The following is a 230,686-nucleotide window of genomic DNA, read 5'->3' on the forward strand; positions in this document are numbered from 1 at the left end:
CTGACCGGGGTAGCTTCCATCGCGCTGCATACCCGGCAGAAGCTCATGGATGTGCTGGATTCGGATTATATTCTATTTGCGAGAGCACGGGGTGAGCGTGGATTTCAGCTGTTTCGTCGACATGGGTTCAGACATGTTGTTTTGCCAGCGATCACGCTGCAGTTTGCTTCGTTCAGTGAACTGTTCGGCGGGGCTGTGCTGGCAGAACAGGTATTTTCATACCCTGGCCTTGGTCAGGCAACGGTTCAAGCGGGGTTGCGTGGAGATGTTCCACTGCTGCTTGGACTTGTGATGTGCAGTGCGATTTTTGTTTTTACGGGTAATATGATTGCCGACATTCTGTATCGCTTGATCGATCCACGAATGAAGGAGGAGCTGATATCATGAAGCAGACTGTAGAACGTTCCTCTGAGCAGACGGCAGATACAGCCCAAGTACAGAAAGTGAAAACTGCAAAACAAGAGATAAGGTACAACATTACTTCGGAATTTCTGCAAGTGGGGGCGGAACGAGAAACAAGCCAAACTAGAAGAGGAGGATATGCTCGTATCAAAGACCAACATTTCCGCAATCCTCGCCAAAGGGCGGTGATCTGGGGAAGCCTTGCAGTGATCTGGATTATCCTTGTGTGGTCGACGGGAAGGCTACTACCCGCTGGTTCTACGCTGACTTCATTAATGGATCGAAATCTGTCTCCAACCTGGGCGCATCCATTTGGCACAGATTGGCTCGGAAGAGATATGTTCATGCGTACGTTAAAAGGACTGGCAACCAGCATTCAAGTGGGACTACTTGCTGCATGTGGTGGCGGATTGATCGCACTACTGCTGGGTTTGGGGGCGGCTTCTAGCCGAGTTGCTGACCGGGTAATCTCATGGATCATCGACCTGTTCCTGAGTGTGCCTCATCTGGTATCGCTGGTTATGTTGGCCTTTGTATTTGGTGGGGGTTTGGCAGGAGTGGCGGCAGCCATCGCGCTGACGCACTGGCCGAATCTGGCCCGGATTGTACGAGCGGAGATGATTCAACTGAAATCCGTGGAGTACATTCAGATTTCACACAAGTTGGGTCAATCACGATTACGGATTGCGGTGCAGCATATGCTGCCACATTTAGTCCCGCAACTGTTTGTGGGCGTACTGTTAATTTTCCCCCATGCGATTCTGCATGAGGCAGCCATTACGTTTCTGGGGCTGGGGTTATCCCCGCAGCAACCGGCAATTGGCATTATTTTGTCAGAGTCGATGAGATATTTATCTGCTGGCATGTGGTGGCTCGCCTTTTTCCCGGGACTGGCATTGTTGCTGGTTGTTCGTGCGTTTGATGTATTGGGCAACAGTCTGAAGACGTTGACGGGTACAGGTAGTTCAAGGGAGGTGAGGTAGCTATGGCTCTTCTTGATATTCAGGGATTATCGGTGTCATTTCGACGCGCTCGTGGTTGGTTTGGACATGAACGGACTGATGTCATTCAGAATCTGGATCTTTCCATAAACGAGGGCGAGATTGTCGCTATTGTAGGCGCAAGTGGATCGGGTAAAAGTGTGCTTGCGCAGGCCATCATGGGTATTCTGCCTGCCAACGCCAAGTTGGAGGGCAGCATTAGCTACAATAACGAACCTTTGACCCCGGAGCGGCAGCTTCAACTGCGTGGAGACGAACTGATGTTGATTCCACAATCCGTCAGTTATTTGGACCCGCTGATGAAGGTGGGGAGGCAGGTTCAGTCGGTAAGCCGGGGTGCCGGACAGAAGCGCCGCTTCAAGACTCAATCCCACGTGAAAAAGTCGGAGCAGGAGCTGACGGAGCGTTATCAACTCCCACGGGGAACGGGCGAGAAATATCCGTTTGAGTTGTCCGGAGGTATGGCAAGGCGAGTGCTGATGGCTACAGCGACCTCAGGCCAGCCAAAGCTGATCATTGCGGATGAGCCGACACCAGGCATTCATCCCGAAGTGCTGGCCGAGACGATGAAGCAATTTCGCGAACTCGCAGATCAAGGCGTAGGCATCTTATGGATTACGCATGATGTTACGACTGCCCTGACGGCGGCCGATCGCATCGCTGTATTTTATGCGGGTGCCAATGTAGAGACAGCCCAGGTGGATGATTTTACGGGTAATGGAGAACGACTGCGCCATCCGTATACGAAAGCCCTTTGGAATGCGCTGCCGCAGAATGGATTTCAGCCACTCCCAGGCTCCCAGCCGTTGGCAGGTCAAGGGATCATTAGAGGATGTTCATTTGCTCCCCGCTGTAGCGCAGCAACCGCTGCATGTATCTCTGAACGTCCTCCGCTTCGTCAGATACGAGGCGGAGAAGTGAGGTGTCTCCATGTCACTTAAAGCACAGGATGTAAGTTATCGTTACGATCAGAAATCGTGGGTGTTTCAGCAGATGAACATGCAGGTGCAACAAGGCGAAGTCGTTGGCTTGTGGGGACCGAGTGGCTGTGGGAAAACAAGTCTTGGGCGCATCCTTGCAGGATATGCCGAACCCGTGGCAGGACAAGTGTTACTGGATGGTGAACCGCTCCCTCGTACAGGGGTATGTCCGGTTCAGTTGGTGTATCAGCACCCGGAGAAAGCTGTGAATCCACGCTGGCGGATGCGTCGTGTCCTTCAGGAGGCGGCTGTACAGGATGAGCAGTTGCTCGAAGCTTTGGGGATTCAGCAAGCTTGGCTGGACCGCAGACCGGGTGAATTATCCGGTGGGGAACTGCAACGATTCTGTGTGGCGCGAGCACTCGGTACATCGACACGTTATGTGATCGCAGATGAAATGACCACAATGCTGGATGCGATCACGCAGGCACAGATCTGGCATACCGTGATGGACGTGGCTCGCCAGCGTGATCTGGGATTACTGATCATAAGCCATGATCGGGATCTGCTGAACAGGCTGTGCGATAAAATTATTCCGATGCCGATTGCGATGTCACTGTAAGGTTAATTATGTTTCAATAAATATATGGATTGAATAGAAAAAAAGAGAATAGAAAAGAAAACGAAAAGGGGTGCCCCTAGTACTGTCATTGACCATGAATGTGAGTCATGGACTTGACTACGGGGCACCCCTTGTTCCATTTTACAGATATTCGTCTTATCGATCAGCATACGTTCTGTTCGCAACGTGCATAGAGTTAACTGTCAGCTTATTTGTCCGACAAGTTGCTGAGCAACACAGATAATCTGCGCATCGCCTCTTCCACCGTGGAACGCGGACAGGCTACATTAATACGCATGAACCCTGTACCCTCGGTTCCAAAGGAGCTCCCGTCATTGAAGGCAAGTCCTGCTTCGTGAAGCAGCATATTGCATAGTTGTGCATGTGGGATATTCAGCTCCCGAAAATCCATCCATAACAGATAGGTTGCTTCGGGCAGATGCATTTTGATCTCTGGCATATGTTCTGCAACATATTGCTGTACATACTCCATATTTCCGCGGATATATACCAGGCACTCCTCCAGCCATTCCTCTGCATCATTGTAAGCAGCTTCGGTCGCAACAGCCCCCAGTGTGCTGATACCGGCAAGTCCCATCGTTCTTACACCCTGTGCGAAAGATTCCCGTAACTTGGCATTTGGGATGATGATGTTGGACGTGCAGAGGCCGGGAATGTTGAACGTTTTGCTTGGAGCCGTACAGATGATACTTAGATCAGAGACGGCGTCCGAGATCAGGGTGAGCGGTGTATGAGCTCCGCGTTGGTGAACAAGATCGGCGTGAATTTCATCCGAAACGATCAGTACGTTGTATTGCAGACATAACGACGTAAGGCCTTCAAGCTCCTCCCGAGTCCATACACGTCCAACCGGATTATGTGGACTGCACAGAATCAGCATTTTGACCCGACCGGTCTGCAAGCTGGATTCCAGTTGTTTCAGATCCATCGTGTAATGACCCTTATTCTCAACCAAAGGATTGGTAATCAGTTCACGGCCTTGACCACGTACGACCTCGTAGAAGGGAGCATACACCGGAGTCTGGATGACCACTGCATCTCCCGGATCAGTGAATCGTTGTACAGCAATGCTGAGTGCAGGCACAATACCTGGCGTGAATACGATCCAGTCATCGTTAATTTTCCAGTTGTGGCGCCGCTGCATCCAATCTGCAACGGCTGCATGATACGCCTCGGTCCGCACTGTATAACCGAAAATTCCGTGCTCCATCCGTGTTTGCAGGGCCTGGATTACGGACGGTGGAGCAGCGAAATCCATATCAGCCACCCACATCGGAAGCGCATCTGCGACGCCGAAGATATCCTCAAGTGCATCCCACTTCTCCGATCCGGTAGAGACCCGGTTAATAGACTGATCAAATGTACTTTTATTGTTCATCGTATAAATCCCCCTTGAGTTCCGTTCCTTCGACCACAATTCGACATATCATTATCTAATACATTGGTTCATTTCGCAACTGTTGTGCGTGTATGATTAACTTCATAGGTATGGTCTGGAATTCAGGACTTTATTCATATAAGAACAACTTAACGAGTCAGAGAACAGCAACAATACGACAAAGACTATTTTTGTACGCCCTTGGTCCTGTTTTGTTCATTTATCGTTTACAACCTCTTGTCAGATGCTATTATATTGCTAACATTTGATGGGACAAATGGCTGTTATCCGAATAAGCTCGTACCCATACATGATGAGCATAACGACATGAGTCTTTTGCGTAAATCGAGCGATCGCCTTGGATCGTATTATGCCAAAGACTGACATTTGAACTCAGGAGGCGTTTTAGAGATGAAAAGCAAAAAGTGGTTGATTACTGCAAGTGTATTCGGCATGGTGTTGACCGGTTCGGCAGGCGTATATGCAGGTACACAACTGGAGACGATCAAAGCTTATCTGAACCATGGGCTCGCCATCGAAGTGAACGGGCAGAAATTCACACCGACAGGTGACCAGGGCAAGAAGCTTGCGCCAATTACATACCAGGGAAGTACCTATCTCCCCGTTCGTTCGATTGCGGATGCGTTGAAAACCGAAGTAAAGTATGATTCCCAGAACAATAAAGTAAGCATCGGCTCCTCAAGTTCCTCCGGTGGGTCGACATCCACAGGTAACAGCGGATCAACCTCCCCCTCAACAGGTACTAACACTCAGGCTTCAGGTGTGAAGTCCAAGTATCTGCCAGCAGATTTCCCTTTACCGAAGGATGCGAAGGCGACAAGTCTCGTTGAGAACATCATGGATGGCAACAAAAAAGTGGTGCTCACGTACACAACAAAAGAAACGTTGCTAACCGTTGGAACCTCCTACAAAGACTACTATCAGACCAAAAACTTGACTCAGAATACTCAGGATATACAGGAAGACGGCTTCAGCATCGTGGGTCGTGAAGATGGTAAATATGCCGTAACGATCACGGGTTCTGTGTCTGCAACCAACAAAGACCTGAATGAAGTTACCGTGGTATGGGGCGAAGAGTAAGCGACGAATATAACCACATGTCCTCATACTACCCTGCTTGAGTCGTTCAAAGTATAGTGATCCGTATTCTTCTATTATTCAAAAGGTAACGCCAAAAGCCGCCCGTTGAAATCGAAACAGATTTCTGCGGGCGGCTTTTATGTTTAATTCATATCTGGTTCTATGCATGGAACTGACAGTCCGTTACAGGTACTCGTTAAACCAACCGGCAATATGCTCCAGACGGCGTACCCTCAAGTGGGGATGACCTCCTCGAGACAATTCGTGGTTGGCCCCTGGGAAACGAACGAGACGAGTCGTTTGCTTGCGGCGTTTCAACGCAATGAATAATTGCTCGGCCTGTTCAATCGGACACCGCAGATCCTGTTCACCATGCAAAATGAGCAGCGGAGTACTTACGTTGCCGACATAAGCGAGCGGGGAATGTTTCCACAGTTTTTCCGTGTCATCCCACGCGTTGCCGCCAATCTGATCTTCCGTGAAGAAATAGCCAATGTCACTGACGCCGTAGAAAGATAACCAGTTGGAGATGGAACGTTGAGTAACAGCAGCCTTAAAGCGATCGGTGTGCCCAACAATCCAATTGGTCATGAAGCCACCATAACTGCCACCGGTTACGCCCAGTCTGGACTCATCGATAAACTCATACTGGGACAGGGCATAATCTACGCTTTCCATAAGATCGCGATAGTCGCCACCGCCGTAATCGCCACGACAGGCATCTACAAACTGCTGCCCGTATCCGAGCCCTCCGCGTGGATTGATGTATATAACAGCGTAGCCTTGTGCGGTGAGAATCTGAAATTCGTGCATAAAAGTAAAACCATACATCATGTGCGGGCCGCCATGAATCTCAAGAATGGTCGGGATTTTGACCCCGTCGACCATGCCACGAGGTTTCATGATCCACCCTTGCAGCCGCAGGCCATCCGAGGAATTGAACCAGAAGGTCTCTGGTGCACTAAGATGGATCTCATCCTCAAGCTGTGGATTGCTGCGGGTGAGCTGAATTGGTGCTACACCGGAATCTTCTGGCTGTTCATATATATAGAGGTCACCAGGACTTCGCGTATCGGCAACAGCGGCAACGATCTGTCCGTTTTCCAATTCGGCAAATTGATAAATCTCCCGTTCGTCAGGCAATATATACTCGGCACTGCTGCCGTCTCGTGCGAATTTGGCGATGCGTACACTACCGTGAATGGTTGCCAGACAGAAGATGGATGAACCATCCCGACTGAATACAGGTCCCGTGGTTGTCAGATGTGATCGCATGTCACCAACAATGCTGTGATTCAGCTGTACGTCCCAATCCGTGCTTAGACATACAGGTTCACCACCTGATATAGGAAGGGTATATAGCTTCGTAAGCGTGGCATTTCCATAAGAACGGTCACTGGCGAGCAGGGCCAGGGATTGTCCATCGGGTGCAAATGTCAGTCGGCTGAATGTATATCCTTCCGGGGTCAACTGCTGCACATCCGAACCGTCTGCCTTGGCAAGGTATACATGATTGGTCAGGGTGTAATCGTTGTGTTCCTCACCTGCTTCGGGCATCTGTGCAATCCATGCGATGGATGTTCCGTCCGGGGACCAAATGTAGTCTCCAACGTCATAGTGACCCGTAGTTACAGGAATGGCTTCCGCATCAATGGGTGCAAGAGCAAAGAGATGGGATCGTTTTCCGTCCCACAATCCGCCCGCATCCGATTTCATGCGAATTCGGTCCACAACATGTTCTTGCGGCAGTTTATGGTCATCGTCGTTAGAATCGGTACGTTTTGATTCGTCTTCTCCGCTTATATCCACGGATGATTTCACAAGTAGGGTATGGCCATCGGGTGACCAGAGCAAGGAGCTGACACCATGTTTCAGGTGACTGATCTGCTGTGCTTCTCCGCCATCTGTTGCGATAATCCACACCTGGGGTTTCCCATCAACCTCTCGTAAAAAGGCAAGCTGGGATCCATCCGGTGACCAGGCAGGGGAATGATCCTTCTCTCCAGAGGTAAAGGGCCTGTCCTTCTGACTCCCCAGATGCAGCAGTCTCAGGTGAGAACAATAACCGTCACGTGCTTCATTCGTTTTCCGGCTTACATATACCAGTTGTCCGCCTTGAGGAGACGGAGTTGGATCGTTAACCCATGTAATCTGATAAAGATCTTCCGATGTTATGCCGCGCTGACTCATCATTGTTTGTCCTCCCACCATGAATTAGAATTGGCTATTTTCCTAACCTTTCCATTTATATTAACGGAAAGCAAGGGACAGGACAATATGACCAAGGATGGGAGGGGAGACTTTTATAACAGCGATCGGAAGGTTGTTCTGTCATCGGAGTGGCAAGTGCAAACATTCTTTAGTTCAATTCATATAGGTGTGTTAAAAGGAATTGCTCGAAAGATGACGAATCCTAATGTTGAATAACCGCAGAAATGACGAAAAATGGTCTTAATTCAATGTTTAACATTGGTGAATTTGGTTTAATGTACAATGCAATTCCTGTTCTACATTTAAGTACTTGGTTTATAGCCATTCGTTTATATAGAACGCGTAAGATTCAGTCGTAATGAAGGAGGAACGTCACGTTGAGCACATCCAATGAACAGCATATAGAATATCCAAACCGGAAACGAATGGCGTGGCTTACGGCGGGGGCGGCACTTTTTGTGGCAGCCGGATTTTTTTTGATTTTTGATCGTTCTTCAGTTACGAATGATTCCATCCTCTCGGGGGTGATTGGAATACTATCCATTTTGTTTTTTGGGCTATGTTTTTGCTACAGTCTGGTAAAGATGATTAAGAAGGAACCTTCTTTTGTGATCAATGAGGATGGGTTTGTAGATGCATCTTCTTATACCGCAGGAGGGGCAGTGGTCTGGAAAGACGTTGAGAATATTTTTATGTATGAATTGATGGGACAGAAAATGATCGGGGTTAAATTGCGGGACGAGAAAGCCTTTCTGGATCGTCAGAATGGGATGAAACGCAAATTGATGACGGTCAACAGCAATATGGTCGATGCGACCATCAGCGTTGCCCAGAGTAGCCTTACCATGCCACTGGATCAGTTGTATATCCTGATGATGAGGCACTGGAGACATGTAAGTGATGGCATGATTTATGATTCGTATAGTCATCGTTAGAGAGGTCACAATGTCCATAAAGTCTTCAGAATGGAGGAATATAGATGATGCATGGTGATCAGACACGCACGATTCTGCTTCCAGATGGAACTGTCCTGCCCGCGATCGGACAAGGCACGTGGTACATGGGAGAGAAGCAATCCAGCCAGGAAGAAGAAGTACGGGCATTGCGTTCCGGTATTGAACTGGGAATGACCGTGATTGATACGGCAGAGATGTATGCAGAGGGTGGGGCAGAAGTTGTTACGGGAAAGGCTATCTCAGGCCTTCGTGATGAAGTCTTTCTCGTATCGAAAGTGTATCCCCATCATGCAGATCGCAAGCAGATGATCACGGCCTGTGAGCGCTCTCTCAAGCGATTGGGAACAGATCGTCTGGATCTGTATTTGCTCCACTGGCGTGGAGGCGTACCGCTCGAAGAGACGGTTAAGGCTTTGGAACAATTGAAACAGTCCGGTAAAATTCTGCGATGGGGTGTCTCGAATCTGGACACAAGGGATATGCAGGAATTATGGAGTTTGCCAGAGGGTTCTCAGTGCATGGTGAATCAGGTACTGTACAATGCAACTTCGCGTGGTACTGAACATGATTTGCTCCCCTGGATGCGGGAACGTAGCGTTCCTGTTATGGCATATTGTCCACTGGCTCAGGGGGGCAGACTTCGGAGTGAATTGTTGGAGCATCCGGTCATTCAGGAGATTGCGCAGGATCGAGGAGTTACGACTTCTCAGATCGCATTAGCCTGGGTGATCCGGGACGGGGATGTGCTGGCGATTCCCAAGGCGGTACAGCTGAATCATGTGGCAGACAATGCAGCAGCAGTGAATATCGTTTTGACACAAGAGGAGCAGACCCGATTGGATGAGGCTTTCCCTGCACCTAAAGGCAAGGTACCTTTAGACATCGTGTAGATGGTATCTTTGAACGATAAGTATGTGAGTAAGGTGAAAATACGAATATTGAGCGATGCAGGGCAGATCTATACGATCTGCTCTTTTTTGTATGTGCACAGAAATCGGAAGCATGTCCATCAACGAAGCGATTATATATTTTTACAAATGGGCTTTACAACACTATATTACTAGTGTACTATGTAACTAACACACCAGTACAGAGAGGAGCGAGTGCTTTGTGACTATGGAATTTGATAACAACTTACCAATATATCTGCAGATTATGCAGTACATCAAGAGACAGATTGTAACCGGGACACTTCAGGCAGGTGACAAAATCCCTTCGGTTCGTGAACTGGCGGCTGAATTACAGATCAATCCCAATACAGTACAACGGACATTTCAGGAACTGGAGCGAGAAGAAGTGGTCGAAACCAAACGGGGCTTGGGCAGATACGTGACAAGTGAGGAGCGGAAGATTATGACGATCAAAAAAGAGATGGCCAGTGAGTTGCTGGAACGCTTTCTAACCGGAATGCAGGAACTGGGGATTGAAGAGCAGGATATTTTATCCATCGTAGCCGATGCCGTTGCGGAAGGAAAGGGAGGAACAACGCATGAGTAACATCCTTGAACTGAACCAGATTAACAAGACTTATGGCAATAAGAGAGCGCTCAGTAATATTACATTGGATATTGCTCCTGGCCGAATTGTTGGCCTGCTGGGTAGTAATGGCAGTGGAAAAAGCACACTCATGAAACTGGTTGCAGGTTTGCTGCATCCTACCAGCGGAACGATTCAAGTGACAGGTAAGCCTGTTGGGCTGGATACGAAGTCATTGGTTTCATTTATGCCGGATCGCCCATTAACCGAGAAGTGGATGAGAGTGCGGGATGCGATTGCGTACTACCGCGATTTCTATGCTGATTTTGACGAGGAGAAGGCACGGGAGATGCTCGATTTCATGAACCTTGTCGAGAGTGATCGGGTTCGGCATCTATCCAAAGGGATGAATGAACGACTGCAACTAACACTGGCGCTATCCCGTAAGGCTCGTCTATATCTGCTGGATGAACCGATTGGCGGAGTAGATCCGGTTGCGCGTGGCAAGATTCTGGATGCGATCGTCAAATTCTATGATGAAGACAGCAGTCTGATCATCTCCACACATCTGGTGAATGATATCGAACGGATTTTTGATGAAGTGGTCTTCATTCGTGAAGGTCAACTGGTGATGCGGGAAGAAGTGGAAACGCTTCGTCTGAAATATGGGAAAAGTGTGGATGAGATGTTCAAGGAGGTCTATGCGGAATGATGACATTATTGAAGTATGACTTTAGAAGGAACTGGAATACACTGCTGGCGGGGCTCGTTATTTTGATTATTGCGCAAGTGGCGCTATCCCTTTTCATGTCTGAGGTCACAGGGGTTGTGCTTGGCATTATGGGTTATGTTGGAGTAGGTGTGGCTATTTATGTGAAAATGATCAAAACATACACGTCCAATATCCGCTCTTATAATCGCCGTCTTTTACCCGTAACAGGCCTATCGCATGTGTTGTCTCCTTTGATCTTTGGAGCTCTTTGCGGGCTGGGATTAGTCATTATATTTACGACCCATGCCTACATTTATATTTCAATGAAGCTCAGAATGAACATGGCTACCCATATTGATCTTTCGGGTCTGCATGTATCGGATTATGTTAGTTTGTTACTGTTTATCGCATGGGTTATCGTATTCATGACCGTGATCATCTTCCTTTCGATCTCGATTGCAGGCAGCTTCCGTTGGAGAACCGGACCATGGATCGGAATCGTTGCATTCTTGGTCCTCGTTAATCTGATTGGCTGGTTGGAGAATATGATTATGACAGGACGCTTCAGTCCAAATGAGATGTTCCGTTACACCGAAAATAGTACAGGGATTTCAATCACAGCCAATGGCGTATTATGGTCGGATGGCATGTGGGGAAGCACTATATTCGAAGTGATCGTAGCGATCATTCTGGTGTGGGCTACCATTTACCTGAACAACAAAAAAGTTGAAGTCTAAGGACCGCGCTATAAGCAGGTTAGAATAAAACGACACGGGCGACGAGAGTTGCTCGTTTTGTCATACCGAGATTTCACTTTTTGAATCGCATCCCAATGAATACACGTAATTCTATATAAATAGAACTAGACATTTACACAAAACGGAGAGGACAGAAAGGACCTGAAGAAGCGGAGCGTTCTCCTTTATCACCGGATTTCCCCTCATAGAAGGAATCAAAAAAATCTGGGGATAACAGCGATCGGAAGGTTGTTCTGGCATCGGAGTGTACAGTGTAAATATTCTTTAGCGTATTCATTGGTTGCTAAACCCGGTTAAAGAGAACGAAAGGGGCCATGTAAGGGAAAGGAGAACGTAATATGGAGCTATACTTCAGGGATAATTTTTTTAATGCGGGTTACACCGAAATTATGAATTCGAATCAGGAACAGGCCGGACATCTGGATTTGAAAAGTGTTTTTGGCTCTTCGCTCGATGTATCCGATCACTCGGGATTGGTCTGTAGCGGCAAATTCCGCATGTTAACCAATCGTTGGGATATCACTGCAGCCGATGGGAGACATCTGGGCGTATTGCGAGCGAGGTTTAGTTTCTTCAGCAAAAAGTATGAGTATGATGCAGGATCGCGCGGTATATACGATGTGTCTGCTCCCGCATTTTCGCAGGAATATGATATCAGTGGAAGTGGTGGACGCATCGTGGCAAGTTTCCGTCGCACCAGCGGCTGGTTTAGTTCAGGGGCATTTGTATTGGTTAACCAGTCTGAACAACTGGACACCTATGAATTAATTGCAGTCGTCATGGGTGTGCATGCGATCAACAAGAGACGAAATTCAGCTGCCAGCAGTGGCGGAACCTAGTTTAGGCTCATGAACAGTAAAAAGGTCTGGATGAGATCATCCAGACCTTTTTCATATGGGTTTATTTTTGGGCAAAAAATTAGGGTTAATCCCCTCTTACGAAATCAATGACCATCGGCTTTTGCAAGCGGTTTTTCCTCATGTTGGCGGTGCTGAGCTTCATTGGAGTGTTCGGCATGGTTATCAGGCTCTTTTTCCGCATAACGGGCCAATGCCTTCGCAGCAGTCTCGGACATTCGCTCTCGCAACATTGGATGGTCAGCGATTCGAACCCGTTTGCCGAGAAAACGCATTTTGGATAAAACATAATCCATCTCATTTCGCGGGATGGTCAGCTCAATCCGATATGTCTGCTTGGCTTCCGTGTACTCGACCTGTTTCTCGAAGCAGGAGAAAGCATAGAGGATTCGGGACAGCTCCTGATTGAACTCTGGCAACACTTCGATGGTGATCGTCGTTTTGCGCTTCTCCGTAATTGCAGCAATTCGGGCAGTGTAGCCAGAAGCGGTATCCGGGTCAACCGGTTGGGCTTCCACGGCAACGATGCTGTGCAGCTTGGTGGACATGAGCATGTCGATGCGAGGCGCGTACCAGAGCACGTACCATTCTTTTTTGACCATGGAATACTCCAGTTTATACGGGAAACCAAATTCATCATGGCTTGTGCGTCCATTGCGGACGCGGCCTGTCATTCGAAATCCCTGATGATGCAGAATGATTAGCCGTAACGGTCTAAGTAGTGGATGAGAGACACTGTTTTCCTCACTTTTGGCTTTTTCGGTCAGATAGTCCTGAAGATTCAGATCCTGCTCACCGTTCAGCATGTTGTGCATTTTATCCAATGTTACAGCGCTCAGGGCTTCTCTTGCGGCAGGGTGATTCAGCATCATGCGAAGCCAGGCCCGTTCCTGTGAGGTCCAGGTGAACAGTCCGGTTTCATTCAGTCGGGTCATCATCTGGTAATTGAACATCTTCTCGAACAGGTTCATAATATTCGGCAATCTCCTTCCATTCCTGGATCATCTCCTGGCGTAGCCTCTGCGGTTCAATAATTTCGCAGCTTGAGCCAAAACTCCGCAACCACGGTTTGATCTCGGTGGTACCGTTAACCTGGATTTCGTAGAGAAAGGAATGGTCCGTTTCGGGTATGATCTTGCCCCATTGACCTTGAAGACGAACCCGATCCAGAATGAAATTGCGCTGACCACGTCCCGGGTGGAAAAAGCGAGCTTGAACCGTCACGGTATTCCCTGTGTCTACGAGCCAACTGTAGCGACTGATGTCAGTCCACTGCTGCTTCAACTCGAGCATGTATTCCTCTTCGACTGAATCCTCTTCCTCCAGTTGGGTTATGCCTTCCATGCGGAATTTCACGAAGCCACGGCGGCCCTGAAATCCAATGACATACCAACGACCATACTGATGGTCATAGACCACTTCAAGGGGCACGATCCGGTTGGATCGACCACCTGCTTCTCGTTCAAAGCGTGGATTCGTATTCTGTGAACTGTAGCTGGATGGTTTTTTCGGTGAATAGTATAGGAACTGCACACGCTTGCGCTGACGAATCGCACTAAGCAGCGTGTAGAGATGAGCTTCGTCCAGGATACGAGAATAATAGTGATACTTGTAGATATAGGGTTCGGTGGCTTCTTCTTGCGGAAAACTTGCGGTAATGGCTTTCTTCAGACTGTCCCGCAATAAGTACCCCTGTACGGAAGGAACCTGGGTATTTGCCATTATATCCACAAAATCATACAACTCCAGCTGTTCCTCCACGGTTAATTCGGTAAGGACATCTTGCTCCAAAGCATAGCGATACGGTCTGCCACCCGGCTCTTTTCGAATAACGCCAACCTCTTCCAGATATTTCAGATCAGAGCGAATGGTTTTCTCGTCAGGTAACGCCAGATCTTCCGGCAGATCAGCACAGCAGGCGTCCAGCAGTTCCATTGCGGTCAGGGCTGTGTTCTGTAGGGTATGCAAAAGGACGGAAAGGCGCTGAACTTCAGTCTCTTTCATCGACTTGGCGCGGAAGAGGAAGAGCAGCATGGGCTCTGCGGATTCTCCGTACTGGAAGCGCACGAGGTCTGCCATTTCCCGGCTTGCTTCGGCACCTAAACGTTGATCAGTGACGGTCTGCATGATTTCTTTTAACCTGCGATTGGTTTTATCAAAGGTATGTACGGATATGCCAAGCCGCTCGGCGTACTGTTTGCGGGTATATGCACCACTGGTCAGGGTTAACATGCGTAAGAACTGAATTTCTTTGTCAAAACTCTCTTTAGCCATAAGTATTCACTCCTTGGTGGCCTGGAGTCAGGCGGATATAATGGACGACGATGTTGGCAGAACAATTCTGCGGTATAGGAACATTCTTGAACTTCCCATTGGCGATATCCCTTTATTGTAGCAGGAAGAGTGTCAGGTTTCATTTAAACTTATGAAGGTTGACTCCATCGCAGAAATTCAGTCGTCGTCATACTTTCGCCATGTTCGCGTGCAGATGTGTGAGGCATAATGAGGTTGTGAAGCGGGGCAGCAACAAGCACTGTGGATCAAGGTTCCGAGGCGCCAGGGAGGGTTACTTCGACTGTTAATCGACCAGGTCGTTGGTTCGAATCCAATCGCCGCCGTCCATGGCGGTGTAGCTCAGCGGTAGAGCGGGTATTATACCTTCCCACCTTTTTCCTCGGAACATTTTATTATGAAAGAACAGTAATTAGACTCGCACCAGGAGGTCATGAGGGATGAGCAGAGCGAAACAATTATTTAATCAACCTCAGCCAACGACACGTAATCATGGAGGCTACGGAGCCTATGAGCGATTGGTGGAGGAACAATATATACAGATGTTGATGACGAATACATTGAACAATACGTTCTATGCCGATACCCAGCAACTGATGGACGACGCGATGGTCAGTCATCAGGAGATGGCTGCGGTCGATGCAGGGTATATGGCGCGGGCACTGGTCTATGCTCGTAATGAAGGTTTGATGCGATTACAGCCTATATATGGGCTAGCACTATTGTCCAAAGTGGACGCGGATCAGTTTGCAAAGGTGTTCTCCCAAGTCGTACAGACACCGGCTGACTTGGCTGATTTTCTGACCATTCTGAGAGGAATGGGTCGAGGGCAGGGCGGTCGAGCAGTGAAGCGTCAGGTGAGTCTCTTTTTGAACGGGATCAGTGAATACTGGGCGATCAAATACAACGGACGCGGGCGAGGATACAGTCTGGGTGATATGATCGCTACAGCACACCCCAAACCGATAGATATGAAGCAGCAAGCCTTGTTTCGTTATTTGCGCGGGCATGAGGTGGATCTTACGGAACTGCCACAGTTGCAAGCGCTGGAAGAACTGAAAGCTACGCCCAACCCCGCAAGCCGGATGCATCTGATCGAGAAAGGTAAACTTCCGTACTCGGTGGTCACCTCGATCATGCAACCGACACGCACGGTGTGGGAGGCGTTAATGTCACAAATGCCGACCTTTGCGTTGCTGCGTCATCTGAACGCAATGGATCGGGCAGGGGTTTTTGAGAAATCGAAAAATATCGAATTTGTTACACGTCGTCTAACGGATGTGGAGGCCCTACGTAAGTCACGAATACTGCCTTTCCGATTCGCCAGTGCGTATGAAATGATTGCGAGGGAAGAGCTGCGGGATGCTTTGCAGCAAGCGGTGGAGCTATCCATTGGCAACCTGCCAACGCTGCCGGGAAGAACGGCTATTTTCCTGGATCGTTCCGGTTCCATGCAAGGGGATTATTTACGCATTGGTTCGGTGCTGGCGTTGGCACTTTATAAACAAACGAGAGGTAACGCACTGTTCTGGTTATTCGACCATTTGGTTGAGGATGCTCGGCCGCAGATGAATGAAAGCATTCTTTCTCAAGCTCACCAGATTCGCGCACAAGGTGGAACAGATACAGGTCGACCCGTGCGGGAACTTCGGGATATCGGAGAGAAAGTGGATCAGATCATTATGATCACCGATGAACAGCAGAATGAAGGCAGTCCGTTATATGCCGAGCTTGAGCGATATCGTCGGATGATGAATCCAGAGTTGAAGACATTTATTGTGGATATTGCACCTTATCAGCAGGCACTGGTACCACCGCGGGATGGCAGAACCTTTTACATCTACGGCTGGAGTGAGACGGTATTGACGTATATTGCTGAGACTGTGGCCGGATATGATACACTCGCGGACCGGGTGAGAGCGATAGATATTTAATGTGGGAATTTGGAGGAGACTGATCATGACCTATGTTCATGAAGAAATGAAAGATACGATCAGAGAACAGCTGAGGCAGATTGAACAGGAGGAGAAGGTACGAATCATCTATGCCTGTGAATCAGGCAGCCGGGCGTGGGGGTTTCCTTCACAGGATAGTGATTATGATGTGCGTTTTCTGTATGTGAGACCGCTGGAATGGTACTTGTCGATTGAGGATCGAAGGGATGTTATTGAACGCCCGATCAGTGATCAGCTCGATATCAATGGTTGGGATCTGCGCAAGGCGTTGAAGCTGTTTCGCAAATCAAATCCGCCCCTGTTGGAGTGGTTGCAATCCCCCATCCAGTATGATGAACAATCCAACGTGGCACAGCATATCCGTACACTTTCACCGTTGACCTTCTCGCCCAAGTCCTGCATGTATCATTATCTGAATATGGCGAAGGGCAATTTCCGGGATTATTTACAAGGTGAGCATGTGAAGATCAAAAAGTATTTCTATGTGCTGCGTCCCTTACTCGCTTGTGGGTGGATCGAACGTTATGATGCGATGCCACCGATGGCATTCGAAGAGCTGGTGCAAGAACTTATACCTGCGAATACACCGCTGTATATGGAGATTCATGAATTGCTACGCCGTAAAAAGGCGGGCGAGGAACTGGATCTGGAGCCGCAGTTGCCGGCAATACAGACTTTTTTGGCGGAGAAGATCGAGCATTTTGAACAACTGGCCGGACAGATGGAGAATGAGCAAATCATTCAATTGGAAGAATTGGATCGGATTTTTCGTTTGGCATTGCAAGAGGTGTGGGGTGAAGGGGAATAAGAGAGAGAAAGTGAAAGAATAAAAATAAGAAATCATACAGAAGCAGGTTGGGATCTAATCCTAACCTGCTTCTTCTATTGTAGTTATACATGCATTTATTTTGAGGCGATTCTCATCGCACGTCGTATCTTGAGCAGGGACGTATGAGGTGAGCCGGATCAGTTGGTATGTGCAACCGCACGAATCTCAACCAGTTGATGAGGGAAGGCCAGCCCCGATGTCCCAACCATTGTGACAGCTGGACGATGCGTACCAATGTACTCTTTGTACACGGCAACACATGGCTCAAGATGCTCTTGAGGATGAACCAAGAAAATCTCCAGTTCAGCAATGTTCGACTTGGTCACGTTGAATCCTGCGAGTACGCGATCCAGGTTATCCAGTGTCTGGCGAACCTGTGCTTCAATATCATCCACACCAATGAACGTCCCCTGCATATCATGCGAAAATTGCCCTGCAATGTAGATCATACCGTTAACGCTGTATCCCTGAGCCACGCTGAATGCTTCTTCCCACGGTACACCGTGGCTATAAATTTGAGTTGTAGTCATATGTTTTTCTCCTTTGTAATTCAAGATATGCCCTAGTATAAACGGAGAAAAACAACTTGGGCAGTACGCACTTTCATGACAGTGACTATCCAAAAGGATAGTATTAACACGGTGTTTTGTGAGCCTTACGACTCATTTTGGGAAATCTTTATATCAGGATATTTAATTTAGATATAACTAACTTAAGTCCTATATCCTTCCCCTAGAATCTGGGTAATAATTAGAGTAGGCAAGTGATTGATGGAATCTCATAACGTAACGATAGGGGGTAACCTGTATGGCATCCGTAATTCTGCTGGTGAAACAGACGGAGGACGAGGAGAAGGTTATTTATCGATTCGGACCGAATGAGCGTAAGATGGGGCTCATTGAGATGAATAAGATCAAGGAAAGTGTGAGAGAACTGGAACCTGTCCAAGTGGATGGGGTGAGTCCAAGCTTTTTCTTTAACCGAGCCGCGCAGCGACTGGTACGATGTTTATTCAGGGAAGGCGGCAAATTCCCAGAACGAACGACGTTTGAATCATAGTCCTATGGCAGGCTGCATGACAAGTAGGCTGAGCAGGCAGTGAGAGTTCATGGGTTAAATAATGGAAGAAGTCCAAGAGACCAAAGGTAGTGGCTCTTGGACTTTTTTTGCGTGAGCTGCACATTTAAGTATGGGAGACAGGGACCGCGAAACGATCGATCCATTCTCGCAATTGTTTACGAAAGGAAGAATTGGTATGCTGGTCAATCTCGATGTTAGAATTATTTTCACTGGTGGAATCTCTGCTAGTCATGCTCCAGATACCTTGTTCGGTATGAAGCAGCAGGAGAGCTTGATCGGGCAGAGGAATTACATCTTCGGCATAATTAATGATACTGAGGTTATCCACACTACATCCAGAGGTTTCAAAAGAGTTATGCCATACCTTCAATAACTCGCGTGTTTCTAGAGGTAGCTCCCAATCCTCCATGAATTTATCTAACAGCATATGGTTTTCCTCGTTCGTCAGGATAGCCCATTGTTCCTCTGTTATCGTGAACTGAGTAGGTTGATCAATGAAAGGTGTGTGTTGCCCTATGTAAAATTGGAACAATTCCTCTTCCCATTCCTCAGGTTCTGTCCAGGTGAACAAATGCACACGTTGATCCACTGCCAAATGATAGAGGTATGTATCGTTGTTATCCGTACTTTTGTGAATGGTTAATACCTTTTCTTGTTCAAGGCTGTCTGAGTATGCTCTAATCATGCTGTGGCTTTGGGTAAAATGCATAAGCATCTTCAGGAACTCCGGCTCGATCTCTATCTTGGTATCTTCCATATGCAAGATGAGCCCCTTGGATAAAAGACCGTGAGAGGCAGCTCTTAGAACGAGTTCCCAGTGTTGTTCAGATAACTCGCCATACATCGGTTTTAGGAGACCGGCTGCAATGTCCTCCGCGCCAAGTGTGGCCAGCGCAAATCCGAATTCTTCAATGGATAAGGTGACAAGTGGTTTATTCATGAACTTAACCGCCTACTTTCCATGTAGATTGATAGATATAGGTTGCTTTTTTAGAAGGTCATTTGTGCTCATTCCAGGTTTTCCGAAGTAATTTAAGAATATCGTTTTCCTGATGTTTCAGTAGACTATACGTATATACTTTATAGCTCTTTCCATCAACCATTTTGAATAAGTAATAGGATGGAGTAGGTTGAATCCATTTGTTTAGTCCCGGTGCTACGAAATCAATGGTGCGTATATCCTTCCAAGATATCTGTATTCCTGTATTTGTCTTAATACCAGACAGATCGAAGGAAAATAAGATGTTTGTTCCAAATACTCTCGTGATGTTCCAGATAAACAGACGTCCCACAAACCAAAAGCTTAAGAATGCCGCACTAGTAAAGTACAAGGTTTGAAGAACGCTATTGTCACCATAGATAACATCTCCAATCAAGACAAGGCCAGCAATGATAAAAAGAGCAGATATCAACGTATGACGAATTGCATATTTGCGTTGGTATGTAACGAGCTGCATGGATACCTCCTAAGTGTTACTTGAAGAGTTTACTAACCCATCGAATTCCTTTTTCAGCCGCTGATGCTATATGTTTTCCTGCGTAACTACCTATAGCTCCACCTACATAAGCTCCAACTGCTGTTCCTGCAGGCCCGGCAAACGATAATAGGGTCCCGCCAACAATAGCCCCCGCTCCTGCAGAGGCAGACTTGATCACGATATTCGATGTGGACACGGCGAGATCTGTTTTGGTTAATGTTCCTTCCTTATACTTGGAAACCGTTTTAACCCCTTCATCCCAAACATTAAGTCCTACGTTGATAGGGAACAGTTTTTTTGCTTATCATTGTAGGTATTTTGGAAATCTTCATACCGTATTGACCTTTATTCACACCAGCAATAACATTGCGGGTCCATTGACCGAAGCTGTTGGCTTTGTTGAAACCAAGCCCGATATCACCTACTTTTAATTTACCTGCAAGTCGATCGAAACCCTTCAATCCTTTCATGACCAGACCCGGGCTGCGGAATTGTTTATCCAGTTTCCGTGCCATGTTACTCAGAAAGGAATTCCCCTTTCCCTTCACCCAAGGAGCATTATGGATTTTGGCACGGCTGGAGTTCCGGGGATCTACTTTGAAATGAACCGTTTTGGAGAGTACCATGGATGTAGCCATAGCAGAATATAGTCCTGTTCCAATCAGGCCTACATTTCCATGAATCCCATTCATTTTATTCCAAGACTTACTTCCTTGATCATATATATCCGATAGCGTCGTTTTTACATCTTTCCCAGAAGTGGATTGGCTTGAACTGGTCTGTACACCATGCTCTTGAGATTGATCCGCTTGTGAGAAACGAGTTGCGATGGTATGTAGTTCCGTGCCGATCGCAGAGACTGAGCTAGAAAATCTCTCCATTTGCCGATGAGCCACCTGAAAGTTCTGAAAGAAACGCTCCTGTGTGATTCCTGACCACTGGTCCTGTAACGTACTTATATGTCTGCTTAAATTGTTAATCATGCTACGACTATGTTCCGAAGCTTGAGCAAATTGGTTGGAAATTGCATGAAGCTGCTCAGGCGTTACAATAATCCTGGTCACGACATTCACCTCGTGGAAGATAAAATTAAGAATTTCTACAGATTATGTATAGATCAAAAATGAAATGCTGTGAAATATTTACCCACTAATTTTAAAGGTCGAAACGTTTATTCGCAACGGATAATAAGCAATTGACGCGCAAAACAGTCCTTTGGTCGGGTTAAATATGTGCTCTTCGTAATACTTTGTTCCTGCAAATGGGACGAACAGTATAAACAAAGAAGCCCACAACCTTTTATAAGGGCGTGGACTTGTAAATTTTATTTTGGTCTTAACGGAGGGATATACGTATGAACAATCCTGTTCTAGAACGTTTTGGCATAAGAGATCAGTGCGGTAATCGTGATGATGTTCAAGAGCGTTGAGATCAGCACCGTCTGGGCTGCAAAATCAGGTTCGTTATCGTATTCTTCCGCCAGGATGGATGCGTTGACACCTGTAGGCATACCCGAAGCGATGATGAGAGCCTGTGCAGCAATGCCTTCCAACCCTAACATGAGCACAATCGAAATCCCGATCGCGGGGCCGATCAGGAGTCGCAAAAATGTGCTAATATACACATCAAGACGGTACAGCCGGATGGGGTATTTTACAATCTGCGCCCCTAGTGTCAGTAACGCTACGGCAACCATACTTTGCTGCGCATAGGTCAGTGGCATGGACAGAAACGTCGGCAAGGGAAGCTTCCACATGTGAAACAGAATCCCCAGCAAGAGCGCATAAGGAACGGGCATTTTAAGAAATCCAATAATCACCGCACGGTAATTACCCTTGAGCTTCGCGCCCTGAATGGACAACACGCCATAGGTGAATGTCAGTAATGCCTGTAAAGACATGACCAGCGCCTGAATGGAAGAGGCGAGTGGATCGCCGCGGAATACCAGTGCATTGATAGGCAGTCCATAGTTGCCTGCGTTATCCAGCATAATACTGTTGTTGAAGGCAGCCTTCATGCCTTTATTCATCCGGAGAGAACGGGAAACGACTGAACCTATAATATAGAGAATCAATACATAGATTGCGTAAAATAATGTCACAGTCCCGAGCAATTCGCCCGACATATCCGAGTGATACATGCTCATAAAGACGGCTGCGGGGGTAATACAATAGAAATTGATTTTGGCGAGGGTGTACAAGTCCAGCTTGAACACCTTTTGCATCCAGGATCCGACGGCGATCAGGAGAAAAACGGGTAGGACGACTTCAAGCATGATGTCTGCAATCATTAGTTCAGCTTCCTTTTTCATGAAAATTTCATCCGATTTCGAAAATGCTTTGCTTATTATATCATTTTATACACAACCAAATGTGGGAATAGGCTAAAAAAGATCAGGAGGTGTTGCATCATGATTCCAGATCATCTGGATGTTGGTTTATCGATATTGTTTATTGGCTTCAATCCGAGCATTACGTCTGGAGAGACGGGGCATCATTATGCTTACAAAGGAAACCGGTTCTGGCGCATTCTTGAACGGTCGGGATTAACGCCGCGTTTATATGATGCACAAGAGGATGGAGAGTTGCTGAAGCTGGGATACGGATTCACCAATATCGTGGCCCGTCCCACCAGAGGTGTGGAAGATATTACGAAGGAAGAGTACGCAGAAGGACGCCAGATTTTGCGGCAAAAGCTGGAGGACTACCGGCCGGACATCGCCTGTTTTGTAGGAAAAGGGGTATACACCCAGTACAGCAAACGTTCCAAAGTGCAATGGGGATTTCAGGATGACCCGGTCGTCAAGGAAATTCAGGAATTCGTCGCTCCATCGTCCAGTGGACTCGTGCGCATGTCGATGGATGAGATTGTGGCGATCTATTCAGAGCTTGCTGATTTTGTTGCGGACAAGAACAGGGAAAGTTAAGGGGTAAGAAAGACAGGAGAGGTAAGATAGCAGCAGTAATAGGCTACTACGAAACCTATAGAGAATGTGCAGCGACAATCACAGAATGTTGGTACGCAGAGTTCACCCTGTCGGCTTCGCCGATGAGGGCGAATTCTTTTTTTTGGATAAAGTGAGAGGTTTCGGGAACGGCTTCCGTCTATATAGTACAGAACCATGCATGGAAGCTGTAGAGAAGGGGGATTACATGACTCAACAGATACCGGAGGAGGAGCTTATTGAGCGCATTATTGCAGGGGATAAGCAGTTGTTCTCTGTGCTAGTAGATCGATATAAAAATAAAGTCTACGGCATTATGCGCGGAATGGGTGCGAGTCATCCGGATGCACAGGATCTCGGTCAGGATACGTTTATTCGTATCTATCAATATCTTCCGTCGAGGCGGGAGGGAAGCAGTTTCTCGTCGTGGGTGTACACCATTGCAGTGAATCGGATGCGGGATTTTATACGGGAAAAGAAACCCGTCATGTCTCCAGTCGATCAGGGGATCGAACCTGTCAGTAACGAGACACCGGAGAAACGTGTGCTGCATAAGGAGATGCAGCGTGAAATATATCGACATCTCGAACAGTTGCCTGATTCGTATCGGCTGGTGTTATTACTGAAGTACACAAACGAGTTGAGCTATGAAGAGATTGCGGATGTAACGGGTTTGAGTTCAACCAAAGTGCGTAACGCCCTTTATCGCGGGAAAAAAACGCTGAGGAAGCAGATGGAACGCAAAGGAGGTTTAGCTACGTATGAAGCCTATTTCAAAGGATGAAGATCGGTTGTGGGAAGAGCATCTGTATCGAGAGGAGCCGGATGCGGATTTTACGCTTAAGCTCATGCAAAAACTGGATGGCGTGTCCATGGAAAGTGGCGAAGACGGAAGTCCATTCGTAAAAAAATCCATAAAAGCGCATTGGAAGCGCCGGACGGGGATCGCCGCCGCGGCAGTTGTAATACTTGCCGGAGGGGCCTGGTTTGCTTTTGACCGAACAGCAGAGCCAGCACAACCCGCGGTAAATGCTGTGGATCAGCGGCTTCCAGACATACCTGTACCAGAAGAGATAAGATCTGGTTATCTGACGGACGATTACAAACGTCTGAAACCACTTGATCTTGTAATTAACCCGAATATTCTAATTCTAGATCAGGGGTATACACTCAAGATTAGCGATGTCCTAGTGGATCGTTCACAAATTATTATTATAACAGAACAAAGCAATCCTGAAGGAAGCACAATACCGATTGTTTATCCGGAAATGGGAAGGATTCATATTACAGATGAAAAAGGGAACAGTGTTGCTTCCATGGCGGTGGATACGAGACTTAGCAGTTGGAAGTATCAAAGGTTTGTATTCCAACTGAATGATGATATTCCAGATCAGGTATTTGTACAGGGAGAACTAGGTTATTTAAAAATTCCTGATCATTATAATCTTGATACTGGAAAAATTACAGCAAGTAATACAACGGTGGATTGGAGCTTCCAATTCAAGATCGATATGACCAAAGCCAAATTAATGGCTGTTGAGGCTCCCATGAACAACACCTACACCACTCCTGAGGGCTTGAAACTGAATATGACACAGCTTGTACGCACGCCAAACGGGACACGTCTTGACATGAACATCACTCTGGACGATCAACTTCGTGCCAGTGTCGGAGAGAATTGGGCCGATGATATGGACTTCATGTATCATATCGAAATTCCCGAGACGAATGAGTATCGAATTTTTAACGAGAACAAACCCAATGCCCGTCAAGCCAAATTTCGGTTACGAGATATGAGTAAACTGAGTGAGAATAATGATGGTCAGATGAGGCTTTCTGAGACATGGGACCCCGCTTATGTCACGGTGGATGCGAAGAAGATTCGCTTTGTCCTCGATGGCTACACCATCCCGGTGTGGGAGGAGAAGTCCGTGGAAGTGGATTTGGAAAAAATGCGTAAGGATGCTGAGTTCTACACCTACGTACTACAGTTTGAACAATTTGGAGATGAAATTTTGTTTTCCAGATACAATTATTGGCCAGTGCAGCAATCATTAAAGCTACCTGAAAGAAACTTTGAAGGGGTTTCTTCTCTTGTTTTGGAGGGAGTGGGGACATTCCAAAATGATATTAATGGGGATCAATGGGTGGCTATAGACCGTGAAGGAAAGGAGTATCCCGTTGAAGTAATGGGAACTACGAATCAGCCTAACAAAAACGAAGAATACATCGTAGATGATCTCAGGTTGATTATCCATGGTTTTAAAAAAGAAAATGGAACGAAATTCACTTTGAAACGAACCGCAGTTAACCGAGAGGTCCGTGATGTAAATTGGGAAGTGGATCTTCCGTCGTACAGTAGCCTGCCTTGGCTGAAATGATCACTAGTACATTTCTCAGACATGAACTAAATTAAAGCTTCGAATGGATGTATAAGGATGGATCGACATATTTAAGTGTGGATGTATAGACATATAAGGATATAAGCCAAATATATAAAAAAAGGCCCTGCATAATGGTATGCGGGGCCTCTTTCGTATGCACCGGGCTTTACGGGGAAAGCAAGTACCTAACGAATTCATCTTCAGAAAAGAGTGGTTACCCGTTCTAAATTACGCCGATTCCCTTGGAATTAACGTAGTCGATAACATCACCGTTTCTTTCGGAGTTCCCGGGCGTTCGATCCGGCGTTGTAAAGCTTCAACCGCACGTTGTCCAAGCTCCTCTTTGCACAGATTAACCGTTGTCAGGGGTGGGGAGGAAGTCACCGCAGAATGTACATTGTCGATACCGATGACAAGGCAATCTTTCGGTGTGGAAATGCCCATCTCCTGTAATTGGTGCATCCACTGCAAGGCAATATCATCATTAACACCAATCCAGGCATCGGGACGTTCGTCATCTGGCATGTTTTGAATGTTAGTGGCTAACTGGTTAACCCATTCCCCGTTCTCATACGGAATATTCCATTCTCTGAAGCTGGTCGTATGACTGGTATCCACATGGAAATGATTCAAGGCCAACTCAATCCCGATCTTCCGCTGCGCGAAGCTTGCAGCACGACCATCATCTGTGATGAGTCCGATCCGTCGGCAATTCATAGACATTAGATATCTCGCAACAGTAATGCCAGCTTCCAGATTATCATGGCTGATCGTATCACAATTCAGCAGCGGCTCCTGATGATCTACGAGAATAATAGGCCGACCCGTCTGAGAGAGGCGTTGCAGAACCGTATGAGGAAAAGCACCCATGACAATAATTCCTGCACAACGTTCCCAGTCCAAATGAGGAGCAATAGCTTTTTCGGGAGAGGTGTTCTCGTCCGTCACTCCGAGTGAGGGAGATACAATGGCATGATGCCAACCACGTTCATTACAAGCGGAGATCATGCCTGACAGAACACGTTGCCAGTAGTGGGGTTCACCGCGGTTAAGCTGATTCATGCATATGAGAACGAACGGGGGATCGGAAGGGTCCGCATGGTTTGCGGCAGTAGAACTGTTAGTAGCCCCCGGCGTACTTTGGCGATATCCCAAAGCCCGGGCGAGTTCCAGTACCCGTGCACGTGTCGCTTCACTGACACCCGTCTTGCCACTGAGTGCGCGGGAGACGGCATATTTGGATAATCCGAGCTGGTCAGCCAGCGTCTGAATGGATACTTTGCGTGACATATCATTACTCCTTCGTATGTAAGCGAACTGCATAAATCCATTGAGATGACCTCTAATAATTGACGATCCTCTTCGGACACAGTACACTTACAAATAATAATGTTATTATAATTTATCATAACAAAAATAACAATAGTGTAGCGTCGCAGAGTCAATCTAAATCATTTCATATACTTGAATTTGAAGGAGACGACATCCATGGAACAGTTCAGATTACCGAAAATCCCTATGCCGCATCTGGAGTTGCCACAAGCTGTGCAGGATATTCTGACTGAGGCGGACGAGCGTTTGCAACATCGGCCGAGATTATTGACTCAGTTTCGTAATTGTTTTCCCAATACGCTGGAAACGACGACGAAGCTGCATGATGATGGGACAACCTTTGTGATTACTGGAGATATTCCTGCCATGTGGTTAAGGGATTCGGTAGAGCAGGTCATGCATTATGTTCCACTTGCGAAGCATGACGAGAAGTTACAGCGAATCATCGGAGGCCTGATCAAAAAACATACATTTTATGCTGATAAGGATATCTATGCCAATGCGTTCAATGAAACGGCGAATGGATGGCATTGGGATGCCAATGATGAGACGCAGATGTCACCATGGGTGTGGGAACGGAAGTTTGAGCTGGATTCTCTATGTTTCTCCATGAAGCTGGCTTATACATATTGGAGGGAGACGGAACTGACGGATATATTCGATGAGCGATTCAAGAAAGTGATGGAAAATATTGTAGACCTGTGGGAGACAGAACAGCATCACGGAGAGCGTTCATCTTACCGGTTCATGCGTCGCAATTGTCCAGCCCATGATACGCTGCGTAATGAGGGGTTGGGTATGCCTGTGAATTATACGGGGATGATCTGGTCCGGATTCCGTCCGAGTGATGATGCCTGTGATTTCCATTATAATATTCCGGCGAACATGTTCGCGGCGGTAACCTTAAGCCAGATGGGGGAAATCGCGAAGTGGGTGTTCCGGGATGAACAACTGGTGAGCCGGATGGCTCGATTGGAGGAAGACATACGACATGGCATTTCTCTGTACGGTACTTATCGTCATCCAGAGTATGGACAGATCTATGCCTATGAGACGGACGGTTACGGCAACTTTTGTCTGATGGATGATGCGGGTACGCCGGGACTGATGTCCATCCCTTATATGGAGTATGCTTCGGTGGAGGATGCTGTGTATCAGAACACACGCCGATTTATTTTGAGTAGGGAGAATCCGTTCTACTATGAAGGGAAGGCAGCCAAAGGGATCGGTAGCCCGCACACCCCGCCGGGATACATCTGGCACATGGCGTTATCCATGCAGGGTCTGACCGCAGACAATGACGAGGAAATGCTGGCCATGATTGAATTGCTGGAGAACACGGATGCGGATACGGGATATATGCATGAAGGCTTCCACGCCGATGATCCCAACACGTTCACCAGACCATGGTTTGCCTGGTCCAACAGCCTGTTCTCGCAACTGGTGTATAAGGCAATGAAGAAAGGGATTTTATAAATGATATATTTTTAAAAAAAGAGTTCTTACTACTCGTAAAGTGGCCGTTCCGGTTACGAATCGTTCTTTTGATCGCTGTTATCCCCGGATTTCCTGATCGACTTTTGTAAAGTCGAAATCCGGTGATAAAGGCGACCGCGTTGCTTCTTCAGAATCGATTTCGTTCCCTGCACTACTTTTACTATTGAGCGCGACTTTTTTTTGAACGACATCATTTTTAGAATAGGAGAGTAGGTAAAAAAAAGAAAGCCCAAACTGCTGAACTTTGCAGATTGGGCTTTGTTTCTACTGATAAACACAGGCGCTTTGCTATGTGTTTTTTAGCAGATCGGCGATGAATACTTTCTGGCCTGTGCGTGCGCTTTCGAGGGATGCGAGGACCATAGCCATGCTGAACTGGTTATCGCTGCAATCCGTTTCAGGCAATCGGCCTGATTCGAGTGCAGCGAACATGTCTTCGAGGCAGCCATGATGACCTGTTTTGTCCATGACAGGCAGTTCCGCTTCGATCCGCTCACTTGGCTGGAAAAAGGATGGTTTGCCGTCAGCATCCAGGCTTTGCGTAGCAACCACCTCAGCATAGATGTCATCATGACCATCCCAGATCGCAGTTCCTTTTTCACCCGTTACGCGCCAGCTTGCTTCCCATGATGTGGGTACACCCTCCGCGCACCAGGAACCGCGATAGTTGAATACGGACCCGTCAGACATCTCAAATATACATAACGCCATCGCATTGCCCTGATACCAGGAACCTGGAGGATTGAACTCATGGCAGTATACCGATACCGGGTTGGCTCCGAGAATATATCGTGCCTGATCAAACGTATGTATTGCCATATCGAGCAGCAGTGGGCTATCCATTAGATCCCGGAATCCGCCGAAGTGTGGCCCGAGGAAGAAGTCTGCCCCTGCGTAACCTACCTGCCCTATAGCTCCGCCGGAAATGAGATGCTGATAGGCGCGGATACGTGGATCGAACCGACGATTCTGCATCACGGCTTGAATATGTCCTGTACTGCGAGAGGTTTGCACAATATCTGTGCAGTCGGAGAAGGACTCTGCGAGGGGTTTCTCGCCAAATACATGACATCCCTCCTTCAGCGCTGTCATGGCAATGCCGTAATGACTCGCGGGAATCGTGACATCGAATACGATATTCGCGCCAGTCGCTTGAATGGCCTCGCGGATATCGGTGAACGTAGGGCAGGTGAGGCCGTGTCTTGTAGCAAAAGCAATGGCTGTCTGTTCATACAGATCAACCAGCCCGACGATTTCTGTATCCGGCCTTTGCAAGGCATAGTCCGCCCACGTGTTTGCCATGGCACCGCAGCCAGCGATAATTACCCGATAAGGATGACTCATCAGCTCATCTCCTTCGTATGGATTGTGTTGTGTAGTACTTTATACCGGATTGGGCACAAAATCGCCGCCGCGACATTGTTTCAAATACCGCAAAGCATGTACCTGTCCTGTCATTTCAAGTTCGTCTTTGTAGACGGGATCATGCCAGCCTTCAATATCAATCGTGCCTTGGTAACCGTTCTGACGCAGAATGGTGATAATGTCTGCCCAGTTGTTATCCCCGAAGCCGGGTGTACGGTGCCAGACAAATTCACGTGGGCCGTGTACGCCGTATTCCTTGACAATATCCCAGGCAATCGTGGCATCTTTGCCATGTACGTGGAACACTTTGTGAGCCCATTTGCGCAGCTGTGGAATCGGATCGATCAGGCTGGACATTTGGTGGCAAGGCTCCCACTCCAGACCAACATTTTCATCTGGGACAGCATCGAACATCATCTCCCAGGCCGTCGGGTTATGGGCAATGTTCCAGTCGCCTGTCTGCCAGGTGCCACCCATATCACAGTTTTCAAAAGCAATGCGTACACCCCGGTCTGCTGCCCGGCGTGCCAGTTCGCCAAATACTTCCTTGAATCGGGGGATGGACTCGTTAATGGGTTGATCGGTTAATCGTCCGGTGAATCCGGAGACGATATCTGCACCGAAGAGCTGTGCATGATCAATGACCCGCTCCCAGCTTGCTAGTGTATCGGCGTTGTCCCCGGCTCCCGTGAGCGGGTTACCAAATACACTCACCGCAGAGATGACAATACCTTGTTCATCCACGATTTCACGGACACGTTTGGCTGTCTCTGCCAGGTCCAGATCACCAGTGGTTTGCCAGAAGGTCAGGTTAAATGATTCGAAGCCATGTTGCATGATCTGCGGGATAACACGGACGGCGTCCTGCCCGCCTACAAGGGTACCGATGCGTAATGATTTATTCATGGTTGTATTTCACTCCAATATTGGCTTATAGTACTTCGTGACACACTCATTATAGCCGTGCATTAATGGGATGGCTCTACACAATCTTGTGTAATATTAGTCGGATCTTGTGAAGAGGGGGAAGAAGTCGTGCTGGATCTGAAAGCGCTTCACGAAAACACCCGAATTGACCATAAATCACATCCATTTCAACTGTTCCAAAATCGATGCTCAGATATGAAAGCGGAAGAATGCATTCTGTATTTGCATTGGCATGAACATTTTGAACTGATTGTCATGCGCAAGGGAAGTGCGCTGTTTCATATTGATAGCAAACCATATGTGGTTAGCGCAGGTGAGGTCATCATCATTCCTGGAGGCACGTTGCATGTGGGGTATGCCTTGGACGAGGGGGATGTGCATTATGATTCTGTTGTAGTTAACCGTGCGCTGTTCCATGATTTCACCCACGATCCCGTGCATGAGCAATATGTCGCGCCGTATCTGGAGGGAAGGGTGAGATTTCCGGTCAAACCGGCAGAGGAAAACATCGCCTGCACAGGCTATTATTCTTTGCTAAATGAAGCCGTGGAAGAAATGGCATTACAGCCCCCGGCTTATCAGCTCGTGGTGAAGTCCAAGCTGCATGCCTTATTCACGCTGCTTGCGCGAACCTTTATGCCGCAGCAGCTGCCGGATCGATCGGTGGGATCGTATTTTCCCAATCGCGAACGTTTCAAACAGTTGATTGCACAGATTGAAGCGGACCCCACAGGTAAGATGTCTGTTACGGAAGCGGCAAGCCATGTTGGACTGAATGCGTATCATTTCTGCAAAATGTTCAAAAAGCTGACCGGACGCACCTTTGTGGAATACGTGAATGGGTGCAGGATGAGTGAGGCCGAACAACTCCTGCAAGGCAGCAGTCTGACCATTACGGAGATCGCCGCCAGAGTAGGCTGCGACAACGCCAATTATTTTACGAAGTTATACAAACAGTACAAGGGCATGACCCCTTCACAGGGGCGGGGGAGAACAGAAGGTTAAGCGCAATTAGTATGCAATCATAATGGCAGTCTCAGATAAAAAGGCATCATGGTGTTTGTATTCCTATACAACTCGCAGTCATGATTATAAGCAGAAGCAGAGCGTACGGCAGTAATTACTGTACTATCAATGTACTAATCACCATACTCCATACTTGGACTTACATCCATGAAGAATAACCCGGATCGAGGCCAACTCAAGGCGTTCTTCCGGGTTGTTTGGATTGCAGAATCAGAATAAAAAGACAGTCCTATAATGTGTACAACGTACTCATTTCATAAATCTGGAGAACAATCTATTCGCCTTTTTGGAGAGATCGTCCATTTTGACATTGGCATGATCGAGCTGATTGTACCCCCATTTGATCGTCTGCAGCATGCGCGGAGATATGGGCGTTCCTTTGATTCGCGGATAGATGTTGTGATAGGCCCAGACGAGATGCTCCCAGCGATTGTCATTGCCGTCCTGAATGTATTCGGATACGTCAATCACTTTCCCGCGCCCGTTCTGAAGAATTACATTTTTTAAATGAATATCACGGGGGTTCAGCCCGCGGCTGCGAACGGCTTCTCGCGCTGCGTCCACATCGAGCATCACCTGCTCGGGGACGGGAATTCCTTTTTCCAAACATTCCAGCAGTGTATCCCCAGGTTCAAAACTGATCACGAGAATATTCCGGCCGCTGCCGTAATAGGTAGGGAAGTACGGCAGCCCTTTGAGCTGTTCGTATACCTGTTTTTCATTTTCGAGTTTGTCCAGAGCATGATCCGAGTACACCTTGAAGGCATACTGCGGCAAGCCGTCATACGTAAATACAGCCGCGTCCGTACCTGTGCCAATGCAATTCAATCCTTCTGCATTGCCGATGATGTTCACGAGCTCATTCCGGTCGCTTCCGATGACTTGGATCTGTTGTAATGCTTCTTCCGCCTGGAACCAATCCGGTCGATTCATGGGTGGTGCCCCCTTTTAGGATATGCCTGTACAGCATTTGCGTATAAGTTAAAATCGTGAATGATTGGTAATGGTACACTGAGCCACTGAGCCATTCCGTGCACAGCCATATGAAGATAAGCATTTTTTAACGAACCGTATAAGTCTTATTTCGCGTACATCGGCAGATCTGAAAATGTAACGAATCGGAGACACTCTATTGGCTCGTTTACATCGTATAAATACGTGATTTAGCCGAAATAAGACGATATAGCGTGACTGGAGTTCGTTAGATGGTGTAAAGCCCTTTTATCCAAGCAATAAGGTGTAGCAGATTCGTTAGCATTCTTGATCACGATTGCGTTCGATCACAGCAGCTTCGATAATCTTCAAGTCACAGGCTCCCCGGGTTCCCTTAATTAGAGGGTTAATGAGAAGGAAATCTGCCGTGAGGTATGCTTCCACTTGGACCTTGGACCCGGCTTCTTTACTAACGCTGCTGAGGCGTAAAATAAGCTTCGGACGCTGTAGCTTTTTCACAAAAAGTTGTAGCTCTGCATTTCAGTTTTACTGCCCTCTATGAAGTATATTATGCGTTCTGCTCCGCAATTTCATCTTTTGGTGATGTTAATATATAAACGATACGGATCGAATCGGAAACGGTTGCGTCAGAAGAAAATAACGGAAGTGCGCTTGCGGCAATGTTGCCCTGGCTTTATACTGTGAGCATTAAGGGATCTCATGCAGATCCGGCATACAGAAAGGCAGAAATCCTTATGGCACAATACCCGCAATGGTCTTATTCGCAGTCGCGGGCGAGTATGTTCGATGAGTGCCTGCGCAAATATTATTATCATTATTACGGTGCCCATAACGGCTGGAAGACAGACTCTGCTGATGAGATGCAGGTTCGTCTGTACCGTCTGAAACAACTTAGTAATCTGTACCTAGTCTTCGGAGACCTTGCGCATCGGATGTGTGAGTCGGCGGTACGCAGCAGGGAAGAGGGCAAGGATAAGCCGCGTGAACACTTTCTGGAACAGACGATACGCAAGCTGCTGAATCAGGCATATGTGGAATCAATGGATGCGGATCAGTGGCGACTGAATCCCAAGAATCGCACGATGCTGTCCGAGATCTATTACGGGGATGATACGTTGAATGACCGAATCGCGACGATCAAGGAGCGAGCTTCGGCCTGTGTCAGTAACCTGTACCAGACGCTTACGTGGGAGGACTTGTCCCGGGCAAGCACGGACATTCTGGAGATCGAGAAATGGGATACCATGATGCTGCACGATACACGCGTGTATGTGAAGATGGACTTATTGTATCGGCGCAGTAACGGCAATATTGTCATTGTGGACTGGAAGACGGGCAAGGAGGATGACTTCTCTGATCAGCTCATGCTGTACGCATCCTATGTAAGAGAGCACTACCGGGTTCCTTTGGAGCAGATTGAGCTGCGAGTGGAGTACCTGTTAACGGGAAAACACCGGGAGTTTACAGCCACAGAAGAGGATATCCGCAAGGTGGAGGAGAACGTGGGTCGTTACATTGAGGAGATGCGATCCTGCGTGGAGGATGAGTATTACAACCGTCCAAAGGACGTCAGCTATTTCACAGCGATGCCTTCGCACCGGTCCTGCCGGGATTGCAACTTCCGCGAAGTATGCAATGAACGGGCAGTCTGAAGCGCCATAACCGGATGAACATAAGACAAGGCCTTATCCGAATTGATCTATTTTATATGTGGCAAAAAATCAAGAAGCGCGAGCCGGGTACAACATCTGCCCGACTCGCGCTTCTATTGCGTTCCACAGGCCTGGCGACATGGCGCCGGGGTGGAACGATCCTATCCAGATTATTGGACAGCGGCGGCATTCTCCAGCGCCTGGCCCACAGGAACATAGGCATGCCCGAGATCCCGGGCAACCGCCTCATACGTGATGTGTCCATTCAGCGCATTGACCGCGCTGCGAATGGACGAACTGCCGCGAATCGCGGCGGCTGCACCGTGGTTGGCCAGCTGCAGCGCATAAGGCATGGTGGCGTTGGTCAGCGCCACCGTAGACGTACGCGGCACAGCGCCCGGCATGTTCGCCACCGCGTAATGCACGACGCCATGTTTCACATAGGTCGGTTCATCGTGGGTGGTGATATGATCAATGGTCTCAACGATCCCGCCTTGATCAATCGCCACATCCACAATGACCGATCCCGGTGCCATCGTCTTCACCACCTGCTCGCTGACTAGCGTTGGCGCCTTGGCGCCCGGAATCAGCACCGCACAGATCAGCAGATCTGCCGCCGCAACAGCTGCCGCAATGTTGGACGGGCTGGATACCAGCGTGTGGATCTGATTGCCGAAGATATCATCCAGCTGGCGCAGTCGATTCAGATTCAGATCGAGGATGGTTACATCCGCTCCAAGGCCAATGGCAATCTTGGCTGCATTTGTACCCACCGTACCGCCGCCAATAATGACCACTTTCCCCCGACTGACACCAGGTACACCGGACAACAAAATGCCCTTGCCGCCTTCGGTCTTCTCCAATAGCTGTGCTCCGATCTGGGAGGCCATGCGGCCTGCAACTTCACTCATTGGAGTTAGCAAGGGAAGAGTACTATTAACCTCCAGTGTCTCATAGGCAATGGCTGTTACTCGACTTGCAATAAGCGCTTTTGCAAGCTCAGGTTCCGCTGCGAGGTGCAGGTAGGTGAACAGAATCAGCCCCGGACGAAAATATCCATATTCACTGGCAAGCGGTTCTTTCACTTTGATGATCATATCGGCCTCGGTCCACACGGACTTGGCATCAGGACGAATCTCGGCGCCCGCAGCTTGATATTCATGATCCGTGAATCCGCTGCCGATTCCCGCGCCTTGTTCAATCATCACCTGGTGACCAGCTCTGATGAAATCAGCAGCCCCGGCCGGAGTCATTGCTACACGATTCTCATTGTTTTTGATTTCTTTGGGAATTCCGATTCTCATCACCATGCACCTCGTCCATTTATTGGTTGTTAGCTTATACTACAAGTTTATGACTTGCATATTTGTTTTGCACCAGACTTGATGTCTAATTTTTAGAAATAGTACTCAACATATTGTCGAAAAAGACTATTCAGGACATTTGTCCATGGATTATAATGTAAGAAATAATAACACGAAGAGGGATCACCATTGCAAAATGATCGCGTGTTTACGATTAAAGATATCCTTGCACGTCCGGTATTCGGCCGAGCGCGACTAGCGGCAGGGAAGGATGGAGTGAACCGTCAGGTTGGCTGGGTTCATGTGCTCGAGATTACGAATGTATCTCCATTTGTAAGCCCCCATGATCTTATTTTATCCACTGGACTGTGGCTTCAATCGGAAGAAGGGCGTGAAGAGTATCTGCTCCAGCTCATTGGAAGTGAGGCAGCGGGGTTATGTGTGGAGTTTGGTACCAGCATACACGGAATCCCGGAAGAACTGATTGAACTGGCGGACAGACACGAGTTTCCGCTGATTGTATTCGAGCAACCAGTTCGTTTTGTCGAGATCACACAGGATATTCACTCTCTGCTCATTAATCATCAACACCAGTTGCTGAAAAGTCTAGAAGCTTATTCAAGACAGCTTCAGCAACGAACATTACAGAGTACGGATATGTCTGCTGTGCTGAATCTGCTGCATGAGTATGCTGCCAAACCGGTAGTGTACATTTCGTCCATGGAGCCGGGCAGTTTTGTGCCCGAACTTGTACCGGAGGTGGAACAGACCATCTACACCTGGTATGAGCAAGAGGTAGAACATCTGGATTTGAATGATTCAGATACCGAATTATGGTTCCATATGGATGAAGAGAAAGTTCTGCTGTGCCATCCGGTCGTCTGCTTCGGCCAGGTTTTTTCTGCTGTAGGCATGATTGTGCATCCGGCAGCTCCAGTGGAATATCTCAAGCTGCTGCTTGACTACACCGCGAAGGCAGCGGCAGCACTCACACTTCGTTCCCAGTTTCTTGAAGAGAAGATGGTCCGCAATCAAAATGAACTGATCCAGGATCTGATGAATGGCAACATCCAGCAGGAGGACCAGGCTCAGACTCGAATGGGGCTTCGATTGCTGGTGAAGGGACAGTACTGGTTCGCAGGTGGGGTCATCGAGATTGAACATCGATTGAAAGGCACAGGCCGGGAGCGAATGGAAGCGAATCATCAGGATGTTCTTGTCCTGCTTCGTTCCCTGCTCAAGAAGAACAATCTGCCTAGCCTGATTATGCTGAAGAACAACCAGGTATATCTGTGTTGTGCCAAGGAAGCGGTATCGGGTGCTGCACGTCATCAACTGCTGCGATTGCTTGAAGGGATTGCCCTGGACGTGAAACGGTTTGCCAGTCGTAACTTGAAGCAGGTTATCATTCATGTGGGAATTGGCAAGTTCCGCAGCCGTTTGACCAGTCTACCGGAGAGCCTTCAGGAAGCCTATCAGGTCATCGAAGTTTCGAGGTCGGTAGATCAGATGGAACATGTTCACTTTTACGATCGTATGGGTATATATCAAATGTTAAAGGCATTGCCCCAGTCGTTCCTTCAACCCTTTGTTCAGGATCACCTGGGTGTCTTGATTGAACATGACCAAACGCATCACCTGCGATTGGTAGAGACATTGGATGCTTACCTGCAGAACTTTGGTTCCAAACGGGATGCAGCCGCCCAGTTATTTATTCATCGGCAAACGTTGTACAACAGACTGGAGAAGCTGGAAGAACTGATGGGGCCAGATTACATGGATCAAGGGAGAAGAATCTGTCTGGAGATGGCGCTACTGGCACACGCGATGATCGAGAATGGACAGTGGCAATCCTCTTGATGCGGTGAAAGGGATGCAAGACAGACTGTGCATCGATTTTACATTACTTTGTGCACAGTCTAGCAGTTTTTACTAATCCGCCGGGTATGTTGTAATGAAACAGGCAGGCGTTGCAGGGTGGAAGTGGAGCGCCGGCCCCGATAAAGCTTCGTTTGACCAGAAGATGGTGCTAGTGATAATGAAGAGGGAGCAGCCAGGCGATACGGGGGTGATGACCGGTCGGGGCGTCCGTCTGTTTCTGCTTCAATGGCTGCCGCTGAAATGCCGCTTTGGTGCAGCCACTCCTGAAGTCGTATTGGATTGATTCCGAGTTGTCCGCTCAGATTACAGATATCGAGGTTTATTCTCACACAAATCCGCCTTTCCTGGAATATCGGGCTGGTAGTAGGGTTTGAAAGGGAAGCATGAATTCGAGATCAGTAAATGCTCATGTACATGGTAATCGTAACTTGATCGGCGGAATGATCCATTATATTGAGAAGTAGCGCGGAGGGGGTTATGTATACCCTGTTAAATGTTCTCCTATCCGCTTTTTTGATAATTCCCTATAAATTGGCTTTTAACAAGATTCTATCACTTCACATGAAGCTGTGCGTCTCAATATAGTCTCAATTTTGGTGAAAAAATAAATACATTAAAAGTACCAGTATCTAGTACGGAGGACATATATGGGAAACAGTAGTGAGGCTCAATATGACGAGTATGTTGAGGATGGCAAACGTTTTGTTGGTCGAATCAAGGAACTGACAACACTGGAACGGTGGTTCAATCATCCAGAAGCCCCATTGACCATATTTTCAATTACCGGCATGGGAGGTATCGGTAAATCTTCATTGCTTTCAGAGATGTTATCTGTCTCTCGGAATCGAGGTGCGACAGCAATCTGGATGGATGGCCGATCATGTGGTGGGACACCTTCCGTTTTTATGGATTATTTGTCCTCTACATTAGGATTGGAAACATTGGATAGTGAAGGATACCCACGGCCATTGAGTCTGCTGAAAGACACATCAATCGAGAAGCGAATGGTCCTTGCAGTGGATAATTATGAAGAGCTGGCTCTGTTAGAAAGTTGGTTTATGGAAGTATTTGTATCCAAACTTCCGTTAAGAGGCATACTTGTCATTCTTGCATCACGCCCGGAATTGGCATCCACTTGGCGGACACATCCCCGATTGCATCAGCGATTTATACAGATGCGGCTTCAACATTTTACAGTTGATGAGATTACGGAATATATCATGGTGGCAGGCTCTCTGAATCAGGGCATGGCAGGCACCATTACGAGAATGACCGATGGGCATCCACTGGGTCTGGCCTTAGCTGTAGAAGCTGCGGATCAGAGAAGGAATCTTCCGCAATCCGAATGGGCTGAACTGTCGCATATGATCAGTGCTCGATTATTATTGGAACTGACTACACCTCGTCTGCATCCCATGGTAGAGGTACTAACATTGCTTGAGACAGCCAATCAGGAATTGTTATCGTCCGTACTGGATATGATCGTGACACAAGAAGAGTACCACATGCTGAGACAGATGTCGTTTATCCGTTCCGGCCCGGATGGTCTTGCCCTGCATGATATGGCCAGGGTACATCTGCTCCGGGACTTTCGCCAACGTGAGCCTCATCGGCTGCAGACCATGCGCATCAAGATTGTGAAATTGCTAAAACCACTGCATGAACAGGCGGGACTGCATGAGCGTCGCCAGATCGCACGGAAGATGCTGTTACTGTGTCAGGAATCCATGCTTCAATACCGCAAGTACGCGGATGTGTCCCGTGATTCCTTGTTCTCACCTCTGGAAACGATGAGAAGCGAGGATCTGCCAGCTCTGCACAGCCTGTTACAACAATGGTGCGAGTACAGTGTGGAACCATGGCAGGCTGTACCCTATGGCCCCTTCTTGGATGAACTGGCACACCGTTATCCCGAAGGAATCGTATTAATGCGTGACAAGCTTGGGGAGACAATCGCCATGTTCATTACAGTCCTTGTGCATAAGGATAGTAGTGAGCTGCTGTTAAAATATTTTCCGAATGAGATGTATGAATGCTTCACACCACAGGAGCTGGAAAATGACCCGGATCAGAGTGATACGCACTTTGCCTTGCTGGCTGCCGCAAGAGATGATGTGCCTGGTTATACACGGGAAGAACTCGTTGGATACATGACACTGGACCGACTGGCTCTACTGGGTGATGGTGCGCGAGCGATGCTCGTCGCAACGAATCCTCATCTGAAACTGTTTTTGCAAAGTATTGGATTCCAGATGCGAAGAACAAGCACCCGGGTCTGCGACAGCTTTGAGCATCAGGCGGACGTACTTGAATTGGATTTGCGTAGTGGGCAATTCGGACAGTGGGTCATGTCTCTGCTTGATCCGGAAGCAACAGAGGATCGGATACAGCCGGAAACAACGGATGCAGATGACTCAGTCTGGACTGAACAGGATGTTCGCAAGATGTTGGGATACCTTCGATCTCCTGGAGAATTACATGAATACGCTGGCAGAGTTACAGGAGTAAGGGATGGTATCCAATTACAGCTGTATGTCATGGATTTGTTGGAAGGCAGAGTTCATGGTCTGTCCCCGCAGGATCAGATGCTGTTGTACGCGGCCTACTGGACGCATGCTGGCAATCCAACTGCCGCAGCCAAGACGTGTTCCATGAGTCGGGCGACCTTCTATCGCCATCTTAGAACAGCGCTGACTCGCTTGGCGCGGATTTTGTAGGTAGCTGCCGTTCCATCCAAACCGTAATTACGACAAGAAGAGGTGGGTCATAGACCAAGCCTCTTCATGCGATTATAGAGCGTTGCTCTGGAGATGCCGAGTTGTTTGGCGAGTGTTCGTTTGTTGCCACCTGCTTCTTTCAGATATTGAACCAGAAGTTGCGCCTCATAGGTGTCCAATTTTTGCTGGAAGGTAACAGGGGAGACTGGATCTGAATGCTCTGAATGCTCTAATTCGTCTGCAGCTTCAACAGTTCGAGGTTCTTGTTCGTCTCCCAACTTCTTCGGATGTTGCTGATATTCGCTATTGGCCTGTGGATGGATTCCCGAGGTCAGTTGAACTTCGGACTGCTCATGCACGATGAGAGAGGTGAGGGTGTCAGGCAGGTATTCTGGCTTCACCTCGCCATCTGTCGTCAGGATGGTCAAGCGTTCTATCACATTTCGTAATTCACGGACATTGCCTGGCCAATCATACTGGAACAGCAACTTAAACACTTCAGGTGGAACCAGCTCAATATGACGGTTGTAGAGCAGAGAGAATTCTTGAAGGAACGTCTGGGTTAATTCATATATATCCTCCTTGCGTACACGCAGTGGAGGGATGACGAGGTTAATGACATTCAGCCGATAGTAGAGATCTTCCCGGAATTGATTGCCTGCAATCATATTCAGCAGATTCTGATTGGTCGCAGCAATAATCCGGCAGTCCGCCTGTTTCATGCGTGTTCCGCCCACGGGGAAATAACTCTTCTCCTGCAACACCCGAAGCAGCTTCACTTGCAATTCCAATGGCATCTCACCGATCTCATCCAGAAAAAGCGTCCCCCCTTCGGCAAGCTCAATCTTGCCCTTTTTGCCTTTGGGGTCCGCGCCGGAGAACGCGCCTTTCTCGTAGCCAAAAAGTTCACTTTCAAACAATGAAGCAGGGATTGCTCCGCAGTTAATCGCGATGAATGGTGCAGTCTGCAATTCACGAAGATCATGAATGGCTTTGGCGAATAACTCCTTGCCTGTACCGCTCTCTCCGAGGATCAGTACGGTTGCTGAGGTGGTACTGATCTTGCGAATGGTCTCCAAGCACTGCTGAATGACCGGGCTGCTGCCCTTGATTCTGGCGAATGGATCTGATTCGGGCCGTAGCCGAGCAACGGCTTTCTCCAGATGCTGGACTTTGGAAGTCATATGTAAGAGTTCCTGATGTAATCGGATTTCAGTTGTTATATCCACTTCAGCAGCAACTGCGCCCACAATCTGTCCATCCAGTTGGACAGGACGGGCATTAATTAGAGCGAACAGGTCGGGCCGTGGCTGATGCTGTTTGCGATAGACCGTTTCGCCGGTATACAGCGTCTTGAGAGACTGTAGCCGATCTGGAGGGAAAAAGTCCGCTGCGGGTTGTCCGATGATGTCTTTTTTGCTGATCGAAAAAACATGCTCCGCGCCAGTTGTCCAGTAGGCTACCCTGGCCTCTTCATTAATTAATGTCAGAGCTGAGCCTGCTGTCTCCAGTGTGGTCTCAAAATAAGCTTCTATCAGGCGATGCGCATGCATCATGGCATGCAGGACATCGGATACGGCGATATATCCCACGTATTCGCCCTGATTATTCTTTATTAATAACAGGGGACTCTTAGCAAACAAAGGGATCACTTCCGCAAGTTCGATCGAAGCAGAGACGACAGGCACAGGAAGACGACCATATGATAATGTTCCATTGGGTTGGCTGTACAACCAGGCATATTCTGTATTGCGGCGTACAAAGACAGGTCTGTCCGTACCGATATGGAGTTCTGACGGTATAGACTGAGGTGTGGTTTCGTCATATAGTACTTCATCCAAAATACTCATATCTGTTCGTAACAAAGCATTCAGCTCAGGAAGTAAATGTCTCATCGGGATCACCTCGGTTGCAGCATATACTTATAAAAAATGTAAATGTGAAATTATGTATATTATAACGTTCTGATGAAGCTGTGTATATATTTTTTGACATCAGGTGTGCAGGTTGGGATATTGACTTGATAAATAAAAATTCATTTTTAATTGTATGCGATTACATTGGATCGAAACGAAGATAAGCGTTGATTTTAGCTAGAATCCAAAGCCTCTAAGTGAATTTTATGTTATAAAACATAACGTATATATCTTTGAGAAATAGAGCAGATAGAACGGACTAAATAGGAAAGTGGTGTGATTTAACTTTATGAAGAGGTACAGATGTGTCTATTATATTGGACATTTCAATTTGGGGATTCTTATTTTTTAGACATATGAATGAGTTGATATCGTGTAAATTTGAGAATTCAGTATTATAGCTCAAATAACCATGCTTTCCCCAAAAAACAGGAGAGCATGGTTATTTATTTATCGAAACATATTCTTAACGACCATCCAGAGATTAGCCGGTTTTTCGGCCAAACGGCGCGTATAGTACGGATACCACATGGTGCCATAAGGGACGTAACAGCGAATGCGATAGCCTTCTTTGGCGAGACGTTCCTGTTCGCTCATGCGCAGTCCATATAACATCTGAAATTCAAAGGCATCTGGCGAAATTCCACGGTCTTTAGCATATTGTTTTGTCCAGTGGATGATGTGATCATCATGCGAGGCCACCGCAGTGTATACACCCTGATCGAGGTGATTACGAATCATCGTTTTGAATTGATGAATGACTTCAGCGGTATTTTGATAGGCGACTGATCCGGGTTCTTTGTATGCACCTTTAACGAGCCGGAGCCGGATGCCTTCCCGAATCATATCACGCGTATCTTCTTCGGTTCGATGCAGGTAGGCTTGCAAGACTGTGCCCGTATTGTGCAGTCCTTCCGAGTGCAGTCTTCGAACAATATCCAGCGTTGCTTGAGTGAATGGACTATCCTCCATATCAATTCGGACAAATAGATCATGCAATTTGGCTTGTGCGGCAACGGCACGGATATTTCGATAGCCCTCTTCCGGGTCCAGAGCGAGGCCCATCTGGGTTGGTTTCAATGACACGTTGGAGTCTACACCTTCACGTGCGATGCCTTCTACCAGTCGTATATACTCATCCCTGTATAATGCCGCTTCGCTCAGGCGGGTGATACCTTCGCCCAGATGATCGAGGGTAGCCATTATGCCTTTATTATTGAGTATGCGGATCTCATCGAGAGCTTCTTCCAAGGTGTTTCCTGCAATAAACTTCCCTGCAAGCTTCTTGCCATATTTGATGGACAGGTTCTCTACCGCTTTGTTGCCTGCCACGGTCAATAAGGTCTTGCGATATATTTCCGTTCCTACACTCATTTTCGTTTCCTCCTTCAGCATTGTGCATCATTCGATTCAGGCTCGGTGGAATCATGCTTTTTTTATCCCTTAATAGAAGCAAGAAGCATGCCAGATTTGGCGAGGCTCTACTATTTTTCACGAAAATTTAATAAGAAAAATATTTCAGGTCCAACCGGAGTTGGCACGGATTTTGCTACATATATTTGGTGAAGAGTAACATGCAAAATAATTCAGGCGAGCAGCCAGTGAACCCCACATCCTGAAGGAGGAATCATTGATGAATATCCCTTTTGTTAACGAACCATTCACACCCTTTGCGGTCCAGGCGAACCAGGAAGCATTTGAAGACGCACTTCGTCAGGTAGAAGCTGAACTTGGGCAGGAATACCCGATTATTATTGGTGGGCAAAAAATAACAAGCAGCCGCAAGTTAACGTCCGTGAACCCCGCGGCCAAGAATCAAGTCGTCGGAACGATCCATCAGGCAGATCAGGAATTGGCCGAAAAGGCCATTCAGACAGCAGCGGAGACATTCCACACTTGGAAACATACCGATCCGAATGAACGGGCTCGATATCTATACAAAGCAGCTGCCATTATGCGCCGTCGCAAGCATGAATTCTCCGCATGGATGGTCTATGAAGCCGGCAAAACCTGGCCTGAAGCCGATGCGGATACAGCGGAAGCCATTGATTTTATGGAATTCTATGCACGGGATATGCAGCGACTAAGTGAACCCCAGCCCCTCGTGCGAATTGCAGGGGAAGATAATGAACTGAGTTATATACCGCTGGGCGTTGGTATTGTTATTCCACCTTGGAACTTCCCGCTGGCGATTATGGCAGGCATGACCTCTGCTGCACTGGTCTCTGGCAACACGGTGGTATTAAAGCCTGCCAGCACAACTCCGGTAATTGCCGCGAAATTTATGGAACTGCTCGCAGAAGTTGGCCTGCCGGATGGCGTCGTGAACTTTTTACCAGGACCAGGCAGTGAAGTGGGCGATTATCTCGTGGATCATGCGCTCACTCGGTTTATCAGTTTCACCGGTTCCAGAGATGTAGGACTGCGAATTAATGAACGTGCAGCACGTACAGCTCCAGGCCAGAAATGGATCAAACGGGTCATTGCAGAGATGGGTGGCAAGGATTCCATCGTTGTAGACAGTGACAGTGATCTGGAGCTTGCGGCAGAGTCCATTACCGCTTCGGCATTTGGTTTCTCCGGGCAGAAATGTTCGGCGTGTTCCCGTGCCATTATTCATAAGGATGTATATGATGAAGTATTGCAAAAAGTGATTGAACGGACACAGAAACTGACGATGGGCAGTCCACTTGAAGTTGGCAGTCAGGTTGGACCGGTTATCGATGACAAGGCATATGCGAAGATCACGGAGTATATTGAGATTGGCAAGGGAGAGGGGCGTCTTGTGCACGGTGGCGGTACAGGGAATGTTGAAGGTTATTTCATTGAACCAACCATCATTGCCGATGTGGACCCCCAAGCCCGGATTGCTCAGGATGAGATTTTTGGACCCGTGCTTGCATTCATCAAAGCCGAATCTTTCCAGGACGCATTGGATATCGCCAATAATACCGACTATGGACTGACCGGCGCGGTGATCTCGCGTAATCGTGAACATCTGGAACAGGCCAGACGCGAGTACTTCGCGGGTAATCTGTATTTCAACCGGAAATGTACCGGAGCACTGGTAGGCACGCATCCTTTTGGCGGATTTAACATGTCAGGCACAGATTCCAAGGCAGGTGGAAGAGACTATCTGCTGCTGTTTACACAGGCGAAGCTGGTATCGGAGAAATACTAGACAGGAACTCATAATCGGACGGAATTCCTCTTACAATCGCGTGAATAGTATGCTATTATCCCTGCAAATCCTTTTGTTCGTATAAAAAACAAGCGCTTATTACTCAGCTAGGCATAAGGAGGGAAACGGATGTTAGGTGTTCAGTTGGTGCAGGAACAACGTATTCGGCTGTCCATCACGCCGGAGATGAAACAATCCTTTCATTTGCTAACCATGTCCGGACAGGATCTGAATCGTTACTTGCTGGATGCGGCAGAGGAAAATCCAGTTCTTGAACTGGAAGAACAAGCTGGGCCCCTTGCCCGAATTCCACGGCGATTGAATCAGCGCAGGTATGATTCCTACGATCCGCTGCTTCAGGTCAGAGGTGCCGAGTCTACATTGGAACAATTGCTGATTGCGCAAATTCGAGTGATGACAATTCCAGCCGAATTGGAAAAAACGGCAGTATATTTGGCAGGATGCGTCAATGATGATGGTTATCTGACCGTTGAACTGGCAGAGGTTCAGGCAGCGCTTGAGCAACCAATGAGCAAGATTGCTGCAGGACTGGAGCTGCTCCAATCGCTGGACCCTGCTGGTGTAGGGGCGCGGAATTTGCAGGAATGTCTGTTGCTCCAGATTAGACGTGATTCATCGGCTTCGCTGTATGCGGAGCGGATGGTGGAAGCGGGATTGGAAGCTCTGGTTCCTTTTCACCCAGGTAGAACAGGGAGTCGATTAGGTATGACTTCACGGGAAGCTCAGGTTGCCTACGACTATATTACACGTCTCGACCCCAAGCCCTGCCGATCCATCGGATGTACGGAACGACCACATTACATTATTCCAGATGCCATTGTAGGGTTGCGTAACGGTGAGGCCCATTTTAGCCTACATGTGTCAGGTAACCCTCGTGTATCGATGAATGAAGCGTGCATCCGCTGGATCAGGGAAGCGGCGCCAGATGAAATCTGGGCTCACCGCGCCGCAGAAGCGAGGGCGATCATTCGGAGTGTACACCTGCGGCGCAGGACTTTAGTGCGTGTGCTGGCGGCCGTGATGGAAGAGCAAAAGGACTTTTTGGTCAAAGGCCCATCCGCGTTAAAACCGCTTAATCTGGCTATTATTGCAGAGAAGATTGGCATGCATGAATCAACGGTAAGTCGTGCCGTCAGTGGTAAGTACATTCACACGCCATATGGTGTATATGAACTCAGGGCTTTTTTTGCCTCGGGAATCCGTACAGCGTCAGGGAATAAAACATCAGCATCAGTAGTGAAACGAAGATTAAAAGAAATCATTCGTACGGAACAGACACAGCGGCCATACTCGGATAGTCACTTGACTACACTGCTTGCCGAAGAGGGAATTGTCATCTCCCGCAGAACGGTTGCCAAGTACAGGGAGGAACTTCAGATTCTGCCTTCCCTTGAGCGTAAACGATGGGCTTAACCAAATAGCTGGTGTCTTACCATGTCTGAACACAAGAACCCCCGCGAACCGGATGAACGGTCTGCGGGGGTTCTTGTTGCATGATTGGTGTATCAGTTCCTGCGTTAGATTTCCAGAGTTCCTACAAGCGTTCCATATTGCGCAGGAAATGTTCTCCGGCAATTCCTGGCGTGGTCATCTGCTCCGGATGAAGAATCTCTTCCAGTTCTTCCGGAGTCAGCAGTCCGCGTTCCAGAATGATCTCTTGCAAGGTAAGTCCAGTTTTGAGCGCTTCCTTCACAATGGAAGCCGCCACATTATAACCTAAGTGTGGGTTCAGCGCCGTAACCACACTGAAACTTTGTTTCATGATTAATTCGCAGCGCTCACGGTTAGCATCCATCTCTTCAACCGCATAACGTGTGAACACATCAATCCCGTTATTCATGATTTTCAGTGATTGCAGCAAGTTAAACGCAATGACCGGGCCCATGACATTCAGCTCGAATTGACCAGCTTCACACGCCATGCAGATGGTATGGTCATTCCCCATCACCTGGAAGGATACCTGGTTAATCACTTCTGCCATTACCGGATTGACTTTGCCCGGCATAATGGACGACCCTGGCTGACGCGGTGGCAGGAGTAGTTCATTGAATCCTGCACGCGGACCTGAGGCCATCATGCGAATGTCGTTACAGATCTTGGACAGACTGACTGCACATACCTTCAGTGCCGCCGAAAGTTCCAGATAGGCATCCGTGTTCTGTGTCGCATCCACGAGATCCTCAGCTGTTTGTAGGGGTAGTCCGGTAACATCAGATAGGTGTTCCGTAACCTTAACGATGTATTCAGGTTTCGCATTAAGCCCTGTACCTACGGCAGTTGCACCCATGTTAATCGTAAGCAATCGGCGATTGGCGAATTCCAGACGCTCGATATCCCTGCCGATGACACGGGCATAAGCTCCGAATTCTTGTCCAAGGCGAATAGGCACGGCATCCTGAAGATGGGTACGGCCTACTTTGACCACATCGTTGAACTCTTCTTCTTTTTTATGGAACGCTTCCTGCAGTCTCTTCATGGTAGCGAGTAACGTCTCGGACAGTTGATATGCCGCAATACGCAGTGCTGTAGGTACCACGTCATTGGTGGACTGGGACATGTTAACATGGTTGTTCGGATTGCAGTGGAAGTAGTCTCCCTTGCTTTTGGTTAACAGTTCTAGTCCGCGGTTGGCCAAAATTTCGTTCATATTCATATTCATGGAGGTGCCTGCACCGCCCTGAATGGAGTCTACAATAAAATGATCCAGATGATGGCCTTTCATCATTTCTTCAGCTGCCATGACAATCACTTCGCCGATTTTGCTTGGTAGCATTTTCAGTTCCATATTCGTAATTGCCGCTGCTTTTTTCACCGCAGCCAGAGCTGTGATCAGCTCCCGGTGTACCGGAACGCCGGTAATCGGGAAGTTCTCCACGGCCCGCACCGTCTGAATGCCGTAATAGGCATAAGCCGGAATTTCTTTTTCACCGATAAAATCTTTCTCCGTCCTTGTGGACATAGTAGACATTTCGTTCGCCTCCAGTGGCATCCAATAAATAGGTCAGCTCCGGCAATGCCGAAGCGCACTCAGTATATCATTTAAGCAAAATGGATGCCAATCTAAATCATTTAGCCTCTTGTGCCGATAATAAATAAAATTAAAGATGTTAAATGGAATATTATTCAATTTTATGAGAAAAGGAGGGCGGCTAAGCTTGTCTTATATATTATGCGCTTCATGATAGAGAAGTCATGCATGAACGGTAAATGTGGGGCGGATAGAACGTTTTCAGTGATGTATATCACATGAAATTTGGTACATGATTGGTAAAATAGGAAAAAAGGACTACGGGGTGTAAACATGAAATGGACTTTAGGCGCAAAGACAGTCGCAGGTTTGGTACTAATCTCAATTATTACGTACGGAACTAGCGGCTTTTTTATATTTTTTGTCAAAGACTGGGTTACGTTAGATATTCCGAATTGGGTATACATATCGATTATCCTGATCATGGGGGTATGTTGGAACGGAATTCTCGGGTGGTTTGCCTCTCGCTGGCTGACTCGTCCGATTGTTCATCTGTCTCGTGCGGCGCAACAGGTCTCATCTGGTGACCTGACAACGGAGATTCCGCAGCGGCGTACACAGGATGAACTTACTGTATTATATGATGCTTTTCGTGTAATGGTCTCTAATCTCAGAAGTATTGTGAACGATATTTCGGACAGTACACGAACTACATCACAGAATGCGCAGTCGCTTAGTGAAGCGATTACCCAAGCTGCGGAGCAGATCGAGATGATGTCAGAAGCGGTGGATCATATTGCGGTAGGTGTAGAAGAGCAGAAGGTTACTTCCCATCAATCCCTGATCACGGCGGATGAGATGCTGAACGATTTCCAGCGTATGCATAGCCAGTCCATGGACATGACAGAGATGTCCGGTCAGATGGAACGATCGGTGGATCATACGAAACAGACATTCTCATCGCTGATGAAGGGCATGGACGAGCTGGCTGAGTCGCACAATCGTTCCCGCGACATTATGCTACTATTGGAGAAGGAAGCCTCTGATATCGAGGTAATTACCCAGTCTGTCAAAAATATTGCTGAGGAAACAGGATTACTTGCCTTGAATGCTTCCATTGAGGCTGCACGAGCTGGCGAAGAAGGATCTGGTTTTGCAGTCGTGGCGCAGCAGATTCGTAAGCTGGCAGACGAGAGTAAGGAATCGGTCCATCGGATTAATGAGCTAATTAGTCGTGTGCAGCAGCGAATCAGGGAGACAGCACAACTGTCTCATGAGCAGCATGGTCTTGTGGTTAATGAATCGGAGCGGACCATCTCTGTGGATCAGACGTTGCATGAACTGACAGGCACGGTGGAAGTATTTATGAAGGGCGCGCATGATATCGGTTCCAAGATCGCAGAACAGACTGGCCGCGTGGAGCAAACGCATGGTCATGTGAAGAAGATCCAGGGGAAAGCCGGATCGTTCTCGGATGAGGCGAGACGAATCATGGATGCCGCACACGAAGAGACAGCCATCATGGAGGAGATTTCTTCCTCGGCTGAAGAACTGAGACAATTAACCGATCGGTTATTGGACAAAACCAAAGCATTCCGGATGCAGCCTTAAGCTGTGTTCGGGATTTTTTTTGCTTTTTGAGAACAGTTTTGGCATAATAATTTGCTTATTCTGGTTAAAGCCGAACGTTCTTTCGTGAAAACAGAAATTTGTAAAGATTATTTTATGAAAGATTAACAAATTCGCAACTTGCGGGCGATAAATGAAGATATAATAGGATTATCACAACAGATAAAGGAGCCCAGTATATTGAAAACTTGGACAGGTATCCTGCTGATGATTATTTTGGCGGTAGCTACGATTAGTACAACTTCGGCTGCCAGAACCATGAATGAATCGCAAAAACAGCTTAATATAGATGATCAATCCAGCCAGACCGCAGCGGTCGAGGCTTCCAATATAGATAAATTGCATGACACAGCGAAGACAACACAGGAATCAACCCCGGTGAAAGAGGAATACGTTTCGGTAGCTCCAGAGAATGAGAATGTCAGATTATACCCTATGAAAGTTGAGGGTTCGGGATATATATATAACGGAATGATTTTGGAAGTGGACGGCAAGACAAGAGAATTTAGTGATTGGCAAGGAGAAGGCGGGTCTTACAAACCCGAAGTGCACGAGCTGGATCTGAATGGAGACGGACAGAAAGAGATCGTTGTTCTGTACACGGAAGGGCATGGAACAGGTATTTATTTGGGACAAGCACGTATCATTAATCCGGTAACGCTCGAAGAGATGAAGATGCAATCTCTGGATGAGATTGCGAAACAGCATGTGAAGTCAAAAGTTACGGTTCGATCAGACCGTGTGGATGTGGATGTCGCCGTTGATGGCGTTCAAGCAGAACCTTTACGGATCGAGGAAGATACGAGTGGCGGCGTTTATAATAAAGAGTTGGGATTCGGTGGAGTAACCTATTACAGTGTGGAGGATGGCCGACTTGTCGTATCAGCAGCAGGATCTTATGGTGCGGCTTTATATGCGGGTGATCTGACATTCGCTTACGCCTATCAAGATGGTGAGTGGAAGGCGGTAGATTTGAAATACAGCATGGAAGTATATGAAGAAGAATATTATGAATCCTTTGATTGATAACATCGTGTTGATAACGTAGTGCAGCGGGAATTTGGAAGTTCTCGAATGTGAAATGTAGTGAGCGTCTGAACAGAATATCCCTTATCTGCGTTTGCAGACAGTGGGAAACAGGGCGAGGCTGAAAAAAATTGGGACATACTGCCTCTTTTTTGTGCTGCCTACAGATAGGAACTTTGTACTAAAAATGCAGTAAACAATTGACATTATCACTTTAGTGGTTTAAATGTATAAAGGACAAATCATTTTAACGTTCAGGAGGGATTTTGATGAAGAAGAAGGTTGTACTAGGTTTGATGGTAGGCACATTAACGCTTGGGATCGGGACGGGTGCGCTCGCAGCAACAGGGTTGGAGCAGATTAAAGCCTATCTAAACAGCAAGATTACGCTAAAAATGGATGGTGCCACGGTGACAGCCAAAGATGCCAATGGTAAAACGGTGTTGCCTATCACTTACAACGGAACAACTTATTTGCCTGTGCGTGCTGTGGGATCATTGCTTGGGACAGAGATCACGTATGACAGTGCAACTTCATCCGTCCTGATTGGCGGAACAAATGGATCTGCGCCCGTAACGAGCGGAAAAGTAACGCTGAGTGCACTTGGAACATCCGTACTGGGATCTACCGCTTGGCACACCAAAGATCCTAAGGATACCACATATAAAGGCAAGGATTACAAGGATGTTTATCTGCATAATGATCCTAAGAAACAGGGGGATGATATCCAGATTAATACGGATAAAAAGTATTCTTCTCTACACTTGGAACTTGCCGCGCTAACAGGAAATCAGGAGATTCATATCTATGATCAGGATCTCGCGACACTCAAAAAGTTCAATATCACTCCAGAAAGCGGTATGATGAGTCTGGATGTGGATGTTAAAGGTACAGACGCTGTCTATGTAGAGATTGTATCTGAAGATCCGGGTTCGGCTCTGTTTGTACCGCTCACAACATCGTATCTGACGAAGTAAAACACAATCTGCAAGTTTGCCACCTTACAGAAGGGGCAAGGCAAGCATACACATAAAAAAACGATGATTCACTAGGGCGTGTCTGAAAACTCCGAAGGACGCAGATTTTGGTGATTTTTCGTTCCAAGCAAGGAGATTTTCCGCAGGCGTGCCGGGGCACGTCAAGGGAAAGTGACGCAGCAGGGGGCGAAAAGGCGGTAAAAGATGCACTTCAGTGAGTTTTGAGACACGTCCTAGGCAATCCCTGAACCGTATCCGGTATTCAGAGTTGCCTGGTGAACATCGTTTTTATTTTCGATTCAAGCCGGATTGTACAGCTTAAGCGCGATTAACGAATGACGGTATCCAGTGGTTTCAGATTCGCTTCAATCTCAGCGCGGCGTCCTTCGAGGAATGGAGGCAGCGCCAATGATTCTCCCAGATGCTCCATTTCTTCGTCTGTATCAAATCCCGGACCATCGGTTGCAAGCTCGAACAGAATCCCGTTTGCTTCACGGAAATACAGGGAGCGGAAGTAGAAACGATCTACAAAACCGGAGTTAGGGAATTGGAAGTTATGAACCCGTTCCACCCATTGTTTCAGTTCTTCTTCATTGTCCACGCGGAATGCAACATGGTGTACGCTGCCACGTCCTGGACGTTCTTGGGCAAGGTCATTACGTTCCTCAACATGCACCTCGGAGCCGCTACCACCCTCACCGGATTCAAAAACGAGTACATCAGGCTGACCAGGAGTGAAGGCAGGATAACTTCCTTTCGCTCTGAAACCAAGCAGTTCGGTCAGAACCGGAGCGGTAAGGGAAGCATCTTTTACCGTAAGATGGATGGGACCAAGACCTATAATGCCATATTCAGCATGCACAGGGCTCTGATCCCATGGTTTACCTCCAGCAACACCTGCATTGTTTTCATCCGAGACCAGAATCAGACGTTGTCCTTCAAAGTCTGTGAACGAGAGCGTGGCACGACCACCGCGTTCCACAATCTCTCCATGCGGAACTTCGAATTCGTCAAAACGTTGCTGCCAGTACGTAAGTGCCGCATCATTTGGAACGCGCAGTGATGTTGCCGAGATGCTGTTCACACCTTCACGAGTCTGTCCAGCCATCGGAATCTCGAAGAAGGTAAGTTCTGTACCTGGATTGCCTTTCTCATCGCCATAGAAGAGATGGTAGACGGACACGTCATCCTGGTTGACTGTTTTTTTGATCAGGCGCAGACCCATGACATTGGTGTAGAAACGATAGTTCTGATCGGCATGTGCTGTTAGCGCGGATACGTGGTGAAGTCCTTTGATTTGCATAATTATTCCTCCTAGTTCAATTGAACAAATTTTGAGTTTATTTAAAATGATTTCCGTTTAAGAAAGTTACTAACTTTTCGTTTGGTTCGGTTCTGGATTTATCTTAACATAAAGATATTTAAATTACAATGCTTATTTAGAATTCCAACTGGACAGCTCTTTCATTCAATGGCAAAATGAAAAAGTTAACATTAAAGAGAGATAATGTAGCTAAGATGTTCGCAAAGGAGAGAAGAGATGCATGGCGTATCCACCATGGCTGGACCCTTATGATGCAGAGCCGTTTATCCTGTTCTCCACTTCACATATCGTAACCATTAGCTTAATTGCATTAATTATTATGCTATTGTTTTTGCTTCGACACCGTCTTCGATCTTGGTCAGAAGGGGCCCGCCGCAAACTGCGGATTGTTCTGGCCTGTATCATGTTTACCTGTGAAATCGTGCTGCAAATCTGGTATGTGTACGGCGACGTATGGAGCCTGCAGACATCACTGCCACTCGAATTATGCAGTCTGTCTCTGCTATTATCGGCATTGTTACTACTGACACGCAGTCGACTGTTACATTCTGCGCTGCTGTTTGCAGGCATTGCTGGAGCCCTTATGGCGATCCTGACTCCTAATCTGGGTTATGCTTATGCGCATTTTCGATTCATTCAATTTTTCGTCGCTCATGCCTGTATCATTCTGGCTTTACTATACATGACCTGGGTGGAGCAGCTGCGACCTAGCTGGAGATCTGTAGCAGGTTCCATGATATTTGTGAATGTGGCAGCACTCATTGTATACGTTGTAGATGTTTTGCTTGACGCAAATTACATGTTTTTGAGATACAAACCGAGTACACCCTCAGTGCTTGATATGTTAGGTCCGTATCCCATGTACATCCTTGGGGAAGAGATGCTTGCGCTAGTCTTGTTTTCGCTGATGTACGTCTTGTTCTTTGCCATTCCAGACCGAATGAAGGATCGTGTGAAAAAGAATAAAAGCTCCGCGATATAGTGATAATCCTTGTAGTTGCATCTGCACCGAATTATAAACTTCCTATAAATGAAATATCCCGCAGTAATCTGACCGGATCAGATCGCTTGCGGGATATTTGGGCGTTGTCCCTGAATTGGGCCAACGTATATGGATATGTTTATCCACGGAGCAGAGATTCCGCACCATCCACGTAGATTCGTGTACCTGTAACATGAGAGGCTTCATCAGAAGCAAGGAACAGAACGAGGTTAGCGACTTGCTTCGATGTTCCAGGTTCGCCCTTAAGCGGATGTTCATGACCCTCAGGGAATTCAACTGGAATCTGTACTTCTTTCAGATCATCGGACGGGTAGGTGTTATCATCAATGTTGGTATCGATGGCACCTGGGCAGACGGCATTAACACGGATCTTATAACGAGCTAGCTCCAATGCAGCCATCTTCGTAAATGCAGTTTGTCCTGCTTTGCTGGAAGCGTATGCAGAGAATCCGATTCCTGAGAAAACCCGGTTACCGTTGATGGAACTGGTGATTATGATGCTGCCACCATGTTCTTTCAGATGAGGGATGGCATATTTGACGGTTGCGAAGGTTCCGCGCATGTTGATCTCCATCGTCTGGTCCCAGTCCTCCATTTCCATCGTTTCAATCGGAGCCATCGTTCCGTTGATGCCGGCATTCGCAAATATGATATCCAGCTTGCCCGCTTCAGCCGCAGCCTGATTGATCGCCTTCTGCACTTGGTCCGGTTTGGAGATATCACATTCGATCACATACGCTTCTCCGCCAGCCTTTTCAATCGTCTGCTTGGTTTCCTCTGCAGTTTCCGGTGTACGATCCAGCATGTATACTTTGGCTCCATGCTCGGCGAATCGAATGGCGGTAGCTTGCCCAATACCCGACCCACCTCCAGTTACTATTGCAACTTTGCCTTCCAAACGTTGTTCAGTCATCTCTGATCCCTCCATGAGTTAGAATATCGTTGTACCTTCTACTTCTACATACCCGGCTCAAGACTGGTGAATCAATATGTGTCCATATCAAAAAAACAGGACCGCAAGGCGGCCCTGTCCTGTGAGCAGATCGGCTTTATGATCTGTCGGCTTGCAATATTATTTTGGCATGTGGGAGGTAGTAGACACCCTCAGATCATGCCCTGGCTTACTTATGTTTCTTCCAGTCCATCGCGCTGTTATTCAGCAGATATTCGAAGTCGTTATCCCGGCGCTTCTGTTCCGCTTGGCGAGCTTCTTCTGCTTGCTGGCGTTCCTTCTCTTTAAGTGCCGCCTGGGCAGCCTTCGCCTCATCTGCCTGAGCTTTCAGCTTCTCCAGCACATCACTGCTAAGCAGATCTTTCAGTGTTGTGGGTTTATCCTGTGCTACTGCCGCTTTGGGAGCAGGAGTGCGTTTCTTGGATTTTGCCATAGGAAAATCTCCTTTCCAAACATGAATCAGGTTCCATTTATCGTACAGTAGTCATAGTATATCAGGTTCCCGTAAAGCATTCCATGAATCTGCGGAACAAAAGCAGGAAAATGAGGGTTGCGTGGCGAATGAATTCGGGTATAAAATCATATACTATTACCGATACTGCGACTATTCCCTGGAGAAAGGAGTCGTTGTTCGTGGAAGTAAACCGTGGTTTACTGAAAGGGCTTGCATGGGGTGTTGCCTTTAGCTGCCCGTTATGGATTGCGATTATCGGCTGGTTACGTTTGATGGGATGGATGTATTGAGGATGATGCCGGAAGAGGTCATTTTATATAAAGTCAGATATGTAACCGCTATCATTAATATTATTAAATAAAGCTCTGCCTTGTGACATTCGCACAGGACAGAGCTTTTGTTTGTTCAGACTTCATTAACAAGTCATAACCATGGATTATCATCCGTTTGGCAAGGATGTTAATTAAGGCATTTTTACCGGTTCTGGATATTCCAGACCGTGGGTGTCCACCGTAACCTTTTTCATGACTTGATCCGTAACGGGTTTGTCAGCTTCACCTATTTCCTGAGCTGCAATTCCATCAACAACTTCCATGCCTTCAGTAACCTTGCCAAAGGTGGCATATGAATTATCCAGGTAATCCGCATCCGCTAACATGATGAAAAATTGGGAGCCTGCGGAATCCAGATTATCCGATTTACGTGCCATCGAAATGATTCCCCGAGTATGATTCAGGTGATTTTTGTGACCATTGGAAGTGAATTCCCCTTTGATTGTATAACCTGGGCCGCCCGAACCGTTGCCCTCTGGATCTCCACCCTGAATCATGAAGCCCGGAATGACCCGGTGAAAGATCAGGCCGTCATAGAACCCTTTATTCGCAAGGGAGATGAAGTTATACACTGTGTTGGGCGCAATCTCCGGATAGAGCTCAATAACGATCTTTTGACCATCCTGCATCTCAATGGTTGCCACAGGGTTTGGACCTTCAGGTGCGGCTGGCACCGGCGTTTGCTCGGCACTGGACGCAGGGCGCCCGCAACCACTAATGACGATAAGCAGCATCGCAAGAACGAGCGATACTGCGGTTGTTTTTTTCCACCGTAAAGACATGAAAACGTTCCTCCTTGCATCTCTGCATGATATATTTTCTCCAAATCGTATTTGGATATTTACCCAACTATCATACCGTTTTTGTGGACAGAATGGCAATGTAATACGTGTAGTTGTGGTGAACAAGGGATGGCCTTCATGGAATGATGGGTGTAAAATAAGGAAAATGCTTCCGCATCGGGGACGTACGGGTCTGTTCCGTCCGCTCCAATATACGGCAGTCCCGGCGTCAGTAACGGAAAGGACGTGCGGGTATATGAACTTCTCGTGGAAGCGAAATCTCATCATATTATGGATTGGTGTATTTTTTTGCAGCACGGCGTATTCGATCTCAATTCCATTTCTACCCCTGTTTCTAAGTGCTGACTTGGGGGTTCGTGATCACCTGGAGTTATGGTCGGGACTTGCCTTCGGCATTACGTTTCTCGCGAGTGCGCTCGTGTCTCCGTTCTGGGGTTCGCTGGCTGATAAATACGGGCGCAAACCTATGCTCATCCGGTCAGGATACAGCCTTGCCGTCTTGTATCTTATCAATTATTTCGTGCAGGACCCCTATTCGCTAATTGTTGTTCGATTGTTTCAGGGTCTGCTTGCAGGGTTTGTTCCAGCAGCAATTGCCCTGGTAGGCACCAATACACCTGAGGAGAAGACCGGTTATGCACTGGGTATTATGTCTACTGCTGGAGCCACTGGCGGTATTATTGGACCGTTAATTGGTGGCGTGGTGAGTCACTATTACGGCAACCGGAATGCATTTTTGTTTTCGGCAATTGTTGTATTGGTATCAGCTATTATTGCAACCTTTTGGGTAAAAGAAGAGAACTTCAACCGAAATAAAGCTCGTTCCCATGTCATGGATGACATTCGTGAAGCGAGAGCGAATCGTGTGTTTATGACGGTGCTTGGCATGATGGGCATATGTACATTCTCCGTTATGATTCTGGAGCCCCTTTTGACGGTCTATGTGATGGAAATGGGCGTTCAGCCTGATCGTGCCTCACTTAGCTCAGGTATTATTTTCTCGGCGGTGGGGGTAGCAACAGTTATTATGGCACCGCGTTGGGGCAAGATTGGTACAAGGATCGGATACGGTAAAGTGCTGATCATTGGACTGGTTGGCGGGGCTGTAGGCAATCTTCTACAGTTCTTTACAACAGGTTATATCGCATTTGGCATTTTGCGATTCGTGTATGGTCTATTCTTTGCAGCTGTATTTCCGGCCATTAACGCCATGATTGTGCAGGCTACCGCATCAAGTTTCAGGGGAAGGGCTTTTAGTCTGAACCAGTCCGCTGCCCAGATCGGGACGATGGCGGGACCAATTATTGGTGGCGTTCTCGGTGGCTGGTTGCCAATACGCTGGATATTTATCATTAATGGACTTGCGCTAATCATCACTGCGATTGTAGCGAAGTGGTCGGGATTGGATCACAAACTGCCTGGAACAGGCAAGATTTCCGCTAAGCGGTGATACTGAATTGCAAAGAGAAATTGAACTTACAGGTAACGAAACGAAAAAAGATGACGCTGTGGAATTACAGACGTCATCTTTTTTAAGTCTACTATGGATCTATATAAGTTGAACTAATTTTTACACGAGAACGTAGAGGGCAGAAATAATCTGAAGAAACGGAGTGCTCGCCTTTATCCCCGGATTATTACCTTTGAAAAGTGAATCAAAAATCTGGGGATAACAGCGATCAGAAGGTTATTCTGTCATCGGAGTGGCAAGTGTAAATACTTTATAGTTCAATTTTTATAGGGAGGCTTTATTGGTCATCCGAAGAGGGCTTGCGAGAAGCCTTCTCTTTAGGAATGGCATGCTCCACCGCATCACGTTGATCCTCATCCTCAAGTGCTTCGGGGAAGGAGTCCTCAGTGAACAGTCCGAAGTCCGGGTCAATATCCCTTTCGGTCACAAGATTATCCGGTTCATGCGTATGTTTGTCGCGATCTTCCTTCATCGTGTATGCACCTCCTCATTCAGGATGTCATAACTGCCGTTAACGTCGTGGTGGGACATCGTTCTCGGGTTTGGCATCTGCACCAGCACCATTGAGCAGATCAGTACCATGCAGTGCATCCGGATCGGGGGCAGCAGGATCAACTGGACTGTTTGGTTGCAGCAGGTCTGCATCCGGTACAGATTCCAGCGGTGTCTCCGCCAAACGTGAATCCAATTCCGGCTCGTCCACAGCCGTTGCGGCTACCGGTGCAAGTTCCGCATCTTCCGTTACAATCCGTCTGCCGGAAACTTCATCAAAGGTATCCATATCGCCTTCCGGGACTTCCGTCTCTGGCGGAATATCGCGGAACCTCTGATAACGGTCATAATAGCGGTCGCTCTCTTCGTTACTAATTGGTTTGTCAGACATGAATAACACTTCCTTTCATTGTTGGTTGCCCAAGCTTCTTACCCCGTAGTTACCCAAAGCGCTATTGTTGTAATCTTGCACATTTTATTATCCCCGGGGTTTGCTACGATATGAATGCCTTAGAATTTAGGGAATACATATTTAACCAGGAAGTATAAGAATCCGAAAAAGATTATCACATAAGCAGCATATTTAATAAATGTGGAAGCGACCATACTTGAATCCGATTTATGCTGAACATCCTTATGTTCCACCTCAACTGTACGATGCGGCTCATTCATTGCAATCATCTCCTTAGCGTGTTTGTTTGCTTTGAGAAACCATTACACCTGAAGCAAAGGATTGAATCTCGGTCACCGTTTTTACAGCTTTTCCTGTTTTGCCTATGTTATGATTAAGCTTGAATATGTAAGGGAGGGGTCTCAAGTGGACTGGTTCACACTGGGCAATATGATTACACGCATCCGTATCGGGCAAAAGGCGTCTACACCCGGTTTCTCCCGTACCGTCATCCGTCGTCCGGACGGTTTATTTTGGGTAGGCGGAATATGGTCCGGACAAGTTGTACAGTTGCGGGATTTCCTTTTTTCCGATATATGGACCATCTATGATGATGAGGAAACAGAGCAGTGGCTTGAATTCCGTAGTCAAGTTGAACAGAAAGAGCGGGAAATGATAGAGAACCAGTTCGAAGACTTGCGTGATTAATCATATATGCATAACAATAAAATGGAAATAAAACTATAAATCGACTTAAATGTGAAAATTCATTTTATCTAAGAAGGTGACGTGACAAATGGTGGCGAATGATAAATGAGAGAATCTAAGATAGGGAAAATTGGAACTTTGAGGTGCTGTGAATGAAAAATGTGCCCAAAGCTATCGTCATCTTATGGATGAGTGTATTGATTATTCTAGGTATGCCACATGGAATGGTCTTTGCAACTACAGGAGCGATTCAGCAACCTGCATCCATTACAGGATGGGAAGTAAAATGGGGGAACGTTGACGATCAAGGGTTCATAAGTGAGGTTAAGGGAACAGATGAGATATGGGAAAAGCAGGGCATCGATAAGTTAGAGTATAGCAATACGGATCGATCGAGTTCCTTATGGACTCGCCTGACCATCCCTGAATTGAGTGAAGAAAGCTCAGCCATTCGATTTGAGAACATTAAAGGCAATCATATTGTTATCTATCTGGAGGACCGCAAGGTCTACGAGAACTACCATTACAATTATGATAATAATGCGGTGTTACTACCCTTATCCAGCGAAAATTCGGGTGACACGCTCTATGTATGGTCGCAAAATGAGAAAGGTCGTCTGGGCATACAAGGTACTGTTCAAGTTGGACCTTATGCTGCGTTACAGGAGAGATATATTCATAACGGGCTTATTGATGTCATTTTGGGTGCGACCTTTGTTTTCACAGCGATTACGATGCTGAGTTGTACGTTCTTCCTTGGCAAATTCCATAAGGGATTGTGGATCTCACTATGCATGGTGATGGGTTCCATCGGCACAATGATCATCACGTATTCGCAATTTTTGTATACGTTCTATCAGGTATATGGTGACCTGTATTCGGTAGTCTTTGATCTGGCTATGCTGCTGGGAATGCCAGCGCTATGTTATTTTTTTGAGCAGATTATCGGGCCGGGACTGCATGGTATCTTCACCAAACTGCGAAAAATAACATTCATATATTCAGTTATCGCTGTGTTCTCTCTATTTATCTACGTTACTTCAGGTGGGCAATGGGAGTTTCTCTACAATCTGCTCGTACAGCGTGTGGTCGGTATGGTGCTGGTCATCCTGCTGACAATTCTGTTGGTTGGAACCATCGCCAAAGCACTGCAACGAAATCGGGAAGCCATCCTGCTTGCGACAGGATTCGGTACATTTGCCTTGATCAGTGTGGCTGAACTGTTGTGGTATTATCAGCGGAGTGGGACGTATCATCTGTTATGGTGGAAATGGTCCATGGTTGCATTTGTGATCTCGCTGATTGCCATTCTCGGAAGTCGGTTTGCCGAAAAACACACCAAAGTGCTGGAGTATTCCAAGGAACTGGAGTTATTCAACAATGAGTTGCAGCGATCCGAGAAGATGGAGATTATTAGCGAATTGGCAGCTTCCGTTGCCCATGAAGTACGTAATCCGCTTCAGGTGACAAGAGGGTTCCTGCAACTTATGACAGAACAGGAAGACAACAAAAATAAGGGATATGTGCGTATTGCACTGGAGGAACTTGACCGTGCTTCGGGCATTATCACGGACTTTCTTACCTTTGCCAAACCTGAATTCGACCATATTATCTCGCTTAATATCTCGGATGAGTTCAATCATATTGAAGGTATCCTTGTACCGATGGCTAATCTGGAAGGTGGCAAAATCACCACTGATATTCCGCCAGATTTATATATTCGGGGCAATTCCTCGAAGTTTAAGCAGGCTTTTATCAACATTATCAAGAACAGTATTGAAGCTCTGCAGGGACAAGGCCAGATTGATATCTGGGCTTACAAGCAGGATGGGGTTATTAAGGTGCATGTCAGGGATAATGGAGAGGGAATGGATGAGGAAGCACTCTCCCGGTTGGGCGAGCCTTATTTCTCCAATAAAATCAAAGGCACTGGTCTCGGCATGATGGTGACATTCCGAATTGTTGAAGCGATGCAAGGACAGATCAGCTTTACAAGTACCAAAGGGGTAGGAACAGAAGCGGTTGTATCTTTTGCTGAGTTCGTCGAATGACGAACTCACAGAAGCATACAGCGGCTTTTTTTTGTCCCTACCCCTAATCACTTACGTTACCAATTTAACTCACCCGATTTAACTTCTCCAAGGTCCGCAATTCACATCATAATTTACTTTGGAAGGATTGGGAGGTATGACAAGAACATAATCATTCTGCTGCTCCTCAACGGTACGTACCTGAATGTGCTCCGGGATTATGATTCCGAAAGCTTCACGAAGCGCTTGCTTCGGATTGGAGTGCAATTGTTGTCTGAAATACTCGTCAGTCCAAGCCTTTTCAATAATATCCTCATGCAACGTTTTCTCTGATACCATCATCGTCAACATTCCCTTCATATTTGAAATTAAACTGAATCAGCTTAGTCCTTATGCTTATAATTCCAACTGTTGATCGCTGATCCAGTGATGAAACCCACCTTGGAGGAGCCGTTTCTTCCGTTGTGTAATGTCCTGAACAGCTTGTACTAAAGTGCTGCATAAATAAGAATCAAACACCTCAAGATGCGATATCCCTAAGTTAGACGATGTTAATGTACGATTATAGTGAAATGCAATGTCTACATAAGAGTTCATGAGTTGAGTGTTGTATACATTGTCATGTATACGTTCGCTAAGAGGATGAGCGGGATAGTTGTGATTCAGTGCTGCGGATATGTGGGAGAGGTAGCTGTTGTAGTTTCCATGCACAGCATCTTGATGCGTATCTGTGAAGTCATCGGTCATCTGGAGTGTCATGAGTGTAATGTTGATGGCAGAACATACTGGGATGATCCGCTCGGATTGATTCAACAGAAGGAGTGCACCCGTAGCTCCGATGAGTAGAGGGGCAGCCTTTTGCGCAATCAACAAGGGATTCTGTTGAAAATAATCAATGAAATGCTCACCCGTAACACTCACGGCCCAATCCACTACATATTGTCTGAAATAGATCCAGAACGTGGAGGAAAGATCGAATAATGCCGAGTAAGATTGAAGTGCATCCATGTAATATAAATTGCCCAGGGATAACTTCAGAGCGGCATTCTCCGGTTGTTCATCCATCACGTCGTCCTGATTCAGAAAATATAACATGTGAATCAGACAGGCTGTACTTAATTGTTGTGCTTTCTCCTGAGGCAGTTGATCCGAGTACTGCATCCAAAGTGGGATGATATACCCGATATAACTGTGCCCCGAATCTCGTAACAGGGGATTAACCGAATGAAGTTGCTCCAATGCATGTCCTGACAAGGGTTCGGGATATTCCCGTACGAGTTGTTCCGCTGAAGCAAAAACGACCTCCAGATCGGAGCTAAACGGATCTAACCAATCTTTCCGCATCGTTACGTCTCGTCCTTCCTGCGATAAGGTGGTCCAGGACTGTTCGACTGAATCATGAAGTTACATTCAGTATAGCTGAAATAAAATGAAAAAAATAGGATTTTTTGTGATCAATTGTGAGAAAAATGATGACTTTTTGTATTTTATGGCATAAAAAAGTGGATTTTAGGCTCAAACTAGGAAGGTACAGAGATTTCGACATCGGAAAGGCGGCAGAAAAATGAATTTGAAATGGAAAACATGGATGGCAGCCGGATTGGCAGCCGTAGTTATAACAGCAGCAACAGGACATGTAGCATTCGCTGATTCAACGGCTCGGGCTGAGGAATATGGTGGTGCATCAAAAGCTTCTTCCTCCGGCAAACCAGCGAAGCCATGCATGCAGGCAGGACACGGTCTGTTCATGATTGGTGAAACGGCAGACTTGCTTGGGATTGGGCTTCGGGATCTGAAAGAACAGATGGAACTTGGCAAGACGTTGTCCCAGATTGCGAAAGAGCGTAAGGGACTTAGTGAGGAGCAGTTATTGCAGAAGTTGAAGCCTACACTTGCACAGCGTCTGGATCAAGCAGTAGAAGAGGGGTGTCTCACCAAGGATCAGGCTGCAGCCACGAAGGCGGACATGGATACCAAATTAAAAAAGGTCATCAATACCCCGCTGCGTGATTTGCGGCGTGAATTTGCCCACCATGGCAAACGTCCCATGGTGGATAAGGGCGAAATTGCCCGGTTTATTGGAGTCACCCCTGCTCAACTTCATGAGCAGCTTCAGGGAGGAAAATCCTTGGCTGAGATTGCTCAGGCAAAAGGTATTAGCGAAACACAGCTGGTTAACAAGCTGAAGGAACAATTAACGGGTGATCTGAAGAGATTTGTGAATCAGAAGGGCAACGTACATCCAGCCCCAGGTCCCCAGGAACCTGTTCCGGGACGATCAACGTCGAGCGAAGCAAAATAAAGAAGCGTGTCTCCATCAGGGGACGCGCTTCTTTATTTTAAAACGGCTCACTTGTTCCCGGACTGCGAGTTGCACCGGGTGAGGGGGTTCGCTCAGGTAAATTTCTTTTGTCCACAGCGCCAGCAGAATCTGGGTTTGAACGTCGTTTACGCATTAACCCTACGGTGAAACGTGAGCCAGGAAGTTTGGAGAGTGCCCAGCTGATTGCAAGAGTAATACCAACCGTAACAAGGAACGATAGCAATGTTACAGGCAGATGCCATCCACTGAGTTGGAGCGGTCTGGTTACGTAAGCGATCGCGTAGATCACCAGTGCATGAACCAGATATCCACCAAACGAATAACGGCCAATCCAGGCTAATAGGCGCTGAAACCATGTGTCTTTGCTCCGCATCAGTACAAGGAAACCATACATCATAAGCATCTGGGCCATAATGATCAGAAATGTGGTTGGTTTCAAATAGGTGGAGATATTCAGATTAACAACATCCCCGGACCCGCGGAGCACATCGTAACCAAGCCATATATACATCCCAATAAACAGACAGATGGTCCATGGCAGTAACTTGGTGGTCCAACTTCTCCAGCTATCGACTGACCAGGCGCATACGGCACCCAGTAAAAAGTAGAACCAGTACATCACCCATGAATAGGAGCGATACTGCAGCAACGTTGACCATGGCTCAGACATGGATTCTGTCCAGCCCCCCATATTGTAGTAGGACCATTTCATAAGCAGGGCGTAGAGTGCAGCTGCAAAGAGAATTAATGTCACAATAACTTGCATTGGCGTGAAACGTATGACGTTTTGGATACGCTTCTGAATGGCTTTTGCTCCTGTCCAAAACAGGGGGAACAGAATATAGAACTGAAACACCATAATGACAAACCAGAGATGATATCCGGTCTGTGGTAGAAACAGTTCACGAACCAGACTGCGCATATCCGGTATGCCACTGGCCCAGAACGCAGGGGTGAAAATTCGGACAGCAAGCCAATAGATGAGTGTCCATACCACAAACGGTATATAGATATCGCCAAATCGCTTTCGAATGAAGCGAGGGTATTCCGGTTTGGTGTTATGGTGATGGTAAAACAACATGACTCCCGACAGAAATACAAATGTTGGCGTACCAAAACGGGTCAGATGATAAATCATAGTCAGCATAATGGAATCGGGTTGTTCAATATCGGCGCGATAGATATACTCGGCGATATTATGCTGCATGACGATCGCCAGAAAGGCAATGCCACGCAGTTCGGTCCATTCCGCTATTCGCGGTTTTTTCACATGTAATCCTCCCTCCAGGAACCGGAGTTCATCATATAAGAGTACCTGTTAAACATTAAGGCTGCATTAAATGGGGAAAATAGGTACAAAAGAAGACGGCCGAAGCCGTCTTCTTTTGTGGGTATTAAACTGAAATATACGTTGTTTAATAATCGCTTCATTTTCAACTCTGTTATTCTCAGTTCTGTTCATCTGATGATGAAGACTCCGAGGGCGCAGCATCTTCTTCAAACAGTTTCTGAATATAGGACTGGAGTTTGCTTACATCGACACCCAGCACCTGAGCGGAGCCTACCAGTTCATTGGTGAGCAGCTTGTTCGGTGGAATCTGCTGCTGGTCTATTTCGTTCGCATGGATATCGAAGCCAAGGGACGCCAGTTTCAACATCTGGGTCGGACTAAGATCCGTCTCTATGTAAGGTGCGATCGCTTCCAGGATATCCGGGATTTTGAAGAGCGAAGTGGTACTCTGCATCTTTTTGGCCAGTTCGGTCATGAAGATTCGCTGCCGTTCGGTACGGGTGAAATCCGAGGTAGCATCATGGCGGAAACGAACATATTGAAGGGCTGTTTTGCCATCCATATGCTGCAATCCCTTTTTTAAATCGATGTCATACATATGTTTATCCGCTTTACTGGTGTAATACATATCTTTCTCAACATCAATCTCAATACCACCTACCGCATCAACGAGTGCCATGAAGCCTGTAAAGTCCGTGTACACATAATGCTGAATGGGAATACCGAGCAGATCACTGACGGTTTGTTTGGTCAGCTCTGCACCTCCGTAGGAAAAGGCTGCATTGAGCCTGCTCTTTCCATGACCGGGGATTGCGACATAGGTATCTCGCAGTACGGAGAATAGATGGGCTTTCTTCGTGACGGGATCAATAGAAGCGACCATGACCGAGTCCGAGCGTCCCGCATCGTCACCCCTTGAATCTCCGCCAAGCAGCAGAATGTTCACCCGTTCCTGGCCCTCCCATCTGGGAATCGTTGTCGTTTGGGTATCTGAGTCGCTGTCTGTGCCAGATGAGGAAGCGTTGGATGAAGTCCCGGAAGTGGTTGAGATGCTATTGGCAAAATGAACAATCGAATATCCGTAATATACAACGACCCCTGTGACAGCAAGCATCAGGGTCAGGGCTGTACCCCATAACCATTTTTTAAGCATAATCTTCACCTTTCTATGTTTGAACTGATATGTAACCCAAACTAGTTTAACAAAAAGAAAGTAAAATGTCCTCTTTGATTTCGTAACTTCGGTCAATGTGAGGATTGTTTGACAAATAGTTAGTGACTATTTAATATGTAAAAAATAATCTTGTTGTGTGTAATGGAGGTATTAAAAGCCAGTTATGAATCAATCCGTATTTCATTGGATTAATCAGTTTGCAGACCAAATTCCATTTCTGGACTGGTTTATGATTACATCATCGGAGTATGCGGTCTGGGTTATGATTGCACTACTCGTTATTGTATGGTTTCTTGGCGATCCATCCAAACAGCGTATCGTTTTCTATGCTTGCGTGGCATCCATTGCAGCGTTAGTTCTGGCGAAATGGGGCATATCACCTGCGGTCGGCCATCCAAGACCTTTTGTGGAGGGAAACGTACATCAACTGGTTGCCCATGTACCTGACCCATCTTTTCCAAGTAAGCATGCCTCCTTTGTATTTGCTCTCGCGGCTGCTTCATTCTTTATTGGGCGTCGCTTGGGGTTATGGATGCTATTGCTTGCTGTGTTGACAGGGGTGTCTCGTATATACGTTGGTGTGCATTATCCAGGAGATATTCTGGGAGGATTCCTTCTCGGTAGTCTGCTTAGTGTGGTTCTGATTACAACCCGCAATTATACCAAGTCGATACCTGACTTCTTTATTAACATACACCGGCGTGTTTTTGGTTAGCGATTGAAAGAAATGTCTAGTGAATAGATGGTAGTTATTATTATTGAAAGAAGTCTCGTATCTCTGGTTTTTCCAAAGATGGGAGGCTTCTTTTGCTTTATTTTCGAAGTTACATGAAATTTGTAGAAATTGAATTCTGACATCTACAATTCATGACTAGAGGTGACGATATATTATTCATATGCATTAGTTTATGCGCTAAGTTGAGGAGTGGGGAATGTGGAAGACACGCGGGGGAAGATGTTGGGGAAATTGAGGTTAACGATTCGAGGCAAGTTATTGACTGGTTTTCTGGCAGTCGTAATTCTGCTGGTTTTTGTAAGTGGCTACGCATTAGTCCAGATTCATAGTATGTCTGGCAAGGCGAATGAAGTGGATCAGACCTGGATGCCGAGTGTGAGCTTACTGGGGAAAATGAACGGCGATGTGTCGGATGTAGAACGACTCGCACTGGCCATCATTGTTGAACAGAACGAAGATGAGTCGGCTAAGATGAACGAAGCGCTACAGTTGCTGCTTACCAAGATTGAAGATGAGCGTAAACAGTTACAAACGTTAATTGCAAACAACGATGCAGCGCTTAAGCTCTATAATGATTTTAGTACGAATTATGATGCTTATGTAGCGAAAATGCCGGCATTTGTCGAATTTGGTTTGAACAACAATTATGATGAGTCTAGCCGTTTACACACGGAGGCTTATCCACTATGGTACACAGCAAATGACTCTATCACCAAGTTAATTAATTTGGGCAATGAAGGATCGGATGCTGCAACAAATGAGTCTGTTTTGCTTGCAGAAAATACATTTAATATAATTTTGGCTGTTACAATTTTTGCCTTCCTGGTTGCGATGTTCATTGCTTTCTTCATTGCAAGCATCATCTCACGTCCAATCAAAAAGATGAATGAAGCTGCCATGGCAATAGCAAGTGGTGATCTGACAGGCGAGAAAATTGTACTGAAGAATAAGGATGAATTAGGCACGTTGGCTAATTCCTTTAATACCATGTCGGGTAATCTGCGCGAGATGATTGAATCGGTATCAATGACTTCCGAGCAGGTAGCTGCTTCATCGGAAGAGCTTCTTGCAAGTGCGGAGCAGAATACCCAAGCTTCGGAACAGATCTCCCAAACGGTAGAGGAATTGGCTGTGGGTACGTCCGATCAGGTCGATATTGTGAAGCGTTCTTCACAGGCGATGAATGAGATGGCTCTCGGGTCGGAGCAGATTGCTGAGCTTGCCCAGAGTGTATCTGTATCTGCTGTGGATGCGGCGAATCAATCTTCCGAAGGGAACATGATCATTCAGCAAGCGGTTGAACAGATGGGTTCTGTTCGAAATTCCATTGCTTCACTTACAGAGTTGGTAACAGGGCTGGGGGAACGTTCAGCAGAGATTGGAACCATTACCGAGGTAATCAACAACATTGCCCGGCAGACCAATCTGCTTGCACTGAATGCAGCCATTGAAGCCGCACGAGCAGGAGAGCATGGACGTGGTTTTGCTGTAGTTGCAGGAGAAGTGCGTAAGCTTGCTGAGGAATCTTCCACATCAGCCCAACGGATTACGGATCTCGTTCAGTTGATTCAGAAAGATACCGATCATGCTGTTCAGGCAGTCAAAGTGAACAGCAGTGAGACGGAAGCAGGAATCGAGATGGTTACTGCGGCAGGGCAAGCGTTCGAGCAGATCTCGGATGCGGTTAACAAAGTAGCGGGTGAAATTCAAGAAGTATCCGCTGGTTCAGAAGAAATGTCAGCGAGTACGACTGAAGTCGTAGGCTATGTAAGTCAGATCTCCAACATCGCCGGAGAGGCAGCAGGCGGGGTTCATAATGTGTCTGCCGCAACTCAACAGCAGTTGGCTTCCATGGAAGAGATCGCTTCATCCGCAGGTTCATTATCCAAAATGGCTGAAGAACTGCAGGAGCAGATTAACAAGTTCAAAGTATAATCATTAAGATGTTTGGATACCTAAGGGTAGAAGAATATACAGACGGAATGGTCAGAATGCCATTTAATTTGTGGTATTGATTATAGCAAGGGCGAGAAGCTGTTTCTCTAACGCGTATATGGGTTAGAGAAACAGCTTTTTTGTCGTTTGACGCAGACTAGGTCACAACAATGTTATTTCAGAAGTCACCAACGCTTATATAGCTAGTAAAACAAACGGCTATAATGGTAATTAATGGTGTAACTTACACTCAAATACACCATGGAGAGGAGCGATATAAACTTGCAGTCCAGAGTAATGCATAAGGAATATTCATGAAGAGGAGATGAATAGTTGAACATGAAGGGGAGCTGGTGGAGACGAGTCGCCATGATCGCGTTATCGGCAGGATTATTGGCAGGGAGTTTCTCGATGAACACAGGACTTCGTAAGGCGGATGCGGCCGCCGGAGATCAGAACTATGCTGAAGCACTGCAAAAAGCCATTTACTTCTATGAAGCCCAGCGTTCGGGGCCATTACCAGCAAATAATCGGGTCGAATGGCGTGGTAATTCAGGCATGCAGGATGGGTCTGATGTAGGCGTCGATCTGACCGGAGGGTGGTATGATGCCGGGGATCATGTGAAATTCGGCTTTCCGATGGCTGCTTCCGCTACGATGCTCGCTTGGTCTGTCGTGGAATACGGCGACGGATATGAACAGGCAGGACAACTGGAGGAGATCAAGGATAATATCCGATGGGCGACCGACTATTTTATGAAAGCGCATACCAAACCAAATGAATTATGGGGACAAGTCGGAGCAGGTAATACGGATCATGCCTGGTGGGGACCGGCAGAGGTCATGCAGATGAACCGTCCTTCGTTCAAGATTGATGCTACCTGCCCAGGCAGTGATCTGGCGGCAGAAACAGCGGCAGCACTGGCAGCGTCGTCGATTGTATTTGCAGATGATGACCCGGCATACTCGGCCAGATTGCTCCAACATGCCAAAGAGCTGTACAACTTTGCAGATACGTATCGTGGGGAATACACCGATTGTATCACGGATGCCGCAGCGTTCTATAACTCGTGGACAGGATACGAAGACGAGCTGGCATGGGGTGGAGCATGGTTATATTTAGCCACTAATGATAGCGCTTACTTGTCCAAAGCCATTGCAGCTACGGACCGTTGGTCTTCTAGCGGAGGCTCAGCCAATTGGCCGTATACCTGGACACAAGGTTGGGACAGTAAACATTATGGTGCCCAGATCCTGCTTGCCCGGATTACGTCCAACTTGAACATGCCGGAGGCGACGAGATTTATTCAGTCGACAGAACGCAACCTGGATTACTGGACAGTTGGAGTTAATGGGACACGAGTCAAGTATACGCCAGGAGGTCTTGCGTGGCTGGATCAATGGGGCTCGCTCCGTTATGCAGCGAATGCAGCCTTTATTTCTTTCGTATACTCCGACTGGGTCAGTGATCCTGTGAAAAAATCAAGATATCAGGATTTCGCCGTCTCGCAGATGAATTATATTCTGGGTGATAACCCGCGTCAGAGCAGTTATGTGGTCGGATACGGGCAAAATGCACCCCAACATCCGCATCATCGAACCGCTCACAGTTCGTGGCTGAATAACGAGGATATCCCGGCTAACCATCGCCACATTCTGTATGGTGCCATGGTCGGCGGACCGGATGCATCAGATGGATATACCGATGATATCGGAGATTATGTGAGCAATGAGGTGGCAACTGATTACAATGCCGGTTTTACTGGTGCACTGGCAAAGATGAATCTATTGTTTGGTCAGAATCATCAACCTCTTGCGAATTTCCCTGCACCTGAGGTCAAGGGTGAGGAGTTCTTTGTGGAAGCTGCCATCAAATCATCCGGTTCCAATTATACGGAAATCCAGGCACAGCTTAATAATCGTTCCGCTTGGCCTGCCCGAATGGGAGATCAACTTTCTTTTAAATATTTCCTGGATTTGAGTGAAGTGTATGCTGCTGGACGTACTGTATCGGACGTTCATGTGACCACCTCCTATACGGAGGGAGCGACGGTATCCCAACCGGTTGTGGTGAATGCAGCCCAGCATATCTATGCGATTACGGCGAACTTTGGTAATACGAAGATCTATCCCGGTGGGGAAGGGAATTATCGCAAAGAAGTACAGTTCCGCATTACAGGCCCACAGGGCGCATGGAATGCAAACAATGACCATTCGTTCCAGTCGCTGACCACAGGCAATCCTGTGAAGAGCATCTACCTTCCAGTCTATGATGCCGGAGTGAAGGTGTACGGACAGGAGCCTGGTGTGGCACCAGTTACGGTTCCAAGCGCACCTGCTAGCGTGCAGGCTGTGGCGGGAAGCAGTCAGGTTAACCTGACCTGGACAGCTGGTTCCGGGGCTGAATCGTATACGGTGAAGCGTTCCGAGGTAAGTGGAGGGCCATATACCACTGTCGCGACGGGTGTGAATGGATTGACCTATACGAACACGGGGCTGACGAATGGAACCACTTATTATTATGTAGTGACTGCCGTGAATTCAGCAGGGGAATCATCGGGTTCTATGCAGGTGTCGGCTACGCCGCAAGCAGCTTCAACAGTGCCGGGAGCACTGACTTTAAGTGGGACGGCTGGCAATGCACAGTCGGTCCTGACCTGGACAGCAGCTTCGGGCGCTACCAGCTATAAGGTACAACGTTCGATGGCAGGAGGAACATACGCGGATGTGGCAACCGGATTGTCCATATTGACTTACACGGATACGACTGCGCTGAATGGCACCACGTACAATTACCGGATTGCAGCCATGAATGCGAACGGGCAGACGCTGTCCAATGTCCTGGCACTGACGCCTTCTGCACCTCCGGTGACGACGGATACACTCGAAGTGCAGTACCGCAGTGGAGGGTCCGGGAATTCAAGCAATGCGGTGACCCCGCAGTTCAATGTGAAAAATACCGGCACACAGGCAATCGATCTTAGTACAGTGAAGATCCGATATTATTTTACCAAGGATGGTACCGATGATATGACGTTCTGGTGTGATTATGCCCAGATGGGTACGGCCAATGTTGAAGGAACATTTGTCGCGGTGAATCCGGCGAAGGGTACAGCTGATACGTATCTGGAGATCAGCTTCAAGTCCGGAGCAGGCAGTTTGGCCGCTGGAGCAGAGACCGGCGTGATCCAGACACGCTTTTCCAAAAATAACTGGAGCAATTTCGATCAAAGTAATGACTATTCCTATGATGCCTCCAAGACGGCTTTTGCCGCATGGAACAAGGTAACCGCGTATCAGGGAACCAACAAAGTATGGGGCTTGGAGCCGTAACTGGCTGAATGTCATAAGTCGAAGAGCAGCATGGGCAGACCAACAGCACTTATAGAGGATGTTCAAAAAGTTCGCTTTTGATTACGAAGGATGCCTGGTGGCATCATCAGCATCGAATATGGAATTCAGCCGAAATAAGTGGGAGGCTTACGAAGAATGTTTCCTTGGGAAACATTGTGGTCGCTCACGTAGTTTTCCCTACGCTGCGCTACGCCATTTCTAGCTTCATCCCATCTTCTCGGTACTGAAAACCACTCTTTTTGAAACGCATTTATATTCCACTATTCCAGGGAGGTATATATCAATGTTGAAATCAGCTGCGAAAAAAAGTTTAACAGCCATGCTGGCGGGTACTGTCATGTTGACCGGATACACCGGACTGTGGGCAGGGCCGCAAACGGCACACGCCGCAGATCAGGCCATCGAGATTCAGTCCGACAGCATCAATGAAGCCCGGTTTTTGCAATTGTATGAACAGTTGAAAGATCCGGCAAACGGATATTTCTCGCCAGAGGGTCTACCTTATCATTCCATTGAGACCCTGCTGAGTGAGGCCCCGGATTATGGTCATATGACGACGTCCGAGGCATACAGTTACTGGCTATGGCTAGAGACCATGTATGGTCACTATACGGGAGACTGGTCCCAACTGGAAGCCGCATGGGACAGTATGGAAAAATTCATTATCCCGGTCAACGAAGGTGACGGCAAGGAAGAGCAGCCTACGATGAGCTCATACAACCCGAACAGCCCTGCTACGTATGCAGGGGAAAAACCATTCCCGGATCAATATCCATCGCAACTTAATGGGCAGTATGCAGCGGGTAAAGACCCGATTGATGCTGAACTGAAGGCGACCTATGGTGACAATCAGACTTATCTCATGCACTGGCTGGTGGATGTGGATAACTGGTATGGATACGGTAACCTGTTGAATCCATCCCATACGGCTACCTATGTGAACACATTCCAGCGTGGGGAGCAGGAATCTGTGTGGGAAGCGATTCCGCATCCATCCCAGGATGATAAATCCTTTGGTAAGGCAAACGAAGGCTTTATGAGCTTGTTCACCAAGGAAAATCAGACACCGTCAGCGCAATGGCGTTACACCAACGCAACGGATGCCGATGCACGTGCTGTTCAGGTTCTGTACTGGGCGAAAGAGATGGGATACAACAACCCGGAATACCTGGATAAAGCGAAGAAGATGGGCGACTACCTGCGCTATGGCATGTATGATAAATACTTCCAGAAAATTGGAAGTGCTAAGAACGGTACACCGACGCCGGGTACAGGCAAAGATTCCAACATGTATCTCATGGCTTGGTATACGTCATGGGGCGGTGGTTTGGGTCAAGGTGGGGATTGGGCTTGGCGCATTGGAGCGAGTCATACCCATCAGGCTTATCAAAACCCGGTTGCAGCCTATGCCTTGTCTGACCCGGCTGGCGGCCTGATTCCTGAATCAGCAACAGCGAAGGCAGATTGGAATGCCACGCTCAAACGTCAGCTGGAATTCTACACTTGGCTGCAATCCCATGAAGGAGCCATTGGCGGGGGGGCAACGAACAGTATCGGTGGTTCCTATGCGGCCTATCCGGCAGGAATCAGTACCTTCTATGACATGGCCTATCAAGAAGCACCCGTGTATCGTGACCCGGATTCCAACACATGGTTTGGATTCCAGGCATGGCCGCTGGAGCGTGTAGCCGAGATGTATTATATTCTTGCCGAGAGCGGTGATCTGTCCTCTGAGAACTTCCAGATGGCCAAGAAAGTGATCACGAAGTGGATTGACTGGTCCAAGGATTATGTATTTGTAGGTGAGCGTCCGGTGACGGATGCGCAAGGCTACTATCTGAATGCAGCAGGACAGCGCATTTTGGGTGGAACCAATGTTCAGGTAGCGACAACACCGGCTCCAGGAGAGTTCTGGATTCCGGGTGGTCAGGAATGGCAGGGTCAGCCGGACAAATGGAACGGCTTCAGTTCGTTTACGGAAAATCCGAACTTCCGTGTAACGACCAAAGACCCCGTGCAGGACACAGGAGTTCTGGGAAGTTACGTTAAAGCACTGACCTTCTTCGCGGCAGGGACACAGGCGGAGAACGGCACACTTAGTGTGAAAGGTCAAGAAGCCAAGGATCTGGCGGAAGCTCTGTTGGATACTGCTTGGGATTACAATGATGGTGTGGGTATCGTTACCGAAGAAGAGCGTAAAGACTACTTCCGCTTCTTTGCCAAAGAGATCTATATCCCGGCCAACTGGTCCGGAACCTTTGGTCAAGGCAATACGATTCCAGGTACAGCAGGTGTACCTTCCGATCCAGCGAAAGGCGGCAATGGCGTATACATTGGATACTCCGACCTGCGCCCGGCCATCAAGCAAGATCCGGCATGGGCTTACCTGGATAACCTGTACAAAACGTCGTATAACCCGACCACGAAGCAGTGGGAGAACGGAGCACCTACCTTTACGTATCACCGCTTCTGGTCACAGGTGGATATGGCCACAGCTTATGGAGAGTATGATCGACTCCTCGGAGATTCCGATAGTCCGGGAGTGGAAGTGCCCGGTGCTCCTGCTGGCGTAACAGCAACCGGAGGAAGCGAGCAGGTGGTTCTGAATTGGAACGCAGCCGCTGGTGCAGCCTCGTATACTGTGAAACGTGCAGAAGTGAACGGTGGTCCTTATACGTCTGTAGCAACAGGGGTCACAGGATCAACATTCACGGATACGGGCTTGACCAACGGCACAACGTATTATTATGTCATCACTGCGGTGAATGCCGCAGGTGAGTCTGCACCGTCGACACAGGCATCTGCAACACCACTCGCAGGTGTCGTTGTGCCAGGCGCATTCAACCTTACTGGAACGGCTGGGAATGCCCAGGCGGTACTGACATGGACAGCATCGACTGGAGCAACAAGTTATAAGGTACAGCGTTCGGTAGGCAACGGGGCGTATACTGATCTGGCAACGGGGTTGACTGCACTGACGTATACCGATGCTACAGCGGTGAATGGTACGGCATATAATTACCGAATCGTAGCCGTGAATACGAGTGGTCAGACGAATTCGAATGTCTTGGTATTGACCCCATTAGCCCCTCCGGTCACAACGGGAGCACTTGAAGTACAATATCGCAATGGTGGTTCAGGAACTTCAGGCAATGCGATCACTCCACAGTTCAATGTGAAGAATACAGGTACAACTGCTGTGGACTTGAGCAAAGTGAAGCTCCGGTATTATTTCACGAAGGATAGTGCGGCTGATCTGAGTTTCTGGTGTGATTATGCCCAGATTGGAAGCAGTAACGTGGAAGGACATTTTGTTTCGATCGATCCGGCCAAGGGCACGGCAGATACCTATCTGGAGATTGGATTCAAATCGGGTGCGGGCAGTTTGGCAGCGGGTGCCGAGACCGGAATTATCCAGGTGCGCTTCTCGAAAAACAACTGGACGAATTTTGATCTAACGAATGATTATTCCTTTGATTCCACCCAAACGGCCTTCAGTGCTTGGACGAAAGTGACAGCTTATCAGGACGGCGCGAAGGTATGGGGAATTGAACCTTAATCAATAAACAGCTACTTAACCAGTAGTAGGATCATTAAGGACACGAGAAATACAGATTAAGCTGGGGAGAAATCCCTGGCTTTTTCTTTTTTTATAATAAACCTTCAAATGGGTAACGGTAATTAGAAATTGAACCATAGTAATGTTTACCATATTTGCGATTTTAAACATTAAAATATAGTTCATATGACCCATGTACTGGATGAGGATTGACCTAACTCTTTTATCGGTGAAAAATGAAGCATATCAAATAGTTACAATAATTTAACCTTTGTAAAAGAAGGAATCAGCAGTGCTTTTTGCCAATAGAGGATGGACAGACCCTGTTACTTAGTGCTCAAGTGCGCCTGCATCAATACAGGACTTTTGGCTGATGAACGTTATGGATAGCCCGTTTACAATGGGGCAAGCCGGGGAGAAGCAACCCAGGTTAAAATTCTGTAACATCAGGGGGAACTCGACATCATGAATTGGAAGAAAACAATTATTACAGCAAGTGTCACAGCATCGATGCTGATGGGAAGTCTGACGACAGGAGCACTAACGGCACAGGTATCGGCAGCTGCTGTTGAGAATTCACAAGTAAAAGTAATTTGGGGCGTAAACCTACGCACAACACCTTCTTCTTCTGCGAAAGTTGTTCGCTTGATCGCTAAAGGGGAGACGGTAACAGTGCTTCAGCAATCCGGTTCGGATTGGTATAAGATTAAGGATTCTGCGAATCGGACAGGCTACATATCTTCTTCATCCAAATACACACAAGCTGTAAGTGGCGGTACAAGCGGGTCAGGTTCAAATAGTGCCACATCGGAAACCGGCAATGCGTCTGTGGAGAAAGTTATTGCGGCGGGAATGAAATATTGGGGTACACCGTATGAATTCGGAGCGAGTCGTAACAGCACAGCTACGTTTGACTGTTCCAGCTTTATACGTCAGGCTTTTATCGATGCACTTGGCATCAAGCTTCCAGCTGATTCTCGTAAACAGGGAGCATATGTGAAAGCTAAGGGTGCTGTTCAGACCAACTGGAAAAACCTGAAGCGCGGGGATCTGATGTATTTCATGTCGTATAAAGGCAGTTCTGCATCATCGTATTCGGGCGTGAATAAATCCAGCGCAACCATTACGCACACAGGGATCTACCTGGGCGACGGCAAGGTATTACATACGTATTCCAACGCCGGCGGTGGTGTAACGATTAGTGATATCTCTGGCAAACATTGGGAGTACCGCTTCCTGTTTGGTGGCAGTGCGCTGTAGGTTAGAACAAGACTTTCTTAGAACCTCTATGATATTCTGCGGATGTTTATAGGTATACAAAACACCTTCCATTTTGCCTTTGACGGGCGAGTGGGAGGTGTTTTTGTGTTATCTATTGAACGGAACAATTCAATCCTGATAGTACAGGCGGAACAGGATGTCCTGATTGTAGTTGCCAAATCCCTCACCATACAATGTGAGTCCGCCTACATGCTGGGCATCTTCCTCTACAGATAGACGAAGGGTCCACTGGTTGCGTTCAACAGGGATATCTGAAAGTGTAATTGCGGATAGGTGTTGTCCATCAATAAATGTGCCCTCATTGGTGATTCGCAGTACCTTGAGCATGCCATATTGATTGACACTGTCGCTCCACCATTCCGGGGTGAACATGCCGCGTCCGTTGCCTGAATCTCCAGGGCTTGTCCATTCACCCAATCGGATGCCATTGAGCATAAAAGTAATATCCGAGGGCCAATTGGGATTAACGGATGGGGCTTCTGATCCGATCTCCAGGGACAGTTCAATGGCGTTGATCTGCTGTCCGGATAAAATATAGTTTGGAATTTTGTATTCCACAAATCCACGGCCAAACCACAGAATATGGGCATGCATTCGCTCGGGGTCGAGGAAATAGCGAGGGTCATCGTACTGGCCAATCACCTGAGTGGACGTTGCCAGCCCGCATGTCGGATAGACGTCAAAGTGGGTGTAGTGTCCCACAGGTACAGAAACCTCGTGCAGCTTGCGGGCTGTGCCGCTTTCCTGCGGCATGGAGATGCCAATCCAGTCTACAGCAAGGCTGTTCATTTTATGCGTGCCACCGTCTTTGCGTATCATTTTGGACTGAATAATGCCCACATCTTGAAGTTTGCGGACATGCATGGTCACGATGGCACTACTCAGACCCAATGAAGCAGCGAGGTCTTTCACATTCATGGGTGTCTCGGCAACAAGGCGGATAATCTGTAAACGTACTTCACTGGCAAGTGCTTCATATAGGGGTAGCCATTCGGCATCGGTATTTGCTCGGATCACAGTTGTTCCTCCAATATGTCTTTATAGAATTAAGTTAAACATAAATTCAGTAAAAAGAATAACATTTTGCAAAATTCAGGTTGAAATTGAGGCTATAATCGATTTTAATATAAATATGAACGTTGATCCATAGAATATCAATTAATTTTTATATTAATCTTAGGGAGTTGAAATTCATTATGGAAAAAGCAAAAATGACGGTAGACAAAGATTTTACTATTGGAGTAGTTGATAAGCGTTTATACGGTTCATTCATTGAGCATCTTGGACGTGCCGTGTATGGTGGAATATATGAGCCTGGACATCCATCTGCGAACGAACAGGGTTTTCGCACGGATGTGCTGGAGATGGTCAAAGAGCTGCACGTACCGATTGTACGTTATCCAGGAGGTAATTTTGTATCCGGTTACAATTGGGAAGATTCGGTTGGACCTGTGTCAGAACGCAAACGCAGACTGGAACTGGCTTGGAGAACAATTGAGACCAATGAATTTGGCTTTAACGAATTCGTGGACTGGGCGAAACAGGCCAATTCCGAAGTCATGATGGCCGTTAATCTGGGAACACGTGGCGCCGATGCAGCCCGCAATATTGTAGAGTACAGCAACCATCCGGAAGGTTCGTATTATAGTGATCTTCGCATCAAGCATGGATACAAGCAGCCGCATGCGATCAAAACATGGTGTCTGGGCAACGAGATGGATGGTCCTTGGCAGATCGGTCACAAAACGGCAGAAGAGTATGGACGTGCTGCTGTTGAAGCGGCAAAAGTCATGAAGTGGACGGACCCGACCATTGAACTGGTAGCCTGCGGAAGTTCGAATCTGAATATGCCTTCATTCCCGGATTGGGAAGCAACCGTGCTGGATCATACGTATGATCATGTGGAGTATCTGTCCCTGCATCAGTACTATGGTAATCAGGAGCAGGATACGCCAACGTTCCTGGCACGCTCACTTGAAATGGATCGTTTTATCGATACCGTGAAGGCGACCTGTGATTATATTAAAGCGAAGAAACGCAGCAAAAAGACCATGTATCTGTCCTTTGACGAGTGGAATGTATGGTATCACTCCCATGAAAGTGACTCCAAAATGGATCCGTGGCAGATTGCTCCGCCACAGCTGGAGGATATCTACAACCATGAGGATGCACTGCTTGTTGGTTGTATGTTGATCAGTATGCTCAAACATGCGGATCGGGTCAAAATGGCATGTCTGGCACAACTCGTTAACGTTATTGCGCCGATCATGACAGAAACAGGCGGTGGTTCGTGGAGACAGACGATCTTCTATCCATTCATGCATACGTCCTTGTTTGGACGTGGAACGGCATTGGTGCCATTGATCCAATCTCCGAAATACGATACCAAACAAATCACAGATGTTCCTTATCTCGAGGGCATTGCAGTTCATAACGAAGAGCAGGGTGAAGTGACTGTATTCGCAGTCAACCGTCATCTGGAAGAAGCGCTTCCGCTCGAAGTGGATCTGCGCAGTTTCGGGAAATGCAGCTTGATCGAGCATATCGTGCTGGAAAGCGATGACCTCAAAGCATCGAATACGGCCGCACAACCGAACCGCGTTGCTCCTCATAATCGCGGGGGTGCAGAGGTATCCGAGACCCTGATTACAGCGAGCTTGGCGAAAGCGTCATGGAACGTGATCCGTTTGAAAGTGCAATAAGGGATCAGGTAAAAGGTGAGGCACGGGAACCTGATTGCACGTTGGATGTCCGAGAGGGATGCCTGCGGGTTAGCTTGGTTCATGTATCAAAAAAGCTGGGTGCAAGTTCAATGCATCCAGCTTTTTCGTCGTATTTTATAGGGGAACAGAAGGCATGGCGACACGGGCAATAATGTGGCTGACGCGTAGCAAGCAGGGTATCGATGTAACACGTGTGTTGAACATGTAGTAAACAGTACACAGTACGGAGTAAATAGTACGTATTACACACTACATACTACACACTACATACTACAAACCACATACTACACACTACGCAGTTACACACTGCATGTACACAGTCATCTACGTACGTGCTAACGAACCTGGGACACCTTATTATGTCGATTATCTTTATAGTTGAAAATTAACGAATCTGAGACACCTTATCATAGCAAAATGACGGGCAAATCTCGGGAAAAACTCATCCAGATAGCGAATAACGTGTATAGGCTTCGTTAGAATATTAGATTAGCCGAAAACAGACGAATAGCGTGTGCTGAGTTCGTTACAATCACCCGCCCGTTTGAAAGGTTATTTCTCTTCAGCGTAGCGTTCACTTCAACCTCCAATCTTAAAACTTAAAACTCAAAACTTTCGCCATCACGCGGAATGAGTACCTGACCATCCAACTGCTCGGATGTCAGATAAGTGGCAAGATCCGTACGAGACATCATACAATGATTAATCGCATCCATGTGCACGGCGATGACATGAGCAGACGGCGCATGGCGCTTCACGGCTACAACGTCAGGCCCGTCCATTGTAATGGGATCACCCTCCAGGAAGCGTGCGCCTCCGGCATTCACGATAATGACTTCAGGTGTGTATTGACGAATGGCTTCAGCAGGTTCTTCGCACCAGATGGTATCCCCAGCGATATAGGTGACGGGTTCTCCATCTGCTTCAAGTACGAAACCGGACACGTTGCCCATACGTTCTCCGATTTCACCTGTGCCATGATGCCCGGATGTGCGGGCGAATCGGACAGAGTGATGCTCATGTTTTTCTTCGACAGCTGTTACATTTGTGAATCCGGCACCCAGAAATACATGCTCATCCCCAGGCTGGCAGATTAGAGGAATGTCTTTACCAAGTTGTTTCGCCGCTGCTTCATCCCAGTGATCGGGATGGGTATGTGTCACAATCAACAGATCTGGATGCAGATAATCCGTTTCGGTTTCAGGCAGAGCTACTCTTGGATTACGTAACTCATTGGGTGTATTGGGGAATGCGGGCATGACTTCGGCGTCCATCAGCATGGGATCAACGAGAATGTTCAGCCCTCCGTATTCCAGCCACAGTGTTGCATTGCGAATCAATTGAATTTTCATGATATTTGCACTCCTTCGGGTTGTTGAATAGTATTACCCTATATGGTATACAACCCGTTTAACGGCGTACATAACATGATGAATGGAATTAGGCTAAGCTAATTTCACCGTGAAAGGATTGCTGAAGCAAGATGAATGAAATGATAGATGACACAGATATCCGTATTTTGCAGATCCTGATTCAGGATGCCAAACGTTCTCACAAAGAGATCGGTGAAGAGGTTCATCTCACGGGACAGGCCGTCGGTGCAAGAGTGCGCAAGCTGCAAGACCTGGGGGTAATCGAAGGGTACACGGTAAAATGGAACCCGGAACGCCTTGGCCTCGGCCTACAGGCCTTTGTCACGGTTTTCTTGAACTCCGGTAACAGACATGCTGCCTTTCGTATATTCATTGCTGATCGTAAGGACATCGTTGAAGTCCATCGCGTCAGCGGAGAGGGCTGTTATCTGATGCGGGTGCAGACCAGCACCACAGAGGAACTTGGACAACTGTTGGAAGCATTGCTGCCTTACGGCAATTACAGAGTCAGCCTGTCCATAGGTGTGGAGAAATCACAGTGATGTGTGGTGTGGGAGGCTTGTCTCATCCCTCACGATAGTCCATGATCTTGCTGCTGATCATGCAAAGTCTCCTGAAGCAAAGTCACCGCTTGGTTCAGCTCTTTTTTGCTGAGTAGATGATCGGTCTGAATATGAGACCGGGTGCCGTCCTTCAGGAACAGAACGATCATGGGAGAAGCAGACAGGAGCCACTTGCTGCGGGCAGGTGAGGCAAGTTCGACTTTGCGAATCCGGCTCCATGGAATCTTCCGCTTGCCCGTGTTCAACGCATCATCATCCCAGGATAACAACACGGCAGGGCTTCTGATTAATCGTGACACGAACATGAAGAATAGCGGTCCGACCAACCACATGCCCAGCACGGCAGCGATGGAATAGTATATCGTCTCCAGTCTTTCGGCTTGTCCGTCCACGATGATCCATAATAGGCTCACACACAAGAAAAGGAAAAGGAAGCATAGACTTGCTTTCCATAGAGCGGTGCTGCGTCGGTAATATATCTGCTGATGATCATGCTTGGGTATTCCAGGTTGCTGCATAGATGTTCCTCCTCATAACAATGCTGATCGATATGCCAAACGTGCCGCCTGCATGAGCAGAGCGGCATGTTCAACGTTATTGGCTATGACACAGGCTCAGATGAATTCATTAGCCCGATCTATAGTTTAACACGAACTTAATTCAGGTCCATTACCCTGATATCGCTGAATTTTTACCTGCATCTCGCGCGTGTGTGTACAGATCGGCATACACGCCTTGAGCTTCAATCAGCTCCTGATGCGAGCCTTCCTCCACAATCTCGCCATTCTCCATCACCAGAATTCGGTCCGCATGCATCACTGTGGACAGACGATGGGCAATGACAATGGTGGTGCGTCCTTGGGATACCGATTCCAGAGCCTGCTGCACGAGCTGTTCCGTGTGTGAATCCAGATTGGCCGTTGCCTCATCCAGGATGAGCACTCGGGGCTGGAACACAACGATCCGGGCAAACGATATCAACTGCCGCTCCCCGGCGGAAAGCCCGCTTCCGCGCTCGGACAGATGTGTATCATATCCTTGTGACAAACGTGAAATCATGGCATGTGCTCCGACAAAACGGCAGGCTTCAATTGCCTGCTCTCGCGTGATATCCTCACGAAACATTCTCACATTATCAATGATGGAACCAGAGAAGAGGAATGGTTCCTGTTGAATCAGACCCACGATCCGATGAAGTTTGGCCTGCGGCAACTGCCGAATATCGGTACCATCAATTTCGATACTGCCCTTGTCTACATCATAAAAGCGATTGAGCAGGGAGATCAGGGTGCTTTTTCCAGCGCCTGTTGTGCCCACGATCCCTACCATTTCACCTGGATAGAGGTGCAGGTTCATATGCTGGATCAGGGGCCGATCTGCCTGATAACCAAACGACACATCATTAAAATCAATCTGGCCCATCACGTTCCGAGGTTCCAGCGAAGAGGCCTGCTTAGGCTCAGGATCGGCAACTTCAGGCCGCGTATTCAGAATGTTCCAGATGCGATCCATGGATACGGTGGTGGACTGGAATGTATTCCACTGCATCGTAATCTGGTTGATTGGTTGGAAGAACTGCCGAATATAACTGATAAACGCATATAATACCCCGACTTGCAGGGACTCACCCAGAACCGCGCGACCTCCAAGCCAGACCATCATGACCAGTGCCGCATTGCCAAGGATATCAAAGGTCCGGTTGAATATGACATTGGAGCGGGCTTGAGCAATGTTGGCTTTCAGATGGAGCGCATTTTGTTCCGAGAAACGTTTCTTCTGTTCTTCTTCCTGGTGAAAAGCCTGAATCAGGAACATGCCGGACAGGTTCTCCGCTGTAAATGCGATTAAACGGGAAAGACGCGTACGGGCATTCTGATAAGCCTTCCGCAGTCGACTACGGAATAATACCGCAACCACTGCAATGACAGGCAGGACGATCAGGGAGTAACCCGCGAGCACAGGATCAAGTTGGAACATAAAGACGATAATGAGCACCAGCATCATACCATCTCGAATCAGACTGAGCAGGACTTGGGTGAAAAAGCTGCTGATGGTTTCCGTATCACTGGATACGTTCGTGACTAGACTGCCGATATGAAAACGGTCAAAGAAAGACATGGACATCTTGGAGATATGTTTGAACAGGTCCTTTCGAATCCGGGATACAATGTTCTGTCCCACATGCTGCAACAGATTATTCTGCACATAGGTAAAAATAAAACTAATAACAGCCAGCCCGAGAAAGATGGCTGCGAGCTGAACGAGAAAGCCCACACTGGTCTGGCCGATGGCCAGATGATCATCGATGGCAATCTTCACCAGATAGGGTTGCAGTAGATCTGCCGATATGCCCAGCAGTGAGCAGAAGAAGATGCCGGCAAATGCCCATTTATGCGGTTTGGCGTATGCCATCATCGCTTTGAACGAAGTTCGTTTACTCTGATCGTCTTCTGCATCTGGTCGAAGTTCAGCGTTAGACATGATGTAATCCCTCCTCCTGCAAACGGTAGGTGGCCGCATATAACCCCTTGGCAGCCATCAACTGCGCATGTGTTCCCTGCTCAGCGACGCGCCCTTCATCCAGAACGATGATATCGTCTGCGTGACGGACCGCGCTGATGCGATGTGAGATGATCAATGTGGTCTTGCCCTTGCCGATCTCGCGCAAACTGCGCAGAATACCGCTCTCTGTAACGGCATCAACCGCGCTCATGCTGTCATCCAGAATAAGTAACTGTGCTTGCTTGATCAGTCCTCTTGCAAGACTGGTTCGCTGACGTTGTCCACCAGACAGGGTAAGTCCACGTTCGCCAAGACGTGTATCGAAGCGATCAGGAAAACGGACAATATTGTCATAGATCATGGCTTGCCGTGCACTATGTTCCACTGTATCCAGCGATACTTCCCGGTCGCTGAATGCGATGTTATCCCGGATGGTGGTGCTAAACAGGAAGCCATCCTGAGGGACATAGGCGATGCGCGATCTCAGACTTTCCAGCGATAGCTGCCGAATATCGGTACCATTGATGCGAATCGTTCCTTCAGGTGGTTCGTATGTACGCAGCAACAGCTTAACGAGGGTGCTTTTACCTGAGCCGGTCTTGCCTACAATACCCACCGTTCGCCCGGCACGAATATGGAGTTGAATATTTTTGAGAGCAAGGGATGAACTGCCAGGATAGGAGAAGGTTAGATTCTCCATGGTGATATCTTGTACGGTATGGAGCGCTGTGGCTTCGGGAAGTTCACGCACATCCGCTACTTCGCTGAGCAGGTCATTCACCCGCTCCAAGGATGCGCCTGAGCGCTGAACGGTATTGATGACATTACCGATCTGTTGAAGCGGTCCCATGATAATGCGCAAATATAAGGTTAGGGCGACAAAACTCCCGAGTGTAATGGAATTCTGCATGGTCATCATACCTCCGACAAGCAGAGAAACAACCAGTGAGATGGCCCCCAGCAGCGGGAGCAAAGCTTGAAACAAGGAAGACAGACGAACAAGCCGAAGCTGTTTGCTCTTAATTGCATCGACGGTAGTTCCAAAACGTGCACGAGCACTGTCTTCGATGGCAAACGTCTTGGTTACGCGAATGCCGCCCAGCTGTTCTTCTGCAGATTCCGTCATGGTTGCAAGGGCTTCCTGTACTTCACGAGAGCGCTTGCGAATCCGCGGACCGAAAAATACGACCAAAAATGGAATCGCCAGCAAAGGTACAACGCTGATTAGAATGAGTGTCAACGGAATCCCGCTAAGCAGCATCATCACAATGCAGGACAACAGCAGGAAGGTGGCATTGGTCATGAGTGTCACGCCATTGGATATTGCTTCACGTACGGAAGTAACATCGTTCATGACATAACTGAGCAGTTTTCCGTTCCCTTGTTTGGAGAAATAATGTTCGCTAAGTTCGGAAAACTTACTGAATATACGCTCACGCGTCAAGAATTCGAAGCGTCGACCAAGCTTCATAATCATGAACTGTCCGGTACCGAACAGTAGATTATAGCCGATGGCAATAGCTAGAAGGGACAGGCTGTACCTTACGATTGTCTGCATCTGGAGTGTGTTCTGCATCAATTGATCCGTGAAACTGCCGAGTATGCGGGGCAGGGATGCTTGCCCGACATTGGAGGCAATAATCAGAAGAACAGCAAACAGATAGATAGGCCAGTTCGATACGACATAACCGTGAAGTAATCCTTTCTTGGACATAAGCATTGTTCTCCTTTTGTTATAGGTGAAGTCAGTTCAGCGGGTGGAGTCAAGAAAAGGGCCGACACCTGTTATTAGCGCGTCGTGCCCTCTTACTGTATGCGATCCGGTTCGCTGTTTATCCGTCATCCGATGGATTTCTCTATTCTTATTTTTGCGCTAATCCGATGGGATGTCAACGAAGTCAGTTAGCAGCAGGCAGGTGGATCGGATTAGTGACTGCGGAGAAAAGTTCTATGCAGTGTTCCCGTGTTGTATTCACCAGATGTCGAAATTACTGAAACATTTTTTAGAGGTACCCCGTCTGTAGGAATGAAGAGGTAAAAAATAGGCTTTACTAATCATATGGAGGTGCCAGGAAATGAAACATAAAAAAGGATTGGCTGCAACGCTTGCACTCTGCGTTTCTTTGACAGCAGGAGGTGCATCCGTATTTGCTTTCTCAGATGTGAAAGATGAGGGTCAGAAGTCGATTGTGGATTCATTGAAAACAAAAGGTGTGATTAACGGAGTAACAGCGGATCTGTTCCGTCCAGATCTTGCATTGTCCGAGCCACAGGGTGTTCAACTGATTGTGAATGCATTTGGTCTGAAAAATGCATACGCGGCGTCTGCCGCTCAGAATAAAATTAGTCCGGACACATGGTATGCGGATGCTGTACAGGCCGCTACCCAAAATGGATTGTCTATTCCGGTAGAAGTAAACCCGCAGGGCAAAATGACACGCGAGCAATTTGTTATTTTGCTTCATGAAGGTATTAACACAACCGGGAATTATCCAGTCATCATGAAGTATAATCTTGTTAAGGACGAAAATAAAATCGGTAAGGACGCCATATCTGCGGTCCAGAACTTGCTGAACATGAACATCATTGAACTGGATAAGGACGGTAATTTCCGTCCAGATCAGTCGCTTACCCGTATGGAGGCTGCAAGCATGATCTTCAATGCACTCGAATTCGTGGATAAACACGGCAATGGCGGCTCAGCAGAGCCGGCTCCAACCAATCCAGGTGAAGGCCAACAAGCGATCGTACCTGAAGTGACTACAACGAAGGTTGATGACAAAACAACCAAAGTTAAACTCAGTGCTGAAATGCCACACCCTGGTTATGGATTGAAGATTGATGATGTGAAACTGGAGAAGGATGGACGCGCGATCGTGCTCTATTCCATTATTCAACCTGACCCGGACATGATGTATCCGATGGTTATCACGAATGTGACTGCAGAAACGGATATCCCAACAGGATATACGGCAGAAGCTCAACCTTCAGGCAAGTAAATTCACTGCAAACCCTATAAACTATCCTGGATAAACGAATTGTATCCTGGAAACCACTCTCCATACGTATGGAGAGTGGTTTTTTTATTTGACTTCAAACGTAAAAAAAGTTCTTATATGTTCACTTATATTACATTTGAAGAAAAATAATATTACATTTAAATCAATTGAATGGATAACTGCTTGGGTTATAAGGCCAATTCATGTTATGAAATCGGTGATTTTTAAATAGTATTTTCCCAAATATCTATGGGTCTAAGCGTGCAAACCTTGTGCAAAATCTACACATATAACTTCGAAAAATCAATGTTTATAAGCGTTTTTGTATCCTGCACGCAAAGATAAAAACAACATATATACGAAAGAGACAGGAGAAATATAGAATAAAAGCAAGCAATGACGGGCTTGTAAAATGCGATAGATGTATGATAGGTAATATTACATAATTTCGCATCGGTAACATCTGTAAACCTCCACATTCAGCATGATGCTTGTAAACATGAACACGGTATCTGATCGTATATGTGGGTTTTGACTTTAATGCCTGTTTTCTAACCTCATTTAAGATCTGACATCTTTCCAGGTTCATGTGACGGAATCCTAAATGACACTTAAGGAGGGAAACCGGTCAAATTCTACATGTTTTACTTCCCCAAAATGACAATGACAAGCTGGCAACATAAGTGTAAACCCCTGTTGTAACAGTATATTCGGTGATTTTATATGGAAAGGTTGAAATGGCATATTTACTGATGGGGAAATGAACCATAAACTCGGTATGTAAGCGTTACCAAAAAAGGAGGAAACAACTGATGCAACCAGATGGGAAGTCCACCTTGTCGCAAAACCTATCGGTATACACCAATCCGAGCAGTAAGAAAAATAAATTAGGGAGAAGGATGATTCGAAACTGGGAGTTGTATCTGTTTATCGCGCCAGCCTTTCTATACTTTCTGATATTCCATTATGGTCCGATGTACGGCATACAAATTGCATTCAAAAATTTTATTCCAACGCTTGGTGTCACGGGAAGCCCATGGGTCGGATTCGATCATTTCATCCGTTTCTTCAATTCTTATTATTTCTGGGATTTGCTATGGAATACACTTAGCATCAGCTTATATGAGTTGGCTATAGGTTTTCCACTGCCGATCATTCTGGCGTTAGCGTTCAATGAAGTGAAGGATTCCTTCTTCAAGCGTACTGTGCAGACCGTCACGTATGCACCGCATTTTATTTCGGTCGTTGTGATGTCGGGCATGATCATTACCTTTTTGTCTCCCTCATCAGGCATGATTGTCAATTTGGTGGAAGCCCTTGGATTTCAGGCACCTCAATTCCTGACGGACCCTGCGTGGTTCAAAACAGTGTACGTACTGTCCGGAGTCTGGCAAAGCGCAGGCTGGGGCACGATCATTTACCTTGCTGCCCTATCTGGCGTAGACCCGCAACTGCATGAAGCGGCTGTGGTGGATGGTGCGAGCCGGTTTAAACGGATTTTACATATTAACATACCAGCCATCATTCCTACGATCACCATCTTGTTAATTCTAAATATGGGCAGTATTTTGGGCGTCGGATTCGAGAAAATCCTGCTGCTGCAAAATCCGCTGAACATGGGCTCGTCCGATGTCATCTCAACCTTCGTCTATCGGTCGGGTCTGGTGGATGCACAGTACAGTTTCTCCACGGCGGTGGGATTGTTCAACTCCGTAGTTAATGCGATTCTGCTCATTACCGTGAATCAGATCGCACGTCGTACCAGTGAAAACAGCCTGTGGTAAAAGGAGGGAATACACATGTCATCCGCAGTGAAAGAAAGCAGAAGCGATAAGGTGTTCTTAGTGTGCAATTACATCTATCTGACAGTGGCGCTCGTGATTGTGTTGTATCCGCTACTATACATTATCAGTGCCTCAATTAGTGATCCCAAATACGTAAGCTCCGGGGAGATGTGGTTACTTCCGAAAGGAATTACATTTGAGGGCTATGCCCGAGTGTTTGAGAACACCAACATCTGGATCGGATACAAAAATACAATCATCTACACTGTCGTAGGTACCATCGTCAACCTGATTGTCACGTTACCAGCAGCCTATGCGCTCAGCCGCTCGGATTTTGTGGGGCGCGGATTCTTCATGGCGATGTTTATGGTAACGATGTTCTTCGGCGGAGGGCTTGTCCCAAGTTACCTGCTAGTCAAGGATCTTGGTATGGTGAACAGCATGTGGGCACTTATTCTGCCTGGAGCTGCATCCATCTGGAATATTATCGTATGTCGTACGTTCTTCCAATCGACGATTCCCAAGGAGCTGCAGGAAGCGGCGCATATTGATGGGTGTACCAACACCCGGTTGTTCATCAAGATTGTGCTTCCGCTCTCCATGCCAATCATTGCAGTGATGGCACTCTTTTATGGAGTCGGACACTGGAACAGCTATTTCAGCGCCATGATCTATCTAAATGATTCTTCCAAGTATCCGTTGCAGCTCTTTCTGCGGCAGATTCTCGTGCTTCAGGAAATGGCAGCTCAAGGGGGAGGAGCCATTGATACCTCTTCAGCAACGGCGATGAATACCAAAGCGGAGATTGCTGCACTGGTTAAATATGCTGTCATTATTGTTGCGACCCTTCCTGTCATTGCAGTGTATCCATTCCTTCAGCGTTACTTTGTCCAGGGTGTTATGATCGGTTCCGTTAAGGGCTGATCTTAATCCATATACCACATTAAACAAGGGGAGTTGTTGTCATGAAAAAGCTTCGCAAGGCTTCATCCATTACACTCTGTCTCACCTTATTCGCAACATTGCTTGCAGCCTGTGGTTCAACCAATGAAGAAGGAAGTGCGACCTCCACAATTGAGGGGGTCAAAAAAGAAGGTTTCCCCATTGTAGACAAAACACTAACGCTGAAGGTCATGTCCCAGGATGCGGGTGTAGCCGACTGGAGCACAATGCCTGTGCTGCAAGAGATGGAGAAATTGTCGGGCATCAAGCTGGAATACCAGCTATCACCGATCGACAGCTTTGAAACGAAAAAAAATCTGGTATTTGCCAGCGGGGACTTGCCGGATATGTTCTATGCTGCGGACCTCAAGCCAGCCGAGCAGGTGACATATGGCAGCCAAGGCATCCTGATCCCGTTGGAGAAATACATTGACGAAGGTTACGCCCCGAATATCAAAAAGATTCTCGATGAGAACCCGGATGTCCGCAAATCATTTACAACACCTGATGGACATATGTATGCACTCCCATTCATTGATAAAGCCGCTGTGTGGTATAGAGGCCCAATGTGGTACAACGGGGAGTTCCTAAAGGCACTTAACGTAGAAGAGCCTAAGACCACGGAAGAATTGTATACGTATCTCAAGCGTGTCAAAGAAGAAGACCCGAATGGCAATGGCCAGCAAGATGAGATTCCGCTAACTTCTGTAAAACTGGATGATCTTCGCATGTTTTTCTTCGGCTTCTGGGGGATGTACAACGAAGGTATCTATTCCGATAAGGACGGAAAAGTTCACTACCCTTATCAAGAAGAAGGCTATAAAGGGTATCTGACATTCATGAATCGCTTGTGGAAAGAAGATTTGCTGGATCATGAGACCTTCTCTCAAACAGGCGATCAGAAAAAAGCAAAAGGTGTAAGCAACAAACTTGCACTGTTCAACGATTACCATCCATACTTCACGCTCGGTGGTGAACCTAGCACGGATCATCCGCTGATGACACCCGTGAAGAGTGAGGTAGCAGACTCTCCGGTATACGGCAAACACCCGGGTATGTCGGCTCGCGGTACCTTTGCTATTACGAGCAGTAACCCGTCACCTGAGGCGACGATGCGATGGATCGATTACTTGTACAGCTATGAAGGTGCGACTCTGTTCAATCAAGGTCCGGAAGGTGTGTTATGGCAATTCAAAGACAAGGAAAATCACGTAAAAGAGTGGCTTCCCGTTCCTGGGGGTGGGGATCGTGAGGAATACCGCGGTAAAATCACGCCGAACTTTGGTATCTTGACACCGGGCATTAATGATCCCGAAGTAGCGAAGGGTCTTCGCACCGAATTTGATGAGTGGATTGACCAGCAGAATCAAGAGAAGTTGGTACCTATTGGTAAAGCACCATTTCCTAACGTTTATCTGACAAATGAAGAGCAAAGCGAAGCCACCGCTCTATTGTCTGACCTGGATACGTACGTCAAGCAGATGGAAGCAAAGTTTGTGACGGGTCAGGAACCCCTTGAGAACTGGGATAAGTACATTGCACAGATGAAGAAAATGGGCAGTGACCGTATCATCGAACTGTATCAGGGAGCATACGACCGCTGGAATTCCGGGCAATAAAAAAAGTCTGTCGATCCAACATATTTCCCAGGGAGGAAGAAAGATAACCGCAAGCTTCAGTGATTTTCATATTTTTCGTATATCACAATGCTCGGGGGAGGTGTGAACAGATATGCAAAAATGGTTTGAAGAAGCCAAGCTGGGGATATTCATCCACTACGGCATCTATGCGGTAGACGGGGTTGCGGAGTCTTGGTCCTTCTATAACGGCAGGGTGTCCTACGATGAATATATGAAGCAACTGAATGGGTTTACGGCTTCGGCATTCAACGCAGAGAAGTGGGCGGACCTGATTGAGAAGTCTGGAGCCCGGTATGCGGTACTGACAACGAAGCATCATGATGGCGTTGCATTATGGGATACGCAATATAGTGACCTGAACGTCGTCAAACAGACACCGGCGAATAGGGACATCGTGAAGGAGTATGCGGAAGCGATCCGTGAGAAAGGGATTCATCTGGGGATGTATTACTCACTTATTGATTGGTCACACCCGGATTATCCTAGCGTGTATGAAGGTTGAAAAGTGCCGGACGATCTCGGCGATGCCAACCCGTATTCAAGTCCAGTGGACGGTGTTCAGGATCAGGAAAAGTGGCAGAAGTTCCTGCAATTCAATAACCATCAACTAGGGGAGATATTAACGAATTACGGAAAGGTGGATCTGCTATGGTTTGATGGGGATTGGGAACGGAGTGCACAGCAGTGGAATCTGCCGGAGTTCAAGCATTACCTGCACTCCTTCAACCCGGAAATCATCATCAACTCCCGCCTTCAAGGGTATGGGGATTACAAAACGCCTGAGCAGGGCATTCCGATTACAAGACCGGAGGGACCTTGGGAATTCTGCACCACGATCAACACATCCTGGGGATATGTACCAACTGATTATAAATATAAATCTCTGAATCAGATCATTCGGATGTTCTGTGATTGCATTTCGATGGGCGGTAATATGTTGCTGGATATTGGTCCGCGTGAAGATGGCACCATCGATCAGAGGCAGGAGGATATTCTGCTTGGGCTGGGAGCTTGGATCCGAACCCATGAGGAGGCTGTCTTCGGAACGGGTGAAGGCATTATGTCCCGCTATTATCTGGGGGGCAGCACGGTATCCGGGGACCGAAAGACGTTGTATCTGTTTGTGTATGATGATCCAAAAGAGAATGTGTGCATCAAAGGTCTCTGCAATCCGATCCAAAAGATTACCGTATTGCATTCAGGCAAAGAGCTTCATCATGAGATCCATGGGGGCGTGCCTTGGTTCAATATCCCGGGAACAACGTGGATTAAGATGACCCCGGAGGACACACATGAACAGGTGACCGTTCTTAAGCTTGAATTCGATGAGGAACTGGAAATGTACGGCGGCGCTGGAGCCGTTGTCACCCATAACTAACCATTACGGGGAGGGCGTGTGCCGATAGATGCATGCCCTCCCTTACGAATTGGAGAGAGTGACATGAACAGAAGTGGAGTGCCAGAGCCCAGGATTGAGTATGCTCCCAAACATTATATATGCAAGCGTGCGCAAGAACCGTTGGTGTTAGACGGCCGTGTGGATAAGGCATTTTGGGAGGCGGCCCCTTGGACGGATGATTTCGTTGATATCGAAGGTGATCTTCGTCCGAAGCCAGAGAAACAGACTCGGGTAAAGATGCTGTGGGATGACGACTATTTCTACTTTGCTGCCGAGCTGATGGAAGATCAGATATGGGCTACCTTGACTGAGCGTGATTCCGTTATTTTCTATGATAATGACTTCGAGATTTTTATCGATCCTGACGGGGATTCCCATCAATATTATGAGTTCGAGATCAATGCGCTCAATACGGTATGGGATCTGTTATTGGTGAAGCCTTATCGGGATGGTGGGCCACCGGTTAACGGTTGGGATATCAGCGGTCTCAAGACGGCCGTATATATCGATGGAGAACTGAACAATCCTGGGGCGGATAACCGGAAATGGAGTGTGGAAGTCGCGATTCCCTGGACCAGTCTAAAGGAATGTGCCGAAGGAAACCGTCCACCTGAACCAGGTGAGTTCTGGCGTGTCAACTTCTCACGTGTGGAGTGGCAGACCGAGGTACAGGGCGGTGAGTACCGTAAGGTGCTGAATCCGGAGACAGGCAGACCTTATCCGGAGGACAACTGGGTGTGGTCACCTATCGGCATTATTAACATGCACTACCCGGAGTTATGGGGGTATGTTGTATTCTCGGATGACGGAACGGATGAGTCGTTTGCGTTGCCGGAAGATGAACGAATCAAATGGGAGCTTCGCAAGCTCTATTACCGTGAACGCAATTATTATGAAACCCATGGCGAATTTACCCAAGATATGAAGTTGCTTATGGGTGAGGATTCGTGGAGTTGTGAGCCTGTAATTGAAACGACGCGCAGCCTGTTTCAGATTACTGCGCCTTCTTCGAACGGCACGGCCTTAATCTGTATTCGGGAAGACGGAAAGCTGTGGAAGGAGTGAGAACATAATGACCAGTCAAACCTTGATATTTTCCCTTGATGCACAGTCTTTGGCGAGGATCGAGGAGAAGTTCCAAGAGAAGGTGCAGTTTGCAGAGGCCCGCAAATCGGAGTTGTTTGATATTTTTCAGCAGGAGCTAACGGAAGAAGAGACATGGGCGTTGAAATATGTCTATGCCTATATGCCGGTAAACGACATGGCTGATTATAACGGGGACTTGTTCTTGAGTCATGTGCGCCGGGCTTTGGACACCCGCATATGTGTGCCTTGGGGAGATCGCGTTCCGGATCATCTGTTCCTTCATTTTGTGTTGCCTTATCGGATAAATACGGAGAATATTGAAGATTTTCGCGGTTTTATCTATGACGAATTAGCTGAGCGGACAGCGAAGTTATCCATGGCAGATGCGATTCTGGAGACCAATTACTGGTGTCATGAGAAAGCGACTTATATTGGCAGTGATTTGCGTACGATATCACCGCAGACAATGATCCGAAATGCTCGTGGTCGATGCGGCGAAGAATCCACGCTGGCGGTGGCCGCTCTTCGCAGCATCGGCATTCCTGCCCGTCAGGTCTATACACCTCGCTGGGCTCACTGTGACAGTAATCATGCTTGGGTAGAAGCTTGGGCAGATGGTCATTGGTATTACATTGGGGCATGCGAGCCGGAAGCCCGTCTGAATCAAGGATGGTTCAGTCCGCCAGCCCGCAGGGCCATGCTCATTAATACGAGAATATATGCCAACTATCCCGGACCGGAGGATATAACGCTCTCCGAAAAGGGATTTACGGAAATTAATCTGCTTGAGAATTATGCACCGACACGCACCATTCATGTGAAAGTGAACAATGAGCAGGGAGAACCCGTACCCGATGCCAGCGTCCGTTTTGAGCTGTATAATGCGGCGGAATTCTATCCGATTGCCGAAGTGAGGACGGACGCACAAGGGGAAGTGGCCTTAAAGACAGGCTATGGCGACCTGTTAATTCGTGCGGTCAGTGAGGGTAAGTGGAGGGAGATCCTATTCAAGGCTCAGGGGAACGACCATGTAGAGCTTGTGCTGGATTCGTCAGAGCAGCCGGCAGGGAGCGTGGACTTTGATATGGTTCCTCCTCCAGAAGGGGGTGGAGAGAACACGGTTGCGTTATCGGAAGAGCAGATTCAGATTCATAATCGTCGTCTGGAGGAAGGAGCACAGACCCGAAGCGAGTATGAGGATACTTTCTTGAGGCAAGAGGAGGCCGTCTCACTGGCTCATTCGGTTGGACTACCCCAGGTGCGGGTGTGGGATATTCTCCAGAAGGCACGAGGCAACAGTCGTGAAATTGCAGCTTTCATAGAGGAATGCTCCAATGTATACGGTGAGTGGCCGCTTCGTCTGCTGGAGTCGATGAATGAAAAAGATTTAATTGATACCTCTCGCCAGACGCTGCACGATCATCTGATTGGTGCGCTCTCGCAGCAAGGAACATGGGCGGAAGATACGTTTGTGAGATACATCCTCTGTCCGCGGATCTCCTATGAGATGCTGGTCCCTTATCGAAGTGTATTCCAGAATGCATTTTCGGCAGATGAGACAGCAGCGTTCAGGGAGAATCCCTCGACACTTGTCCGAATGCTGGAACAGCAATATGAATACTATGACGATCTTCCTAATCTAAAAGGCAAAGGGAATCCGATTGGAACGTTTAGTCTAATGAAGGGAGACGCTCAGTCGCTGGATATACTGTTTGTGGCGGTATGTCGCAGTTTGGGTATTCCGGCCCGATTACATCCGAGCGCTCAGAAACCACAGTATCTATGCGATAGAGGATGGGAGGACGTGGTGTTTAGTCTCACCTTACCTCCAACTCAGGGAAGTACAACCTGGGGAAAGCTCCAGCTTTGTAGAGATCCAAAATCTACGCAGGATACCCCTGCAGCATCTTATTTTGAGAACTTCTCGTTTGCCCGTCTGGAAGATGGTATATATAAGACACTGATATATCCTTATGGCAGTACGGATGTCTATAGCGAGCCATATGAGGTTGAACCGGGCGCTTATCGCTTAACGACAGGCATTCGTCTAAAAGATGGAACGGTAAACGTACGCTTCGTGTACTTTACCGTGAATGCCGGAGATACAACTGAGATTGTGTTAACTTATCGCGAGATTGAGGTTGATATTCCTGTACTGGGTAAACTTGCACCAGGAAGTATACTGACCTATCTGAATGGTTCAGAGGTGGAGTTGGAAGAACTTCTGGGATCGGAGGGCGCCATAGCTGCCTGGATTGAACCTGAGCGTGAACCAACGAAACATCTGATTCGTGAACTGTGCGAGCTGGCAGAGCCGCTGGATAAGTTGGGCATCCCCATCGTGCTCATAATTGGAGACACGGAATGGAACGCTTCCTTTGACCCTGTTGGTTATCCTAAGCTGCCAATATGCACAGTTTTTGTACGGGATTCCAATTATGCTTCCTTGTCCGGTTTCATTTCGAAACCTGCAGCTCACGAAGCAGGCTACCCACATCTGTTTGTGCTGGATAACCAGCTTCAGATTCGTTACTCGGCTTCCGGGTACAAGATCGGTACTGGGAAGGAAGCCTTGCAGATAGCTGCTGCGATAACACAATTATCGAATGGATTGGAGTGAAGCGGGTGACGAAATATATTGTTGCAGGTTATGCCGTGGATTCTGATCTTCCTGACATGACACATGAGGATCTGTTGAAGTTAACACATCTGAACGTAGCCTTCGGACATGTTAAGAATGATACGATCACTATCGAGCATTTAAAAAATGGCCATGTGATCGCGAACATGAAGCGAAATCATCCGAATCTTACGGTGCTGTTGTCTGTAGGTGGATGGAGTGCGGGCGGTTTTTCCGAAGCCGCCTCAACCCAGTCTGGAAGGGAGAGCATGGCTGCATCGGCGGTTAGGGTGCTGGAGGAATATCCTTTTGACGGGATCGATCTGGATTGGGAATATCCTTGTTACGGTGAAGCCGGTATTGCATCCAGCCCTGATGATAAACGGAATTTCACCTTGCTTCTCAAGACGATTCGGGAGGCGATGGATACCAAGGGCGCAGTGGATGGTCGTCATTATCTGCTCACCATTGCGGCAGGGGCTGATCAATACTACGTTGATGGTACAGAGATGGCCGAGGTGCAGCAGTATCTGGACTACGTGCAGTTGATGACCTATGATATGCGCGGCGGTTTTCAGGTTCTGACCGGACACCATACGAATCTGTACACGTCAACAGGAGATCTGTTTCGAATTAGTACGGATGCTTCCGTGGCCCAGTTTGTTCGCGCTGGTGTCCCGAAGGAGAAGATTGTGATCGGAGCTGCGTTCTATTCCCGGATCTGGAATGAGGTTCCTGATCGAAACCACGGGCTTCATCAAATGGCTGGCAGCACAGGCGGCTACGGCCCATCCTTTGCCGAACTGGAAGCGAAGTACATCAACAAGAATGGTTATACCCGTTATTGGGATGAGGAAGCTTGTGCACCGTTTCTGTTCAATGGGTCCAGTCTCATATCGTATGATGATGAAGAATCGATCCAATGCAAATGTGATTACGTAAAGGATCAAGGTCTGGCCGGCATCATGTTCTGGGAGTACGGCTGTGATCCGACCCACCGTTTGCTTGGTGCACTGCATCAAGGACTTCATTATTTTCCGGCTGGAAACTAGGATAAGTAAATCGGATCAGGCGGATCAGATTATGTATATGGACTAAAAACATACGAAGGGGCCGTTCCATAAGTCAAGAGCATGACTTATGGAACGGCCCCTTGTTTGCATTATTTTGGTCTAATGAATCACGCACTGCGTCACAGAGGTGATATCTCCATTTATCCAATACACTCCTCGTCATCATCATCTGGGGAATCGGCAGAGCCGTTGGGACGGTGCATTTTACGGTATTGCCCTGGGGTATAACCTGTTTCTTTCTTGAATTTGCGGATGAAGTTTGGTGTGTCCAGATAACCGACGCGGGTGATGATATCCTTTAACGGATCGGTTGTATGCAGCAGTAGCCGAATGACCTCATCCACCCGTTTTTGCCAGATATATTGGGTGAAATTCATGCCGATCTTTTCTTTGAAAGAACGACTGAAATAGGATGAAGAGATTGTAAATTTTGATGAGATCGTACCCAGACTGAGGTCATAATCCGAGTAATTGGCATCAATATAAGCAACGATTTCATCCATCAGTGAGCTTTCTTCCGTCTCACTCTTCGCCTCGACATGAGCGCAGATTTCAGCGGCAAGGCCTGTCAGCTTCTTCTCCAGATCCTCCAATGAGTCATAGGACGTGATCCTTGGAAGTTGATCAACCACATGATGGATTCCAAGCTCCGAGGCGGTTTTGAGCATGGTATTTAGGATATCAAAGCAGATGCAACGCAGTAGCGGTACAGATGGCATTTCAGTTTTCAAATTGTTCAACGCGGTCGAAACCATCTGAACCGCCACATCATAGCTGCCCTGTTTTAAGCTCTGGACCAGCTTTAATAACACATCCTTAGGGACCCAGAAGGAAGAATCCTGCACAGCGGAACCGGAAAGGTTGTTAAAGTATGTACTGCTTCCCTGTCCGTGCAGCACCGATGCTTCCAGAGCGGTCGATGCCTCGATGTAGGACTGATTCAGTTGTTTCGGATAAGTGTATCGATTGCCTATCCCGATTGCGGGCGCGACCCCGGTGTGTTCTGCTACCATCCATTGCAGTTTCTCAACAATAGGCTCCATACGGGCATTGAGACTACCTTCATGCCCAATTTCTGCATCGAATCCCACGATAAGGGCCAATTGGTCTGCCTGTGGCAACTCCACACCGTAAGCATATGCAGACAACTCCGGCAGCTCCACATCGTTCATCAGCTGCATGACCGTAGGCTGCTCGGGGTCATCCCCGATACGTAAAGCATGCATCTCCCAGCCCATGGTCATGACAAAATAATGGGATCGGTTGAAGTGTATGCCAAGCTTATCCGTAAATTCAGCAGGGAAATCTCCGGTATGACCGTGCTTCAGCAACATGAGCAAAATATGATTGCGCGCATAGGGCTCTTGAAGATCTACGCGCTGACTATAATCATGCAGTGTTTTCTTGATCCATTCCAGTTCGTTGGTGGTTGAAGAAGTATCAGGATCATTTTTCAACCGAATGAACTCCATTAAGTCTGAAATGGGATGGTATTGTCTTCGGGCCAACATGATGGCAAGGATCGTGCCCATCGTCACCACAAACGAGAATACAAGGATAATAAAGGTGCGAATATGGACAATTCGGCTGAAAAACTGGTTGCTTGGCATAGCGGTGACATAGGTCCAACCCGCATCCGATTTAACGGATACAACCGAATGGGGTTCTTGATTTAAGGAGATGCTGTGCGTACCGGGTTCAAGGGAAAACAGAGCGCTGACTTCCTGTTCGGATATGATTTCTCCTTTGTAATTGGCTGCCAGTACTTGCCCGTAATTATCGAAAATATAAGTCATCCCGTGATAATCACTCAGGATGGAATCAATTAAGCCTGTTAGATTGGACTCGTGAATCAGGTACATGACGGTTCCATGGGCGGGTGTATTGTTAGGTGCAATCGGTACAAGGTAGGCCAGCATGGAATTGGGGATTCGGGTTCCTTGGACGACCTGCTCGGCTGGTCGTATCGTGGGGAACGGGACGTTATTCAAATCCCGGATCATGTCCGTTTGGTTCCAGGTATTAAATTTGTAGCGGGCCGTGAATACATCCAGATTCTCCGAGCCTTGAGAAGAGTAGATGTTATCATCTCCGCGGAAGAACAGGAATAACTCATCAATAATGGAACTGGTGGCTTTGTATTTGACTAATGCGTTAATGGATTCCCGGCTATAGTACGGATGGTGGGTCCAATACCGCGTTAACTGCTCATCATAGGCGATGCGAAACGCGATGTCCTGTAATTCCTTCATGCGATCATCAATGACCGTTTTGGCTTGAGTGAGCTGATTAACATTGGTCTGTTCAATCTCTGAACGGAGTGTGTCCACAGCATTGTGATAAATAATGATGGTTAGGATAACAAGAGGGATAAGGAAGATGGAGATATAGGATAGTGTGTACTTAAGCAGAAGCTTGGACTTGAAGTGATTCCATTTCATATCTGCAACCTCCCGTTTTCTTTCGTGCTGCAGCGATAGCGCTCTCATATGGGCAGTGAAGGTATTGCCAAAATGGGAGCTGCTGGGGTGTTCCTTCTAAAAATACTAGGAGAACTTCTCTAATAAAGCAATGGTTCTTTTATATATTTCAGAGCAATCCTCGAAAAAAATATACAGATAGCAAAATCCCCTCAAAGTTTACTCATTTCCTTATGCTACCACATAAGGCTTTGGTAAGAGTATCTACTTTAAGGGGATAACTTTAGCTGATCATATATTATATTTTCTATTACTGAATATAGGAGTTAAAACGATTATTCATCCAGCGGTTCATAGTCAAACCAATCGAAACTTGCAGGTGTACACTCCTCTGATGGAGCATAGGCGTACATGGCTATCATCACACCTGTGAAACCACTCGCCACTTCGGTAGATAACAGATGTGTTTCTCCTAAACCCACTTCAATGGCATCGGATGAACCCTGCTGATAGAGAAACGTAAAGTGATTACGGTCAGACTTGATTTGTAATACAACTGGCCCTTTGTCACAATCAAGCACCTGTTCGGTTCGCATAGAGCCGACAGTTCGCCGCAATACGATTTTCTTCTGACCGTCAATCCGAGTTACAGCCAAATCATAATGGTATTTATGATTCATAAATACAGTTAATCCGGCTTCCTCGCCGTTCACACGCGGCTCATAATATAGCTCGGTCGACATATTACATAAGAAATGGCTCAATCGACGCCCAATAAAGGCTGGATTTCTACCCTCATCAAGTGAAACCGAATGACCACGCAAGATGAGCCGCCCTGGATTTTCTGTGAGTGTCCAACTACCCGAAGCTGGGTTACGCAAGAAGATCCAGTTCAAGCCTAATGATGCTTCGTCAAAATCATCCCGGATAGGCTCAGGCGACCAAAGGTGCTCAGTTAGCAAAGACCCCGTCATCTCCTGCTCGATATGTCCGTCAACACCGATCATCGGCCAACCGTTATCCGTCCAAGTGACGGGTGCCAGGAACGTTTCGCGTCCCAGATGGTGCCGCATGGGGTAACCCGCTGGACGAATGCCAAGAAATACAGCCCACCAGCTTCCATCCTGGATCTGGACAAGGTCTGCATGACCGGTTGCGTGGATGCTGGATTTCATGCTCCGATTGGAAAGAATCGGATTATGAGGACATGGATCATATGGTCCGTATGGCTCTGTGCTTCGAGCAATGGTCTCCATATGGCCATACTCGGTTCCGCCTTCAGCGATCATCAGATAGTAGAGGCCGTTTATTTTATACATGTGGGGAGCTTCGGGGGCTGCTCCTCCGGTTCCGGTCCAGATTAGTTGGCTATCTGACAGTCTCGTTCCGGTCTTAAGGTCTATTTCGCACTGATAGATGCCCTCGCCTTCATCACCGTTGCAAGCAGTTTGAAAATACACTCGTCCATCTTCATCGAAGAGAAAAGAGGGATCAATGCCCCCCTGATCAACAAAAATCGGAGCAGACCATGGTCCTTCGGGTTGGGTACTACGTACATAAAAATTTCCGCCGCCGCTGACATTGGTTGTTGTCATATAGAACCAGCCATCATGGTACCGCAGTGTTGGGGCAAAAATGCCGCCAGAGCTGCCTGCGTTTGCTAAAGGGAGCTGCTCCGTTGTTGTGAGGACATGGCCGATCTGTCGCCAGTTCACAAGGTCTTTGCTATGGAAGATGGGCACGCCAGGGAAATATTCAAAGGTGCTGGTTACCAGATAATAGTCTTCATCTACACGGCAGATACTTGGATCCGGATAAAACCCCGGAATTACCGGATTGGTATATTTCATCATGTTATGCTCCTATTCATGTCGAAAGTGTAATATGGACCTTAGCGTTTGAGCTGTATCCTTGCTACAAGGGGAATTATATCGTCTTCAATCATTTCCAACCTTGATTTTTCGGTCCTCGAATAGCATGATATAGACATTCAACCCAACATGGCTTGCGGAGGGGAATGCTTTTGAGTAATGCATATTTGAGATGGTTTACTTCGGATCAGCAGTTTCCATTTTTCATTCAGTATGGTGGACACGACCAAGACATGGAGCTTCATAATCATGTGGATTTTACGGAACTTGTCATTGTTCTGAGTGGTCATGCAACCCATGTGGTGAACACCGAGGAATTTTTTATCAAAAAGGGGAACGTATTTGTAATTAATGGCGACACCCATCACGCTTATAAAGACCCTTATGATTTTAGGATCTGTAATATTATGTTCAGTCCCGAGATGCTTGCTTCGGCCGGGCCCGATCTGAGAAAATCAAACGGCTTCCAGGCGCTATTTGTTTTGGAACCGTTTTATCGTAATATTCATTCATTTCCGAGTAAACTTTCGTTATCCATTTCCAGTCTGGAGTATGTGGAATCACTGATATCGTTCATGATTGAGGAGTATCAGAGTAAACAGCAAGGGTATCAGACCATGTTGATCTCACGTCTTACGGAGATGGTCGTTTATTTGTCGAGACAATATGATACGCAGGAGAAAGGGATCGAAGGTAATAATCTCATGCATCTGGCCAATGCCATTTCATTTATTGAAGATCATTATCTTGAGCCGCTGTCGTTGGAGGATATTGCGGGGAAGTCGAATATCTCTATAAGGCATCTGAATCGGATTTTCCGATCCTATTATCAGATGACCCCGATCTCTTATCTGCAGAAGTTGCGTCTGGAGAAGGCATGCCATTTGTTGAAAAACGGGAATATGTCCATTACGGAAATTTCGTATGAATGTGGATTTAACGACAGTAATTATTTCACCCGCCAGTTCAAGAAGACCTTTGGTAAGTCTCCCAAAACATACAGGCAGAATCATTAACACCCGAATGAATATGATGTGTGAGCGTGGAGAGGTGAACAGAGAGTCTGGGCCGAGATTCGCCAACGTTTAAATCCAAAAAAACAAGCAGGACCATCCTACGAGGAGGTCCTGCTTTCGTATTTTCAAGGCCTTTTAATAATCCAGAAGCCGTCCGTGATCATGCCACTGACCGTACATTTTATTTTCCTTCGTGTTGGTTATGAATTTATCCAATCTGCTCTGGAATAAGGCGGGCTGCTGTTTAACACTTTGAATCGTGTCAATCCTGACCTTCTGATACAGGGCAGGGAATGCCGCGAAATTCGAATAAACCTGCGGATTCTCTTTCAACCTTTGCTCGATCACACCATCCATAATGAAAGCATTTGGGTCAATAACAGGTAGTACCTGTCTACCCTCGTCATGCATGAGGCCTAACTTTTCAAGACGGCGGACACGTTCCTTATTCAATTCAGTCCAAGAGCTGCGTTTGCTTCGTGGAGATAATCTCTGTGCTAATTGAGTATCGGATATTTTCTTTTTGACTCCATCGATCCAGCCAAAGCACAACGCCTCCTCAACCACATCCAAATACAGCAGGGTATCCGGAGTGGGTTTCAAGCTAACCATGACCCAGCAAGATTTCTGGACTTTTCCATGCTCCTGCAACCAACTTCTCAATTCTTCCCTCGATGTCACGGGGATACAATGTACATTTTCCATCAGATCATTGTCTAGACTTGAGCCGGTTCTTGATACCAGAAGAGAGAATAATCGTTCATGATGGAGGCGTGGCCCAATTGACGCAGCATCGTAGATATATTGCCTCGGTGGTAGGTCCCGTGATTGACCAGATGGAATACCATTTCGGATAAGCTGGTTTCGCGGACGCCGGCAAATGGATTATCGAGCAGCACGGTTTGTTCCAGATTGGTTTGGCCTTGGAGCCATTCGCTATATTGTGCCGACAGATCGGCAAACATTTGCATGTACTCATCTATTGAACCATGAATTTCACCATTGAGAGGCATGCATGCCTGGAGTGCCTCGGGCATACCGGTGCCCGTTAACACCAGATACCACATCTTATCCACTGCATAGATATGGCTGAGAGCATGGGCGATGGTTGGAAATGAACTGTTCACTTCCTGACTTAGTACAGAAGAGGGGAGTTCTTTAATTCTGTTCAGGATGGTTTGATTAGCCCATGCGTTGTAGTTATACATTTGTTCCGGATGATTCATGAATGATCGTCTCCTTTAATTTGGCGAAGAATGTGGTTACTTACTAAAATGATTATAAAAAAAGAAGTATGACAACAGCGTGTCATACTTCTTCATAGAGTTTAAGTGCGTCTCGAAGCTGTTCTTTCAGAATACCTCGTAATTCAATCGGTTCAAGCACCTCAGCGCCACTTCCCAAACTAAGCAGAAACGACCATAACCACTTGGCTTGTAACGGTTGATGAACCGAGATGCGCATCGTCATACTGCCATCCTCGTGAAATTGCTTATCTGCCTGTTGAAAATGATCCATGGCTTCTGCTAGCGCTTCCGGGTTCACTCGAAATACCACATCACTTACTTGATCTTGCCAGGATGGATCGGACACAACCTCCGCCTGAGGAAGTTCAAGATGTGGTTGAAAGTGTTCCCATGTCAGGGCCACATTCATCATCCGGGACAGTCGGAACTCGCGATAATCCTGCCGTGTCTGGCAAAATCCATATACATACCAATTACGGTATTTGAACTGGAGTCTTACCGGCTCCAGATGGCGAGGGGTATGTTCATTTTTCGTATTGATGTAGTCAAAACGCACAACCTGATGCTTCGTAATCCCTGTACGCAGATGAGGAAGGGCATCAGGCTCCGTTCGGCGAGTCTCCAGATCCACAGATAGACTTGAGGTCTGATGCTCCGGTCCAATCGTTTGCAGACGTTCAATTGTGCCCTGTACACGTGCATCCTCAAAGACCGTGGAGAGACTGCTAAGAACCGTAATCAGAGAATCGACATCATATGAACCAAGCAAGCTTTTATCCATTTTATATCCGTCCATCATGCCGTAGCCGCCCTTGAGTCCCTGATGGGAAATGACGGGGAAGCCGGCTGCACAGATTACATCAATATCCCGATAGATCGTTCTCGGGGACACCTGAAACTCTTCTGCCAAGGTGGAAGCAGACAACACTTCGTGGTTCAGCAGTTTGTATATGATTGAGATTAATCGCTCCAATTTCAAGAAATATCCCCGCCCGTTATTCCATTTTGTCATTACAGGCCTATATTATATCACGACATGATGAACACAATGGATGAATACAAAGGGTTCGTAAAAGTCATATCATCCAGTGGGTTTATTCCAGTTCGGTTGAATAAGTTCTTAGCCGAGATGAAAAAAAGAGTGCTGGATAGCACCCTTTTCGAAGACAGATTGTTGTTGTTGTATGGAACAGTTATTTTAGAAGTTTGGTTGAGCTATTATTCCAACGTTTAGAGTAGAGTGGGTTCTACTCTTCCTGCACGTTATAGAGAACCCGAGCGAGCAGATTCTGTCCGTAGTTACCAAAGTTTTTACCAAAGATCGTTAAGCCCCGTTTGTTCAAAGGTCCGTCCGTAACCGCAATGCGGAAGTGAATATCGCTCTTGTAATCCAACCCAATCTGGTCCAGCGTTACGTCCGAGATGCGGCATCCGTCGATATAGCTGCCCTCTTGCGTAATCCGGATCAGCTTCAGCATGCCGTACTGATTCAAGTGGGGAGGCCACCATTCCGGGTTAAAGGTACCGCGTGTATTGCCGAAATCGCCTGGACTCGTCCAGCAGCCAATCTCAATACCATTGATGTAGAAATAGATATCCGAAGGGTAATTGTCGCAAAAACCAGGTGCCTCCGACCCCAGCTCCATGGATAGCTGAATTTCGCTAAACAACTGATTGGGCTTGAGGTAGTTGGGGATACGATACTCCAAGTAACCTTCAGCCAGCCAGATCATCTCCGCATCAATCCGCAGTGGATCAGCAAAGTAACGCGGATCATCGAACTCTCCAACAATGCTGTCCCGGGTAGCAAGGCCGCATGTAGGTGCAGCTTGATAATCGCTGTAGTGGCCTACCTGAATTTCAACCTCGTATCGATTATTTATTTCCTGTGAACGCAGATCAACCATCAATTTTTCCTCATTGAGATAACATATCTTCTGAATGCCATGTTTGCCCACGGCGGTATTGATCTCGATCAATCCGCTCTCCTCAAGCTTTTTGATATGCATTGTGATAGCGCCATTGCTCAGCCCCAGTTTGGTTGCGAGATCATTGAGATTAAGACTTTGGTTCTTGGCCAGTAGCTCGATGATCTGAATCCGGATTTCTGAACTGAGCGCTTTGAAGATATTCACACCCGACATCAGATCTTTAATATAAATCATAGGTGGATTCCTTTCCCCGTTCTGAACAAAGTCTCTTTTCAATGCAGACATTTGCACATTTATATGTTTTATTTCAGATAATTATAAATCATTCCCTCATGGAAGGGAAGGGCAGAGAAATAGAAGCCAAAACCCTTCTGTATAGCGCAAATATGAAAATGTAATCCACTTTTTGTTCACTATTACGGTTAAAATAAGTGTTAATCAGTTCATGTATATTTGAAATATACCATTGAAATGTAATGTAACCGCTTTTATAATCCTATTATACCTAAATTGATTCAATACATCATGAACCAAATTAACCATTTGAAAGGTGGAGTTAGGTTTGGATAAGTTGAAGACGGTGCAAAAGTTCAAAAGGAAACGTTGGGCATTACCCGCATTGCTTGTCTTAGTGTTGCTGCTTGCAGGTCAATCACGGGCTTTTGCAGCATTTTGGAATCTGACCGGAGATATCGCTGTTCATGATCCATCGATTATCAAAGAGGGCAGTTCCTGGTACACCTTCTCAACGGGGCCGGGCATTCAGGTATTGAAATCGGATAATGGATCGTCCTGGTATCGGGTTCCGCAAATCTTCCTGAGTAAGCCATCCTGGTGGGCTTCTGCGGTTCCGGGGCAGAGTGGATTGGATGTATGGGCACCGGACGTAGAGCAGTATAACGGAAAAGTGTGGCTCTATTATTCAATCTCCACCTTTGGTTCTAATCGGTCTGCGATTGGTCTCGCGTCCGCGAACAGTATCGGTGCAGGGCAATGGAAGGACGAAGGGATGGTGCTTCAGACAACGACCGCCAATAATTATAATGCGATTGATCCGAATCTGGTCATTGATGCTTCAGGCAATCCATGGCTGGCATTCGGTTCTTTCTGGAGCGGTTTGAAGATTGTCAAGCTGGACAAAAATACGATGAAACCGACAGGCAGCATAACATCCATTGCTGCGCGCCCGAATAACGGAGGTGCTATTGAAGGACCAAGTGTTGTATACCGTGGCGGCTATTATTACCTGTTTGCCTCCATCGATTCTTGCTGCCAAGGAGTGAACAGTACCTACAAAATGGTCTATGGACGTTCGACCAGCATAACAGGCCCTTATGTGGACAAAAACGGAGTCAATATGTTGAATGGTGGCGGTACGATATTGGATACAGGCAATGTGAAATGGAAAGGTCCAGGTGGTCAGGACATGTACAACGGTAATGTCATCGCAAGACATGCCTATGATGCAGAGGATAATGGCAATCCGAAATTGCTGATTAATGACTTGCTTTGGGATGCGAGTGGCTGGCCTATGTATTGATTTATTTTATATAAATATAAAATGTTTTATAAAAGTGTTGACTAAAGTGATCTGGATTTGATAAATTTAACAACAGAAATCTTATTTCATCCAATTGAATACGGTTACAAGTCCAGATCAGGAGGGGTTCAGATGGTAAAGAAAAAGAATTGGGTCACATTTATGCTTCTAATGCTGGTAAGTGCACTGGTACTTGCGGGCTGCGGAGGAGGAAGTAGCGGTTCAAATGGGGACAAGGAGTTAACGTTTATGTTCCGCGGTGGTACGGACGAGCAGAAAGCATACCAGGCGGTGGTCAAGAAATTCGAAGAAGATCATCCGGGTGTGAAAGTCAAAATCATTGTAACGGCTGCGGATCAATATGCAACCAAGCTGAGAGCAGCAATTACAGGCAACAGCTTGCCTGATGTATTCTACATCAATCCGGGCGATGTGAAAGCGTATGTGAACAGTAATGTACTGATGAATCTTACACCGTATGTTGAAAATAACCCGGATGTTGATCTCGATAATATCTGGAAATACGGTGTGGACTTGTACCGTTATGATGGCCAAATGTCAGGACAAGGCGACATCTACGGTATGCCGAAGGATCTGGGGCCATTTGCACTGGGATACAACAAAACTTTGTTTGAAAAAGAAGGCATTCCCTTCCCTAACAAGGATAAACCATATACATGGGAAGAGTTCATTAAAGTAAACCAGCAAGCGACCAAGGATACTAATGGGGACGGAAAACCCGATGTGTACGGTACCGGCTTCAACGTACAGTGGGCACTGCAATCCTTTGTATGGAGCAATGGCGGCGATTGGTTGGATGAGACTAAAACAAAAGTAACGATTGATGATCCGAAATTCGCGGAAGCGCTGCAATTCTTCGCGGATATGCAAAACAAATACAAAATCACACCTTCCATTGAGGAAGCGCAAACATTGGATACGTACCAACGCTGGATGAAAGGTGAGATGGCTTTCTTCCCTGTTGGACCATGGGATATGAGTACATTTGAGAAACTGCCTTTCGATTATGATTTGCTGCCATTCCCTGCGGGATCTACTGGCAAATCGGCAACGTGGATTGGATCTCTCGGAATCGGGGTATCCGCGAAAACGAAACATCCGGAAGAAGCTGCTGCACTGGTGAACTACCTTACGGCTTCGAAGGAAGGCATGCAGCAACTGGTGGATGCCAAGGTACAGATTCCAAACTTGCTTGATATGGCAGACGAGTGGGCCAAAGATACATCCACGAAACCAGCCAATAAACAGGAATTCATTGATATCGTTGAGGATTACGGTCGGGCTCTGCCAGGCAATTACACATACAATGCGGAGTGGTATGACCTGTTCTTCACGGACATCCAGCCGGTATTGGATGGCAAGATTACAGCCGCAGACTATGTGAAGCAGCAACAGCCGAAAATGCAGAAGCTGCTCGACAAAGCAGTTGAACAAGAAAAGAAATCACAGAAATAGTAGATAGGTAGAGCGATGCCGGCAGAGTGCAATCATGCTGCTGGCATCATTCGTGTTGGAATTTGTGGAGTTCCATACGGGCATGTGGCATTCGTTGATCGGCAAGGTTCAATCGAAGAATGCCACATGCTGATACTAGAAACAGGGGTGAACGCCGTGATTACGAAATCGAGTTTGTATCGCAAAGAGATGCTGTACGGATATCTGTTTATCTTACCTCCGATTCTTGGATTGCTGATCTTTGTCATGTTCCCGTTCCTCTACTCCCTATATGGTTCCTTTACGGATTGGGACGGACTGGGACAGATGAATTTTATTGGTCTGGCCAACTTCAAGGATTTGCTCACGGATGACCTCTTTTACAAAGCGATGTTTAACACATTTTTCCTGATGCTTGGTATCCCGATTGGTCTGTTGTTGGCGCTATTGCTGGCAATGGGGCTGAATCGTAAAATCCCGGGCACAACGACATTCCGAGTGATCTACTACATTCCGGTTATTTCCTCACTCGCTGCCGTGTCCATCATGTGGAACTGGGCGTACAACGGAGATTACGGTCTGGTGAACCAGTTCCTTGACCTGTTTGGGATTAAAGGTCCTAACTGGCTTGCGAACAAAGATACCGTCAAACCCGCTCTGATTATTATGACAGTGTGGAAAGGCTTGGGATACACGATGTTATTGTACCTGGCAGCACTGCAAAGTGTATCACGTACATATTACGAGGCGGCAGAGCTGGATGGAGCGAATGGATTCCAAATCTTCCGCAATATCACCTGGCCGATGGTGAAGCCGGTTACCTTTTTCCTGATCGTTACGAATATCATTGGCGGTTCCCAGATCTTCACCGAGATGAACATTATGACACCTACGGGTGGTCCTGAATATTCTTCGGCATCAATCGTTTTCTACATCTGGCAGAAGGCCTTCAGTAACTTGCAGATGGGTTATGCCTCAGCGATGGCCATGATTCTGGGTATTTTCATTTTTGTCATTACCCTTGTGCAATTCAAAATGAACGAAAAATCAGCCTATGATGGGGATTGATTGTCTAGGAAAGGAGTGAACCGGAGATGTCTTACAGTCAAAAGAGGAAGTTAACGAACTCGATCATTTTTATCGTACTCGCGATTGGTGCAATTGCGATGATTGCACCACTGATCTGGATGTTGTCCACGTCATTGAAGGAGAAGCAGGATGTGTTCGCGCTTCCGCCTGTATGGATACCTGAAGTATTCCAGTTTGAAAAGTATAAAGAAATCTGGGAAGCAGGGCCGCTGCTCAGCGGGATCAAAAACAGCCTCATCGTTGCGGTGAGTGTAACGGTGGTGGGTACGTTTACGTCCAGTATCGCTGCATTTGCTTTTGCCAAATTAAGATTCCCGCACAAAAATAAACTGTTCCTCGCATTGCTGGCATCCATGATGATTCCTTATCCGACCGTCATGATCCCGCAATTCATCATGTTTGCGAAGCTGGGCTGGGTGGATACGCTGCTTCCACTGATCGTTCCAGGCCTTTTCGGTAACGTCATCATGATTTTCTTCCTGCGCCAATATCTGCTTAGTGTGCCTGATGCGATTATTGAGGCGGCCAAAATCGATGGAAGCTCCTATTTCCGGCTGTACTCCAGCATTACGTTTCCACTGATCAAACCGGCGATCGCTGCACAGTTGATTCTCTGGTTCATGGGCATCTGGAATGATTATCTGGCACCAATTATCTATCTGAACTCACCGGAGAAGCAGACGTTACAGCTCGTTATAGCGAATTTCAATGCCACGTATGCGATTCAAACCGATTACCCACTTATTATGGCGGCGTCCATCGTAGCTCTGTTACCAGTGTTGATCATCTTCCTGATCTTCCAGAAACAGATTATTGAATCGGTTGCCATCTCGGGAGTGAAGGGATGAATCAGCGGAAGAACTTCCGAGGGTGGACATTTTCGAAGAGAGGGGTTGTTGCTTCCATGTTGCTGTTGTTGATTACTGGGGCTACGGGATGTGCTGGAGAAGGGGCTGGAGAAACGGTGTCCCGTCCGGTCTTTCCTGAAGCTCCTCAAGATACCCAACTGTATGATACCTCCATATTGGATGACGAGTCCCGTTGGACAGTAAACAATGCACATGATCCGGCCATTATCAAAACAGACCAGGGTTACTACGTCTATTCCACAGACGTTCGTGTAGCGGGAGAACCGAAACCCGGCGTCATGGTACGCAAATCGGATGATCTGATCCACTGGACATGGGTAGGCCAGGCTCTGCCAGGCATTCCCCAAGAAGCGCTGGATTGGACAGGTGCAGTGAACCTGTGGGCGCCGGATGTGATTCAGGCTGGTGACACCTATCGGATGTACTATTCGGCATCCAGTTTCGGTAGTACCCAGTCGGCCATTGGTTTGCAGACAGCTAAGTCCCCGGAAGGCCCATGGACAGATGAAGGGCTGGTTGTGAAAACCCTTGCGAATGAACAGGATAAACTGAATGCCATTGATGCCAATTCCATTGTGGATGCCGAGGGCAATTCGTGGATGGTATATGGTTCGTTTTTTGATGGCATCTATATTGCCCCACTCGATCCGGATACCGGAAAATTCAAGGACGAGGGTTATGGTACCCGCATTGCTGCACGGGATCGTGCAACCGAAGAAGGTGCAGTCGAAGGTCCATACATCGTGTATAACCCGGAGTTCAAAAAGTATTATCTGTTCGTCTCTTATGATTCCTTATTCGAAGATTATAACGTACGGGTTGCGCGTGCCGATTCAATCACAGGACCGTACACGGACATGAATGGCATGAACATGCTGGATACGGAACATCTGCCTCAATATGAGATCGGCACCAAAATTCTGGGGGGGTATCGCTTCACAGAAGGTGAGGGCTGGATAGCGCCCGGACATAACTCTGTTCTCAAGGACGGAGACGATTATTATATCGCGCATCATGCACGGGGCGAGACGGATAAAAACTGGCCCTATCTGCACGTACGCAAAATGGTATGGACGAAGGACGGCTGGCCTGTGGTTTCACCTGAACGGTACGCCGGTGAGACTGCGCAGGATATTCCGAAATCCATGATTGCCGGGGCGTGGGAAGGCATGGCGCTTGATCCGTCCGTGGACGGGCAGATTCAGGCAGTGCCTTATACCCTAACAAGTAACGGTAAAATTAAAAGCGAAAATGGTTCTGGAACCTGGACATTTGATGGCCAACAAACATTGACACTGACGTGGAAAGAAAGTCCATGGGGCGGAGCTTCCATAGAAGAGCTGAAGCTACTCCCGTCCTGGGACTGGGAGCGAAGCCAGCCTGCGCTGGTGGTAACAGGACTTAATGACCGCGGTGTAGCGGTCTGGGGCAAGCAAATTAGCGCAGCGGAGGAGTAAGGTGGGAAGCAGCGCGTAACCCGCGAGCGCGAAAAGAGCGAGCTCTACGCCGAGGATGCACAAGCAGTGAGGGGAGGAAGGAGCCACAGGAGCGAGTTTGGCATCCGATTTCAACCGCCAGGAGCGGTGGGAAAAGAAATCGGAGGACAAGAGAGCACCAAGGCCCTCCCACCCCCGAACGTCCGCAGTGTATGCCAAAGCTTTCCTGTTAAGGCGCGTTAACGCACAAGATATTGGTGCTTTTGGACAATCAAGAATCATCTGTACTAGCTTTGCGGCCAGCCCTGCATTAAGACGGGAGCGTTGACCCAGCGAAGCGGTCAACCCCGTTAGACCGAGCCAATATAAGGCTCGAAGTGAGGTTGTAACCCAGCGAGCGCGGTAAGAGCGAGCTGCTGAACCAAAGGTGCACAAGCAGTGAGGGGGAGGAAGGAGCCGCAGGAGGGAGTTTGGCATCCGATTTCAACCGCTAGGAGCGGTGGAAAAAGAAATCGGAGGACAAGAGAGCACCAAGGCCCTACCACCCCTGAACGTCCGCTGTGCACCATGTCTTGCCTGTTCTTTTCACGTATGCGTTACATCCTCAACTCCGAGCCATCACACACACATTTGAAAGGGGAGCATTCCCATGACAGATTCCATTACCTTTACTAATCCCATTCTGGAGCAGCGTGCTGATCCGTGGGTGTACCGTCATACAGACGGCTACTATTATTTTTCCGCTTCCGTACCAGCCTTTGACCGGATCGAGATCCGGAGAGCAGAGACGTTGGAAGAGTTAAGAGATGCTGAGCCGGTAACGGCTTGGACCAAGCGTGACACGGGGCCGATGAGTGCCAACATTTGGGCACCGGAGATTCATTTTATCGATGGCAAATGGTACATACATTACGCTGCGGCTCATACCAGTGAGACCAACGAAGGTCTGTTTGATCACAGGATGTATGTGCTGGAGAACGATTCTACGAATCCACTCGAAGGGGAGTGGGTAGAAAAGGGACAGATCTATACACGCTGGGAATCATTTGCGCTGGATGCAACGACCTTTGAACATAAGGGAATCCGCTATCTGGTCTGGGCACAGAAAGATCCCGATATCGTGGGTAACTCGAACCTCTACATTGCCGAGATGGAAAACCCATGGACGCTACGCGGCGAACAGGTCATGATCTCTACGCCGGAGTATGATTGGGAAATCATCGGCTTTAAAGTGAATGAAGGCCCTGCGGTAATGCATCGCAATGGACGGTTATTTATTGGATACTCGGCGAGCGCGACCGACTACAATTATTGTATGGGTTTGCTCACCGCGGATGAAGATGCCAACCTGCTTGATCCGGCGAGTTGGGTGAAGTCACCCAAGCCGGTGTTCCAGACCTGTGAAGCGAACGGACAGTACGGTCCAGGTCATAACAGCTTTACTGTATCACCAGATGGCAAGACGGATATCTTGATCTATCATGCGCGTAATTACAAAGATATCGAGGGCGATCCATTGTATGATCCAAACCGTCACGCCCGTGCTCAAGTGATTCGCTGGCGTGAAGATGGCACACCTGATTTTGGTGTTCCGGTACCGGATGGAAAAGCAGTAGCAGAAACGAAATAAGATGTAGTATGTCTTTTTAATACGAGAGCCCTTGGTTAGCGAGTGATGCTGATTTAAGGGCTCTTTTGTATGGAAACGATAGGAAGGAGCGGTATGGGTGTCAATGTGTTGGATATAAAACAAAGCAACCACAACGATGATTTCTGCGTATGAGAAAGATACAGATTACGATGCACAACCTATTAGGAGGATTATATATGGATTCACGCGAAACCTTGGACCAGGAACTTGAACAGATTTTGAAATGGGAAAAACAACAGAAGGACTTGTTTATATGGGATAAAATTGGGCGTTTGCCCTTTGCGATGTTGGATAAAGTGATGCCTAAAGCGTTAAAACAGAAAATTGGAGATTCCCTGAACGACGTTGGGCAGTATGTCCAGCATGGGGGAAAGTTCCTCGTACAGAAGAAAAAAGTAGCTAAGCTGCTGCAAGAGGAAGCCGAGAAGTCCGGTTATTCCATGATAGATACGACCTATCGTTTGGAGCAGGAAGATGAAACCGAGGGCACAACGAAGATTCATAGTGTGGAAAAGTTGCCGCTTCAAGTGTTGGACCAGGTGGCTGATAACATTACCGAGAGTCGAACCAAATTTGCTGCGGCACAGGGTGCAGCTACAGGTTTTGGTGGCATTGTAACTATTGCAGCAGATATTCCGATGGTGATGGGACTTTCCCTGAAGGTGCTTCAGGAGATGGCGCTATGTTACGGCTATGATCCAGATGAACCGCTGGAGCGCATCTTTATTGTGAAATGTCTGCAATTCTCATCCGCTGATATCGTAGGCAAGAAAGCGATCATTGAAGAACTCGCCGCATACGACGACCCGGACAAGCCGATTGAAGTGGTATCGCAGATGCAGGGCTGGCGAGAAGTTTTTAATTCCTATAGTGAATCCTTTGGCTGGAAGAAGCTGTTCCAGCTCATTCCAATTGCCGGCATGGTGTTTGGATCAGTGAGCAACAAAAATACGATCCGGGATGTAGGGGAGGCAGGCAAAATGCTGTACAAAAAACGTCTGATCCTTCAGCGTTTGAAGTAAAATTAGAGAAAACGTACTAAACGTAATATTACAGAAGAATACTATATAGGTTCGATTTAACATTTACACAATAACGGAGAGGACAGAAAGAACCTGAAGAAGCGAAGCTTGCGCCTGTATTCCCGGATTTCCCCCTTTAGAAGAGGTATCAAAAAATCTGGGAATAACAGCGATCGGAAGGTTGTTCTGTCATCGGAGTGTCCGTGTAAATATTCTTTAATTGAAGCTATATAGCGTGTCTGACAACTCCAAAGAAGCTGATTTTCCACATTTTCGTTCCATGAAGGAAGTTTTCCAAAGGCGTGCTAGGGCACATAAATGGAAAATGACGCAGCATATCATCCGATAAAAAATACGGTGATGGTATTTCTTGAGTTTGAAGATGTGAAGGAACTGCATACAGCCCGGGTTAACAGCGTTGTGATGTGAGACATGAGTGATATGGTTGAGGATCATTACGAGAAAATCTAAATATAACAAAAAGGGTTCCTGCCGAACTGTAAATACAGAGTTGGCGGAACCCCTTTTGTTGTTATGGTTTAAATTGTTAATTTAGACTTCAAATGTAGTGATTAAAGTGAAGTCTAACGAACTCAGCAGACGTTATTTGGCGATGTTTAACTCATCCTGATTTCTAAAGAATCTCAGACACGTTATTTACTCATTTCACACGCACATCCCAAGGTTCTCAGCCGTTTTCTCGGGAATAGCGTTACTCAGATTCATTAGATTACGAAATATGTGATATTCGTTCAAATAAGGGCTATCAGGTTCTTTAGCACAGCTAACGTCTTATAAGGGCGATGCTGCCACGCAAGGATTGGATCCAATAAAGAATGAAAAGTACACACCTGTTGGTGTAATCTCTTACTCTTCGCTACCGTTTTCTTTGGCCCAGATATTCAGCAATTTATCGGATGGAAGCAGGAATGTGAAGATCCCTAGCAGGGGCAGGAAGCTGCACATTTGCATCACGGGTGATACACCGAAAACGTCAATCCAGTTCCCTAGCACGAGTGCGCCCAGCCCCCCCATACCAAATGCCAGACCTGTGATCAGACCGGAAACCGTTCCGATTTTGCCTGGAATCAGCATTTGTGCATATACCACCGTAACCGAGAAGCTGGATAACATGATAAAACCAATAATGGTTAGCAGTACACCTGTCCAGAACAGATTCGCATAAGGTAACAACAGAGCAAGTGGAGCAGCTCCGGCCATGGACAGGAAGATCAGATTACGTTTGCCGAACCGATCTGCAAGAGGTCCTCCGAAGAACGTGCCGAGTGCTCCCGCAGCCAGGAACAGGAAGATATAGATCTGCGCGTCCTCTGTGGACAATCCAAAGGTATCTTTCAGATTAAACGCGTAGAAGCTGCCAATGGAAGCGATATACCAGGAACGAACAAAGACGAGCAAAATTAATAGCGTAATGGCGGCAGTGATCTTTTTGCGCAATGCTGGATTGGGTGCACGCCGGGCAGCAGCTTGTCTACGCAGATATCCACCCGATTGCAGCATGCGTCCATACCAACGGGCGATGTAGATCTGAACGGCGATTCCCATGGCGGCAATGCCTGTAAATCCAATAGCACCGAACAGTCCAAACGGGATAAAGATCCAGCGTGTAAGCAATGGGGCAAGAGACTGCCCCGCGTTACCGCCCACTTGGAAGATGGACTGTGCCAGTCCACGGCGCTGACCGGCAGCCATATGGGATACCCGCGAACCTTCCGGGTGGAAAGCGGCAGAACCCAGACCGACAAAGATAACGGATATCAGGACAGCCATATAACTGTCAGCAAAGGCCAACAGCAACATGCCTGTAAATGTAAAACCCATACCGATGGGTAGAATGGACGGTGTCGGTTTTTTATCAGCAAACCAGCCTACGACAGGCTGCATAATAGATGCGGTAAAGTTGATCGCAAAAGAAATCCATCCGATCTGAGTATACGTGAGATGCATCGAGTCTTTCAGAATCGGGAAAATAGCTGGAATGACCGACTGGATCGAATCATTGAACAGATGAACCAGACTGATCGCAATAAGTATCCGGTAAACGGTGCTTTGTGCATCCAATCCGGGTGGGGCTTTCGAACGCGCTGCGGCGTCCTTGGATAATGAGGTTTGTGTAGACATGTACAATTCTCCTTTGGTCGCGGTCACGAGGGATCAGCGCCTGATGTTGTATTCTATGCTTGTAAGCATATTGTTACATAATAGGATAGATTGATTGGGTCGACAAGGGGAACAAGAGAAAACGTACATGTACAAAAGAAATGCATTACTTTAGACTTTATAATAATAAATTCCATATTTTAGGATGAAAAGGAAAGGGGAGGGATGGCATTGAAATCCTTATCGCCTTATGAATCAGCTCGACGTGAACTGGTGATCACCATTGTATATATGGCTGTAATCTCGCTTCAGGCTCTCTATGTTGCACCGAAATCTCTATCTGCTGCTATCGTCATATTTATCATTTTTCAATCGATTGGTGTTCTGATGTTGAGACATTACGTTAAAAAAGTCAAAGAACTGAAGGAAGATCAGTCTACTTGATTGCGCTGCGGTCCCATTGTATTGAGACGATGAAGTTCTACGTGTGTATACCAAACAAAGAAAAAGCCGAACTTCTTCAGATGGAAGAGTCCGGCTTTTGGCATTCAATGATTCTATTTTATAAAGATTGCATGAACCTGACTACTTTAACGATTATCAATCGTCTCTGGATACATATCATGATTCATCATGCGGTGGTCGGCCACCTGCTCGTACTTCGTTCCCGGCTTACCATAGTTTGTATAAGGGTCAATGGAAATACCACCACGCGGTGTGAATTTGCCCCATACTTCAATGTAGCGCGGGTCCATCAGCTTGATCAGGTCGTTCATGATGATGTTCACACAATCCTCGTGGAAATCACCGTGGTTGCGGAAGCTGAACAGGTACAACTTGAGAGATTTGCTTTCGACCATTTTGATATCAGGAATGTAGCTAATATAGATCGTTGCAAAGTCCGGTTGACCCGTAATCGGGCACAGGCTGGTGAACTCCGGGCAGTTGAATTTAACAAAATAATCACGGTACGGATGCTTGTTATCAAAGCTCTCCAGAATGCCCGGATCGTACTCAAACGTATATTTTACGTTCTGGTTGCCCAGCAACGTCACATCTTGCATCTCATCAGGTTGTCTCATCGGTTATTAAGCGCTCCTTGTTTCCGTCAAAGCCCGAAGCTTCGCGGTATATATGAATAGGCCGTCTTCAATCGTGCCTGTATAATTCTCTTCATTGTTTGAGGGCATTTCGTTCTCATCCATGCCGCCCATTCCACCCATACTGCCCATTAGACGCCGCGTTTGTTGCCCCATACCAACGTATGAAGCTGTGGAAGCACACGAACATCATTCAGGTCATCGGATGCACTGACTTGGTCAATCAGCCATTCATAACGAGCAAGCAGTGAGGACGCCAGATCTGGCGTATCGGCGGAAGTCACATCCGGGTTCCCGGTTTGTAAAAATAGATCCGTGCCCGGATACCGTGCATGCACACGGCGGGCATAGTCGAGGTCTGTCTCATCGAAGATCACGATCTTCAGACTATGACTTCGCTCTGCCGGGCCAGCAGCCAGCCGTTCGATCAGATCATCCAGCACGGACCAATCGGTGTCCATGCCGGAGCTGGGTGGCTTGGGCGAGACCGTGACTTCGTCAATGTCCGCCAGCCAAGGCTGCCAGCGGGAGCCCTGCGTCTCCACCGCGGTGCGGATGCCGTTCTCCCGCAGCAGGGCAACCAATCCGCCCAGCGAAGCGAGCAGGGCGGGATTACCGCCGGAGATGGTGACATGGGAGAAACGCGTGCCGCCAACGCGGCGCAATTCTTCCCATACGCCCTCCGGCGTAATCATCTGGATCTGGTCCTTACCACTGCCGTCCCAAGTAAAGGCCGAGTCGCACCAGGAGCAGCGATAATCGCAACCCGCGGTGCGAACAAACATCGTTTTTTGCCCGATGACCATGCCTTCGCCTTGAACCGTCGGACCAAAAATCTCCATCACAGGGATGCGAGCCTCTTGGTTACGTTCACGCGACGGCCCATGTTCTACAACACTACTCATCAATCATCCACTCCCGTCTCGCTTCCGCGTAACTGGTTGGTGTCTCGAAGAGCCTTACAAACTCTGTCCGTCCGCCGTCGGTTAGCCCAACATATGGCTCTGTCTGAAGCGCATGTTCCATCTGTTCGAACAGCCAAACGACCATATTTTCAGCCGTTGTATTCATTAAAGGAAGTGTCTCGTTGAGGTACTGATGATCCAGATAACCCTCAATCTGAGTTTTCCATATATCCTTGATATGTCCAAAATCAACTGTCAGCCCGGTTTCACCCGGATAACCGCTGATGCCAAATATCACTTTATACGTATGACCGTGCAAGTTCTTGCACTTGCCTTCATAACAATGCAGATGATGTGCCGCGTCAAAGGTGAATTCTTTGCTTACAAGCACACGTTTACGGTGATATCGCAGCTGGGTGGGTAGAATATCTTCACCTATTCGTTGCAGATGCTCCACAATACGGAATGTTCCCGGCTCTCTCATCGTACATCCACTCCCGCCGATTCAGCAGCAGCACGTTGCTGTACATAACGATCCAGTCCGGCTTTGCGCAATTTGCAAGCAGGGCATTCTCCGCATCCATCGCCAATTACGCCGTTATAACAGGTCAGGGTACGCTCACGAACATATTCGAAGGCACCGAGATCATCTGCCATCTTCCACGTTTGGGCTTTGTCCAGCCACATGAGTGGCGTATGAATGACAAATGGGTAGTCCATCGAGAGATTAAGTGTCACATTCATCGACTTTACAAATGAATCCCGGCAATCCGGGTATCCGCTGAAATCCGTCTCACATACACCTGTAACCAGGTGACGAGCTCCTTTTTGTTTGGCCATAATCGCTGCAAAGCTGAGGAACAGCAGATTCCGTCCATCCACAAATGTACTTGGCAGTTCGCCTTCTTCATGTGTAATTTCAACATCTGTGCGCGTGAGGGCGTTGGGGGCAAGCTGGTTTAACAGGCTCATATCGAGAACCGTTTGCTGCACGCCCAGATCGCGAGCGATCTCGGAAGCACATTCAATCTCCAGCTTGTGGCGCTGACCGTAATCAAACGTAACAACCTCGACTTCGGCAAACTGTTGTTTGGCCCAGAACAGACACGTGGTGCTATCCTGACCGCCGCTGAATACAACGACTGCTTTTTCTTCGTTCAACATAAAAAAACCTCTCTATCTTCTTGAGATCAAACCATGCACGAAGGCATAGAGTGTCGGAAGAACAGAGAAGTTCATGAACTGGCATCCATCAAAAAACACACCTTCTCGATAACCGCTTCAAAAAAAGCAGCCATGAGCAAGTGTCCTTAGTTTTTTACGTACATTACGTTAAGTAACGTGTACGCAAGACTTATACTGACCATCACAAGGTCAAGTCTTATAGAGGGAGTTCGCGAACCTCTCCCATGCCATCGGCACGGATTTTCTTCTTCAATTGTCTGAATCATTATAACATGAAACCGCGTGGTGACCACCCCACTGGAGCACAGTGGCAGTTAATCGGTCGGCTTTATCTAGTGACAGTCTGTTTGATATGTTTATTTAATCAGTACATTCCCGAAAGGGATCACTTCTTTCAGAATTCGTTTGAACAGACCCTCATCGTTGAGATCCTGTTCCAACCGACGATTCTCACGTCCAGCCTGAAAGAGTACAGATCCATGTCCTGTCATCTTCCAATGATAATTCATATGCTGACTGGCAAGGTTGTTACCATATACCGTGAGTTCCAGATGTGCATTCTCGGGATAGGCAATGATGCTACCGGCATCCACATACAGCGGTGCTGTTGGGTGAAGTTCCTGTTGGCAGACCTGGCCTTGAGTGAGCAATCCGATTTTACCTTTGCCGGAAAATTTCATTTTCACTGCATCACGGGTGATCAGCATGTTTTTGATTTTTTGGATTTTGGTATGCATCGTTACACCATCCGAGTAGAAGAACAGGTGGCGGAAATCATAGAGCAGATCACTGTCCTCCGTGAGCTCCACTTCCTTCATGGTGAATCCGGGAGGCAGGGCAGCCACAAATTGGCAAGGTCCGGTAATTTCAGATTTAATCAGCTTTTTCTTGCGATATATGCCTGTAATATTCATGAATTTATCATTGCGGCTCCCACTTGGACCGCGGAAGGCCACTATTTGCTGTGGATGCAGAATATGAAGGCGGTCATCTTTAATCAGTGAAAATGTGACGACTTGTCCAGTTCCGCCTGCTTCAGCATGGTTCAGGTGTATGTTCATGCAGTTGCTCCTGTCTTTTATACTCGGCCTGAACGGCGACGCATTCCCCAACGCATCACACGAATCAGAACAAAATAACCCAATATGAGAGAAACGACAGTGATGATCATCGTCTGAATTCGTTTGCTGGCAGCCGCTCTGGCATTCTGGTCATCTTGCAATTTGCTTACCATTTCAGTAAGTTTCTGGTTCTGAGCCAGTAGCTGTTCGTTCTGGGTCTTAAATGCTTCGACATTGGCCTGAGCTTGTCCCAGCTGAGCGGATGTTTGATTCAATTGCTCCATGGTTTGTTTGTAACTTTCCTGCAGAGCGTTCACTTCTCCAGGCAATTCGGAGACTCGCTCCCAGCCGCTATATATATCCGTAAAAATATTGGCACTGGCTGCATTTGCTGTCGAAGCGATCGAAACGGTAAATAGAATGCATGTGGTGAATAACACCCGAATGAAATAACCCTGAATGGATTTTGGCATCGTTAACACCTCTTTCTTCGGTTAGATCGAGCAATCGCCGAAATCGTCGTCTATTGTTGAAATACGGCTCTTACATTATACGTCAAAATCGGGACGATGGGTTCAAGATGATATCGTTTTATTACCCGAAATATTTAAAATGATTTAGGAACAGGGCTGTTTAGCATATAAATCTGTGGGGTAATAGAACGATAGGCAAGCACACCGGACCGTTTTAACAGAACTTTTACTTCAGTTCCGGGTGCATGCTATTCACAAATACGCAATTTAATGAACGATACCAATATATCCGATTGAATATAAGATCGCGAACATGAAGGAGTAGAAACATATGTATACGACAGATCAGAACACATCAACCAAAACAATTATGATCACTGTTAACGGAGAGCCAGTAGGGCGTAAGCTGGTCATTGACAGTGTCACCTATGCTCCGGTAACCCAAGCAGATGGTGCACAATACTTACACAAAATGGGAATTGATCATCCTACAGTTTAATTTGGGACTTGTCATAGATAAAGGATTGAAAAGCTTGGCATAGTGCCAGGCTTTTTCGTCGTTTATTGTCGTATTCAGGCGGATTTGGGGATGAGAAAATAATATATTGGAAAAATTTAATGGGAACATGTGTTCCGTGACAATATAGTGTCCATTCACCCTGATAACTTAGAAGATAATACACATAAATCGGGGGAGAGACTACCAGTGAACTCAGTCTTTGAAGTATCTTATTCGTGGAATAAAGAGGCCATACCGACAGGGGGAGCCGACCCCGTATATATGATGGTAGAGTGGCGTAACGGTGCCCCTGCCAAAAGACTTAGGAAAATAGCACCCAAAATTGTATCAAGAGATTTGGAACTTTTGCTCAAACCGGAATATGGGGTGCAGCTCAAAGGCATCTATGGATGTCGCTCCAAAGAAACAGATATTGGTTGGTTACTCAGGCTTGGTGATGTATACAAAGGGGAGAGCAAACAAATTTTGCTTGAATTCGTCATGGGACCCCGGGTATCCGGAAAAGCAGCGGTATGTTCAGCCTACTGGAGCACAAGGAAGTTGAAGCAAAGTCAACGCGTATTGTTACGAAGAGAGCAGTTGTATATTCAGTACACCAGTCATCTCGGCATGCTGAGACAGCCGGAAGATCCGAAGGTGGAAAAAACCATTAAGTTAAGTGAAACTGTACCGTTGATCAAGCAAGCCTTACGTGCCTATGAAAGGGGCCGGGTTCAAGAGGGGAGTCATATGTTGCGTCGTCATGCAGATGCGCTGTTAATTGAAGCCGCACGCAAGCAGGATCTGGATTATTACACAGAAGCCGAGATCGTTGAGAAGCTGCGTTGTCATTATGAAATCACGTTTACAACCGGATATCATGACCGTGAACAAAAGATATTAGGCGAATAGGGTTGATTTCAGATGGTTACGGTATAGAGAGAACGAGTCTACATATGTTTTGAAGGTGAAGTTTAGGAGAAGGTCGAATGTATGTATCAATATCATATTAAACTATGGATGGAGTTGTATCAAATTTATTGAAACAACATCGTGGAGGGTCCGGCAAAATGACAGACCGACTAATCCGATTAATGCGCATTATCACGCTGGTACAAGCCAAGCCAGGCATTCTGGCGCGTGAGCTTGCCCAGCGATGCGAGACGACGGAAAGGACGATATACCGCGACATGGAGGCCCTCAGTGCAATGCATATCCCGATCGCCAATATGGGACACGGACAAGGGTACATGTTTATCAGCCATTTTGCCATGTATCCGCTTAATTGGTCTGATGAAGAAGCCCAAGCTTTCATGCATCTTGCTGAAGTTATGGAGAATATTCGTCCTTTGCTGAAACCTGCTTTTGAGAGCGCGTATGAGAAAGTGGTTGCTTCGAGTCAGAAAAACAAAACAGAACGTGTGGAATGGTCGGAGCAAATAAGTGGATTATTCAAAGTGGGATTGCCCGTATGGCAACATGAAAATAATGATTCACAGAACCAATCCCTGATTACACTGCTTCAGGCAGGAATCTCACAGAACACTATTGAAGCGGAGTATCTGTCTCAAGGAAAAAAAGGAATTGTACGCATAGATCCTTACTGTCTTATCCCGCAAGAATACAGATTTGAGCTGTTAGGGTATTGTCATATGTCGGAGAAACTTCGAATATTTCAGGTGAGCCGGCTGCTAAGGATACGGATCTTGCCGCGTACGTTTCGAAAAGAGGACTATCTCATACAATCACACTTCCGCATTCCTTGGGCATATGAGGGAAGTACGGAGTGGACTGCGTTCAAAATTCGATTTGCACCCCATGCTGTGGAGCGTGTAATGCAGGAACAATTCTATATACGCCCCATCTTAACCATAGAACCGGAAGGTAGCCTGTTATTTGAAGCCATATTAAGTGACGTTGAGGAGTTTCTCGTATGGATATCCAAATATGGACCTGATGCGGAGATCCTCGAACCAGAGATATGCCGCATCAAGATGAAAGAACGCCTGAATTATTGGCAGCAAATGTACAATAGAAGTTGAGATTAGAAGGCTCCTATTCTATCGCAACACACGATTAGGCACCGTGCTGTGGAGAGCTACTCTTTGGATTTGAACAGGTTTGCCAGGTTGCCAAACGGAGATTCTTTCTCTTCATCTTCTGTAGAGCTGGAATAGACAACCTTGGATGCAATGCCTTCATCATCGGCTGCACAGTTATTTTCCAGCGTGAATCGGTCGAATTGATGCATGAATACCTTGGCTGTATTGATGGCATCATCCAATGCGCGGTGCTGGGTACCATCGAATTCAATGCCACAGATTTCAAGAGCCTGAGCGAGACCGAGTTGACGGAACTTGCCTTCTTTGCGAACGGTGCGCGACCATTGTTGCTGGAGATCGTTATGATTGGTGATCCAGGCCACATCCAGTTGATGGGTACGACAATGAGAGATCAGTTTGCTGCGGTCGTCGGGTCCCCAGGAACACATGTAATAGGGGTCACTTCCCATCCAGGCAATGAATTGATTCAATGCTGCCGGAAAAAGTGGGGCTGCATCAATATCTTTCTGTGTGATGCCTGTAAACTGAATCGTGTCAGTGGACAGAACGGATTTGTTGGAAGGACGAACATACGTATGGAACGTGTCCGTAACGGCCAATCCATCCGCACTTTCCGTAACTTTGACGGCGCCGATATCAATGATTTCAGAAGAATAGCGAGTATTGCGGCTTACCGTGAATTCAAGATCATATATGATATATGGCATAGGACAAGCTCCTTTATCGATTAATACCTGTGGTAGATTTCTATTTCTCTATATTACAGGGAACATGCTTCCATGTCAGCCATCGCCAGAGAATTCATTGTAATCAGGATGAACGAACTGTTTGAATGTTTAATTATCTAACAGATGCATTTCCGGTTTTGGTAAGTCTTTACTTCGCAAAAAGTGGTCGTTATAATGAGTGGAGTTAGGGGCTTTCCTATATATTGGTCTGTATTTATGGCGACATAAAAGTAGAATTATTATCAAAACTTCCTAACACAGTTTGAAATGTTGGGAAGTTTTTTTGTTATTTATGCCTATTCATGCAGGAAAGGAGAGAAATTAGTCGGTTGTTGGTATAGCATAGGAAAACTGCTTCACGAGTTCGTATTATTGAATTTACAGTACATATGGAGGTTTGTTTCTTTGATTAGCAGAAAAATGAAAATAACAGCAATTACAGCTAGTGTGTTTGTTGTGTTAATGAGCGCTGCTTATGGTGCATTTTATATTTGGAACAAGAATTATAAATTTAATAATAATTATGTATGGCAGCCTCTGGAGAACGTAGAATCTGCAATAACCTTGAAAGATTCCTATGACGTAATTGTAGCTGGAACGGATCCTGAGGGCATTACCGCTGCTTTATCAGCTGCTCGTAATGGAATGCGTGTATTGCTAGTGGAAGCAAGAGATCGAAACATGTTGGGCGGATTGTTAACCGAGGGAGGCCTTAATACGCTGGATCTAAATTATTCCCCTGAACAACCGCAGTTATTGAGTAGTTTGCGACAGCCTGATTTTTTGAACAAGGGCATTTTCCAGGAATGGTTTGACCAGATCGAGGGCAGTTCTTTTGATACCCATACAGCAGCTAACGTTTTCTATCGTATGGTTCGTTCTGAACCTAATATTGATCTGTTGATGAACGCGAAGGAATTAGTTCCTCTTACTGAACAATCTACGGGAGATCACACGACAATAACGGGGATGAGCATAACGAAAGAAGACGGAACAACGGTTCAGATATCAACCCGCTCCATTATTGATGCGACGCAAGATGCGGATATTGCAGCCGCTGCAGGAGTTCCATACTCCATCGGTAGACAAGATATTGGAGATGGTAAATCCAAAATGGTCTCTACGCTCGTATTCAAGCTAAGCGGTGTTACAGATGAGGTATGGCAAAAGTTTAGGGAAAGAGAGGGAACCGGGGTTGATAAGATGAGTGCTTGGGGGTACGGTGATGCTCGAAAATATGAATCCTCCAATCCACAACATATTAAGATTCGTAGTCTGAATATTGGAAGACAAAATGATGATACAATCTTGGTTAACACGATGCAGATCTTTGGGGTAGACCCGTTAGATCCCATATCTGTGAAAGAAGGTTTGGAGATCGGGAATAAAGAAGCCCCACGAATTGTTGATTTTCTGAAGAAAAATTATGATGAATTCGCAGGGCTGCAATATGCTGGGACAGCGAATGAGCTTTATGTGAGGGAGTCACGTCACATCTATGGCGAGTATCGATTAACTTTAGCGGATGTCATGGAAAATCGTGATCATTGGGATGCCATTGGATACGGTTCATACGATATTGATATTCAGAGCACGAGTGTTGGAAATGCCGGCACTATTATGTTAAGTCCGATTCAATATGGTGTACCTTTTCGTTCTCTTGTTCCGCTAAAGGTGGATGGTATGCTTGTCGTCGGACGTGCAGCAAGTTATGATACAATCCCACATGGTAGTGCGAGAGTTGTACCGCTGGGAATGGCAGAGGGAGAAGCGGCAGGAGCGGCGGTCAAACTGGCCTACGTCCATCAGGAGTCCTTCCGAGAACTCTCAGCTTCTGAAGAGCGAGCATCTGAATTACGCAAAATGCTGGAAAAACAGGGTATGGATCTAAAGGTACATCATTTCGAACAGCCTAAGTATATGGAACATAAGGATTACAAGGGATTGCTGGCTGCCGCGAGTATGTATATGACTTCAGGCAATTATAATAACGATGGTTGGGAACTGGATAAAGGAATGAATCCGGAACGATTTTTAAGTAAATTGAAAAGAATGCAGTCGATGTTCCCAGAAGCCTACACCGGCAGTGCCGATCAAGCTCTGGCCACTATGGAGAATGCCTCAAGTCTACCTTTAACGTTGGATCAGGCTGCGTATATGTTATGTCTGGCAATGGGATCTGCAGAAGCTGAAACTTCACTTGAAGATGCACTTGCTCAATTGCAAACGCAAAACTTTATAAGTGACGACACACTTGCTGGCATTGCTGACAAGAACAATCTTACCAATGGGGATGCGTTTATGCTCATCCGTGATGTAGTGGAGTATTATTCAGGAGTTGTATTTGGTTAAGTTGGTTGACAATTACTTGTAAATGAACTAATGTGGTCAAAAATGATAACAGCGTTATAACGAGGACATGATTGTGCAAGCCAGCTTCAACAGAGAGGGGACAGTATGGTGTAAGGTTCCTGTAGCTGCTTCGTAATTCCTACCTCGCGAGCTGCGGAAGAGAATACTCATTCAGGGTTGCAACATCCGCCGGCAGGGCCCGTTATGCCCCGTAGGACTGCATTTTACAGATCGCATAGGTTGCGAACGGATGAATATGCAGTTAAACAAGGGTGGTACCACGACACATTCGTCCCTTGACGGATGTGTCTTTTTGCTGTTTACACGCCGTATTTTGATAATAAAAAAAGAAGATTGGGAGTGGTCCAGATGCGTCAAAGTGAAATGTTTGTTCCAACATTACGTGAAGCGCCAGCGGAGGCAGATGCGGCAGGACATCGCTGGTTACTGCGCTCCGGTATGATTCGCCAATTGGCAGCAGGAATCTACAGTTACCTGCCTCTTGGACGCCGTATATTGTTGAACGTTGAACGGATCGTTCGAGAAGAGATGGATCGTGCCGGTTGTCAGGAAGTATTACTGCCGATTATGCAGCCAGCCGAACTGTGGGAAGAGTCCGGAAGGTACACCCAGTATGGTCCTGAATTAATGCGTCTAAAGGATCGTCATGCAAGGGAGTTTGCTCTTGGACCAACACATGAAGAAGTGGTAACTGCGTTAGCGCGGGATGAGGTGAACTCGTATCGTAAGCTTCCATTCACGCTGTACCAGATCGGAACCAAGTTCCGGGATGAACGCCGTCCTCGATTTGGATTGCTGCGCGGTCGTGAATTTATCATGAAAGATGCGTACTCCTTTGCTTCCGATTGGGAAGAACTTGATCGTACCTATCAGGCGATGAATACAGCTTACAGTCGCATTTTGGAACGTTGTGGTCTGGACTATATCCGTGTCGAGGCGGACGCAGGAACGATTGGCGGTCAGGGGGAGACACACGAGTTCATGGCTCTTGCTGATGTGGGTGAGGACACGATTGTCACCTGCAAACATTGTGGATATGCCGCAAATCTGGAGAAAGCTGATTATCAGACTTCAGAAGATACGGAGAAAAAAGAAGGAAGCTTGGAAGTTCCAGTCGACTCTGCGAGTGCAGACTCCGCTCTTCAAGCGGATGAACATTCAGGAGCGGAAAGCGTAGTACGCATCTCGACACCTGACGTTCGTACGATTGCAGAGTTAAGCGCCTTTGTGGGCGAAGCTGCTAATCATATGATCAAAACACTACTTTATCTGGCAGACGGTCGGCTCGTTGCTGCCCTTGTACGTGGAGATCATGAACTGAATGATATCGCATTGAAGCAGGTGTTGGGTGCAGAGGAACTGATCCTTGCAGACGATGCAGCCATTGCAGCACATCCGAGTCTGAAGGTCGGTTTTCTGGGTCCGATTGGACTGAATCTGCCGATGGTGGTGGACGCTGACGTGGCAGTGATGAAGAGTGCAATCACAGGAGCCAATGAAGTGGATATGCATATTTCCGGTGTACGCCCAGGCATTGATTTTGCATTGGAGCGAGTAGAACGAATCCGTTTTGCTGCTGAAGGGGATGCTTGTCCAACATGTGGCTCACCACTTGGTTTTACCAAAGGCATTGAGGTTGGACACATTTTCAAATTGGGAACGAAATATAGTGATGCCATGGGTGCTTCATTCCTGGATCGTAATGGTCGCCAGTGCGCGCCAGTCATGGGGTGTTACGGCATTGGCGTATCCCGTCTGATGGCTGCGATAGCTGAACAGTATGCAGGAGATGAAGGCATACGTTGGCCTGCGACTGTGGCGCCATATGATGTGCATCTGATTTCGGTAAGCTGGAAGGATGAGCAGCAGCGTCAACTCACGCTGGAACTGGAACAACAACTGGTCGAGGGTGGTTTCACTGTATTAGTCGATGACCGGGATGAACGACCAGGTGTGAAATTCAAGGATGCGGAGCTTATCGGATTGCCTGTACAGATCGTGATTGGCCGAGGAGCAGCAGAAGGACAGGTTGAACTGGGATCACACGCCCTTGCAGCATCAGGTGAATCGAAGCGAATCTCGTTAACGGCCCAGGAAGCCGTGTGTTATGTGAAGGAACAACTCACTTCCTAGATCTATTGGGCTAATGATATAAGCTCATATAGTAGTACCGAATATCATGCGGTCGATCATTTTGATTGCCAAAATTCCAATTCGAGTATGAAAAAGAGGGCTATAGACATATAAATAGGCGAGATTGTAGTTGTTGTATCAGACGAAATAACTAAATGGGGATCATTGTATTCAGTATACAAATGGTTTTATGATTAAGGAATTCGAGATCATCATGCTCAGGGCGGATTGATGTGCAAGTATGCAATTCTGAGAAGACAGAGATGTCGAAATCAAATGTATAATAACCGCATGAATACAGTAATTTTGGAGAATTTTTATATAGTTCGGTATCGAAGGCACGTGATAAACTTGGTCCGTAAAGTCCATGCAGGGATTTATTTTTACTTCAAATGATTGCCAAGATCAGCAGGATATGTCCACGGGAAATGTTCAACATAACTGATATGGGTGGATGTTTAACAACAGATATTAAAAAATGGAATACAAAAGGGAGTCCCTTAACCAGTAATCTGGCTTGAGGGACTCCCTTTTTGTTATGGCAAGATAGATTCGTGATGTAATTGAACCATATCAGCGATCACGCCTATACGCACTTTGCTGAGCTTAAGAAGCTGCAGGCAATTTCAATTGTTGACCTGGATAAATCCAGTGTGGATTTTTGATATTGTTCAGCTTTTGCAATGCCTGCCAAGTTGTCCCGTATTGTTTGGAGATAGAGTACAGGGAATCTCCAGATTTCACAACATGCAGTTTGGCTGGAGCTGGTTTGCTTGGTGTTGGTTTAACCGGTTTTTCCGGTTTTGGTGTTTCTGGTTGTGGCTTGGTTGGAGCTGGTGTTTCTGTTGCCGGAGTTTCCGGCTCTACTGCAGGTTTTTTCGCTTCACTGATCCGACCATCTGTTTTGATGTTAACTGCGCCAAGCTTCTGCATGTAATTAATCAATGCTTCGTCCAGCGCGCCATACATACCTGTTGTTGGGTATTTGGCAAACATGGTGTATTCGTCACCACCAACAGCTGTGAAATCATTGGTTGCCAGCGTGTATGTGGCTTCCGGATCAAGGGCTTTATCACCAACAGTCACGGAATGTACACGGCTACCTTCAGCAGCGGAAGCGTCGATTTTGAACTTGATTCCAGATACTTGTGGGAATCCACCGCTTGGTTCCGGATAGGAGGCTACGCCGACTTCAAGGGCTGCCAGGATATCGGACCCCTTCACTTCAAGAGTTACCACTTGATTACCAAAAGGGAGCACTGTGATGATATCACCTTTGGTTACGACACCTTGCTCAATGGAAGCACGGATACCCCCACCGTTAGTCAGGGCGATATCGGCATTGCTTACATCACGAATGGCATCTGCAAGCAGGTCACCCAGGTTAGTTTCACCTGCACGTACTTGTTCACGTTTACCATCCAGCAGTATAGCTGTATTGGCTACTTCTTCTTTCAAAATCGGTTCTTGTTCTTTTTGAATGGAGTTTACGAGAGTTGCAACTTTCTCATTCGGTTTGATGTCTTTTGCTTCCGTTTCATCAATTAGAGTTGCTTGTTTCTTCGTTACTTTACCACCGTCTACCCACAGATCGATGACACCCACATAATTGGTGTATTCCCCTGCACTTGCAATCAATGTTCCATTATCGGATACAAGACCATCTTGCAGTACAGTGTGGCTGTGACCATCAATGAATACATCGATGCCAGGAACTTCTTTAACGACTTTGAAACTAGTATCCGTGCTGGATGCGTCTTGTCCAAGGTGTCCCAAGACAACAACAACATCTACTTTGCTGCGAATTTCGTTTACCAGAACTTTGGCTTCCGCAGATGGATCTGTAATATCAAGACCTTCTACGTTTTTCGGATTCGTTTTGTACAACGTTTCCGGTGTAGTCAAAGCGATGATACCGATCTTCACGCCATCCACCTCTTTGATGAGGTAAGGATCAAAGAGTCGTGTTCCGTCTTTTTTCTTCACGTTGGCACTCAGCATGGGGAAGTTCATCATGTCTGCCAGTTCAATCAGGCGATCCGAACCATAGTTGAATTCGTGGTTACCCGGTACGATGGCCTGGTATCCCATTTCATTCATGACTTTTACGATGCTTTCACCATTTACGAGAGTGGCAAAAGTTGTACCATGTACAGCATCTCCGGCATCCAGTAGGAGTGTGTTCGGGTTTTCACTGCGATATTTGTCAGCGATTCCAGCTACTTTGGCAAAACCCATGGCAGGTGAAGATTCAACTGCACGGGCATGCGTATCATTCGTATGTAGAATGGTAATGTGTTTGCCTGTGCCCGGAGTGGTGTCCGTTGCAGCCGCGGCAATACCTACACTGCCAAACAGCAAACAGACCGTTAGCAGAAGTGAAACGTAATTCTTCCAGATTTTCATATGAATCCGATACCTCCCCAAATAATAATCTACTAGAGCGTTTACATAGCTCAAATAGTATTTTAACAGACTATTATTAGGAAATCTCGCGAATCACGTAAAAATAAGTAACCTGAAAGTGACATGTTTAAATTGGTACTGGTAAAAATAATCTCCGCAAAGAACGTATGTTCTTAAATGGTGTAAAAAAAATGCTGCACTTCACGCGGCAGTCCGGTACGTAAACAAAATTTCTCCAAAGATTCATCCGGTTCAGGCATTACCCCGGAGGTTAGTAACTGAATGGCAAAACGGTTAGCCTGTCTTTCCAGCTTGCCTGGAGCAAAATAGGAATGTTCCTCCAGAAAGAATCGATTAATCCCTTTATGAAGCCGGTCATGGCCAAGCTCATGGGCGCACACGAACCGTTGCCATTCCGGCGGCAAATCATTGTGTATGACGATAAACCTGCGCCGGAGCTTGCGGAAGTACAGCCCCTTGGTGGATTTCCCCAAATTGGTGAAACGAATCTGTATTCCAACCGCGCGGGCAATGCTGAAAGGGCAGTTGGTCCGGTGTTTTCGAATCAGCTTTGTTACGATATCATCCATATGATCTCACCTGCTGCTTCATTAAATTCAGTTCGTCGTGCCTCATGGGCGATTGTCCGATTCGTCTGTCTTTTTGCGTTTGTTCATCTGTTTGGCTTCCCAGAACAGACCTGTCAGTACATCCTTAATTCGTTTCTTGTCATCTTCATCGAGTGGAATGCCGTCAAACATCAGATCATCATCGTCCTCCAGCATCTTTTTGAAATCACGACGGTCTTTGTATGTAGCCCATTCCGGTACTTCCTGAAGTTCGGTGGCACTCCCTGGTTCGATATAACCAGCCTGTTTCATCATCTCTGTATAAGGCACCGAGAGTGCATCTGAAATCTTGCGGATAGTTGCTGGTTTCGGCACACCCCGGACCCCATTTTCAATACGTGAAATCTGTGAGTTACTTATTCCGGCTGCTTCGGCGAGCTGATTGATGCTGTATCCCTGTTGCTCGCGCAGTTGTTTCATATAAGGACCAAAAGCGTGCTCCACCATGTATGCCAACTCCTTCGATTCGTACAAGTGCTTGAAATTAATATTAAGAAGAAAGGTGAATGCGACAACCCTAAAACTCTGCGGGTGCGCCGTTCCGGATTCGGATCGTTCTTTTGATCGCTGTTATCCCCGGATTTCCTGTATCCCTTTCCTAAAGGGTGAAATCCGTTGCTAAAGGCGAACGCTTTGCTTCTTCAGAATCGATTCCGTCTCCTCCACTACGTTGGCTCTTGGTAAGTGCATTAACACATATTTCAAAGGCATCTTCTTAATATTAAAAATCAAATGACTTATACGGAAGTTCATTAATTAAACAGTACTATAACGTATATATACCATTAGGTAAAGGGATATGAAACAATTATGCCAAAAGGCATAGGAAATGAGAGCGAAGGTTTTATTTTATCGTCAAAATGAACCAAAATGAAGGTTTACTCCGATCTCCAGAAAGTGGTATCCTCAAATAGAAATACGAACACCATACGAACAAAATGTAACATTGACACAGGTTGGAGTTTAAGAAACCACCCTTTGAAGAAGGGAATTCCCCGGATTATACCGATTTGGAGTGATTCCAAAAGGCAACAGCGGGAAATTGAAAAAATGTCGTTATTATTTCAGAGATCTGGATAACTCTAATAAAGATGAGAGCATGAGGGTTTAACTTTTATAGAATGAATTTTAAGGTACGCAAGAACGAAGAGGGCAGAAAAAAGCTGGAGAAGCGAAGTGTTCGCCTTTATCACTGGATTTCCACTTTTGAAAATATAATCAAAGAAATCCGGGGATAACAGCGATCGGAAGGTTATTCTGTCATCAGAGTGAATATGCGAAGCTACTAGACTTTCATTCTATACCTAATGTTAAAGGAGGAAGATAAATATGGAATTGATGCTGCCCGAATTGGACCGACGCAAAACGCAAACGGCTGTTGAAGCTGCGCTGGAGAAATATCGAATCTATAAAACGATTGCATTTGAAGAACGAGAGGTTATGGTGACGGCAAGTTATGCGGAGCGTTTCCACGGTGCAACCAATGTGACGGGGGATTCCACGGCACGAACGGCAATCTATAATGTGGATGTGCAGCGAGCGCGTCAGGCATACTGCGATACGATTGATTTTGTGGTGTCCCGCCTGAGTGAAAAGGAACGTGTTCTCGTATGCGAACGATATCTGAAAGACGATGATGTGTTTGATTATAAAGTGTATAACCATGTGTTTGATCCGCCTGTCAGCAAGGACACGTATACGAAGATTCGTACGCGTGCTTTCTACAAAATGGCGCTGGCTCTATCAGATCGAGGACTAATTAATATGGAGCCGTTGTCTGTGTCCCGCAAGGAGCGGCAGAAGCTGGGCTAAGTTATCGATTGAAGAAGTTGATCCTTTAATATCCAAGGTGGATTGGTTACAATAGTTGAACAAACCACAGTTGGCATTAGCCAAAGGAGAGAAGACTGTCATGTCGGAAGAAGTCGGAATGCAGGAAATGGTCACGCTGAAGACAATCGCAGAAACGCTCAATACGTCCAATGATCTGAACCTCATGCTGGATACCGTGGTCGGCAAATTACTGGAGTTGACCGGATTAACAGCAGGCTGGATGTTTCTGATTAATGAACGTGGAGACTATGCCTGTGTTTCGGATTACAATCTGCCCCCGGCATTACTGCGTAAAGATAAAGAGCCCATGCGAACGGGTACTTGTTGGTGTGTGAACCGCTTCAGGGACGGTCGTCTGAATCATGCGGTCAACATCATTAACTGTAAACGGTTGGAGGATGCCGTGGAATTCCAATGGGGAGATACCCACGATATTACCCACCATGCGACCGTTCCGCTGCGGTCAGGTGATAAAATGCTAGGCTTGCTCAACGTGGCTGCGCCAGCCAAGGAACATTTTAGCGATAGTGAACTGGCACTGTTACAGGGCGTCGCGTACCAGATTGGTAGTGCGATGGATCGGATGAGATTGTATCGTGCGGAGCAGCAGCGAGCTGATCTGTATGCCAAGCTAGGGGAGTTTAGCACGGCCTTGGGCCTTGCGGTGAACGAATGCAGCAATTCGGATGCCTTTTCTGTAAAAGTTGTACAGCTGCTTGGACAGCATTATGACTGGCCTTTTGCCGCAATCATTCAGCAGAAAAACGGAATGTTCGTTTTGCAGGCGGTGTATGCAGACGATAAGGTTCGAACATTATCCAGTGCGCTGGTATCCTCGGAAGCGGCAAACCACATGAACCGGGTAATCCATAGTCACCGTGCCACATCTCTGTCTGCAATAGAGGCGGCTGAGATACTTAGTCTATGCGAGCCTGACCAGACGATGAATTCCATTGCCTCGGGAATGGCTGTTTCCCTCCCGTATCATACGCCAGGGGAAACGGGAGTTCTGGTGATCGGAATAGGAACAGCAGGTCCTGTACAGGCAGACCTTGAAGTGCTGGAAGCATTGGCTGAGCATATTGCGGCTGCATGGGAGAGTCTGAAGCTGGCGGAGAATCGCCGAGAACTGGCACGACTGGAAGAGAGAAACCGGTTGGCACGTGATCTTCATGATTCGGTTAATCAGATTCTATTTTCACTATCGTTAACTGCTAAAGGTGCGGAAAGTATGTTGACAGCATCCGAACAGGCCCACCCGGCAGCGGAAGCGATGAAGGATATTCGGACTTTGTCTCAGGAGGCTCTTAAGGAAATGCGCGCATTAATTATGCAGCTACGTCCTGCAGGACTGGAAGCAGGGCTACTCCATGCGTTACAGGAATACGGTACCAGCCAAGGTCTTCAAGTGGTGATGAATCGGACGGGAATACGGTCTTTACCGCGTAATATAGAAGAAGCATTATGGCGAATTGGGCAGGAAGCGCTGAATAATATACGGAAACACGCGGATGTTCCTTCTGCTGAGGTCAGTCTCAAGTTAAGTGAGCATGAAGTGGTGTTCACCGTTGCAGATCACGGAATAGGCGGTGCGCAAAGGCCAAAGACATCGTCTGGAAATTCACTTGGCCTGTCCATTATGAAGGAACGGGCCGAATCGCTTGGGGGCAGGTTGGAGATCGTTAGTTCTTCCCGCAAGGGAACAACAGTAACGGCAGTCATTCCGATTCCGTTCGAATCCGTATAAAGTCAGGGGGGAGAAGAGATGCCGATTACGATTTTGCTCGCAGATGATCATGCGATGGTGAGACGAGGACTGCACGTTTTTTTGAGCACACAGCAAGACATGGAGGTTGTTGGTGAAGCATCGAACGGACAAGAAGCTCTGACGCAGGCGGAAGCGTTAAAACCCGACGTGGTATTAATGGATCTGCATATGCCGGTCATGGACGGAATCGAAACAGCTAGACGGCTGCGTACACTAATGCCAACAACCCGAATCATTGTGCTCACCTCGTTTTCCGATCAGGATCATGTGGTTCCTGCTGTGCGCGCTGGGGTGAAAGGATATCTGCTCAAGGATATTGAACCAGAGGACTTGGCTGTGGCCATTCGTAATGTGCATGCGGGTCAGGTGGAATTACATCCTGCGGCAGCAGGTCAATTGATGCATGTGATGGCTTCATCCGATGGGTCGATGAGCGAACAGTTATCAAAGCAAATACCGACAGATCAGTCGGCGGACACTCTACATCCAGAGCTGAAGCAGGTGGAGAAAACAACGCAAACATCTCCTGGCGGTCCGGATATGCTCACTCGCCGTGAACAAGAGGTCTTGGGATTGATTGCTCAAGGGCTGAGCAACAAGGAAATTGCGGTTCAATTGGTCATTACCGAAAAAACGGTCAAAACCCATGTCAGTCATCTGCTCGACAAACTGGGGTTGGCGGATCGGACACAAGCGGCTCTTCATGCGTTAAGAAATGGCTGGGTCGTCTGACCATTTCCGACATATCTTCATACTTAAGTCGTATAAACTCAACCTAAAGGTTGAGTTTTTTTGGTATTCAAGTTAAGTCTATCTGCTGACGAATTGAATGCGGAAAAAAGGTAAGATAAGGATAGTCAAAGACGGATCGGTTGAAGGAACGTTAGCGTTTGAACCCAAAAACCAAGGAGAGTGACATGAATGAATATTGTTATTTTGGCAGGCAGCAATCGGAATAATGCAACCAGTACACGTCTGGGAGAGTATGCGGTGGAGATTATTCTGGGTCAAGGACATCAGGCTAGCCTGTTTGACCTGTATAAGTCACCGCTCCCATTCTACGCACCAGATGAGAAACAAGCGGATCACGAACATCTGGCAGACCTGAACACGCGAATGCTCGCTGCGGACGCAATCATCCTGTCTACACCGGAGTATCACGGCAGTATTAGCGGTGTGCTCAAAAATGCACTGGATCACCTGAGTCAGGCTCATTTCAGCGGCAAACCCGTCTTGTCCATTAGCTCCTCCGGCGGAGCAGTGGGGGTAAGTTCGCTTTTACAACTGCAAGCGATTGTCCGTAATCTGCATGGCATTAATGCACAAGAGTGGATCTCCATTGGGGGTGCACAGCGCAGACGATTCGAAGCGACATTTGACGGATATGAAGAATACGAAGGCAGTCAGGATATAGAGGACCGGGTGCAGCGGGTTATTGGATCGTTTTTGAATCTGGCCCAGACGTTAACGAATGCGCGGAATGCATCCACGAGTTAAGAAAGAATGAAGAAAAGGCGAAAATGGAAAAGAGGTTGAGCATCATGATTACAGGCATATTTGAAACACATCTAAACGTGACGGATCTGGAGAGATCCCATCATTTCTATGAAACGGTCTTGGGTTTACCTCATGCCTATGGGCAGAAAGAACGCGGAAACTCCTTCTACTGGATAGGTGGAAAAGGCAATGCCATGCTGGGATTGTGGCAAAAGGAACCTTCCAAGGTGCAGCGTCAGCACTTTGCTTTTCAAGTATCTCTAGAGGATATGAAACATGCGGTGGCTCACTTGGAGAATAAAGGGATCAAGACACGCAACTTCCTGGATGATGATATCGGTGAACTGTACGTCTTTGGCTGGATGCCTGCGGTATCTGTATATTTTAACGACCCGGATGGTCATTCGCTTGAATTCATCGCCATGCTCCCGGATGAAGCGAAGCCTGAACTTGGCATGGTGCCATGGAGTGAGTGGGAGAAGATGCAGGGGCGAAGCGTATGATCATCGAAGAATTACAGTTATACACAACTCGGCTGGAGGAGCTCAAGCATTTTTATAGTGTTACGTTAGGCATGGAGGTGTCCAACGCGACGGATCAGGCCTTCCACCTTCAGGTTGGATCGACCAGGATGATATTCAAACAGTGTGAGACGGATCATGAGCCCTTCTATCATGTGGCCTGGATGATGCCGACGAATCGATTCAAAGAAGCGAAACAGTGGGCTGCATCCCGTGTTGTTTTAAGCAAGGAAGGGGAGCGGGATGAGACGTACTCTACGAATTGGAACTCTCATTCTCTCTATTTCGAAGATCCGGCAGGTAATATTATCGAGCTGATTGCTCATCATCGTATTCAGAACGAGAGAGATCATAACTTCTCTGCGAAAGACATCGTACAGGTATGTGAGGTTGGATTGGTGTCGGATGATGTTCTGTCTACGGTGAATGAGCTTCAGCAGATGGGACTCACGCGCTGGGGGGAGGTTAGTGAAACCTTTGCTCCTGTAGGAGATGTAAATGGTTTATTTATTGTGGTGAAGAAGGAGCGGACGTGGTTTTTCTCTACGCAAAAAGCACAGATCTATCCACTGGAAGTATCCATCCGTGACGTGGGCAAGCTTCGAATAGGCTAAACTTTTCATTCCGGGTCAAAACGGGCATATGTGGAGCAATTCCATCATGTTATAGAAGTAAACGCTTTATTTATTAACCAGGATAGATAAGTTGAACTACATTTACACGATAACAGAGAGGACAGAAGAAACCTGAAAAAGCGAAGCTGAAAGCTTTCTGAAAGAAAGCCACTTCGTAATACAGATGATGAAGGGTGGTGGCAAGCTTGGATCGACGTTTGTTGGAAGAAGGACTATCGATTATCGTTTCCAGTCGGGAACGTACAGGAGATCTGTGGCACGCCCATTATGGGGCGGGTGCGATTGCGGCATATTTTTGGGTGCGGGAAAATCGTCTCACTGCCCTTGCCGCCGGCAGTGTTACCGCCGAAGCAAAAGCCATGCTTCGCCAGCATGGAATCAGCCCTGGTCAGACCTCTCCAATAGGTGAGATGATGCCCAGGGAAGATGCCGAAGCGTGTATTACGGACGCATTGCATCGAACCATTGGAGAGCTGCACTGGGTGGGACACCAGGCCATCTACGGGGCAATCAGTCTGAAAGCCATTCGCGAACTGGATGGATGGGGCACTGCGGAGGAGATTGGTCGTCTGGTTGAACTGATCGATTCATTCGATCGAACCATTCCGGGAAGATCCTGGATGAACACAACGATGAAAGAAATTCGCAGCCTGAAGCCAGAGAAAAATGATGGTTTCCCCGAGATCGAAGATCCAGTTCAGTTGTCACGCCTGATTCTGGATGAGCTTGGTGCGTTCCAGACCATCTATCACGCGGAAGCGCATCATGACCTGATTGGTCATATGCTGACCTATGGACATGCGCTTAACATATTATATGAACTGGGTTATCCGGCATTATTCCACAAAGGCACCCCGCCATTCCTTACCATGGTGAAGGCATTACGATTAAGCCGAGATGTGGATATTGAACAGGCGATGCCGACATTGCAATCACCTGTAGATCTACTGCCACTAGCACGAGCGGAAAGGTCGGTGGCGTTGCCCCATGAACTGGAATATTGGCTCACCGATAGACGTTCCCGTGACTGGAACGGAGGTCATGTATTCAAATTCCCGTTCAGCTTCTATCATCATGCCAAGAACGGGGAGCCCGTACCAGAAACATGGGAGAACTTTCGTTATATCATCGCGTGAGATGAAACATACATTTTACAAGGGGTGTCCGTCAGTCAGGAGTTTGACGGAGGACATCCTTTTTGTCATTATTCTGTTCTACTGAATCATCGGCAGGCTGTATCTTTTTAACGAGGCCAAATTTCAAGGATAAACAGGATCAGAATGACCCGGGACACCAACATGTATGGCGATTTTCGTATAGGCTGACGTGCTGCCCATATACCCCAGGAACTCATAAGTGCAATACTCCCCCAGAAAATCCATAAGGAGATGCCTTCGGGTGTAAATAGAAAGGACAGCTGGGGCAGTCCCCTGTTGCCAGCCCCAAGAAGAACAGTGGTCATATAGACGAGGACAAGGAAAAACAACTCGAAGAGCAGGGTTTGCAGCCAGAAATAATAGATGTTGAACACTCGTAGCACGATGACTGTAATCAGGATAAACAGGATACCAACGGATAAGAATGTTGCCGTGGTCCATCCAATGAGAGATGTTGTTATAACATCTGTTTCCTGATATAAGATGTACATCGCCAACGCATACATAGCGGGGCCCGCCATATAACTGGTGACAGCAATCCAAAGATAGAAGAAATACCTTTTCTTCATGGTCATATTCATCCTTTATTGTTCGTAGAATTTGAAAACTGCTTACGTCATATAAACATCAACAGGATGGGTTTGGTTGGGTTATCGATAGGAGTTTTTTTCTCGAGAAATCGGCATTTAACCGTCATAGAGACGACCACATTCAGGCGTAATTCATCCCGATTACCATCTGCACGAGTGGGCAAAGGCGGTAAAATGGTATTATCGGATCAGCAGCAAGGCAGACAACACTGACAGCTCATACGCTAAAGTACAGACCGGCCATGGGGCCGGTTTTTTAATTCGGTGATTGTTCCCTTGCCCTGATCGGGTAATAAGACTAAACAGATAACAGGAGGCTACGTGATATGAAAACAGTATTGTATGTTCCACTGGATGATCGTCCAGCGAATCTGGATGATGTGATTGTGCAAGGGAAAGCAGCCGGTATCCATATCGTTACACCGAACCTGAGTGATATTAAGAATCGTCTGGACTCGGAGAAAACCGTAGATGGCACAACGCTGCTCGGCACATCCACACCGGTTTATGGCAAACCGTCCAAGATTCACGACTTTATTCTAAAACATGCTGCCAAAGTCGACGGATTCATTATCTCATCCGATATGCTCGCCTATGGCGGTCTGATTGGCAGTCGTCAGCTTCGTGAAGATGGGGGAGGCACCTATCCTGAATACGATGGAGAAACCACTCGTTTGCTGGATGTAATCCGCGTGATTAAGCAAAAATATCCACGTAAACCTGTGTTCGTAATGGATACCATCATGCGTCTGGCTACAACCTCTTTTGCAGATGGTTTGGCACTCGATGCATATAATGAGTCCCGTGCGTTGATGCAGCAGCCGCGTCAGACATACACCGAATTTGAAGATATTATTCAAGGTTATAACCTGTCCCCGGATGGGGTGGAATATGGGACAACGACCTATTTTGATAAAGAACAGTATTACAATACAAGACAGCATAAATTCAAAACAAATCTGTACATTTTGGATCAGCTGGCTCGCTCAGGTTATATCGATTTCCTCGCCGTGGGTGTCGACGATGCCAACACGCAGGGTGTTCAGATTAATGAAATCAACTATGTAGAAGCACGAATCAATGAATGGCTTAGTGGAACCAATGGACAAAATCCGGATCGTGCCATCATCTTGCCGGATGCGGATGGTCTGGGGCACGCTTTGGTTGCTCGCATGGCTAACCAGTTGTTCCGAGGCGGGGCGAAGACACGTTACGCCGTGAAATATTTTGGTCCTCACGGCAATACGATCATTAACACATATGAATACATGGACGTACACGAGAATGTGGTTCGTCATGTGGATATTGTGGGCGGTGTGCTTGTGGCCGATTCGGCATATCCTGAACCGGAGGTGGTGACGGATCCGATGACTAGTGTGGATAATGAACAGCTGGTGGCTGTATCAGTCGAGCAAGTTGTTCCATTTGATATGGCTTCCGAACTGGATCGTATGACAAAGGGTCACCCGGGAAATTCCGGAGAGAACACAGCCGTCGACATCGAGATTATTGCGATTACCGCTCTGGATCAGGTGCAGGCTGCGTTGGAGCAGTTGACGCTGAATGGGGAGCAAGGTCTGCCTTCGGTGTTGATTGATTTTGTGGGAAAAGGTCCAGCGAATGTTGATGTTGCTGAAGCGTTGCTGAGCAGTCCATATACCGGACGGGTGTTGGGATACAGTGCTTGGAATACACCGGGCAACAAGATCGGTATTGCCGTAGGTATGGGGCAGTCTAGGTACGCGTTGATCACCACAGAGAAGCATGAGCATAAATTGCGAGATGCAATGAATGCACACGGCTCCTTGTTGTTTAAACGTTTCCTGAAGGATTATTACTATAAAGCGGTAGCGATTGCAGAGATTCGCACGTATTCCCGAGCTCACGCGTTGTATACCAATGTGGCTACCCTTTCGGATCAAAATATGCTGCTGTTCAACTCAGAGCAAGACTATGCCCATCTGCAAACATTGCTGCGTGATTTGATGCAGACTTATACCACGGCGCTTGCGAATAAGACAGCCTTCCAGACAGGCAATGTGGCGATCAAACAGATATGTAATGACGAATTATCCTATGCGACGTATGCTAGTGCACTGTTGGAATATGCGAATCCGGATTTCATCTGGGGCCGCGCATTTGAGATTACGTTGAACCCGCAAGTTACTTTGAACTAAGGTTTGAAATAGTAGAACGCGTTATGTCGTCTTTTTTCCACCCGAACGACTCCCTTTATCGCACCGAAGTCGTACGGAACACCATCCGCGCTAGGGATGAAAGAGTGTAAGATTGTATTATCGGATCAATAACAAGGGACGCACCGAAAGCACATACGCTAATGTACAGACCGGCCAGGTGGCCGGTCTTTTTGATGCGGTGAATTAGTCCCGGTACTGGTTCGATCGGAATACAGACTCTGAGTTCAAAGGGGGAGTCTACTGCTGCTGCATTGTCGCTGCACGGTGTGGGCAGATCTCAAACTTGCAGCCAAAGGGGGCGAAATGAATGTGTCTATGAACAATGAGATTAGCACGATCATGAGCACCGGTAAAATGAGTACGCTCATTAAAAAAACGCTAAAACAGAAGCTCGCGGTCCTTGTTCCAGATTGGGATGATCGTGTGCTGGATGTACCTGCTTCAGGCGAAGTGTTGGCTGGGCCTTGTGCCGTGGTTGCGTTTGCCGAAGAAGTGCCGAAGTCTGCCTGGGCGGGATATCGAAGGATTATTAAAATCTTACCATACGCTCGTCCGGAAGATGGTGGCGCTGAAAAGGTAGAAGCTTGGTCAGCTGATCTAATCGAAGGATTGCATCAAGTAAGGCTAGTGGATGAAGCAGGTGAGTCCTTCACTTGTATCTATCTGGGTTCTTCAGATAGTGACCGGGTGGATGCAGGGTCTGGAATGTTTACGCGCAGTCTGCGGTTCGGAGTGTATGTTCCCGAAGACTCGGGAGCTGCTCTCGTTGAATCAGAGGATGCGTGGTTAGCTGCGCTTCAAGGCTGGACACAGCAGGAACTTGGCTCGAACTGGTCGGTATATGGTGATGCCTGGCCTGGTGGATACGATACGCCGTCTGTGTTATGGCGATTGGCCGGATGCAGCACGTCTGTGGCGGGCACTTCGGCATTGGAGGTTCGACAACAGTGGATTGGGCATGTGCTAACCGATCATTCGGTGCTAACACGCCAGACCGTTACTCGGTTGGTCGAAAAGCTTGCTGTGCAATCTCGTCTTGCCGTTAATGAAACGGGGGGCGAAGCGCACGAAGGTAACACGAGATATATTACAGTGGATGAGGTCACCGCAGATCTGCAGACGGATGCGTATCTGAATGGTCAGATTCGTCTGACACTACAACAGCGGATTCGTCGTCCGGGTACGAATGTACCTTTGATCCGTGAGATTTACCATAGCAAAGGTATGGAGTAAACGTTAGTCGAGAGGAACCTTCTATTAAAGGTGGTTCCAGATTATAGCTTTGAGTAGATTGGTTTAGCTTCAATATTATAGCTTCAAATTCATAGGTTCATAGGGTCGAAAATTCATAGGTTACGCTTAAAGATCAATGTTAACGAAATTAGCAGTCCAACAAATGAGGTGAGATGGCAATGGCAAGCTCAGTGAAAAAAAACAAACAGACCGCTCCGCGGTATACAAGGGCAGAACTGATGAATCATTCAGAAGCCCTCTTTGCCGTTAAGGCAGAGGTGCTGTACGGTGCGCTGTACGAATCGGCGCAAGAGACGTTTTCCATTGAAGAAACACAAGAACGAATTAACCAATTTATGAAAGCGAAGGTGAAGGCATAATGGCAGGTGGAACTTGGGAACAAACGAATCGTCCGGTCCTTCCGGGCTTATATATGAATTTTCAGGCGGCAGCATCCTCGGCCATTCAGGCAGGTACGCGGGGAACGGTCGTTGTGCCTATCAAGGCCAACTGGGGTCCTGTAGGGACTTTTGTTGAAGTAGGGAGCGAAGCGGCGATTGAACGTATCTATGCGGCGAATGCGCTGGACAACGGTACAGCTTATACGTCCTTGAAGCTTGCCCTGTTGGGCGGGCCGAAGAAGTTGCTCGCTTATCGGGTAGCAAATGCTGCGGCCAAAACAGCTACGCTCACCTTGAAGGACAGCAGTGATGCCAATGTGCTGCAACTGGATGCGAAGTATCCTGGGGATCGTGCGAATGGATTCTACGTCACCATCCAGCCAGGTGTAATTGATAATACGAAACATGAAGTGCGCCTCTTTGAAGGTAACCGGATGTTGTATGCGCTCCTGACTGCGGATATCACAGCAGCTTCTCTGGCAAAAGAGATTAATTCGGATGAACGAAATGTCTGGGTGACGGCGCAGGCGATTGGTGATGGTGCGGGTGTGGTAGCTACTGTTGCGGGTGCGGCATTCAAAGGCGGCGTAAGTGGCAATGATGACCTAACCAATGCGGAATACATTGCTGTGCAGGGTGCGCTGGAAGGAGAGCAATTCGACGTCTTGGCTTTGGATCAGGCGGCTGATGCACCTCTGCTTGCGAGCTTTGCGGCATGGGTGAAACGTGTGCGTGGTGAAGGCAAGCCAGTGATGGCTGTATTTGGCGGTTCCGCAGCGGATGATACCTCCGCTACAGCAGTACAAAAAGCAGCAGCACGTTCGCTTGCGCTCAACCATGAAGGTGTGATTAACGTTGGTACAGGCGTTCGCCTTGGAGATGCATTCTATAGCTCGGCAGAAACGTCTGCTTATGTTGCAGGACTGATCGCCGGACAACGTCTGAACCAATCTACCACTTATGCAGCTACGCCGTTCGATGATGTGACACGTCGCTGGACGCGCGCAGAACAGGAGCAGGCGGTACAGAACGGCGTATTTATTTTCTTCCATGATGGACGTCAGGTGAAAGCACTTCGCGGTGTAAACACACTTGTAACACCAGCCGCTGGCCAGAATAATGCGTGGAAAAAAATCCGATCTATTCGTGTGTTGGACGCCATTAACACGGATCTGCAACGTTCCGCGGAAGATACGTATATCGGTAAAGTGAACAATACCGAAGAGGGTCGTCAGGCACTGATTAGTGCCATGAAGGCCTATTTGGCGCTGCTCGCACAGAGCAATGTGATTGAAGCTGACGGTTACGATGTCATTCTTGATCCGGCGTATTATGGCACTGCTCCAGTTCTCAAACCGGAGGCAGATCAGGTATTCCTGCAATGGAATGTGAAGCTGACGGATGTGATGGAGCAGTTGTTCGGTATATTTTACGTGCAATAAGGTTGTGTGGAAGGAAAGAACTATTTTTCTAAAATAATTACTATACGTTGAACGGATGGTTTACACGATATTTTTTAATTTCAAGGAGGAAAAAATATGTTGGATGCGTCAAGAGTAATTCTCGGTACCCATGGTCAGCTGCATATTGATGGTGTGTGGCAGACAAACATTAACAAGTTGGAAGCGAGTGTGGAGATTGAAAAGCGTGAGCTGAACCTGGTCGGTAACGACTGGAAAGTGCACAAAAACGGCGCAAAAAAAGGAACAGGCACGATGACGGGCTACAAGGTCACTTCGGATATGATCCTGCGCGGCTTCACCAAATTCGAGATTATTTCGAAGCTGAACGACCCTGAATCGTATGGACACGAGAGTGTTCTGCTAAAAGGTTGCATGGTGGACAAAATCCAGCTTGCCAACTGGACAGCGGGTGAGGAAGTACCGGAGGAAACGGGCTTCACGTTTGAAGGATTTGAATTGTTAAATCCGATTGTGGCGAACTAAAAAGGACTTTAATGGAGGCCGAGATGATCTCGGTCTCTTTGTTGTCTACTTAAAGCAAATTTAGTATCTACACGATAACGGAGAGGACAGAAATAACGTGAAGAAGTGGAGCGTTCGCCTTTATCCCCGGATTTTCCCTTGAAGAGGGGAATCAAAAAAATCTGGGGATAACAGCGATCGGAAGGTTATTCTGTCATCGGAGTGGCTAGTGTACCATTATGATTGCAAAATGTGAGCAAGAAGGAGATAACGCCCAATGAGTATGAATGAAAATATGTCCGAAGAACAGATTTTGGATCAATTGTTTGAAGCAGCAGAACGTTTGCCAGAGGAGAATGTGCGGATTCAGCGTCTGGATCTGCTGTTGACCTTGCGTGGACTGACGTCCTCCAAAGTGGATCACATTCGCGAACGCTGTACAATTCGAAAAACGACCAAAGGCCGCACCGAGGAAAAGGTGGATACGGAAACATTTAACGCGCTTCTCATTTCCGAAGCAACCGTGAAATTGAAAGTACGCAGCCTGGAACTGTCCGGCTGGGGGGATACCCGCATTACCGGTCGCATGAAGCTGTCTGGTGGAGAACAGGCGGTTCGCCGTATGCTGCTCGCGGGTGAATTGGATGCTGTAGGTGATAAAGTGCTGGAGCTGTCCGGCTTCGGTGTGGAGATTGAAGACCTAAAAAACTGATTCACTCCGGCGGAATGACCACGTTCCTGTATCACATGTGGGTACGTCATCATCTCCGACCCGGAGAGTTCTGGTCTTTGCCACGCGGGGAGCGCTCGCTGTTGATCGCGTTCTCGGAAGAGGAAATGGCAGCGATCACTTCGCAAATGAATAGATAACGATATAAGGCAGGAGGTGAAAAAATGGCAGAAATGATTGTAGGTCTATCCAAGTCCAATGCCGAAATGCGGACAACCCTTCGATACCTGGATCAGATCCAGCGTTCTACGGAACGGCTGGGAAGAGTTCGATATCAGAGTCTAATCAAGGTGAACAATGAACTGAGAACGACTGGGCGCAGGTTGGAGCATATTTATAGTATGGCTGTGCGAATCAGCAGGCTGCGAATTACACCGACGGTTGGGTTGATTGATAAGCTCAGTCCAGCATTGGATCGCGCATTGGCGAAACTGAACAGTTTCAGGGACCAGATGGTTACGGCTTCGGGTACAGTATCGCTTGAGGTTCGGCAGAAGATCGAAGTGGCGATGGGGAAGATGAACCCGGCGAGTGGGCCTTCGTTGGCACTGAACATTGGGAGCAATAATAATACGGTCAATAATCCTGCCAAGGAAGAAGAACCTAAAAAGTGGTGGGAAAAGTGGCTTGAAGGAATTCAAGCATTCAATGATGTGAAAGATGCAGCGTTTAATGTAGGGGATATTATTGGTTTATTCAAAAAGAAAAAGGATGACAGTCCTGCACCAGATCCAACCAGAAGCCCGGCTTCCAAATGCTGCTGTTGCACAGGTGGAAAGATGGGCAAAAACCGCAGAGTTCGTACACCGAATGCGGGTGGAGGCGGAGGCCCTGATCGGGGCAGAAGAGGCTACCGAAGTGGTAGAAGATCAGGCAACGGCCCGAATCCAGGCCCAAGACCAAATCCGGTACCGAGGCCACCTGTACCTGATCCGCCTAATCCTCCACCCGATCGAAATAGAAATGGGAGAAGAGGACGAAGAGTTAGAGGTATGGGTGGCTTAGGCTTCGCAGACTCTGGTTCACTCGGATCATTAACCGATATGCTGGCAGGTAGTGGGTTGATGGACAGCTTGAGCGGAGGTTTCGCCAAAGGTGCCAAAAGGCTTCTCGGACCCATAAGCATGCTCGCAGACGTGGCGAATGTAGCGACAGCACCCCCGGAAGAACGTGGTCGAGCGGTAGGTTCCATGATTGGCGGCACAGCAGGCACTGCGATTGGTAGCGCCATCGGTAGTGTACTTTTACCTGGTATAGGGACATGGGTTGGTGGTGCAGTAGGTGGTTGGGCCGGAAGTGCAGCAGGCGGTTGGATCGGAGACAAAGCGAAGGATATTGGAAACTTTATGTCTAGTGCTACCGAGGGTGTAGGGGATGCATTGTCGGGTGCAGCGGACTATGTCTCTGAGAAAACCAAAAAAATCACCGATGGCATATCCAACTTCTTCGGCTTTGGTTCCAAAAAAGAAGAGAAGACGGTCTCGGCAGCAACAGTAGCTGCACCGTCGCAATTACCAACAGGGCCGCAGATGGCACCTGCTTATATTCCACCAGCACTGGCCATGACAGGCCCAACGGCTTATATGAACAGCAAGGTCGGTCAGCCTACATCTGCTGGCTTCATGGGAACAAGCATGATGCAAAACCAAGCCATGGCGCTTGGTAACGGTGCTACGCAGACGAATGGAAAATCGTCTACGATGACGGTACAAATATCCGAAGACCAGATGAGCAGTCTGTCCGGTTACTTGAAGGATTTCAAAACCGAAACTACCAATCAGATTGCGATCAATATTCCACCAGGTGCTGTGCAGGTGACCGTTCGTGAAAATGCCATTGACTACGATGGACTATCACGTCAAGTTGGACAACGTATTGTAGGGGAAGTGCGTCGTGCGATGGAAAACCGAAAAACCATCATGGCCTAAGCAGAAAGGAGGCCGTTTATGACTGTATTGGAAGATAACGTGGAAGGGATCAGAATGGAATTTACTCTGATCGATGGGAAAACGCAGTTTCAATTTCCAGTGAAACCGGAAGAATTGACGATCTCACGTTCCAAAGGGTACGAAACGATTAATATGCTGGAGCATGGCGAGTTTGATTTTGCGCAGGGGGAGAAGGTGAAGGAGATCACCTTCTCTTCTTTTTTTCCCAAAGAGTATGATGCGTCCTATTGCATGTACGAAGATTTGCCTGATCCGCGGGTAGCGATGAATATGCTGAATACGTTTTTGATATCGAAAAAGCCGCTGCGCTTCATTATCACCAACACGGGGGTGAATGTGCCGGTATATCTGATCTCGCACAATACGACCTTCCGGGGCGGGGAGAGCGGAGATATTTATTTCGACTTAACCCTGCGGACATGGCGGGATTCCAAGGTGGAGAAGGTCGGCTCAGCTGCATCCGGGAGCAAGTCAGGTTCTCGTACGGATTTGAAAAAGTCTAGCAAGACCTACACCGTCAAATCCGGTGACTCTCTGTCCAAAATAGCAAAGCTTGAGCTGGGCAGCAGTTCCAAATGGAACGAGATCTACAAGCTCAACAAGAAGATCATCGGCACTGATCCTAACCGGATCAAGCCCGGGCAAAAGCTGGTGATGCCATGACCTACAAGGTCATTGTCGACGACAAATATGACATCACCAAGCTGGTAGAGACAATTACGCTGAAGGACTCGCTGGACCAGATTGCGTATCAGGCCAACATCCGGCTGGCGGTGTCTGCATCTTCGGGTCTGCCTTCGATCTCACCGGGCATGGCGGTGCGGATTAGCGGGGTTCCTTTTGGCGAAAAATCCATGGTTCATTTGCTGCATCCTGCGGTCATCTGGGAGGTGGAGAGTTCCAACAGCGGCACCAAGCGGCTATCTCTCACGGTGTACGACCGGATGATCTATCTGGAAAAATCAGAGGACGAGTTCCTGTTGCCGAAGGATCAGACTGCTACGCAACGACTCAAAACCTACGCCAAAGAGTGGAAGATTCCATACGGCACGCTACCGGATACGAAGACCAAGCTGGGCAAAGCCGTGTATCGGTCACAGACGATCTTTTCGATGATGTTTGCTGATCTGAAGGAAACGGCCAAGTCTGGTGGGGAGATGTATCATCCACGGATGACACCCGGCGGATTGCAGCTATTTCAGGTCGGCAGTAACGCGAAGGTGTATGAGCTGGATCGGCTGATTGATCTGACCCAGATGCGTACGCTCGAAGGAGCGGTCACCAAAGTGAAGGTGATGGCAGCGTCGGAGTCTGGAAGTGGCAAAGAGGTTCCATCCAAAGTGCTCGCGATTGAGCAGAATGGTGTGGAAGAACTGGGCACATTGCAAAAGCTGGTCGAGGACGATCAGGTGAAATCGACAAACGCCGCGAAGAAACTGGCGAAAAGTCATCTGACGGGGATTCAGGAGACCTTTACGATCTCCGCACCGGATGTGAATACGATTCGCGCCGGGGACGCCGTGTTGTTAAAAGGACTGAAGTTAATCGTCATGTCGGTCAGCCGTGATCTGTCTGCCGGACCTGGAACGATGACATTGGAACTGGGGACGGCTGAGCTGGTGAAAAGGAGGGTTTACCTTGAATAAAGATGATCCGTATGGGCATTTTGCCGACGTCATGCGGGGTGCGATGAGTACTCATTCCCGTCAGGCCGTGAGCGGTCTGGGCGCGGTATTGGGTACGATGACCTCTTCCGGCGTAAAGCTGGATGATTTCAAGCACGAAGTGCGGGATTATCTCGTGGCCGAGTTGCCGGGCACGCTTGGATTACCGGAGCGCGAGGCTGCTGGCGCGATTTCCGATATACCTGACGTGGCAAACGGTGGAACGACGGTCACAGGACGGTTTCTTTTGCAAGAAGAGGAAGTGGAAGAAGCGGTGTGGTCTCTTGGTAAAGGATTAAAAGCGGGAGATCGCGTACTGGCGATGCGGGTGAATGGCGGTAACGACATTGTGGTGCTGTGTAAGGTGGTGAGTGCCAATGCCTAGTTTGTTCCCGGAAACGGGTATGGTCTGGGGAGATGAGGAGGATCTGTCGGGGGCGGCATCTGAAGAGGTACGCTTTGGACGAAGTTGGCGATTTGATTACGATACAGGCGATTTTGTGCTGACCCCAAGTGGCAAAGTCGCTGCTGCTGATGGGCATGAAGCCTGGGTGCAATGGTGCATCAAGGCCGTGAAAACCCCAAGGTACAGACATGTGATTTATTCTCGGGACTATGGTTCGGAGCTGGAGGAGCTGGTGGGTCATGGTGATAGTCGCGGCGTGATGGAAAGTGAAATTACCAGGATGGTGACGGAAACGCTATTGGCTGATCCACGCACGGATTCGGTAGACCAGTTTACATTCGATTGGAATCGGGAACAGTGCATGTTCTCGTGCCGGGTGGCGAGTGTGCAGGAAGAGATGTTTATTCTGGAAAGTGAGGTGATCTGACGGGATGGCTGAGATTCCGCGTTATTTGGAGGACCAGACGGAGGAACAGATTATGCAGCGTATGCTGGATCGTCTGCCCGCGGATCTGGATAAGTCGGAGGGTTCGTTTCTGTGGGATGCGGAAGCTCCGGTAGCGTTTATGCTGTCTGAGGCGGCGTTGTGGGCGCAGGAATTACTGCGGCGGGGGTTTGCAAGTACGGCTGCAAGCAGTGATCCGAATTTTCGTTCGGAAGAGCTGGATCTGCGGGCGGGAGAGCACGGCATTACGCGGCGGGCTGCGGTGGCGGCTCAGGGTGCTGTGAGATTCGTGGGTACGCCGGGGAAAGTGGTGCCTGCTGGAACGGTCGTGGCTACGCTCGCGGATGAAGTGTCTGCTGAAGCTTCGCTCGAATATGAGACAGTCGGACGTGTGGAACTGGATGCAGAGGGCTTCGGGGTGGTTGGCGTGCGAGCGCTTGTTGCTGGAAAAGAGAGCAATGTGCCTGCGGGCACGGTAACGGTGCTGTCTACACCTGTAAGTGGCGTGACTTCTGTCACTAACGTTGAGGTGATCAAAGGCGGTGCGGATGTTGAGGCAGATACCGCGCTGCTGGAACGCTTTTATGCCAAAGTCCGCAACCAAGGGACAAGCGGCAACAAATCGCAATATGTACAGTGGGCCAGTGAAGTGCCAGGTGTTGGTGCAACGCGGGTTATACCGTTATGGCAGGGACCAGGTACGGTGGGATTGTATTTGTTGGACACGGACAAACGTGCCGCAGGTACTGATCTGGTGGCAGCGGTACAAAAGTATGTTGATCCAACGCAGGATGGGCAAGGTGAAGGTGTTGCGCCGGCGGGGCCAGTGGTGTCCGTGATGCCAGCAGAAGAAGTGCCGATGAACATTCAGGTGAAGTTGACGCTGGCCAGTGATGCGACGTTGGCTGATGTGCGAGCATTGATCGAACGTGGGGTGACCGCGTATCTGAAACAGTTGGCTTTTGCAGATCCACTCGTGCGTTACACCCGCATTGCCGCGATCCTGCTGGACATTCCGCCAATTATCGACTATTCGGAGCTTACCGTGAACGGTGTGAGCGACCAGAATATCGAGATGACCGCGAGTCAGGTGGCCGTGTTGGGGACGGTGGATGTGCATGAGTAGTGTTGGGCAGATGGTGGATGAGGACGCAGTTTGGGAGTGCGGAGACCAAGGGAGATTGGGAGAAATACGCCGATCTGGGTTGGATCTGGTGAGCGAGACGCTCCATGATGATGGGCAAGGAAGGGAGGGGACAGGGCATGAGTGCTCCTTCTACTGTAGATGCTGGACTGACGAGTGAGAAAGGGCGGGAGTTGTTCTCGTATTTGCCAAATTATTATGAGACTTCTCGCGTTATGCAGGCCGACATGCAGGCCAAAGGCAGTGAAATGGATCTGCTGTACAAGGCGCTGGATGAGACGCTGGAGCAGTTTTTTGTCCGCACGGCGACGTGGGGTCTGGACTTCTGGGAGCAGGAGCTCGGCATTGAGACAGATCGTCTCAAACCTATGGAACAAAGGCGTGCCGTGTTGGAATCGAAGTTGCGTGGTGCAGGAAAGTTCTCGGGCAGGCTGGTTGCGAATGTGGCTGAGGCGTATGCCGGGGGCAAGGTGGATGTAACGTTTCAGCCGGAAGTGTGGAGTTTTACAGTGAGCTTTGTGGATAAATATGGATTACCTCCTAATTTGGATGATCTGAAGGCAGTAATTGAAGATATTAAACCGGCTCATATGACCGTAGAGTACCGTCTGCGGTATCTGACCATTACCGAGGTTGAGAGCATGACCCTGACTGAGATGGAACAAACCCGGCAGGATAAATTAGCAGGAGGTGGAGCTTAATGAGTGAACCAAAGACACCCAATCTGGGGTTGAATAAAATAGATCGTTCCTCGCCATCAACAACCTACTTTGATCTGGATAAGTATCTGGATCAGAACTGGGAGAAGATTGATGAATTTGCAGTGCGGGCTGAGGATAAGTCTGAAGAAACAGCAACCAAAGTAAGTGACATTGAGGAACGATTGGATGTGGAGAAGAGAAGATCGGTAACGCTGGAGCCCGGGTTGCAGATCATTCATGCGGAGCGCGCGTCGACCTTTAAGTTGGAGGGGCTGAAGGGACGCACGCTTGTGAACTTGTTGGGGCGTGATGGTCGTTTTGAAAGTATGAGCGGTTGGTTTACAACGCCAGGTATAGCGTCTGCATTGGATTCGTCACAGAAAACGCAAGGTAATCAAAGTATTAAAATTTCGATGAAGGAAGGCAACACCGGAGGCAGCTTATACAAATTATTAGGGCAAACCCTATCAACGAGTAAAAACTATATTGCACTTGCAGATTTGAGAAATGGCACTTCGACGAGTATTTCTCTTTCTTTGTGGAATGGCACGTCTAACGTTTCCGGGACAGTGGTCACAACTGATCAGTTCTCGTCAGCAGTCTTGCTGATTCCTGCTACGAGACTAGGGACAACGACAAATAATTTACAGATTTCAATTGTGGGAAGTGCAGCTGGACAATTTGGTCATGTAGATGCAGTGCGGTTATATGAGATTACTTCAGATGAATTGAAGGCTCTTTCTAACATGCCCTCTAATAAAATTGCAGCGAAATATCCTTATGTGGATAGTGTTCAACCTGTGCATAATCCATTTGTAATTCGATACGGAGAAAATCTTTTGCCACCGTTTTATGAATGGAATTCTTTGGGTCATAGTTTAATGATCGATGCTCCGTATTCTGCTAGTGGCAAAATGCTGGCCGATTCTATTGGAACTGATGCGTACGCTGTGACTTATTTGAATATATTAGCTGATCAAGAATACACGATTAGCAATCCATTAAAAAGCACAGGTAAGCTTCGATTAAGTGTTTATGCTACTTCTGAAAGGGTACAGGGGTTATTCATCAATCCTGGAGAAACTAAAACAATAAGAACAGCACCCAATGCTGTGTATATCGGAATGCATCTCAGCGGTGTTACACAATACACTGATGAATTTGATGTGAGCAAATGGACATGGGCTGCTGGGAACAAAGCAACTTTTGAGCAACCTGTAATGACTTTAGGTGAAGGGGCTAGATCGTTTAAAGTACGTGAAGATTCAATGCTCGCACTTCAGACGGAGTTGTTTTCTGATCCAGTGACTGGTGAGAACGCTGATGAAGTTTTCTTTAGAGAAGGACATTATTATAAAGTAAAAAAGTGGGGAAAAGTTCAACTTATCCCTGAAAATTTAGATTCTAATAGTCTTGGGGCTACTAAATATACTGGATATAAACAAATTGCTATTTACATGCCAAGAAACGTAGATACTTCGAATTTTAAGGCTTATCTGACCAAATATAACGGGAAAAACCTAACATTAGATCGATCAAGTTCCCCTCTCTTAAGTGCCGATGTTTTTAATGTTGGCAATGATTCATATAAGGGATACCTCTGGATGACCGTTTCTAATGATGAAAGTGGTTGGGGAGATTCATACAATCCAAGCACTGATGATATTAAGGCATACTTCTTAGGTTGGAGACTATATGACGGAGAAAGTTCATTGTATAACGGAGCTGGCACAAAGTATTGGCATAAGCTGACAGATGGTATTTCTACACCGGGAGAAGGGACTAAGATTCTGCCAACGACACAGATTCCGGGGTGGACTCCTTATCAGATCGTGTATCTAGTTTCAAAACCGACTATCGACCCTATTAAAGCGGAAGGACAACTAACATTTTTAAATGGGCAGAATCAGCTAGAAGTAGGGTCAGGCCTGGAGATTAGAGAGAGTGTTAATCCAGTGTTTACTTCAAACGAATATAAATCCTACAACATTAATAACTACAATCAATCTTCTAAATTAAAGAGCAAAGTTAAAAAAATAATGTCCATCTATAAAGACGATATTCAGGATTATTGGGACGTAAATCGATTTAGTCCTGAGTCAGAAATTTATGGCAGGGAACTCGCTAGTCTACCAGCTTTGCAATTTGATTCATCGGCTAAATACTCAGTCACATATCAGAGTTTAGGTGATTTCTTTTCAGTACCATTGACTGGATCTGTTGGATTGAGCGAGAAAACAGTAATAGATCAATTAATAAATGATTCATCAGCTATTTCTAAGAAGCTATCAGTAATTGACGGTAAAGATAGTGAAAAAGAATTAAAGAATTTCTTAGTTGAACATTCTCTCAGTAAGTCAACAAGTATCAAACAAAATGATGATTTAAATAATTTCGTAACAGAAGGGGAGTTCTATTGTCAACTTAGTAGTGTTGCTGAAACATTAAAAAATTGCCCTGTAGGAATAGCCTTCAGTCTGAAAGTAAGCAAAAATGGAACCCAGAATACAGGGAACATACCAGGAGTGACACAAACTCTAATCACATTTCTGCCCGTAGGATTTACTACTTGGCAACGAAATCTTTATGATACTTGGGGAGCGTGGGTTAAGGTTCCGTCTAGAGAGGAATTTGAGAGTTTAAAGTCCTCTGTCAGTGATGGGAAATCGGCTATCGCTGCCGCCATTACTGGCAAGGGAGTAACGGCATCAGGCAGCGATACACACGCACAATTGGCGACAAAAGTAAGTCAAGTTATTACTGGAAAACGAGTATCAAGTGGCACAATAAAAAATATGACTTACAATAATGGAAGTTCCTTTGGTGGAGAATACCGATTAACGAGTGCCCCTTATGTCTCCACAGGGTTTAGACCAACCAAAATAATTTTAAAAATTACACTCTACTATTTTACAAGTTATGTATGGGAATTCACATATTCTTATATTGATGGTCAAAATTGGGGTCATTCTAGAGGGAGTAACGCTAGCGAATTTAGAGCATCAATTAGCCCGGGAGCAACAGGATTCACAATTATTAATGCTCCAACCACTAGTTTTTTTGGTGATAATTCTAATACTACACTGTACGCGGATATATCTTGGTATGCAACAGAATAGATAAATTTTAATTTAGTTAATGTTTAATTTACAAAAGTGAATATTAGAGGAGGTGAAACCATGGAACGATGGGACACCCTATGGAAATGGGGAATTGCACTCATGAGCAGCTCAGTAACCTACTTCTTCGGAGGTTGGTCAGGCGTCCTGGGCGTACTACTTGTGTTCGTCATCCTCGACTACCTAACAGGCATCGCGGCGGCGGGTATGACTGGCAAGTTAGAGAGCAATGTCGGCATGTTCGGCATCGCCCGAAAGGTATTTATATTTGCAATGGTATCGGTGGCTCATCTGGTGGACGGTGTTCTGGGAGACGGACATTTGTTCAGGGATGCGGTCGCCTTTTTTTATATCGCCAATGAGTTGTTGTCCATTATTGAAAATGGGGGTAAGTTGGGCGCTCCAATCCCGCCAGCAATCCGACAGGCGATTGAAGTACTCAAGGGGAAGGCGGGAGAGGGCACCATTTCTAATCATGTACCTTTTAGTCCCCCACCAGAAGACAACAAGCAGGGATTCAATAGTATTGACGGGGATATGAAGTTAGTAGAAAAGAAAACAGAGCATAGTAGTCCAACTACTGAAAAAAGTGACTAGCATTTTAGTCAATTATCTCTCTAGTAATGTAGATAAAGAAAGAATGGATAAAAGTAAAGTTGGAATGAGAAAAGCACCCAATCCGGGTGCTTTAGCATTTTCCTATACTCATATACTGTACTTACTATTTTTTGAGCTTATCAATAAGATTATAGTAATAAATTAACTGATCCAAGTAAGAGTTTTCCTTCATAAGACTAGCTCTGTATGCTGCTGAAGAAGTTTCAAGATAATCTCTTTTGGCCTGCAACGTTTCAATTTGCCCTTTGATTTTTTTGATTTGTTTTTTGTAGTAAGCCATTTTCTCTTGGTATGTACTTTCTTTCTTTTTGGTAGCAGCCTGGGCGCTTGGCTGAATGACAACAGCTGAAGTTGCAGATAGTAGAACGGTTAGACTGAGTACGGCAGTTAATAGCTTTTTCAAAGAATTTTTACCTCCAATGAAGTGTTTTTACAATCTGTATTAATGATTCTTTATCTAATAGGAGTAGTCTAACAGATACAATATGGATTTACTATTGAATGAATTGGTAATATCCAACACATCAAGGGACACGCACACAAGCAACCTCTAACTCAACCGCATTAACTATATACAAACGGCAATTTGCCGCATAAAGGGTGTGAGAAACATGCAAACGAGAAGTTCGGGCAACACACAGGGCATTGACGTCTCCCGGTACCAAGGCAATATTGATTGGGCCAAAGTGAAGGCAAGTGGCATGACATTTGTATTCATCAAGGCAACCGAGGGACAGACCTATACCGATCCAAATTATCAGAAAAATGTAACAGGCGCACTGGCGGCGGGTATGCTGGTGGGAACCTACCATTTCTTCCGTGCGACCTCTACCGATGGTGCCAAAGCAGAAGCGGCGCATTACGCCAATACACTGAACAAAGTTGGAGGCGCCAAGGCGTTACAACTGCCACCCGTCATGGACTACGAGAACAACCCCGGCAACTTGAGCAAAGCGCAAATGAATACAGTTGCCAAAGCTTTTTTAACCGAACTACAACGTCTGTCAGGTGTAAAACCGATCATATACACGGGCAATTCATTTGCCGGGAATTTTGATACATCACTCAGCTCATACGATCTGTGGATCGCACGTTACAGCAGCACCCGTGTACCGGATGACCAGCCGGCATGGAAGCGTTGGACGTTCTGGCAGTACACGGATTCGGGCAAGGTGAATGGCATCAGCGGCAACGTGGATATGAATGAATTCGAGGGAACAGCGGCACAACTCAGAGCAAGATACGCAGCAGCCACTCCGAAACCTCCGGAGCCAACCAATCCAACGAATCCAAGTAATCCGAATCCACCAACCGAACCACCGAAAGGGGGCGAACCGATGACAGCCGAAGAGAAAGCAGCGTTTGATGCGCTCAAATCCCAAGTCGACAAACTGCAGGCGCGTCAGCAAATGGAAGTTCCAGTATGGGCAAAAGCAGCTGTGGATGCAGCGCTGGCATATGACACCAAAAATCCATTGTTCAGCATTGATAATGGGGCGAGTTATGATTTTTACCGTTTCATTACTGTGATGCATCGCAGAGGTTTGTTTAAAAAGTAAGCTGAATTTCAGCAAATTTATTTATTAATTTTATCTGATTGTGGATGGAATGGAGAAGGGACACGAGACGCTTTTTGTCGAACTGTGTTCCTTTTTTGTGCTTTGTGTAAGTAATATTAACGCATATAATAAAGTTGAAGACTTATGTCTGTAAATCTCTTGTCTAATTGATTAATGTGATGTAAAGTAAGTTACACGAAATTGTTTTTCACCACAGTTTATTTACACAATCCTCCTCATCATGACAAAACCATAACATATGAAGTTATTGTAATGTCTCCCTGTTGTACAATCCAACATCTCAAGATGACTCGTTCATACGTTTTACACATCCAATCTGCAAGAGACAACCACCGTATTAAAAATACTTACACGATCTAAACAACCTAGCCTATGTTGAGTTTCTTTCGTCCGTATTGCAAACGATACCTAGTCCAGCTCCCACACTGCATACTGAAGAGGACCCGCGACCCGCTCAAGGAACAGACGTTATTGGTACCCAGCAGCGTAGTATCCATATCCTATTTATATATTGAATCCACTGACTTGAACTTGCTCTTACGAGTCCGTGACCATTCGCTGTTGCTTATTGACCTTAGTTCAAATAAATCGCAACGATCTCATTCCATCCGACAGATTCATCCTACAAGATACTTTGTTCGTTGTACTTTTTCTTTTCTATAAAAGTGATCGTCCATATCCGTAATCCATGCGCAGGATGATCTGATTTTTACTTATATCCATTGTTCAACTGTCTCCCATACTTTTTTACGTTTCATATACATGCCTCACTTCTCCCGGAACTTTAATTCAGGTATCACAGGCACCTAAAGCCTTTCATTGATACAAGCAAGCACCGAACCAATGGCTAACATTGAAGTTTTTTCATGCCAGCATCACACACATTATGAGACAGGGAAGGGTGTTGTACGTATGCGAATGAGAAAGAAATGGATGTCCGGTTTTTTGACTCTGGCTTTGAGTACCGTCTTGGTGTTGTCAGGCTGTTCGAGCAATGAGGGGGCTGGGAATTCACCTGCTCCGGCGGAAGGCAGCGAGCCGCCAGCCGAAGTGACAGAAGCGCAAGATACGATGATTATGGGACGTGGTGGGGATTCCGTTGCACTCGATCCGGCGATTGTGACCGATGGAGAGTCGCTGAAGATTGGACATCAGGTATTTGACTCGTTGCTGGATTACAAGGAAGGCGGAACAGAAGTCGTTCCTGGACTGGCAGAGAGCTGGGAGATTTCGGCGGATGGACTCAAGTATGTGTTTAAGCTGAAGTCCGGTGTGAAATTCCATGATGGAACTGACTTCAACGCTGAGGCTGTTGTGTTCAACTTCAACCGCTGGGGAGATCCGGCGAGTGAATATAAATTCGAAGGAGACTCCTTCGATTATTACGACTCCATGTTTGGTCCAGAGGACGGACGTGTGATCAAGGAAGTGAAGGCGACGGACGAGACCACGGTGGAGTTCACATTGAACCAGCCACAAGCGCCTTTCCTGCAAAATATTGCGATGACGCCATTTGGCATTGCCAGCCCAAAAGCGATTCAGGAGAAAAAAGAAAACTTCAAAAGCGAGCCTGTGGGCACCGGCCCATTTGTATTCAAAGAGTGGAAGCGTAACGACTCCATCACCTTGGAGAAAAACGCGGATTACTGGAAAGAAGGACTGCCGAAGCTGAACAAAGTTATCGTACGTTCGATTCCGGATAATACCGCTCGCTTCAATGCCCTGCAAAACGGCGAGATTGATGTCATGGAAGACTTGAACCCGGACGATCTGTCCATCCTTGAAGGCAACAGTGAGTTGCAGAAGATTGAGCGTCCACCGTTCAACGTGGCGTATATCGGCTTTAACTTCAAGAAGAAACCATTTGATAATGTCAAAGTCAGACAAGCCCTCAACCATGCGGTGAACAAGCAGGCACTTATTGATGCGTTCTTTGCTGGACAAGCTGAGCCTGCTGTCAACCCGATGCCGCCAACGCTGTGGGGATACAACGATACCATTGAGGATTACCCATATGATCTGGAAAAAGCAAAAGCTCTACTCGCCGAAGCTGGCTTCCCTGACGGTTTGCCTGATCCGGTAACCTTCTATGCCATGCCGGTATCCCGCCCGTATATGCCTGATGGCAAGAAAGTAGCGGAAGCGATCCAGGCTGATTTTGAGAAAATCGGCGTGACCACCAACATTGAATCCCCAGAATGGGCGACGTATCTGGATGATGCCAAAGCCGGGGAGAAAGACGATATCTACATGCTCGGTTGGACGGGGGATAACGGGGACCCGGATAACTTCCTGTACACATTGCTGGACAAAGACGCCATTCCGGGCAACAACCGTAGCTTCTATGTGAACGAAGAGTTGCATGTGCTGCTGACGGATGCGCAGAAAGAAACGGATCAGGATAAACGTGCCGAGCTGTACAAACAAGCGCAGATGATTATCAAGGAAGACGCACCTTGGATTCCACTTGTGCACACCACGCCAATTCTGGCGGGTAAATCGAACCTGAAAGGTTTCGTACCATCTCCGCTGGGCAGTGAATCCTATGCTGGTGCCTACTTCGAATAATACAGACGTAAGCTGAACTTATCCATTTCAGGATAACGGAGAGTGGAGAATCACTCTGAAGAGGGCACTGCACCTCGGAGTGAGTAGGTGTAATTTCTTTCTATTAAAGCGCTGGTGAGACGAAATGCTTGGCAGAACCCACATCCGGACGTAACTATCCAAAGCATGCGTATCTGCCAGCGCTTTTTATTTTGCACGATATGTCGAAGGCAGGTGAACAGGATTGAACAGCTATATTGTCAAACGTGTGCTTGTGTTGCTGCCCGTACTGCTGGGCATGACCCTGATTGTCTTTTCCATCATCCACGCCATCCCGGGTGATCCGGCCGAGACCATACTTGGGCAAAAGGCAACCGAACAATCCAAGCAGGCCCTTCGTGACCAGCTCGGTCTGGATAAACCCTGGTTCCAGCAATATTTCGCCTACTTGGGCGATTTGCTCAAAGGCGACCTCGGAACATCCATCCGCACCAAGGTGCCTATTGCCCAGGAAATTGTGCCTTATCTGACAGCAACCCTTGAATTAACAATGGCAAGTATGTTGTTTGCTGTCATTATCGGGGTGAATGCGGGGATTATCAGCGCATGGAAGCACAACTCCTGGTTTGATTATTGTTGTATGGTCATTGCTCTAGTGGGTGTATCCATGCCGATCTTCTGGCTCGGCCTGATGGAACAATGGCTGTTTGCGAACAAATTGCAGTGGCTGCCGTCCATTGGGCGCATGAATGCACGTGATCCGGTGGAAGCCATTACGGGCTTGTATGTGCTGGATACGATGATTGCTGGACAATGGAATCAGTTATGGACCGTAACGAAACATTTGTTGCTCCCGAGTATTGCGCTTGGTACGATCCCAATGGCCGTTATTGCCCGGATGACCCGTTCCAGCATGCTGGAAGTGATGAGTTCCGATTACATTCGTACTGCAAAGGCGAAGGGACTGGGCCCGTTTTTTGTCGTATATGGACATGCCCTTAAAAATGCTTTTATTCCCGTGCTTACGGTTATCGGCATCCAGACCGGATCGTTGCTCGGGGGTGCGGTGTTGACCGAAACGATCTTTGCTTGGCCGGGCGTGGGACGTTATATATATGAAGCGATTAGTTCGCGGGACTATCCGGTAATCCAGAGTGGCATTCTGATCGTGGCATTCTTTTTCGTGGTCATCAACCTGATTGTGGACTTGCTCTACGCCGTGTTCGATCCTCGGATTAGTTATAAATAGGAGATTCATCAATCATTCATATCCAAGAAAGGAGACGCCGCATGGCCAAATTATCGACTAATACCGGACCATCGATTGATGCTGCGTCGGCGAGCACATCCGGTCCATGGCGGGAAGCGTGGAGAACGTTTCGGAAAAACCGGCTTGCACTTGCGGGCTTGATTATTATCGTATTTTTTATCCTGTTGGCTTTCCTCGCGCCATATATCGCACCTTACGATTACAAGGAACAGGTGTTGGTGGATCGGCTTCAGGCCCCTTCGGCAGAGCATTGGTTTGGTACCGATGATCTGGGGCGTGACGTGTTTTCCAGAGTGCTGCATGGAGCGCGCATTTCCTTGTGGGTGGGCTTCTTCTCTGTCATTGGTTCCATTATCGCGGGTACGCTGCTTGGTCTGATTGCTGGATTTTATGGAAAATGGGCGGACATGCTCATCTCGCGTTTATTTGATATCTTGCTCGCATTCCCGGGGATTTTGCTGGCCATCGCCATTGTGGCGATACTGGGCCCGTCGTTGCAAAATGCACTGCTCGCCATCGCCATCGTCAACATCCCGACTTACGGAAGGTTGGTGCGTTCACGGGTACTCAGCTTGAGACAGGAGGAATTCATTACGTCGGCACGGACACTTGGGGCGGGCAACGGGCGGATCTTATTCCGCCACATCTTGCCCAACAGTCTTACTCCGCTGATCGTACAGGGTACGCTCGGGATTGGAACGGCGATTATCGAAGCTGCTGCACTCGGTTTTCTGGGCATGGGCGCACAACCACCCGACCCGGAGTGGGGGAAAATGCTGTCGGACTCCCGTCAGTTTATACAAAAAGCACCGTGGACACTCATCTTCCCCGGCGTTTCTATCATGTTGACCGTCCTCGGCTTCAACCTCATGGGCGATGGACTCCGTGATACCCTTGATCCGAAAATGGCAAAAAAGTAGAATTTTCAAACTCAAACTCAAACTCAAACTCAAACTCGTATTCATATTCAACCTCAAGCTCTAACCTCAAGCTCTAACCGCAACCGCAACCGCAACCGCAACCGCAACCGTAACCGTAACCGTAACCGTAACCTATAACCCTAATTTGTACTCTGATTTTATCTGTTCCGCACCTTACACGCTACAGATAACTCTAAACTAACCGTATGTGCTAACTTTCTGCCGTAATCCTATGTGTAGCTATAATGCTAACTTCTGCATCATCTCTAACGAACCTGGGAGGCCTTATTTTACGATTTTTAGCTGATTTCCTAATCTAACGAACTTCACACACCCTAATATGTGAAAAACTTTCGAATGTGCTCCATAGATTGGATTAAATTGAGCAATAGCGTGTCTAGGGTTCGTTAGATTACAGATTCATCCCAAAAAGGCCATTTAACGCCTCTGAGGTTCGTTAGCGCGTAACAGCCATACTTCTCAAGACATTTAAGCAATCACAGGACCAAGTTACCAATATACCAACGGACATATCAACACAATATATCAACACAAAAATAGCAATGCGGACCTATCAATACGAACATATCGATACGTCAGTCTCAACACTGCAAACCCGAGGATATTCCGAGGCGCATTAAATAGAAAAGTTTTAAAGCTATCCACAATACCAACGGACAGATTACGATCTTCCCCAAAAACCGGTTCGAACTTCGGTTCGAGGCGGCTTTTGTTTTACCTGCGGGATTACGTTAAAATGATTGGTGATGTGTCAAAGTTGAAGGGGTATTCGATCTTTTTGTTAAAATAACCGCCTGCGTATTGACACCCAATTTTCCCATATGTTATATAAAAGGAAGGGTTTAGCACTCCGATCATTAGAGTGCTAACAAATGATGTTTTTACTATACGCCTACATATGGAATGATTCTGTTTTTGAAAATAGATATTGAACCTGAGTAGGACATGCGAAGCCAAGGGACGCACAGACCTGAAGAAGTGAAATGTTTGCTTAATCAACAGACTCCATCTAAATAGAAGGCTCTAATCCTCATACAAGTTCCTGATTAAATGCGAAAGTAGTGCAGGGGACGAAATCGATTTGGAGGAAGCGAAGCGTTCGCCTTTATAACCGGATTTCTTCCTTTTAAAAAAGGGAATCAAAGAAATACGGGGATAACAGCGATCCGAAAAACGATTCGTAACCGAAGCGGCTACATGGCAGAACGTCAATGCACTTATTTTTTGCAATGACTCATTAGTGTGAGTCACATTATCTGAGGACTAGAGCGCTCAAAGGTTCTTGAGTCTCCTAATGGTCGCAGGAATATCTCGGTTATTTCTATTTTCAATCCAATCATTCGATATCCAAATCTGAAAGGAGTCCAACCATTCATGGCTAAAAAAGAATTCCAGGCAGAATCCAAACGTTTGCTGGATATGATGATCAACTCCATTTATACGCAAAGAGAAATCTTTTTGAGAGAATTGATCTCCAACTCCAGTGACGCCATTGATAAAATTTACTACAGAGCACTGACAGACGATACGCTCGTTTTCAACAAAGAGGACTACTTCATCAAGCTTACCATCGACAAAGAAAATCGCACGCTCACACTGACGGATACCGGAATCGGGATGACACAGGAAGAGCTGGAGAACAATCTGGGCGTTATTGCGAAAAGTGGTTCCCTGGCGTTTAAGAAGGAAAATGAAGCCAAAGACGGCCATAACATCATCGGACAATTTGGGGTTGGTTTCTACTCGGCATTTATGGTGGCGGACAAGCTAACCGTAACAAGTAAAACGCTGGGCAGCGACGAGGCTTGGAAATGGGAGTCCGAAGGCGCAGATGGATACACGATCACACCAGCTGAGAAAGATTCCGTAGGTACAGAGATCGTCCTGACGATCAAAGAAAATACCGAAGAGGATTCGTATGACGAATTTTTGGAAGAGTACCGCCTGAGATCCATCATCAAGAAATACTCCGACTTCATTCGCTACCCGATCAAGATGGATGTGACGGGTCAACGTCCGAAAGAGGGCACGGAGAACGAGTTCGAGGAATACCAAGAAGAGCAAACCGTGAACAGCATGGTACCGATCTGGCGTAAAAATAAAAGCGAATTAACCGAAGAAGATTACAATAACTTCTATATGGAAAAACGCTACGGTTTTGACAAACCGCTCAAACATTTGCACATCAGCGCTGATGGCGCAGTGGTGTACAATGCAATCCTGTTTATTCCGGAGAACACACCGTTTGACTACTATACCAAAGAGTATGAAAAAGGCCTTGAACTCTACTCCAACGGTGTACTGATTATGGATAAATGCGGGGATCTGTTGCCAGATTACTTCGGATTTGTTAAAGGTATGGTGGATTCGGAAGACCTGTCCCTGAACATCTCCCGTGAGATGTTGCAACATGACCGTCAGCTTAGCCTGATCGCGAAGAACATTAAGAACAAAATCAAGAGCCAACTGCAAAGCCTGTTGAAGGACGAGCGTGAGAACTACGAGAAGTTCTACCAGGCGTTTGGTCGTCAATTGAAATATGGTGTATACAGTGACTATGGGGTGAACAAGGATACATTGCAGGATCTGCTGTTGTTCACGTCTTCCAAAGAGGGCAAACTCGTGAGCCTGGACGAATACGTCTCCAGAATGCCGGAAGATCAGAAGTACATCTACTATGCATCCGGTGAGTCCATTAGCCGGATCGAGAAGCTGCCACAGATCGAGGGCGTTCTTGAGAAAGGGTACGAAGTACTGTACTTCACCGATGACATCGACGAGTTCGCAATCAAGATGATCATGAACTACAAGGAGAAAGAATTCAAATCCATCTCCAGTGGTGACCTGGGTATCGAAGATAGCGCGGACCAAGAAGAAACGGACGCTCAAGATAACGACAACAAAGAGTTGTTTGAAGCGATGCAAGCTCAATTGGCGGGTAAAGTCAAAGCCGTTAAAGCTTCCAAACGCCTCAGAAGCCACCCGGTATGTTTGTCCACTGAAGGTGAGCTGACGATTGAAATGGAGAAAATCCTGAAAGCTATGCCGAACAGTGAAAACGTACAAGCCGACAAAGTGCTGGAAATCAACGTGAATCACGATGTATTCAAATCGCTGAAAGACGCTTTCGCACAGGATCAGGAAAAACTGAACCTCTACACAAGCTTGTTGTACCATCAGGCACTGCTGATTGAGGGATTGCCAATTCAAGATCCAGTAGAGTTTACTAACGATATCTGTAAGGTTATGGTGTAAACTCCCATCGTACAAAGGTGCGATAATATCCTTGATGCAAAAATTCACACCGCCTCAAGAGTTAAATGGCGTGAGCATTAAGGCTAGAAGTTAAATTACTTCGATGCATCTACCATATTCATCCGACAGGGCATTTCCGTCCTGTCGGTTTTTGTTTTTTTACCCACAACGGGGTGGGCGTGGGGTAGGCAGACTATCATTGCAGCGATGGATAAACATCTTAATGGAATTCTTTAGTCATTCAAAAATGTGATGAAATCCCCTTTTCTAGGGGATGTGATGTCACTTAGATTGGGTGTGAATTAAACAGCAAAAGTAATGAAGGGGACGGAATCGATTCTGAAGAAGCGAAGCGTTTGCCTGAAAGCTTTCTGCAAGAAAGCTGCATCGGAAGCACATGCTATTCCCGAATTTCTCCCTTTCTAAAGGGAATCAAAGAAATTTGGGAATAACAGCGATCATAAGAACGATCCGTAACCGGAACGGCCACGCCAACTGTATCATGCACTTTTTTTTCATCATAAGTCACTTTCAATATAGAATCATGATCATTTAGGTGCACGAATGATAGTCTGGCAGGGTATAATAAAAGAATAGGACTGTTTATTACAAGTTGATGTAAGAAGAGATGACAATCGCAGACAGGTTTTACTTTTCGAAACCACAGATGTTGTGTATAATCACTCAAAATAGAGACAGTCGGCTAGGAGTGATCCCCATGCAATGGAACGATCTGAGAGAACATAGACAATATCCTGAACTAACCAAATTGGATGGATCTCGTGCAGCATACGAACGGGACTATTCCAGACTCATTCATTCACCGACCTTCCGTCGGTTACAGGGCAAATCACAGGTGTTTGGCGCAGGAACGGGGGATTATTATCGTACTCGTTTGACCCATTCCCTGGAGGTGGCGCAGATTGCACGAGAGGCTGCCCGCAGCCTGATTCGTCGTTTTCCCGAGGTGGACTGGGACCGTGCCGATAACCCGGGCCTTATTATTGATTCAGAAGTGGTGGAGTGTGCTGCAATCGCACATGATTTCGGTCACCCGCCGTTTGGACATAAAGGTGAAGAAGTATTAGACGGTATTCTGGATGACCTTATTAACACCGAGGCTAAGAAAATTATGAAAAAAAGCCGCAGCGCCAAAGTTCCCAAGGTGGAGTCTGAGGTTCGTGCCGAGCTAAAACGGAAATATGAGCATTTTGAAGGAAATGCACACAATTTCCGTCTCATTATGCATTTGGAGAAGCGTGAGGATATCGACGGACTGAACCTGTCTGATGCGGTATTACTGGGAATCAACAAGTATCCGTACCCCGGGACAGAGAGCAAGAAAGGCATGTATCATCATGAGTGGCAATATATTCGTGAGATCCGTGAACGTTGGAACGTGCCGGCAGGCAAGAAGACGCTTGAAGCACAGCTGATGGACCTATGTGACGATATTGCGTACTCCTCGCATGACCTGGAGGATGGTATCAAAGCAGGCAAAATTGAAGTACACGAGCACTTCCTGCAAGATCCTCATGTGAATCGACTGATTGTGGATAAGATTACAACGTTGGAGGATCTGTTCTGGAACGGATGGACTCGGGAAGCAATTGGGCAAAAGGTAGAAGAGGTGCTCGCTTCGTTCCTGCGCATCTGGAATGAGAAGATGCCGTTCTGTGAGCATGATTACTCGCGTACCCGACGTGAGGTGAAAGCTTATTGGGTGAGTTTCTTTGTAGGCAGCCTAGGTGTTATTGATGATGGTGACTGGAAGAAGGTTACCTTTGTCCGTGAAGGGGCTGAAGACCTTGATATGCTGCGTACGGTGAGTGTGCTTAAGAGTTTTGCATGGGTGACGATGATACGTGATCTGCGTGTGCAACGGCTACAGAAGCGAAGTGAGTGGATGATTAAGCGATTATGGGATGCATTCCTCGATCCGGAAACGTCCAAATCCATTATTCCATCCGACTGGCTGCAGCGGTATGAGAAGGATCAGGCCAAAGCGCAACCGATCTGGACCTGGGAACATATGGTGATTGATTATATTGCAGGAATGACGGATGCATTTGCCGAGAAAATATACAATGAACTTTATGGACTGAAGGTAGGTTCCATCTACGATCTGGATTAAAATGAACCGATATAAAGGGAGATGAGACGCTTGGCTACAAGAATGAGTGAGACGTTCAGTCTGGGCGTACTTGACCTTGTTCCAAGGTTAAACGATGCCACAGCGGAACAGGCACTTCAACAATCCGTGGCACTTGCGCAACAGGCTGAGGCTTGGGGATACACCCGATACTGGACATCAGAGCATCATGATATGGCTGAACTGGCATCGGCCTCTCCCGAAGTACTGCTATCCCACATCGGAGCAAGAACGACAACGATCCAGCTTGGCTCTGGAGCGGTCCTGTTGCCACACTACAGTCCGCTCAAGGTTGCAGAGTCGTTCCGTCTCCTGGCTACCCTCTATCCGGGGCGCATTGAGCTTGGGCTCGGACGTGCTCCTGGCGGTGGTCCTCATGCGACGATGGCACTCAGTGGCAATTACTTGCAACATGTGTCCAAGCTGCCCGAATCACTTGCAGCACTGACCGAACTGCTTGAAGATCGATATACCTACGAGGATCATCCTGTGACGGCTCGTCCGATTCCCAAGCTTCCGTTATCGCTTTGGATGTTGGGGACCAACGTAAAGAGCGCAGAATTTGCGGCACGGTTCGGCATGGGCTATGTCTTTGGTCAATTCATGAGTGATGCTGATGGTACAGAGGCTGTAAGGCGATACCGAGAAGGATTTGTTCCCAGTGCAACCATGAAGGAACCTGAAGTTATGGTGGCAGTCAGCGTATTGTGTGCGGAGTCAGAGACGGATGCCTTGGCCTGGAGTCGTGACATGGCAGAGAGACGCAGGGCGGATGGAAAAGAACGTTTAAGCGAGCTGAATTCGAATAGTATCGAGGTCTCCGGCACGAATGATTCAGCCAGTGCTGATCTTCATGAAGCTGAGCGGCACTATGCAGGTACACCTGAGCAGGTATGGGGTCAATTGGAACAAGTAAGTCGCAGGCTGGATACGGAGCGGTTGCTTCTGGTTACGGCAGGACCCGATTATGAGCGCAGGCTGAATTCTTACCGATTGCTGGCCGAGCAAAGACAGAGCAATCTTGAAGTAGGCGAAGCACTTTATGATGCAAACCGTTAAAATTTGAATAAAGCAGAGAGCTGCAGATCGGGATGTTACCGTATGCTGCAGCTCTTTATTGTAGAATATGCCAAAATTCAACAAGACTTTACTAAATTAAGCTTCTTAATAACAAAATAATGTTATAATACTTTACGTCTATTTTCCTATCGATATAATATAGATAAGTTCTTTTGACAAGAGGTCAAAAGAAGGGGAAAACAATGACAAAAGCACCTGAATTCGGGATGACCGAAGAGGTCAAGGGGGAAATCATATGTTCAGCAGATTTAAGATCAAAAGTATCGGTCTGCGTATCAGCATCGCGTTCTACTTGTTAATCCTCTGTTTGATTATTTTGAGTGTCACCATTGTCACCCGTATGAATTCAATCGAATCCAACACAAATGAGATTACAAACAATTGGATGCCATCAATCCAGCAAATTAACCGGTTAAACTACACTACGGAGCACGTTCTTTCGCTAAGTTATCGTCACTTTGACGCGGATAAATTGGACAAGGGAGCTTTGTTAGAAGAGCGTACCAAGTATATTCGTGAAACAACACAGGCGATTAAAATTTATGACCAGCAGGAAAAGTCTACGGAGGAACTCGAACACTGGAATGCGTTCAAGAATAAATGGGAAGCGTATCTTAAGATTAATACGCAAGCAATCAAGCTGAGTGATGAGGGTCAGACACAGCTGGCCAAGGAAGTCGCTGAAAAAGGTGCAGACTCCTTTGACGCCATGCAAGTCGATCTGGATTATCTTGTGGAATACAATCAGAAACAGTCCGATATTGCGGCGGCCCAAACGATCAGATCGGTTCAGGATGGTAGAATAATCATTATTATCGGTGTTCTTGTCATGATTGTCATTACAGCGATCAGTATTCCGATTATTCGTTCACAGGTCGTGAAACCACTGCTGCGTGTTATTAGTTCGGTGAAACTGATTGCAGAAGGCCAATTGAATGTACAGGATATACATACCAGACATGAGGACGAAGTCGGTGTTCTGGCCAAAGCGGTGAATGACATGAAAGGTAACCTGACTTCCATGGTTCTGAGCGTTAGACGAATTGCGGAAGCTGTCAATCGTCAGAGCGGGGAACTGGCAATCTCCTCCGAAGAGGTTAAGATTGGCAGTCGCCAAATTGCTGTGACCATGGAAGAGTCGGCCAAGGCTGCGGAAAGTCAGGCAGAGACAGCGGTGGAATCAGCTCGTACGGTTGAAGTGCTGAATGATCACATCCAGAATCATACGGAGCAAGGCAGTCAGCTACGCGTCATGTCGGATCTTGTACTGGAGCAAGGGCTGAATGGTCGCAAGGCGATGGAACAGTCAGTTCAGCAGATGCAACAGATTTCCGGAGCGGTCTCAACTTCCATGAACAAAATGGAACGGCTGAATCGTAAAAATGAAGATATCTCCAAGCTGGTTCAGGTCATTCATGACATTGCACGCCAAACCAACCTGCTGGCATTGAATGCCTCCATTGAAGCAGCCCGTGCGGGAGAGAGTGGACGCGGGTTCGCCGTAGTGGCCTCAGAAGTGCGGAAGTTATCGGAAGCTGTGCAGACTTCGGTCGAAGAGATCACGGCGATTACCGAGGATATTCAGCAGGAGTCACAAGGGGTGGTTGCGGAATTGCGTACAGGCGTTCAGGAGACCGAACTGGGTCAGGAACATGTACTTGCTTCAGGTCAGCTCTTCCGTACGATTAATGAATCGGTGGAAGGCATGGTAGGTGTGATCAGCACCATGACAGATGGCCTCGCGGGAATGCAGGAAGCAAGCGGACGAATGAATGATTTCAGTCAGCAGATTTCGGCTGTTTCGGAACAATCAGCAGCAAGTGTGGAAGAAGTTTCTGCATCGGCGGAAGAGCAGGTCAGTTCCATGGAAACGATTAGTGGCAACATTCAAAGTCTGAAAGAATTATCGGAAGATTTGCTAACATCCATTGAAAAATTAAAAATATAACCTTCTTCTTATAATAGAAGAAACTGGCTCATGCATTGGGGGTCTGTTGAGAATCTCAAAATAAAATAAGGTGTTCCTCAATCATGGGGACACCTTATTTTTTTCTTTCCAAATAGTTACCTCCAAAGAAATGGATAGTTGTCTAGCAGTCTAACATTGTATACAATGACTACCTGAAGCATTCGTAACAGCTGATATTTGATATGTATACACTGAGCTACTATCTATATAGAAGAAACATGATTAATGAAGGAAGGAGAGGAGAATTTTGCCTGATGAAACACTTGGTAGTTACACTACTTCTGGGAAATACCTCTACACCTTTGCTTGCCACGAGAACGAGCGTGAATTATGCATGCTGGAGCTGAATACGTTGCTTGAACCGAGTTCAGAGATCGGTATGGATAGGGGAGCATATGTGTGGTCTGAACGACATATATCACCTGGACGTAGTCCTTTTATCCATGGCAGATTAGATGTAATCGGTGAAGGCAATACGGTGAATGACCTGCTCCCTCTTGCCAAAGAGATTCAGCTGTTGCCAGAAGAGACATTTAAGGTGATTTGTCTGAAAGAAGGGGATCATGCCCCTGATTATGCACAGTCTCGTCAACTGGAAAAAGAAGTCGGCATGTGCATTAAAGGCAAGGCACAGATGAAGCAACCAAAAGTGACTTTCGGCCTAATCCAAACAGGAGAAAAATGGATCTTGGGCCAGTGGACAGAAGCTGATCGATCATGGCAGATACATCGGCAGAAGCCGCAAAACTACTCGACGGGATTTGGCATCACGCTTGCCAGAGCGCTGGTGAATATTGCTGTTCCGAACGTGGAAAACCATCGATTACTTGATCCGTGCTGCGGTATGGGAACAGTTGTCATTGAAGCTTTATCCATGGGAATTGATGCGAGAGGTAACGACTTGAATCCTCTGGCTGTCCGAGGTGCACGTATCAATCTGCCGCATTATGGATATGATTCGGATCGAATCACGTTAGGGGATATGAATGAACTGCAAGATCGGTATGATGCAGCAGTTCTGGACATGCCCTATAATCTCTGTTCTGTACTCCCAGATGCTGAGCAACGAGACATGCTGAAGAGCTTGCGCAGATTGACCCAGCGGGCAGTGATTGTTTCCACAGAGTGGGTAGAAGAGCACTTGTTGGAAGCGGGATGGACAGTAAAAGAGTACCGAACAGTAAACAAAGGCACGTTTATACGTCATATTTGGTTGTGTGTGTAAGTATAAAAAAACAAAACTCTACCTCTAAGGAAATTTCCAGAGGTAGAGTTTTTTACTGTGTACATTTTAATTGAACTAACGATTTACACGAGAAACGTAGAGGACAGAAAAAACTGAAGAAGCGGAGCTAAAAGCTTTCTGCAAGAAAGCTGCATCGTAAGCATACTCTTCGCCTTTATTCACAGATTTTCACTTTTCTAAAAGTGAGTCAAAAAAATCTGGGAATAACAGTGATCGGAAGGTTGCTCTGTCATCGGAGTTGTAAGTGTAAATATTGTTTAGTTCAATTGATATCGTTGATCTGATTTGCACAATATTGCATGGGAACGGATGTTTGTGTTAATATTTATGACTATAATCCACCAGGTTAAGCGGAAGTGTCTGGCCAGCTATATAAGCTTCCAGATTTTTGACGAAAATATCGAGGGCACGATCCGTGTATTGCTCCGTGCTTCCTGCGATATGTGGCGTCATTAAGACGTTATCCATACCCCATAACGGGTGGTCTGCCGGAAGGGGTTCTTCTTCGAACACGTCCAGTGCGGCGAAGGCAACCTGGCCGTTTTGGAGTGCATTCAGCAAGGCTTCCGTTTTCACACTGGGGCCGCGGCCCACATTGACGAAACATGCACCAGATTGGAAATGCTCAAATGCAGTTTGATCATATATATGTTTGGTTTCATCGGTCAACGGTAAAATGTTAATCACATAATCGCCTTGGCTCAAGGCTTCATGTAGGCCGGTCATGTCGTACATCTGATCCACGTTGGGGACATCTTTGCCTGAGCGACGAACTCCGATCGTTCGCATGCCGAGTGCTTTGAGGATGCGGGCTGTTTCGGTTCCAATCTCACCTACACCAACGATGACCGCTGTTTTACCGTGCAGTTCGGGTAGGGGGTTGGCGGGAGCTTTCCATTCGGATTGCTGTTGATGCAACATGGCTTGTCTCAGCCAGCGGCTGTGGGATAACATCATGCCCAGAATAATTTCGGTGATTGGAATGGCGTGAACTCCATTTGCACTGGTGACCTGAATGTTCTTCTGCTGCAAATCTGCAAAAGGAAGATTGTCCACACCAGCGGACCAGACCTGAACCCACTTCAACAGGCTGTCTTGTCTCAATGCATGTTCAGTGACAAGAGGTGACCAACCGAGAATAATCTCAGCCTCTTTCAACGCAGCAGGGTCCAATTCCTTGGCTTTTCCGAATGTCAGGGTGTACCCCGGTGCGGCATTCTGAATGCGTTGTTTCTGTTCTTCGGATAGAGATGGAAAACATACAATTTTACCCATAATGTGTGGTCCTCCTGAGATCAATAGTTTGATAAGTTTGATAATTGAAGTGTATCAGATTTGATGTTGGATGTGCATAAGGTGGTAAATGCAGGAATCTAGCCTTATTTGCAAATGGTTATCTTTGTGTCACTCTATAATTACCCAACTTGAAACGATATGTATAGTTATGAAATAATAGAGCGAACTTTAGAGAGGTGTATGCAATGAATAACCAATCACATCAGGATCATTCATCCCGACGGGAAAGATTGTTTGTGGCGATTCGTCTTCCTGGTCCTGTTCAGCAGTCTCTTCAGATGGACGCGAGGCTTGTACAGAACAAGCTTGATTTTCGTAAATGGACAGATCATAGGGATTATCATATAACCTTGCAATTTCTTGGGGATACACTTGTTAGTGAGATTGGACATCTTCGGAAAGCGTTGCGCTCAGTAGCAGTTGAATTCCAGGCGTTTGAACTTCAGCTTGCGGATTGGGGCACATTTGGACTTGAAGAAGCGCCTAAAGTGTTATGGAAGGGTGTTAGCGGAGAGATGGATCGGTTGATTTCACTGCAAAAACAAATCGTTCAGGCCACATCGACTCTTGGATTCGAAGCTGAATTAAGACCATATGCTCCCCACATCACCGTTGCTAGAAAATATCTGGGACAACTCCCAGGTAATGAGAATAAAGGGGTATCTGGAGTGCTTCCGGAACATACCTCAGGTGTTAATTCATGGATGGTGGAGGACATTGTACTTTATGTGACAAGGCTTGGACAATCTCCAATGTATGAGGTCGTGGACACGTTCTCTTTTTCCTGATAATCATTTTTATGCCATAAAATCACATTGACATTACGTTTATCCCTATGTAATATTAGCCATCGTTATTCAAATTCTTTTTTTTGGGTTACTTAGATAAGGGAAATGTTTCGACAGGAGGAATCTTCGAATGAACATTATAAGCAAGAATCGTTGGGTAGCACCGATGTTATCAGTGCTGCTTGTATGTATAGTGGGGGTAAATGTCGTTCAGGCGACGGGGAAGTGGAATGAAGCTAGTGATAGTAAACAGATGACCGAACTTGCGGCTTCTGTGCAAAATAAACAAACATCTGCGCAAGAAGAGAGGCGCATGATGGAAGATGGGACAAGTCTGTCTACACAAACCGTAGCGTGGACTGAATCTCTGCCAGCGAAGAACTGGTTGACGACTGCTCAAGAAAAGCAGGAATTGCAAGAAGCCAAGGCCAAGAACAAAGCTAGAGCTGTAGCTGCGGCCAAAGCCAAAAAAGAAGCTGCACTGAAATTGGCCAAAGTGGAACGTGCCAAAGCGGTGGCTGCTGTAACAACTCCCCCCCAAAAACTATACTTTACGCGGACCAAACTTCTGAACCAGGAAGACTCGAAACTCGCAACCTGGTCATACAGTGTGTCCGATAAAGAACTGCATCTGCTGCAAAAAATCGTCATGGCAGAGGCGGAAGGTGAACCGTACGAAGGCAAAGTGGCAGTTGCCAATGTTGTCTTAAACCGGCTGCGGTCAGCCAATTTTCCCGATACCATTTACAAGGTCATCTATCAGAAATCCCAGTTCAGTCCTGTAGCGAACGGACGTTTGAAACGTGTGGTTCCCAACGAGGACAGTATCAAAGCAGTGAATGCTGCGCTGAACGGGAAGAAGGAAGTTGCCGATGATACGTATTATTTCTTATCATTGACGCTTGCCGACGATCTGACAGTTGCCCGCTCGCAGAAAAAAGTAAAAACGATCGGTCATCATACTTTCTACAAGTAATCGACCCGTAAATTCTGCAAACAGGCAGGGTAGTTAACAGTGTGTGCTTCACACGGCCCTTCAAAAAGCCTGAATCGTAGTTTTATTTCGTTATTTAAAATATGGTTATACTCTAAATTACCCTTTTTTCTGCCAAATCATACGGTCGAAATCAATGAAAATAAAAGAAGGTTCCCTTCCAATAATTCGGAAGGGAACCTTCTTTGTATATCGTGAGCACTTGCCTTGTCCTCTATAACACCTCATGAGAGCTGTTCTATAGGTCCATAGAGACGTTAGAATGGGATTCTGGTACCTGACAAGGACGTGGCAGCAATTCCGGCTGAGAATCGCTCTACGGGTGTTTTCGTAACTTCGGCTGTCGTCGGGAATAATAAATCATGAACAGCTTGGGCGCAACACGTTGGATCATAGGCTGAACGGCTGCCGGTAATATGTGCTACGTTCAGCGGGCTTTCAGCTTGAGTGGATGCAGGTTCACAGAGTTGGCTGAAACGTTTGGTAATCACGTCGGCAGAGTGGATGACCTGGCCGTATCCGGCTTGTACAAAGTATTCACAGTTCTCTTCCTCTTGACCCGCCAGCGGAGGAATGAACAGCATGGGTAACCGCTTAGCCAACGCTTCGGTACATGTCATGCCACCAGGCTTCGTGATTAGCACATCGGATACATCCATCAGTTTGCTTACTTCACGGGTATATCCCAGAATACGAATATTAGGGTGCTGGAAGCAAGGCATCTCCTTCATTTTTGCAATCATTTTCTCGTTGCTACCAAGACAAAACACCAATTGAACACGATCTGCCCAGGACGTGAGAGCTTTCATATGATCCTCATCAAAAGAAAGTCCCCAGCCTCCACCCATAAGCAGTGCGGTAGGCATGTTCTGAAGCCCCATCTCTTGCCGCAACTTTACTTTGTCGCCCGCTTCCCAGAAGTCAGGATGCACAGGAATTCCCGTGATCTGAATGTGGGAGGGATCGACCCCTCGAATTTCAAGTAATGCTTTGACCTGAGGGGTGGAGACCAGATATTTATTCACTTCCGGATTAATCCATGTTCCATGCACGTCATAATCCGTCACGACGGTATAGAGCGGGATATTCAGGCCCTGGCGTTTGAGCCGGGAGATCACTGCATTTGGAAAAGGATGGGTACAGATCACCGCATCTGGTTTCAGTTGGGATACGACCTGTGCTGTCTGTGTATAGAAAATTCGATGCAACGCCAACTTGGTAAAGCCATTTAATGACTTGTTGTACTGTGTGCGGTACAACAGACTGACCAGTTTGGGTTGAACCGACAGTGTCTTTCGATATGCAGAAAAGATTAATGGAGCTACCGTTGGATTTAAAAATTTGCCTAGTTCAATGACACGACTGTGAACATGTGGACTGACTTTTTTGATGCCATGTGCCAGCGCATGAGCGGCCTGAGTGTGACCGGTACCGAATCCTTCCGATAATAAGAGCACTCTTGGTTTTCGCATGAGTTCACCTTTATTCATAAGTTTTAATTCATAATGAAGATATTCATCATTTTCGTTAGCTATAAATTATACATTACTACATGAATATACATTGAAGCGCAGAATCATGTTTCATCCATAAATATTTACACCATATCTCTTGGTCTGAGACAGTCTGACTTCATTTATATACGTATGTTTGAGTCATCTTACACTATAGACGACGACAGAAGGAGTTTCCACTGCATTTCGGTTAAAAAAAATTAACACAATATTTAAAATGTTAGGGTTGCAATCTTATTGCTGAGGTGGTAATGTATATTTTGACCGAATGACCGAATTGTATTTTTGGTCATTTATGTAGGACGAATGAACATTGAATGGAGTAAAAGGAGGGATATGATGGCTCCGATTGACAGGAGACAGCAGGTTATTCATGCAGCAGCCCAGTCGTTTGCCATGTTTGGATACAAAGCAACTACGATGGACCAGGTCGCCAAGATTGCGAACGTGGGCAAAGGAACGATCTATACGTTTTTCACCAACAAGGAACAATTGTTTGATCAGATTCTGGTAGAAGTGATTCAGGAAATGAAGAACATCGCACATCGTGAAGTGCATCAGGAAAGTGCATTTTTTGATAATCTCTTTCGGGTGCTGGATGCGTTGTTGGAATTCCGCCGTGATCACGAGCTGCTGGTTAAGTTATCACAGGAATTGAAGGACTTTGGAACACTGCAGGCCAAGGAAGGTTTGGACAAAGTGGAGAAAGTTATTTCCGATTTTCTGGCCCGGGAGCTTGAGAAAGCGAAGGATAATGGAGAGATTCGGGATTGTGATCCGCAAGTGGTCGCTTTTATGATGATTCGCTTGTATATTGCACTCACCTCTGATTGGAACAAACAACATCAACCGCTGAGCAAAGAGGAAATCAAGAATTACTTTCGCCTTTTCTTAATGGAAGGAATTGCTGCTGTAACGTAATCCGAATTTATTCTACTATAAATAAGGGTTATCATACATGTATGGCAGCGAGGCTTGTCGGAAGACAGGTTTGTTTTTTTGCTCTAAATTGACCGTTTGAGGAAAATGGTCACTTCGTGTTTCGGTAATTTTTCTGGAACGCGACATTTTATTTCATTATAGTTATTCCTGCTCATGAAGCAGAGAGATTAAGGGGAGAAAATGACATGAAATCTTTATCCGTGTTTTTCAAGGATGTGGGATCGGCCGTGAGAAACCCGAAGGTGTTGATCCCTGTTATTGCAATTATGTTTATACCGATCCTGTATAGTGGCATCTATCTGGCGGCTTATTGGGATCCGTATGGTCATGTAGATGAGATGCCGGTCGCCGTTGTCAATCTGGATAAAGGCGCAGAGCTGGAGGGAAAATCACTTCATGTAGGTAATGATCTGGTGGATGAGCTGAAGAAAAATGCAGATTTTAAATGGGACTTTGTCAGTGCGAGCCAAGCCAAAGAAGGCATGAGTAATGACAAATATTATATGCAAATCACGATTCCGGAGAACTTCTCATCCCAAGCAACAACATTGCTCGATGACAAGCCAGCACCGGCTGACCTGATCTATGAACCGAATGGCAATTATAGCTTTGTAGGGGCACAGATCGGTAAAACCGCGATTAAGGATCTGAAAGCGAAAGTGTCAGCCAAAGTAACGGAATCCTATGCAGAGACTTTGCTCGACAAGTTCTCCGAAGTATCTGATGGCTTGGCGGAGGCAGGTGATGGAGCTGGTGAACTGAACACCGGTGCAGGCAAACTGGATGATGGTGCAGTTAAGCTCAAGGATAACTTGGCGAAGCTTGCATCCGGGACGCTTGAACTTCAGGAAGGACTTTCTCCATTAAGTGATGGGGTTAACGCGTTGCACACGGGCGCGACCAAGCTTGAAAGTGGAACAACGAATCTTGTATCGGGTCTGCAACAGCTTCAGGCAGCCGCTTCGAGCCAGCTTCAGAGCGGAGCAGATCAGTTGAAGGATGGCAGTGCCAAGTTGGAAACGGGCCTTCAATCTTCACTGGATGGTACAAGTAAGTTGCAGGCTGGCCTGGCATCGTCAGAACAGGGCAGTGCGAAGCTGTCTGATGGTCTGCAAAGTGCCGTTCAGGGCAGCGGTACACTGGCAACAGGCCTGCAATCGGCTGTGGATGGCAGTGGGAAGGTTGCGGATGGAGCACAGAGCGTAGCCGCCGGATTGAAGCAGCTTGCTGCATCGAACCCGGAACTCGCCGAAAATGCGGATGTACAGAAACTGCTTGCGGCGAGTGAAGCGGTTGCTGATGGAAGTGCGCAACTGCATGAGAGCGAGCAGAAGCTTGCACAGGGTGCAGATCAGCTGCATCAGGGCAACCAGCAGTTGGCCGCGGGTGCATCCGAGCTCCATGGTGGTCAGAAGCAACTACTTGCTGGTGCAGACCAGCTGGTAGATGGACAGAAGCAATTGCTGGCTGGAGCCGGACAGCTTAGTCAAGGGGGAGAGAAACTCTCCGATGGTCTGAAGCAGTTCAGCGGCAAATTGGGTGATGCTGCAAGTGGCGGTACATTGTTGGCGAATGGTGCCAAGCAGCTGGGCTCAGGTACAACAGCTTTGCAAACGGGTGTGGGCAAACTCAGTGGTGGCGTTAGTTCACTAACCGATGGTTCCAAGCAACTGGGTGATGGCGCAGGCAAACTGGCTGACGGTCTTACTGAGCTAAAAGATGGCTCAAGTGAACTGGCAACCAAGCTGAATGATGCCGCGCAGAAAACATCCGAAGTGAAGAAAACGGATGATGTGGTGAACATGTTCGCTGAACCGGTGAACTCCTCGGAGAACACAGCAGAGAACGTGAGCAATTATGGTACAGGATTGACACCGTTCTTCCTGTCGATCGGTCTGTTTGTGGGATCATTGATTTCGACGATTGTATTAAAAATGCGGGAAACGTCCGTACCTGGTGCAACAGGCTGGAATCGTTTTGTCAGCCGGACACTGGTATTTGGCTCCGTGAGTATCTTCCAATCGGTTATCGTGGCAAGCTTCATGTTATATGGTCTTGGACTGGAGACGCACAGTGTAGGGCTGTTCTATCTGTTTACCATTATTACAGGGCTGACCTTCATGTTGATCGTTCAGGCGCTTGTAACCTGGCTGGATCTGCCTGGACGTTATGTTGTCATTCTGCTGCTGGTCTTCCAACTTGCGGCTAGTGCAGGTACATTCCCGGTAGAACTGATTCCATCGTGGCTTCAGGCATTTAGCCCTTGGTTGCCAATGACACACAGCATTATGGGCTTCAAAGCTGTTGTATCGAGTGGTAATCTGGATGTGATGTGGCATCAGGCAGGAATTCTTAGTATCTATGCAGGTGTATCTATTCTGCTGACGCTTGCTTACTTCCTTTGGAATGGCAGACGTCCGAAAAAAGAAATCGAACAGGCAGATTCCGGTCAAGTTGTGACGGCATAAGTCGAACCTGATCTTCAGCAGGGGCATATTTTTGAATAAAAACTTTATTTTCTTGTAGTGAAATTATGCAATATAGTAGTCAAATAGTGCAAATAGCCTGTGACCCCAAAAAGGGGTTACAGGCTATTTTGTATACAAATGCATAAAGAAGTAAAGATTCGCTGGCTTCCACAGTGGAAATTTGGTTGAATTATAGATAAACGCAGGCGGTACATGGAACGATTTTCTTCTGTCAGCAATTTAATTCAGTTGTACTCTGGCTTAAAAAGTGTATAATTATTCGAAAAAGAGATGAATTTAAACGTCACTACTGTAAAGCTGTACTGCAAAACATTTCTTATCAGAGGTATTAAAAAGTTTAAATTGCGCTGATGTTAGGTCGGTGTTAAAATAATAGAACTATATCAAAAAAACGTCGCTCCATTTCAGTAGCCGTGCCAGCGGCTGCGTGTTGATTTATACATGATGCTGTTTCCCGGATCGTCCGGATCAGCCCATCTCATTCAATGGCTTCTGCCCAATAGCAGGCTTATTTTTGACAGTCTCATGCTGTCACCTCTTCTATCTAGCAGGCTCTATCGCAAGCGAAAGGCCAGCTCCTCCCGTTTCATTGTTGCCTGTTGCCTATGTTCTTGATCTTTCCGAAATACTTCATTATAGAAAGGTTGCGTTCCATGAGACACATCGGATTACCTCCAAAACAGGGTCTATATGACCCGCAGTTCGAAAAAGACGCATGCGGAATGGGTTTTGTTGCCAACATCAAAGGAGTACCTTCACACGATATCGTTAGTCAGGCACTAACCATGCTCAGTAACATGGAGCACCGTGGAGGACAGGGAAGTGAGCCGAATTCCGGTGACGGAGCAGGTATCCTGATTCAGATTCCACATCGTTATTTTGCACAGGAAGCAGACCGTCTTGGTTTTGCATTACCTGAACAGGGATTCTATGGGGTGGGAATGTTGTTCATGTCCCAAGACCCTGCCATCCGTAGTGCGCACGAAGAGAGCCTCAAGAAGATTATTGAAGAAGAAGGACAGACGTTCCTGGGTTTCCGGGATGTGCCTACTTTTGATGAAATGCTTGGCCGTTCTGCACTTGCAGCGAAACCTTATGTACGTCAGGTGTTCATTGGAAGATCCGCAGATGTGAAGGATGAGCTTGGATTCGAACGTAAACTGTATGTTATTCGCAGACGCGCTGAGTTGGCTATTCGATATTCGGCAGATGAAGCAGAAGGTGGTTCATTCTACCTGCCAAGCTTGTCTTGTCGCAAAATTGTTTATAAAGGCATGCTCACAACGGAACAGGTGGGAGAATTCTATCTGGATCTACAGCAAGATCTCGTGGAATCTGCGATTGCACTCGTGCATTCCCGTTTCAGTACGAACACCTTCCCGAGCTGGGAACGTGCCCACCCGTATCGCTTCATGATCCACAACGGTGAGATCAATACGATGCGTGGTAACGTGAACTGGATGCATGCACGGCAGTCCTTGTTCGAGAGCGAACTGTTCGGTGACGACATCGCCAAAGTGAAACCGGTCATTAACCCGGATGGTTCCGATACAGCGATGTTCGATAACACACTGGAGTTCCTGTATCTTAGTGGTCGTTCACTGCCACACGTGGCGATGATGATGGTTCCTGAACCTTGGAGCACAGATGAGGGCATGGACCCTGCCAAAAAGGCATTTTATGAATATCACAGCACAATGATGGAGCCTTGGGATGGACCAGCAGCAATGGCCTTCACAGATGGTTTGCAGATTGGTGCCACACTTGACCGTAACGGTTTGCGTCCAGCTCGTTATTATGTAACCAAGGATGACCGCATTATCCTGTCCTCAGAAGTTGGAGTGCTTGATATTGCGCCTGAAGAGATCCTGTACAAAGATCGTCTGCGTCCAGGTCGGATGTTGCTTGTGGATACACAAGAAGGCCGCATCATCTCAGATGAAGAAGTAAAAGCGATCATTGCAGCCGAGAATCCGTATCAGGATTGGCTTGATGAGCATTTGATGGATCTGAGCGAGCTGCCGGAAGCACCGGAACTTCCTGATCCAAAACATGATAACGTGACCCAGCTTCAGCTGGCATATGGATATACATTTGAAGAGCTTCGCAAAATCCTGGAGCCAATGGCGACAACAGGTATGGAAGCTACCGGTTCGATGGGCTATGATGCACCACTGGCTGTGCTATCGGATCGTCCGCAGCGTCTGTACAACTACTTTAAACAGATGTTCGCCCAGGTAACCAACCCGCCAATCGATGCAATCCGTGAAGAGATTGTAACGTCTACGGCAACAACCATTGGTCCTGAGCGCAACTTATTGAACCCTGAACCGGAGAGCTGTCGCCAGATCCGTCTGGATACACCGGTATTGTCCAATGAAGACTTTGCGAAGATTCGCCATGTGCGTCGCCCAGGCTTCCGCTCCATGACGATTCCGATTTTCTTCACCGCTGCGGAAGGAGCAGAAGGACTGCGCAAAGCAATGGATCTGCTCTTCGAAGCTGCGGACCGGGTCATCGACAAAGGTCATAACATTCTGATCCTGTCTGACCGCGGTGTGGACGCAGAGAATGCGGCCATTCCTGCATTGCTTGCTGTAGCAGGTCTGCATCACCATCTGATTCGTCAGGGAACCAGAACAAAAGTCAGCATTTTGCTTGAATCAGCAGAGCCGCGTGATATTCACCACTACGCATTACTGCTGGGTTACGGTGTGAGTGCTGTGAACCCTTATCTGGCCTTTGAAACGCTGGATGACATGATTCAGCAAGGATTGCTTCGTGGCATTTCGCATGAGAAAGCAGTGAAAAACTACATTAAAGCAGCTACCAAAGGCGTTACGAAAGTGTTGTCCAAAATGGGGATTTCTACGATTCAATCGTATCGTGGCGCTCAAATCTTTGAAGCGGTGGGTCTGAAATCAGACTTCGTTGACCGTTACTTTACCTGGACACCTTCCCGGATCGGTGGAATTGGGTTGGAAGAAGTGGCAGCCGAAGCGCTGACACATCACAACCGTGCCTTTACGGATAAAGACGGTAACGATAAAGTATTGGATTCCGGTGGCGATTATCAATGGCGTAACGACGGAGAAGAGCATCTGTTCAATCCGCAAACCATTCATACGTTGCAACACGCAGTTCGTACCGGAGATTACAAGCTGTATAAAAAATATTCCAAACTTGTGCAAGGTGAGAATGATCAGCTGTTGACCATTCGCTCCATGCTGAAACTGAAACCGGTTGGAGCTTCCATTCCACTTGAAGAAGTTGAATCCGTAGAAGATATCATGCGTCGTTTCAAAACGGGTGCAATGTCCTTCGGTTCAATTAGTAAAGAGGCGCATGAAGATCTTGCCATTGCAATGAACCGTGTTGGAGGTAAGTCCAATACCGGTGAAGGTGGAGAAGATCCGGCTCGCTTCATTAAAGATAGCAACGGGGATTCCCGTCGCAGTGCTATTAAACAGGTCGCATCAGGACGTTTCGGTGTTACTTCCAACTACTTGGTTAATGCCGACGAAATTCAGATCAAAATGGCACAGGGAGCAAAACCGGGTGAAGGCGGACAACTGCCAGGACGCAAAGTGTATCCTTGGGTTGCTGAAGTCCGTGGTTCAACACCGGGTGTAGGTCTGATCTCGCCACCGCCGCATCACGATATCTACTCGATCGAGGATCTGGCAGAGCTGATCTATGACTTGAAAAATGCCAATCCGCGTGCTGAGATCAACGTTAAGCTCGTATCGGAAGTGGGCGTGGGTACCATTGCGGCAGGTGTAGCCAAAGGGCGTGCCGATATTATCCTCGTCAGCGGTTATGACGGTGGTACAGGTGCATCTCCGCAAGGTTCGATCCGACATGCGGGTATGCCGTGGGAACTGGGTCTTGCAGAGACACATCAAACGTTGATGCTGAACAATCTGCGTGATCGCGTCGTACTCGAAACAGATGGCAAAATGCTTAACGGCCGTGACTTGGCGATTGCAGCTTTGCTTGGAGCTGAAGAGTATGGTTTCTCTACCGCACCACTCGTTGCACTTGGCTGTATCATGATGCGTGTCTGTCAGATGGATACCTGTCCGGTGGGTGTAGCAACACAGAATCCGGAGTTGCGTAAAAATTATATGGGTGATCCGGCTCATGTGGTTAACTTCATGCGATTTGTTGCTGAAGATGTGCGTGAGATCATGGCTGATCTTGGTTTCCGTACCATTCAGGAGATGGTCGGACGTACAGATTGCCTCGAAACGGTAGAAGCCGTAGATCACTGGAAGAAAAAAGGTGTGGATCTGTCTGTATTGCTGCACGTGCCTGAAATGCCGGAAGGCTCTGCGCGTTACCGTACACAGCATCAGAACCACCAATTGGAAGAAACGCTGGATATGCAGCAATTGTTGCCACTGGCACAGTCTGCTATTGAATCCGGTCAACCGGTTGAAGCGGTGCTTCCAATTACGAACGTTAACCGTGCCGTAGGTACCATTCTGGGTAGTGAGATCACACGTAAATATGGACTCGCAGGATTGCCTGAAGATACGGTTAAGTTCAAATTTGTCGGCTCTGCCGGACAAAGCTTTGGGGCCTTTGTACCCAAAGGCATGACCTTGACCGTTGAAGGGGATTCCAATGACTACGTAGGTAAGGGATTGTCCGGAGGTAAACTGATCGTGATGCCTTCTCCGAAAGCAACGTTTGAGGCTGAAGATAACATCATTATCGGTAACACGGCCCTCTACGGTGCAACAAGCGGTGAAGCGTATATCCGTGGTATTGCGGGTGAGCGATTTGCTGTACGTAACTCCGGTGCCAAAGTAGTCGTTGAAGGGGTAGGCGACCATGGTTGTGAGTATATGACAGGTGGACGTGTCGTTGTACTCGGCGATACAGGTCGTAACTTTGCAGCAGGGATGTCCGGAGGTATTGCCTATGTGTATGATCCGGAAGGCACATTCTTGCAACGTTGTAATCTGGAAATGGTTCTTTTGGAGCGTATCGAAGATGTTGCCGAAAGTGCAGATCTGCGAGGCATGATTCAACGTCATGTTGCCAATACAGGAAGTGCTGTCGGTCAGCGCGTTCTGGATAACTGGCAAGATGCGGTGAACCAGTTCGTTCGGGTTATTCCGAAGGACTTCAAGCGTATGACGGAGCAGATTGAACGGGTTCAGGCGACGGGCTTGACTGGAGAAGCAGCACTGCTTGCAGCGTTTGAAGCAAATATGCGTGAACTTGCACGTGCTGGGGGTTAACTCCTTGTTCAAAGGTGAACGTGCATGAACAGGTTGTATTAAGAATAATAGGAGCTATATGGTTGCCATTTTGGCACCATATAGCTCCTATTTGGCTTTCGACAAAATTAGAACCCCTTCAAAAAACGTTATCGTCATGAGACGACAACATCACGGAACGTTCTCAAGTATAATAAGGCTAGTTTTGGAGGGCAGGGAAAGTATATAGATAAGAGAGGTTAGCGGAATGAATATGAAGCATCCAAACAGGGACGATCGTAGGCCGACAGGGAAACAAGTCGAAGCAACCCAGATGGACATCATGAAAGTTTTACTGCAATGCGGAATCGACCCGGAGCGTTGGAACCATTTCATATCCTCCGTCAACAACAAGCGTCCTTGACACAATAGATAACCATGGAATGGAGGGAATTAGGACACAAAAAAAAGCCCAGAAGCCAGAGATAGCATCTCTTGGGAACTGGGTCCTCTTTTCGGGTTTAGTCCATGCTGCGTTCCATGCGGACAAACGCAATAAAACGACGTGCCTCTTCTTCCGTTAAGGACTTCCCATCAATCATCAGATCGAAGCGTTCTAACACTTCTTTGTCCGATAACTCCAAGGTATCAACGAATTCACGTACGTCCTCATCCATCACGACATCGCTTTGCTTCGTACGTCCTATAAGATAATCAATAGACACATCAAAGATGTCAGCAAGTCTCGTTAACACTTCGAAGTCCGGTTTACGTCGGTTCTTCTCGTAGTGGGAGAGAGCAGCTCTGGTAATATGAATGGAGCTCGCAAGTTCTTCTTGAGTAAGTCCCCGCTGTTCCCGTAATTCAGCAATGCGATTTCCGTAGCTCATAAGCTATTTCCCCCTGAACGACATCAAATATATATAGAAACAATCCTGAGCCAAGTTTTTGATCAGGGCAGCTTTCCTGCAAAAGAGTAACTCCTCATAAGTTTCCTTTAACCCATTTCCATTTGTAAATAGGTCTGTCTAAGGACATCTCAAATTGTCGTAAATCAAAAGAACCATGTCCAAATACCGCTTGACATGATACGTTTTGTATCGTAAATTGGACGTATGGAGTTACAAAATGTATCATTTGGGATATTTTAAGTATCTCCTTGTTGCCTGGACCATATACCTGTGAGAAGGAAGTAGAGGCAGTCCATGTAGGCTAATCCATTCTAAAGGAATGAAACCATGCAATCAATAATTCAGGAATGGGCTGATATGAAATTAAATGTCCATATGTACATTCAGGAGTTTCATAAGAAAATGGTAGACCACAAAAGACGCCCTGTTCTGTTACTTGGAATGGACACTCAAGCAGTCACCTTCCTGAGCGACCTGAACTTGCCAGTATCATCAGAAATGCTCATAGGTTTGGATGTTGAAGATCATCATGTATGTGTAAGACTTCACGCAAGGTTGCAATGGAAACAGCCCTTCGGAGAGCTCACAATGTATCATTCAAATTTGCATATTCAGCACGAACAGAAACTATATATAACTGGACAGTTAAACACAATGCTTACTGAAGTTCAGTTTCCCACGGTTTCCCGTTCTCAGTATGAAAAGGCAACAGAGCAGAAGGATCTGCAGAAAACCTATCATTACATTGATTTCACCATATAATTCCAAGTCGATTCTTAACAAATTCTGAACAAAACATGTACTTAACGCCATTTTACTATATTTCATAGCGTTATGCATTAGTTCTTTAACACCAAAAGCATTTGCGCAATGAATAAAGGGGCGAGGGGGCTCATACTATTTCAGGAAGTTTGGATATGGTTGAAATGCACTGCCACATATTGTCCGGTCTGGATGATGGTCCTGTTCGAATGGAGCAGTCCGTTGCGATGGCTGAGAAGGCGGCAGCCTCTGGAATCACCTCCATTATTGCTACTCCGCATCACCTGAACGGGCAATACAACAATGAACCGATGGTGGTTAATCAGGCCGTGAACCTGCTACATGCAGAACTTCACAAACGTAACATTCGCCTGGAGATCCGTCCCGGACAGGAGATCAGGGTGCATGACAACCTGATTGGAGACTTATATGCAGGAAAGTGCTGCACACTCGCCGGAAGTCGTTACATGTTGCTGGAACTGCCCTTTGGTCATATTCCCTCACAGTTCCCCAGGATACTGCATGAATTACGAATAGCGGGAATTACCCCTATCATTGCTCATCCGGAACGCAATCGTATCATTTTGAAGAAGCCAAAGTTGTTGGCGGATTATTTGAGTCAAGGCGGGCTATGTCAGCTTACGGCTCAATCTTTCACTGGGCTTTTCGGACGGAAAGTTCGGCAGTGGTGTTTTCATTTTTGTAAAGAAAACGGGTTTCATTTCATTTCATCAGATGCACATGATACGTGCAAAAGGACATTTGCCATAAGTGAAGGGGAGCGGGTGATTGAGCGTCGTTTTGGATCTGAGGCCGTTAAGAGGCTTGCAGAGAATGCGTCACACATCCTATCGAATTCGTGTCTTGTCACAGAACGCTGGAAACCTCGCAAATGGCTACTGTCCATCTGGTAGTTACATAGGATAGATCACAACGTATAGGAGGAATGAAAGTGGAACTGAAAGGATATTTTCGACTCTTACAAAAGAAACTGTGGTTGATTGTTGCAATTGCTCTGGTAGCGGGTGTGGGTGCAGGGGTCAAAAGTATTTTCTTCACCCAACCGATCTATGAGGCGAGTTCCAAGCTTATCGTGAACCAGACCTCCAATGTTCAAGGCCAGGCGATGATGGACTTCAGCATGATTCAAACCAATATCAAACTCATTAACTCCTACAGAGAAATTATTAAATCTTCAGCCATTATGGATAAAGTGGCTTCCACGTATCCAGACCTTGGCTTAACCTCAGCACAGCTCATGAATAGCACCTCCGTCTCTACAGCCAGCGAATCCCAAGTGATGAGCATAACTGTACAGGGGACTTCCTACGAAAAAGCCGCAAAAACGGTCAATGCCATCTCCAACGTGTTCCAATCTCAAATCCCCCTAATCATGAAAATCGATAATGTCGCTATCCTCAGCGAAGCCAAAGTGGATAGTAACGCATCTCCAATTAATATGAAAACCACATTAAGCATCATTGTCAGTCTGTTCGCAGGTCTTGTGCTCGCGATTGCACTTGTATTCCTGATGGATTATCTGGATGACACATTCAAATCCGAGACTGAACTTGAAAAAGAACTGGGCCTGCCTGTGCTTACGGTGATATCCAAGATGAAAAAAGATGATCTGAAAAATACGAAAAATTACGTATCTCAACAGAAAGTGGGGGATGGCAAATATGTCACGGCTAACCAATGATAATAACAGTCTGGTGACCTATTTTAACTCCAAATCTCAAATCTCGGAGGGGTACCGTAAATTGCGGACCAATATTCAGTTCTCCTCAATCGACAGTCATATCAAAAAAATCATGGTGGCTTCGGCCGAAGCCGGTGAAGGCAAGACCACCACCATTAGCAACCTGGCGGTAACCTATGCTCAGGAAGGCAAAAAGGTTCTGTTAATCGATGCCGATCTGCGTAACCCTTCTTTGCACCAGGTGTTTTCCGTACCCAATCACATCGGCCTTAGCAGTGTGCTGTCCAATCAGTACAGTGTGGAAGAAGTGCTCAGAGAGAGTTATATCGATAATCTCCAATTGTTCACTTCTGGCCCAATTCCGCCAAACCCTTCCGAGATGATCGGTTCCAACCGGATGAAGAGGCTGATGGAGAAGTTAGAGGATCAATATGATGTCATCATGTTTGACACACCACCGGTGCTCGCAGTAACGGATGCGCTCATTGTGAGTTCGCTGTGTGATGGTGTGCTGCTGGTCGTGAACTCAGGCAAGGTCAAGAAGGAATTGGTGAAGAAGACCAAGGCTGCTCTGGAGCATGTGAATGCACGAATCCTGGGCGCAATCCTGAACAATATCAAAAACGTTGCAGTTCCGGTGGGTTACGGAGAGAAATAAAGTTCTGTCCGTTGCTCCAGGTAAACAGGTAATGTCTACTGCACCTTTATCACTGTAGGCACTCGGTCATGCTGTGGGTTCAGTGAACCTTAGACGTTAATCGTCGAAGGTATGACGTGAGGACGGGTTAGATGCCCTGGTTCAACTTTTAAACTATAAAAAGAGGATAGGGTGGTATTTATGAAAAAAGTGAGAAAAGCAATCATTCCTGCAGCTGGACTGGGTACACGTTTTTTGCCAGCCACGAAAGCGATGCCCAAAGAAATGCTCCCTATTGTGGACAAACCAACTATACAGTATATCGTTGAGGAAGCCATTGCCTCTGGAATTGAAGACATTATCATCGTAACAGGTAAAGGGAAGCGCGCGATTGAAGATCATTTCGACAACGCTTTTGAACTGGAACATAACTTGCTGGAAAAAGGGAAGCTGGGCCTGCTTGAAGAGGTTCGCAAATCCTCTAACGTGGATATCCACTACATAAGACAAAAAGAGGCCAAAGGACTTGGTCATGCTGTCTGGTGTGCACGTAACTTTATCGGTGACGAACCTTTTGCCGTGTTGCTCGGAGATGATATCGTCGTATCGGAAGTGCCGTGCACCAAACAATTGATTGATCAATATGATCAGGTTCAACATTCCATTGTTGGCGTACAAACCGTACTTGCTGAACAAACAGACAGATACGGCATTGTGGACCCGCTTCAATCGGATGGCCGTTTGACAGAGGTTCTCAGGTTCGTAGAGAAACCTGCCCAAGGCACAGCGCCTTCCAACCTGGCGATTATGGGGAGATACGTACTGAGTCCAGAGATTTTCGAACATCTGGAACAACAAGAGATTGGTCAAGGGGGAGAGATTCAATTAACAGATGCGATTCAGCGTTTAAATGAGACACAAGGAGTGTATGCTTACGATTTCGAGGGAGTACGTTATGACGTGGGCGAGAAACTGGGATTCATTTTGACAACCATCGATTTCGCTCTGCAAAAACAGGAACTTAGAATTCCAATGCTGCAAGCACTGCAACATATTTTGGAAAAAGAGTCGGTAGAATATGCAGCCGGGGGGGAGTTTGAATGAGTCCATCTCCCCAAACGAAGGAAGCGGAGATTGTTATGGACCCAAGTCTGGGGTACAATGCATCAACGATGTCAGGACAAAATGCGGATAAAGTGTATCTATTTATGAAAAGAATGCTCGATTTGCTGGGTTCTTTCATAGGTTTGATCATTTTGTGCCCCTTGTTTGCGGTCATCGGAATACTAATCAAAATCGAGGCCCCTCAGGGGTCTGTTTTTTTTCGTCAGGTACGGGTTGGACAGAATGGGAAAGAGTTTCATATGTACAAATTCAGGTCCATGGTTGCGAATGCTGAAGATTTGCTGGAACAACTGATTGATCAGAATGAAGTGAACGGGAATATGTTCAAAATGAAAAACGACCCCCGCATTACCCGCATTGGCAAGTTCATTCGGAAGACCAGTCTGGATGAGCTGCCTCAGTTGTGGAACGTGTTCAGAGGTGAGATGAGTCTCGTAGGACCCAGACCAGCTCTGCCCAGAGAAGTGAAGAACTACACTTCCTATGACAGACAACGCCTGCAGATGATCCCGGGATGTACGGGATTATGGCAAGTCAGCGGTCGAAATAGTGTTGGGTTTGAAGAAATGGTAGAGCTGGATCTGACGTATGCCCGTGAACGCAGCATGATGGTGGATATCAAAATTATCTTCAGAACGTTCAAGGTGCTGGTAGGTTCGAAGGATGCGTTTTGAAACACGATTCTGGCTTTGAGGTGGCATAGCAGATATGCAAAAAACCGGTATACTTGCTGCATTAAATATGAAGTCGTTTAACATCATTTTGTTTTCACTAATAATAGTCTTCGCAGCAATCTATCTTCCGCTAGTTTCAGTTGTTGCACTTATAGCTGTGATTCTGCTGGGCGTTTATATTAAACAGCCCAGCTGGATTTTTATGATTCTTATTGTAAGTTTCTCATTGTCCATTGATAAGATATTTAGCATTCATCTGGCAGGACTGGATTCGCTGTCCTTCTACAAGCTGGCGATTCTGGGTTTTGTCATTTCTCTTTTTTTACGATTTGGTATTCGAAAAGATCTGATATATCCTGCACTCGCAATTGTTTTTTTATTTGTGGAGAGTTATTTTCTATCGGATCTGCCCAGTAAGGTTAATCCGCTGGATCCATTCAAGGCCTTTCTAGGAGTCATTGTTCCTTTTTTGTTGCTGATGCCCCATTTTTCAAGAGAGATCAGTCAACGAATTATACGTGTACTCGCATGGTTGCCACTGTTCAGTCTCGCTGGTGGTTATATTCTGCAACTCGCCGGCATATTGTCCATTACGAACCTGGAGATGTCGGGCGTAACCCGGTTACAGGGAGCTAATATCGCCGCGCATCTGGCCATGTTGTGTTTTATCTCGATCTGCGTCTGTCTGATCCAGATCAAGCAAGGCCATCAGGTTGTACTGTATTACATGCTTACCTTGACACATCTGGTTATTCTGGTCCAGACAGGAACAAGGGGACCACTTATTGCACTCATTCCAATTATTCTGGTCTATCTTTTTGATCAACTGAAAGCCTTCATCAAAGGCAGAGTCAGTGCCATTATTCCTCTCATTCTATTCGTTGTGGCCGTCGCCTATATGGTGATTGCGCAGTGGGACAACTATGAGATGAGATCAGAGAGCAAAGGCTTGTCGGGAAGGGATGTAGCCTGGAACTATTTCATTGGCAAAGCGAATGAGTATCCGATATTTGGACGTGGGCTCGGCTCAACGCTCGTGGCTAATGATGGAAGTATCTTTTCTGGCTTCGTCGTTCCGCATAATGAATACATTCGTTTTTATTACGATGGCGGGTTAGTTGGAGCCATCCTGTTGTTTCTATCGTTGCTTCTGGTATTCCGTGCCGTATTCTTCCGATTGAGCGGCATGATCCGGTTGTATTTTGCCGGTATGATTATCGGTTTCCTGACCTATTCCTTTTTTGACAATACCCTGTCCACCGTTCATCTGATTGCTCCATTCTGTATCTTCCTGAACGCATTATATGCTACGGGAAAAGGAGTACACTCCAACTCAGGGGCGGAAGCAGAAGTGGATATCCAGGTACAGCGAGCCAAGGACGCATCCTTTTCAAAGGAGATTAGAACATGAAGGTCTGTTTGATCAGTTCTACAGGCGGTCATTTTGATGAATTGACCAAGATTATACCTGCGGTTGAAGAACATGATTATTTCCTGATTACCGAGAAGAACAAAAGCAGAAAAGTAGATTCATCTCAGGGCAAAATATACTTCTTAATGCAGCAAGAGCGTAAGAATGCGATGTTTTTGCTGATTTTTATGGCTAACATTATCAAATCATTCTTTTTATATCTGCGCGAGCGTCCAAAGGTCATCATTACGACAGGGGCAGGGGCCACATATCCATTTTGCCTCATCGGTAAAATCTTCGGTGCCAAGCTGATTTATATCGAAAGTTATGCCAAAATCTATTCCTCCAGCGCAACCGGGAGATTGATGTACAAAATCTCGGATGAGTTCTTTATCCAGTGGGAAACGTTGCAGGATAGCTATCCCAATGCAAAATACAGGGGGGCTTTATTTTGATATTTGCTATTGTTGGAACCCAGCGCTTTCCCTTCAATCGCATGTTCGAGCTTATTGATGAGGCGATTGAGGCTGGAATTATTGAAGAGGAAGTTATTGCCCAGTCGGGATATACGGAGTATCAGCCGCGAAACTTCACTGCAATTCCTTTCCTGACGCAGGAAGAGATGAATGGATACGTGCAGCGCAGCAGATGTATTATCACTCATGCGGGTGTTGGCTCCATCACGAATTGTCTCGAACGCGGCAAGCCGGTGATCGTCATTCCGCGCCGGAAAGAGTGGGGTGAACATGTTGATGATCATCAACTTGAGATTTCTAAGGTTTTTCAGGAGAACGGCTATGTTGCCGTTGCAGAGAGTCAGGCTGAATTACAAAAACTGGTTCCTTGCATAGAGGAGCAGACGTTCCAGCCTTATGTGAGAAAACAGTCTGATCTGATCTCATCCATCAAAAATTACGTGAATAGTCTGTAAGTATTCTGAAGATTAACCATGAAAAAAGGAGTCTATCATGAAACCAAAAGTATTGGTTGTTGGATCATCCTTGAAGGATATGGGTGGAATTGTGAGTGTCATCAAAAACATTGAGGATTCTTCCATCTCTGATATGTATGCCATGCAGCGGGTGGAAACGTATATCACGGGCAGCGTGTTCTCACGGCTGCTTATTTTTATACGGGGATTCATTCAATTCTGGATGAAGCTGTACACGTTCAAGCCGGATATTGTTCATATTCATATGGCGAACAACGGGAGCTTTTATCGGAAGTCACTATTCCTGCTAACCGCAAGAAAATTGTTTCGAAAGTCAGTCATTCTGCATATTCATGCGGCCAGCTTTGATGATTTCTACAATCGATTCGCCCTGCAGCGCAAGTATTGTCACTACATTTTGAATCAAGCCGATAAATTGATTGTCTTATCCCAGACGTGGAAAGAATACTTTGTCACGATTGTTCCGGAGACAGCTATTGAGGTGCTCTATAACGGAGTCTTTGTGAAAGAGCCCTTTGCGAAGGAGCAGAAGGCGGCAGTTAATGCTCTCTTCATGGGAAGACTGGGTGAGCGAAAAGGCGTCTATGATCTGCTTCAGTCTATTCAGCAATTAAAGGCGCTGGGCGTTACAGCTACCTTCAATCTGGCGGGGGATGGCGAAGTCGAAGAGGTCAAAGCGCTTGTACAGCAGTATGGAATCGAAGAGCGTGTCAACGTACTCGGCTGGATTAACGGAGAGCAAAAGGAAAAGCTGATGCGGGAAGCGGATCTGCTGGTCCTGCCTTCTTATCATGAGGGATTACCTATGGCCATACTTGAAGCAATGAATTGTGGCTTGCCCATTATATCGACCAACGTCGGAGGCATTCCCGAAGTGATTACATCCGGTCATAATGGGCTGTTAATCGAGCCGGGAGATGTGCACGGGCTAACATCAGCACTGGAATATCTCATTACGGATGAAGAGATTAGAGCAAGAATGGGTTCATATAACAGAGCGATTATATCGGATAGGTTCGATATGAATCTTCTCGTAGGCAGGCTGTCAGGAATATATGATGCACTTCAAGTGAAGGTATCCTAGTGAACAGGAAAAGGTGATGAAATGAACCCCTTGGTATCTTGCATCATTACGACCCATAACCGGGCCGAGTTATTGAAAAATGCGTTGAGAAGTGTACGAGAGCAAACACATCCGTATCTGGAGATTTTCATTGTGGATGATGGATCAGAAGACCAGACGCCAGAGATCTGTCAGGCTTGGGCCCGGGATGATTCACGGATTCGGTACATTCGGGTTCCATATCCCAAAGGAGCCAATCATGCACGGAATGTGGGGATATCCCAAGCCAATGGCAAGTACATTGCCTTCCTGGATGATGATGATGAATGGATGGCCGAAAAAATTAAAACCCAGGCGGAAGTGCTGGAGCGTACGCAGGAATCGTTTACCTTTTGCAGCAAGTATCTCGCATACACGAATGAGCAGCATCAGGTGGTCAAACGGAAACTGTCGGTGGAGCCTCGTGATGTTGTACGGTATGAGGATCTGCTTACATTCAACTGGATCGGGGAAACGTCCAAAATCATGGTACTTACCGCGCTTGCCCGTGAAGTTCGATTCGATGAGAATCTGACATCCGCTCAGGACTATGATTTTTATCTGCGCATATTAAAACGAGGCTACATTGCCGTGAATGTGAAAGAACCGCTCGTGGATATCAATATCCATAGCGGGCCGCGCATTTCAACCTCCACAACGGCCAAGTACAAAGGCCAACGCAAAATTATTTTGAAATACTACAACGATATGTCCAAGGAACAGAAACGCCGCCAATTACATCATTATCGAATGCTCGAATGGTCGAGAAATACTCTGCGCAATAACGTTTATTTGAAAAAAGCACTGTCGCTGTATCCCTGGTGGAAAGATTGGGTGCTGCTCAAGCGTAATACCAAAATTATGATGCAAGGTTTTCTGATGAGATTTCATGCAAGGCGCGCAGTTGGAACGTATACAGAGGAACCTGTGCGAATGAAACTAAAGTAAGAGGTGTCTGGATGGAAAATCCGACGGTGTATATGCTGCCTAAGATGATTGAGAACAATAAATTTAATGAGCTGTTATCCGATTCCATTGAGAACAAGGGATGGGAAGTAAAACAGTTTACCAAAAAAGATCTAATCAAACTGAGAAAAAATGATGTGCTGCATTTTCATTGGCCCAGCTTCTATTACAGAGGTTCATCCGTGCTGTCAACCGTGATCAAATCCATTCTATATGTATTGATGATTTGTTTTGCGCGTGTGCGCGGTGTCAAGTTGTTTTGGACGGTGCACAATATCTGGCCTCACAACAGCGGTAAGACGCGCTTCGATTATTGGATGAGAAAAATACTGGTCCGAAACTGCTCCAAGCTGATTGTCATGGGCAAACCCCTGATCTCTGAGATCTGTTCGACGTTCGGGATTGATCCCAGCCGGATCGAGGTTATTCCGCATGGACATTACAAGGGCGTGTATCAGGGAAAAGGCGTGAATATTCGCTCCCGGTTTGGCATCCCGGAGGATAGTTATGTGTACGCGTTCTTCGGTCAGGTGTCACCCTACAAGGGCGTGGATGATTTGCTGGAGGCATTCAAGGAACTGGATTCGGACCAGGCCCATTTGTTGATTGCCGGTAAAAAAGTGAAGGACTACGATCTCGGTGAAGAATTCCTCGAGAGCGGTCATATTCATACCCATTTTCATTTTATTGAAGATGATGAATATTCGGACTATTTTGATGCGGTCGATTCCATCATTCTGCCATACAAGCAAATTGCAACTTCTGGTAGTGCAATTCTGGCTTTGACCTTCTGTAAACCGGTGGTGGCACCACGGATTGGCTTGTTGGAGGAATACCTGCCCGATGATTGTGCGGTACTCTATGAACCTTCCGATCCGGATGGATTGCTTAAAGCGATGAATATGATCCGTTTAAAACAATCGGAGTTTCAGGAAGGCAGTGGTTTTGTCAAAGCGTTAGAGCGGCTGGATTGGCCAGTGATTGCCCAAAGGACACTTACCCTGTACTCCAGTTAGTGCAGATGAGAGGGTGGACCTAATTGAACAATATGGGGATGAAATGATGAAGGTAACCGTCGCGATCTGTACGTATAACCGTGCACATGATGCGGTAGAGGCGATACGAAGTGCAATACAACAGAATTACGCAAGCAGCGACTATGAGATCATACTGATTGATAATAATTCGAAAGATAACACACGGGAAATCGTGCTTCAAACGATCTTGCAGCATGAGACCCATTCGATCCGGTATGTGTTGGAAGAAAAGCAAGGCTTGTCTGTAGCCCGTAACCGGGCCATTCACGAGGCGCGCGGCGAGTATATCCTGTTTCTTGACGATGATGCCTTTGCTTGCAGGGATTGGATTCGCCAGATCGTTAGTGTGTTTGAGATGAGCGAAGATATCGGATGTGTCGGTGGCAAGATTGATCCGATCTGGGAAGTGCCAGAACCGATGTGGATTCCACCCGAGAATAGGTCACTGTTCACCATTCTGGATTTTGCAGATGAAGTCACTGAAATGAAAAGCCCCTATATTCCATTTGGTGCGAATGTGGCTTTTCGGTTATCCGTCTTTGATCAACTGGCTCCCTTCCGTGAAGACCTTGGAAGAGTGGGAAACAATCTTCTCTCCAGTGAAGAGAGTGAGTTAATTGCAAGAATACGGACAAAGTTCAAGGTATATTACACGCCGTATGGGGCAGTACAACATAAAGTAGCCAAAGAGCGAACGACGAAGAACTGGTTTCTGCGCCGAATCTATTGGCAGGGTGTGAGTGATGCCATTCGTGATCAGGATCGTGGTGTTGTGCGTACGGCCAAACATGGCATCAAGCTGGCACAGGGGATAACAACTTCTCTGATCTACATCTATAATGCAGATCGGTTCACACGTCAGCTTGCCAAAGTATGTTACCGAAACGGCATGATTGTTGGGTCGCTTCGTCAAAACAGTAAGGGATGAGGATCGCTATGGCGCAAGTTGCACTTCGCAAAGTATTCAGAGGAAATGGCTTAATGAGTGCCATATTTCAGACAAGTGGAACCAATCTGCTGGTCATGACACTGACGATGCTGTCTTCCATTTTGACGTCACGCATGTTCGGCGTAGAGGGAAAGGGCGCGTTCTCGGCCATCCTGTTCTGGCCTGCGCTCTTAACCGGATTGGTCGGATTCGGACTACCCACGTCTATCATCTATAACATCAAACAGAGTGCAACCGAGAAGAGTGCACAGTATGTTCGATTAAGTTTTCTTTTTCAAGTTCCAGTGTGCATCATCATTGGTGTTGTGGCCTGGTTTGGATTGCCTTTCTGGCTCTCCAGCTTTCCGCCGGAGGTCGTGCAGATCTCCAGATGGTATACGATTGCTACGGTTCCTGTACTTATTGTCATCAATCTCATATCAGCCCTCTCGCAGAGTCGGGAGAAATTTGCTGTATATAATGGCATCCGGTTAATGATCCCCCTGTTTAATGTAGGTGGGCTTTTTGTGTTATGGGGCCTGGGCATGCTGAGCATTCAGCTCGCGGCTGCGATCTATTTTGTAACCAGCTTCTCCGTGGTGGCGTGGGCCATCTATGCCAACCGTAATGAATTGAGACTGAGATGGTTCAAGGATCGGGTGGACCGGAGCTCAGCCAAGAAGCTTTTTGGTTATGGCAGCAGGGTGTATGGCGTTGAATTGTTAGGAACGCTGTATACCCAGTTCGATAAAATCATTATTTTGGCTTTGCTCACCCCGCGTGATTTTGGACTGTATTCTGTCGTATTTGCCTTATCCCGAATCTATAATGCCGTTCAGACGGCGATTAGCAATGTGGTTTTCCCAAAAGTGACCGGATTGCCTCAAGAGCAGATTATTCGAACGGTTGGCAGAGCCTTCCGCATATCGCTCATGGTCATGATGATCATCGTAATTCCTACCATGTTTGTGGGGAACTACCTGATGGGTCTTCTGTTTGGCTCCGAATTCCTGGAAGCGAGCGTCGCATTTTATATTTTGGCTGTGGAATGCATCATTGGTGGTGGTTCATGGATTCTGGCATCCGCATTTAATGCGCTTGGACGACCAGGGCTTGTGATGATCAGACAGCTCATTGCACTCTCGGTGACGGTGGCCTTGTTCTTCGTGTTCACCCCGCTATGGGGGCTCAACGGTATTGCGATTGCTTTATTGATCGGGTCCATTGTACGAATGGTAGTCACTGTGGCCGCGATGAAGATTGTATTCAAGGTGAAGTTCGCCGCCATGTTCTATGACAAGGAAGATCTGCCGTTTCTCTATGAACGGTTAAACAAAAAAAGAAGAAGAGTCACCCAAGGAGGAGATGGAGATGCTGGGCACTAACAATATTCATCCAATGGAAGAGTTGAAGGGACATTTACGTCAGATTTTGAAGGTCATTCCACCCCGTACCGAAATCTATTATTTGGATTACCCGGTGCATAGCAATGGTGGCGACTTGTTGATTATGAAAGGGACTGAGGCTTTCTTCCGGGACAATGATATTCAAGTACGTGCCAGATACAGCATTCTGGATTGCCCTTTGTCTCTCAAGGTACCGGAAGGTATCACAATTGTGTTGCATGGGGGAGGTAATTTTGGTGACCTGTACCCTGCTCATCAGAAATTGAGAGAACGAATGATTGCCCAGCATCCGAATCATCGGATTGTCATTCTGCCTCAGACGATGTTTTACAAAAGTGATATTGAATTGAAAAAAACAGCCCAAGTATTCAATCGTCATAAGGATGTGCACTTTTTTGTCCGGGATACCTTATCTTATGAGATAGCCAGTAAAGAATTTCAACAAACAAATGTTTATCTGTCTCCCGATATGGCGCATCAATTGTGGCCTCTGAAGTCCAAGAGCAAGCCCAATGCAGAGATGTTGTATTTCTTCCGTAAAGACATTGAGAAGACTCAGAATCAGGTGCATTACGAATCCGTCAGTGGACCTAAAGCCACGTTTAAAGACTGGGAGACATTGTACAACCGGGTGGACCGGAAAATCATTCGCATGATTACATCCCGGTTGAAGTCAGGGAAAGGCAGCTCTTTCGCCCGCTGGTTGTGGTACAAATACTCTGATCGGATGGTACATACGGCCATTAAGGAATTCAATAAGTACCAAACCATTACGACATCCCGTCTGCATGGACACATTCTGGCCTGTCTCCTGGATCAACCGAATATCCTGCTGGATAATTCATATGGCAAGAACTCGAATTATTATGCAGCCTGGACCAAGAGCAACCCAGCAGGCAGACTCGAATCCAATCAGACCAGCACATATACCAAGCAGACCGAGACCGGCAAGGGAGCGAGTTCGGTCGTACTGTCAGATGGTGCAGCCCTATGAGAAGTATTCTGTTATCCGGTGGTTCTGGCAAGCGACTCTGGCCGTTATCCAATGATTCCAGATCCAAGCAGTTTCTTAAAGTGCTCCATGGGCCGGGGGGAAGTCCGGAATCCATGGTACAGCGGGTATGGCGACAGTTGAATCATGCCGGACTTGCATCACAGGCGCTGATCGCAACCAGTTTGCCACAGGTCGAGATTCTGACTTCTCAGTTGGGAGATGATGTGAGACTGGTCGTGGAGCCAGAACGGAGAGATACGTTTCCTGCAATTGCGCTGGCAGCCTCCTATCTTTATTCCGTAGAGAGTGTGAGTTTGAATGAGACGATTGCAGTGTTGCCGGTGGATCCTTTTGTTGAAAAAGAATTCTTCGAAGTGCTGGCAACCTTGCCGGAGATACTCGATAAGTCAGGTGCCGATCTGGCCTTAATGGGAGTTGTGCCGACCTATCCGTCAGAGAAGTACGGATACATCATTCCGCAATCCCGATCTTCCAGTGAAAATAACGATGAATACGTCAATGTAGCGAAGTTCCAGGAGAAACCCTGCGAATCCGATGCGGTCCTTATGATGGAGCAGGCCGCCTTATGGAATTGCGGGGTTTTTGCTTTTAAGCTGGGTTATTTGATCAATCTGCTGATTGAGATGGAACTGCCGATCCAGTACGACGAGATGCTGAAGCAATACGGAAGATTGAACAAGATCAGTTTTGATTACCAGGTTGTCGAGAAGGCGAATCAGATTATCGCTATTCCGTATAACGGATTTTGGAAAGATCTAGGCACATGGAACACACTCACGGAAGAGATGGGAACTTCGGTGGTAGGAAAAGGGTGGATTACAGGCGATTCCCTGAACACACATCTGGTCAATGAACTGAACATTCCGGTTGCCATATTGGGCTTGTCGAATGTGGTGGTGGCCGTAAGTCCAGATGGCATTCTGGTCAGTGACAAAGAGGCAAGTCCACGCATCAAGGAAATCTTGAGGAACGAGGATCAACGTCCCATGTATGAGGAGCGTAGGTGGGGTTGCTACCGGGTTCTGGATTACACCAGAAACGAAGCTGGTGGTGAGGTTCTTACCAAACGAATCTGCATCAGTGCCGGGAAAAATCTGAGTTATCAATACCATTTGCTTCGCAATGAGGTGTGGACGGTTATATCGGGAACAGGCGAATTGATTCTGGATGGGCAGAGCCGAATGATCGGGCAGGGAGATACGGTGGTCATTGACCGGAGCATGCTTCATTCCGTCAGAGCCGTTACGGAACTGGAGATCATCGAAGTACAGATCGGAAGCCAGTTGATCGAGGAAGATATCGTTAGAGTGTCTACCGAATGGCAGGACATTGTTCAGACATATGTGAAGCACGCGTAACCAACACATTAGGACATGGGGGAGATTATGGAATGAATATTACGGTGATTGGCACAGGGTATGTGGGTTTGGTATCAGGCGTATGCTTTTCGGAACTGGGAAATAACGTGATCTGTGTCGACAATAATGTGGAAAAAGTGAATTTGTTGACGGATGGTCAGGTTCCGATCTATGAACCGGGTCTCAAGGACATTATGAATGCCAATATGAAAGCGGGTAGGCTGTCCTTCACGACGAACATTCAGGATGCCATCAGTCGTTCGGATATTATTATCATCGCTGTAGGAACACCATCCCTGCCTAATGGCGAAGCGAATCTGAGTTATATTGAGCTTGTTGCACGAGAAATTGGTTCTCATATGGATAATTATAAAATAATAATGACTAAAAGCACTGTTCCTGTCGGAACTAACGATCGTATTCAGGAATGGATCAGCAGTTTGACGAATCATCCATTTGACATGGCATCGGTACCAGAGTTCCTGCGTGAAGGTACCGCTGTGCAGGACACACTGTATCCTGACCGGATAGTCATTGGCACACATAGCGATCGGGCAATTGCCACCTTGAAAGAGCTGCATCAGCCATTAACCGATCAGATTATTGTCACGGATATTCGCTCAGCCGAAATGATTAAATATGCATCCAACGCATTTCTGGCAACCAAGATCTCCTTTATCAATGAAATTTCTAACATCTGTGAAAAAGTAGGCGCAGATGTCAGCCGCGTTGCTGAGGGGATGGGATATGACAGACGAATCGGTGCTTCCTTCCTCAAGGCAGGCATTGGTTACGGAGGGTCCTGTTTCCCTAAGGATACACAAGCTCTGATTCAAATTGCAGGTAATGTGGATTATGACTTCAAACTGTTGAAGTCGGTGGTGGAAGTGAACAAGGATCAACGCTTCAACGTCATTCGCAAACTGGAAGACGCGTTGGGCTCGCTTGAAGGGAAAGAGATTGCGATCTGGGGGCTCGCCTTCAAGCCGGATACGGATGATGTTCGGGATGCTCCGGCAATTGAGATCATTCAGCGTTTGCTTGAGCAAGGAGCAGTCATTCGGGCGTACGACCCCATTGCTACTGAGAACTTCCGCAAAGAGGTGGATTCTTCATCCATTACGTGGGAGGATCGTGCGATGAACGCAGCGGAGGGCGCTGATGCACTCTGTGTTCTGACCGAATGGAAAGAGTTCATGGAGGTTAATCTGACCGATTTGGCAGCACATATGAATCAGCCCATTCTGATTGATGGAAGAAATATTTATGGAGAAGAACAGATTCAAGACACCCCCTTTCAATACTACTCCGTCGGTCGTCCAGGTCTAACCAATATCGATGGAAGAAAAACAGCAGTTATCTGACGGAGGCCATAACATGAGACGCGGGATTAAAATAACAATAGGTGCCATTTCCCTTGTTGCAGTCGTTATGATTGGATATTCTGTGTATCTGTATCTGCATGTTAAATCAGCGGCAGATCAGATGTATGAACCCCGGGAGCCCATCAAGCAGGTATCTATTGTCGACCAGAGGGGCGGGGGAGATTTCCCCGTGGACATGGAGAATGAGGAACCTTTCAATGCTTTGATTCTGGGTGTGGATGAGCGTTCGAATGATCGGGGTCGCTCCGACACCATGATTGTATTGAGTGTTAATCCTGCGAAACAATCGGTACTTATGTTTAACATCCCCCGGGATACCCGAACTAGTATCGTTGGGCATGGTACGGAGGATAAGATCAACCATGCCTATGCCTTTGGGGGCGTTAACATGTCTGTGCAAACGGTGGAACAAATGCTTGACATTCCCATACATTACTACATGAAAGTGAATATGGAGGGCTTTGCACAGGTCATCGACATGGTGGGTGGAGTGGACGTGAATAACCCGTTCGCATTTGACTACGAGGGTTACCGGTTTGAACAGGGGAATATTCATCTGGATGGTGAAGCTGCTTTGGGATTTTCGCGGATGCGTTATGATGATCCAAAGGGAGATCTCGGGCGTAATGACCGCCAGCGGGAGATTATCAAACAAGTGCTGAAGAATACGGTCCAGGTATCCAATGTGTTGCAACTGGAGACGTTGCTGGACGAAGTCAGTGCACATGTGAGAACCGACGTTACCTTTGATGAAATGAAGCAGATGTTCTCCAACTATCGTCCGGTGCTGAATCATATTGAATCTGTAGAGATCAAAGGCACAGGCAAGAAAATAGACGGCGTGTATTACTATATCGTGGAACAGTCAGAGCGAGACAGAATACATCAGATGATTGAAGGCCATTTAAAATGATCAGATAGGGCGGTGAACCAGATGCGTATCTCCAGGCTATTGAAATTATCCCTGATTGTGCTACTAATGTATATGCTCATGATACCCGCAAGTACAAACGTTGTTCAATCAGCCCAAGACTATCAATGGAAAAATATCCCCATTGGTGGAGGGGGGTACGTTACAGGTGTGGTCATTCATCCGACTGAGCCTGATCTGGTTTACGCTCGAACTGATGTGGGGGGAGCCTACCGACTGGATGTAACTTCAGGAGATTGGGTTCCACTGCTTGATCATTTTGGAGATGAGGATAGCAATCTGTATGGTGTGGATGGCATTGCGCTGGATCAGCAAAATCCCAATGTCGTGTATATCGCTGCTGGGAAGTACGGGAATGTGGGGCCAAGCGATATTCTGAAATCTACAGACCGAGGAGAAACCTGGATTCGAACCGGACTTAATCTTCGGAATGAATCGAATGGAAATATCCATCGAGCCATGGGAGAGAGCATCGCTGTGAATCCAACCAATTCCAATTACCTGCACGTTGGTACACGATATGATGGATTGTATACCTCCAGTGACGGGGCAGCCACATGGAGCAAAGTGTGGGATGTACCAAACGGGTTGGCCGGTGAGGGCATACGGAGTGTAGCATATGGATTAAATCCGGTGACGAAACAAGGTCAGGTTGTGTATGCGGGAGTTCGCGGTATTGGTGTCTATAGCAAAGCACCTAGAAGCAATGGGCAGACCACATGGCAGCTTACCGGGAGAAGTCCCGAATATCCTGCGCGTATGACTGTGGCGAAGAACGGAACCTTATATGTCACCACGGATAATCAGGGCGTCTATAAGTTCAATGGTGTGCAGTGGACGAATATCACACCAAGTTCCAGTTACTCTTCTTACTATGGGATCACCATCGATCCCAATAACGATAATCATATCCTGGTAGCCGTTCGTACAGGCGGAGATAATCTGCCCCTGTATCGTTCGGTAAACGGCGGAATTAGTTGGACTGTAGTTAATAAAACGCTGGTATCCAAACCATCATGGTGGACACCCAACATGTTTTTCTCAGCAACATCCAGTATCAAGTTTGATCCAATTCATCCGGGCACCGTATACGCTACAGACTGGTTTGGCGTGTACAAGACGGAAAATATCAATGGTACCAATGGATTGACTGGCAATACGTCGAGTACTTGGGAAGCCATTACCGATGGTCATGAAGAAGTCGTTGCACTCACTGCATCCACACCGCCTCAAGGTGTATCGTTCTTTAGTGGGTTAACGGATCAGGTCGGATTTAGACATGACAATGTAAATAATGTTCCTCTTAATAAAATTCCGCTCGCAGGTATGCGAGAAATTGTGAGTATTGACTATCATGAGGCAAATCCGAATTACATGATATTTCTCGGAAGCAGTGACTGGTATGGTACGACCACACGCTTATTTGTCTCTTCTAATAACGGAGTTACAGTAACTCCGGTAAATGTTCCGGCAGGCTCTACACTGGGGCGAGTGGCCTATTCTGCCATTAATCCAAATGTAATTGTTTATTACCCTCAGACAGGTAATCCGGTCAGAAGCACGAATCGTGGCGCAACGTGGCAAAATATGAATGGTGCCCCTTTTCAGGCCATTGGGGGAAATATGGTCTTCGCCTATAACCATCCACTGGCTGCGGATCGCATCAATGGATATAAATTTTATATGTACGCTGCTGGTTATATGTATCGCTCAACGGATGCAGGTGCGAACTGGTCCAAAGCCAATACGGTTCGTCTTCCTGTTAACACGGATATCAATACGAGCTTCATTAAAGTCGAGGCTGCCCCAGGTGTGGCGAATGCCGTATGGGTAAGTCTGGGAACCGATGGACTATATGCATCGACGAACTCGGGAAATACATTTTCCAAAATCCAGAGCGTGCAGAATTCCAAATTATTTGCCTTTGGAAAAGCTAAGCCAGGAAAATTGGTTCCAGCCGTCTATGTATACGGCACCGTTAATAACGTGCATGGTTTCTTCCGTTCAGATGATATGGGAGTAACCTGGAACAATATAGGTCCAGTAGGTGAAGGAATTGGGCTAGGCAATGAGCCGCAAATTATGGCGGCAGACCGTCAAATCTATGGTCAGGTATATGTAGGTACGAATGGCAGAGGCATGTATGTTGGATCAATAGAATAACGAGAGAGATATGAAAGTGGTGAAGATCAACATGATGGAGGAGGGCTCCGGGCGCGCGAGACAAAAGCATGTACGAAGAACGTACGGGTTTCTCATTGCTCTGCTGTTGATTGTGATCTGGATTCTGGTCATCTGGTCCATGTCAACGCAATCCTCTCAACAGCAAGACATTCAGCCTTGGCTTCATAAATGGTCTCAAAAATTGCACATCGGTTTTACGCTTCCCGATGTGCAATTCACTTACGGGGAGTACGAGTATTCACTGAAACAGAGGCCGTATGATTTTGCAGAGTTCATCTTTCGCAAGAGTGCGCACTTATTTGTCTACGCTGTGCTTGCCATGCTTGTGTATGGCGGGCTTCGATACAGGAGAACATCCCTTTTGACCAGTATCGTGTCTGCTCTGGCTGTAGTGTTCGTCATAGCCTCTATCGATGAGTATATTCAGCAGTTCAGCCCGGACCGGACAAGCTCGATACGTGATGTTGGAGTGGATTTGCTCGGTGGTTGCTGTGGAATTGCCATATATGCAGGACTTCATTCCATTATTCGCAGGATTATAAAGAAAAGGCGTGCTTCCATCTACGATAAGTGATTTCCCAGGAAATGCTGTCTTCAGAACCTGCTTCTACTTGTCTTCCAACCATCATAAGTATGGAGTAGGACAAGGAGGGCGGAGACATGCTGCGAAGAAGGAATAGGAATGCTTTGTTTAAGAAGATCGGTTTCATTGCGATCATTCTAATGTTACTATGGTTAATCGGCAGAACCATTCCATATGTATTTCGTGCAGATACACCGGATGAAGCTGCAGCTGTTGCTGAAGAATTTTACAAATATGAGCAGACGGGTGACTTCGGCAGTTCGTGGGAACTCTTTCATCCGCTGATGAAAGAGCGGTTTCCGAAAAGCGCATATGTACAGAACCGAGCACATATATTCATGCAGCATTTTGGCGTGGAGACCTTTGAACTGGAGATGGAAAAGCCGGAGCGCGAATTCGATGTAACCGTGATCGATGGCGTTAAGCCATTTTCTGAAGCCTACAGAATCCGTGTCACCCAGAAGTACTCCGGTACCTTCGGCCAATTCGATATTGTGCAGACCTGTTATCTGGTAGAGGACGGTGATGAGTGGACATTACTCTGGTATTATCCAAATCAGAAGAATAAGGATACCTCACATGTCGACAATAGTGACTGATCCGGCATCGTGGGATTGTTGTGAGAGAGACTGGAACTCTGTCATGATGATATTCACCTATACATTGAACCAAATTGTATCATTTACCTCACATGAAGCTCTGTGAATGCGAGACTTTTGTCGCATTTATGGAGCTTTTTTTGTGTTTTCCTCGTTTTTATGGCTGTAAAGCCTTGACAACAGTCCCGGTGTCAAGTAAATTACGAGATAGATACAAAATGTATCAATTTTCAGCGTCTAACGACAAATAACAAGGACTTCTAAGCTCCTTGTGAGGGGAAGGAATATCATTGATCGAAACGGGCCGCTTTTACTGTGTCAGTTGTGGGATGATTGTGTCGGTCGCTAGGAGCTCTGTCGAAATGAAGGAAGAGGGCAATGGAGGCAATCACGTATTTCGCACCGGATTCTACCGGAGTGAAATGCCGCTTGGATGCTGTGAAGCGTGTGTAGTTGAAGCGAAACGTCAGGGGAAATCCCAGTTTGCGGGACAATATACTAAAGATTATGATACACTATGTGCATATGAGAAACGGGCATGATGTATATGTTCGTCCATGAAGGAGGGGATTGAATGCAGCAGGAGCCGGTCGTCCGGATTCAGGGCGTCAGCAAAATCATATCCTCCCGATCATTGGTCAGCGACCTGACTCTGGATATTTCTCCGGGGCAGGTTTTTGGTTTTTTAGGACCTAATGGCGCGGGGAAAACAACGACGATCCGAATGATGGTTGGACTGATGTCCATCAGTAAGGGTGACATTTTAATCTCGGGACACAGTGTGAAGAATGAGTTCGAGCAGGCGGTAGCGCAGGTAGGAGCCATTGTGGAAAATCCGGAGATGTACAAGTTTCTGACCGGGTATCAGAATCTCGTACACTTTGCCCGCATGTCACCTGGAGTTACCAAGGAACGAATTGCGGAAACGATTGAGCGTGTCGGGCTTACCGCCCGTATTCACGATAAAGTCAAAACCTACTCACTGGGCATGCGCCAGCGTCTGGGTGTCGCACAAGCGATATTACATAAACCAAAGTTGCTTGTACTGGATGAGCCAACCAATGGACTGGACCCACAGGGCATACGGGAACTGAGAGACTATTTGCGTGAGCTCACTCAGGCGGAAGGCATTACGGTCTTCGTCTCCAGCCATTTGCTGTCGGAGATGGAACTGATGTGTGATACGGTGGCTATTATCCAGAACGGCAAGTTGATTGATGTAAGAAACCTTCGAGCTGAAACGGGTGCGGATGCATTAATTGAAGTTGCTTTTGAAGTGAATGATGCAGAACGCGCTGTCAACCTGATTCAGGGTGCTACTGCACAGGGCAATGTGCTTGTGGCACGGGTGTCTCGTGAGCAGATTCCAGATATCAATGCCAAGCTGGTTAGCGAAGGGTTTCAGGTATACGGTATTCGTAACGTGACTCATACCCTGGAAGAACAATTCTTGCAAGTCACTGGGGGTGGAGGCATTGGGTAGTTTCGGTAATCTGATATTGAATGAAAATATGAAAATATTCCGTCGTCCACGTACCTGGATCATGTTATCAATTCTGGTGCTGATCTCACTGTTAATGCCCGTGTTATTGCGAGAAGGAATGGGTTCCGCTGGTGTTCCATTCTGGGAAGCGGCTGTAACCACTGTTCAGATTGTATTCTTTCTGAATACGATCTTCTGTGTTGTGATTGCAGCGGAAGCGGTCGCGGGCGAATTTACTTGGGGAACAATCAAACTGCTGCTTATTCGTCCATGGTCACGAAGCAAAATTCTGGCTTCCAAGTACCTCACTGTGATCATCTTCAGCATTTTGAGTACTCTGGTTGTCATTGTCATGGCAACAGGGATGTCCTATCTGCTGTTCTCGCATGATGCTCCTTCGGGGAGTGGCAATGCACTAACCTTATGGGGATATTTGTACGTTGATCTGTTCATTACACTTGCGATTGCCTTCATGGTGTCGTCCGTATTCCGTTCAGGCGCACTTGCAATTGGCTTATCCCTGTTCATTATGTTCTCACAGAGTATCTTCTCACTCATATTTAATCCGGCCCGTTATGAGTGGGCCAAGTATGTTCTATTCAACAATATGGACCTTAGCAAATACATGAGCTCGGGAGCGGATTTTGCGCTCATGGGTGGTCCGAGTGCAGGAATGACACTTGGTTTCTCCATTGCAGTCCTGGCAGTGTATTATGTTATTTTCATGGTGATTTCCTGGGTTGTATTCAGCAAAAGAGATGTGGCAGGCTAACGCCTGCTTCTTTTTTTTGCTCCAATGCTGTCTCGGTAAGAAAACAGTGTATAATCAGCATCGCCTGTGGCATGACTGTCATTTAAGGGTAATTAGTACCATAAGTAAATGACTAGATATACATATGAACGCCGCAGTCACTTTGGCCGAGCAGCGCATGGAGGGATCACGTTCCTTGATTAACAACAAGTTCTACCGCATATGTACAGCAATTATTTTGTTGCTGCTCATTGTGTACCTTGGGGATAAAGTAAACTTTATATTCAGCCCCCTGACCTCACTGATTCATATCATCATCATTCCGCTGCTGATTGCCGGGTTCTTCTATTATCTGCTGAGACCGCTCGTCGATTATATGGAAAGGCACAAAATTAAGCGTGCATTGTCAGTTCTGATCATTTATGTCGTGACTGCATTGATGATTGCAGGTTTTAGTGTCCTGGTATGGCCTTCACTGAGAGAGCAGCTGCTGAATTTTGTGGAGAATGCTCCAGCATTGGTTACTTCGCTCAGCGAACAGTTGAATGCACTTGAAAAGAGCAATTTTGTATCCAGATACCTGCCTGATGATTCCAATCTATTCTCACGATTATCCGATGTTCTGAGCCAAGGGATCACGCAGGTTACCGATTACGTCTCCGGGTTATTCTCCGTAGTATCGAATCTGGTTATCATTCTGGCGACATTCCCAATCATGCTGTATTACATGCTCAAGGAAGGCAGCAAGTTTGGAACGAATCTGACCTTATTGTTGCCAAGGCATTATCGGAAGGATGGAGAAGAAACCGTCCATGAGATCGATGAAGCACTAAGCAACTATATTGTTGGCAGGGTCATTGTTAATGTTGCTCTGGGCATTCTGATGTACATCGGTTTTCTTATCTTGGGTCTGCCGTATGCATTGCTGTTGACTGTTGTGTCGATTATTCTGAACTTCATCCCTTATGTGGGTGCATTGCTGGCAGCTATTCCGGTTGTCATTGTCGCGTTTATTGAATCCCCTTCGATGGCGATCTGGTCACTGGTGATTATTGTGATCGCACAGCAAATTCAGGATAACCTGATCTCACCTTACGTTTATGGCAAACAGCTTGATATTCATCCTCTCACTACCGTTATTCTATTGCTCGTGGGTGCCGATCTGGGGAATATCCTGGGCATGATTATCGTTATTCCGCTGTATATGATTCTGAAAATTATCGTTCGCAAAATCCATTATCGGATTGTCGAAGATAAGACTGAACTTTGAAGAGCATTCTAAATATCCCGCTGTCATAGGATAACACTAAGGTTATTTTGAATCACATAGAATAAGCTCAATAGGATAAGCCGCATATCAATGGTGATGGGTCAGGTAAGTTGGCACTCACGATGGATATGCGGCTTTATTTTTTTATTTTCATTTTTATTGCTCACTTATGTTATAGCTGTTATACTTGATATATAACAGATAACAAAAAAGAAGGTGAACCCTTGATTATTCAACTGGATATGCAATCTGAACTTCCCATATATTCGCAACTCGTTTATCAAATTATTGAAGGCATTGCCAGTGGCGAGTTACAGCTAGGTGAGGCGTTACCTTCGGTTCGGAATTTGGCCGCAGATATTGGTGTTAACCTTCATACAGTCAACAAGGCTTATACAATACTCAAGCAAGACGGGTACATTCTGGTTCATAGACAAAAGGGCGTTGTGGTAAACCCTGATGGAATGCCTAATTTAACGGATGATTTTTTGAAAAAGCAGCAAAGAGAATTAAGACCGATTATTGCCGAAGCAATATGTCGCGGAATGACCAAAGAGGAACTGTCTGCGGTATTAGACCAAATGTATGATGATGTAAAGATGGGTCACAACAAAGAATAAAGAATCAAGGGAGTGTGTTATGTATGCAACTATTTAGTATATTGCCTATCATTTTAATCTTTGCTCCATTAGCCTTACTTTTATCCTTTGCACCTTATGTAACAAGGGAAACCATCAGCTTTGGGGTTACGGTAAGTCAATATAATTACTACACACCAGTCTTACGTAAGCTCCGGAGAACGTTTGCCACAGTAAGTCTGATCGGAAACGGGCTGATTGTTCTTGCCTGTCTGTATGTACTCCGATCTGCCAATGAAGAGTCTACCGCAATGATCACCGGTGTTTGCACCATGATATTCATTGTGTACTGGTCCGCACTACACATAGTATTTCATTTCAAGATGAAAAAGATAAAAGAAACACTTACAACTGTAGAAGCACCTCAAAGGGTTAAAATCGACACTACCTTCCGCCAAAATAAACTCACCTATTCCAACTATTGGTTTCTCGTTCACATAGCTATTATTGTAGCCATTGCGTTCATTACAATCTTGAATTATAACGCACTGCCTAACGTCATTCCGATGAAATATGATCTTCAGGGCAATGTCACTTCCAGTGTGCCCAAAACCTATCTTTCGGTACTGGCTATTAACCTTGTACAGCTAGGTATCATTGCACTGATGATGTTGGTGAACTGGAGTATTAAAACAAGCAAACAACAGCTTGCTCCATCTAATCCTGCCCAATTTGCTGCTGATCATATCCGATTCCGCCGTAAGTGGTCTCTATTTACGATCATAACAGGCTTGCTTCTTACCATCTTATTTGCCTTCATTCAGATAAATATGTTCGTTCCTAATCAGGTCTTGTTAACAGCGATTAGTCTGATCACCTCAGTGGGGATCTTATTAGGTGCTATTTTGTTGTCTCTCACAGGCAGACAAGGCGGTGGGAAAATTAGGAATCATCAGGAAGATCGCGAACGGTCCAAGGAGCAGCCTGTGAATGACGATGATTATTGGAAGCTTGGCTTTATTTACTTCAATGCCAATGATCCTTCTTTTACCGTAGAAAAACGTTATGGCATAGGCTGGACGATTAACTTTGCTCGTCCACTATCTTGGGTCCTAGTGTTACTCATTATTGCTATTGTTGTTTTAAGCAGAGTTCTGAGCCAATAAAGGCTCATAGACTATGCATATTATAAAAATGATTTGGAGGAAACATGACCATGACCAATTGGAAAAAGCTACTCCTGTCTCTTAGTTTCGTATGTCTCATCTTGCCAGTGACATCGATCTCAGCAGCTGCTGAAGAACACGCTGGGAATGAAAATCTGGTTCCTATTCGTGAGATTGCAGAACAGAATGGTGCAGAGGTATCTTGGCAACAAAAAACAGGACAGATCACGATACGCAAAAATGAACTTATCATTGTAGTTAAGGTAGGGGAGAAACAGGCGATAGTGAATGGGCAAGTCGTACCCATAAGCAATCCTGTTCGGTTAACGAAAGGGGTTACCTTCATGGATGAAGGATTTCTTAATGAGACTCTGAATACATCACCTGAGGATCGGTTCATTTCACTTATAAGTGAGGGCAATGGCAAGGAAGCTGCGAAGTATGTTCATAGCTCTGTGAGTGGAGTGTTGTCTCCTGCGTTGTTGAGCCAGTTATGGACAGCATTAGAAGGACAAAATGGTAAAATCACAAATAAAGCCATAGCTAAACACGTAGAAAATAACACCGTGCATCGCAATGTCACCTACACGTTCAAGACAGAGCTTACTCGTATTAATATTACGGTCAGAATGAATGATAATGGACTTGTGGATGACTTGCATATTGCCGCCGCTACTCCAGATGTGTATCAAAAACCAAGCTATGACGACCCATCTGCGTACATAGAACAAGACATAACGGTGGGTCAGGGCGATTTAGCTTTACCAGGAACATTAACATTGCCCAAAGGAGAGGGACCTTTCCCGGTTGTCATTCTGGTACACGGTTCTGGGCCTAGCAATCGAGACGCTGCCATTGGTGGGGCGAAGCCATTCCGTGATCTTGCGGTAGGTTTAGCTTCACAAGGCGTTGCCGTATTAAGACACGATAAGGTCACGTATGAGCATACCTATAAGGTCGCTTCACAGCCTAAATTCACGTTAAAACAAGAAAGTGTAGATCAGGTAGCCGATGCAGTAGATTTGCTTAAAAAGAATTCAAATATTGATTCTACAGCCATTTTTGTGGCTGGACATAGTCAAGGCGGGTTTGCAGTACCGTTGATTATTGCTGACGATAAGCAGCATGATCTTGCAGGAAGCATTCTGCTTGCTGCGCCAAGTAGCAGCTTTGCGGATGTGCTTATCGAGCAGCAGGACGAATTGGTAGACCGGATGGAGCGGCTAGGTTTAGACACGAAGATCATCAAAGAACAAGCTGCTTTTTATAAAAATGCTGCTGCGATCGTCAAAGATCCTCAATACTCTATAGATCATCTTCCTGAGGCATTTCCACTTCAACCTGCTTATTGGTGGTTTGAGCAGAGAGATTATGTGCCTGCGGAATTGGCTAAAACGCAAAATACTCCTATGCTTGTTATACAAGGCGAAAACGATGTGCAAGTGTCTATGGATCAGTTCCAAACCTGGAAATCGGTTCTTCAAGGTCATTCCAATGTAACGTACAATAGCTATCCAAAGGTAAATCATCTTTTATCCAGATATGATGGACTTTCGATTGGTCAAGAGTACACTGAGCCGTCTAATGTCTCCAAAGCCATTATCGATGATATAGCGAATTGGGTATTAAAATGACATGGAGAAGAGTAACATATTGAGCCTAAAATAATATAAAAGAGGAGCACTTGCCAATGCAGGCAGCTGCTCCTCTTCTTTGTTTATGAATGTGCTTTATTTAACCCGATTGGACTCTTTGTCGTCTTCATCGGTATAATCAGACATCGTCAATGGTTCCTTGGGGACAATGGCCACTTTGTAGAACCGATTCTTGTCTTTTTCCAGCAAAACAAAAGTAAGATTCTCGAACTCATATTCTTCCTGTTCGTTCATCTCGGGACGATGACTGTAGAGCCATCCACCAATGGTGTCCCACTCATCTGCATCCAGGCTGGACATAAACATGTCGTTCACCTTCGATAAGGAAACCTTGCCATCCATAATGACATAGTTCTCATTGATGACCTGAATATCTTCCACTTCGTCTGCGTCGAACTCATCGCGGATCTCACCGACAATCTGTTCAAGCACATCTTCAATGGTTACAATTCCGGATGTTCCTCCATATTCATCCACCAGCACGGCGATGTGCACGCCATCCTTCTGCATTTTCTTGAGCAAGTCCTTTACAGGAGTTGTTTCATGAACAGCGGATACAGGCTGAATCAGAGAAGACAGATCGACAGGCTCATCATTTCCGTATAGTTCCAGGAAGAATTGCTTCGTATTAATGATACCGATAATATCGTCTTTGCTCTCATTAACTACTGGAAAACGGGTATACTGTTCTTCACGAATAATCTCCAGGTTTTCCTCATTCGTTCTATTTACATAAAGGCAGACCATATCGGTCCGGGGTACCATGATTTCTTTGGCTAACATCTCATCAAAAGCAAAAATCCGGCTTACATAACCGAACTCGGCTTGGTTTATTTTACCGTTTTCGAAGCTTTCATTAATAATGATCTGCAACTCTTCTTCAGAGTGAGCATCTTCGTGCTCGGAAGCAGGTTTGATTCCGAACAGTTTCACCAGTTGGTTCGCTGAGCCGTTTAACAGCCAGATAAAAGGATACATAATTCGGTTAAACCAGATGATAGGTGTAGACGTCAGCAGGGCTACAGTTTCTGCTTTGCGGATTGCAATCGTTTTTGGAGCAAGTTCACCAACCACAACATGCAGATACGTGATGGAAGCAAACGCAATAACAAATGATAAGAATGAAGAAACGGCCTCAGGAATTTGCAAGCTTTCGAACACAGGGTGGAGAATCTTCTCTACCGTCGGTTCACCCAACCAGCCCAGTCCCAGAGAGGTAATCGTGATGCCGAGCTGGCAGGCGGACAAATATCCATCCAGATTGGCAACGGCTTGTTTCACAGCCAGCGCACGCTTGTTTCCTTCTGCAATCATTTGGTCGATCCGGCTTGGACGAACCCGTACCAGAGCGAACTCCACTGCAACAAAAAACGCCGAAAGTCCTATCAAAAACGCAACCAATATTAAATTTAACGCATACCTCTCACTGTCCATTCACTACTGTTCTCCTTTAAGTAATAAGTTTTTAACGAGTATTATATCTAATTTTACGTAAGAAGACCACCTTCTCATGAAGAAAGGAGGAAGAGTCTGGAAGGGACGATGAGCAAATTGGCGCTGCAATGCGGTTCTGTATCATGATTAATCTGATATGTAGAAGGTAACACAGTCATAATATACAACCTGTGATGAGATATTCCGATTACCAGAATCAAGTATGCGGTCTGCTTATGTAAAGTTTTATCTAAGCAAACGTTACGAATAGGGGCTACATTGGGTATCTATGATTAGCTGTATGCATAATCGTCAAAGCTGTGTAAGTGAGAGAACGGCAAGGTCATGAAGCTTGCCACCTAAGGAGGAAGCCGAATGTTCTGGCTGGTCATTATATTAGTCGTATTTATTTTTCAGGCAGCCACGATTCTTTTGCTGGAATTTCGGAATCCGGCTAAAGCTGTGGCTTGGCTGTTTATTTTGTTCTGCGTGCCTTTGATCGGTTTTGTAGTGTATTATTTCGTGGCGCAGGATTATAACAAACGAAAAAAACTCCGCAAGGGTGGATCGCGAATCTTCCGTGAAATGAAGGAAACGATCTGGAAACAAGCCCACATCATCGGGGATGTTGAACAGATGCCTGGCGATCGTTTCAGCCATCAACATCGATTGTTTAACCTGTTAACCCATCTGTCGGAGAGCCCGATCACGGGTTGTAACCACAGTACGGTACTCACCAATGGTGAAGAGGCATTTGCGGCAATGCTGAGAGAAATGAAAAAAGCAAAGCACCATCTTCATGTGGAATTTTATATTTTTCGTGATGATGTCATCAGCACCATGTTTCAGGATGTCATGATTCGTAAGGCGCAAGAGGGAGTGAAGGTTCGGTTTATCTGCGACGGTCTCGGCAGCCACAAGATGAGTGGAAGCTTTATCCGCAAACTTCAGGATGCTGGTGTGGAATTCCATTATTTTCTCCCACCGCTGATCGCTACGATTGACCGCAGAGTGAACTACCGGAACCACCGCAAAATTGTTGTTGTGGATGGACGGGTTGGCTTTGTGGGCGGTATTAACGTAGGTGATGATTATCTTGGACAATATCCAGAGGTAGGTTTCTGGCGGGATACACATGTGCAGATTGAGGGAGACGCTGTATACTTTCTGCAAAGTACGTTCCTTAATGACTGGAAACTGGCTGCTGGTGAGCGAATTACCGAACCCCAGCTTGCAGAATTATTTCCTCCACATATCTGTAGCGGGGAAGAGCGAATTCAGATATTGGCTAGCGGACCGGATCAGGACTGGGATGCGATTCAGGAGATGTGTTTTGGGGCCATTTCGGTAGCTTGTGAACGGATCTATATTACCACACCTTATTTTATACCTGATCCCGCACTATATGAGGCGCTCAAAACAGCTGCAGTCAGTGGCGTCGATGTGAGAATTATCATTCCGTATCAATCCGATTCAAAACTCGTACACCTGGCGTCACTTTCTTATGTGGAGGAACTGTTGCGAGCAGGTGTGCAGTTTTTCCAATATCGCAAAGGTTTTGTACATGCCAAAGTGATGATTGTAGATGAGTTGCTCGCTACAGTCGGAACAGCCAACATGGATATGCGCAGTTTTTTCTGCAATTTCGAGTTGACGGCGGTCCTGTTCGAATCCTCTGCGATTCAGCGTTTGATGAATGACTTTGAACGTGATCTCGGGGAATGCAGTCAGATCGATGGGAAGGTATTTCAGAAGCGTTCACGGGGACAAAAAGGCGCAGAAATGCTTTCTCGGATGCTTTCTCCGCTTCTTTAGCCGATTTAGGACAGATTTCTGAAGATAAGTTCACTTTTTGTGAATTTATCTTCTTTTTGCTTAGTATTTTGCGCAAATTTGATCTTTTATGATATAATAGATATATAAATCATGTCTTGGCGAAGGAGGGGAGTCTGCGGGAAAACAGGCTCCCTTTTGCTCTCTTTTGAAAGTACAAACCGGGATGAAGAACATTTTGAATCCATTTTATATCGCCTTTAGATGCTTGTGCTTGTATGGCCAGGGTACATGTAGAACGCAGTTTGCTGTTTTCTATATGTCGATTCACCCTGAGTATTTAAATGATTTATAAAATGGATTCACACACTGATTTAACGGGGGGGATACCATGTCCAATGTAACGGTGAAAGAACTAACAGCCAAGCAAGCTGACCGCGGGGTCAAAAGCTCGGTGTTTACTTTAAAGCTGCTGCAACGTATTGTGATGATTCTGATCGGTGCTGCACTAATGGCTGTATCGCTTGAAGTATTTCTCGTACCGAATGGTGTTATTGATGGTGGGATTACGGGGATTTCAATTATGGTGTCAGAGCTTACACATCTGCCACTCGGCGTATTCCTGACCTTGCTCAACTTGCCGTTCCTGATTCTGGGTTACAAGCAGATTGGTAAAACATTTGCGTTATCCACATTGCTGGGGATCGTGGTCATGTCCATCGGGACTTCGTTATTGCACCATGTTCCTGCATTAACACCGGGTGAGCCTTTGCTGGGAGCAGTTTTTGGCGGATTGATTCTGGGTGTGGGTGTTGGACTCGTTATTCGGTCTGGCGGTTCACTGGACGGTACGGAGATTGTGGCTATCCTGCTTAGTGAGAAGTCACCGTTGTCTGTAGGACAGATTGTATTGTTCATTAACGTATTTATTTTCGCAGGTGCAGGATTTGTATTCGGTTGGCCGAATGCCCTGTATTCCATGATTGCATATTATATTGCGATGAAGATGATTGATATCGTGAATGAGGGACTGGATCAGTCCAAATCGGTATGGATCATTAGTGAGAAGTATCGTGATATCGGTTCAGCCCTGACAGACCGTCTTGGTCGTGGTGTAACTTTCCTGGATGGCGAGGGTGGATTCAGCGGCGACGAGAAAAAGATCATCTTTGTTGTCATTACCCGCTTGGAAGAAGCCAAACTCAAGTCCATCGTTGAAGATTGGGACCCGCAAGCTTTTGTGGCGATCGGTAACATTCACGACGTGAAGGGCGGACGTTTCAAGAAAAAAGGTATCCATTAGCGATTTATCCACGCATATATGATAATAGCCGACTCCCTTGTGATAAGGGGGTCGGCTATTTTTTCTTCAAATGCTTGAGAATGAGTTCAACCGGTTGCGGCTCGACGGCTGCGATCAAATCTCCGATATCATTCAGGCGCTCCACAATGTTCATCAGATGGTAATCCTGGATGGAGACGTTGTTTCGAACCTCATCCCAGGTAAGTGGCGTAGATACGGTGGCTCCTGATTTGGCACGAGGTGTATAGGGGGCCGCAAGGGTCTTGCCACCATAATGCTGGAGGTAGTCAAAATATATGCGGTCTCCACGATCCTTTTTGAGTCGTTCCAGTGTGAACAGATCGGGGTGCTTCTGCGTGACATATTTGCCAACAAAATAACCGATATCCCGCAATTCATCAAAGGTAACACCTTGCACAATAGGAACGATAATCTGAACTCCGGTTGCCCCTGAAGTTTTGGGAATGGACCTCAGACCAAGGGAAGTCAAGGTTTCTCCAACGATGAGTGCAGCCTGCATGATCCGTGGCTCATGTTCCTGAGAGGGGTCCAGATCAATCATCCATTCACAGGGCAGCAGGCTTCCGACAGCATGAAGAGAAGGATGGAATTCAAGTGCAGCCAGGTTGCCGAGCCACAATAATTCAGGCAGTCCATTCATTACCACATAACGGATGCCATCGTGTACTTCAGTCCGAACATAATCCGGGACGGGTTCGGGGGCATTCTTTTGGTAGAAAAATGTCCCTCCCGCCCCATGGGGGTATCTTATGGTGGTTAATAGTCGATTGCTTGTATATGTGAGCAGGTATGGAGCTAAAGCTGCCAGCTTTTGCAGATAGATTGCTTTGGTGACACCTGCTTCCGGCCATAACAGCTTGTCCGGGTTCGTAACGGTTAGCTCTGTGCCTTCTATTATGATGGTTCCTTGAATCTTAGGGGCCACACCGAACACCTCCTATACGTAATCTATATACGAACTCATTCATTGAAGAAGCTGATTCGCCAGGCAATCCTCACGGGTTACCTCTGCGAAGGTCTGAATACTGGGATGGCGTAGTGTGCGATGATGCGTCAGTTCCATATATTGCACTTTGACACCTATTCGTGGTTCTACCCAGGTGGTTTCCGCACTGCGTTCGGGTACATTATGGAACGGTCGGTCCTGCCTAATCAGAGGCTCAACCTGATGGGTAAGTTCACGCCAAGTATTGGAGTTCAGCTTGCCTGTCCCGACATGACCAATATAGACAAAGTTAGGCCCATCATATACGCCAACCGCGATGGCGTTCACAATACCGCTTCGGTACGTGACACCCCCGATCATGGCATATACATCATGCATGATTTTGACCTTCTGCCAGCGCTGATCCTTACCCTGTATGCCATAAGTGCTGGTGAGATCCTTGCAGACGATGCCTTCCATCTGATGCTGTCTCATGACCGTAAGCAGGGATGCGGCATCAAGTGTATTGGTAACCTCCTGAACATGGGGAGCGCTGTTAAGAACCTCGTGCAACAGGCGCTGTCGATCTGCCAAAGGCTGATCCGTCACCCATTGTCCCTCATAGAACAGGATATCAAATACCATATACGTGACCGGAATCTGATGTATGGCTTGGGCGATGCCTTCCGGTCTGCTCATGCGATCCCGCCGCAGAACGTGATAAAACGAAGGTTTGCCGGTGTCCGGGTCCAGTGCAATTACTTCTCCATCCAAGATATAGGATGCTCCTGAACATAAATTACGTGGTGTGACCAACTCGGGATACTGTGCGGTTCGATCATGTAACCTGCGATTCACCAGGCGAAGCTCATGCCCGTCCTCATAAGCAAGCATACGGACTCCATCCCACTTGATTTGTGCAATCCATTGAGGTCCTGTGGGCAAGGTATCCCTGGAGATGGGTTCGAACGGAATCAGCGGTTTGAACATGGGGAACTCCTTCCTCGCCCTAATGATCCGGCGCAGGTTCATTCAGAATTTTGTTATATTTTTTGGAAGCGGGACTTCATATGATGCACCAGAATGAGCAGTAACGGAAGTGCAATACCACAGGTCAGATCCCAATCAATCCAATAGGGAATGATGACCTTGAGATAAAAGGTCTCGTTCGGAGCGATTAGAATAGACATGGCGAGAATAAGCATGGAACCCGGCAGGATCAGAGAACGGTGACTGGACAAGTGAAACAGGTGAGCGACGCCCAGGATAAAACCGTAGAAGAACAGAGCGGCTTTGAAAAAAACAGCAATAATCCAGACCGATGTTATGAAGGCTTCGACGCGTTGCATAAAGTTTCCGATATTGATCTTCTGTGAAAGGTTGAATGAAGCGAACCAGTGATGCTGCGTCATCCATGGTCCCATAACGAACAGACACATGCTTAGCGTCAATGTGAGTAACAATCCACCAATCATGCCAGCGAACAGAATGTCCTTTTGCAGATGGGGCTCATCTTTCGTGTAGGGAAAGAGCATCATGAAGATGCACAACTCGCAGTAAGGATAGGTGAGTACAGCAACAAAACCTTTGAATGGATCAAGAAAGCCTTGTGCAAGCACAGGTTGGATGTTAGCTATACGTATATGGGGGATTAGAAATACCGTCAGAAAAAGCAGAAACAATACGATCAGAGGAAGAAAGACCTCAGCAGTCTTACCAATGCTCTCCAGACCGGAAAAAAGCCCCCAGACAAGTGCACACATAAAAACCAAATGAAGGATCATTAATGGAGATTCCGGCAAGATCTGGGTAGACATAAAATCGCCAATCTCCCTAATGAACGTTGAGGTGCTGATTAGGAAATAAAAAATATAAAAAGAACCAAACAATGTCCCGATCCAGGGTCCCAATGTTCGAAGGGCATTTTGAATCAGATTCAGCCGGGGATGCGTTCTGTAGGCAACAAGCATAATGAAGAGTATTCCAAGGCCCCCTGCGACTCCCAACAAGGCTGATAACCAGGCATCCTGATGAGCATAGGATGTGATCATGGAAGGGAAGACGAGAATTTGCTCCCCGATGGTGCACAGGAACATAAGTGAAGCGAGCTGTCTAACAGTCAAACGTCCCTTTTCGATCATGAAGTATCTCCTTAACAGATCATGTCTATGTATTGGTTAGAATGCACCAATTGTGCCAGTTTTATAAAAGCCAATGTAAAAAGCCCGTGCAGCCGACCTCTCTGTGATGTAGAGAAATCAGTTACCCGGGCTTATTAACATGTGGTTAAGCAATCATATTGTATTATAACGGCTACATAGAATCAGTTCGCAGTTGTCAGACGTATACGAATATTCTGTGGGTCTACCGTAAACCAAGTGTCCTCTACTGGTGTAACGACTGCACCGGATTGACGTAATTGTTCAAGTGCCTGTTCCAATTGTTCCTTGGTGGCGTACACAATGGTGAAGTAATCAATTCCTGTAGCGTTATCTGGATTGACAGGTGCATTCACTCCTGCCCAGATATTGAGTCCCAGATGATGATGATAGCCGCCTGCGGATACAAATAGTGCTGACATGTTGGCGAAGTTACCCACGATATCAAAACCGAGTATGCCGGTGTAGAAGTTGCGGGCTTCTTCCAGGCTGCGGACATGGAAATGAACGTGACCGATAACTGTGCCAGCAGGCAGACCTTGCCAAGGTTCATTCTCCGATATGGCAAACAGGCTTTCCACATCAACCGGATCACTTGCCATCACGTAGTTATTGTCGCTATCCCGTTTCCAGGTATCACGTGCGCGGTCAGCATAGATCTCAATTCCGTTCTGATCAGGATCGGAGATATAGAAGGCTTCACTGACCAAGTGATCGCCTTGACCGATATCGATACCGGATGCAGCCAGATTACGAAGAGCGAGACCCAGGGACTTACGGTCAGGCAGCAGAATGGCGAAATGATACAAGCCAGCGTGTGAGCGTTCCGGCAGGGTAATGCCATCCGTGAGCTCTTCCAATCGCAGCAGGGAATGTTTTCCGTCAGCTGTCAACGTAGCCACTTTGTCACTCCGCTCCAGTAATTTCAATCCAACTACATCGGTATAGAACTTAATCGAACGGTCCAGGTTCATAATTCGGAGACTCACTTCACCCAGATGGGTTGTCGCAGGGATTTGATACGGCGTATTCATGATTGTTTCCTCCTGATAATAAATAATATAGGTTCTCGTTTGAATGTGTATATGCGTTGAAGATGAATTATTAGATTGCATGTTGTTAAAGCAGGATTGCAGAGTGACTGTATATTCATAAATAAGTTACTTTTCATAAGTTAATATAAAATATAAATCAGCTTTCGTCAATCGCATTTTACAAAAACAAAAAAATCCGACTGTGAAGCCGGATTGGAGTAAATTTCATTACATGAGCAGATAACGGAATCGTTCTTGCGTTGACGACATTCAAACTTTTGGTTTGGGTGCTGCCTTTTTCCTTTTGGCTGGTGCAGGTGCATCGGATTCCCCTCCGGCAGCCGCCTGAGCGGACGTTTTTCGCGCTGTGCGTTTCTTCGGTTTGGCTGTTGTTGTCCCAGGGTCAGCCGGAATAGGTTTCACCGCCTCGATGCTTGCTTGTAAGGCAGCCATCAAATCCATCACATTGGCTTCAGGTTTGGCTGGAGCAATCTTGATTTCTTCGCCTGCCACTTTGTGCTGGATAAGATCCAGCAGTTTGTTGCGATAGTCATCGGTGTATTTACCAGGTTCAAAAGGCGTAGACAATTGATCAATCAACAGCTTTGCCATCGTGAGTTCCTTCTTATTCACGTTTTGCACTTCCGGCAAGTTAGGCACCTGGGAGACAGGACGAATCTCGTCCGGATAGAAAATCGTCTCCATGGAGAGGCAATCTTCCAACACGCGTATGGCAGCCAGACTGCTCTTGGAACGAATGGAGATTTTGGCGATGCCGATTTTGCCGGTATCCCGCATCGCGTTCATCAACAGTTGGTAGGCATTTCCCCCGGCCTGATCGGGCGAAAGATAATATGTTTTCTGAAAATAAATCGGGTCAATCTCAGTTAAGTCTACAAAATCCAGTATGGTGATGGTTTTGTTGGTGGAATCATTTAACGCTTCTAATTCATCTTTTTCGAAGAGTACGAACTTTCCTTTTTCATATTCATAGCCTTTGGTGATCTCTTCCCATTTGACGTCCACTTCACAGGATGGACATTGGCGAACATAAGCGAGCGGGCTGCCGCAGACTTTATGGATATAGCGCATGGAGATGTCTTTGTCTTCGGTAGCCGAGAACATTTTGACAGGGACATGAACAAGGCCAAAACTGATTGCGCCTTTCCAGACGGTATGCATAGGTCGGCTCCTTTCGAAAGGGTGTTCAAAAATTCAGCTTTTGATTACGTCAGCCGAATGTCCGTTACTTAAAACCGGATTTGTTGAACACGGATTTATATTCAATAGTATGGGCATATGGCGCAAGGGATAATCGTCTTATGGACGAACGAATTCGTATGGTTCGACGAGACTCGGGGATGATAACAGAAGTGATCTCACAATGATTAAGCTGGGAGGTGCTGAAATGAAGAACAGACGGGATGAAGAGGAAGCACACAAGCATGCGTTTTCTCCGTATCCCCTTGCGGAAGCCGAAAGCGCAGAAGAATTCTATACACCCGCTACAGCTGTGAACTGGGAAGCGGTAACCTCAGAAAAATTGCCCCTTGATCGGGAGTCGTTCATGCTTGACATTGACCGGATGGTGAATGAAGGGTTAGGTGGGGGACAAGTTACGGACGATAACGGTTATATTGGTGAAAGTACAACAGATAGCATGGTTCGAGAATCACATGAGGATCCGGAAGGGGAGTATGAATAAGATGATGGATGCAAAGCGTGCCAAAGCGATATATGATTCCAAGGATACGATTGCCGTTACGCTGGAAGGAGATCCGGTCTGGATCGAGAATGTGGATGAAGCCAATGGTATGGCGACCGTTCAGGTTGGCAGCAGACCAGGAAATACCCAGACGGTACGTGTGGATCGCTTGGAGGAGTAGGTACAAGTAGCATATTGTTATTAAGCAATTCGAGAATGAATAAAAGCTGAATATATGTATAACACAGCCGGTACCGGGAGGTGCCGGTTTTTGGTTTTTGCTAGGGTTGTTGCGGGGGAAGAAAGGGACCGATATAATAAGGTTCAAAGTGAACTCAGGCGGCTAGACCGCCAAAGGTGGGGCGAATATTGAATCAGACGCACGAGCAGTGGGTGTTTTTATCCCATGGCATTGCAGATACAGAAGCACTCGCTTCCGCACTCGCCAGACAGGCAAACGCCGGCATGGTAATTGCTTTGGATGGTGATCTGGGTGCGGGTAAAACGGCATTTTCGCAGAAATTTGCCTGGCATTTGGGTGTACGTGATGTGGTGAGCAGTCCCACATTCACGCTAATCAAGGAGTACGAAGGGCGTCTGCCTTTATATCACATGGATGTATATCGCATATCGCTGGAAGAAGCGGATGAGCTTGGACTTGATGAATATTTCTATGGAGCCGGAGTCAGTCTGGTGGAGTGGTCGAGTATCATTCCCGAATTGCTGCCGCAAGAGCACTTGCATGTGCAGATTGAAACAACGGGCCTGGAGGATCGAACGATTACACTGGATGGGTACGGCGAGACTTATGCAGCCTTGTGCCGACAGTTCAGACAGAATGGGGTCAAATGATGATGGAAGATTTACAAAAAGAGCCGCGTCAGCGGTTTTTGGCGTTGGATACATCCACCGCAGTAATGGCTGCTGCGATGATGGAAGGTCATGCGCTTCTGGAAGAACGCAATGAACGGGCTGAGCGCAACCATTCGGTACACGTTGTACCGGTGATGGAACAGCTGCTGGCCGCCAGCAGCACACAGCCTGGCCAACTGGATGGCATTGCCGTTGGCGTTGGGCCAGGCTCGTACACGGGCATCCGCATTGCGGTGACCGCGGCGAAGACACTGGCCTGGGCGTGGGACATCCCCGTAGCCGGGGTGTCCAGCCTTCAGGCCCTCGCCTGGGGCGGCTGGCACAGCGGCCTTGCCGCCAAGGCAGAAGCTGCGGCAGACGATGCCGCAGCAGGGGCTGGCGGAACGCCATCCGCGGACCAGGGCAGCACAGGTGCTGCCCCTGTCCACTGGATCGTTCCGCTTGTGGATGCAAGGCGCGGTCAAGCGTGCACCGCGCTGTTTGCCTCCGCCGGGAGCGATGCGCCCCGGCGTCTGGCGCCTGATGCCATCCGCAAGATGGACGGATGGCTGGAAGCCCTCGCCGCCCGCATGGCGGAGGCGGCGCCGGAAGAGCGGCCCGCAGCCGTCTGGTTCGTCGGCGAGACGGGCCCTCATGCTGCGGCAGCGGCGGAGCTTCGCTGCCCCGCAGGAACGGCGCTCCAGCTCGTACCTTATGAGCTGGAAGGCCGCTGGGTTGGGCGCCTAGGCGCCGCCGCGCTGCTTGCAGGTCAACGTGATGACGTGCATGCGCTGGTGCCGAACTACACCCAGTTGTCTGAAGCGGAAGCCAATCTGCTGCGCAAAGGCTAAAAGAGGTTGTTCAAAAAGTCCGCTTTTGATTACGAAGGATGCCTAGCGGCATCATCAGCATCGAATATGGAATTCAGCCGAAATAAGCGGGGCTTACGAAGCATGTTTCCTTTGGAAACATTGTAGTTGCTCACGTAGTTTTGACTACGCTCCGCTACTCCATTTCTAGCTTCATCCCATCTTCTCGGTACTGAAAACCGGTCTTTTTGAACACGCACTAAAGGGGGGAAGCAGATGGACAACGTGGCGAATAACAAGCAGGAAGCATCGCTTCAGTTCAGGTTCATGACACTCGCGGATATTCCCGATGTGATGGAGATTGAACATGAGGCCTTTACCCTGCCTTGGACAGAAGAAGCATTTCAAAATGAATTGACACACAATCAATTTGCTAAATATATGGTGATGGAATTGGAAGGCAAAGCCATTGGTTATGCCGGAATGTGGACGATTATGGATGAAGCCCATATTACCAATATTGCAGTCAGAGGCGCGTATCGTGGACGCAAGCTTGGCGAAAAGTTACTGGATGAATTAATGAGTACAGCGGCTTATCTCGGGATGGAACGAATGACGCTGGAGGTCAGAGTGTCGAACAGCATAGCTCAGCGTTTATATCAGAAAAAAGGGTTTGAATCGGCGGGTCTTCGTAAAGGGTATTACTCCGATAATGGGGAAGATGCGATGATTATGTGGGCGAACTTGCCGTCTGCAGGCCGGAGCGGCGAAGAGGAAGGAAGCGTACTGGATTCATGAACGAACTCAATGAAAAAATAAATTCTGCACCATCCTACATTTTGGCGGTGGAGACAAGCTGTGATGAAACATCGGTAGCTGTAGTCAAGGACGGACGGGAAGTGCTGTCCAATCTGATCTCAAGTCAGATCGAGACGCATAAGGCATTCGGTGGTGTGGTCCCTGAAGTCGCTTCACGTAAACACGTGGAAGTCATTACGTTGATGCTAGAACAGGCGATCGAACAATCCGGTATTCGTCCGCGTGATCTGAGTGCAATTGCCGTGACGCAAGGCCCGGGACTCGTTGGGGCATTGCTGGTAGGCATTGTTGCGGCCAAAACGCTGGCAATGGCACTGGGCAAACCGCTCATTGGCACACATCATATTGCTGGGCATATCTATGCCAACCGACTTACCCATGAACTGCAATACCCGGCGATGGCATTGGTCGTATCCGGTGGACATACAGAACTTGTGCATATGGAATCCGAAGGCAAGTTCAAGTTGATTGGTCGTACGCGAGATGATGCCGTCGGCGAAGCGTATGACAAAGTAGCGCGTGCATTGGGCTGTCCGTATCCGGGAGGTCCGCATGTAGACCGAATGGCGTCTGAAGCGGAGAACGTGGTGCCGCTACCGCGGGTGTGGCTGGAAACAGGTTCGTATGATTTCAGTCTCAGTGGTCTGAAGTCTGCTGTACTGAATGCGCTCAATCAGGCTAAAATGCGCGGAGAAACCTTGGAGCCATCTGCCGTTGCACGTGGTTTCCAGGAAGCTGTCGTAGAAGTCCTGGTGGAGAAAGCAGTAAGAGCCGTTCGTGAGTATGGTTCAAAACAATTGCTGTTGTGTGGTGGTGTTGCCGCTAACCGGGGATTGCGCTCTGCATTACAGGAGCGATGCACGAAGGAAGGGCTTGAGCTGTTAATCCCGCCAATGGAATATTGTACGGATAACGCGGCCATGATCGGAGCGGCTGCATATCTGAAATGGCAGCGGGGAGAAATCTCTGAATTTGATGCCAAAGCTGACCCGGGGCTTTCCCTGGAGGCATGGTCCGTTCAGTCCCTATAAACAGGCCGTTTGAGATTAAGAGTTGACAGCCTGCATGTGAAGAATGTATATTAGTTACAAATTTAAACAGGAAGTTATTTTCCTGAATGAATAAACGCGATGAACAGGAACAGTAAGGTCAATTCCCGGTTTAGAGAGCTGCGGGTTGGTGCAACGCAGTCGAAGGAAACCTGAAACTCACCTGGAAGCGGAACGATGGAACACGGTGACTCCCCGGGAGAATCCGAAGGCCGATTATGGCCCAAAGTACATGGTTACGGGTTGCCTCCGTGAATGGGCCGTTGTCGGAAGGACCGTTATTACAAGGATTGCCGACAATAACTGAGGGGGCTTTCAGGCTGCTTCAAGTGATCCGGAGGTGCGAAAGCATCTAGGGGTTCTCTTGAATGAACAGGAAGGAAGTCAACAAGAGTGGTACCGCGAAGGTGAACAGCCTGTCGTCTCTTGCATTATTGCATGAGGTGGCAGGCTTTTTTTGATTTTTAAAATAAGGATGATTGAATTTAGGTCATATGATAAATGTGATGAACGGGAGCAGTAGAATGATAAAGCGCTCAGAGAGCTGCGGGGTGGTGCGACGCAGTGGCTTAAGTCATTCGAATCTCGCCCGGGAACGGAGTTGTGGAAGCGTGGGGATGATATCAATCGTCCAGTTGTCCTGATGGACAACGACATGTGTTACACAGCAACGGTTAACCCGCGTTATAGGGTGTTTCTCCGAATTCCAGTGATGAATGTACGTGCACGCACATTCAGCGGATATCGGAGACGACGAGGTGGATGGAGTCCGGCGCAAGCCTGACCTATCAAGCGAGAGTGGTACCGCGGAGGGGATAATAACCCGCCGTCTCTTATATGAGATGGCGGGTTATTTGTGTTTGCTGCCGGCAGCAGGGTGGGCATGGGATAAACCATATGGAGATTGAAAAGGGAGAAAGACAGGGTGTAAGTCGACGTACAGCCTGTCACAAGCAAGTAGGCTATTTAACAAACGAGCAATGAATATGGAACATCGAGTAAATGAACATGAAATATCAAGTATAGGCACTAAATATGCAATAGGCTCTAATGATTACCAAGGACTAAGCTACTAACGACATACGCATTTACAAACAAAATATATAACAACATTGATGGCGATCAGCGGGTGTTC

196 protein-coding genes, 1 pseudogene and 2 other annotated features (1 of these 199 cut by a window edge) are annotated in these 230,686 nt (G+C 47.0%); of the genes and pseudogenes, 135 read left to right on the top strand and 62 right to left on the bottom strand.

Translation table 11 applies throughout. From position 1 onward, the window contains the following. The 4 genes in view from MKZ12_RS05575 to MKZ12_RS05590 are tightly spaced (at most 2 nt apart) and all read left to right on the top strand, a layout consistent with a single transcriptional unit that may run on beyond the window. On the top strand, positions 1-387 hold the 3' portion of the coding sequence (locus MKZ12_RS05575) for an ABC transporter permease (RefSeq protein WP_339259209.1). The gene continues 609 nt to the left of window position 1, outside the view; only the last 387 of its 996 coding nucleotides appear in the window; the start codon falls outside the window, past its left edge; its stop codon occupies positions 385-387. Continuing rightward, positions 384-1,385 carry an ABC transporter permease gene (locus MKZ12_RS05580; protein WP_339259211.1) on the top strand — a complete coding sequence of 334 codons (1,002 nt, stop codon included), beginning with the start codon at positions 384-386 and terminating at the stop codon, positions 1,383-1,385. The genes MKZ12_RS05575 and MKZ12_RS05580 overlap by 4 nt, the downstream gene beginning before the upstream one ends. A 2-nt stretch (positions 1,386-1,387) precedes the next feature. Next, positions 1,388-2,344, top strand: coding sequence for an ABC transporter ATP-binding protein (locus MKZ12_RS05585; RefSeq protein WP_339259212.1), 957 nt, complete (start codon positions 1,388-1,390; stop codon positions 2,342-2,344). Then, positions 2,334-2,945, top strand: a complete 612-nt coding sequence (locus MKZ12_RS05590) for an ATP-binding cassette domain-containing protein (RefSeq protein WP_339259213.1) — start codon at positions 2,334-2,336, stop codon at positions 2,943-2,945. Before MKZ12_RS05585 ends, MKZ12_RS05590 begins: the two co-directional genes overlap by 11 nt. A 208-nt stretch (positions 2,946-3,153) precedes the next feature. Here MKZ12_RS05590 and MKZ12_RS05595 read toward each other — a convergent pair whose 3' ends face one another. Then, positions 3,154-4,344 (bottom strand): MalY/PatB family protein, encoded by a 1,191-nt coding sequence (locus MKZ12_RS05595; protein ID WP_339259215.1) that lies wholly within the window; start codon positions 4,342-4,344, stop codon positions 3,154-3,156. Positions 4,345-4,755: 411 nt separating this feature from the next. Between MKZ12_RS05595 and MKZ12_RS05600 the strand changes: the two genes are divergently transcribed. Then, positions 4,756-5,445 carry a stalk domain-containing protein gene (locus MKZ12_RS05600; RefSeq protein ID WP_339259217.1) on the top strand — a complete coding sequence of 230 codons (690 nt, stop codon included), beginning with the start codon at positions 4,756-4,758 and terminating at the stop codon, positions 5,443-5,445. Between the two features lie 183 nt (positions 5,446-5,628). Here MKZ12_RS05600 and MKZ12_RS05605 read toward each other — a convergent pair whose 3' ends face one another. Next, the gene (locus MKZ12_RS05605; protein ID WP_339259219.1) at positions 5,629-7,638 is read right to left on the bottom strand and encodes a S9 family peptidase; all 2,010 of its coding nucleotides are present in this window, start codon (positions 7,636-7,638) and stop codon (positions 5,629-5,631) included. A 395-nt stretch (positions 7,639-8,033) separates the two neighbouring features. Here MKZ12_RS05605 and MKZ12_RS05610 point away from each other — a divergent pair, with 395 nt between their 5' ends. The 6 genes from MKZ12_RS05610 to MKZ12_RS05635 all read left to right on the top strand — a co-directional run bounded on the left by MKZ12_RS05610 (position 8,034) and on the right by MKZ12_RS05635 (position 12,397). Beyond that, complete coding sequence (locus tag MKZ12_RS05610) at positions 8,034-8,591, top strand: STM3941 family protein (RefSeq protein WP_339259221.1); 558 nt, start codon at positions 8,034-8,036, stop codon at positions 8,589-8,591. Between the two features lie 44 nt (positions 8,592-8,635). Continuing rightward, entirely contained in the window at positions 8,636-9,502 is an 867-nt protein-coding gene (locus MKZ12_RS05615; RefSeq protein ID WP_339259223.1) for an aldo/keto reductase, read from the top strand. 220 nt (positions 9,503-9,722) lie between these two features. Continuing rightward, the gene (locus MKZ12_RS05620; RefSeq protein WP_076331852.1) at positions 9,723-10,109 is read left to right on the top strand and encodes a GntR family transcriptional regulator; all 387 of its coding nucleotides are present in this window, start codon (positions 9,723-9,725) and stop codon (positions 10,107-10,109) included. Continuing rightward, positions 10,102-10,800 (top strand): ABC transporter ATP-binding protein, encoded by a 699-nt coding sequence (locus tag MKZ12_RS05625; protein ID WP_339259224.1) that lies wholly within the window; start codon positions 10,102-10,104, stop codon positions 10,798-10,800. Before MKZ12_RS05620 ends, MKZ12_RS05625 begins: the two co-directional genes overlap by 8 nt. Beyond that, on the top strand, positions 10,797-11,537 hold the full coding sequence (locus MKZ12_RS05630; RefSeq protein ID WP_339259226.1) for a hypothetical protein: 741 nt from the start codon (positions 10,797-10,799) through the stop codon (positions 11,535-11,537). The genes MKZ12_RS05625 and MKZ12_RS05630 overlap by 4 nt, the downstream gene beginning before the upstream one ends. A 359-nt stretch (positions 11,538-11,896) precedes the next feature. Further along, a complete protein-coding gene (locus MKZ12_RS05635) occupies positions 11,897-12,397 on the top strand; it encodes a hypothetical protein (protein ID WP_339259227.1) in 501 nt (166 codons plus the stop codon). 104 nt (positions 12,398-12,501) lie between these two features. Here the strand turns inward: MKZ12_RS05635 and MKZ12_RS05640 are convergent, their stop codons facing one another. Next, positions 12,502-13,386, bottom strand: coding sequence for a WYL domain-containing protein (locus tag MKZ12_RS05640; protein ID WP_339259228.1), 885 nt, complete (start codon positions 13,384-13,386; stop codon positions 12,502-12,504). Further along, complete coding sequence (locus MKZ12_RS05645) at positions 13,334-14,689, bottom strand: WYL domain-containing protein (RefSeq protein WP_339259230.1); 1,356 nt, start codon at positions 14,687-14,689, stop codon at positions 13,334-13,336. The genes MKZ12_RS05640 and MKZ12_RS05645 overlap by 53 nt, the downstream gene beginning before the upstream one ends. Positions 14,690-15,147: 458 nt before the next feature. Between MKZ12_RS05645 and MKZ12_RS05650 the strand changes: the two genes are divergently transcribed. Both MKZ12_RS05650 and MKZ12_RS05655 read left to right on the top strand, forming a co-directional pair. Next, positions 15,148-16,641, top strand: coding sequence for a TROVE domain-containing protein (locus MKZ12_RS05650; RefSeq protein ID WP_339259232.1), 1,494 nt, complete (start codon positions 15,148-15,150; stop codon positions 16,639-16,641). Between the two features lie 25 nt (positions 16,642-16,666). Then, on the top strand, positions 16,667-17,470 hold the full coding sequence (locus MKZ12_RS05655; RefSeq protein WP_339259234.1) for a nucleotidyltransferase domain-containing protein: 804 nt from the start codon (positions 16,667-16,669) through the stop codon (positions 17,468-17,470). Positions 17,471-17,628: 158 nt separating this feature from the next. Here the strand turns inward: MKZ12_RS05655 and MKZ12_RS05660 are convergent, their stop codons facing one another. Next, the gene (locus MKZ12_RS05660; protein ID WP_339259235.1) at positions 17,629-18,021 is read right to left on the bottom strand and encodes a RidA family protein; all 393 of its coding nucleotides are present in this window, start codon (positions 18,019-18,021) and stop codon (positions 17,629-17,631) included. Positions 18,022-18,298: 277 nt separating this feature from the next. Here MKZ12_RS05660 and MKZ12_RS05665 point away from each other — a divergent pair, with 277 nt between their 5' ends. After that, positions 18,299-18,550 carry a hypothetical protein gene (locus tag MKZ12_RS05665; RefSeq protein WP_339259237.1) on the top strand — a complete coding sequence of 84 codons (252 nt, stop codon included), beginning with the start codon at positions 18,299-18,301 and terminating at the stop codon, positions 18,548-18,550. A 124-nt stretch (positions 18,551-18,674) separates the two neighbouring features. Here MKZ12_RS05665 and MKZ12_RS05670 read toward each other — a convergent pair whose 3' ends face one another. The 5 genes from MKZ12_RS05670 to MKZ12_RS05690 all read right to left on the bottom strand — a co-directional run bounded on the left by MKZ12_RS05670 (position 18,675) and on the right by MKZ12_RS05690 (position 22,339). Further along, positions 18,675-19,511 carry a hypothetical protein gene (locus MKZ12_RS05670; protein ID WP_339259239.1) on the bottom strand — a complete coding sequence of 279 codons (837 nt, stop codon included), beginning with the start codon at positions 19,509-19,511 and terminating at the stop codon, positions 18,675-18,677. 58 nt (positions 19,512-19,569) lie between these two features. Next, a complete protein-coding gene (locus MKZ12_RS05675; protein ID WP_339259241.1) occupies positions 19,570-20,028 on the bottom strand; it encodes a hypothetical protein in 459 nt (152 codons plus the stop codon). Positions 20,029-20,044: 16 nt separating this feature from the next. Next, complete coding sequence (locus MKZ12_RS05680; protein WP_339259243.1) at positions 20,045-20,245, bottom strand: hypothetical protein; 201 nt, start codon at positions 20,243-20,245, stop codon at positions 20,045-20,047. 70 nt (positions 20,246-20,315) lie between these two features. Beyond that, positions 20,316-21,113, bottom strand: coding sequence for a WXG100 family type VII secretion target (locus tag MKZ12_RS05685; RefSeq protein ID WP_339259245.1), 798 nt, complete (start codon positions 21,111-21,113; stop codon positions 20,316-20,318). Positions 21,114-21,418: 305 nt separating this feature from the next. Continuing rightward, entirely contained in the window at positions 21,419-22,339 is a 921-nt protein-coding gene (locus MKZ12_RS05690) for an AEC family transporter (protein ID WP_339242935.1), read from the bottom strand. Between the two features lie 120 nt (positions 22,340-22,459). Here MKZ12_RS05690 and MKZ12_RS05695 point away from each other — a divergent pair, with 120 nt between their 5' ends. The 3 genes from MKZ12_RS05695 (at position 22,460) to MKZ12_RS05705 (ending at position 25,374) form a co-directional block, all read left to right on the top strand. Further along, entirely contained in the window at positions 22,460-22,975 is a 516-nt protein-coding gene (locus MKZ12_RS05695) for a mismatch-specific DNA-glycosylase (RefSeq protein ID WP_339259246.1), read from the top strand. Between the two features lie 226 nt (positions 22,976-23,201). Continuing rightward, a complete protein-coding gene (locus MKZ12_RS05700; RefSeq protein ID WP_339259248.1) occupies positions 23,202-23,777 on the top strand; it encodes a sigma-70 family RNA polymerase sigma factor in 576 nt (191 codons plus the stop codon). Next, positions 23,755-25,374: a hypothetical protein gene (locus tag MKZ12_RS05705; RefSeq protein WP_339259250.1), complete on the top strand. Its 1,620-nt coding sequence runs from the start codon at positions 23,755-23,757 to the stop codon at positions 25,372-25,374. The genes MKZ12_RS05700 and MKZ12_RS05705 overlap by 23 nt, the downstream gene beginning before the upstream one ends. A 231-nt stretch (positions 25,375-25,605) precedes the next feature. On the opposite strand, the gene MKZ12_RS05710 is transcribed toward MKZ12_RS05705, so the two are convergent. Continuing rightward, positions 25,606-26,667 (bottom strand): LacI family DNA-binding transcriptional regulator, encoded by a 1,062-nt coding sequence (locus tag MKZ12_RS05710; RefSeq protein ID WP_339259252.1) that lies wholly within the window; start codon positions 26,665-26,667, stop codon positions 25,606-25,608. Positions 26,668-26,865: 198 nt separating this feature from the next. On the opposite strand from MKZ12_RS05710, the gene MKZ12_RS05715 reads away from it, so the two are divergent. Next, positions 26,866-28,185 (top strand): glycoside hydrolase family 125 protein, encoded by a 1,320-nt coding sequence (locus MKZ12_RS05715; RefSeq protein WP_339259254.1) that lies wholly within the window; start codon positions 26,866-26,868, stop codon positions 28,183-28,185. Positions 28,186-28,494: 309 nt separating this feature from the next. Here MKZ12_RS05715 and MKZ12_RS05720 read toward each other — a convergent pair whose 3' ends face one another. Together MKZ12_RS05720 and MKZ12_RS05725 are read right to left on the bottom strand one after the other, a co-directional pair. Continuing rightward, positions 28,495-29,550, bottom strand: coding sequence for a Gfo/Idh/MocA family oxidoreductase (locus MKZ12_RS05720; RefSeq protein ID WP_339259256.1), 1,056 nt, complete (start codon positions 29,548-29,550; stop codon positions 28,495-28,497). A 39-nt stretch (positions 29,551-29,589) separates the two neighbouring features. Then, entirely contained in the window at positions 29,590-30,477 is an 888-nt protein-coding gene (locus tag MKZ12_RS05725) for a sugar phosphate isomerase/epimerase (RefSeq protein ID WP_076214488.1), read from the bottom strand. A gap of 129 nt (positions 30,478-30,606) precedes the next feature. Between MKZ12_RS05725 and MKZ12_RS05730 the strand changes: the two genes are divergently transcribed. Continuing rightward, a complete protein-coding gene (locus MKZ12_RS05730; RefSeq protein ID WP_339259257.1) occupies positions 30,607-31,503 on the top strand; it encodes an AraC family transcriptional regulator in 897 nt (298 codons plus the stop codon). 270 nt (positions 31,504-31,773) lie between these two features. Here MKZ12_RS05730 and MKZ12_RS05735 read toward each other — a convergent pair whose 3' ends face one another. Next, complete coding sequence (locus MKZ12_RS05735; protein WP_339259258.1) at positions 31,774-32,457, bottom strand: serine/threonine protein kinase; 684 nt, start codon at positions 32,455-32,457, stop codon at positions 31,774-31,776. Between the two features lie 755 nt (positions 32,458-33,212). Between MKZ12_RS05735 and MKZ12_RS05740 the strand changes: the two genes are divergently transcribed. Next, positions 33,213-34,130: a PD-(D/E)XK nuclease family protein gene (locus MKZ12_RS05740; RefSeq protein ID WP_339259259.1), complete on the top strand. Its 918-nt coding sequence runs from the start codon at positions 33,213-33,215 to the stop codon at positions 34,128-34,130. A 170-nt stretch (positions 34,131-34,300) separates the two neighbouring features. Here the strand turns inward: MKZ12_RS05740 and ald are convergent, their stop codons facing one another. Further along, positions 34,301-35,434, bottom strand: a complete 1,134-nt coding sequence (gene ald / locus MKZ12_RS05745) for an alanine dehydrogenase (protein ID WP_339240110.1) — start codon at positions 35,432-35,434, stop codon at positions 34,301-34,303. A 189-nt stretch (positions 35,435-35,623) separates the two neighbouring features. On the opposite strand from ald, the gene MKZ12_RS05750 reads away from it, so the two are divergent. From MKZ12_RS05750 to MKZ12_RS05760, 3 genes are all read left to right on the top strand, one after another. Then, positions 35,624-37,294 (top strand): PucR family transcriptional regulator ligand-binding domain-containing protein, encoded by a 1,671-nt coding sequence (locus tag MKZ12_RS05750; RefSeq protein WP_339259260.1) that lies wholly within the window; start codon positions 35,624-35,626, stop codon positions 37,292-37,294. A gap of 172 nt (positions 37,295-37,466) precedes the next feature. Then, on the top strand, positions 37,467-37,598 hold the full coding sequence (locus MKZ12_RS05755) for a hypothetical protein (protein ID WP_339240112.1): 132 nt from the start codon (positions 37,467-37,469) through the stop codon (positions 37,596-37,598). A 364-nt stretch (positions 37,599-37,962) separates the two neighbouring features. Further along, positions 37,963-40,032: a hypothetical protein gene (locus MKZ12_RS05760; RefSeq protein ID WP_339259262.1), complete on the top strand. Its 2,070-nt coding sequence runs from the start codon at positions 37,963-37,965 to the stop codon at positions 40,030-40,032. A 47-nt stretch (positions 40,033-40,079) separates the two neighbouring features. Here MKZ12_RS05760 and MKZ12_RS05765 read toward each other — a convergent pair whose 3' ends face one another. After that, positions 40,080-41,927 carry a sigma 54-interacting transcriptional regulator gene (locus MKZ12_RS05765; protein WP_339259264.1) on the bottom strand — a complete coding sequence of 616 codons (1,848 nt, stop codon included), beginning with the start codon at positions 41,925-41,927 and terminating at the stop codon, positions 40,080-40,082. 471 nt (positions 41,928-42,398) lie between these two features. Beyond that, positions 42,399-43,322, bottom strand: coding sequence for a proline dehydrogenase family protein (locus MKZ12_RS05770; RefSeq protein WP_339259266.1), 924 nt, complete (start codon positions 43,320-43,322; stop codon positions 42,399-42,401). 259 nt (positions 43,323-43,581) lie between these two features. Between MKZ12_RS05770 and pruA the strand changes: the two genes are divergently transcribed. Then, on the top strand, positions 43,582-45,129 hold the full coding sequence (gene pruA / locus MKZ12_RS05775; RefSeq protein WP_339259268.1) for an L-glutamate gamma-semialdehyde dehydrogenase: 1,548 nt from the start codon (positions 43,582-43,584) through the stop codon (positions 45,127-45,129). A 129-nt stretch (positions 45,130-45,258) separates the two neighbouring features. Beyond that, positions 45,259-46,563 (top strand): RNA polymerase factor sigma-54, encoded by a 1,305-nt coding sequence (rpoN, locus tag MKZ12_RS05780; RefSeq protein WP_339259270.1) that lies wholly within the window; start codon positions 45,259-45,261, stop codon positions 46,561-46,563. A 121-nt stretch (positions 46,564-46,684) separates the two neighbouring features. On the opposite strand, the gene MKZ12_RS05785 is transcribed toward rpoN, so the two are convergent. Beyond that, positions 46,685-48,118, bottom strand: a complete 1,434-nt coding sequence (locus MKZ12_RS05785; protein WP_339240121.1) for an aspartate ammonia-lyase — start codon at positions 48,116-48,118, stop codon at positions 46,685-46,687. A gap of 333 nt (positions 48,119-48,451) precedes the next feature. Here MKZ12_RS05785 and MKZ12_RS05790 point away from each other — a divergent pair, with 333 nt between their 5' ends. The 3 genes from MKZ12_RS05790 to MKZ12_RS05800 all read left to right on the top strand — a co-directional run bounded on the left by MKZ12_RS05790 (position 48,452) and on the right by MKZ12_RS05800 (position 51,750). Next, entirely contained in the window at positions 48,452-49,729 is a 1,278-nt protein-coding gene (locus MKZ12_RS05790; RefSeq protein WP_339240122.1) for a methyl-accepting chemotaxis protein, read from the top strand. 198 nt (positions 49,730-49,927) lie between these two features. After that, positions 49,928-50,773 carry a hypothetical protein gene (locus MKZ12_RS05795; RefSeq protein WP_339259272.1) on the top strand — a complete coding sequence of 282 codons (846 nt, stop codon included), beginning with the start codon at positions 49,928-49,930 and terminating at the stop codon, positions 50,771-50,773. A gap of 269 nt (positions 50,774-51,042) precedes the next feature. Beyond that, entirely contained in the window at positions 51,043-51,750 is a 708-nt protein-coding gene (locus MKZ12_RS05800) for a hypothetical protein (RefSeq protein WP_339240124.1), read from the top strand. A 328-nt stretch (positions 51,751-52,078) separates the two neighbouring features. On the opposite strand, the gene MKZ12_RS05805 is transcribed toward MKZ12_RS05800, so the two are convergent. Further along, a complete protein-coding gene (locus MKZ12_RS05805) occupies positions 52,079-53,053 on the bottom strand; it encodes a ring-cleaving dioxygenase (protein WP_339259274.1) in 975 nt (324 codons plus the stop codon). Between the two features lie 241 nt (positions 53,054-53,294). Between MKZ12_RS05805 and MKZ12_RS05810 the strand changes: the two genes are divergently transcribed. Continuing rightward, on the top strand, positions 53,295-54,056 hold the full coding sequence (locus MKZ12_RS05810; protein WP_339259276.1) for a TIGR02206 family membrane protein: 762 nt from the start codon (positions 53,295-53,297) through the stop codon (positions 54,054-54,056). 139 nt (positions 54,057-54,195) lie between these two features. On the opposite strand, the gene MKZ12_RS05815 is transcribed toward MKZ12_RS05810, so the two are convergent. The 3 genes from MKZ12_RS05815 to MKZ12_RS05825 all read right to left on the bottom strand — a co-directional run bounded on the left by MKZ12_RS05815 (position 54,196) and on the right by MKZ12_RS05825 (position 56,597). After that, positions 54,196-54,990, bottom strand: a complete 795-nt coding sequence (locus tag MKZ12_RS05815) for an SDR family NAD(P)-dependent oxidoreductase (protein ID WP_339240128.1) — start codon at positions 54,988-54,990, stop codon at positions 54,196-54,198. A 208-nt stretch (positions 54,991-55,198) separates the two neighbouring features. Further along, entirely contained in the window at positions 55,199-55,462 is a 264-nt protein-coding gene (locus tag MKZ12_RS05820) for a YqkE family protein (protein ID WP_339259278.1), read from the bottom strand. Between the two features lie 484 nt (positions 55,463-55,946). Then, entirely contained in the window at positions 55,947-56,597 is a 651-nt protein-coding gene (locus MKZ12_RS05825) for a peptidylprolyl isomerase (RefSeq protein WP_339259280.1), read from the bottom strand. A 256-nt stretch (positions 56,598-56,853) separates the two neighbouring features. Here MKZ12_RS05825 and MKZ12_RS05830 point away from each other — a divergent pair, with 256 nt between their 5' ends. Further along, positions 56,854-58,068 (top strand): MFS transporter, encoded by a 1,215-nt coding sequence (locus MKZ12_RS05830; RefSeq protein WP_339240133.1) that lies wholly within the window; start codon positions 56,854-56,856, stop codon positions 58,066-58,068. 298 nt (positions 58,069-58,366) lie between these two features. Here MKZ12_RS05830 and MKZ12_RS05835 read toward each other — a convergent pair whose 3' ends face one another. The 3 genes from MKZ12_RS05835 to MKZ12_RS05845 form a co-directional block, all read right to left on the bottom strand. After that, positions 58,367-58,561: a hypothetical protein gene (locus MKZ12_RS05835; protein WP_339259282.1), complete on the bottom strand. Its 195-nt coding sequence runs from the start codon at positions 58,559-58,561 to the stop codon at positions 58,367-58,369. Between the two features lie 39 nt (positions 58,562-58,600). Continuing rightward, positions 58,601-58,972, bottom strand: a complete 372-nt coding sequence (locus MKZ12_RS05840) for a hypothetical protein (RefSeq protein ID WP_339259284.1) — start codon at positions 58,970-58,972, stop codon at positions 58,601-58,603. Positions 58,973-59,091: 119 nt separating this feature from the next. Next, positions 59,092-59,253, bottom strand: a complete 162-nt coding sequence (locus MKZ12_RS05845; RefSeq protein WP_221819028.1) for a hypothetical protein — start codon at positions 59,251-59,253, stop codon at positions 59,092-59,094. 145 nt (positions 59,254-59,398) lie between these two features. On the opposite strand from MKZ12_RS05845, the gene MKZ12_RS05850 reads away from it, so the two are divergent. Beyond that, complete coding sequence (locus MKZ12_RS05850; RefSeq protein ID WP_062832955.1) at positions 59,399-59,680, top strand: hypothetical protein; 282 nt, start codon at positions 59,399-59,401, stop codon at positions 59,678-59,680. A gap of 152 nt (positions 59,681-59,832) precedes the next feature. Next, a complete protein-coding gene (locus tag MKZ12_RS05855; protein ID WP_339240139.1) occupies positions 59,833-61,731 on the top strand; it encodes a HAMP domain-containing sensor histidine kinase in 1,899 nt (632 codons plus the stop codon). A 78-nt stretch (positions 61,732-61,809) separates the two neighbouring features. On the opposite strand, the gene MKZ12_RS05860 is transcribed toward MKZ12_RS05855, so the two are convergent. Together MKZ12_RS05860 and MKZ12_RS05865 are read right to left on the bottom strand one after the other, a co-directional pair. Next, positions 61,810-62,052 (bottom strand): NHLP leader peptide family RiPP precursor, encoded by a 243-nt coding sequence (locus MKZ12_RS05860; RefSeq protein ID WP_339259285.1) that lies wholly within the window; start codon positions 62,050-62,052, stop codon positions 61,810-61,812. Positions 62,053-62,106: 54 nt separating this feature from the next. Beyond that, a complete protein-coding gene (locus MKZ12_RS05865; protein ID WP_339259286.1) occupies positions 62,107-63,054 on the bottom strand; it encodes a hypothetical protein in 948 nt (315 codons plus the stop codon). A gap of 220 nt (positions 63,055-63,274) precedes the next feature. Here MKZ12_RS05865 and MKZ12_RS05870 point away from each other — a divergent pair, with 220 nt between their 5' ends. After that, positions 63,275-64,012 (top strand): hypothetical protein, encoded by a 738-nt coding sequence (locus MKZ12_RS05870; RefSeq protein WP_339259288.1) that lies wholly within the window; start codon positions 63,275-63,277, stop codon positions 64,010-64,012. Between the two features lie 37 nt (positions 64,013-64,049). On the opposite strand, the gene MKZ12_RS05875 is transcribed toward MKZ12_RS05870, so the two are convergent. After that, on the bottom strand, positions 64,050-65,303 hold the full coding sequence (locus MKZ12_RS05875) for an acyltransferase (protein ID WP_339240144.1): 1,254 nt from the start codon (positions 65,301-65,303) through the stop codon (positions 64,050-64,052). 178 nt (positions 65,304-65,481) lie between these two features. Next, on the bottom strand, positions 65,482-66,477 hold the full coding sequence (locus MKZ12_RS05880; protein WP_339240145.1) for an LCP family protein: 996 nt from the start codon (positions 66,475-66,477) through the stop codon (positions 65,482-65,484). 184 nt (positions 66,478-66,661) lie between these two features. Here MKZ12_RS05880 and MKZ12_RS05885 point away from each other — a divergent pair, with 184 nt between their 5' ends. The 5 genes from MKZ12_RS05885 to MKZ12_RS05905 all read left to right on the top strand — a co-directional run bounded on the left by MKZ12_RS05885 (position 66,662) and on the right by MKZ12_RS05905 (position 77,342). After that, complete coding sequence (locus MKZ12_RS05885) at positions 66,662-67,213, top strand: undecaprenyl-diphosphatase (protein ID WP_339240148.1); 552 nt, start codon at positions 66,662-66,664, stop codon at positions 67,211-67,213. A 240-nt stretch (positions 67,214-67,453) separates the two neighbouring features. Beyond that, positions 67,454-69,169 carry a methyl-accepting chemotaxis protein gene (locus MKZ12_RS05890; protein WP_339261324.1) on the top strand — a complete coding sequence of 572 codons (1,716 nt, stop codon included), beginning with the start codon at positions 67,454-67,456 and terminating at the stop codon, positions 69,167-69,169. A gap of 411 nt (positions 69,170-69,580) precedes the next feature. Then, entirely contained in the window at positions 69,581-72,502 is a 2,922-nt protein-coding gene (locus MKZ12_RS05895) for a glycoside hydrolase family 9 protein (protein WP_339261326.1), read from the top strand. Positions 72,503-72,806: 304 nt separating this feature from the next. Continuing rightward, a complete protein-coding gene (locus MKZ12_RS05900; RefSeq protein ID WP_339259290.1) occupies positions 72,807-76,082 on the top strand; it encodes a glycoside hydrolase family 48 protein in 3,276 nt (1,091 codons plus the stop codon). Between the two features lie 465 nt (positions 76,083-76,547). Then, entirely contained in the window at positions 76,548-77,342 is a 795-nt protein-coding gene (locus MKZ12_RS05905; protein ID WP_339240152.1) for an SH3 domain-containing C40 family peptidase, read from the top strand. A 129-nt stretch (positions 77,343-77,471) separates the two neighbouring features. Here the strand turns inward: MKZ12_RS05905 and MKZ12_RS05910 are convergent, their stop codons facing one another. Beyond that, positions 77,472-78,380, bottom strand: a complete 909-nt coding sequence (locus MKZ12_RS05910; protein WP_339259292.1) for an ArsR family transcriptional regulator — start codon at positions 78,378-78,380, stop codon at positions 77,472-77,474. A gap of 179 nt (positions 78,381-78,559) precedes the next feature. On the opposite strand from MKZ12_RS05910, the gene MKZ12_RS05915 reads away from it, so the two are divergent. After that, positions 78,560-80,065, top strand: a complete 1,506-nt coding sequence (locus MKZ12_RS05915) for an alpha-N-arabinofuranosidase (RefSeq protein ID WP_339259295.1) — start codon at positions 78,560-78,562, stop codon at positions 80,063-80,065. 620 nt (positions 80,066-80,685) lie between these two features. Here MKZ12_RS05915 and MKZ12_RS05920 read toward each other — a convergent pair. Continuing rightward, positions 80,686-81,438 carry an MBL fold metallo-hydrolase gene (locus tag MKZ12_RS05920; RefSeq protein WP_339259297.1) on the bottom strand — a complete coding sequence of 251 codons (753 nt, stop codon included), beginning with the start codon at positions 81,436-81,438 and terminating at the stop codon, positions 80,686-80,688. A gap of 131 nt (positions 81,439-81,569) precedes the next feature. Between MKZ12_RS05920 and MKZ12_RS05925 the strand changes: the two genes are divergently transcribed. Then, a complete protein-coding gene (locus MKZ12_RS05925; protein WP_339259299.1) occupies positions 81,570-82,001 on the top strand; it encodes an Lrp/AsnC family transcriptional regulator in 432 nt (143 codons plus the stop codon). Between the two features lie 29 nt (positions 82,002-82,030). On the opposite strand, the gene MKZ12_RS05930 is transcribed toward MKZ12_RS05925, so the two are convergent. The 3 genes from MKZ12_RS05930 to MKZ12_RS05940 form a co-directional block, all read right to left on the bottom strand. After that, positions 82,031-82,540, bottom strand: coding sequence for a hypothetical protein (locus MKZ12_RS05930; protein ID WP_339259301.1), 510 nt, complete (start codon positions 82,538-82,540; stop codon positions 82,031-82,033). Between the two features lie 151 nt (positions 82,541-82,691). Further along, a complete protein-coding gene (locus MKZ12_RS05935) occupies positions 82,692-84,503 on the bottom strand; it encodes an ABC transporter ATP-binding protein (protein ID WP_339240160.1) in 1,812 nt (603 codons plus the stop codon). Next, complete coding sequence (locus tag MKZ12_RS05940) at positions 84,496-86,238, bottom strand: ABC transporter ATP-binding protein (RefSeq protein ID WP_339259303.1); 1,743 nt, start codon at positions 86,236-86,238, stop codon at positions 84,496-84,498. Before MKZ12_RS05940 ends, MKZ12_RS05935 begins: the two co-directional genes overlap by 8 nt. Before the next feature lie 361 nt (positions 86,239-86,599). On the opposite strand from MKZ12_RS05940, the gene MKZ12_RS05945 reads away from it, so the two are divergent. The 8 genes and pseudogenes from MKZ12_RS05945 to MKZ12_RS05980 all read left to right on the top strand — a co-directional run bounded on the left by MKZ12_RS05945 (position 86,600) and on the right by MKZ12_RS05980 (position 98,046). Further along, complete coding sequence (locus tag MKZ12_RS05945) at positions 86,600-87,523, top strand: S-layer homology domain-containing protein (protein ID WP_339240162.1); 924 nt, start codon at positions 86,600-86,602, stop codon at positions 87,521-87,523. A gap of 812 nt (positions 87,524-88,335) precedes the next feature. Continuing rightward, the gene (locus tag MKZ12_RS05950; protein ID WP_339240163.1) at positions 88,336-89,307 is read left to right on the top strand and encodes an ABC transporter permease subunit; all 972 of its coding nucleotides are present in this window, start codon (positions 88,336-88,338) and stop codon (positions 89,305-89,307) included. Between the two features lie 15 nt (positions 89,308-89,322). After that, positions 89,323-90,231: a carbohydrate ABC transporter permease gene (locus MKZ12_RS05955; RefSeq protein ID WP_105600785.1), complete on the top strand. Its 909-nt coding sequence runs from the start codon at positions 89,323-89,325 to the stop codon at positions 90,229-90,231. A 41-nt stretch (positions 90,232-90,272) separates the two neighbouring features. Further along, on the top strand, positions 90,273-91,868 hold the full coding sequence (locus MKZ12_RS05960; protein ID WP_339240164.1) for an extracellular solute-binding protein: 1,596 nt from the start codon (positions 90,273-90,275) through the stop codon (positions 91,866-91,868). 112 nt (positions 91,869-91,980) lie between these two features. Beyond that, positions 91,981-93,267: pseudogene (locus MKZ12_RS05965) on the top strand (alpha-L-fucosidase). A gap of 63 nt (positions 93,268-93,330) precedes the next feature. Further along, a complete protein-coding gene (locus MKZ12_RS05970; protein WP_339259305.1) occupies positions 93,331-94,353 on the top strand; it encodes a carbohydrate-binding family 9-like protein in 1,023 nt (340 codons plus the stop codon). 7 nt (positions 94,354-94,360) lie between these two features. Beyond that, a complete protein-coding gene (locus tag MKZ12_RS05975) occupies positions 94,361-96,994 on the top strand; it encodes a transglutaminase domain-containing protein (RefSeq protein ID WP_339259307.1) in 2,634 nt (877 codons plus the stop codon). 5 nt (positions 96,995-96,999) lie between these two features. Continuing rightward, positions 97,000-98,046 carry a glycoside hydrolase family 18 protein gene (locus MKZ12_RS05980; protein ID WP_339259309.1) on the top strand — a complete coding sequence of 349 codons (1,047 nt, stop codon included), beginning with the start codon at positions 97,000-97,002 and terminating at the stop codon, positions 98,044-98,046. 161 nt (positions 98,047-98,207) lie between these two features. Here MKZ12_RS05980 and MKZ12_RS05985 read toward each other — a convergent pair whose 3' ends face one another. Beyond that, positions 98,208-100,508, bottom strand: a complete 2,301-nt coding sequence (locus MKZ12_RS05985; protein WP_339259311.1) for a helix-turn-helix domain-containing protein — start codon at positions 100,506-100,508, stop codon at positions 98,208-98,210. Between the two features lie 314 nt (positions 100,509-100,822). After that, positions 100,823-102,337: a glycoside hydrolase family 43 protein gene (locus MKZ12_RS05990; RefSeq protein WP_339261328.1), complete on the bottom strand. Its 1,515-nt coding sequence runs from the start codon at positions 102,335-102,337 to the stop codon at positions 100,823-100,825. 173 nt (positions 102,338-102,510) lie between these two features. On the opposite strand from MKZ12_RS05990, the gene MKZ12_RS05995 reads away from it, so the two are divergent. Next, positions 102,511-103,374, top strand: coding sequence for a helix-turn-helix domain-containing protein (locus MKZ12_RS05995; protein ID WP_339259313.1), 864 nt, complete (start codon positions 102,511-102,513; stop codon positions 103,372-103,374). Between the two features lie 135 nt (positions 103,375-103,509). On the opposite strand, the gene MKZ12_RS06000 is transcribed toward MKZ12_RS05995, so the two are convergent. The 4 genes from MKZ12_RS06000 to MKZ12_RS06015 all read right to left on the bottom strand — a co-directional run bounded on the left by MKZ12_RS06000 (position 103,510) and on the right by MKZ12_RS06015 (position 106,786). After that, positions 103,510-104,079, bottom strand: a complete 570-nt coding sequence (locus MKZ12_RS06000) for a YdeI/OmpD-associated family protein (RefSeq protein WP_339259315.1) — start codon at positions 104,077-104,079, stop codon at positions 103,510-103,512. 11 nt (positions 104,080-104,090) lie between these two features. Beyond that, positions 104,091-104,600, bottom strand: a complete 510-nt coding sequence (locus tag MKZ12_RS06005) for a DinB family protein (RefSeq protein WP_339259317.1) — start codon at positions 104,598-104,600, stop codon at positions 104,091-104,093. An 82-nt stretch (positions 104,601-104,682) separates the two neighbouring features. Then, positions 104,683-105,600, bottom strand: a complete 918-nt coding sequence (locus MKZ12_RS06010) for a YafY family protein (RefSeq protein ID WP_339259319.1) — start codon at positions 105,598-105,600, stop codon at positions 104,683-104,685. Positions 105,601-105,868: 268 nt separating this feature from the next. Next, positions 105,869-106,786, bottom strand: coding sequence for a winged helix-turn-helix transcriptional regulator (locus tag MKZ12_RS06015; RefSeq protein ID WP_339240179.1), 918 nt, complete (start codon positions 106,784-106,786; stop codon positions 105,869-105,871). Positions 106,787-107,171: 385 nt separating this feature from the next. Between MKZ12_RS06015 and MKZ12_RS06020 the strand changes: the two genes are divergently transcribed. The 7 genes from MKZ12_RS06020 to MKZ12_RS06050 all read left to right on the top strand — a co-directional run bounded on the left by MKZ12_RS06020 (position 107,172) and on the right by MKZ12_RS06050 (position 115,614). Continuing rightward, a complete protein-coding gene (locus MKZ12_RS06020) occupies positions 107,172-108,092 on the top strand; it encodes a glycoside hydrolase family 43 protein (protein WP_339261330.1) in 921 nt (306 codons plus the stop codon). Positions 108,093-108,224: 132 nt separating this feature from the next. Continuing rightward, positions 108,225-109,568 carry a sugar ABC transporter substrate-binding protein gene (locus MKZ12_RS06025; RefSeq protein ID WP_339259321.1) on the top strand — a complete coding sequence of 448 codons (1,344 nt, stop codon included), beginning with the start codon at positions 108,225-108,227 and terminating at the stop codon, positions 109,566-109,568. Between the two features lie 156 nt (positions 109,569-109,724). Then, positions 109,725-110,615 carry a sugar ABC transporter permease gene (locus MKZ12_RS06030; RefSeq protein ID WP_036611613.1) on the top strand — a complete coding sequence of 297 codons (891 nt, stop codon included), beginning with the start codon at positions 109,725-109,727 and terminating at the stop codon, positions 110,613-110,615. Positions 110,616-110,641: 26 nt separating this feature from the next. Continuing rightward, complete coding sequence (locus MKZ12_RS06035) at positions 110,642-111,484, top strand: carbohydrate ABC transporter permease (RefSeq protein WP_339259323.1); 843 nt, start codon at positions 110,642-110,644, stop codon at positions 111,482-111,484. Positions 111,485-111,540: 56 nt separating this feature from the next. Continuing rightward, positions 111,541-112,962 (top strand): arabinan endo-1,5-alpha-L-arabinosidase, encoded by a 1,422-nt coding sequence (locus MKZ12_RS06040; RefSeq protein ID WP_339261331.1) that lies wholly within the window; start codon positions 111,541-111,543, stop codon positions 112,960-112,962. A gap of 628 nt (positions 112,963-113,590) precedes the next feature. Beyond that, complete coding sequence (locus tag MKZ12_RS06045) at positions 113,591-114,571, top strand: family 43 glycosylhydrolase (RefSeq protein WP_339259325.1); 981 nt, start codon at positions 113,591-113,593, stop codon at positions 114,569-114,571. 197 nt (positions 114,572-114,768) lie between these two features. Further along, the gene (locus MKZ12_RS06050) at positions 114,769-115,614 is read left to right on the top strand and encodes an EcsC family protein (protein ID WP_339259327.1); all 846 of its coding nucleotides are present in this window, start codon (positions 114,769-114,771) and stop codon (positions 115,612-115,614) included. 867 nt (positions 115,615-116,481) lie between these two features. Here the strand turns inward: MKZ12_RS06050 and MKZ12_RS06055 are convergent. Continuing rightward, positions 116,482-117,756 carry an MFS transporter gene (locus MKZ12_RS06055; RefSeq protein WP_339240187.1) on the bottom strand — a complete coding sequence of 425 codons (1,275 nt, stop codon included), beginning with the start codon at positions 117,754-117,756 and terminating at the stop codon, positions 116,482-116,484. Positions 117,757-117,966: 210 nt separating this feature from the next. On the opposite strand from MKZ12_RS06055, the gene MKZ12_RS06060 reads away from it, so the two are divergent. Then, complete coding sequence (locus MKZ12_RS06060) at positions 117,967-118,179, top strand: hypothetical protein (RefSeq protein WP_339259329.1); 213 nt, start codon at positions 117,967-117,969, stop codon at positions 118,177-118,179. Positions 118,180-118,325: 146 nt separating this feature from the next. Here MKZ12_RS06060 and queF read toward each other — a convergent pair whose 3' ends face one another. The 6 genes from queF to MKZ12_RS06090 all read right to left on the bottom strand — a co-directional run bounded on the left by queF (position 118,326) and on the right by MKZ12_RS06090 (position 122,459). Then, complete coding sequence (gene queF / locus MKZ12_RS06065; protein ID WP_339259331.1) at positions 118,326-118,817, bottom strand: preQ(1) synthase; 492 nt, start codon at positions 118,815-118,817, stop codon at positions 118,326-118,328. 149 nt (positions 118,818-118,966) lie between these two features. Beyond that, a complete protein-coding gene (gene queE, locus MKZ12_RS06070) occupies positions 118,967-119,740 on the bottom strand; it encodes a 7-carboxy-7-deazaguanine synthase QueE (RefSeq protein ID WP_339259333.1) in 774 nt (257 codons plus the stop codon). Continuing rightward, complete coding sequence (gene queD, locus MKZ12_RS06075) at positions 119,733-120,224, bottom strand: 6-carboxytetrahydropterin synthase QueD (RefSeq protein ID WP_339259335.1); 492 nt, start codon at positions 120,222-120,224, stop codon at positions 119,733-119,735. Before queD ends, queE begins: the two co-directional genes overlap by 8 nt. Next, the gene (gene queC / locus MKZ12_RS06080; RefSeq protein ID WP_339261333.1) at positions 120,221-120,901 is read right to left on the bottom strand and encodes a 7-cyano-7-deazaguanine synthase QueC; all 681 of its coding nucleotides are present in this window, start codon (positions 120,899-120,901) and stop codon (positions 120,221-120,223) included. The genes queD and queC overlap by 4 nt, the downstream gene beginning before the upstream one ends. 380 nt (positions 120,902-121,281) lie before the next feature. Beyond that, positions 121,282-121,986 (bottom strand): AIM24 family protein, encoded by a 705-nt coding sequence (locus MKZ12_RS06085; protein WP_339259337.1) that lies wholly within the window; start codon positions 121,984-121,986, stop codon positions 121,282-121,284. Positions 121,987-122,003: 17 nt separating this feature from the next. Further along, on the bottom strand, positions 122,004-122,459 hold the full coding sequence (locus MKZ12_RS06090) for a hypothetical protein (protein WP_339259339.1): 456 nt from the start codon (positions 122,457-122,459) through the stop codon (positions 122,004-122,006). Positions 122,460-122,790: 331 nt separating this feature from the next. Between MKZ12_RS06090 and MKZ12_RS06095 the strand changes: the two genes are divergently transcribed. The 3 genes from MKZ12_RS06095 (at position 122,791) to MKZ12_RS06105 (ending at position 125,000) form a co-directional block, all read left to right on the top strand. Beyond that, complete coding sequence (locus tag MKZ12_RS06095; protein WP_339259341.1) at positions 122,791-122,958, top strand: hypothetical protein; 168 nt, start codon at positions 122,791-122,793, stop codon at positions 122,956-122,958. Positions 122,959-123,165: 207 nt separating this feature from the next. Then, the gene (locus tag MKZ12_RS06100; protein WP_339240198.1) at positions 123,166-123,870 is read left to right on the top strand and encodes a hypothetical protein; all 705 of its coding nucleotides are present in this window, start codon (positions 123,166-123,168) and stop codon (positions 123,868-123,870) included. A 158-nt stretch (positions 123,871-124,028) separates the two neighbouring features. Continuing rightward, positions 124,029-125,000 (top strand): WYL domain-containing protein, encoded by a 972-nt coding sequence (locus tag MKZ12_RS06105; protein ID WP_339259343.1) that lies wholly within the window; start codon positions 124,029-124,031, stop codon positions 124,998-125,000. Positions 125,001-125,056: 56 nt separating this feature from the next. Here MKZ12_RS06105 and MKZ12_RS06110 read toward each other — a convergent pair whose 3' ends face one another. Next, entirely contained in the window at positions 125,057-125,728 is a 672-nt protein-coding gene (locus MKZ12_RS06110; protein WP_339259345.1) for a 3'-5' exonuclease, read from the bottom strand. A gap of 426 nt (positions 125,729-126,154) precedes the next feature. Between MKZ12_RS06110 and MKZ12_RS06115 the strand changes: the two genes are divergently transcribed. Beyond that, on the top strand, positions 126,155-128,101 hold the full coding sequence (locus tag MKZ12_RS06115) for an FAD-dependent oxidoreductase (RefSeq protein WP_339259347.1): 1,947 nt from the start codon (positions 126,155-126,157) through the stop codon (positions 128,099-128,101). Positions 128,102-128,470: 369 nt separating this feature from the next. After that, a complete protein-coding gene (locus MKZ12_RS06120) occupies positions 128,471-130,255 on the top strand; it encodes a proline--tRNA ligase (protein ID WP_339259349.1) in 1,785 nt (594 codons plus the stop codon). A gap of 606 nt (positions 130,256-130,861) precedes the next feature. On the opposite strand, the gene MKZ12_RS06125 is transcribed toward MKZ12_RS06120, so the two are convergent. The 3 genes from MKZ12_RS06125 to MKZ12_RS06135 all read right to left on the bottom strand — a co-directional run bounded on the left by MKZ12_RS06125 (position 130,862) and on the right by MKZ12_RS06135 (position 133,737). Next, complete coding sequence (locus MKZ12_RS06125; RefSeq protein WP_339259351.1) at positions 130,862-132,661, bottom strand: 5'-nucleotidase C-terminal domain-containing protein; 1,800 nt, start codon at positions 132,659-132,661, stop codon at positions 130,862-130,864. Positions 132,662-132,834: 173 nt separating this feature from the next. Then, positions 132,835-133,251 carry an ImmA/IrrE family metallo-endopeptidase gene (locus tag MKZ12_RS06130; RefSeq protein WP_339240211.1) on the bottom strand — a complete coding sequence of 139 codons (417 nt, stop codon included), beginning with the start codon at positions 133,249-133,251 and terminating at the stop codon, positions 132,835-132,837. 42 nt (positions 133,252-133,293) lie between these two features. Further along, positions 133,294-133,737, bottom strand: a complete 444-nt coding sequence (locus MKZ12_RS06135) for a helix-turn-helix domain-containing protein (protein ID WP_339240212.1) — start codon at positions 133,735-133,737, stop codon at positions 133,294-133,296. Positions 133,738-134,619: 882 nt separating this feature from the next. Here MKZ12_RS06135 and MKZ12_RS06140 point away from each other — a divergent pair. From MKZ12_RS06140 to MKZ12_RS06170, 7 genes are all read left to right on the top strand, one after another. Next, the gene (locus tag MKZ12_RS06140; RefSeq protein WP_017690187.1) at positions 134,620-135,102 is read left to right on the top strand and encodes an ArpU family phage packaging/lysis transcriptional regulator; all 483 of its coding nucleotides are present in this window, start codon (positions 134,620-134,622) and stop codon (positions 135,100-135,102) included. Positions 135,103-135,202: 100 nt separating this feature from the next. Then, positions 135,203-136,870 carry a GAF domain-containing sensor histidine kinase gene (locus MKZ12_RS06145; protein ID WP_339259353.1) on the top strand — a complete coding sequence of 556 codons (1,668 nt, stop codon included), beginning with the start codon at positions 135,203-135,205 and terminating at the stop codon, positions 136,868-136,870. A gap of 18 nt (positions 136,871-136,888) precedes the next feature. Then, on the top strand, positions 136,889-137,623 hold the full coding sequence (locus tag MKZ12_RS06150) for a response regulator transcription factor (RefSeq protein WP_339259355.1): 735 nt from the start codon (positions 136,889-136,891) through the stop codon (positions 137,621-137,623). Between the two features lie 189 nt (positions 137,624-137,812). After that, complete coding sequence (locus MKZ12_RS06155; protein WP_339259357.1) at positions 137,813-138,388, top strand: NAD(P)H-dependent oxidoreductase; 576 nt, start codon at positions 137,813-137,815, stop codon at positions 138,386-138,388. Positions 138,389-138,432: 44 nt separating this feature from the next. After that, the gene (locus tag MKZ12_RS06160) at positions 138,433-138,891 is read left to right on the top strand and encodes a VOC family protein (protein WP_339259359.1); all 459 of its coding nucleotides are present in this window, start codon (positions 138,433-138,435) and stop codon (positions 138,889-138,891) included. Then, positions 138,888-139,523, top strand: a complete 636-nt coding sequence (locus tag MKZ12_RS06165) for a VOC family protein (RefSeq protein ID WP_339259361.1) — start codon at positions 138,888-138,890, stop codon at positions 139,521-139,523. The genes MKZ12_RS06160 and MKZ12_RS06165 overlap by 4 nt, the downstream gene beginning before the upstream one ends. Before the next feature lie 206 nt (positions 139,524-139,729). Next, positions 139,730-140,680 (top strand): hypothetical protein, encoded by a 951-nt coding sequence (locus tag MKZ12_RS06170; RefSeq protein ID WP_339259363.1) that lies wholly within the window; start codon positions 139,730-139,732, stop codon positions 140,678-140,680. A gap of 107 nt (positions 140,681-140,787) precedes the next feature. Here the strand turns inward: MKZ12_RS06170 and MKZ12_RS06175 are convergent, their stop codons facing one another. Beyond that, the gene (locus MKZ12_RS06175; RefSeq protein ID WP_339259365.1) at positions 140,788-141,270 is read right to left on the bottom strand and encodes a hypothetical protein; all 483 of its coding nucleotides are present in this window, start codon (positions 141,268-141,270) and stop codon (positions 140,788-140,790) included. Positions 141,271-141,617: 347 nt separating this feature from the next. Here MKZ12_RS06175 and MKZ12_RS06180 point away from each other — a divergent pair, with 347 nt between their 5' ends. From MKZ12_RS06180 to MKZ12_RS06250, 15 genes are all read left to right on the top strand, one after another. After that, positions 141,618-143,468 carry a DUF4127 family protein gene (locus tag MKZ12_RS06180; RefSeq protein ID WP_339259367.1) on the top strand — a complete coding sequence of 617 codons (1,851 nt, stop codon included), beginning with the start codon at positions 141,618-141,620 and terminating at the stop codon, positions 143,466-143,468. A gap of 330 nt (positions 143,469-143,798) precedes the next feature. Then, positions 143,799-144,722 carry a hypothetical protein gene (locus MKZ12_RS06185; RefSeq protein ID WP_339259368.1) on the top strand — a complete coding sequence of 308 codons (924 nt, stop codon included), beginning with the start codon at positions 143,799-143,801 and terminating at the stop codon, positions 144,720-144,722. A gap of 179 nt (positions 144,723-144,901) precedes the next feature. Beyond that, positions 144,902-145,102, top strand: coding sequence for a hypothetical protein (locus tag MKZ12_RS06190; protein WP_339259369.1), 201 nt, complete (start codon positions 144,902-144,904; stop codon positions 145,100-145,102). Continuing rightward, complete coding sequence (locus MKZ12_RS06195; RefSeq protein ID WP_339259371.1) at positions 145,102-146,565, top strand: phage tail sheath subtilisin-like domain-containing protein; 1,464 nt, start codon at positions 145,102-145,104, stop codon at positions 146,563-146,565. Before MKZ12_RS06190 ends, MKZ12_RS06195 begins: the two co-directional genes overlap by 1 nt. A 96-nt stretch (positions 146,566-146,661) precedes the next feature. After that, positions 146,662-147,069 carry a phage tail tube protein gene (locus tag MKZ12_RS06200; protein ID WP_105600731.1) on the top strand — a complete coding sequence of 136 codons (408 nt, stop codon included), beginning with the start codon at positions 146,662-146,664 and terminating at the stop codon, positions 147,067-147,069. Between the two features lie 256 nt (positions 147,070-147,325). Next, complete coding sequence (locus MKZ12_RS06205; protein ID WP_017690174.1) at positions 147,326-147,760, top strand: hypothetical protein; 435 nt, start codon at positions 147,326-147,328, stop codon at positions 147,758-147,760. A 182-nt stretch (positions 147,761-147,942) separates the two neighbouring features. Continuing rightward, positions 147,943-149,706 (top strand): hypothetical protein, encoded by a 1,764-nt coding sequence (locus MKZ12_RS06210; protein ID WP_339259374.1) that lies wholly within the window; start codon positions 147,943-147,945, stop codon positions 149,704-149,706. A 54-nt stretch (positions 149,707-149,760) separates the two neighbouring features. Beyond that, positions 149,761-150,390, top strand: a complete 630-nt coding sequence (locus MKZ12_RS06215) for a LysM peptidoglycan-binding domain-containing protein (RefSeq protein ID WP_339261335.1) — start codon at positions 149,761-149,763, stop codon at positions 150,388-150,390. Next, a complete protein-coding gene (locus MKZ12_RS06220) occupies positions 150,387-151,373 on the top strand; it encodes a phage portal protein (protein ID WP_339259375.1) in 987 nt (328 codons plus the stop codon). The genes MKZ12_RS06215 and MKZ12_RS06220 overlap by 4 nt, the downstream gene beginning before the upstream one ends. Continuing rightward, entirely contained in the window at positions 151,366-151,776 is a 411-nt protein-coding gene (locus tag MKZ12_RS06225) for a hypothetical protein (protein ID WP_339259377.1), read from the top strand. The genes MKZ12_RS06220 and MKZ12_RS06225 overlap by 8 nt, the downstream gene beginning before the upstream one ends. Then, positions 151,769-152,224, top strand: coding sequence for a DUF2634 domain-containing protein (locus MKZ12_RS06230; RefSeq protein ID WP_339259378.1), 456 nt, complete (start codon positions 151,769-151,771; stop codon positions 152,222-152,224). Before MKZ12_RS06225 ends, MKZ12_RS06230 begins: the two co-directional genes overlap by 8 nt. Before the next feature lie 4 nt (positions 152,225-152,228). Beyond that, on the top strand, positions 152,229-153,368 hold the full coding sequence (locus MKZ12_RS06235) for a baseplate J/gp47 family protein (protein WP_339259380.1): 1,140 nt from the start codon (positions 152,229-152,231) through the stop codon (positions 153,366-153,368). Between the two features lie 137 nt (positions 153,369-153,505). Beyond that, a complete protein-coding gene (locus tag MKZ12_RS06240) occupies positions 153,506-154,087 on the top strand; it encodes a YmfQ family protein (RefSeq protein WP_339259381.1) in 582 nt (193 codons plus the stop codon). After that, on the top strand, positions 154,087-157,206 hold the full coding sequence (locus tag MKZ12_RS06245; protein ID WP_339259382.1) for a pyocin knob domain-containing protein: 3,120 nt from the start codon (positions 154,087-154,089) through the stop codon (positions 157,204-157,206). Before MKZ12_RS06240 ends, MKZ12_RS06245 begins: the two co-directional genes overlap by 1 nt. 60 nt (positions 157,207-157,266) lie before the next feature. After that, positions 157,267-157,803 carry a phage holin family protein gene (locus MKZ12_RS06250; protein WP_339259384.1) on the top strand — a complete coding sequence of 179 codons (537 nt, stop codon included), beginning with the start codon at positions 157,267-157,269 and terminating at the stop codon, positions 157,801-157,803. A 124-nt stretch (positions 157,804-157,927) separates the two neighbouring features. On the opposite strand, the gene MKZ12_RS06255 is transcribed toward MKZ12_RS06250, so the two are convergent. Next, positions 157,928-158,227: a hypothetical protein gene (locus MKZ12_RS06255; RefSeq protein WP_339259386.1), complete on the bottom strand. Its 300-nt coding sequence runs from the start codon at positions 158,225-158,227 to the stop codon at positions 157,928-157,930. Positions 158,228-158,435: 208 nt separating this feature from the next. Between MKZ12_RS06255 and MKZ12_RS06260 the strand changes: the two genes are divergently transcribed. The 9 genes from MKZ12_RS06260 to MKZ12_RS06300 all read left to right on the top strand — a co-directional run bounded on the left by MKZ12_RS06260 (position 158,436) and on the right by MKZ12_RS06300 (position 173,843). Then, positions 158,436-159,383, top strand: coding sequence for a glycoside hydrolase family 25 protein (locus MKZ12_RS06260; protein ID WP_339259387.1), 948 nt, complete (start codon positions 158,436-158,438; stop codon positions 159,381-159,383). 939 nt (positions 159,384-160,322) lie between these two features. Further along, positions 160,323-161,972, top strand: coding sequence for an ABC transporter substrate-binding protein (locus MKZ12_RS06265; protein ID WP_339261337.1), 1,650 nt, complete (start codon positions 160,323-160,325; stop codon positions 161,970-161,972). A gap of 223 nt (positions 161,973-162,195) precedes the next feature. Continuing rightward, on the top strand, positions 162,196-163,200 hold the full coding sequence (locus MKZ12_RS06270; protein WP_339259388.1) for an ABC transporter permease: 1,005 nt from the start codon (positions 162,196-162,198) through the stop codon (positions 163,198-163,200). Between the two features lie 41 nt (positions 163,201-163,241). Continuing rightward, positions 163,242-164,141: a nickel transporter permease gene (gene nikC / locus MKZ12_RS06275; protein WP_124117053.1), complete on the top strand. Its 900-nt coding sequence runs from the start codon at positions 163,242-163,244 to the stop codon at positions 164,139-164,141. A gap of 1,395 nt (positions 164,142-165,536) precedes the next feature. Next, positions 165,537-167,417, top strand: coding sequence for a molecular chaperone HtpG (gene htpG / locus MKZ12_RS06280; protein WP_339240249.1), 1,881 nt, complete (start codon positions 165,537-165,539; stop codon positions 167,415-167,417). Between the two features lie 718 nt (positions 167,418-168,135). After that, positions 168,136-169,551: a dGTP triphosphohydrolase gene (gene dgt, locus MKZ12_RS06285; protein WP_105597648.1), complete on the top strand. Its 1,416-nt coding sequence runs from the start codon at positions 168,136-168,138 to the stop codon at positions 169,549-169,551. A gap of 42 nt (positions 169,552-169,593) precedes the next feature. After that, positions 169,594-170,628: an MsnO8 family LLM class oxidoreductase gene (locus tag MKZ12_RS06290; protein ID WP_339242950.1), complete on the top strand. Its 1,035-nt coding sequence runs from the start codon at positions 169,594-169,596 to the stop codon at positions 170,626-170,628. Positions 170,629-170,884: 256 nt separating this feature from the next. Next, a complete protein-coding gene (locus MKZ12_RS06295) occupies positions 170,885-172,597 on the top strand; it encodes a methyl-accepting chemotaxis protein (protein ID WP_339259389.1) in 1,713 nt (570 codons plus the stop codon). Positions 172,598-172,865: 268 nt separating this feature from the next. Continuing rightward, positions 172,866-173,843 (top strand): RNA methyltransferase, encoded by a 978-nt coding sequence (locus tag MKZ12_RS06300; protein ID WP_339259390.1) that lies wholly within the window; start codon positions 172,866-172,868, stop codon positions 173,841-173,843. Between the two features lie 339 nt (positions 173,844-174,182). Here MKZ12_RS06300 and MKZ12_RS06305 read toward each other — a convergent pair whose 3' ends face one another. Continuing rightward, on the bottom strand, positions 174,183-175,139 hold the full coding sequence (locus MKZ12_RS06305) for a D-2-hydroxyacid dehydrogenase (protein ID WP_339259392.1): 957 nt from the start codon (positions 175,137-175,139) through the stop codon (positions 174,183-174,185). 206 nt (positions 175,140-175,345) lie between these two features. On the opposite strand from MKZ12_RS06305, the gene thpR reads away from it, so the two are divergent. Together thpR and MKZ12_RS06315 are read left to right on the top strand one after the other, a co-directional pair. Then, a complete protein-coding gene (gene thpR, locus MKZ12_RS06310; RefSeq protein WP_339259393.1) occupies positions 175,346-175,948 on the top strand; it encodes an RNA 2',3'-cyclic phosphodiesterase in 603 nt (200 codons plus the stop codon). Positions 175,949-176,078: 130 nt separating this feature from the next. Beyond that, positions 176,079-176,924 carry a cell wall hydrolase gene (locus tag MKZ12_RS06315; protein ID WP_339259394.1) on the top strand — a complete coding sequence of 282 codons (846 nt, stop codon included), beginning with the start codon at positions 176,079-176,081 and terminating at the stop codon, positions 176,922-176,924. Positions 176,925-177,199: 275 nt separating this feature from the next. Here MKZ12_RS06315 and MKZ12_RS06320 read toward each other — a convergent pair whose 3' ends face one another. Further along, complete coding sequence (locus MKZ12_RS06320; RefSeq protein ID WP_339259396.1) at positions 177,200-178,414, bottom strand: glycosyltransferase; 1,215 nt, start codon at positions 178,412-178,414, stop codon at positions 177,200-177,202. A 381-nt stretch (positions 178,415-178,795) separates the two neighbouring features. On the opposite strand from MKZ12_RS06320, the gene MKZ12_RS06325 reads away from it, so the two are divergent. The 4 genes from MKZ12_RS06325 to MKZ12_RS06340 all read left to right on the top strand — a co-directional run bounded on the left by MKZ12_RS06325 (position 178,796) and on the right by MKZ12_RS06340 (position 187,521). Beyond that, positions 178,796-179,377: a TetR/AcrR family transcriptional regulator gene (locus MKZ12_RS06325; protein WP_339240260.1), complete on the top strand. Its 582-nt coding sequence runs from the start codon at positions 178,796-178,798 to the stop codon at positions 179,375-179,377. Positions 179,378-179,583: 206 nt separating this feature from the next. Next, positions 179,584-181,866 carry a YhgE/Pip domain-containing protein gene (locus MKZ12_RS06330; protein WP_339259397.1) on the top strand — a complete coding sequence of 761 codons (2,283 nt, stop codon included), beginning with the start codon at positions 179,584-179,586 and terminating at the stop codon, positions 181,864-181,866. A gap of 674 nt (positions 181,867-182,540) precedes the next feature. After that, entirely contained in the window at positions 182,541-187,139 is a 4,599-nt protein-coding gene (gene gltB, locus MKZ12_RS06335; RefSeq protein ID WP_339259399.1) for a glutamate synthase large subunit, read from the top strand. A gap of 226 nt (positions 187,140-187,365) precedes the next feature. Next, on the top strand, positions 187,366-187,521 hold the full coding sequence (locus tag MKZ12_RS06340) for a hypothetical protein (protein ID WP_215078381.1): 156 nt from the start codon (positions 187,366-187,368) through the stop codon (positions 187,519-187,521). Positions 187,522-187,618: 97 nt separating this feature from the next. Here the strand turns inward: MKZ12_RS06340 and MKZ12_RS06345 are convergent, their stop codons facing one another. Next, entirely contained in the window at positions 187,619-187,987 is a 369-nt protein-coding gene (locus MKZ12_RS06345) for a helix-turn-helix domain-containing protein (protein WP_047841965.1), read from the bottom strand. Between the two features lie 348 nt (positions 187,988-188,335). On the opposite strand from MKZ12_RS06345, the gene MKZ12_RS06350 reads away from it, so the two are divergent. The 28 genes from MKZ12_RS06350 to MKZ12_RS06485 all read left to right on the top strand — a co-directional run bounded on the left by MKZ12_RS06350 (position 188,336) and on the right by MKZ12_RS06485 (position 215,647). Continuing rightward, a complete protein-coding gene (locus tag MKZ12_RS06350) occupies positions 188,336-188,770 on the top strand; it encodes a hypothetical protein (RefSeq protein ID WP_339259401.1) in 435 nt (144 codons plus the stop codon). Positions 188,771-188,925: 155 nt separating this feature from the next. Continuing rightward, positions 188,926-189,684, top strand: a complete 759-nt coding sequence (locus MKZ12_RS06355; protein WP_339259403.1) for a CpsB/CapC family capsule biosynthesis tyrosine phosphatase — start codon at positions 188,926-188,928, stop codon at positions 189,682-189,684. A 32-nt stretch (positions 189,685-189,716) separates the two neighbouring features. Further along, a complete protein-coding gene (locus tag MKZ12_RS06360; protein WP_339259405.1) occupies positions 189,717-190,472 on the top strand; it encodes a Wzz/FepE/Etk N-terminal domain-containing protein in 756 nt (251 codons plus the stop codon). After that, positions 190,453-191,130 carry a CpsD/CapB family tyrosine-protein kinase gene (locus tag MKZ12_RS06365; protein ID WP_339259407.1) on the top strand — a complete coding sequence of 226 codons (678 nt, stop codon included), beginning with the start codon at positions 190,453-190,455 and terminating at the stop codon, positions 191,128-191,130. The genes MKZ12_RS06360 and MKZ12_RS06365 overlap by 20 nt, the downstream gene beginning before the upstream one ends. Positions 191,131-191,310: 180 nt before the next feature. After that, the gene (galU, locus tag MKZ12_RS06370) at positions 191,311-192,213 is read left to right on the top strand and encodes a UTP--glucose-1-phosphate uridylyltransferase GalU (protein ID WP_253431548.1); all 903 of its coding nucleotides are present in this window, start codon (positions 191,311-191,313) and stop codon (positions 192,211-192,213) included. Between the two features lie 35 nt (positions 192,214-192,248). Then, positions 192,249-192,908 carry a sugar transferase gene (locus MKZ12_RS06375; protein ID WP_253442423.1) on the top strand — a complete coding sequence of 220 codons (660 nt, stop codon included), beginning with the start codon at positions 192,249-192,251 and terminating at the stop codon, positions 192,906-192,908. 34 nt (positions 192,909-192,942) lie between these two features. Next, positions 192,943-194,319 carry an O-antigen ligase family protein gene (locus MKZ12_RS06380; RefSeq protein ID WP_339259408.1) on the top strand — a complete coding sequence of 459 codons (1,377 nt, stop codon included), beginning with the start codon at positions 192,943-192,945 and terminating at the stop codon, positions 194,317-194,319. Further along, positions 194,316-194,774, top strand: coding sequence for a PssD/Cps14F family polysaccharide biosynthesis glycosyltransferase (gene pssD, locus MKZ12_RS06385; protein WP_339240270.1), 459 nt, complete (start codon positions 194,316-194,318; stop codon positions 194,772-194,774). The genes MKZ12_RS06380 and pssD overlap by 4 nt, the downstream gene beginning before the upstream one ends. Next, the gene (gene pssE / locus MKZ12_RS06390) at positions 194,771-195,250 is read left to right on the top strand and encodes a PssE/Cps14G family polysaccharide biosynthesis glycosyltransferase (protein ID WP_339259410.1); all 480 of its coding nucleotides are present in this window, start codon (positions 194,771-194,773) and stop codon (positions 195,248-195,250) included. Before pssD ends, pssE begins: the two co-directional genes overlap by 4 nt. Positions 195,251-195,287: 37 nt before the next feature. After that, positions 195,288-196,355, top strand: a complete 1,068-nt coding sequence (locus MKZ12_RS06395) for a glycosyltransferase family 4 protein (RefSeq protein WP_339240273.1) — start codon at positions 195,288-195,290, stop codon at positions 196,353-196,355. 21 nt (positions 196,356-196,376) lie between these two features. Continuing rightward, entirely contained in the window at positions 196,377-197,321 is a 945-nt protein-coding gene (locus MKZ12_RS06400; RefSeq protein ID WP_339259411.1) for a glycosyltransferase, read from the top strand. Between the two features lie 11 nt (positions 197,322-197,332). Then, entirely contained in the window at positions 197,333-198,355 is a 1,023-nt protein-coding gene (locus MKZ12_RS06405) for a glycosyltransferase (RefSeq protein WP_339259413.1), read from the top strand. Between the two features lie 43 nt (positions 198,356-198,398). Continuing rightward, positions 198,399-199,304 (top strand): glycosyltransferase, encoded by a 906-nt coding sequence (locus MKZ12_RS06410; protein ID WP_339259415.1) that lies wholly within the window; start codon positions 198,399-198,401, stop codon positions 199,302-199,304. A gap of 8 nt (positions 199,305-199,312) precedes the next feature. Beyond that, positions 199,313-200,689, top strand: a complete 1,377-nt coding sequence (locus MKZ12_RS06415; protein WP_339240280.1) for an oligosaccharide flippase family protein — start codon at positions 199,313-199,315, stop codon at positions 200,687-200,689. After that, positions 200,676-201,704, top strand: coding sequence for a polysaccharide pyruvyl transferase family protein (locus MKZ12_RS06420; protein ID WP_339240282.1), 1,029 nt, complete (start codon positions 200,676-200,678; stop codon positions 201,702-201,704). Before MKZ12_RS06415 ends, MKZ12_RS06420 begins: the two co-directional genes overlap by 14 nt. After that, positions 201,701-203,083 carry a sugar phosphate nucleotidyltransferase gene (locus MKZ12_RS06425; RefSeq protein WP_339259417.1) on the top strand — a complete coding sequence of 461 codons (1,383 nt, stop codon included), beginning with the start codon at positions 201,701-201,703 and terminating at the stop codon, positions 203,081-203,083. Before MKZ12_RS06420 ends, MKZ12_RS06425 begins: the two co-directional genes overlap by 4 nt. 32 nt (positions 203,084-203,115) lie before the next feature. Further along, positions 203,116-204,447 (top strand): UDP-glucose/GDP-mannose dehydrogenase family protein, encoded by a 1,332-nt coding sequence (locus tag MKZ12_RS06430; RefSeq protein WP_339259419.1) that lies wholly within the window; start codon positions 203,116-203,118, stop codon positions 204,445-204,447. Between the two features lie 13 nt (positions 204,448-204,460). Continuing rightward, complete coding sequence (locus tag MKZ12_RS06435) at positions 204,461-205,381, top strand: LCP family protein (RefSeq protein ID WP_339259421.1); 921 nt, start codon at positions 204,461-204,463, stop codon at positions 205,379-205,381. A 21-nt stretch (positions 205,382-205,402) separates the two neighbouring features. Next, complete coding sequence (locus tag MKZ12_RS06440; RefSeq protein WP_339259423.1) at positions 205,403-207,562, top strand: hypothetical protein; 2,160 nt, start codon at positions 205,403-205,405, stop codon at positions 207,560-207,562. Positions 207,563-207,572: 10 nt separating this feature from the next. Next, positions 207,573-208,157 carry a VanZ family protein gene (locus MKZ12_RS06445; RefSeq protein ID WP_339259425.1) on the top strand — a complete coding sequence of 195 codons (585 nt, stop codon included), beginning with the start codon at positions 207,573-207,575 and terminating at the stop codon, positions 208,155-208,157. Positions 208,158-208,243: 86 nt separating this feature from the next. Then, positions 208,244-208,765, top strand: a complete 522-nt coding sequence (locus tag MKZ12_RS06450; protein WP_339259427.1) for a hypothetical protein — start codon at positions 208,244-208,246, stop codon at positions 208,763-208,765. Positions 208,766-209,127: 362 nt separating this feature from the next. Further along, a complete protein-coding gene (locus MKZ12_RS06455) occupies positions 209,128-209,307 on the top strand; it encodes a hypothetical protein (protein WP_036668929.1) in 180 nt (59 codons plus the stop codon). Between the two features lie 32 nt (positions 209,308-209,339). Then, positions 209,340-210,248, top strand: a complete 909-nt coding sequence (locus MKZ12_RS06460; RefSeq protein ID WP_339240290.1) for an ABC transporter ATP-binding protein — start codon at positions 209,340-209,342, stop codon at positions 210,246-210,248. After that, complete coding sequence (locus MKZ12_RS06465; protein ID WP_339240291.1) at positions 210,241-211,020, top strand: DUF2705 family protein; 780 nt, start codon at positions 210,241-210,243, stop codon at positions 211,018-211,020. The genes MKZ12_RS06460 and MKZ12_RS06465 overlap by 8 nt, the downstream gene beginning before the upstream one ends. Positions 211,021-211,195: 175 nt before the next feature. After that, entirely contained in the window at positions 211,196-212,269 is a 1,074-nt protein-coding gene (locus MKZ12_RS06470; protein ID WP_339240293.1) for an AI-2E family transporter, read from the top strand. Positions 212,270-212,493: 224 nt separating this feature from the next. Continuing rightward, entirely contained in the window at positions 212,494-212,889 is a 396-nt protein-coding gene (locus MKZ12_RS06475; protein WP_339240294.1) for a GntR family transcriptional regulator, read from the top strand. Positions 212,890-212,912: 23 nt separating this feature from the next. Beyond that, a complete protein-coding gene (locus MKZ12_RS06480; protein ID WP_339259429.1) occupies positions 212,913-214,013 on the top strand; it encodes a DUF5808 domain-containing protein in 1,101 nt (366 codons plus the stop codon). A gap of 50 nt (positions 214,014-214,063) precedes the next feature. Continuing rightward, entirely contained in the window at positions 214,064-215,647 is a 1,584-nt protein-coding gene (locus MKZ12_RS06485) for an alpha/beta fold hydrolase (RefSeq protein ID WP_339259431.1), read from the top strand. A 96-nt stretch (positions 215,648-215,743) separates the two neighbouring features. Here MKZ12_RS06485 and MKZ12_RS06490 read toward each other — a convergent pair whose 3' ends face one another. Beyond that, positions 215,744-217,102, bottom strand: a complete 1,359-nt coding sequence (locus MKZ12_RS06490) for a hemolysin family protein (protein ID WP_339240298.1) — start codon at positions 217,100-217,102, stop codon at positions 215,744-215,746. 375 nt (positions 217,103-217,477) lie between these two features. Here MKZ12_RS06490 and cls point away from each other — a divergent pair, with 375 nt between their 5' ends. Together cls and MKZ12_RS06500 are read left to right on the top strand one after the other, a co-directional pair. Further along, the gene (gene cls, locus MKZ12_RS06495) at positions 217,478-218,917 is read left to right on the top strand and encodes a cardiolipin synthase (RefSeq protein ID WP_339259433.1); all 1,440 of its coding nucleotides are present in this window, start codon (positions 217,478-217,480) and stop codon (positions 218,915-218,917) included. A 349-nt stretch (positions 218,918-219,266) separates the two neighbouring features. Further along, complete coding sequence (locus MKZ12_RS06500; RefSeq protein WP_278296378.1) at positions 219,267-220,178, top strand: YitT family protein; 912 nt, start codon at positions 219,267-219,269, stop codon at positions 220,176-220,178. Positions 220,179-220,233: 55 nt separating this feature from the next. On the opposite strand, the gene ligD is transcribed toward MKZ12_RS06500, so the two are convergent. The 5 genes from ligD to MKZ12_RS06525 form a co-directional block, all read right to left on the bottom strand. Continuing rightward, positions 220,234-221,124 carry a non-homologous end-joining DNA ligase gene (gene ligD / locus MKZ12_RS06505; protein WP_339259435.1) on the bottom strand — a complete coding sequence of 297 codons (891 nt, stop codon included), beginning with the start codon at positions 221,122-221,124 and terminating at the stop codon, positions 220,234-220,236. Between the two features lie 39 nt (positions 221,125-221,163). Further along, positions 221,164-222,114, bottom strand: a complete 951-nt coding sequence (locus tag MKZ12_RS06510) for a DNA ligase (protein ID WP_339259436.1) — start codon at positions 222,112-222,114, stop codon at positions 221,164-221,166. 53 nt (positions 222,115-222,167) lie between these two features. Beyond that, positions 222,168-223,265: an endospore germination permease gene (locus MKZ12_RS06515; protein WP_339240305.1), complete on the bottom strand. Its 1,098-nt coding sequence runs from the start codon at positions 223,263-223,265 to the stop codon at positions 222,168-222,170. A 182-nt stretch (positions 223,266-223,447) separates the two neighbouring features. Then, positions 223,448-224,317: a VOC family protein gene (locus MKZ12_RS06520; RefSeq protein ID WP_339259437.1), complete on the bottom strand. Its 870-nt coding sequence runs from the start codon at positions 224,315-224,317 to the stop codon at positions 223,448-223,450. 270 nt (positions 224,318-224,587) lie between these two features. Beyond that, a complete protein-coding gene (locus MKZ12_RS06525) occupies positions 224,588-225,499 on the bottom strand; it encodes a Ku protein (protein WP_339259439.1) in 912 nt (303 codons plus the stop codon). A gap of 226 nt (positions 225,500-225,725) precedes the next feature. Between MKZ12_RS06525 and MKZ12_RS06530 the strand changes: the two genes are divergently transcribed. From MKZ12_RS06530 to tsaD, 6 genes are all read left to right on the top strand, one after another. Further along, the gene (locus MKZ12_RS06530; protein ID WP_339240309.1) at positions 225,726-226,022 is read left to right on the top strand and encodes a hypothetical protein; all 297 of its coding nucleotides are present in this window, start codon (positions 225,726-225,728) and stop codon (positions 226,020-226,022) included. Positions 226,023-226,026: 4 nt separating this feature from the next. Continuing rightward, complete coding sequence (locus tag MKZ12_RS06535) at positions 226,027-226,203, top strand: H-type small acid-soluble spore protein (protein ID WP_026081228.1); 177 nt, start codon at positions 226,027-226,029, stop codon at positions 226,201-226,203. Positions 226,204-226,391: 188 nt separating this feature from the next. Continuing rightward, positions 226,392-226,874, top strand: coding sequence for a tRNA (adenosine(37)-N6)-threonylcarbamoyltransferase complex ATPase subunit type 1 TsaE (gene tsaE / locus MKZ12_RS06540; protein WP_339240310.1), 483 nt, complete (start codon positions 226,392-226,394; stop codon positions 226,872-226,874). Further along, positions 226,871-227,725, top strand: a complete 855-nt coding sequence (gene tsaB / locus MKZ12_RS06545) for a tRNA (adenosine(37)-N6)-threonylcarbamoyltransferase complex dimerization subunit type 1 TsaB (protein WP_339240311.1) — start codon at positions 226,871-226,873, stop codon at positions 227,723-227,725. Before tsaE ends, tsaB begins: the two co-directional genes overlap by 4 nt. A gap of 234 nt (positions 227,726-227,959) precedes the next feature. Beyond that, positions 227,960-228,481 (top strand): ribosomal protein S18-alanine N-acetyltransferase, encoded by a 522-nt coding sequence (gene rimI, locus MKZ12_RS06550; RefSeq protein WP_237176573.1) that lies wholly within the window; start codon positions 227,960-227,962, stop codon positions 228,479-228,481. Beyond that, positions 228,478-229,533, top strand: a complete 1,056-nt coding sequence (gene tsaD / locus MKZ12_RS06555) for a tRNA (adenosine(37)-N6)-threonylcarbamoyltransferase complex transferase subunit TsaD (protein WP_339259440.1) — start codon at positions 228,478-228,480, stop codon at positions 229,531-229,533. Before rimI ends, tsaD begins: the two co-directional genes overlap by 4 nt. Before the next feature lie 90 nt (positions 229,534-229,623). Further along, positions 229,624-229,981, top strand: a binding site (T-box leader). A 67-nt stretch (positions 229,982-230,048) separates the two neighbouring features. After that, positions 230,049-230,388, top strand: a binding site (T-box leader). Positions 230,389-230,686 lie beyond the last annotated feature (298 nt).

Origin of the sequence: Paenibacillus sp. FSL R5-0713 (genome assembly GCF_037973325.1) — a bacterium.
Lineage (GTDB): Bacteria > Bacillota > Bacilli > Paenibacillales > Paenibacillaceae > Paenibacillus.

Excerpts from the sequence above, each read along its gene's own strand:
- MKZ12_RS05580 (WP_339259211.1), top strand. The coding sequence starts at position 384 with ATGAAGCAGACTGTAGAACGTTCCTCTGAGCAGACGGCAGATACAGCC.
- MKZ12_RS05585 (WP_339259212.1), top strand. The coding sequence starts at position 1,388 with ATGGCTCTTCTTGATATTCAGGGATTATCGGTGTCATTTCGACGCGCT.
- MKZ12_RS05590 (WP_339259213.1), top strand. The coding sequence starts at position 2,334 with ATGTCACTTAAAGCACAGGATGTAAGTTATCGTTACGATCAGAAATCG.
- MKZ12_RS05595 (WP_339259215.1), bottom strand. The coding sequence starts at position 4,344 with ATGAACAATAAAAGTACATTTGATCAGTCTATTAACCGGGTCTCTACC.
- MKZ12_RS05600 (WP_339259217.1), top strand. The coding sequence starts at position 4,756 with ATGAAAAGCAAAAAGTGGTTGATTACTGCAAGTGTATTCGGCATGGTG.
- MKZ12_RS05605 (WP_339259219.1), bottom strand. The coding sequence starts at position 7,638 with ATGATGAGTCAGCGCGGCATAACATCGGAAGATCTTTATCAGATTACA.
- MKZ12_RS05615 (WP_339259223.1), top strand. The coding sequence starts at position 8,636 with ATGATGCATGGTGATCAGACACGCACGATTCTGCTTCCAGATGGAACT.
- MKZ12_RS05625 (WP_339259224.1), top strand. The coding sequence starts at position 10,102 with ATGAGTAACATCCTTGAACTGAACCAGATTAACAAGACTTATGGCAAT.
- MKZ12_RS05630 (WP_339259226.1), top strand. The coding sequence starts at position 10,797 with ATGATGACATTATTGAAGTATGACTTTAGAAGGAACTGGAATACACTG.
- MKZ12_RS05635 (WP_339259227.1), top strand. The coding sequence starts at position 11,897 with ATGGAGCTATACTTCAGGGATAATTTTTTTAATGCGGGTTACACCGAA.
- MKZ12_RS05640 (WP_339259228.1), bottom strand. The coding sequence starts at position 13,386 with ATGAACCTGTTCGAGAAGATGTTCAATTACCAGATGATGACCCGACTG.
- MKZ12_RS05645 (WP_339259230.1), bottom strand. The coding sequence starts at position 14,689 with ATGGCTAAAGAGAGTTTTGACAAAGAAATTCAGTTCTTACGCATGTTA.
- MKZ12_RS05650 (WP_339259232.1), top strand. The coding sequence starts at position 15,148 with ATGAGCAGAGCGAAACAATTATTTAATCAACCTCAGCCAACGACACGT.
- MKZ12_RS05655 (WP_339259234.1), top strand. The coding sequence starts at position 16,667 with ATGACCTATGTTCATGAAGAAATGAAAGATACGATCAGAGAACAGCTG.
- MKZ12_RS05660 (WP_339259235.1), bottom strand. The coding sequence starts at position 18,021 with ATGACTACAACTCAAATTTATAGCCACGGTGTACCGTGGGAAGAAGCA.
- MKZ12_RS05665 (WP_339259237.1), top strand. The coding sequence starts at position 18,299 with ATGGCATCCGTAATTCTGCTGGTGAAACAGACGGAGGACGAGGAGAAG.
- MKZ12_RS05670 (WP_339259239.1), bottom strand. The coding sequence starts at position 19,511 with ATGAATAAACCACTTGTCACCTTATCCATTGAAGAATTCGGATTTGCG.
- MKZ12_RS05675 (WP_339259241.1), bottom strand. The coding sequence starts at position 20,028 with ATGCAGCTCGTTACATACCAACGCAAATATGCAATTCGTCATACGTTG.
- MKZ12_RS05690 (WP_339242935.1), bottom strand. The coding sequence starts at position 22,339 with ATGATTGCAGACATCATGCTTGAAGTCGTCCTACCCGTTTTTCTCCTG.
- MKZ12_RS05695 (WP_339259246.1), top strand. The coding sequence starts at position 22,460 with ATGATTCCAGATCATCTGGATGTTGGTTTATCGATATTGTTTATTGGC.
- MKZ12_RS05700 (WP_339259248.1), top strand. The coding sequence starts at position 23,202 with ATGACTCAACAGATACCGGAGGAGGAGCTTATTGAGCGCATTATTGCA.
- MKZ12_RS05705 (WP_339259250.1), top strand. The coding sequence starts at position 23,755 with ATGAAGCCTATTTCAAAGGATGAAGATCGGTTGTGGGAAGAGCATCTG.
- MKZ12_RS05710 (WP_339259252.1), bottom strand. The coding sequence starts at position 26,667 with ATGTCACGCAAAGTATCCATTCAGACGCTGGCTGACCAGCTCGGATTA.
- MKZ12_RS05715 (WP_339259254.1), top strand. The coding sequence starts at position 26,866 with ATGGAACAGTTCAGATTACCGAAAATCCCTATGCCGCATCTGGAGTTG.
- MKZ12_RS05720 (WP_339259256.1), bottom strand. The coding sequence starts at position 29,550 with ATGAGTCATCCTTATCGGGTAATTATCGCTGGCTGCGGTGCCATGGCA.
- MKZ12_RS05725 (WP_076214488.1), bottom strand. The coding sequence starts at position 30,477 with ATGAATAAATCATTACGCATCGGTACCCTTGTAGGCGGGCAGGACGCC.
- MKZ12_RS05735 (WP_339259258.1), bottom strand. The coding sequence starts at position 32,457 with ATGAATCGACCGGATTGGTTCCAGGCGGAAGAAGCATTACAACAGATC.
- MKZ12_RS05740 (WP_339259259.1), top strand. The coding sequence starts at position 33,213 with ATGGCACAATACCCGCAATGGTCTTATTCGCAGTCGCGGGCGAGTATG.
- ald (WP_339240110.1), bottom strand. The coding sequence starts at position 35,434 with ATGAGAATCGGAATTCCCAAAGAAATCAAAAACAATGAGAATCGTGTA.
- MKZ12_RS05760 (WP_339259262.1), top strand. The coding sequence starts at position 37,963 with ATGGGAAACAGTAGTGAGGCTCAATATGACGAGTATGTTGAGGATGGC.
- MKZ12_RS05765 (WP_339259264.1), bottom strand. The coding sequence starts at position 41,927 with ATGAGACATTTACTTCCTGAGCTGAATGCTTTGTTACGAACAGATATG.
- MKZ12_RS05770 (WP_339259266.1), bottom strand. The coding sequence starts at position 43,322 with ATGAGTGTAGGAACGGAAATATATCGCAAGACCTTATTGACCGTGGCA.
- pruA (WP_339259268.1), top strand. The coding sequence starts at position 43,582 with ATGAATATCCCTTTTGTTAACGAACCATTCACACCCTTTGCGGTCCAG.
- rpoN (WP_339259270.1), top strand. The coding sequence starts at position 45,259 with ATGTTAGGTGTTCAGTTGGTGCAGGAACAACGTATTCGGCTGTCCATC.
- MKZ12_RS05785 (WP_339240121.1), bottom strand. The coding sequence starts at position 48,118 with ATGTCTACTATGTCCACAAGGACGGAGAAAGATTTTATCGGTGAAAAA.
- MKZ12_RS05790 (WP_339240122.1), top strand. The coding sequence starts at position 48,452 with ATGAAATGGACTTTAGGCGCAAAGACAGTCGCAGGTTTGGTACTAATC.
- MKZ12_RS05800 (WP_339240124.1), top strand. The coding sequence starts at position 51,043 with ATGAAGAAGAAGGTTGTACTAGGTTTGATGGTAGGCACATTAACGCTT.
- MKZ12_RS05805 (WP_339259274.1), bottom strand. The coding sequence starts at position 53,053 with ATGCAAATCAAAGGACTTCACCACGTATCCGCGCTAACAGCACATGCC.
- MKZ12_RS05810 (WP_339259276.1), top strand. The coding sequence starts at position 53,295 with ATGGCGTATCCACCATGGCTGGACCCTTATGATGCAGAGCCGTTTATC.
- MKZ12_RS05815 (WP_339240128.1), bottom strand. The coding sequence starts at position 54,990 with ATGACTGAACAACGTTTGGAAGGCAAAGTTGCAATAGTAACTGGAGGT.
- MKZ12_RS05820 (WP_339259278.1), bottom strand. The coding sequence starts at position 55,462 with ATGGCAAAATCCAAGAAACGCACTCCTGCTCCCAAAGCGGCAGTAGCA.
- MKZ12_RS05825 (WP_339259280.1), bottom strand. The coding sequence starts at position 56,597 with ATGTCTTTACGGTGGAAAAAAACAACCGCAGTATCGCTCGTTCTTGCG.
- MKZ12_RS05830 (WP_339240133.1), top strand. The coding sequence starts at position 56,854 with ATGAACTTCTCGTGGAAGCGAAATCTCATCATATTATGGATTGGTGTA.
- MKZ12_RS05835 (WP_339259282.1), bottom strand. The coding sequence starts at position 58,561 with ATGAAGGAAGATCGCGACAAACATACGCATGAACCGGATAATCTTGTG.
- MKZ12_RS05840 (WP_339259284.1), bottom strand. The coding sequence starts at position 58,972 with ATGTCTGACAAACCAATTAGTAACGAAGAGAGCGACCGCTATTATGAC.
- MKZ12_RS05845 (WP_221819028.1), bottom strand. The coding sequence starts at position 59,253 with ATGAATGAGCCGCATCGTACAGTTGAGGTGGAACATAAGGATGTTCAG.
- MKZ12_RS05855 (WP_339240139.1), top strand. The coding sequence starts at position 59,833 with ATGAAAAATGTGCCCAAAGCTATCGTCATCTTATGGATGAGTGTATTG.
- MKZ12_RS05860 (WP_339259285.1), bottom strand. The coding sequence starts at position 62,052 with ATGATGGTATCAGAGAAAACGTTGCATGAGGATATTATTGAAAAGGCT.
- MKZ12_RS05865 (WP_339259286.1), bottom strand. The coding sequence starts at position 63,054 with ATGCGGAAAGATTGGTTAGATCCGTTTAGCTCCGATCTGGAGGTCGTT.
- MKZ12_RS05870 (WP_339259288.1), top strand. The coding sequence starts at position 63,275 with ATGAATTTGAAATGGAAAACATGGATGGCAGCCGGATTGGCAGCCGTA.
- MKZ12_RS05880 (WP_339240145.1), bottom strand. The coding sequence starts at position 66,477 with ATGCTTAAAAAATGGTTATGGGGTACAGCCCTGACCCTGATGCTTGCT.
- MKZ12_RS05885 (WP_339240148.1), top strand. The coding sequence starts at position 66,662 with ATGAATCAATCCGTATTTCATTGGATTAATCAGTTTGCAGACCAAATT.
- MKZ12_RS05890 (WP_339261324.1), top strand. The coding sequence starts at position 67,454 with ATGTTGGGGAAATTGAGGTTAACGATTCGAGGCAAGTTATTGACTGGT.
- MKZ12_RS05895 (WP_339261326.1), top strand. The coding sequence starts at position 69,581 with ATGAACACAGGACTTCGTAAGGCGGATGCGGCCGCCGGAGATCAGAAC.
- MKZ12_RS05900 (WP_339259290.1), top strand. The coding sequence starts at position 72,807 with ATGTTGAAATCAGCTGCGAAAAAAAGTTTAACAGCCATGCTGGCGGGT.
- MKZ12_RS05905 (WP_339240152.1), top strand. The coding sequence starts at position 76,548 with ATGAATTGGAAGAAAACAATTATTACAGCAAGTGTCACAGCATCGATG.
- MKZ12_RS05915 (WP_339259295.1), top strand. The coding sequence starts at position 78,560 with ATGGAAAAAGCAAAAATGACGGTAGACAAAGATTTTACTATTGGAGTA.
- MKZ12_RS05920 (WP_339259297.1), bottom strand. The coding sequence starts at position 81,438 with ATGAAAATTCAATTGATTCGCAATGCAACACTGTGGCTGGAATACGGA.
- MKZ12_RS05925 (WP_339259299.1), top strand. The coding sequence starts at position 81,570 with ATGAATGAAATGATAGATGACACAGATATCCGTATTTTGCAGATCCTG.
- MKZ12_RS05930 (WP_339259301.1), bottom strand. The coding sequence starts at position 82,540 with ATGCAGCAACCTGGAATACCCAAGCATGATCATCAGCAGATATATTAC.
- MKZ12_RS05935 (WP_339240160.1), bottom strand. The coding sequence starts at position 84,503 with ATGTCTAACGCTGAACTTCGACCAGATGCAGAAGACGATCAGAGTAAA.
- MKZ12_RS05940 (WP_339259303.1), bottom strand. The coding sequence starts at position 86,238 with ATGTCCAAGAAAGGATTACTTCACGGTTATGTCGTATCGAACTGGCCT.
- MKZ12_RS05945 (WP_339240162.1), top strand. The coding sequence starts at position 86,600 with ATGAAACATAAAAAAGGATTGGCTGCAACGCTTGCACTCTGCGTTTCT.
- MKZ12_RS05950 (WP_339240163.1), top strand. The coding sequence starts at position 88,336 with ATGCAACCAGATGGGAAGTCCACCTTGTCGCAAAACCTATCGGTATAC.
- MKZ12_RS05955 (WP_105600785.1), top strand. The coding sequence starts at position 89,323 with ATGTCATCCGCAGTGAAAGAAAGCAGAAGCGATAAGGTGTTCTTAGTG.
- MKZ12_RS05960 (WP_339240164.1), top strand. The coding sequence starts at position 90,273 with ATGAAAAAGCTTCGCAAGGCTTCATCCATTACACTCTGTCTCACCTTA.
- MKZ12_RS05970 (WP_339259305.1), top strand. The coding sequence starts at position 93,331 with ATGAACAGAAGTGGAGTGCCAGAGCCCAGGATTGAGTATGCTCCCAAA.
- MKZ12_RS05975 (WP_339259307.1), top strand. The coding sequence starts at position 94,361 with ATGACCAGTCAAACCTTGATATTTTCCCTTGATGCACAGTCTTTGGCG.
- MKZ12_RS05985 (WP_339259311.1), bottom strand. The coding sequence starts at position 100,508 with ATGAAATGGAATCACTTCAAGTCCAAGCTTCTGCTTAAGTACACACTA.
- MKZ12_RS05990 (WP_339261328.1), bottom strand. The coding sequence starts at position 102,337 with ATGAAATATACCAATCCGGTAATTCCGGGGTTTTATCCGGATCCAAGT.
- MKZ12_RS06000 (WP_339259315.1), bottom strand. The coding sequence starts at position 104,079 with ATGGAAAATGTACATTGTATCCCCGTGACATCGAGGGAAGAATTGAGA.
- MKZ12_RS06005 (WP_339259317.1), bottom strand. The coding sequence starts at position 104,600 with ATGAATCATCCGGAACAAATGTATAACTACAACGCATGGGCTAATCAA.
- MKZ12_RS06015 (WP_339240179.1), bottom strand. The coding sequence starts at position 106,786 with ATGATTTATATTAAAGATCTGATGTCGGGTGTGAATATCTTCAAAGCG.
- MKZ12_RS06025 (WP_339259321.1), top strand. The coding sequence starts at position 108,225 with ATGGTAAAGAAAAAGAATTGGGTCACATTTATGCTTCTAATGCTGGTA.
- MKZ12_RS06035 (WP_339259323.1), top strand. The coding sequence starts at position 110,642 with ATGTCTTACAGTCAAAAGAGGAAGTTAACGAACTCGATCATTTTTATC.
- MKZ12_RS06040 (WP_339261331.1), top strand. The coding sequence starts at position 111,541 with ATGTTGCTGTTGTTGATTACTGGGGCTACGGGATGTGCTGGAGAAGGG.
- MKZ12_RS06045 (WP_339259325.1), top strand. The coding sequence starts at position 113,591 with ATGACAGATTCCATTACCTTTACTAATCCCATTCTGGAGCAGCGTGCT.
- MKZ12_RS06050 (WP_339259327.1), top strand. The coding sequence starts at position 114,769 with ATGGATTCACGCGAAACCTTGGACCAGGAACTTGAACAGATTTTGAAA.
- MKZ12_RS06055 (WP_339240187.1), bottom strand. The coding sequence starts at position 117,756 with ATGTCTACACAAACCTCATTATCCAAGGACGCCGCAGCGCGTTCGAAA.
- queF (WP_339259331.1), bottom strand. The coding sequence starts at position 118,817 with ATGAGACAACCTGATGAGATGCAAGATGTGACGTTGCTGGGCAACCAG.
- queE (WP_339259333.1), bottom strand. The coding sequence starts at position 119,740 with ATGAGTAGTGTTGTAGAACATGGGCCGTCGCGTGAACGTAACCAAGAG.
- queD (WP_339259335.1), bottom strand. The coding sequence starts at position 120,224 with ATGAGAGAGCCGGGAACATTCCGTATTGTGGAGCATCTGCAACGAATA.
- MKZ12_RS06085 (WP_339259337.1), bottom strand. The coding sequence starts at position 121,986 with ATGAACATACACCTGAACCATGCTGAAGCAGGCGGAACTGGACAAGTC.
- MKZ12_RS06090 (WP_339259339.1), bottom strand. The coding sequence starts at position 122,459 with ATGCCAAAATCCATTCAGGGTTATTTCATTCGGGTGTTATTCACCACA.
- MKZ12_RS06095 (WP_339259341.1), top strand. The coding sequence starts at position 122,791 with ATGTATACGACAGATCAGAACACATCAACCAAAACAATTATGATCACT.
- MKZ12_RS06105 (WP_339259343.1), top strand. The coding sequence starts at position 124,029 with ATGACAGACCGACTAATCCGATTAATGCGCATTATCACGCTGGTACAA.
- MKZ12_RS06110 (WP_339259345.1), bottom strand. The coding sequence starts at position 125,728 with ATGCCATATATCATATATGATCTTGAATTCACGGTAAGCCGCAATACT.
- MKZ12_RS06120 (WP_339259349.1), top strand. The coding sequence starts at position 128,471 with ATGCGTCAAAGTGAAATGTTTGTTCCAACATTACGTGAAGCGCCAGCG.
- MKZ12_RS06125 (WP_339259351.1), bottom strand. The coding sequence starts at position 132,661 with ATGAAAATCTGGAAGAATTACGTTTCACTTCTGCTAACGGTCTGTTTG.
- MKZ12_RS06130 (WP_339240211.1), bottom strand. The coding sequence starts at position 133,251 with ATGGATGATATCGTAACAAAGCTGATTCGAAAACACCGGACCAACTGC.
- MKZ12_RS06135 (WP_339240212.1), bottom strand. The coding sequence starts at position 133,737 with ATGGTGGAGCACGCTTTTGGTCCTTATATGAAACAACTGCGCGAGCAA.
- MKZ12_RS06140 (WP_017690187.1), top strand. The coding sequence starts at position 134,620 with ATGGAATTGATGCTGCCCGAATTGGACCGACGCAAAACGCAAACGGCT.
- MKZ12_RS06145 (WP_339259353.1), top strand. The coding sequence starts at position 135,203 with ATGTCGGAAGAAGTCGGAATGCAGGAAATGGTCACGCTGAAGACAATC.
- MKZ12_RS06150 (WP_339259355.1), top strand. The coding sequence starts at position 136,889 with ATGCCGATTACGATTTTGCTCGCAGATGATCATGCGATGGTGAGACGA.
- MKZ12_RS06155 (WP_339259357.1), top strand. The coding sequence starts at position 137,813 with ATGAATATTGTTATTTTGGCAGGCAGCAATCGGAATAATGCAACCAGT.
- MKZ12_RS06160 (WP_339259359.1), top strand. The coding sequence starts at position 138,433 with ATGATTACAGGCATATTTGAAACACATCTAAACGTGACGGATCTGGAG.
- MKZ12_RS06165 (WP_339259361.1), top strand. The coding sequence starts at position 138,888 with ATGATCATCGAAGAATTACAGTTATACACAACTCGGCTGGAGGAGCTC.
- MKZ12_RS06175 (WP_339259365.1), bottom strand. The coding sequence starts at position 141,270 with ATGAAGAAAAGGTATTTCTTCTATCTTTGGATTGCTGTCACCAGTTAT.
- MKZ12_RS06180 (WP_339259367.1), top strand. The coding sequence starts at position 141,618 with ATGAAAACAGTATTGTATGTTCCACTGGATGATCGTCCAGCGAATCTG.
- MKZ12_RS06190 (WP_339259369.1), top strand. The coding sequence starts at position 144,902 with ATGGCAAGCTCAGTGAAAAAAAACAAACAGACCGCTCCGCGGTATACA.
- MKZ12_RS06195 (WP_339259371.1), top strand. The coding sequence starts at position 145,102 with ATGGCAGGTGGAACTTGGGAACAAACGAATCGTCCGGTCCTTCCGGGC.
- MKZ12_RS06200 (WP_105600731.1), top strand. The coding sequence starts at position 146,662 with ATGTTGGATGCGTCAAGAGTAATTCTCGGTACCCATGGTCAGCTGCAT.
- MKZ12_RS06205 (WP_017690174.1), top strand. The coding sequence starts at position 147,326 with ATGAGTATGAATGAAAATATGTCCGAAGAACAGATTTTGGATCAATTG.
- MKZ12_RS06210 (WP_339259374.1), top strand. The coding sequence starts at position 147,943 with ATGGCAGAAATGATTGTAGGTCTATCCAAGTCCAATGCCGAAATGCGG.
- MKZ12_RS06215 (WP_339261335.1), top strand. The coding sequence starts at position 149,761 with ATGGAATTTACTCTGATCGATGGGAAAACGCAGTTTCAATTTCCAGTG.
- MKZ12_RS06220 (WP_339259375.1), top strand. The coding sequence starts at position 150,387 with ATGACCTACAAGGTCATTGTCGACGACAAATATGACATCACCAAGCTG.
- MKZ12_RS06230 (WP_339259378.1), top strand. The coding sequence starts at position 151,769 with ATGCCTAGTTTGTTCCCGGAAACGGGTATGGTCTGGGGAGATGAGGAG.
- MKZ12_RS06235 (WP_339259380.1), top strand. The coding sequence starts at position 152,229 with ATGGCTGAGATTCCGCGTTATTTGGAGGACCAGACGGAGGAACAGATT.
- MKZ12_RS06240 (WP_339259381.1), top strand. The coding sequence starts at position 153,506 with ATGAGTGCTCCTTCTACTGTAGATGCTGGACTGACGAGTGAGAAAGGG.
- MKZ12_RS06245 (WP_339259382.1), top strand. The coding sequence starts at position 154,087 with ATGAGTGAACCAAAGACACCCAATCTGGGGTTGAATAAAATAGATCGT.
- MKZ12_RS06250 (WP_339259384.1), top strand. The coding sequence starts at position 157,267 with ATGGAACGATGGGACACCCTATGGAAATGGGGAATTGCACTCATGAGC.
- MKZ12_RS06260 (WP_339259387.1), top strand. The coding sequence starts at position 158,436 with ATGCAAACGAGAAGTTCGGGCAACACACAGGGCATTGACGTCTCCCGG.
- MKZ12_RS06265 (WP_339261337.1), top strand. The coding sequence starts at position 160,323 with ATGAGAAAGAAATGGATGTCCGGTTTTTTGACTCTGGCTTTGAGTACC.
- nikC (WP_124117053.1), top strand. The coding sequence starts at position 163,242 with ATGGCCAAATTATCGACTAATACCGGACCATCGATTGATGCTGCGTCG.
- htpG (WP_339240249.1), top strand. The coding sequence starts at position 165,537 with ATGGCTAAAAAAGAATTCCAGGCAGAATCCAAACGTTTGCTGGATATG.
- dgt (WP_105597648.1), top strand. The coding sequence starts at position 168,136 with ATGCAATGGAACGATCTGAGAGAACATAGACAATATCCTGAACTAACC.
- MKZ12_RS06290 (WP_339242950.1), top strand. The coding sequence starts at position 169,594 with ATGAGTGAGACGTTCAGTCTGGGCGTACTTGACCTTGTTCCAAGGTTA.
- MKZ12_RS06295 (WP_339259389.1), top strand. The coding sequence starts at position 170,885 with ATGTTCAGCAGATTTAAGATCAAAAGTATCGGTCTGCGTATCAGCATC.
- MKZ12_RS06305 (WP_339259392.1), bottom strand. The coding sequence starts at position 175,139 with ATGGGTAAAATTGTATGTTTTCCATCTCTATCCGAAGAACAGAAACAA.
- thpR (WP_339259393.1), top strand. The coding sequence starts at position 175,346 with ATGAATAACCAATCACATCAGGATCATTCATCCCGACGGGAAAGATTG.
- MKZ12_RS06315 (WP_339259394.1), top strand. The coding sequence starts at position 176,079 with ATGAACATTATAAGCAAGAATCGTTGGGTAGCACCGATGTTATCAGTG.
- MKZ12_RS06320 (WP_339259396.1), bottom strand. The coding sequence starts at position 178,414 with ATGCGAAAACCAAGAGTGCTCTTATTATCGGAAGGATTCGGTACCGGT.
- MKZ12_RS06325 (WP_339240260.1), top strand. The coding sequence starts at position 178,796 with ATGGCTCCGATTGACAGGAGACAGCAGGTTATTCATGCAGCAGCCCAG.
- MKZ12_RS06330 (WP_339259397.1), top strand. The coding sequence starts at position 179,584 with ATGAAATCTTTATCCGTGTTTTTCAAGGATGTGGGATCGGCCGTGAGA.
- gltB (WP_339259399.1), top strand. The coding sequence starts at position 182,541 with ATGAGACACATCGGATTACCTCCAAAACAGGGTCTATATGACCCGCAG.
- MKZ12_RS06340 (WP_215078381.1), top strand. The coding sequence starts at position 187,366 with ATGAATATGAAGCATCCAAACAGGGACGATCGTAGGCCGACAGGGAAA.
- MKZ12_RS06345 (WP_047841965.1), bottom strand. The coding sequence starts at position 187,987 with ATGAGCTACGGAAATCGCATTGCTGAATTACGGGAACAGCGGGGACTT.
- MKZ12_RS06350 (WP_339259401.1), top strand. The coding sequence starts at position 188,336 with ATGCAATCAATAATTCAGGAATGGGCTGATATGAAATTAAATGTCCAT.
- MKZ12_RS06355 (WP_339259403.1), top strand. The coding sequence starts at position 188,926 with ATGGTTGAAATGCACTGCCACATATTGTCCGGTCTGGATGATGGTCCT.
- MKZ12_RS06360 (WP_339259405.1), top strand. The coding sequence starts at position 189,717 with ATGAAAGTGGAACTGAAAGGATATTTTCGACTCTTACAAAAGAAACTG.
- MKZ12_RS06365 (WP_339259407.1), top strand. The coding sequence starts at position 190,453 with ATGTCACGGCTAACCAATGATAATAACAGTCTGGTGACCTATTTTAAC.
- galU (WP_253431548.1), top strand. The coding sequence starts at position 191,311 with ATGAAAAAAGTGAGAAAAGCAATCATTCCTGCAGCTGGACTGGGTACA.
- MKZ12_RS06375 (WP_253442423.1), top strand. The coding sequence starts at position 192,249 with ATGGACCCAAGTCTGGGGTACAATGCATCAACGATGTCAGGACAAAAT.
- MKZ12_RS06380 (WP_339259408.1), top strand. The coding sequence starts at position 192,943 with ATGCAAAAAACCGGTATACTTGCTGCATTAAATATGAAGTCGTTTAAC.
- pssD (WP_339240270.1), top strand. The coding sequence starts at position 194,316 with ATGAAGGTCTGTTTGATCAGTTCTACAGGCGGTCATTTTGATGAATTG.
- MKZ12_RS06395 (WP_339240273.1), top strand. The coding sequence starts at position 195,288 with ATGAAACCAAAAGTATTGGTTGTTGGATCATCCTTGAAGGATATGGGT.
- MKZ12_RS06400 (WP_339259411.1), top strand. The coding sequence starts at position 196,377 with ATGAACCCCTTGGTATCTTGCATCATTACGACCCATAACCGGGCCGAG.
- MKZ12_RS06405 (WP_339259413.1), top strand. The coding sequence starts at position 197,333 with ATGGAAAATCCGACGGTGTATATGCTGCCTAAGATGATTGAGAACAAT.
- MKZ12_RS06410 (WP_339259415.1), top strand. The coding sequence starts at position 198,399 with ATGATGAAGGTAACCGTCGCGATCTGTACGTATAACCGTGCACATGAT.
- MKZ12_RS06415 (WP_339240280.1), top strand. The coding sequence starts at position 199,313 with ATGGCGCAAGTTGCACTTCGCAAAGTATTCAGAGGAAATGGCTTAATG.
- MKZ12_RS06420 (WP_339240282.1), top strand. The coding sequence starts at position 200,676 with ATGCTGGGCACTAACAATATTCATCCAATGGAAGAGTTGAAGGGACAT.
- MKZ12_RS06425 (WP_339259417.1), top strand. The coding sequence starts at position 201,701 with ATGAGAAGTATTCTGTTATCCGGTGGTTCTGGCAAGCGACTCTGGCCG.
- MKZ12_RS06430 (WP_339259419.1), top strand. The coding sequence starts at position 203,116 with ATGAATATTACGGTGATTGGCACAGGGTATGTGGGTTTGGTATCAGGC.
- MKZ12_RS06435 (WP_339259421.1), top strand. The coding sequence starts at position 204,461 with ATGAGACGCGGGATTAAAATAACAATAGGTGCCATTTCCCTTGTTGCA.
- MKZ12_RS06440 (WP_339259423.1), top strand. The coding sequence starts at position 205,403 with ATGCGTATCTCCAGGCTATTGAAATTATCCCTGATTGTGCTACTAATG.
- MKZ12_RS06445 (WP_339259425.1), top strand. The coding sequence starts at position 207,573 with ATGAAAGTGGTGAAGATCAACATGATGGAGGAGGGCTCCGGGCGCGCG.
- MKZ12_RS06450 (WP_339259427.1), top strand. The coding sequence starts at position 208,244 with ATGCTGCGAAGAAGGAATAGGAATGCTTTGTTTAAGAAGATCGGTTTC.
- MKZ12_RS06455 (WP_036668929.1), top strand. The coding sequence starts at position 209,128 with ATGAAGGAAGAGGGCAATGGAGGCAATCACGTATTTCGCACCGGATTC.
- MKZ12_RS06460 (WP_339240290.1), top strand. The coding sequence starts at position 209,340 with ATGCAGCAGGAGCCGGTCGTCCGGATTCAGGGCGTCAGCAAAATCATA.
- MKZ12_RS06480 (WP_339259429.1), top strand. The coding sequence starts at position 212,913 with ATGCAACTATTTAGTATATTGCCTATCATTTTAATCTTTGCTCCATTA.
- MKZ12_RS06485 (WP_339259431.1), top strand. The coding sequence starts at position 214,064 with ATGACCAATTGGAAAAAGCTACTCCTGTCTCTTAGTTTCGTATGTCTC.
- MKZ12_RS06490 (WP_339240298.1), bottom strand. The coding sequence starts at position 217,102 with ATGGACAGTGAGAGGTATGCGTTAAATTTAATATTGGTTGCGTTTTTG.
- cls (WP_339259433.1), top strand. The coding sequence starts at position 217,478 with ATGTTCTGGCTGGTCATTATATTAGTCGTATTTATTTTTCAGGCAGCC.
- MKZ12_RS06500 (WP_278296378.1), top strand. The coding sequence starts at position 219,267 with ATGTCCAATGTAACGGTGAAAGAACTAACAGCCAAGCAAGCTGACCGC.
- MKZ12_RS06510 (WP_339259436.1), bottom strand. The coding sequence starts at position 222,114 with ATGTTCAAACCGCTGATTCCGTTCGAACCCATCTCCAGGGATACCTTG.
- MKZ12_RS06515 (WP_339240305.1), bottom strand. The coding sequence starts at position 223,265 with ATGATCGAAAAGGGACGTTTGACTGTTAGACAGCTCGCTTCACTTATG.
- MKZ12_RS06520 (WP_339259437.1), bottom strand. The coding sequence starts at position 224,317 with ATGAATACGCCGTATCAAATCCCTGCGACAACCCATCTGGGTGAAGTG.
- MKZ12_RS06525 (WP_339259439.1), bottom strand. The coding sequence starts at position 225,499 with ATGCATACCGTCTGGAAAGGCGCAATCAGTTTTGGCCTTGTTCATGTC.
- MKZ12_RS06530 (WP_339240309.1), top strand. The coding sequence starts at position 225,726 with ATGAAGAACAGACGGGATGAAGAGGAAGCACACAAGCATGCGTTTTCT.
- MKZ12_RS06535 (WP_026081228.1), top strand. The coding sequence starts at position 226,027 with ATGGATGCAAAGCGTGCCAAAGCGATATATGATTCCAAGGATACGATT.
- tsaB (WP_339240311.1), top strand. The coding sequence starts at position 226,871 with ATGATGATGGAAGATTTACAAAAAGAGCCGCGTCAGCGGTTTTTGGCG.
- rimI (WP_237176573.1), top strand. The coding sequence starts at position 227,960 with ATGGACAACGTGGCGAATAACAAGCAGGAAGCATCGCTTCAGTTCAGG.
- tsaD (WP_339259440.1), top strand. The coding sequence starts at position 228,478 with ATGAACGAACTCAATGAAAAAATAAATTCTGCACCATCCTACATTTTG.